A 182,690-nucleotide genomic window follows, 5' to 3' on the forward strand; every position below is an offset into this window, starting at 1 on the left:
TGCCGGCTACGCTGCGCGATTCTTAACCGCTTCACGCAACTCGGCACGCCTCAGTTCGTCTGGAGTTAGTCGACAAGGCCCTAGGAAGGCACAAGTTGGTCGAGACGCTCTAGCCGAACGCGATGAATCGACTGAGGCACTTGCCTCGGATAGCGCCGATCCTGCGGTCTGCGATAGCCCACGACTTTCGGACAGCGGCGGGCCAGGTTTCTACGCCGCTATTGCCGGGGCGTTTTCGGCTTCGAATTGCTCGGGTGTCTTGTAGCCGAGCGACTGGTGAAGCCGCTGGCGATTGTAGAACACGTCGATGTATTTGAACACGCTTTGGCGTGCCGCTTCTAGGTCGTCGTAGGTTTCGTGCTTGGTCCACTCGTGCTTGAGTGACCAGAAGAACCGCTCGGCCACCGCGTTGTCGTAGCAGTCGCCGCGGCGGCTCATCGAGCACTCGATGCCCAGCGTCTTGAGGGTCTTCTGGTAGCCCTCGCTGGTGTACTGACAGCCGCGGTCGCTGTGGTGCAGCAGCTCGCCCCGGTTGGGGCGACGCGACTGGACCGCGTGACGCAACGCCCCACTGACCAGCGGCGTCGCCAGCGAGTCGCTCATCGCCCAGCCCACCACCTTGCGGCTGAACAGGTCGACCACCGCGGCCAGGTAGACCCACCCCGCCGCGGTCGGCAGGTAGGTGATGTCGGTGACCCACTTCTGGTTGGGCCGCTCGGCCGTGAAGTCGCGGCCCAGCGTGTTGGGCGCCGGACGCTTCGACGGGTCGGACGTGGTTGTCGTCGGCGTGAACGCCCTGCGGACCCGGCTCTTGAGGCCCAGATCCCTCATCGCACGGGCGACCGTGTTGCGGCAGGCGCTCTCCAACTCCTGGTTCTCCCTGAGAGCCTCGGCGATCTTGGCCGGGCCGTAGATCGTGTGGCTCTCGGCGAACACCTGCCGAACGCCGGCGTGAATCCTCGCGGTCCGCTCCGCCCGCGGGCTGACGGAACGGTCGATCGAGTCGTAGTAGCCCGAGCGGCTCACGCCCAAGAGTTCGCACATCAGCGCGATTGGAAAGGAGCCGCGGTGCTCGGTGATCCAGGCGTGCTTCACGTCGACTCCTTCGCGAAGTACGCCGTGGCTTTTTTTAGGATTTCTCGCTCCAGCTCCGCCCGCTTGAGCTGCCTGCGGACCCGCTTCAACTCGTCGCGGAGCTCGGCGACCGTCGCCTCTTCGCCGCAAGGCTCGGGGGGCGGGACAAGCTTCGCATGCCAGCCCCGCAGCGACGCCTCGCACACCCCTACCGCCTGGCTCGCCGCCTTGATCGAATACCCCTCCTCAACTACCAGACGCACCGCGTCACGCTTGAACTCCTCGCTGTACGTTGGCCGCTTCCGCTTCGATTGATCGTCCATCCGGACCTCCTTCGGGAACCATTATTCCGGCTCCCGCCGCTGTCCGAAAGTCGTGGGCTATCGCAGTCGACGCAGGCGTTCTGATTCGCGGCTGCTCTGGGCATCTCCACCAATAGCGATAAGACCGGACAAGAAAATCAGATGTCGCCATTGCTTTACTATTCGCGGCGTTGATCTTAAGCTATTCAGAGTTGGATCAATGGGCTTCTGGAGAAAGAATCCGTCAGTAGGCTATGTGGGACAAAAGTGCAAAACCTGTCGTGATCGAAGTCCCAGCTGGGTCTTATCACATCGGCGATGAGCTGGTGCCCGACGCTAGTCCCCGGCATGAGAAGCACTTCGCGGAGAGTTTCTGGATCGACCGGTTCCCAGTCTCGTGGCGCGACTACGAGACTTTTGTGGCTGGCGGGGGGTACGGCAAGCAGGAACTTTGGAGGAGAGCCGGGGCAGATTCTGATTGGCAAATGCCCGACTCAGTCGACGCCAGTTGTCGCGGTCTCATTGAATCGAGCGGCCCTCTACGAAATAGGCTGAGTGGGAAGGTACACCAGTCGTCCGACCTCCCCCTAACCGGATTGAGCTGGTTTGCGGCGCAGGCGTTTTGCAGCTTCTTCTCGGCGCGGCTCCCCTTTGAGTCTGAGTGGGAGGCCGCCATGCAGGGCGCCCAACCCACTAGTCAGCATGACCCATTCACTCAGCACTCAGTCTGGCGTGGTTCATTCTCCTGCGAGTGCCTCCCTGGTCTGATTGAGGAATGGACCGCGGACGCGTTCAGCCCGTGCTACTGGAGAGCGGACGGGTACAACCGCGGGCATCACCTGAAGTCTGCCGGAGGCTCATCGGACGCTTCGGTCCGGGGCGCTCCACCGGGAACATCTGGGTTCACCATATCTTGGCGCAAAGGTAAGTCGCCCAATGAAACAAGTCCCTATCGGGGATTCCGTCGCGTATGGGACATGCTTCCCTCAGACCTACCGGTCTGGGGGGAGTGAGTTCGATATTCATTCTTACCCCTCATAAGACGCCTACAGGTTGGCGATTGTGGAGTTTGGAACCTATGCCAGAGTCGTCAGGAAACTCACTCGATCATCTCAGGAGCCCCAAGACGACGTGCCCGCACTGCTGGCACAAGTTCCCAGTATCACGGGCGCTTTACATTTCGGAGCACGCAGATCTTACGGGTGACGATGTCATCAGTGATAAGGGCGTTCAGACAAGGTTTAGCCCCCTCAACGTGAGCACCAATCGTGAGGGGAAGGCGATAGACCCCAGAGGGTGGCCGATGACCGAACGGGCTTGCCCCAGATGCCACCTCCAGGTGCCGACGGACGTCTTGGGCATCACACCTAGGTTCATCTCCATTGTGGGAGCACCAGGTTCGGGCAAGACCTACTTCCTGACGGTCATGCTCAAACAGCTGCGTGAGGATCTGGCCAGATCATTCGACTGCACGCTCACGGTCAGCGACAGTCATGAAAAGAGAGTTTACTCGGACTATTACAATGCGCTGTTTGAGTCGGAAGACAAATTGTCGTTTCTCCGCAAGACCCAAGAAGGGGACCTCTCCAATACGGTGACAATCGACGGCGCGGAGATCGAACTGCCAAAACCATTCATCTTCTTCTTTCGCCCAGCGAAGCACGCGGCGACCACTCCGAGTATTTTGAGCAAGCCACTTAGCTTCATTCTTTACGACAACCCAGGTGAGTACTTTGAATTCACCAGTTACAAAAAGGGTGGGTTGGCAACCAAGCACCTCGGCGAAAGCAAGGCGGTCTTGTTCGCGTTTGACCTCTTGCAGGACCGCAATGCAAGACAAAGATTGGCCCCCATCTCCAACGACCCTCAGGTTCACCAGAAAGAGCGTAGGACTAGGCAGGAGGACGTGCTGACTGAGGTAATCCAACGCATCCGCAGGCATAAGAATCTCTCAACATCGGAAACAATTGATGCCGACCTTCTGGTCTGCATGCAGAAGTATGACGTGTGGAAGTCGCTGGTTCCCCACTCAAGCAACTGCGCATCCATCTTCTCGTCTCCAGAACTGATAGACCACACCTCGATCGAGTACGACCGCAAGCATGGCGTGGCCGCGCTCGACGTCGAGGAGATTAACGCGATCTCTTTACTGATCCGACAGCTTCTTGAAGATCTCTGTCCAGAGTTCGTGCGCACGGCTGAATCAAGCTTCCGTCATGTGAGGTACTTCCCGGTCTCTGCCCTTGGTTGTAGCCCCGTGGAGGATGGCAATCTTCTAAAAGTCCGCCCTAATGAACTGAAGCCTTTTCGGGTGTCGGACCCGATGTTGTGGCTGCTCTGCCGGTGGAGTCAGATCCACCGCTGGCGCCGTAACGGAGAGAATCCCAAGAAGGCCCCCGTCGCATTGACTACCATCGACCGTTCGGGTGCGACGCCTCGCCTAATGATCAGGACCCCGGACAGCCCGCGGGGCATCCATCTCGACGCGGGCTACGCGAGAAGTACTATCATTCACCCCCACACGGGTCTACCGTTGTGGATACCGGACATCGAAGTCGAGGATGAGGCATCCGATGCTCAATCCTCCACCGGCTCCAATCGAAGTCGAGAACATCTCTCGCTGGGAAAGAACCATCGCAAGAGTGATATTGGCAGAAGCTGGTGGTCACGTTTGTTTGGAAAGTCGTAGGCGCAAAATGGGTCTCTTACACTGCCATCAGCAAATCTATACTTCGGCCTCAGAACTGCTGAATTCCAGCGGCAGCGGGCTTGGAGTCGTAGCGTGCACTAGAGATTTCCCTGAAGACGTTCAACGAGATCTCGACAAGGTTAACAGGTACCCATTCCTGGCCGATCTCCCGCCAGACGACCCGGCAAAGCACCCTCCTCGGATCGTCATGTCGAGAAGCGGGAAGGACCAGCGAGCCCTCTGTATCTCGCAGGTCATCTTCGCCGGCGCCGACCATACGGCCCGCACAACACCACTATCGCACCGGTTTGTGTTCTTACTAGATGAGGATGGCAGCGACGCCCCCTGGCCGAGCGACCTGATACGCGTTTGCGCACCGCTTTTCAAAAGGAAATGGGACCAACCGCCCTCGCATTTGGGAGCAACTATTGAGGTTGATGAGCCTGACGATCCATCCGCTCTCCCGCTGCCGTCGTGCGATCGGCTCTGGAGGGGGCAGGCCAAATGCCTGCTGCCAGCAGTCGCGGCCGCGCTGATGGAATCCGCATGCTCTGGTCGACCGGTCGTAGTTTGCATTAACCGCGAAGACGGCTTCCACGCGGCATCCGTCTTAGCGGACATCCTCGACCTGCTACCCCGCTCGGTCCAACTCGACATGGGTTGTGCCTCGCACGTCATTGACAGCTCGGATGCGCCCGGCGAGGCAAGGCTCTTGGTCACCTACCCCACAACCGAGTTCGTGAAGCGATACCGTGAGCGAAGGGGGCAGAGCCGCCCACACGTGTTCGATCTCACTTCAGCGACCGCACTCGAAGAACGGCCAAGCGGTAGTTACCAGGCTCTCATGGTTGAGCTGTTGAAGAAGCCTGACCCGCGGGTAGAAATTCGGGACGCGGTTAGCCTGTTTGACGTACTAGATCTCCGGTGTCAGCATGCCGAGCTATTCACAAGAATAAGGGGACTCGAACAAGAGCTGTCATCCGTCGGCAATCACAAAGGCCTTGTGAAAGCCACTAATCAACTGAAGAAGGTGCTTCACGACCTTGGTCAACAGAAGCTTGATCGGGCGCATGAGTATCTTGTCGATCACATGAATAAGTGTATCAAGAATCGAGTGACTTCTTGGAGTAGCAAGAAGGAGAAGTGGGATTCGCTACTTAGCCTGCTGCTTGACGGGGAGCTTCCCGAGGAATCGAGAAAAGCCGCATTAACGTTCGCATTGAAACCGGAACCTGATCAGCAGCTATTGCTTGATGCCCTGACACAACTACTTGGCAGTCCGGACAAAAAAGCAGACAGCCTCAATCGCGACATTGAGCAGATCATTTCTTCACACTGCTCAAGTGGCCTCAGGAGCTTTGCAGTTAGACAGGCCGCCAAAGAGCACAGGTACTGCCTAACTGCTGAGAAGTTGCTGCTCACGGAACTAGCCCCCCCGCCCAAGGAATTGCTTGGCTTCATTCAGAAATGTCAAACGCCGAGCACCGAAATCGTCAACCTAGCATTGGAGCGTCTTGAAGAAATCAAGAATGGCGAGGTTGGTGAGTTCGGCAGTGTGGATGACCTATTCGATGAACTAGAACGGTTTCGCAAGAAGCTCGGGACTGGAGAGCCATTATCCGCTGCGGAGAAGCTCGATGGGTTGATCCGCGAACGAGCGAAGCATCTCAAGCAGCTGGCAGAAAAACACCTTGGTCAACCCACTAGCACACAGACGCCTCCTGAAGTCTCGGTGCCACCGCCGGAGCCCCCACCACCCACAGTAACTCCCCCTATAGGCGAACAGTATCCCCAGCCTTCTGCGGCACGTTCTCCAGACCCCTTTACTCCGCCTCCCTCATCTCCGCAGTTTTCACTCCCACCTGAACCTCAAGGTCAGGCAGACGATCTCGGGATTGAAGTTTCACCTCCTCATGATCTCCGGGATCCTCCGCTGGCCACCACCAATGCACGCGGCTTGCGTGCCGTTCGACGGCTGCCGAACTGGTTTATGGGACTCGGTGCCGTGATAGTTGTAGGAGTAGCCGGCTCCTGGTTAGCCAGGGCTCTTGTTCTGGGGGAGCGGATCTTCCGGAGCGGATCGGGAGCAATCCCGCTGTCGGTTGTCATGCTCTCATTGGCTTGTGTACCCCTGCTGGTCGTGTCCCTCGAACGTGTCCTGTGGCCAGATGGGCAACCGAACCAGTGGAGCCGGGTGGGCTCGGTAGTCGGGATATTCCTTTCCTGTGCGATCGTCGCCGTGTCTTTCATACTGCCGGCAGTCTTTCCTTGGCTTTTTCTGGTCTAGCACGCGACCGTACTTCTATGGCAGGCTCTTCGATTCACACTTATTCAGCGCAAGCCTCAGATGCCCTCCAGCCCCGGGTGTACCTGGAGGACTTGTGCAATGAAGTAGAAAAAGTCACCGACTCCGCGGTATTTCAGGAGCTGAGAACGCATCTTGCCGCCTACCTCTACCGCTTCGATTCGCTACCCGCCTACTTCACCGAGGAGTTCCAGATAGAACGCGTGACGCGTGTCCCGGTGGGAATGCTTGGGCTTGAGTCGCTTATTGAAAGCCGCGAGCTCTCCGGCTACGTGGAACCAATCAGTGACGAAACGCCCCTGTCAGTCGGGCGGCTTCCTCCTGACCTCTACGGCATACAGCCCACACCAACACTGGAATTTCCAGCCGTTCCCACCGAAGCCTCGCACGACGTCTCGGGAGGGGAAGAGGTGTTCGACTGCGAGCTGTGTGGGGGGCGAGGTCAAGCCGAGTGCGTTCATTGTCGCGCGTCGGGGATCATTCCCTGCAACGACTGCGAGCGTGTTGGCGAGGTCCTGTGTGAAAGGTGCGGCGGAACGGGACAAGTAACTTACTCGGATGGGCAGAACTACAGTTGCCGCGACTGCGATGGCGTGGGAACCGCCGTCTGCATAGCATGCGGCGGTGAGGGCGCCAGAGCGTGCACCACCTGCGGTGAGATGGGGCACGTCCACTGCATTCGCTGTTCAGGCGCCGGACGTTTTGTGCGGAAATGGCGTATCAAGGTTGGTCGGCGGAGCCATCTCGTCTGCAGGCTGCTGCAGGTCGACGAAGATAACCTCGGACTTGAGCCTGACCGCCTCTACGACAACTCCGACCCCATCTACGAGCACGCCTGCCTGCTTGAAGGTGACAACGCCCCACTGACATTCGATGCCGATGCCACGCAGCTGAGGGAACTTTGTTCAACCGTTCAGAGCTATGCTCAGAGCAGCCTCGCGCGGCTAAGATCAACCCTGGCGCCGTCCGAGCGAGTCGTCGGAGCGCGGGTGCAGGTGAAGACAGCCTACGTGTATCAGACCTTGCTAAAGCGAGGTCGGGACCGGGCCGAACTGGTTGTCGGCGGAAGGCGCCTCGCGATCTCTCCTCGCGTGCTCCCGCGAGGCGGAAGCATGGCGTCTCGCGGCTTAGCACTGATCGACAGGATGTTCTCATCTGTCGGACTGGGATCGTCGGAGCTCACGAGCCGGTGCCATGCGAAGCTTGTCGAGGGAGGCCCGATTCACTCGCTCGATGAGAACTCGTTGGGAAGTCGGCTGCAAGAACTGGGGCTAGTGGTAACCGCTTCAGCGGCGGGATATGTTGTCAAGACGTCGGTAAAGGGAACCGAAGTCACTTCCAGTATATCCGTTGACATCACCATCGAGTCCAACGGCAGGAAGTGCTTGGTAGCTCGTGTCCCGCTGAAGATTATCCATCCAGACAGCTACGCAGACGCCCTGGCTATTAATGAACGAGTAATGTACGGGGGGCTCGCGCTGAGTCGAGGCGATGGTCAGCATGCTTCCACTTTGCTCCTAATTGACAGGCGGCCCTACGAGTCTGTAACGGCTGAGGGCTACGCGGAAGTGCTACGAGGCTTTGCCTCGGATGCTGTGCGCATCGCTTCGGAGGAAGCCTTGACATAAGAGCAGACTGAAAGACGGTAACCCATGAATGTTGAGCCATGAGCGATGCGTTTACAAATGCGGTGGTGGCAGCTCTCAAAGGGATCGGTGCGAAGAGGGTTCACACCAAAGCGGGGGCAATAATTGCTGAGATCCCCCTGGAGAGGGGGCGTTCGCAGGTAGTCAGGATCGAGACCCATCGGGGTCGCCGTAGCCTTGCCTCCTATGTTCGTGTCAGGTCACGAGCAGCAGTCCCCGAGAACCACGATCATGTCACAACAGCGCTTGAGTTCAATGCACGGTCGGTCTACGGTATTTGCGCGCTCGTGACGGACACCTCCCCCCCGGTCATCGATGTTGCTCACAACCTGCCGGTGCTTCCGAATGAGCCTTTTAACGTTACCCACTTGATTGACGCGGTGTACAGCGTGGCATCACTTGCCGACTCACTTGAAGAGCACATCGCAGGGGACGATATCTTCTGATATCACAGTCAAACTATCATCAACAGGCAGAGCAATAACGTGAGCGGTCCCAAAGACTTTACGATTGAACTAACAGCTTTCCGCTTGGAAACCATCCGACAGCGCAACCTCGCAATGATGCGAGAGCGGGCCGCAGCGAACCGGCGACGGCTTGAAGAGTCAAGAGTGGCAGCGCACAGGCGAATCGCAAACCTGCAACGCCTCCGCTTCAAGTCGAAGGTGTTGGGCACAGTCCAGGCGAAGACCGATTCTCACCGAGAAACAGCTCCTGCGCCGGCAGTATCTTTCCAGGCTGAGCCCGCTTCGCCAAGCCGGGAAAAAACCAGCAACGAGGCGGCGATCCAGGCTGCCACGCGAGACATGGAATCGCTAGCATCCTGGGAAGCGGTCCTTTGCCACGATGAGTTGGTGAAACTGTACCGCCCTCAGGAGTTGGCGGACTGGTGTCGTCGGGCATCAACGCTACTAGACAACGATGGGGGAGAAAGGAGTCCGGAAAGCGTCCCACGGGCAGCGAAAGAGCTGTGTGCCGCTGCGGAAGGGATTTCGCTTGAGGCGGCCGAGATAGACGCGAAGTGCCAAGCGCGCAACGACCTGCTGCGGGATATCATCGACTCCCTAAAGGAAGTTGGATTCTTCGTCGCAGACCCGTACTTTGAGAATGAATCCCAGCCCGAAGGAGACGTTGTGATTCAGGCACGACGCGCCGGCGAGGAAGTTGTTGCGAAGGTCAACCTCACGGATGAAGTCAAGTCCGTCTGGAGCGGGATCGAGGGCGAGCACTGCAAGACCGCTTTCCACGACTACGTAGAATCAATGGCTTCTCGGGGCGCAAATGTCTCGCCCACGAGAGCCGATCTCCGGGAACGCCCGATCAGCATCCGGAAGGGCGCCAAGGACATCCCACGCGGCGAGGAGCACGAGAGGGGATCGCACCAATGACAGAAACCTCTTGGCAGAGGGATCTGAATGACGCTCTGCTGCTCGATCCCCTTGTGCTGCTGCATGGCAACGTAAAGGACCTCTTCCTGGCCGACGCGAGAATGCGGTCGCGAGCCCCCCGCATACCGGAAGAGTGCCCTTATGTGCCGCTGGAAATCTGGCTGGCTTTGGATCTGGAGCACAAGGGATACGATGTTGTTCTCATCTATGACCTAGTGGATGGAGCGATTGCCCTCCGCGGCCGTATGGCGAGTCGCTTCGAGTCTCTGGTCGCCAATGGAGCAACACGGGAGGGTAGCTCACCCGCCAGTCGAGCAGCCTCCCCACCCGCCAACCAAAGCGAGGAACCTCCTCGCCCACGTGGCAGCACCTTGCCGCGTTCTTCGCCAGACACGCAGCCTGAAGAGTGGCTACCGGTCCTGAGCACTCGTCAAGAACCGATCGACTTCTTTGGCACCCTGTACAACCTGGTGCTTCCGACCGACGAACTCGCGGTCGCGGTGATCTGTCGGTACATGGATCGACACATAAGCTTTACCGACCGGCAGAATGAGGAGGAGAAACGCCTATCGCTCCTGATCCAAAAGGCCGCGAGGACCGTGCGCCCCCGGTTCGACGGGGACAAGCTTGCGAGCAAGGTCGTCATGCTTTTCGACGTCGAGGGCGCCATCCCTCAGGAGCTATCCGTCCAAGCGCCCTTCTCGCGGTCGATTCGTCTGCCTGTGCCCGGCACTGACGAGCGGGAATCGTTCTTTCGCAGCAACCACAATAGGTTCTACAGCTCACCGGGCGACAGGTTTTCACCTGACGACGATTCGAATCTCCTAAGACATTTCGCCAACCTTACGGAGGGCTTGCGCACTCAAGACCTGCTGAGCCTTGTCACCCTTAGTCACAGCGAGAAGCTTGGCCTCGGCAAGCCACAGTTCAAGATCCTCCTGGACCGATTCCGCTTTGGAGCCCGTGAAAACGCCTGGCTCAAAATCCGAGAGGACACGCTCAAGAACTCCGAGACGACCCTCAAGGAACGCGTTAAGGGCCAAGACGAAGTTATCGGGAGGGTCGCTCCCACGCTTATCCGTGCCAAGCTCGGGTTGAGCGACATCGGCAAGGGAGCAAACTCAACTAAGCCGCGCGGGGTTTTTTTCTTCGTGGGGCCAACCGGAGTCGGCAAAACGGAGCTCAGCAAGTCCATCGCCGAGCTGCTGTTTGGAGACGAAGCATCGCTCATCCGTTTTGACATGAGCGAGTATTCCGAGGAACACCAGCAGGCGAGGCTAATAGGCGCACCTCCTGGATACGTTGGCTTCGACCAGGGCGGCCAGCTGACGAACGCGGTGCTGGACAGACCATTTAGCGTATTGTTATTCGATGAGATCGAGAAAGCGCACGGTCGGATTCTTGATAAGTTCTTGCAGATTCTCGACGATGGCAGATTGACGGACGGGATGGGCCGGACCGTTTATTTTACAGAGTCGATAATCATTTTCACCTCCAACCTCGGGACTGCTCCGAGACATCAGACTTACGGCGCCGGCGCTTCGGTTGCACTTGGCGGAATCCAGGCGCCGGCGATCTCAGAAAGATACGAACAGCTGTCCAGCTTGAGCTACGATGATCTTGCCGATCACTTTCGCCGTGAAGTGAAAGGATTCTTCGTTGACCAGCTTGGTCGACCGGAAATCCTCAACCGCATCGGTGAAGACAACATCCTCGTCTTCAACTTCTTGAAAGATGGAGACGCCCAGGATCAGATAGTGCAGAAGCAGGTTGCCGATCTGAACACCATGTTGGAGGAGAAGTACCGGATTTCCGTCGAGGTGACACCCGCCTTCCGTCGACTTTTGCGAACGCATCCGAGTGGTTTTGAGCGCAATGGCGCCAGGGGGGTCCGAAACCTGCTGCGGCGTTACGTGATGGATCAGCTAGCCATGGAGCTATTCACTAACGAGGAGAAAAAGGAAGGACAGGTCTTTCAAGTAGACTACCGGGAGAAGTCAGATTCGATCGGCGAGTTACCTTTTGACTCATCGAAGCTTCAGTGGCAGTGGTACGAACTCTCATGACCAACGAACGACTTGACGATACCTTCTTGCCAATTGAAGCTAAACCTCCGACCCTTCCAGCTAATGGCGTGCTCGTTGCCGCGTTTCAAGAACGCTCATTTGTCGCGGGCCCCGGGTGCCGAGCGGTAGTGTGGGTCGCCGGGTGCTTGCGTCGGTGCCCCTCTTGCTCGCAGCCAGAATTCCTCTCCTTTGAGGCCGGGAAGCGGCGGACGGTCCAGGAACTATATGAACAGATAATCAGCACTTCGGACATCGTCGGAGTCACCTACTCTGGTGGTGAGCCATTTGAGCAGGCCGACCAGCTTGGAGAGCTGAGCGAGCGGCTCCAGCAGTTTGGGCTGAGCACAGCCTCCTACTCCGGCTACAGGCGAGCCGCCTTGGTTGCGGAGCCGAAGAGATTTGGACGGCTGTATAATGCTCTCGACATCCTTATCGATGGCGAGTACCGAAAAGAGGCTCACGGTCCATATAAATGGCGAGGATCAGGGAACCAGGTAGTCCATGCCCTCAGCCCGAAAGGCATGGTTGAGGCCCGGGCAGAGTATGATCCGGGAAGCACTCAAGAAGTCCAGTTTTCTATCTCAGGAAATCGCTTGCGGATGTCCGGTTTCCCTGATTCGGACACTCACGAATTGCTCGTCGAGGCCCTCGCGTCGCGTGGAGTCCTCGTGAAAGAGGGTCAGCAATGAGCACCAACCTGCCCACGCTGACTATGTGGACACTCAAGGAGACTCCTCACCCGCTCACACTGGTCGAACTCACTCAGCCGGCATGCTCTGATCACCTCTTCGCCGTCGTGCTCGACTTCTCGGATTCCACCAGCTACTCGGATCTCCCTGTTGAAGCGACTCTAAAAGTGGCGGAGTTGCTGCCTCGGAAGACACCTTTTATCGTCTTCCGGATGAGCAGCGGAAGTCCTTTGCTGCCTTGGGGAGAATACAGCGTGGGCGACCTGATTGGCGACCCTGGCCTGCTTGAGCGCTGGGGAGAAAGTGAAGAGCTGATCGCTGAGGCCGCACTACAGGGGAGTTTCATCCGCCCCGTAATCGAGTCCTTGGCGCAGAACGCTTCGGACAATGGTTGCGTGCAGTGCACGCTGCTTGCCCTGACCGACGGTGAGCTCTTGGACGGCGCTGAGGCACAGGTTCCCCCTGGAATGCGCATAGCCGGTCTCGTCAAGTCAATGGATCCTCGCAAGCAACAACACTGGCAGCGAGTGCTGCCCGGTAGACCCCTCCTAACACCAACCGATGCGAAGATAGACCGTTTCATTACGGATGGCTTTCCCAAGGGCACTCGGTTGTGCGAACTGCACTGGTCAAACCACTCGCAGAAAGCGACTGCTGAGGCCTGGAAGCTGGATATCCATGGTCACAGGCTCGTGATAGATACACCGTGGAAAGTGCAAGGAAACCTCTTCAGCGGTGCACTAAGGATAGTGGTTTTGGGTACTGCCGAGGAGGTCGCCAGCCTTCCCTGGCGCCTCGTAACGCCCAAGGCGGAACACACGTTGGAGGCCACCCTAGGCGAGCACAGCGTCGGGATAACGAAGCGTTTCATGGAGAATGCGGCAGCCAGTCTCGAAGAAAGTAGCGGCACGTGGAGGATTCTGCTCAATGTTAGGCGAGGGGAGCTGCATTTTGACCGGGCGTCTCAGGCCGCCGCGAAAGTGAGAGAGCTGGCGAGCACCCGGAGCCAGCGGAACGTGAGCAACCACCAATTGTTGCTTGGGGGTTTGCCGCTAGACGAGTGGAAGGCTGCCAGGACTGCCGATGAGGGCATCGACGCGCTGTTGTTTTTTGTGAAATCTACGCCCGGCGAGGCCACCATCGCCGAGCAGGTGGTCGTCGCGGCGCTCGGGCGGTCTCAAACGGGAGCGATGCTGTTTGTTCGGGGAGAGGAAACTCCCTGTGGCCTCGCAGGCGAAGACGCCGCGATCAAGTTTCGTCGTGAGCAAAACAGGTGGTTTCTAGAGAAACAAGACTGCCCCCCCGTTGAGCTTGAGCCCTTCGGAAGCCAGGAAATTCCAGATAGACTACTGGCTGACGAAGCTTGGGAGATCCTGTTTTCAGGAGACCTCAACTAACCCACCGCCCAAATGTCTCAAAGGCGTTCAGTCGCGGTCTCGTCGCAACTGCAGCAGCCGACGCTGTCCCCTGTTCAAGGCGGCTGTCGCATTGGCTGGGCTTGAGGATAGCGATTCTTCAATTGTTGAGGTCCGCCGCTCACTACTGGTGTTGTTACGAACCGACCAGCGACCGAAGTAGTGGACGAAGTAGAGCCCCGTCCCTCTGAGTCCAAAGGAGAAGTACGCCCGCCCATCGGAACTACGGCCGAAGCGTAGCCCCGGAATGCCAATGCTGGTCCCAATACCACGCTTGGAAAGCGTCCAACGAAGTGGCCCCTTCGACCATTGCTTACGGAATCGCCAGCCCAACGCTGTCACCCCCAAGAACGGTGCAGACTGAAGTCCCAAGAGACGCCAGAGAGCAAACTTAGCATTACAAGCTGAAGTTCCACTTGGCAAAACCAATCACGCATAACGGCAGTATAGCATTCACAATACGCGGCTACAAATCTGTGTCAGTTCGGTAGTGGTTCACTTTGAAATCTAGCCGCCCGTCGCAGAACGGGACGCCCCTGCTAGAGCGTTCAACGCAGATCCCTAGCGCCCCTTTGGGAAGTTGAGTAAACTCGGCAAGAACCAGGAGAAGCCGATGGTTTCTTCGAAGGAACGGCGGGCGGAGGTGCTCGCCGAGTGCGATGCTGGGAAGGGGACGCGTGAGGTGGCGTTGAAGTTCAACGTCAGCGAGTCTTGGGTTCGTCGCGTGATGCAGGAGCGTCGCGAGCAGGGTAAGGTATCGCCGAAGCAGACGCGTGACCGCCGGCCCTGCTGGGCGCCCTACGCCGATTGGCTCCGCGCTCAGATCGCCGAGAAGAGCGATCAGACGCTGGCGGAGCTCCAGGCGAAGGCGGCCGAGGAGTTGGGCTGGGTGACCTCCGACATGACGATCAGTCGGGCGCTGCGGGCGTTGCGTCTGCCGCTAAAAAAAGACGCTCGTCGCCCAATAGCAAGACCGCGAAGACGTCGCGTTGAAGCGTCGCGAGTGGATCGCTTCGCAACCGGGCCTCGACCCCGATCGTGTGGTGTTCCTCGATGAAACGTGGGCCATGACCAACATGACGCGTTCACGCGGCCGCAGCGAGAGGGGCTCGCGGCTGGTGGAGAAGACCCCCTGCGGGCGTTGGAGCACCACGACGTTCCTGGGGGCAGTCCGATCGACCGGGTTCATCGCCCCGGTCTGCGTCGAGGGCGCCATCAACGGCCGCGTGTTCAAGGCCTGGGTCGAGCAGCACCTGGTCCGCGAACTGCGTGAAGGAGACGTCGTCGTGATGGACAATCTCTCCAGCCACAAGGTCAAAGGCGTCGCCGAGGCGATCGAAGCGGCCGGCGCGGAAGTCCGCTACCTGCCGCCCTACTCCCCCGACCTCAACCCCATCGAACTCGCTTTCAGCAAGTTCAAACGCCTCCTACGCGACGGCGCTCGACGCACCCAGGAGAAGCTCGTCGAGCTCTGCGGCACGGTCCTCGAACTCTTCACCGAAACCGAGATCCGAAACTACTCCCGACACTGCGGATACCGCTACAAATAAACGTTGAGCGCTCTAGAATGGGGGTACCTTTCCGCGGTGGACTTGGCTTTCGGCGGCAACATCGATTACGCCCGGCTAATCAAGATGTACGGCCAGACCCCGGAAGGCGAGAAGCGTTACAGCCCGGCTGAGTGTATTGGCTGCAAGAAAGAGGTTGCCGCCGGCCAGCCTGACCCGGAGCACATCAGCACCAGCTACGTGGAGCGGCAGAACTTGACGATGCGAATGCTCGCGGGACGGAGATGGCTAGGTCTCGTCCTTAGATCGTGAAACCTCGTGAGCCCGGGCGCACGGACTAAGTACCTAGGGAACCCTGGCAGTCCCCGGGGGGTCTGGGGCAAATTCTGGAACGTCAGCTGGGTCCCATCGGCGCGGCCACTGTCGATGTAGCAAGACTTAGCGATATTCAGAACGGCCAGCTTCGGCGATCGCCAGTATCGAGCGTCGGAACCCCTCTGGCAGCACTGACCAGGAGCGAATGATATACGCCAAGTCCTCGTTATGGAGATCGGCCAATTGCCGTGCTGCGCCAATAGCTGCGCGAACTTCGGAACTGCAGTTTTTCCCGGTGTTTTCTGGGGCTTTGGGCGGAATCATAATCCGCGTGTCGGGGGTTCGAGTCCCTCCTCCGCTACTTGTGCCTTCGCGCTGGGAGGCGCATGCGGTCTGGTTTAGGCCTAAAATCTGCGACTAGGCCGGGCCAAAATGGGCTTAGTCGCTCGGCACGTTGCGATGCCCGACCGGCTCCCGCGGGTGCCTCGTTCGCGGCGGCTCAACTCACTTCGGCCGAGTGGGGTTCGGCCCCGCCTCACGCGACTCCGGCGCCACGTCAGTCTTGGACCTCAGTCTTGGACCACTGCCGCGTCCACTTCTTCATCTGCTCGCGGCCCGTGTAGGAAAGGCCTCGGACGCAATTCCTCACCCCGCGTCCGGAAACGTAATAGATGAGCTGTGGAGCCTGGCGGGCGCCCAGCCGTTGCTTGTAGGCCTCGTCGCCTCGCAGCATGTCGAGGGTGTGGGCCCCGTTCTTGATCGCCCTCCTCACCAAGCTGAAATTCATCATCCAGCCCGCGTGACGGTCGTCAAAGCGAGGGTTGCGTCCCGTCAGGTAGATGGAGAACGTCCCGCCGCATTCGGCGCTGATCGCCGCCGCCGCCGGCTCCTCGTCAATCCAAAGCACCGCCAGATGAAGCTTCTCTTCTTGCAGCCACTCGCGCGTCACGCGGTCGATGAAGTCGCGAAAATGGGCGTGTGAGAAGCAACCCCCACCCTCGAGCCCTTGCCAACGCATCTCGTGGAGCTGCTCCGCGATTTCGAGGTACTCCTGCCGGCTGGTCTCGTCCTCGGCGAACCTCAACCGGTTGTTCTGCTTCGGGTCGTCAACCTTCTTGAGCGCCTGCCTCAGCAACCGGCGTGAGCTCTTACCGAGGCTCGAGGCGTAATCTTCGAAGCAGGACGGCAGCGGACACACCCAGCGAGACTGGTCCTCAATCGGCTTCATGTGCGCTCCTGCGTCAGACAGTGCCTGCTCGAGTAACGCTATCACTTGGTCGCCGCCATCGACCCCGGTGAGCCAGAGCTCGTCCCAGACGCCCGCTGCGCGATCGGCGACCAACCATCCGGCAATCTCCTCGACGACAGCAGGTTCCAGGCCAGGACGCACGAGCAGCGACAACTCATCGCCGCACGCTTTGGCGCCGCCGATTAGCTCCAGGGCCTTGGTTGCGCGGGTCATTCGCCGCAGGCAGAATGGGGCAATCCCTACCACCTCGCCGGCAGAGTCACGCACCACAGCGACACGCGGCTCGCACTCTTTCCCGAATGTGGACAGCCACGACTCGGCCCACTCGTAACGTCGGAACAGCATCGCGCCGGCGAGCTCGTTCCAGATATTGCGTAGCGATCCGTCCAAGGGGTTGGCCGTCGATATTTGCAGGGCGTTGGCGTTCATGGTTGACGGGCGGCGCTGGGCTGGCGGCGGGATCAGACGAGCCCCGCCGGGCTGCGGAGCTGCGGAGCTGCGGAGCTGCGGAGCTGGGGAATTGGGGAATTGGGGAATTGGGGAATTGGGGAATTGGGGAATTGGCGGGCTAAAAGCGGAAGTATAGGAACGGGCTGGCCGAATCAAAGCGCAGGACGCACAGCACAAACACCAACGCAGCGGCGACGCCCGTCGTCGCGTTGAGCGGAAGCTTCATCCGCCACGCGTTGGGAGCGAACCAGGCGATCGACAGGAGCGTCGCGAGCAGAGCGGCCGCTTTTGCGCCTCCAACGGCCAGCACCGGCGCCGATTCGACGCCGTTCAGCCCCACCATCGCGGCCATGGTCGCCCAGGCATGGGTGAGCGTCTCGCACCGGAACAGGACCCAGCCGAACACCACCGCAACAAACGTGACGGCGGCCGCCGCGGGGTACGGGAGCCGCTTGGGGGACAGCGTTCGCCAAACCGCGGCGATCGCGAGCAGCACGCCGTGGTAGGCGCCCCACAGCACGAACGTCCAACCGGCGCCGTGCCACAGCCCGCCGAGGAGCATGACTACAAACAAGTTCCGTAGCGTGAGAACCAGCGCACCGCGGCTGCCTCCCAGCGGGATGAACAGGTAGTCCCGCAGCATCGTGGACAGGCTGATGTGCCACCTCCGCCAGAAGTCCTGGATCGAGTCCGCCTTGTAGGGCGAATCGAAGTTCTGGCAGAACTCGAAGCCGAGCATCCGGCCCAAGCCGACCGCCATGTTGCTGTATCCGGCGAAGTCGAAGTAGAGCTGACAGCTGTACCCCAGCATCGCGTACCAACCGGCGGCGAGCTGGAGCGTCTGGTGCGGGTCGAGCAAAGGATCAACCCGGCTGGCAATCACGTCGGCTAGCAGCAGCTTCTGGGCCAGTCCGACGACGAACATCCAGACCCCCGAAGCAAACTGCGCCGCGTCGAGCGGGCGGTCGATGCAGCGGAGTTGCTCGTCGATATCCGAGTACCGGACGATCGGGCCGGCAATGAGCTGCGGGAACATCGAGACGTACGCCGCGAAGTGCAGCAGGCTGGCGGCCGGCTTCGCGTTGCCACGGTACAGATCGACCGAGTAGCTGATCGTCTGAAAAGTGTAGAACGAGATCCCTACTGGCAGGATCACCTGCGGGGTCGGGACCAGGCCGCCGTGGTGCACCCAATCGGCAATCGCGTTCCAGCTCTGCGCCGCGAAGCCTGCGTACTTGAAGACCGCAAGCAGCCCCAGATTGGACACAAGCGACAGCGTGAGCCAGAACCGCTTGGCGCGCAGCGTGCTTGCGAGCGCGATACGGTGGCCGGCGAAGTAGTCGATCAGCGTCGACAGCGCCATCAGCCCCAGGAAACGCCAGTCCCACCAGCCGTAGAACATATAGCTCGCCGTGACCAGCAGCCCCAGCCGGGTAGCGCCGCCACGCGGCAGACTCCACCACAGCAACAGCGTGAGCGGCAGGAACGCGAAGACGAAGATGTAGCTATTGAACAGCATAGCGCTCGGCCTCCCCGCCGCTGAAGAGCGTCTCGACGAGCCGGGACGCGTTGGCAGAACGCAGGTGGACGGCGTCGTAGAAGGCCTCTGGGTCCCCACGGAAGGACGCCACTTCGGTAAGGTCGAGGAAGCGGCCGCGCGGGGGCAGCGTGCAGTCGAGCAGCGCGAACACGTCGGCCCGACGCCGCTCGTAGTGCTCAACGCCCCGCAGCTCGTCCAGCAGCTTTGGGTGGACCGGGGTCAGGAACACCGTGAGCCGCACCGCGTGAGACTCGCAGTAGTCCATCAGGTCCCGCCACGCCAGCATCCGCATGAGGGACAGGCGGTCGTACCCCTGGTAGAGTCCGAGGTACACCTGACGGTCGTAGTTGAACGCGGTTCCCCAGTTGTAGTCGCCCTCGGCTAGCCGCTGGTCGCGTTCGGCGTAGACGATCGACCCATCAGGGGCGAAGAACTCTTCGTTCTCTGGGGCTCGGTGGCGGGCCGTGGCGTACAGCAGCCTCAGCGATCCGGTCGTCTGCCGCCACGACAACAACTCGCGGACCGGCTGCCAGCGGTCGCTGAGGGTCACGCACTCGGGCACCTCGCTCCGCAGTTCGGGCACGCGTAGCAGCTCGGGGTCGGGACCCACCCGGTCGGCAAATGCATCGACGTCGAGACCAATCACTAGCTCGCTCGGCGGCCTTCCATTGACCGATCCGTAACGCCGCACGAGCGCCAGGAAGTCTTCCGGACGACCGTAGTAGACGCCGGCGTTGTAGAACCTGGCGCCGGTCAGCGACTCCAGCTGCTCCGGCGAGACTTTGAGCACCCGCGAAGAACCCAGCACCAAGCCGCGGGCGGCGCCGGCCGCCTGAGCGATTGCCGTCGACTTCGCCCCGCGGGAAGTGAGCGTCAAGGGCGGCAGTCCGTGCGGTCCGTACTGATCGTAGGGGTCGATCCCCCAGTTCAACGCGGAAACCGCCAGGAACGCGGCGGTCACGGTCGCGGTGAACGCGATCAGGAAGCGTCGTGGGGACATGACTGCTAGTCGGAAAGGTGAGTCCCTACGGCATGAGACTGTGCCGTACGCGGGGTTAGCGAAGTCTAGCTCACCAATCCGCACCGGGCGGATGACCGAACCCCCTTACAACTGACGTATTGCGCACAGATGGTCGCCCGGCGATCCGCCGACCGCCATAGTCAATCACTCGATCGAGGCGCCGAAGGCCGTCCAGTCTATTGGCCCGTAACGTTCGAGCTCCTCCGTGTTCGCGTCCGGCAGCTCGGCCAGTGCAACCCCTCTGTCGATCGCCGAAGGCGAGAGCCGCGGCCGCGACGCCTGCCGGTCGATCGAGCGGAACAGCTGGTAATTCTGCACCTCGATCTGCAGGGCGAGGATGCGCTCTCTTGCAGCCCGGCAAGTGCGGAACGCCGGGATGCTGCGGCGGAGCAGGAATTCGCTGATCGAAAAGCCGCCCTCGATTATCGTCTCACGCAGCTCGGCTGAGTCGGAGGTCTTCCCGCGATTTAGTGTCGAACCCATTTTCTCGCTTGCGGTCCGAATGTTGTCGAAAAGAGCCAGTGAGCGCGGTCTGATAGAGGTACCGCTCAACAAACAATGCCCGCGCTGCTGCGCGCCGGCGTCGGTTGCTGCTGCGCAACAGGCGGTCCGCAGGTCGCTGCTGGAGCACCGTTCTGATGCTCAGCAATTTGTCCCTCAGAACGGCTCCTCCGAGCCTACCGTGGGACAAAACCCGACGGCCTAAGAGGGGTGGCGGGGCATTTCAGACTGGTTTTTAAGGCTTTTTCGCCTGGGCGAGGGCAGGCACGCTCAGGGTTTTGTCCCCTGTGCTGTGATTTCGGACTTTACGAGGGTCGGCGCGTTAGTGGAAGTCGCGTGAAGCAAACCGCAGGTCGTCGGCGTTGTCGGCACGGAGCGAAGAGAACGCCTCGAGGCGGCGGACCAGCAGGTGGATCACCCCCTCGGCGTGCTGCAGCTCGCCGTGGGCGATCCAGGCGTTGCTGCGGCGGGCGATTGAGTAGTAACGCTCCCACACGTGGGGCCGGATGATGAGGTTGGCGAGGCCGGTCTCGTCCTCGAGCGTGGCGAACGTGATCCCCTTGGCCGTGCCGGGCCGCTGCCGCAGCAGCACCAGGCCGGCCACGGCCACCCGGGCGCCGGAGCGAGTCTGCTGCAGCTCTTCGGCCGGCACGACCCGCCGCTTGGCGAGCTGCTCGCGGAAGAACGTCAGCGGGTGGGGCCGCAGCGACAACCCGAGCGATTGGTAGTCGGCCAGGGTCTGCTGGAGCGGGGTCGCCTGCGGCAGGCAGTCGATCAGCGGCTCGTCGTCGTCGAGGTCGTCGAACAGCGGGCGGGCGGCGCGGTCCGACTCCTGCGCGAGGGCGTGCCACTGCGCCTGGCGGCGGTCGACCCGCATCGAGCCAAACGCGTCGGCTGCCGCCAGGCACGACATCGCGCGGCGGTCGAGCTTGGCGCGGCGCTCGAGCTCGTGCTGCTTGGCGTAGGGTCCGGCCTGTCGGGCCTCGACCAGCCGCCGAGCGGCCGATTCCGACAACCCAGAAACCATCCGCAGACCAAGCCGCAGGGCGAGCGATTCGGCTTGCGGTTCTAGCGTGCAGTCGTAGTCACTGTAGTTCACATCCACCGGCAGCACCCCAACATCGTGCGCCCGCGCGTCCCTCACTAGCTGCGAAGGAGAGTAGAACCCCATCGGCTGGCTGTTGAGCAGCGCAGCACAGAAGGCCGCGGGGTGCCAGCACTTCAGCCAGCACGAGGCGTACACCAGCAACGCGAAGCTGGCCGCGTGGGACTCGGGGAAGCCGTACTCGCCGAAGCCCTGCAGCTGCCGGTAGCAACGCTCGGCGAACTGCTCGTCCAGCCCGTTGGCCCGCATGCCGTCCAGCAGCTTCTGGCGGTAGTGGTCGATCTTGCCGCCGGACCGCCAGGAGGCCATCGCACGGCGGAGCTGGTCGGCCTCGCCGGGGGTGAAGCCGGCGGCGACCTCGGCCAGCTTCATCGCCTGCTCCTGGAAGATCGGCACGCCGAGGGTCCGCTCGAGCACGGCGCGGATGGCGTCGTTGGGGTACGAGACCGGCTCCTCGCCGTTGCGTCGCTTGAGGTAGGGGTGGACCATGTCGCCCTGGATGGGGCCGGGCCGCACGATCGCGACCTCGATCACGAGGTCGTAGAACTTGCGGGGCCGCAGCCGGGGGAGCATGGTCATCTGGGCGCGGCTCTCGATCTGGAACACGCCCATCGTGTCGGCGCGGCAGATCATCTCGTAGACGGCGGGGTCCTCGGCCGGGATCGTGGCGAGCGTCCAGCGGCGGCCGGTGTGAAGAGCAATCAGATCAAACGCCTTGCGGATCGCGGTCAGCATGCCGAGCGCCAAGCAGTCGACCTTCAAGATGCCGAGCTCCTCGATGTCGTCCTTGTCCCACTGCACGATGGTGCGGTCGGCCATCGCGGCGTTTTCGATCGGGACCATCTCGCACAGCAGGCCGCGGGTCATCACCATCCCGCCGACGTGCTGCGAGAGGTGCCTGGGGAAGCCGACCAGCTGCTCAACAACCGACAGCAGCCGCGCCCCCAGCGGCGAAGCCGGGTCAACGCCGGCCTGGCGGAAACGGTCGGGCAGCTTGGCGTCGTACGCCCAGCCGTCGACCTGCTTGGCGAGCGCGTCGACCCGGTCGACCGACAACCCGAGCGCCTTGCCGGCGTCGCGGATCGCAGAACGAACACGGTAGGTGATGACCGTCGCGGCGAGCGCGGCCCGCTCCCGACCGTACTTGGCGTAGACGTACTGGAGGACCTCCTCGCGGCGTTCGTGCTCCATGTCGACATCGATGTCGGGGGGCTCGTTGCGCTCGGCGCTGATGAACCGCTCGAACAACAGTTCGCTGTGCTCGGGGTCGACCGAGGTCACGCCCAAGCAGTAGCAGACCGCCGAGTTGGCCGCCGAGCCGCGGCCCTGACAGAGGATGCCCTGCGAACGGGCGAAGCGGACAATATCCCACACGGTCAGGAAGTAGGCCTCGTATTGCAGCTTGCCGATCAAGGTCAGCTCGTGCCGCAGCATCGCGTCGACCTTCGCGGGCACGCCGCCCGGGTACCGCTCGGCCGCGCCGCGCCAGGTGAGTTCATGCAGCCACTGCCGCTCAGACTTGCCGGCCGGCGTCAGCTCGGCGGGGTACTCGTAACGGAGCTCCGAAAGAGAGAACCCGCAGCGGTCGGCTACCTCGACCGAGCGGGCCAAGACCTCGGGTCGATCGCGGAACAGCCTTTCCAGCTCACGCCGGGAACGCAGATGCCGCTGGGCGTTGCCGAACAGCTCACGGCCGTCGGCCTCGGCGAGGGTCACGCCGTGGCGGATCGCGGTCAGCACGTCGTGCAGCGGCTGGCGGCGGGCGTCGTGGTAGTAGGTGTTGCCGACGGCGACCAGCGGGGCTTGCACGCGGCGGGCGAGCGCGTCGAATGCCGCCAGCCGGGCCCGGTCGTCGCCGTCGCGTTGCAGGTCAACCAGCAAGTAGCCGCGGTCGCCGAACGCCTCGCGGAACGCGGCCCAGTCGAAATAAAAGTCGGCGCCGTCCGGTGCGACGCCGGCCAGCAGGCCGTCGGCGTGCTGGTAGATGTCGCGGAGGGAGAGCTGGCACGTGCCCTTCTCGGCCCGCCGCCGGCCGAGCGTCAGCAGTTGGCACAGTCGGCCGTAGGCCGCGCGGTCGGGCGCCCACAGCACCAGCGGCGGCGCGTCGGCGGGGGTCACCTCGGCGCCAACGATCAGCTTGAGCGGGGTCGACTTAGCCGCGGCGTGCGCCCGCACGACGCCGCACAGGCTGTTGCGGTCGGTCACCGCCAGGGCCGCATAGCCGAGCTCTACCGCCCGGGCGACCAGCTCGTCAGGATGCGAGGCGCCCTCGAGGAACGAGAAGTTGGTGCGGCAACGCAGCTCGGCGTAGGGCGGCCCCTCGGGGTCGGCCAGCGGCGGCGGCGGCGCTGCCTCAACAGAACGCTTTGAGAACACAGGAGAATCAGGCATCTCAAGACAAGTCCCCCGCCAGCCGCCACCGGCGACTCCCGAGGTCCAGCAGCAGCCAGAACCGCCGGCCGTCGGCCAGCTTGACCCAGTAGGCGTCCCGCGCGAGGGGGCGGCCGCGCCACCAACCGGTCTCGATCCGCTCGGGCCCCCACACCACGGTCACCGGCTGCTGACCAGCCAGAGAAACCAAGCAGGGCGAGCCGTCCTGGTCGCAGTCGACACGGACCGAGAGCGGCCTCTGCCTCGGCAGCAGCGGCAGCCGGCGGGCCCGCTCGGCCTCGGCCGCGCTCAGCCGGAACGCGGCGCGGGGCAGGTCGATCGCCTCCAGGTAGTGGTAGGCGCGCAGCGGGTCGTGGCTCGAACGGCGTGCCGCGCGGCAGACCCGGGTCTGCCCCACGCGGGCGGCGAGGCGATTGACCAGCAGGTCGCGTTCGAAGCCGGCCGCCTCGCGGTGGTCCTCGAACAACAACTGCTGGCGGTGCTGCAGCAGCACCGCCTCGACGACATGAGCATTCACCTCAGCCACGGCGTCCTCGAAATGAAGCCCGTCCGAACGCAACGCGAACAACGCCTGCAGCTCTTGCTGCGAACAGGTCGCCCGCGAGAGTCGCAGGTCGACGGCAAAACGCCGGCCGGTGCTCTCGTGCGGCGTGTCGAACAGGTACTCGATCCGGACGTGCTTGGCGCCCTGCCGGGAGGCCGTCAGCCGCGACTCGAGCCTGGCCAGCAGCAACCCCACAATCGATTCGAGCACCTCGGCGTTGGCGACCGGCGACTCGAAACGCCAGTCGGCGCGCAGCTCCTCCGGGGGCCGGACCGGGCGGAGCGGCTCGGGGGTCTCGCCCAGGAGTTGGGCCAACCGCTGGTTGACCGTCGGGCCAAAACGCGAGGGGAGGCTCGCGCGGGGGATCGCCAGAAGCTGGTCGAGCGTGCGGAGGTGAAACCCGGCCAGGCGGTCGAGCGTCTGCTCGTCCAGGCGAAGCGCGGCGACCGGCAGCCGGCGGGCCGCCTCGGCCGAACGCTCGTGGTCGACAACCGCGACCGCCGCCTCGCCGAAGCAGGCTGCGCCGAAAGACAAGCCGACCGTCGAGCCTACCGCTACCCGCGACTGCAGGCAACGCTCGGTCAGCCACCCCGCGACCGCGGCCGCCAGCCGCTGCTCGCCGGCGGCAGGCGAATCCCCCCACAACGGCCACATGCCGCTCACATCCATCAACAACGCCGACCGCGTCGCTTCATCGATCGCCACGATAGGGCTAAACCGATTGGCGTCTTCTGCGAGCTGCTCGAGCCGCCGCAGGTCTTCCTTCGGTTCGCTGACGAAGACCGCGAGCTTCTCGGGCCCGGCGATCGCCTCGGCCTCGGCGGTGCGCATGCCGGGCAGCACGCCCAGCTGCCTGGCCGCCGGGCAGCACGACGCCACCCGGTCGACTCCCCGCGACGACGCCGAGACCGCGATCGCCCGCTGCGGCTCCCCCCGTCCCGCACGCAGGGGCTGTCCCGCCCGCAGACGCTGCACGGGCCAGTCGGGCAGCCAGGCGGCGAGGATTCTTTGTTGGTTTGCCATGACAACCCTCGTTCAACGCCCCACGCGTTCAGCTTATGTGCCCTGCCCGCCAATCAATCGTCAAGTTCCTTGGCTGTTCCAACGGCCCGTGCCGGCTGCGGGTCTGCTCGGCGCGGATGCGTATCACGTCGCTGCAACCGTCCTCTTGCGGAACAGGCACAAAATGAAACTGGTAATCCGCGCAGCAGGAGTCCGCCAACCGACGCGCCGGGCGCACCAGCGTGGCGAACGCGTGCCCCTCCTCCACGGCGAGCAACAACCGGCGGAACGGCTGCTGGGCGATCCGGTCAAGCACCGCCCAAACCGCGCCGACCGCCGGCGAGCGGAGCGACTGCTCGACGGCCGCCAACGCGTCGTTGGCCGTGTCGGGCAGGACTACCAGCAGCCGGCTGGGGTCGACTCCCCAGGCGACGGCCGCGGGCGGGTAGAACTCGCGCGACGGGTCGACCACGACCAACTCGCCCTGCGACTTGCAGGCGAGCCGGCAGAGCCACAACGCAATCAGCCCCGCGCCGCTGCCAGGCTCCCCCAGGCAGTCCATCAGCACGCCGGGCCGCACCAGCTGAGGCAGCGGGGCCGCCGGCTCCAAGCGGGGCGCCGTCGGCTGTTCGCCACCGCCAACAATCAGTGGGTGGAGCTGCTTGAGCCCCGCTAAACGGGCCGCCGCGTCCATTGATGTCAGATCAGACGATGTCAGCTCAGGAGGCATCATGCCACGACAATACACATGAACATGCGTTCACTCAATAGCTGTCCGGGGATTTTCCGGTCTGCCGCCGCACCAGCGGTGGTGGCAGCCAGGAAGGCACCTTGTTCGCCTGGAACTCAGCCCCAAAGCCCAAGCCTTTCCAGAGTGCCAAAGAAGCACGAGCAAACGCCTACGCCACCGGCCGGAAGCATTGGCACAACCTTTGCCTTAAGCACTGCGATCTCACACAAACGGATTCCAAGACCCGCATGAAACCCACCACACCCCACTACGCAGCCCGAGAGGCACGCACCTGCAACGGAGTGCTCGAGGCCATCGGCGGAACGCCCGTTGTACAGTTGCGCCGCTTTCTTGACGACGAAACGATCGACCTCCGTGTCAAACTTGAGTCGTTCAACCCAGGCGGGAGCGCCAAAGATCGCCCCGCCCGCCGCATGATTGAGGACGCCCTGGCGGCCGGCGAGATCCACCCAGGCTCCACCGTCATCGAGTCGTCGTCTGGCAATATGGGCATCGGCCTGGCCCAGGCGTGCCGGTACTACGGCCTGAAGTTCATCTGCGTTGTCGATCCGAGGGCTCAGCCGCAAAACATCGCAATCATGCGGGCGCTGGGCGCCCAGATCGAGCAGGTCACCAAGCCGATCGACGGCGACTTCTTAGCCGCCCGATTGGCTCGCGTCTGCTGGCTGCTCGAGCACACCCGTGACTCCTACTGGTCTAACCAGTACGCCAACGACAGCAACCCCACCGCCCACGCCGAGGAGACCGCGCGGGAGCTCGACGACGCCTTCGGAGGCGACCTCGACTGGCTGTTTGTCGCGATCAGCAGCACCGGCACCATGCTCGGCTGCCAGCGGTACTTCCAGGACCATCGGCGCCCTCCACAAATCGTGGCAGTCGACGCCCACGGCAGCGTGCTTTTTGGCGGCGAGGCGGGCAAGCGTTTGATGCCCGGCCTTGGCGCCGGGCGTGTGCCGCCGCTCTCTCGCAACGCACGGCCGGCGCAGGTCGTCCGCGTGAGCGACGCCGACTGTGTCGTTGGCTGCCGACGCCTGGCCGCCACCGAAGCGATTCTGGCAGGCGGGTCCGGCGGCGGTGTGCTGCAAGCCGTTCGCACAATGCGGGACCAGCTTACCGGCGCCCGCTGCGCGGCGATTCTGCACGACTCGGGTGTGCGGTACCTCGACACCGTGTACAACGACCAGTGGGTTCAGCAGCACCTCCACATCGCTCCCACGGCACTCTCCGAACTTGCGGGCTTGTCGGAGAGCGCAGGAGCAACAGCGTGACAACCCTCGTTCCTAGCGGCGCCGATCGGTTCCACAGCGACCGGCGGGAGTCGAGTGCTGACCCCTACCGCCTGGCCATCATCGGGGCTGGCCCCCGCGGGCTGCAGTGCGGTGAGGCGATCGCGAGCCAATTGGCGAACGCGGGGCCTCGTCCCCGCACCGAGATCACCTACTTCGAACCGGCCAGATGTCCGGGCGCGGGCGCCGTCTACTCTCCAGATCAGCCCAACTTTCTACTGATGAATTTCCCGGCGGCCGCGATCGACCGCTCGTTCCCTTCGTCGGACTCGGGTCAGACTCCGGGGTTCATCGAGTGGTTGGCACGAGAGGATAGGGAGGCGATCTCGCCGGGCGCTTTTTTGCCCCGAGCGACAGTCGGCAGGTACCTGAGCTATCGGTTCCAGCGCCTGCGTCACCGACTCGCTGCCGCGGGGATCTGCTGCCGTGTGATCCCGCACGCCGTCATGAACGTTTCCCCGGCAGAAAATCAATGGCGGTGTCAAACCGCCGCCGGCGTTGAAGCGTTTGACCAAATAGTCTTCACGATTGGCCACGGACTCCGTTGGCGACGCCGCACCGAAGCGGCAACCGGCGACACATTGCTGCCGGCGTACCCGACTGCAACCAACCTAGGCCCTGCCAACATCGCCCCCGGCGCGAGCGTCGCTGTTCGTGGCTTTGCCCTCACCTGCATCGATGTCTGCCTAGCCCTGACTCAGGGCCGCGGAGGATGCTTTTTCAGCAACGGTCAGTATCGTTGGAGCTATCTCCCCTCAGGCAAAGAGCCGGGCTCGATCCTACCGTTCTCCGGCACCGGCCGTCCGATGCAGCCGAAACCGGACTACCGGCAGTGGAGAGTCGCCGGCGCCTCGACCTCTATCTGGCCCCGCTTTCAGTCGCAACTCACTGGTTTAGAAGGCCCAAGCGGTGAAGAAGTTGCCGGCGTCGTCTTCGACGCAGCCGACGCGGCCCTCGCCGACTACGCCCAGAACTTCGGACTCGAGCGTCCCGCGTCGGGCGTGGCGCGTCGGTGGTTCGACCGTTTCTGCCAACCGAAGACTCCGGAGGAAATAGTGCGGTGGATGCGTCGCTCGATCCGTATCGCCGCGGGCAAACGCCCGGCGGACGCCGGTTGGGCCCTCGGCGAGGCGTGGCGCCAACTTTACCCGACCCTCGTCGCTCAGTTCAGCTTCGGGCGCCACGGCGAGGCGGCCTGGCAGAGCATCGCCAAGTTCTCTCGCGAGATGGAGCGACTAGCATTCGGTCCGCCTATCGAGAACGCAGCAAAGCTAGTCGCCCTCGTCGACCACGGTGTGCTGGACCTACGCCATTGCGGCGATCATAGTCGGCTGCTGTCGGAGCACGGCCATCGCATCGTCACCGCAGCGGTTGAGACCAAAGTGGATCGCGTTGTGGACGCGGTGCTGCCATCAGGTGCTGAAACCTGCAACAATGAAGTCGCCGGCGGCCTATTGCCAGAGTCGATCGCTTTAAAGACGACCCCAGGCGGCGCGATGCAAACATCGCGCGGCGGCGAGCCGCTGAAGTCCGACGGCACGCGGATCGAATCCGTGCGTTGCTTCGGGCGGGTGGCCGAGGGGTGGGTCATCGGGCACGACACCCTCAACCGCTCACTCCACAACCAAATCGACACATGGGCGACAGGCCTAGCCATGCAACTCACCCGCTCTAACTCATGACGCTGCTCGATACGCCCCGCGCTAATCCGACCGATCTCGAGGACCTCCGCCGCGGCTGCGCGGGCGATCCCCCGCTCCACGGTAGGTTGTCGCCCTGGATGGTCAGGGCGCTTCGCTCGCCAGACCTCGTGGCGTGGGTCGAGGAGCACGGTTCGCCGCTCAATCTCAACTGCACCGCGCCGTTCGCCGAGTCCGTCAAACGACTCCGCTCGGTCGGAAACGACCACGGGGTTCGGCTGGCGCCGTTCTTCGCCCGGAAGGCCAACAAGTGCCTGGCGTACGTCGACGCCTGCCGCGAGCTTGGCTGCGGCGTCGACACGGCCAGCGAGGCCGAAATCCGGCAAACCCTCGCCCGCGGCGTCCCCGCCGAGCAGATTGTCTGCACAGCCGCCGTCAAGGACGCTTCACTGCTGGAGCACTGCATCCGCTCCGGCATCACGATCGTCCTCGACAACCCAGACGAAACCCGCTTGATCAGGCGGCTCGCACAGGCAATTGGCGAACGCCCCGCGGTCTCGATCCGGGTGAGTGGCTTCGCCCACCAGGGCAGACGCCTCGATTCGCGTTTTGGCTTTGCTATCGAAACGCTCGAAGAGGAACTGTCCAGCGTCTGCCTCTCCGCCACCGACGCGTTTGCCATCAACGGCATCCACTTCCATCTCGATGGATACGACGCGGATCAACGGGTCGCTGCCGTGCGGCAATGCCTGCCGATCATCGACCATCTTCGCTCAACTGGAAGTCGTGTCGTCCACCTCGACATCGGCGGCGGCATGCCGGTCTGCTACCTCGAATCGTCCGATGCGTGGACACTCTTTTGGTCCGCCCATAAGGAATGCCTGCTGTCGAGAGCGCGTCCCCTCACCTACCGCGGGCACGGGCTAGGCCTTACGGCTCACGACGGGCAGCTGTTTGGCAAGCCAGCAACCTACCCCTTCTTCCAGCAGCCGGAACGCAACGAGTGGCTCGCCCAAGTGCTTTCGGAAATCGGCCCCGAAGTCCGCCGACGCGACTTAGAGCTGCGTTGCGAACCAGGCCGCGCCCTGCTCGACGGCTGCGGGGTGACCCTCGCCCGGGTGGTCCACCGCCGCCGCCAGTCCAACGGCGACTGGCACATCGGGCTGGCGATGAACCACACCCAATGCCGCACCGGCAGCGTCGACATGCTGGTCGACCCGCTGCACATCGCCGCCGGCCCCGACCGACAGGACGCCGAGCAGGTCGATCAGGGCTTTCTGACCGGCGCGTACTGCACTGAGTCCGAAGCAATTCTGCTCCGCCGCCTCCGCTTCCCCCGCGGAGTGGCGGTAGGCGACCTCTTCGCGCTGCCGAACACCGCCGGCTACTTCATGCACTTCCGCGAGAGCCGCTCGCACCAATTCCCTTTGGCCAAGAATCTGATCGTCGGCCCCGTCGGCGATCGCCCCGCCGTCGACGCAATCGACGCCCCGTAGACCGACGGCGTGCTGACGCCGATCATTCTCCAGCGGCGGAAGCCTATCTCCCCCCACGATTCAAGGTAGACTGAAGGCTGCCGATCTAGGCGGACAGCCCCCCGCCCCGTAAACTGCGGCATCCTGTACGTCTGCGCCCATAGCTCAGTTGGATAGAGCAACGGACTTCTAATCCGTAGGTCGCTGGTTCGAATCCAGCTGGGCGTGCTGGAAAAACCCCTACAAATGATAGGGTTTTTCGACTTTCTCGCCATTCTGGCGGCGTCGCCGACGCCAACGCGTACACCCGGTAGTACACCTGTTTGGGCCGTGGGGCCCTCCCGGACGTGTTGGACGCACCTCCTGCGCAAGGCGACGACCATGGCCACCGCTACTGCCACCCCCAAACAACGCACCAAGCCCACGAAGCCGTACGCGGACTTCCCGCTGTTCCCGCATGCGCGCGGCTACTGGGCGAAGAAGATCAAGGGCAAGGTCTACTACTTCGACCGCTGGGAGAACCCCGATAGCGCTCTGCAGCAATACCTTGATCAACGCGACGACCTGTACGCCGGACGGAAGCCGCGGGAGAGGAACCCAGACGGCGTCACGCTGCGAGAACTTTGCAACGCCCTGCTGACAGCCAAAGAGCAGCTTGTCGAGTCTGGTGAGCTGACGAGGCGTCATTTCCAGGACCTGCACAAGACCTGCGAACGTTTGATCAACCATTTCGGCAAGAACCGGCTAGTCGAAGACCTGAGGGTCGACGAGCTGGCCGAGTACCGCACCAAACTGTCCTCCGGCTGGGCGCCGACCACCCTCGGGCCCGAGCTGAACCGCGTGCGGTCGGTGTTCAACTTTGGCTACAAGTCTGGCATCCTCGATAAGGAAGTCCGCGCCGCATCGGCTCTGGCCTCGCCGTCCAAGAAGATCCTCCGTGCTCACCGGCAGAGCCAGCCGAAGAAGCTGTTCTCAGCCGAGCAGGTGCAGAAGCTGCTAAACTCGGCCGGAGACCACCAGTTTAAGGCCATGCTTCACCTAGCGATCAACGCAGGTTTCGGTAATCGGGATTGCGCCACGATCACGCCGGAGGCGTTCGACCTCGAGAGCGGTTGGGTCCAGTTCCCCCGCACCAAGACCGCTATTGACCGCCGGTGCCCACTCTGGCCGGAGACGGTCGAGGCGATGCGCCAGGCGTTCGAGGCCCGAGCCGCCGGCCCGAAGCCGGCCAGCGGCTGTGAAGACCGAGCATTCCTTACTTCTGTGGGCAATGCCTGGGGCGGCGACATGGCATGCAGCGCGGTTTCGCAGAAGTTCCGCAGGGTCGCCAAGGCGGCTGGCTGCTACACCAAGGGCGTGTCGTTCTACTCCCTGAGGCACACTTTCGCGACCATCGGCGGTGACACGGGCGACCAGGTCGCGGTCCGTTACCTGATGGGCCACGTCGACCCATCGATTGACGCTGTCTACCGCGAGGCCGTGATGGATGAGCGGCTTGAACGGGTCACATCGCATGTGAGGCAGTGGCTCTTCGGGTCCTGAGCGAAAAACTCTCTCGATCGCTGGAGCATTTGGCCCTCATCGGCCGATATTAGGTTGTACGGGCAGCTAAGTGCTCCCAAGACCTCGCCCCCCGAAACTGGCGACTACAACTTATAGTTCCCCCATGCGAGCGGTAGTCGGGACCGTTCACTGCTTCGGCACTTCTGCCGCAAGTGAGATACTGGAGAGTGGCTGACGCCGCTGGCTCCAGACGCATTCAATCGTAGAGCTTCCGCCGGGAAGGACTGCTATGAGTGCGTATCTCACCCCCTCCGACATTGCCATCCAGCTCGGCGTTTCGCGCGCCCATGTCTCGCGACTAATTCAGTCGGGATCTCTCCGCGCAACGAATGTCGCTAGGCCGACGGCCAAGCGTCCCACGTACCGCATCGACGCCGACGCCTTGGCGGCGTTCATGGCTGCTGGCTCGTCGAATCGCCAACGCGCCGGCCCGTCTGAATCCTCGCGGAAACGCCGCTCGCCTTCTCAGGCGAAACGCTTCTTCTAGATATCTCCCGAATTGCGTGATGGGTCGCTCTGCGCTCGCGGTACGTCCGTAGAGTGCCAGATGCTGCCCATTGCGTTTGCACAAACCTGATCCCCCCATGGAACAACAAATGACTAGCAAGTCCAACATTTCCAATTCGAAATCCCCCCACAAGGCGAAGGCGACCCCCGCGCACAAGCAGCTGACGCTTGGTCGCTCGCTTTGGATCACCGGCGACAAGGCCGCGCTGAAGACGGCGATTGCTCTCGATCTCGCCTTTTCCGCCAACACGTCGACGAAGTTCCTGAACTACTTCGAGCTTCCCTACAAGGACCCCGAGCCAGTCTTCTACTTTGAAGGCCACGACAAAGAGATCGACATGCAGATCGTGCGCGATCGGATCGCGGTCCTTGAGCGGTCTCGCAAAGGTGTCCGCTACGAAACTATCTTCCGGAAGTACCCCAACTCCGTAGCCCTGCAGTCGCCAAACGGACCCGAGTCGCTGCAGGCGAACGTCGAACGCGAGGAAGCCAAGCTTTGCCTGCTTGACCACCCACGGCCCGCGTTCCCCCGGTCTCTCTCGGCCTATCGCTTCGATCGCGTCTTCTTCCGCGAAACGCTGGACCGCTATGCCAAGTGCGGTGAGGCCTCGAAGTGCACGATGGCGCTCGTGACCCTCACGGGCGCCTGGGGCCATGAAGCCGACGAGGAGTTTGGCGAATGGGCCGAGACCGTCATCCACCTCGACTCCTGTGAGAGGACGCATCGTGGCATTTTCGCGCTGAACCTATGCATCAAAGAGCAGTCGAGCGAGCGATCTTTCGGTCTAACCATTGATCAGGGCTGGCAAGATCAGCGGCTCGGTGGCAATTGGGACGTCACCGTTCGGGCGAAGAAGACCAAGAAGTAATTAAGAACTTGAACTCGCATCCACGCAGCTTCAAGCTTTCACCCTACACGAAGAAAGAAGAAAATGATCACTTCCAACAAGGCCAAGGCCAATCTGGCCGCAGCACAGTCCGCCAATGCGCCGGTAAGCGAAGAGCACATCCCTGATCACCTCAAGTCGCTGAAGCAGTGGCTCGTGTGGCGCTACGCTCACCGCAATGGCACGGCCGCCAAGCTGCCGTCTCGCGTCGACGGCTCGTCTCAGGGGTGGAACACCCAGGCCCATTGGAGCTCGTTCGACGAGGCCATAGAACTCCAGCACGCCGAAGTCGAACTGTACCGTGGTCTCGCTTTGGTGCTCTCGGAAGACGACGAAGTCGTCTGTCTCGACTTCGATGATTGCGTGCGCCACGACCAGGTGCTTCCTGTGGCCGATGAGATCATCGGCCGGTTTCCTGGCGCCTATGTTGAGTGGTCTCCTTCCAAGACTGGCTTCAAGCTGTTCATCAAGGCCAAGCTCCCCGGAGGGGCGAGTCGCGCCGAAATTGAAGTCGGCGAAGGGGACGATTCGTTCACTATCGAGTTGTTCAGCCACAACAAGTGGTTGGCGATTACGGGAGAGCCCTACGGCAGCGGCAGTGAGGTTGTCGAAGGCCAGGACGCCCTCGACAAGTTGCTGGCCGAGTACAAGCCAAAGGTAACGCAATCGTCGTCGTCCCAGCTGGTGGCCCCCGACGACGTCGAGTCGTGGATCGACTCGGGCAAGGCCTCGCTTCGGGCGGTCGAAGCCTTCCAGTGGCTGCGGGATGAGGCCGAGGAGTCCGCCAACGGCGCCGGGGGCAACGCCGCCATGTACCGGGTCGTCTCCGAGCTGTGGAGCCGTGGACTCGCCGGTCGTGAGCTGTGGCAACTGCTTAGCTGGTTCAACCACAATCGCACGGGCTCGGTGAACGGCGGTCCGGCGGAATGGACCAATGATGAGTTGGTGAAGATGCTGCTGAGCGTCATGAACCGCTTGGGGCAAGATGGATTCGGCTGCCGTTTGCCCGCCGAGGAGGAATTCGACGTCTACGACGCGTCGGATTTCCAGCCCGAGGGGCCCACCAGCGGGCTCAAGTCGCGGTCAGCTGCTGATGTGCGATCGGAGAAGGTCGGCTGGCTCTGGGACGGCTACCTGCCGCTTGGCATGATCACGCTGATCGACGGCGAGCCGGGGAGCGGGAAGAGCTCTCTCGTGATGGACCTCGTCGCCCGGTTTTCGCGCGGGGACCGCATGCCGTGCTCCGACCCGCTCTCACCGAAGCGGGCCCCGATCAACTGCGCAATTCTGAACTACGAAGACCCTCAGTCTTGCGTCATGGTCCCGAGGCTGAAGGCGGCCAGGGCGATCACTAGTCGCGTCGAGTTGATTGATGGAGATCAGAAGGACGGTAGCCCGGTTCAGCTGCCCAATTGCATTGGACTGCTGGAAAAACTGGTTGTCGAGAAGCAGGTCAAGCTCATCGTAATCGATCCGTTTGACTCGATGTTCCCCTCTGGCTTAAACAGCAACAGCGGGCCTGATGTTCGCAAAGTGCTGCAGCCGTTGAAGGAGATGTGCGAACGGCTCCACATCTCTGCCATTGTCATTCGCCACATGAACAAGAAGTCGGGTGAGTCGGCCATTAACCGTGGGTCGGGGTCGATTGGCATCGTCGGCATCGCTCGGGCCGCCTACAACGTCGGCCTCGATCCTCGGAATGAAGAGGGCGAGTTTGTCCGCGTGCTCTCACCTCAGAAGTTCAACGTGGCGCCGATGCCGCCGAGCCTTGAGTTTACGACGGAGTCTCAACGGGTTCAGCTTGACGACGGGTCGGTCCAGTACCTCGGGGCCGTTGAATGGCACGGCCGCTGTGATTTGACCGCTAACCAGCTGACTGGCGCGACGAAGTCGGTGAAGGGCGATGGCTCGAAGCTCCAGCACGCGAAGAGCATCATCAATCGTGCTCTGATGAGCGGCCCCCAGCCTGAGACGGAGGTGCGTCAGCTTGTGACGGATGCTGGGATCGGCGAATCGACCTACAAGACCGCTCGGAAACAGTTGGGAATCGAATCGAAGGTAAGCGGCTTCCAGAAGCCTCACATTCTCAGGATGCCGGATAGGCATGTTGAGCCAGGGGTGGCAGTGACCCTCGACGGCGTGGTTCCGGTCGACGACGGTGTCGGAGCTCCGCTCTTCTGATCAGCGCGAGAGAGCGTTTCTGACCACCTCCTCTGACACTAGAGGGGGTGGTCGGGACGCACCGGCCGAAGGCCGCAAACGGAGAGTACTAGAGAGAGTATTTATTAACTTCTCTGGGAATTTCCCGAGGAAAGCGGAAGTGGCGCCAACTCCTCTGTGGTCAGAGGCGCCAGAGGGGTTGGTCTTTCTCCCCCCCTAGCAATTGCACCTGTCGGCGCGATTGTCACCCCAGAAGATCGGAGCCCATCCCAATGTAGATAAACCGGCGAGAAACCATTGCGTTGATTCAACTTTCACATTCCAAAGGACAACAAAGTTATGAAGCTCGATTTCATTGGCCCCGTATTCCGGAATCGCGATACCCTGGTTTCCGAGATGGACCTCATGCACCTCATGCTCACCAAGGAAGCTGCGGATCTCACTGAATCCTATGATCCCGAGAAGCCGGTAGAGGATAAGACTCTGGAGCAGGCATGCCTCATCCAGTTGGCCTTGACTGCGTACTGGGCCCAGAACGCTTTGAGTACCCTGTGGGAGACGATTGACGAGCGCATCGAAGTGGAATCTTAGCGCAGGGGGACGCCTCGTCAGCGAATTTGTACCAGCTACGAGACCCGGTGCGTGCGCTCGGGAGAGGCCCTCGGCGAATGGCGGGGGCCTCTCCTCTTTGATCGGGGGGCTACGAACTAGCACCCCGGCAAAAAAATCAGGGATCGGCTCAACGCGTGCGCACGGAGACGCGATCTCTCAACCGTTTGAATTCCTCATTAGCGGCTGGCGTGGCGGTCCTGGGCCCTCTGGCTAGACCATCCTGGGTAATCACCGGCGTTTGTGTGCAATTGCGACGCGACGCCCAATCCCCAGGCGCTCGCGCCCAAGAACTCAGCGCCCGAACCACTCCGGCGGGCCATTCTCCGCGCTCGTTTCCGGCGAACGATGCCAGCGAGCCCAGGCGCCCTGCCTGGCGATTCGCCACCCGCTGGAGTTTCTTGCTATGTGTTCCGCGATCGAGTTGATACGCGAGCTGTCGGGGCTCGCGCTGGTGCTGAGCATCCCCGCAGCGGGCGCTGTGGCGCTCGCCCTGGCCCTGCTTGCCGAAAGGGGGGACCGATGAACCTGCTGCGTACCAACGCCAAGCTGGCCAAAGCCGGCCCGGACAACTACCTAGTGGCTGGGCTGGCGCTCGCCCCGCACGGCCTGTCCGGTCACCAAGTCTGCCCCGCCTCGACGGTAGGCTGCCGGGCGGCCTGCAATCTGTGGTTTTCGGGGCAACGGGTCGTGCCCGCGGCCCGCCAGCGCGCCATCAGGGACACCCAGTGGCTCGCGGAGGACCGGCGCGGCTTTCTGGCTCAGTTGCACCACGACATTGCCCAGCACGCCAGGCGCGCCGACAGGGCGCTCCTGCGGCCTATGGTGCGGCTCAATGTCGGGTCGGACCTCGACTGGCGAGAGGTCATCGAGCGCTGGCCGGAGGTGCAGTTCTACGATTACACGAAGGTCCTGAGCCGCTTCCGCGCGTACCTCGATGGCAAGCTGCCGCCGAACTACGCGCTGACGTTCTCGGCCTCGGAGCGGTCGCACCCGGCGACCCTGGCGAGCTTCCTGCGCCGCGGGGGCAACGTGGCGGCCGTGTTTGCGGTAGACTACTACCCGGCTTGCGGCCGGATTGGCCCGCTGCCCCGGTCGGTTCGCTACTGGGGCGCGGAGTGGCCCGTCATCGACGCCGACAAGCACGATATCCGCCTACCCAGCGTCGACGGGCGGGGCGTGGTCTGTGGGCTTCGGCTGAAGGGGACCAACGCCGCCAAGGCCCGAGGACGCGCAACCGGCTTTGCCGCGCCATGCTAGACCTGCTGCAACGCACCACCGCCCTGCTGCTAGCGATTACTGACCGCGCGGACGAGCTGCCGCCCGAGATCGTCGAGGCGGCCCGCGATCTCGAGCCAGATGTCGCCGAGGCGATCGATCGGCTCAGGCGCGAGTCGGCCGACTAGCCGCGCCCCGATCGGCTCACAATCTGAATGCCCCTCAACGCCCGCTAGGCATCTAGCGGGCGTTTTTCGTTGGGTTTCATTCGACGGGCGTCGACAGCTACGAGGCTCCCGAAGCCACAGGGCGCGCTGAGGGGCCCTGAGAGGCCGTCTCGCGCGCCTCCAGCGCTCGCGCGGCTCCTCTATCGAGCTGGCGCTCCGGCGCGTTAGACGGGCGTTCAGCGCGCCTAGACGGACATTCCCGAAAGCCAGCTGTCCAGCTACGCCTCTGGCAGGGCTGCCTACGGATTCTCATTGCCGGAAATGCCTAGAAATGTAGCAGTCCGCGTCCGCTCTTGCGGGATGAGGGCTACGGAACGCCTGTGCACTTGCCGGAAACGCGGCTAGCCGCTTTCGCGATCGAAGTTTTCCCGGGTCCTTCCTGGCGATTTCGGGCTCAAACCCCCGCCGGAAGACCCCACTAAGGGAGAACGCCTGTCGGTCGGCATGCGAAACGTCACGAGGCGGGCTAATCGGACTGATTTCGGCGCTCTCTTTGGGTGCGAACGGCTGCGTTCGTTTCGATTTTCTGCCGCACCCGGACATAGTCGATTACAAGTTTGTACTCGCCATCGGCCTTGTCGGCTTCCTTGGGCAGCAGGGCGAGGTCGACGAGAATGAACATCGGCCGCAGCATATCAGGAGTAGTGGGCGCCCTCATCAATTCTTTGCCGTCGAACGAGAAGATGATGTGCTTCGGCGTGATGAGGGCGCCGTAGGTGTGGTACTCATTGTCGAACAGGTCTACCGGAGCGTCCGGCCAGTTCTTGTGGAGGCCCGTGTAGTTGCCTACGTGAAACGTCTTGTTGGGACGGTCTCCGTACTGACGAGCGGCCTTCCAGCTGTGATAGGCCTGGTGGTGGCCCTTCGGGTCGGAGTTGTATCCCTCGTAGATGTCGATCTCTGTCCTTGGCACTGTCTGCGTGAAGTACTCGTCGACTGCCTTTATCCAAAATGCCGGCCACGACGCGAAGTCGTTGCCGGGCGAGCACTTCATCCTTGCCTCAAAGTAGGTGGGGTGCTCGGCTGGATTCCAAGTCTGGCCGCGGCCATCGACGTTGACCGACGTGAACGACCCTGAGAACCAGGTCTTTCCGACCCGCTGCATGGTGATCGTTAGCTCAGAGCCGGCCTGTGAGTAGACGTTCGGTTCACGGCCCGGCTTGACGCTCCGCGCCCGGCCCGTGGCCGCGGGGTGTCCAGGCGAGTACCACGGTCCTTCGCCCGAGGACTCGTCTGTTATTGTCATGGAGTCGAATTGATCTTCGAACACCGTCGTGTAGCCCTCGAGGAGCGGAGCGATAGGTCTGCCGAAGGTTTGCTCCTTCGTCGCGTTTTTTTCACCCCACTGCTCTTTCACCTTGGCCCATGACGCTTCGGTGTGACCGACGAACCCCTCTTTGGGCGCCCCGGGTTCTGGACGCTCTTTTCGATAGGGGTGACTCGGTGGCAGACGCGATTGCGAGTCGGTTTTCCACATCGCCCAACCCGCGATTCGGTCGACGTCTACCGCCGACAGCTCCTCGTGCAGGAGCATAATACGGTTGACGATGAACTCGATCCCGTTTGGTCGCGTGTCGCCAATCAGCGTCTTTGCGCGGGACTCGTCGCGTGGGATTACCAGATCCTCGATCTCTGCCTGAACCTCCGGCTGTCCGTCAATCGATGCGTAGTGCCGACCATCCACCCTCCGCGTCACGATGACATGCCAAGACTCGTCTGCGCCAGCGGGCAGTCGAATCGCCGCGTCTGGTTGCCCCGTCCAGTGGACGGTGTACTCGTGATCACCTCGACGATACCCGATGCCGGGCAGTCGGTGGTTGTAGTTGCCCTGATGCCCATTGGCCGCGAAGAGCATCCCGGAGTCAGAAGGCGAGCTGCTAACCTTGGCAGCGAAAACCATCACCGCCGCCCGGTGCGCCCTCTCGGGGATTCGGAGCCAGGGGGCTTCCAGGCGACAGTCCGCGCCGGGGGGGAAGTGAACGCCACCCGGCTGCTTCTCTGGCTGGCGAGCCGGGTCGGCCTGGACGGCTGCGACTTGCGCTGAAGTGGAGTCTTTCCATTCTCGCACTTTTCCGACTGGCAACGTGTCGGCGTCCCAGTCGTACCAGATCTTCTCGTGGAGCGCCGTCCCGGGTTCCCAGATGTCCGCCGAGGCAAGCGACGCGCAAAGGGCGGCAGAAATCGCTAGTATCAAAGTGCCGGATCTTATCATCTTACCCTGAGTATTCTCGTGGTTTACAGCGTTATGGAGAGCGGTCGCAAACGTCTATCGCCCGTATTGCTATATCCGAAGCGACCCGAGTAGATGACAAACGCTGCTCGAGCGGAAAGACTGGATGAGCTGCTTCTTCGACCAAAAGGATCGCTTGCCTAGCGCGGCCAGGGAGCTTCCTTGATGTGTGCCCACTCTTCGTACCTCGAAGGTATGCCCGCGCTCTTAGCGTCATCGCTGTGAAGAACGAATCGATAGCGGAGTTCCAGAGATTCTCCTGCGTTGAGGCGGTAGTCTCCAGACCCAGATGGTTCGTTCAAGAAGTCGTGCAGGCCGAAAGGGTTGGCGGCAACCAATCCGTAGTCGCGTGCGTGCCACGTGGTGGGGTGCCTCAGATTCTGGGGGTGGTCAAAGATCGCCATCCCAACCCTCTCGCCGTCGACCTCGCCCCAGTAGTCGACCCACTTGGCGCGTTTGCCCCAGACTCCTTGGTCCTTGTCGCCCTCGCTGTTGACTGCGTGCCCGGTTGGCAGGGCGTTTGCGCCGCGGGAGCTCGCTGTGAGACGCAGTTCGGGACGCGTCCGCGTCGCCATGGTCCCCTCTTTCGTGTCGCCGAAGACGACAGTATCTGACCCGGCGGACAGGACGATCGTAAGGTCGATCGTTCGCAAGTTCTCGCTCGCGCGGAACTGCATCGAGCGACGCTCTCGACAAACCTCCTCTCCGTCGGGAGCCACCCAAGCCGACGTAGAGTCGATTACCCCAACAGGCCCAGAGGACACCTTTTCGATGCTCCCGTGCCGGATCTCGCCCGTGCCCTCGCCGATGGCCCAGAAGTCGATTCCATTCACACTGCCGTGTCCGAACCACAGCGACTGGTGGTGGGGGTGGTCTGTCGCCTCGCCGAGCGTGCCTTCTACCAGCGGGTAATCTCGCGTCATCCTCACTCCGCCGGGTCCCACTAGGGGAAACAACACCGGCTTCGGCGTCCCGCGGTAGACGTAGGACGTGAACGCGTTGCCGTCACATGTGACTTCGACGACGCCGCTGCCGGCGTCGACGACCTCAATCCGCTTATCAGCAGCGAGGCCAATTGCAGGGGATAGGGCAAGCACCACAGCAAAAGACAATTGTCTGGCCATGACTCCTCTTACGTTGGGTGGACTACGGGCAGGCGTTTCCGTCAGGTTTGACGTCGCGCCGGGGAAGGGATGACTCCTTGCCTGGCCCCGCTGAGCTTCTCGTGCCAGCGTCTTTGCGAGGCAGCACAGCTCGGGCGTTCGCTAGACGTCCAGCAGTTCCGGGACTCGGTAGCCTGGATCTTTGGGGTCCCGTAGGAGAGCGTTGGCCGCTTCAGACGAATCCCCCACGAACCGCCCGGACGCGGCATCGAACTCGAGCCATTCAGCGACGCCCTGGTCCTCACCCATCGCTTACAAACGTCGACCCACAGGGCGGTCAGTCCTCGGGCCTACAACCGCTGATTCATATCGAGTAGGCTCTAGCGATCGATGTCCAGATCGCCAAGCTCAGCCGGAAGCCGATTCTCGATCACGTGAATAGCAAGCATCGCGTAGGCCAAGGTGTCGGCGCGTGTGATATTCTCGTAGTGGGCCGCCTCTGGATCTGCCTTTGGAAGTGGGTTTCCCTCGGTCCAGAAAAAGTCAATTCCATGATCGGCAATGTCTTTGGCTCGCTCGAGGTACTTGGAATCGCCCGTTTCCCGGTAGGCGAGCAGTTCCAAGTTTGTGACGATGCCGAGTTCTAGGGGCCACGGGCGTTCCGAACGATCTGGCGCCTCGTTGAAGTACTTGTCGGCCGCGTGGATGGCCAACTCGCGGTAGGCCTTCCCCTCTCTGCTGTCGCCCAGCTGGGCTGCTCGACTAAAGCACAAAGTTCCTAGCATGCCGGTTGTCTTGCGACCGTACTTCATGCTCCACAGGTATGAGTACCCGCCGTTTTCTTTGTGGCTGTACAGCTCGCGGTTGCCGTCGGTTGTTACGTACATGACAAAACCCTTATCGCTGACGTCGTGCGGCAGACCCAAAAGTCCCTTGTCGAGTGCAGCCGCCAGACGCAAGAGCTTGTCTCGGTCGGGGCCTTCCGGAAGCAGATTGGCGGCGTGGGTCGCGTCGATTGCCAGCGAAAGACTGGCAGAGGTGTCGGCGTACTCACGCTGAGAGTCGAAGGCGACCAGCGAGTCGCCTGTCTTCCTGCTTTTCTCGAGGTAGCGGTCCGCCAGGATATTGATGTAATTGAGGAATCGCTCGTCTCGTGTGCGTTGGTGCGCGCGGGCCCAGTCGTGCAGAAAGTACCCCCCCTCTTTGGGGAAGTCAAAGTTGAGGCCCGGTTCGTGGTGATCGTAATAGGCGTGACGACTGAAGTTGCCGGTCGAGTGGTCGCCGATCTGGTGTTCCCAAAGGGCATGGGCGTATCCGACCATCGCCTTCTCATTGAATTCGTAGAACTTGTCACTCAGGACCGTCGGGCGCTTCGGCTCGTGGATGTAAATGATTTCGTGCCCTTTGCTCGGATCGCTACGACAGTTCGTTCCCGGAGAATCAGATTTCAGATCCCAGCAGAGGTGCTCACCCCACGCGAACAGACCAGTCGTGGGCGATGGGGTTACCTCCAGGAAAACCCGGAGGGCCTTGTCGGCGTTTTCTCGGTACCTCGGCTCTCCGGTCACCTCACTCAGGGCGTAAAGGAGGCGGTAGAGGTTGAAGTCGAGGTTGACGTTTGCGCCGTGCGGCGATACCCGGTCAGAGTTCCGAATGCCGTGCGGCTCTCGGGGCATGCTGCTGAAAGGCGCTAGCCTGCTGCGGTCTATCATCGAGAGCATCAGGCTCGACTGCTGATCGCCGTACGTGTCCTGCGCGTGCAGAAGCATCGCGTCGGCGTACCCCTTTGCGTGCTGATAGAACCGATCGTCGTCGTCCGCGCGTGATTGGTCTGCCAGACAGCCGGACACAGCGGCCGCGAGTATGCACGGCATGCAAAGTGAGTTAACGCTCCAATCGCCGCGACCTAAAATTGCCATGCGATCAATCCCTTTTCCTTCGGACTGCTATAAGTTCTGCGGACTGCGCCCAGGGCAGGCTGCGGAAGTCTACGCGGGGGAAGACTCTAAGTTGATGTCGATCTCGTTGCGCTCGCTTTTCACCTCGAACTCGAGCCCCGAGCTGCTCGGCGACGTGTAATTCGGCGGGATCGAGTTCTGCGGGGGAGCTTCCCGGATCTCTTCGGACTGCCATACTTTTACGCGGGGAGTGACGCCAACGCGGTAGCGTCCCGGCGGGGCGCCATCCTGATCACCGAAAGTGCTCAGTCGAAATTGCCCCTCAGGCCCGATCTTGCCTCGGGCGCTGTACATCTTCCCCGTCTTCGGAGCGGGCGAGAGCGGCTCGAAGACCAAGCTCCCGCCGGCGAGTGGCTTGCCTTCGAACGTGACCACGCCGGATACTGGGTAAGTCTTCTCACCACCGCCCGAGCATCCCGCGTGTGCCGCAGCACTAGCGGCCACTGCTAACACGGTGAACCATCTCCTTGAGGGATTCATCTACCGCGAACTCCATTCTCTTGGATCGTTTGTGTTTGTAGTAACGGCGTTCCTGCTAGAGCGTCACGCCACCGATGGCGCCGTCTTCGCTGACTGCCTCCTCGCCTGCGATCGTCGCAAGGGCGTGCAGCACTGAGAGCGGCGTGTTGTAGGTAAGGGGCTCCACGTGCCCGTCGAGGTACACGAACAAACAGATCTGGCCGGCGTGGTCGCTACCGAACTTAGAGATTTCTTCGTCGTCGGCGCTCGCCGGGAAACCGCTGTAGGCGTTGCGTAGGATCGCCCAAGGGTGATTCCCTGCGAAAAACGCCGTGTCTCCCTTGTTGAAGTCGATCGATCCAGGCACGTTGTCAAATGGGCTGATGAGTTCGCTCGGAATGTGCTTCTCTCCAACAGCAAAAGTCTTCGACAAGCCATCGACGACCGTTCGTAGCTTAAGCTTGCTATCCGAAAGGATGGGGCCCGACTTTTGTCCGGTCCAGTAGCTGTACTGACCGTAGGTGACGTCACCGACCCTGACGCCGCTCTCCATGCGGCTAGCGGCGCCCACATTGCCCGCGTAGTCACCGCCCGCCGCCAGACTGCGGTACGCCTGCGGCACTGGCGGGTTGCCGGCCGAATCGAAGTCGCGGTCCGCTGACGGCGCGCGTCGGCTTGGACAATAGAACGCCGCCACGGGCGTACGCATGGCAGCCGCGTTAAGCGGGTCCGGCACCTTCACCCCCGGCTTGAAGCTGTCGAACTGGGCCTGCTGCTCCATGTAGGGCAGGAGCGTAAATGCCCATGAGTAGCTATACTCGCCGCCTGCGTCACCATCGGAGTTGCCAACCCCCCGCTTAGGAGCGGCCCGTCCCGTAGGTAGGAGCGATGAGTTGGTGTCGGCATGCAGTTGTACTGCCAAGCCAATCTGCTTTAGTCCGTTGGTGCACTGTGTCCGCCTGGCCGCCTCGCGAGCGGACTGGACGGCGGGCAGGAGCAAGGCAACCAAGACGCCAATGATCGCGATGACAACCAGCAGTTCGACTAGCGTGAATGCGTTATGCCGACGATTCCTTAGCTTCATCGTTTCCATCCCTTTTGCGTTTGCGAGATAAGGTTCTAGGGCCCCGAGAGGCCATGAGCAATTGCTCCGAATCATGTGAGTCGAAGGCCGGGCTCTTAACGAGCCTGAATTCGAGTATTGAGAGCCAATGCGGACACGGCGACTATGAACGCGACGAGTGCGCTCGGCTCTGGCGCGATGGTCGTCCCCACCACGCCTGTCCTTGTTGCGCCGTAGGCGGACCTCCAGAGTTCGTATTGGGCAGTTCCTATCATCCCGCCGGCGGTGTCGTTAGGGCCCAGCGAGCCCGACTCGGCGTCGAGTAGGTCACGCCAAACAACGTAGTCGGCTGCGTTGACGGCTCCGTCGTAGTTGAAGTCGCCTGGCAGCAATGGAAGAGCCTGCAGGTGCATGACGCCATCGACAATCATTCCTTCGGCGTAGACTGCATCCTTGAACCCGCCCGACATCCCTAGGCGGTAACGGAACCAGCCTTGGGCGTCATCGGTCAGCGTAACTCGGGCCAGGGAAAGGTCGCCCACTAGATTTGACGGCTCCTCTGTAACCCATGTCGCATTAAGATTCTCGTTATCGAACGTGAAAGCGGACGCCCCACCGACATCGATGGCGCCACCGACCGGAACCGGGAGGTTGCCCCTATAACTCGGCGGCTTAGAATCGAATCCGCCAGTAAGGTAGCTGTCGAACTGCAGCGATGGCCGCGCACCGAATTCTGCAGGGTCCGGCGGAACCTCTGATCCGTCGGCGTCCTGGTAGATAGCGCCAACGCCTAGCTCAACGCGGAGCTCTGAACTGAGCCACTCCGCTCCTGCGGTGTCGAGCCGCCAAACGTTTGATACATGACCAGGGAGCGCCGCCCCAGGGTCTTCCGCTACGAATGTTGAAGTCAACTCCGTAGTCGGCGGCAGCGCCTCTCGGCGAATGAGTTCGATCTCGGCCGGGCCCAAGATCTCATTGGTGTAGAACCGAAAGTCATCCATGAGACCGTCGACAATGCGGTTCTGACCGTGCAGCGAGTCTGCGTTCCCAATGCCCATAGTAGTAGCGCCGAAGTCGAACTCAAAGCTGCCGCTGGCGATGTTCGATGAGTTTGTGCCTGCACTCACAACCGTGGTCGCAGTGTCTGCCACGTACCACTTCGCACGCTCCACGTTCGTGCCGGGCGTACCGTCGAAGGTCACCGCAAAGAAGACCCACTCGTCTGGTGATTGGTAACTCGAAGGCGAGAAGAAACTGGATCCGGTAGCTGATCCAATACGGAGTTGCAGGTCGCCAACCGTAGCGCCGTTGCCACCGTAGCCTTGGAGGGTGATGCGGTTGACGCTGTCCTTCTCAAAACGCATCAGATTCTGGTAGGCCTGATCGGCGCCCAGAGCGAGGGCGTCACTGTCGCGGTTAAGCCACCCGGTGATCGTGAACTGACTGAATGTTCCGAGATCATAACTAGCCTGGGTCACCGGCCCCACCGAGCCAAAGTTGCCCCTGGCGTCGAAGGCTCGATCACCCACTAGCCCGGACACGCCCAGAGCTGATGCCGTGTGCAAGTCGGACGGGAATCCGTTCGAATTGAGCATCGTTGCATCGGCAAGAGTCCCTGAGTTTCCAGCCGTAAAGCCAGTCTCGTCGAACTTTAGATTCACTGCTAACTCAGCGAACGCAGTGATCGGCAAGAACGCCATCGACACAACTGCTAATGCACGCAGCAGGGCAATCCTTGCGCAACTAGCGATTCGCGTGCCGCTGAACGGCAATCGCTCTAGGACAGCGGGATTGAAATCGTGTGTCATTCTAAACGGATGGCGGTGTGAACGGTGAGGTCGCCGTACTCGGCGACCGCTGGTGTCGATCATGGGTTGTCGTGATAGGCAGCGTCATCTGCAGTGACTGCAACGACCGCGGCCGCACAAGCTGATTCCGATGCCCAACACGGCGATAAGAATCGCACTGCCTTCAGGAACTGCATTCGGGCCGTGCGCCGTCGGTGAGCGGTCAATATTCGAGACGTCAAAGTCATTGGGGAGACCGTTCTCAATCGCATAGAGCTGCAGCATCGCGTAGACCAGCGTGTCCGCACGGGTGATGTTCTCGTAGTGGTCGACAAACGGGTCGGCCTTGGGGAGCGGGCTGTCCTCGGTCCAGAAGAGCTCGTACCCGAGGTCCGCAAAATGCCTCGCCCGCCCCAGGTACAGCTCGTCGCCGGTGATCTCGAAGGCCGCCAGCTCGAGCGAGCTTGCGAGCCCAAGCTCGACCGGCCAGGGGCGGTCAGAGATCAGCGGGTCGCTTGAAAGATAGAAGTCCGCGGCTTCAATCACCATGCTTCGGTAGCGATCCCTAACCTCTGTATCAACGAGCGCTCCTCTGTTCTCTCGAATAATGTCGAGATCGGCACCGGACACCATGCCGTCGCCGTTGAAGTCGCCGTCTTCCCATAGCGCTGAGGTCGATCCCCAGTTGCTCACGACGGCGTTGAAGTCGGTATCGTCGACGTCGCCGTCGCTGTCTGCGTCCCCGTCCAACCTAACGTCAGCGAGCTGCCGATACCGGTCGTAAAAAAGCCCACCAAGCATCGCCGTGGTCTTCCGTCCGTACGCCAGGCTCCAGTCGTACGACACCCCTCCGTTTTCCTTATAGGGGTAGAGCTCGTAGTCGTCCTCGACGGTGACGTACTGGACGAACCCGCCACTGCCGGCGACATCGTGCGGCATCGACTGGATTCCCTGGTCGATCCGGGAGGCGAGCGCGAGCAGCTTGTCTTTCACCACCCCGTCGGAAACCAATTGTGCGGCGTGGTAGGCGTCGACTGCCATCGATATGCTGGCCGACGTGTCTGCAAACGAGCGGGTTGAGTCGAACTCGATCAGGTTCGCAGTCGTGTCGTCGAGTTTGGAAAGATAGCGATCGGCAAGAACCTCGATGTAGCCGAGAAACTTCGCCTCCCCGGTCTTGTCGTAGGTGCGGGCCCAGTCGTGCATGAAGTAGCCGGCCTCCTTCGGGAAATCGAAGTTGGGGCGCGTGTCGTGGGCGTCGTAGCGGGCGTGGCGGCTGAAGTTGCCGGTCTCTTTATCGTGTATTTGGTGCTCCCACAGTCCCTCGGCGTAGTCGACCATTGCTGACGGGTTTAGTTCGTAGAACTTCTCGTAAAGAGCGGTTGTTCGCTTGGGCTCGTGGATGGGGTAGGGAGATCCGCCGTTGGTTACATGGGTGCCGTAGGCGTCGGCTTGGAGGTCCCAGGACAGGTGCTCGCCCCAAGCGAAGAAACCGGTGGCGGGCGCCTGGGTGTACTCAAGGAATGCCGAGAGGGCCGAGTCCGCGGCCATGCCGTATTTAGAATTGCTTGTTACCTCAGACAACGCGTACAGCGTACGGTAGAGGTTCTGGTCCAGGTTCACGTTCGAGCCATAGGGGACGACCCGATCGTCAAATCGCACGGTGTCCGGCATGGCGGGCATCGAGTTGTATGGCTGCAGGGTGTGGCGGTTGAGCATCGAGAGGATCATCCCGGAGTGGACCGCCCCGTAGGTGTCGGTGCCGTGGTCTACGAGGGCGTCGGCGTACGCCTGCACCACCTGCAGGTACGACTCGGGCCCCTCCGGTCCCGACGGCAGTTCGATTTGCGTGCCCGGGTTCAGCAGCAGGTCACCCAGATTCGCCTGCGTCAGCTTTGGGTGCGTGCTTAAGACAAAGGCATCGAGTCGGAGCTGCGACTCGCGTCCGCCCATGGTGAACGGCTGCGTGCCAATGCTGCTCACTGTGTAGATAGGCGCCGTACCGACCATGGCGCGTCCGTTGGAGCCGGTGGGGGAGCTCGGAATGACCGCGCCTGTCGAATAGTTGTGCCAGACGTAGTTGGCCGGCGTCACCACGTCGAGGTTGTTGATGGTCGTAAACCCGGGAGAGGCGCCGAACGTCTGTGGCAGGAAAAAGCTGTCATTCAGGCCCGTGCCCGGGTTGGGCGCGTAGGTCAGGCCGTAGAGGTAGTAGTCTCCTGGCTGGTCAAATGCGAGATTGTAGGTAACCGTGGCGTCGGGCACGCCGGTGGATCCGCCGAGGGTCGAGATGTACGAGCCTCCGCTGGCAGAAGCGTCGGCGGCGGTTCCGAACCCGAGTCCGCCGCTGAACGAGTAGCCCTCTGCCTCGAACACGAGATTGCTCGAGAATTGCGCGACGCTGGCCTCAGGGAGAGAACAGACTGCCGCCACCAACGCCAGGTGCTTGACCGACCACCGAGTTAACATCTCTTGCCTACGCCCTCGTTGCAAAGTTGCCAGGAATGCGGTTCCGCGAACACGCTACATGGATATTCCATTGCGTCCCGATGCCGCGAGTCGCACATAGCATGGGGCTGCTGCCCCGGTGACGGTCCGGGCCTGACGGAAAGCCAAAGCCAGCAAGAACGGCACGCACAATGCCGCGGCAGCCTTCGGCTCTGGAACCGCCGACGCCCTCAGGACGAGCGAGTCGTTGTGGTGCAAGTCGTCGTTGGTGTAGACCGCGCCGCCGACGAAGGTCTCTATTTGGTTGCCGTTGAGCCACACTTCGATCGATTGCCCAGCCCAGTCGTCGGTCTCGACCGACAAGCGGACGGGCAGGTCGAGGTTGCTGCTGAGCAACTCCACGTTAAACGACTTCTCCAGGTCCGCCAGGCTGTACGACAACGCCGCGGCGCCGTTCTGCCCATCGCCGACCCAAGCCTCGAACGCTCGGGTCTTCACGAAGCCGGCGACAAAGAAATCGTCCTGCGAGTTCAAGACAGGCGCGGGGATCTCGTTGTTGAGCAGCCGGCTGAGGTACCACGCCTCACCGGAGTCTTGCACGTTCTCGCTCGGCACCGCATGAGGCCAGTACTGCCGTTCATTCGGTTCGTTCATGTTGTTGTTGTTGAAGTCCACGTACAGGTTCTGGTTGCCGATGTGGACCGTGATGTTGTCGAACTCGCCCGGTGAGGCCGCCTCCGCGATTGCGAAATCACGGTAGCTCGTGTCCTGAATCGGCGGGGTCTGCACTTCGTCGTTGTTTACAAACAGGTGGGTCTCTGAGTAGGGGTTGTTCTTGGAGGCCAAGTTGGAAGCCCTAGCCTGGTACGCGTCGAGGAACGCGGTCGGGGAACCAAGCACATAAGGCGGGCCTCCCATGTCGGCGTTCATCTGAGCCTGGTGAGAACCACTGGCGCCCTTGTTGTACCAGCCGTTCGTTGCCGAGTAGCCGTAATCGGAAATACCGAAGAACGACGAACCGAGGTTGAAGTAGTCCGGAAATTTCGTGAGCGCAGAAAGAACGTTGCCTCCACCGCCAGAGTAGCCGGTGATGTGCACATTCTCGGCGTTAACTCGGTCCGGATAGGTCGCCTTGACCCATTCGACGGCGTCGTAGATGTCGTAGATCTCGACGCCCCCGGAGTCTCGACTACCGTCCGATCCGTCACGGCCCCGCATCGCGACATTGATCGTGAAGAAGCCCTTGTCGCGCAGCCGCTGAGCATTGGCTCTCACCCGACCGATGTTCTGCTGGGTGGCGTCGTCTGCCTGCGAGTAGGTGTGCATCACGACCGCGATCGGAGCGTTCACAAAAGTGTCGTCGTAGTTGACCTCAGCGACCAGGTCCAGCGGCCCGCCGCCGTCCGAGCTAACCGATGACTGGTACGACACGATCTGGTCGACGCCTGCGGCGTTGGCCGCGAGGCACAGCGCCAATGTGGCTGTCAGGACTGCCGCCGCGGGTGCAGCGGGGGCCAAGAGCTTGAAAGAGATGCCTGGCATGGGGGTCCTATCAAGTTGCAGAGTTACGTTGCTGACGAGTCTGGAATGCTGAGACGGCGAGCAGTACGCCCATCAAGATTCCCGCGGTAGGCTCGGGGGCGGCGGCCGATCCAGGGGACGCCATGCTGATGTCGGTTTCGCCGTAGTTGTCACGCCAAAGGGCGTACTGACCAGCTCCAATCACCCCGCCAACGGTGTCGTTGATCCCAAGGCTGCCTTCCGGCCCGCCCTCGTTGTCCCTCCAGAGGGTGTAGTCTGCGGCGTTAACGATCCCATCGTCATTGAAGTCGCCAGCCAGGATGGTGACAGGCGGGCCAATGGGCAGCTCGTCATCCAGACCGGCGCGGCGGATGAGCTCAATGTCCTCGATTGACAAGACTTCATTGGTGTAGATCCGGAAGTCGTCCATCAGCGAATCAATAGCACGCGCCTGACCGTTCACCACGTCGGCGTTGCCGATGCCGGTCATGATCTCGCCGATGTCGACCATGCGGAGCGATTCGTCGGCGACCAAATCGGGGTGCAGATCGTTAGTCGCGCCGAGCCTCACCGCGCCATTTTCCGCGTCGGTGCAACCCGCTCCAGAACTGGGGTCGCAAACATACCACTTGACCGCGTCGGTCGTGGTGGTTCCGTCGTACGTGACGGCGAAGAACATCCACGACTGGCTGAACGCGGGGTCGTCGTAGAGCGGCACGTCGGCGTCAATCACCCCCTCTTCATTCTTGGCAATTGAGAAGTGGTGCTTCCCGTTGATCGTCAGGTTCAGGCTGCCGTCACCGAGGATCTCGTCCTGCTGGCTCCCCTCTGGGTCCGGGTTAGTGAATCGGGCGGCCTCCCAGGTCACCTGCCCACCCATGCCGTGGAGGGTCATGCGCTGCGATCCGGACAACTGGTGACGGATGTAGTTGTTGTTGTCGTGGCCGGTCGGATTGCCTCCAAGATCGAGTAACCAACCGGTGATGGTCACCTGATTGAAAGCGCCCAGATCCAGGGGGAGTTGTGTCGTGGGAGCGATAATCCCCTGCCCGCCGGTCTGGAGAAGCGAATTGTCCGCCTCTAGTCCCGACGGCCCGTAGGCTGCGGGGATGGCCCCGTACAAGGGGTCGGCTCGCCGGTGATTGTCCCGTAACGTTACCCCATCGGCGTCGATCATCTCAGCGACGCCCCCCGCGGTGCCGAGATTAGTGGTGTAGGTTCCTTCTCCGTTGAACTCCATGTGAAGCGCCAGCTCGGCAAGTGCGGGGCATGGCACCAGCAGCACGACGCCTAAGAAGATAGGCCAACGCGAAGAGAAGATTGTGCTAATCATGGATCGTCCTTCGATCATTGTGAGACGTTCAGCCGTGGGCTGGATGACAGTTGTTGGTAATTGTCAGACCTCTCTAATACGCGGTCTCGCGGCGACTGGGGGCCGCGAGACCGCGCCAAAGTGCACCGATTCTTCAGCCGTTTACTGCTTGACCGGCCTGCCCGAAGAGAGGTGTGCAACTCGACGCCCGTACTCCCTAACTGCTAGGCATCGCTCCGCGACCGGCGATTAGCGATGCCACTCATCAACAACGCTCCGAGGGCGAGCATTCCAGTAGCGGGCTCAGGAACGCCAATCGCCTCCAGGCGAACCGTGTCAAGCGCGGCGAGGTCCAGAACGTCTCCGACGTAGAACCGTGCATCGTCCATCGTGGCGTTGAGCGATCGGTTGGCGCCACCATTATCGATAAAGGGGCGGTTGCCGAGGCTAACCGGTTGCTCGCCGAAATCAAACGCCGGAAATCCGCCCAGCTGACTCACGGTGCTCGTGCCAGCCAGCACGGGGGCTGAAGTCTTGCTTCCCACGTAAAAGTTTGCAGTTGCTCCGGACGAAGTGCCGTCGTAGGTCACGGCGTAAAAGACCCACTCGTCGGTTGCCGTGTACGTGTTTGCATTTGAAACAAAGCTATTCCCAGCCGTGCCCCCGATCCGCAGTTGAAGGTCACCAGGATCGGCGTCGACCGTCGACCCCCCCGACCCGAACAATTCAATACGAGTATTACCTGCATTCAACTCAGGTCGGTACCGGAAGAAGTTCTGAAAGCCTTCGGTGAAGCTGCCGGTATCGGGGTTCAACTTCCTCTCACCGATTTGCAGCTCAGCCGCCTGGGACGCGGTTTGGTAATACCATCCCGAGATCGTGAAGTCGCTGAACGTGCCAAAGTCAAACCGGCCATCGGCGGTCACTCCCGTGGCGGCGGGATTTCCAAACGCTTCATAGCCGTAGTCGCCGGGCTGCCCCGAGACGCCGCCGCCATTTGCGGTGTGCAGATCGGCAAGGCCTCCGCCCACAGCGCGCATGTCCAGTGTTCCGCCCGCCGAGCCGAGATTGGTCACGGTCGTGCCGGGCCCATCATCAAAGTTGGCTCGCAGCACTAGAGCCGCATCGGAACTGCTGGCAGATAGCGCTATCGCAATACAGGTAGCCAAGGTCGCTGATGCCGCTCTCGTCGTAATCCTCATTAGAAACACTCCCAAGCTAGAGCAGGATGAGTAGATGCAGCCGCCGATTAAGGCAACCGTTGCTGTCGAGACGCGAATCTGCCTGTCGACGCTCTGCCTCCGACACGGACCCGTGGCTGCATCTGGAAAAAGAAAGAAGAGAGAAACCTAGTTGGCCGCGACTCGCTGAACAGCGAGAAGCCTGACGTGAGTTGACTGACTGCTAGCCCAGCAGCAGGCGGCTGCTACTCGGCCCTGCAATATTGGTCTGATGTAGAGCAGCCGATCGATGGAAACAAAACGGAAAAGCACACCGAATAGCGAGGGTTCTCCCTACAAGCGATAAACTAAGCAAATCCGCCTGACATGTCAAATGACCTTGTGGATTTTTTTGCAGGAAACCGATTCAGCCATCGGGCCACCCGGGCTTACTGGAGTTTTTCACCGAAGTTCTAACCCTATCCTGCCGCCCAAGCCTGGCCGGCGGCCAGCAGAACCGGAGGTCGTGATCGCGACTCGCTGATCTGTCATGAAGGCAGATTGGCCGCGCCGCAACGGATCTTCGGTGCGCAAGGTAGAGGCAAATCCTGGCTGCGATCGGCCTTCTATACGGCATACACGGGCTTTCACGGACTGAGACACAACTATCCAGACGCTCTTGCCGACCATTCGCTGGCTGCAAAATGAACAGCTGACATGGCGTTGTTAGGCTAAATCGGCGACAGCGATTCACGGTACAGGAGTTTACACGGCAGGCGCTTGTTGCTATTATCGCTGGGAATGAGTGCCATGGGCTCCTCGCTCCCTCAGGTGATCACCTGAACCTCTCGTCAGGACCTGACATGTCAACATCGCTGCCGGAACGGGTCAGTCCAGCGTGGATAGCCAGGAAATCACAAGCGGGTGGCGGCATGACGCTCACCCAGCGGGTTTACCAAACCATTCACGATGAGATCGTGTCCGGAGCGTTAGGACCGGGCGAGCGGCTCGTTCGGCGTACGCTCAGCAAGCGGCTGGGCGTTAGCCCAGCTCCCATTACTGAGACGCTGCTCCGACTTGAATCCGAGGGCTTGGTTGAGTTTGCTGCCCTTCATGGTTCGCGAGTTCGACCGCTTCAGATCCAGGATGTCAAGAACGACCAGATGCTGCGTGAGGCAATCGAATGCCAGGCAGCCAGGCTCTGCGCCGAGTTTGCTACCGGCGAGGACCTCGCGAAACTTCTCGTTGACGCTAAGCCCCTTGATCGAATTATCGCACGGGGTGACCGTCGATCTCAGGTCGGCCTGCAAGCTCACCTTGAGTTTCACGTCCACCTTGCTCAGTACGGTGGCTACGCGGGCCTTGCTGATGAGCTGGAGCGGGTCTGGTTCAGGCAGGTGATGCGGCTCAACTGGCTGGGCGAGACGTGGCACCGCGATGTTCCGGAAGATTGGCATCAGCAGCTGGTCAAGGTGCTGATGTCACGCGACCCAGACAAAGCCGAAGCAAAGATGCGTGACCATGTCCGCTTCGCGAAGGACACGGAACGCGAGCAGTTCCATGCTTTTCTGCGCGGTTCGTGATACGAGGCGGGCTAACAAACACCCAGCCGTGCCGGCCGCGATTTGGGGCCGGCCGCGATTCGGGCAGCGGCACTGAGCGTGCGCCACGACTCGTGGTCGCTTGGGTTTTCTAGGATAGGCGAATGCTCCTGTTGAATACAAAGCCTGTTACCAGAATCAGCCGGTTGGCGTTAGCCTCGGGCCTGCTGGCCGCGACCTGGGGGTGTGGGCTAGTCGCCGACGACAACCGCCCTTTCCCCGCGAAGTCGATTGACATCGTTGTCGGCTTTGGGCCAGGTGGCGGGACGGACCTGATTGCTCGCGCCGTATCCAAGAGTCTCGAGCAACAGGTGAAGTCCTCGGTAGTCGTCGTCAACAAGCCTGGCGCCGCTGGGGTGCTCGCCGCTCAGGTGGTCGCGCGTAGCAAGGCAGACGGCTACACGCTGTTGGCGGCGGGAGGAAGCGAAACAACCTCTGCAAGTTTTTACCGAGAGTTGCCCTACGACCCGGTCGAGTCATTCGAGCCGATTGCTCGCATCACGGCGACAGGCATGCTCATGGTTGTGCAGAGCAACGCTCGCTGGGATTCTCTCGAATCGCTGGTGGGAGAAGCACGCAAAGCACCGGGGGCGATTAAGTTCGCATCGTCGGGCCACGGCGGCTTGTTCCATAGCGCCATGCTTGCTTTCTCGAACGAGGCCGGGATCTCGTTGACTCACGTGCCGTTCGACGGCGGCGCCGCGTCGCTTGCGGCGTTGATGGGGGGCCATGTCGACGTCTGCATGGCGATGCCAGCCGAAGCAGACGCGCTGATCTCCGGTGGCGGCGTCCGCGCGCTGGCGGTCACCTCCGCGGAACCCACTCCCCTTGCTCCCGGCGTGCCCACCCTGAGGGAGCTAGGATACGACCTGGCGTTGCTGAACCAAAAAGGTCTTGTCGCCCCGGCGGGCACTCCGGCGGACCGGCTCGCGATCCTCGAGGACGCGGTGCGGAGCGTCTGCAACGATCCACAGTTCGCAGCCGAGGCTAAGCGGCAGAAGATGCAGGTTGCGTACCTGGGCGCCCAAGATTTCCGGGAAGCCTTGATCGAAGCCCGCTCGACGATTGGCAACCTGCTACCCAAAGTGGCAGGCAACTAGATGGTAGCAATCGCCAAGAAGCACCAGGTTGTGTTTATCGTCGCCATAGCAGCGTTGGGAGCGGGTTCCGCCTTCATGCTCCTGGCAGATAGCGGACCGAGTGGCCGCATCCGCCGCGTCGATGAAAGCAGCCTTCCACTCCGTCCGGCTCACCTGCCTGCCGCGGCACTGCTCGTGGTTTCGGCTGGTTCGCTCCTGCTCCTCCTAGAGCGTCGGCCCGCGAAGGGGGCGTCACAGGAGCAGGAGTCCTCCGCCGAAGCGGACGCATCCGAGAGCAGTCGCTGCGGTGTGATTAGCAATATTGCAGTCACTGTAGCCTATGTGATTTCGCTACCGCTTGTTGGGTTTGTGATCTCGTCGACGGCGTGTATCACGGCAATTTCCTGGGTGCTAGGGATCCGGGATATCAGATGGCTGGTGATTGCGCCACTTTCTTTCGTTGTGTTGATCTGGGGCGTGTTCCACGGTCTGCTGGCGATGCCGCTCCCCTAATCCACAATCGGTTCTCAAGCTTATACAAGGCAATGCTTCTTTCGGCTCAATGAACCTGTTCCTCGAACAAACCTGGCTCGCAATCGGCGGTTTCAATCTGCCGATACTGTTCGTGGCCACCGTCGCGGGAATTGCCATCGGCGCCACCCCCGGCTTGACCGTCAACATGGCGGTTGCCCTGGCCGTGCCGCTGACGATGAGCATGTCGCTGACCTCGGCCCTAACTGTGATCCTCGCGCTCTATGTTTCAGGGATCTTCGGAGGATCGGTCTCTGCGATCTTGATCAACACGCCAGGGACGCCGGCCGCGGCGGCCACGGTGCTGGACGGCTACCCGCTTGCCAGGCGTGGGCAGGCCAAGAAGGCGCTCTCGATGGCGCTGCTTGCTTCGGTCTGCGGCGGCCTCTTCAGTGTTTTCGTTCTGACGTTTGTCGCCAGGCAGCTCGCCAACGTCGCGCTCATGTTCGGGCCGTTCGAGCGAGCCTCCCTGCTGGTGTTCGCGTTAACTCTCATCGGCTCTCTATCGGGCGCATCGCTCGGCCGGGGTCTCATCGGTGCTGGGATCGGGCTCTTTATTGGCTCGGTTGGCTCCGACCCCATGACCGGCGCTCCACGGTTTACATTTGGTTTGATTGAGCTCGAAGATGGTTTCTCATTCATCGCCTTGCTGATCGGCTTGTTTGCAATCTCTGAGATTCTCACCCTCTCACGCACGCCAGTAATTCCTCAAGAACGCGAATCTGCCGGCGACGAAGATTCCCCGCAGGACAAGCTCACCTGGCCCGATATCCGCGGAAGCCGCAGGGCGATCACACAGAGTTCTCTGATTGGTACCTTCATCGGTATCCTTCCCGGAATCGGAGCCACGGTTGCAAGCTTCTTGGGATACGCAGCCGCGAGGCGAACCAGCAGTGATCCAGATTCATTTGGCTCCGGGGCGCTAGAAGGGGTCGCCGCAGCCGAGGCGGCCAACAATGCCGTTAGCGGCGCCGCCCTCATCCCGCTGCTAGCGCTCAGCATTCCAGGGGACGCCGTGACCGCTGTGCTGTCCGGCGCACTGCTCATGCACGGAGTTCAGACCGGGCCCTTCATCTTCACGCAGCACCTCGACTCGGTTTACCTGCTGTACAACATCTTGATCCTGGCCAACTTGGCGATGGCCGTCAGCGGATTTCTCATGATGGGGATGTTCCAGCGGTTCTCTGCGATTCCCGCGAATCTGCTGCTGCCCATGGTCTTGGTGCTGTGTGTCGTCGGCACGTTCACCTATCGCGGCAGCATCTTCGACCTCTACACGATGTTGGCGTTCGGACTGATGGGAATCGTGATGCGCAAGTCGAGCATACCGGTCGCGGTCGTAGTAATTTCTTTCATACTTGCTAGGCCGCTTGAGGAAGCCCTCTTCCAATCAGCCGTTAGCGCGCAAGGCGATTGGAGTTCGATCATCGCGCACCCCATCGCGTGCGTGTTTCTCGCGCTCGCGGTCGTATCGGTTGTAGTGACCATTGTCGAAAGCCTGTGCGGCAAGTCGGCGCACACGAATTAAGCCCCCCATTGTGAGCATCAACGGCATGAATGAATCAGTGAAAGGCCAAAGCCAAAAGACCGCGGTCGGGGTAATCGGCCTGGGAATCATGGGCGCGCCGATCGCCCTGAACCTCGTCAAGAGCGGGTACCCAGTCACGGTCTACAACCGGACCGCCTCGAAGTGCACGGCCCTTCAGCAGGCCGGGGCGAGAGTGGCGGCTTCTCCAGCAGGGGCCGCCGCTGAGTCGGATGTGGTGATCGCCGTGGTTTCGGACACGAACGACGTCGAAGACGTTTTGTTCGGCCCGGCGGGGGCAGTCGAGGGGCTGACGTCGGGCGATGTGCTCATCGACATGAGCACCATCAATCCGTTGGCGTCTCAGCGTTTCGCAGCACGCCTCGACGAACACGGCGTCGACTTCCTCGACGCGCCCGTGAGTGGCGGGCAAAAGGGAGCAGAAAACGCGACGCTGGCAATCATGGTGGGAGGCAAGCAAGCAGCATTCGAGCGTTGTTCCGACATCTTGGCGGCCGTCGGCAAGACGGTCGTCCACGTGGGACCCAACGGACATGGCCTGCTAACGAAGATGGTCAACCAAGTGACAGCCGCCACTTCGCTGGTGGCGATGGCCGAGTGCATGCACCTGATCAGGCAGACCGGAGTCGATCCGGAAAAGGCCTTGCAGGTTATCCTCGGTGGCGCGGCTCGGTCGGGAATGCTGGAGAACTATTCCCCCAAGGTCCTGCAGGAGGACTTCGCGCCCGGATTCAAGATCAAACTGATGAATAAAGACTTGCGAATTGCTTCTGAGCTCTTGCAAGCAAGCGAGGTAGAGCTGCCCACCTTCGCAACCGCCCGCGAGGCGTTTAATAGTTGCGAAGCAGAAGGAATGGGGGAGCTCGGTGTGCAAGGAGTTTTCAAGGCCTACAGCAAGTAGCAACAACCATGAGCCAAACTATCAACGATTTTTCCAGGCCCAGCAGCTCGCTTCTTCAGAAGTTTGAGGGCGTGTCGGCGGCTTTGCTCCATGAGGCGATGGGACAGCGGGGCGCGCTAGCCTCTGATTTCAAGAGGGTAACTTCTGGAGGTCCGTGCGTGGGCGCCGCGTTGACCATCAAGGCTGCGCCGGGCGACAACCTGATGCTCCATAAGGCGATCAGCCTGGCGCAGCCAGGCGACGTGCTGGTGGCCGCTGTTGACGGCTTCACTGATGCGGGCCTGTGGGGCGAGATTGCAACAGCCGCCTCCATGGAAAGGGGCATCCGAGGCCTCGTAACCGATGGCGCCGTCCGCGATGTCGACGCCGTCGGCGAAATGGGGTTTGCCGTGTTCGCCCGCGGCGTTTCTATGAAAGGAACCAGCAAGAAAAAAGGGGGTTCGATCAATCTCCCAATCGTCATCGGAGGTGTCTACGTTCAGCCCGGCGACATCGTCGTTGGTGACTGCGATGGCGTGGTCGTAGTGCCCCAATCGGAGGCCGAAGAGGTGCTGGAGAACGCCGGCCGGATCGAGAAGCGGGAAGCGAAAATCCTCCGTGAAATACGCTCCGGCAAGCTCACGCTCGACCTGCTTGACTTGCGGCCAACGCTAAGAGACCTAGGCCTTGAGCAAGACTAAAACCGGAAACATAAAGCCAAGCTGCCGGCAAGACTCAGTCCCATCGAGATCGGCAGCCCTAGAGATGTCGTTACGCACGACCTCGCTCGACTAGTGGACCCATAAAGCGATAAACGGAACATGCGATACTCACAACACTACCTTCGTCAGTTCACAGAACAGGTCTTCCTGAAGGCCGGCCTTTCCCCGCGGGAAGCGACCTGCTCTGCAGAGAATCTGCTTACCGCGGAGTTACGTGGGCACGGATCTCACGGCCTCAGCCGCCTGCGCACCTATGCAAAGCGAGTAACGACGGGCGTTGTCGCCGCTGGAGTCGAGCCGCAGATCGAGTCGGAAACCGGCGGCTCACTCCTGATTAACGGGCGCAATGCGATGGGCGCCGCGGTCGGAACCTACGCGATGGAAAAGTGCATCGCCAAGGCACGACGACACGGCAGCTGCTTCGCGGCCGTGGGAGGCGGCAATCACTTCGGCATAGCGGCGTACTACACAATGAAAGCCGCCGAGGCCGGCATGATTGGCCTCGCCATGTCGAACGCGCCGGCTTCGATTGTCCCTACTGGCGGCATGGCGCCGATGCTAGGCACCAACCCGCTCAGTATCGCAATCCCCGCCGGAGCCCGCGCGCCGCTTGTGCTGGATATGGCCAGCAGCGTCGTCGCCCAGGGCAAAGTCATCTTGGCGCTAAAAGAGGGCGCGAGCAGCATTCCAGAGGGCTGGGCGGTCGACCAACGCGGGATTCCCACGACGGACCCGGCCGAAGCGATGCGGGGAGCGATGCTTCCCTTTGGTGGGCCGAAGGGGTACGCCTTGGCGTTGATTATAGACATTCTGTGCAGCAGCCTCAGCGGCGCCCTGAGCAGTCCCAATATCCGGTCCTACTGGAAAGACTTCGAAAGACCTCAAGACCTCGGGTTCTTTATGGGGGTTTGGGATATCAGCAGCTTTTTGCCTTTGGCCGTTTTCGAGCAGCGGACCGCGGCGCTGCTTGACGAAATGAAATCCTGCCCGCCGGCGCCTGGAGTAGAAGAGGTGCTGATCCCCGGCGAGCTTGAGCATCGCCATTCAGAGGCGGCTAAGACGCAGGGCATCCTCTTGCCGGACGCGGTTGTAGAAGACCTGAACTGCCTGGCAAACGATTTCGGAATCGCGCCGCCAGCAGCTCTGGAGCACGCCGAAGTAGCCTAGTCTCCAACTAGTTGCTGGCCAACCAGATCTAAAAGAACCCTGCGCCGCCGATGCCCCAGTGCCGACCGACAGGTGCATCCGCCGCGTCACCATTCAAAGCACCAACTCAATCAAAACAAAGCATCCGCCGGGCAGTGCCTGAGTTCTACTTGAATCAGTGCTCCCTACAAGTCAAGTTTAGTCGCTTGCTCAGATGCGGCCCCTTGAGCGTTTCTCCAGATTCCGCAATTGACGCAGCGGCGCGTAGCAACAACCGACCGTGAATTTTGAGCTCCAAACGTGACCATCAGTGACAAGTAGCATTGGCGTCACTCAGAGTTCGAAATCGCAGGAATAAAATCTTTACGACAAGAGCTTCTGCACTATGGGCGACAAAACACCGCAAATCGTCGTGGTCGATGGACGGGCCTTGAACCCAGGAGACCTCGACTGGACCCCCTTCGAAGAGTTGGGCCAGGTCGAGGTGTTTAATGAAACGGATCGCGGTCAGGTGGCGGCAAGGCTGCACGGCGCCACGGCCGTCATTTCCAATAAGGTAGTGCTGGACCGTGACATCATCGATTCGGCGCCCGACCTCGAGTACATCGGGGTGACTGCAACGGGCTACGACGTTATTGACACCGCGGCGGCGCGGGAACGGGGAATTGCGGTCACAAACGTCCCAGATTACGGCGCCGACTCGGTTGCGCAGCTGACTTTCGCGTTGCTGCTCGAGTTGATGCACCGCGTCGGCCATCATGACGCGGCAGTCAAGCAGGGACGGTGGAGCAGTCAGTCTAGCTTCTGCTTCTGGGACTATCCCCAAGTTGAGCTGGCGGGTCGGACGCTTGGGATTGTCGGGATGGGATCGATTGGAAGAAGGGTGGCTCAGATCGGCCAGGCGTTTGGGATGAAAGTGATCGCATCGTCGCGATCTCCGGAGTGCGATCCAGCACTACAGATCCGAAGAGTGTCTGTGGACGAGGTGTTCGCCGCAGCGGACGTGGTCTCACTGCACTGCCCGCTGACTGCGGAGACGTCGAATCTCGTTAACAGTGAGCGGCTCCGAAAGATGAAGCCCAGCGCCGTGCTTATCAACACGGCGCGTGGCGGGCTGGTCGTATCGGAAGACCTTGATTGGGCTCTCCGTGAAGGAGTGATAGGCGGCGCCGCGCTAGACGTGTTGGATCAAGAGCCGCCACCGGCCGACCACCGGTTGTTCTCCCGAGAAAACTGCGTCATCACGCCCCATCTCGCGTGGGCCACGGTCGAAGCAAGGCGTCGCCTGATGGCCACCGCCGCGGAGAACCTGCGCAGCTTCCTGGCGGGAGAGCGGAGAAACCGAGTAGAGTAGTTCATGCTCGTGCACGTTAGCTCGCGGTAAGCGCCGGCGGCGCCTGTCCACCTTATCAGAACCAAATTCGATTGAGAGGCCAGAGCGATGATTCCGTCTCGGTTGGTCTACGCCCTAACGGCTCTCAGTCTTATTTCCTGGCTACCTTCCGCGTACGGTCAGGGCGCCCCCTTCAAGGCCAACGTCGCCTACGGACCACACGCTTTGCAGCGGCTCGACGTCTACAAGCCGTCGGGACCGGGCCCCTTTCCCTTCGTCCTGGATATCCATGGGGGTGGTTGGTGGAACGGTGACAAAGCTCTGGGGCGAAGGCAGGTGGAAACCTTCACCGACGCGGGGATTGCTATTGTCGGAGTCAACTACCGGCTGCTCCGCGACGCCGCACGCCAAAAAGTCGACCCGCCTGTGACGGCCTGCCTGGATGATGTAAGGTACGCGCTCCAGTTCGTTCGGCACTATGCCACCGAGTGGGGCTTGGACGGCCGCCGAGTAGCCCTGTCGGGAGTGTCTGCCGGAGGCTTCAGTGCCTTGTGGCTTGGGCTCTCGGACGAAATGGCAAAGCCCGATTCTCCGGACCCAATCGCCAGGGAGTCGACCAGGGTTCTAGCAATTGGGGTACGCGACGCTCAGACGTCGATCGACCCTCGGCAAATGCGAAGGTGGGTTGGGCCCGAGCTGCGATACGGGGGGCACGCGTTCGGCTTGCCAGAGAGGAACTTCAGTAAGTTCCTGGATCAGCGGAGCCGTTATGAGCCGTTCTTCCCAAAGCTATCGCCTGCTGCTCTGGTAAGCAGCGACGATCCGCCAATCTTCCTTTACTACAAGCTCGCACCAGACGAAGCGGAGAAAGACCATTCCTTCTTTGTGCACAGCCCGAAGTTCGGCGTTGAGCTCAAAAAGCTCGCGGAGCCGCTAGGGCTAGAGTGCCACGTATCCTATCCCGGGCTGGAAGCTCCCAGGTTTACCGACCGTTACGATTTCATTGTTAAGACGCTTACTGCTCAATCAACAGACTCGGGCTGTTTCTAAGCAAGGCTATTGGACCATCGGACGGGCCCGCACCCGCCTGAGGGGCTCACGGCGGACGAAGCGTTCGAGGGCTTCGACGCCGAGGGCGAACTCCCTCAGGGCTAGCGATCGCTTGGCCCCTAGGCCACGGTTTCGCAGCCGGGTCAGGTTGGCTTCGCTCGTGTAGTCGGGGCCGTAGATGATGCGGAGGTACTCCCGGCCACGGCATTTGACGGCCGGCTGCAGGAGGCCCTTCTTGCCCTTGGCGATGAGGTCGAGCGGTTTGACGACCATCCCTTCGCCGCCCTGATCGGTCAGCTCGGTCCACCAGGCAGTGGCGGCGTCCACCTCGGCGGGGTTTGTGGCCGAGACCGGTCCCCTGGATGTGGGGCGTGGAGAGGCTAAGGCGCACAGGTATGTCGGTCCGACGCAGTTTAGGAAGATCCGAAAAGACGGTGGCTGCGAGCCAACGGCAACCTGCTGAGGTGAAACCGACCTCGCTCAGTTTGAGAGGCCGCTAATCTGCTGAGGCTGGTCCAGCTTCGGCAGATTCACCAAATCGTTTCTGCAGGCGGTCGCTTGCACCGACTGCGGTTGACGTCAATCAATGCGAACTGCATTGTCCCTGCCCACTAAAACTGCGAGTCGAAGGAGCGAATCAGAAAAAGACGTAAGAAGTGCCCACCTGGAGGCATCCAATGGGAAACCCACCACTTCCCATTCCCAAGTGAGGCAATCCCATGCCGCGAATTCAACCAGTCAACAGAGACACCGCCCCTCCCGCCACCGCCGAATTGCTCGCCAACGTGCAGAAAAAGCTGAGTGTCGTGCCCAACCTTATCTCCACCATGGCCCAATCAACGGCCGTCGCCACCGCGTATCTCGGGTTCAGCCAGGCACTCGCTTCCGGCGCGCTGTCGGCTCGACTCAGGGAACAGATCGCCCTGGTGGTTGGCGAAACCAACGGTTGCGACTATTGCGTGTCGGCCCACACTGCCTTGGGTAAGAAAGCCGGACTGACCGAGCAGGAAACCTGCGACGCGCGGCGGGCAACGGCATCCGACGAGAAGGAATCGCTGGCGCTGCAGTTCGCCCGGCAGATCGTCTCCAGCCGTGGCGTCGTGGCTGATGAGGACGTCGAGCGCGTACGCAAAGCTGGGTACACTGATGGTGAGATCGCCGAGATCGTTGCCAACGTGGCGCTCAACATCTTCACGAACTATTTCAACCATGTGGCCGGCACGGAAGTCGACTTTCCCGTAGCCCCCGAACTCGCCGCGGCTTGAACTGGGGACGCCGCTCGATCTGGCTTCGCCGGGCCGATCGAGCGGTTCCTTTGCTTCTGCGAACATTCGTTGGCCTGATATATGCAGCGAACAAACGAAACCTGGGTGAAGGACTTAGCGCAGCGGAGTGATTCCGCCTTGGCCGAGCTGCGCGAATTGCTGTTGCGTAATCTACGCAGCGGATTGTCGGACCGCCCTCGTGCGGACGATTCGTTTCTGGAGGACTGCGCGCAAGAGTCGCTGCTGCGTGTTCTCGATAAACTCGAACAGTTCGACAGTCGCAGCCAGTTTGTTACCTGGGCCACGGCAATTGCCATTCGCGTTGCCTTGGGACAGCTTCGTCGCAGCCGATGGAAAGACGTATCACTTAGCGACCTGGTCCCAGCAACGGACCTCCCGAGCCGCGACAGGACTGCCGACGAATGGGCGCCGGATGCTCTGATGCAGCGACGCGATCTGCTGGACGCGCTAAACACATCCATTCATCGAGATTTGACCGATCGACAACGAACGGCATTGCTCGCGGAACTCAAGGGCATGCCGCAGGACGAGATTGCCGAGCAGCTCGGCAGTAATCGCAATGCCCTCTATAAGTTGACCCACGACGCGCGGAAGAAGCTGAAAGAGCGGCTGGAAGCAGCTGGCTTCACGGCGGAAGACCTGATTGCCTCCTCTGCACAGTGAGATCCTACCCATGGCACTATCCAAAGACGAAATCGCTCAGCTCCTGAAGCTCCTTAGTCAAACCGAAGACCATGAACTGAACTGCGAGGAATGTCTCGCGCTGGTTGCGGAGTTTGCCGAATCACAGTTGTCGGGCAAATCGGTTCCAGCGAGCCTGCAAGCGGTGGAACAGCACCTTGCCGTTTGCGGGGAGTGCCGTGAGGAGTACGAGGCCCTGCGGCAAACACTCGATTCTCTGCGTGGTGAGAGCGATGCCTGAAAAGGATGGCGTGAAGATCAAACGCATCTACGAACCTTGTGCAAAAACGGATGGATACCGCGTCCTCGTGGATCGGCTCTGGCCGCGTGGTATGAGCAAAGAGGCGGCGCACATCGATTGTTGGGCCAACGACTTGGCCCCATCATCCTCGCTACGCCGTTGGTTTGGACATCAGCCAGAGAAGTTCGAAGAGTTCCGCCGTCTCTATCTGGACGAGCTGGCAGGCAACTCGGCGATCGAGGACGTCCTACGGCAACTTGTCACGCACTCGGTGGTAACTCTACTGTACGCGGCTTCTGACACAACGCGCAATCATGCGGTTGTCTTGCGAGACTTCTTGATTCGGCGTCGAAGTGAATCATAACGCGTAAGATTCGCACGCGACGGGGCATCCAACATTCGCCGACCCAAGGCGTCTGCCCCAATAGGTCGGTAGCAGCATCCGTCCAAGGATGCCGCCCCGCCGACGTCTCTCGCGGCCACGCCGCTTCACCACCCCGTTTCTCGCACAGGAGGACACGACATGGACCCTCGCTTCGTGACTAAGACAATGCATGCCTACCTCGACTACCCTGTCGCCTTTAGCCTGATGGCGGCGCCGTTTCTGCTCAACCTTGGCAACTCCCATCCGATGGCCCGGTGGCTGGCGGTTGGCGCCGGCGTCGCCGCGCTCGTTCTCACGCTGCTCACGGACCACAAGCTGGGCGTCTTTCGCGTGCTGCCGTATTGGGTGCACCTGGCTGTCGACTTCCTTATCGGGGTGGTGTTCCTGGCCGCTCCGATTGCCCTGGGGTTCACTGGCTTAGATGCTTGGTACTACTGGGCCAACAGTGCGGCCGTGCTGCTCGTCGTTGGGCTCCACAAGCCCGATGCAGAGGCCGTGCAGGCCAAGGCGATGTGTGTTTGATCTGTCAATCACATTAAACTGCATGTTGTAGGATTCGGTAGATGTCTGCATCAGTTCGGGTCCCCTTGCGTCGCGAATAGCGACCGACGTGACTCGGACCGACGCGAGTACCGCAGCTTTCTTTCTGCTCGCGGTTGCATCGGCCGCGGTCGGGAACGAACAGCCGCTAGGCGCAGCGGTGAATCCGACCTCAGCAGGCTTCGCCCGCTACGCCAAATCTGCAAAGGGCCTTCGGCAACAGGGGGATTGCCGATCGAACCCTCGAACGAGGGCCAGGAAAGACGACGGCTGCGGTAGTGTCATGATTGCCTTGAACGCCAGCGGGGCCCGGTGGGCGTAGTGGCGGTAGGTGATGCCTCCCACGGAGTGACCGAGGATCTCGATCGACGACTCGGGCATGTGCTCGTCGTAGTAGGTCGCGCAGGTCTTCCGCAGATCTTTCAGCACCCAGGGGATTTCCTCCGACGTGTCGACGTCCTTCTTGGGACCAATCTTTGCTAGAGCGCAAAGTTCACGAAAGCGAACGTTCGGCCGAGCTGTGCTGCCCAGAAATACGGGATCGACCGAAGCCGGCTCGCCTATGAAGAGGCTCTTGAGATGGGCGTGGACAACGCGGTTCATCGGCCGGCAGAACGACTTCCCCGTCTTGATCCGACGGTACGATAGCCATCCCCACCGGGAACGCTGCTTCACCTCTCGGTTTGGCGCCCTGTCGCTCCACGACACGTGGCGCCAGAGTATGGGCTCATGAAAGGAGGTCGTCCCCCAGACCGTACCACTATCTAATCCGTAATTGAAGAAGAGCACCAGGGCGGCACGCCAATATCGTCCTACCGGGACGGTCTCTTGCCATCCGCGCGGTCTTGGCATCTGATGCGTCGCGAAGTAGAGAGCGTTGATCTCGGACTTCGTCAAGTAGTGCCTTCCCGCGACTTCCCGAGCCGGCAGCGGTTTGGGAAAACGCGGCGGGATGTCGATAATATCGTTCTCCCAGGCCCAGGAAACGACTGCACGAATGTGGGTGCGGGTCTTGTTGGAGGTGCGTCCGGGGTTCGTGCCGCCCTCAGCCACAGCCTGCTCGTACACCCAATTCAGGAACTGGCGAATCGTCGCCCGGTCGAGTTTCTCGACCGGGACCTTGTGATTCCAGGCATGCCACTTCTCTAGCGTCGTCCGGTACTCGATTCTCGATCCCCGGGAAAGGTCTCGTGCCTGGAGGTACATCTCAACGGCATTCTTCATCGTTGTCGGCATCGCGGCGGCTCCCGTTGCCGCTACTTGCCTCAATGCCGATCCTTGCTGAGCGGAAACTGGTTACGCTTCGTGCAATCGGACGCACTCATCTGGGGCGTCATGAGAAGATGGGTCTCATCCGCAAAACTCTGCGAATAGCTCCAATTCTATTCAAACTGACGACGCTTTGCGCCCGGAGGTCGGTGTGTCGGTCTTACGCAGGTTAAGCCAGTGCCGAACTGACCCAGGACACGCCCTCATGAGCGAGCTAAGGTCTGTCAGCTAGGGAAGCCGCCAACCGGTTATGCGAAGTGGTCGTTGCGGTTGCTCGCCGAGAAGGTCGTCGAGTTGGAGATCGCCGCAAAGGTCTCCCACGAAACCGTTCGGCAGACGCTAAAAAATCGCATAAACAACCGAACGATCCTATACTGGGTGATCCCTCCTGAGTGTGACGCCGAATTCGTCGCCAACATGGAGGAGGTCTTGGAAACCTATGAAAAACCGTATGATCCGACGCATCCGGTCATCTGCATGGACGAACAACCGGTTCATGCATCAACGATGTTAAGGTTTCGATTGAGGGCTGAAAGCAACAGAAATAACTCCCATCATCATGCCCTCGAACGTTCGGAGCTTCCGGCCGCTGGCGGCGTTCCACAGGATGGCGGTTTTGTCACCCGAACCCTTGAGGATGTGCCGGCCGTCGGGGCAGAAGGCTACGGGACGACCCTGGTTAGAGTGAAACGATGCCCTGACGCGCTGCCCGGCATTTGTTTTGACTTCCAACACTCACTTCAGCGCATCCACATCAACGTACCGGATATGCACGACGCTTAATAGATCCCCGAACTCCAAATCAGAACGTTGGGTTCGTTCGGCCTGTCGATCACCAGCGCGAGTTCCTAAGCCGCCACGCGAGCGATTGCCTGGAGGTAAAGCCGTATAGAATGCGGCGGTAATGATGCCGATCTGATCGGTAAACTTTTGCCTTGCGGCCAGCGAGTTATCCGCTTCGTCGACCGTGAATTTTCTGAGGGAACCTTGAGCTCCCACTTCCTCAAAGAATCCGCGAATCGCCCAAACGTAGCTGCCATCACGTCGTGGCTTGATTTTCGCGGGCTCCAGCACCCATCCTGCCGCTTCATCAAGGTTTACCCTCTTTCCGACAATCTTAGTCGTGATTCCTTTAAGATCCTCCTTTTCAGGCATTGTGTTGCAGCCGTCGACCAACAGTCGCATTTTCACAGCGGTGCCTATGCGATTTCCAACCCAAATCTCATAGACCTCATCTTTCTTCAGCCCGACAAAACATTCGGTATGAGTTTCCTCACCTTCACCGACCGATTTGAAAACGAAAGGTCGCTCTTTTCCATTAACCACAATCTTGATTGGGAAATCGAACTTGGCATCTTGCAGCGGGTGCGCTCCCTGCGAACGCTCGTCGGCCCGGTCAATCACCGTCGCGATCGGATCGGCAGGAGGCGCATCGGCGGATACTGGAATTTCGGGGACTCGATCCCTTGGCTCAATTTTGACGCTACGCCCCAGCATGGCCCATTCGTCTTCGTTAAGCAAAGCGGTTGCCGATGCGGATGCAATCGTTTCGTCGCTTTCCACGCTTTGGAGCTTGCACTGAATCATTACCGCCCGGCCGGCTCGATTGCGAAGAGTGCCAATCGCGAGAACTGGCATTCCACCTGCTTGTTTCGACAGTTGCTGCAGTCTTTCGCCCGAATAGAGATCATCGAGCTGGAATCCTTCTGATTTCAATATATGCTGCAAACGCCGCTGATCGACGATGCTGAACCGTTCCATGCTCGCATTCAACAGTCGCCGTTCAAATTCATCGGTGCACCACTTTCCGAGGGCACCGTAATTTGCACCAAGCAAATCGCCCATCGTTGATTCATTGATAAATTCCAACACTCCGACCCGCCCTTGCCGTCGTTCGTCGATTCGATCCGCCAGCGTTTCCGCGATATCAGAAAGAGCTTCGCGCAGTGTGTGGGGATTCAATCGCACGATCGTTGGAACGCCGGGAGCTCCCGAACGCACGATCCTGACCGGCGTTTGCGTGCGGGGAAAGCGATCTTTTGACGTGCGTAGCACATTTCGATGCACGAAGTTGTACAGTTCGTCGATATTGACGGCACCGTTCGCGTCGTCATCGGCATGCCCCTTAAGACCCTGATTGAGCCAGTAACTAAAGAGCGACTGCTCTTTGGCATCCCAGATCTGACTTGGCTCGGCCGCGGTCGAGCTGGCAATCGTCACGACCCCTTCAAGATTCTGGAAGAAACTCTGCAGATCTTTCGAAGTCACACTTGTCGCACTCATATCTTCTTCGCCCTTTTCCGAGCCGGCGTGGCACGCATCGAGAACGAGCAATTTGAAGTCACCACGGCAATTCGCAATTCTCTCCCGAAGCCACTCGACAGCTATTCCCGTTTTGGCGGGATTGGCTGGATCGATGTCGAGCGGAGCCAGATAAAGCTTGCCATCGCCATCGCGAAAGCCGTGGCCGGTAAAATAGACGAATACTGAATCACCCGGAGCGATCTTGTCGAGAAACACCGGTAACTCACGCAAGATGCTCGCTCTTAGCGGTTGATGCTTGACCTCGTTTTCGTCATCAGTCATCAACAGCAGATGGCTCTTTTCGTAGCCGCCACGAAGTTCGAGTGTGCTCGCCAGTTGTTTGACATCATTGACCGTGAACTTGAGAGGATTCGCTTGCTGATATTGCTCGCAGCCAATAAGCACCGCCCATTGCTGGCCAGCGCTGGCAACGCACGGTACTAGTGTCGACAATGTGCCATGGATCGCAATTGCTGCCAATGAGAAATAAATACGTCGACAATATCGGGAAATCATGAGGGGCTTCCTTGGGCTGATGAGCACACACGGCTAGGATTCAATTGTCTGCCTAAAGGCACTGCTGCTCGTGGCATGTCATAGGTTTGACGGCGACGAATGGCCTTGTTGAACAATTCTCAGAAACGTCCCGTAAACGGAGTGTCGGCATGGAGCCGCGTCCTCGTCTTACGGAGATTCCCCATGGTCGCGAAGCGATAACTCACGTACAAGATCACGAATTGGCGTCAGTACAACGAGTCGTTGGTGGAACGCGGGAGCGTCACGGTCTGGTTTAGCGAGGAGGCGTTGGCGAGTTGGCGGCATGCCAACGCCGAGTCGAAGGTCGGTCGCCCTTTCGTCTACAGCGATTCGGCGATCGAATGCTTGCTGACTCTGCGGGAGTTGTTCAAGCTGCCGTATCGTCAAACGGAAGGGTTTGGACGGTCGCTGATCGCGTTGTTGGGCGTCGAGGCGGCGATCCCGGACTACTCGTCGCTCGCCAAGCGGGCCGCCAAGTTGGGCGTCTCGCTGGCGATCGCCAACAAGCGCGGGGCCATCGACGTGGTCGTGGACGGCACGGGGCTCAAGGTGTTCGGCGAAGGCGAATGTAAGACGCGCACGCGCGGCAAGTCGAAGCGACGGACCTGGCGCAAGCTGCATCTGTCGGTTAATCCCGACACGCGCGAGATCGTCGCCGAGACGCTCACCGAAAACAGCAGCCACGACGCCGACGAAGTGGAGGCCCTGCTGAGCCAGATCGACCGACCGATCAACAAGTTCTACGGCGACGGCGCCTACGACAAATGGAAGGTCTACGAGTCGCTTCAGGCGAGAAGCGTTGCGCCGGTGATTCCGCCGCAGCATAACGCCAAAATCAAGCAACACGGCAACAGCGCGGCGGAGCCCTTGCCGCGCGACGAGGCGATTCGCGCCATTCGACGCCAGGGACGGCGACGCTGGAAACGAGAAGTCGGATATCATCGAAGAAGCCTCGCGAAAACGTCCGTCTATCGAGTCAAACAAACCTTCGGCGACCGCTTGAAAAATCGCCGACTCCCAAACCAACGAACCGAAGCGCGAATCCGCTGCAAAATCCTTAACCGATTTACCCAACTGGGAATGCCGCTGTTTGAGTGGAATTAGTCAACAAGGCCGCGACGAATTATCAAGTTCAGGCACATTTTTTAACGACCGCTGTCACTACTCACAGAAATTCACTGGTTTCCCGTAATGGTAAAGGCAGCCCAGTAGTAGGGGTGCGCGGCCCCAGTCCGGTTGCGATGGTCGTTGATACGGTTGATTTGAGCATAACGCAGGGCTTCAGCTTTGGACCGCCCTTGTCCTAGATAAACGAAGAAGTCTGTCATAATCTGGGAAGTTTCCTGATCAGGAATTTGCCACAGCGTGGCGACCACACTCTTCGCACCGGCAAGTTGAAACGCTTGTCGCAGGCCCGCCACGCCTTCGCCATTGCGAACGTCGCCTACGCCGGTATCGCACGCGCTCAATACGACCATTTCCGTTCCGCGAAGGTCGGTGCTCACGATTTCCAGGCCGGTGAGAACACCGTCATCGCCGGACGTTTTTTCCGTCTGACGATTGACTCCCGACAAGACAAGCCCGCATCGTAGGAGCGGATTCTCGAGGGGCCGCGATTTCGTTGGGCCCTTAGCACTATTGGCCGCCGCTGAAACGGTGGATTTGGGAATCGCATCGCTTTCGTCAGTGTTTTGGTCTTCAAGAAAGAAACCGTGTGTGCTGCAAACAAGAAAAGAAGGCCTGTAAAGCGATTTAAACTGAGTTTCAGTTGCCCGCTTCTCAAGGTAGATAACTGGCTGTCCTTTGCCAAACTCGGCCAGGACGGGTTCGATCGCCCTTGCCTCTCGGGCCGTGCCTGGAAGTCGAGCGAACGGCCCCGCAATTGTTGCTGCTCGGTGCGTGGCGCTACGAGAGGAAACGCTGGTTCCCATGGCGTTCCAGTCGTAGTCCGGATCGGCGAGCACGACCGGCGGCCCGATGCCTGTTCGCTCCGGGCGGCGTTGCACTAACTCTCGTCCGCTCGTAACGAAACGCAATTGGAACTTTTCCAAGAGGAACTTATTGTCGCCAGCCGGAATCGCTGCCCATGGAACCAACCAGAGCGCACCATCAGGGCTGAGCACGAGCTCTTTCTTCCCCTTTAAATGGCTCGCAAGCGGTTTCCACAAAGAGTTCGCCAACGTTGCCAGTTCGTCATTGACCATCGCAGTCGCACTTCGTTCTCCTTGCTCTTCAATTGCGCTTGCAGAATTCTGCATGGCACTTCGAGCTTTTTGGACGGCAAGGTCAATGGTTTCCGCGTCACCAAGGTCGACGATGGTGACGGGACCTTCGTCACTCGCAGGGATCACCCAAGCAATATAGACCGCCGGTCTTTCCGTCGGATTAAACACCGGATCGTCCAATTTGTGCGGCACAATACGCGCAATATTCACCAACGCGCTACCGGGACGAAGCTCGCCGCGGAGCTGAGCAATCGAAATCCACGGGTCTTGACCAGAAAAGCCTGTTCCCGCCGCGCCGATTTGTCGGATAAGTTGCTGCTGCTCTGTTTCCAGTCCGGCGATCCCTTGCTGAATGTTCGCGGTGAATGGTTTACCCACCAACTTCGCTAATAGACTTCTCACGGCCCGCAATCTTTCTACGAGCGGTGCGGTTTCGGAAGCTGATAATAATGCACCCTCGGCAAGTGCCTGTTGAGCAATCGCCTTACCATTGACGAGCCATCCAGCCGAGAGCGCCGCGATTCGATTGTCGTCTCTTTGCTGGCTAGCGAACGACAGGCATCGATGCAGATTTCCTTCGTCGGTTTCCGAGATGAACAGTAACTGCTCGCGCTCCGGCAGGGCCGGCAACACCTGAGCCTGATGTCGGCAAGTATTTTTCCTTGCAGCTTCCATGTATTCTCCCGCTAGATCGAGCTCGCCGCTACAAGCTTTAAGCCAAGCGAGATTGTGCAGAACCATGCCGACATAGGGATGCGCTTCGCCGAATGTCTTTCGACGGATTGCAAGGGCTTCGTCGTAGTATCGTTGTGCGGCCGCATAATCTTTGCGCTCATATAATAAAAACCCCAAACCTTCTAACGATGTCGCTGTGTCCGGATGATTATCGCCAAGGATACGACGCCTAACGACAAGTGCCTGTTGCGAATAGGTTTGGGCAGAGTTCAGATCGCCCAGATATCCCAACGAAATGGCAAGATTATCAAGCGTCATTGCCGTATCGGGATGTTCGTTTCCATAAACCTTGCGATAAATCGCTAATGCTTCCTCATAGTATTTCTTGGCGGCGGTATAGTCCTCTTGGCTTGCGAGAAGCAAGCCAATGTTATTGAGAGAATGTGCAACTTCGGTATGCTCTTTGCCATAGAGCTTGCGCGAAATTGCCAGAGAATCTTCGTAGTACTTTCTCGCGGTGGCGTAATCACCCTGCTCGAGTAGTAGATTGGCAAGATTGTGGAGTAACGCGCCTTTGCTGGCGTCTAGACCCTCGACACCCTCGTCGACTTTTCGATAGGTCGCGAGCGCTTCATCGAAATAACGGCGTGCCCCCGCATAATCGCCTTGCTGTTGAGCCAAAGTCCCAAGATTACCGAGCCCGTCGGCCGTTTCAACACTTTCATCACCCGCAACACTGCGGCTTGTCGCGAGCGCCTCTTCAAAGAACTTGCGGGCAGATGCGTAGTCACCTTGGCCGCTGACAAGAAAACCCAGGTCGATGAGCGTCGACGCCGTATCAAGATCATCATCTCCAAAAACTCGGCGGAAGATTGCCAGAGCTTCATCGTAATGCTTGCGAGCCTCGGTATATCGGGCTTGAGAAAAGCATACGTTTCCTAGATAGCTGAGCGTGTACCCCACGTCCGGATGGTCACTGCCTTCGATCTCGCGTTCGATAGCGAGGCAGGCTTTCAGTTCGCGCTCCGCTTCGGTGAATTTCATTTTTTCCACGAGTTCGACGGCCCGATCGTAGTGTTTGACGGACTCGTCGAGACGCGCCTGTTCGGCCTTTGTATGCTCGATAGCTTTGAAATGCGCGGCACCCAGCCATCCTCGTAGATTTCGGCCCGGAACCATGACGTCTGCCCATTCGCCATCCGAAAATTCAAAGCACCACATGCGCGTGCCTTTGGGAACGGTGGCCACCACTTTATCATCGGCCCATATCTCTCCACGATCAGTGGTCACGCGGATCATAGAGTTTTCGGCGGCATGTAGATGTCGTGCGACCAAGAAGAAAGCAAGAAATACGATTATGCTTGAGAAGGCCGTACAACGACTCATTGCGGAACTCCGAGATCGGAATAGTGTTTGGGATTATGGATGACTTGCTACGGTTTAATGACAATCGGTTGCTCACTGTAATTGACGAATACCGGCTCGTGGGGGGGGATGGATTCCTCGCCTCGCTGTGTGCGAATCTCGTTCACCGTCTCGAAATACTTCTGCATTCCGTCGCGACAGTGCGCGAACATTCCGTCCATTTTGAGGGGGCGTTCCCCTTCGAGCAGTCCTTCGACGAAGTAGTAGGCCAGCACCGATAAAGTCGCTCCTTCGACCCAGTCGTCAACGGCCCCTTTCTCCATACCCTTCGTACTCGCTGTTTCGCTGGTCGTGGCCCGAAGTTCGACAAGCATCTGGTCCGTCGCACGAAGCCCTTGCGCCAGCTCATCAAAACGGCACGCAGCAAGCAAGGCGCTATCCGGCTGGCCAATATCCTTGAGCCGCTCGACCTCGCCATCTAAAAAGTCGAACGACTTTGTAACGGGCGCCTTGAGCGACTTTTCGTGCTTTGCCATGCCGCCGGAATAACACGAATCCGAAATGACAACAACACGACGACCGCTCAGTCGCTGAAGCCAATGGCCAAACAGGTCGTCTGTCACTCCTGTGGATCGACTAAGCCATTCATCGGCCTTTTCTCCAGAACCTGCACGTTTGGCGAGCGCCATCCAGCTTTCATAGCGTGACTGGAGGGCCGGATCGAGTTTCCCCGCTTTCGCTTGGGCAATGAGTCCCGTCAACACTGTACCGTCGACATAGTCATGCGGCAGCAGCCATTCGTCTTTCCCATCGGCTTCGTCACGATTGTCATCAGGCAGTTGTCCGCCATGGCCCGAAAAAAAGATGAAAACTGTGTCGCCAGGTTTAGAAACCGACGGCAGCCAGCCAGTGATCGCCAATTCCATTTGCCGCCGAGTGGCTTGATCGTTGACAAAGACTTGGACGGCATCCAATTTTCCCAAGTGCGTCATTAGGAGCGCCGTCGCTCGGGCGTCGTTCGCACAGTTGGCAAGATTCGGCGACCACTCGCCTTCGGTTAACTCCGCGACAACATCATTGAATTCGTACTCAGAGACCCCAAAGAAAACACCGTAGCGTTTGGCGGAAGAATCTGGCTGAGTTTGATCCTGAGCGTACGTTGTAATTTCGACCTGATCTTCTGCCCATGCAATCTTTTGGGCTTGGCCTTCACCTTTCAAGCCTTTCGCGGCCTGTTGAAGCTGCAACTTTCCGACTGCGTTAAACCTTTTGGCACGCAGTTCTGCGTCATCGAGTCCTCTGAGAGGTTCCTTCGTGGCGATCACCTTCAAAGTCTCTTTGCCGAAAGGTGCGGAAATGCTCCAGCGGAACAGGTCATCTTTGGCAGGGATCTGAACCTCTTTGCCAGCCGTGATACGATTGTCTTGCTGAGCCGAGTTTGGGAAAATCTGATAAACCTTGCCATCAACCTGCTGATAAAGAACATAGGCATACGCATCTTCCTCCGAAACGATGCTCACCCGCAGAGGTTCCCCTTCGCGATAACGGCGGTCCTCGCGGTCGACCTTCACCGCCACCAGAAAGCTCGGCTCATCTTGAATGATGCTTTCGGGTGTCGCTGGCACGGTTGTTACCTCTGCGGGGTCTATTCCGCTCTCGGGGGCAACTTCTTCCTCATCCGCAGGCGCGTCTTTAACCAGGTCGGATGCGTCTTCCTCAACAGAGTCACCCGCCGCTTCTTCCGCGGAAGCCGCGTGATCGACCGGCGCCACCTCTTCCGCCGCAACGGCTGGTTCATCTTCCGCGGTGGACCGTGAAGAAAGGCACCCTCCCATCAAAAGAACCGCCACTAGAGGAGGTAACCAAGGAAGCCGGTAGAGACTTAAGAGTGACATCGGAATATACCATTGAATGCTTTGATTTCGGCCCAGTACAATGCTACAGCTCCTCAGGGGAAACGCCATTATTTACCGACATTTTCCCTGTAGCTGAGGAAAACACGGACTCCACGGAAGAAGTTCAGAGTAGCAGCACAGCAATTTCTCAAAAATCCATTTGCCGTGATGCCCAGCCCAACTAAACTAACTGGTCGCCGTGGTGACTCTAAGCCAACGTTTAACACGCCGGTTCATGCGCGACGGTTAACACCACAAAGTGGCCGGCGATCGAGTCGGTTGGTGCCCAACTCGTTTATCTGCCCCCTTATAGTCCCGACTTCAATCCCATCGAGTTGGCCTTCGCCAAGCTCAAGCAACTTCTCCGTTCGGCCGCTGAGAGATCCATCCACGACCTCGAACAACGAATCGGAAAACTCCTGAACCGCTTCCAACTTGCGGAGTGCGGCCGCTACTTCTCACATTCTGGATACTCCGCACGACAATTCTAAAAACGCTCTAAACCTGGGTGACGTAGTCTTCGATCTGTCTTTCACATTCTAGAGCAAGCCGATAAACCCGCGCGTCTTATGAGACGTGCCATAATTCGACCGATTTTTGCAGAACCGCTTCGGGCAATGCTTGCTCCGGCGAACCTGCTTCGGTCTCCCAAATGAGTCGATGTGAAACTTCTCCAGCACGCACAGGACGAACCGACCTTGTGCACGAAACCTGCACAGGACGTAAACTCCTGCGCTCGAATGCCCTCTGAATTGACGTGCGTCTACTATTGATCTGATTCGGGCGGTAGGCTTTGGCAGCGAGCGCGTAAGTTCGGCCGTTTCCGAGCAATGCGGCTTCAACTCCTCGACCATCACGGACGCGGCGGATGGCAAACCTTACAAGGCTCCAGGCGACGCCACAGACGAGCCAGCAGGCCGTCACGCGGGTGATCATCTAGAGCAGAGACATCGGCCACGATTTCATCAAGTTGCGACAAAGCGGTGAGCTGGTTGAGGCGGGAGGCGGCTTCGGTGTCGCCCAACCGGTCGAGGTCGGCGGCAGTGTCGGCAAGCAGGGCACGGAGCCGGTGGGCGTCTGCCAGGAGTGCCTGACGGGTGTGCATATCCCCAAGATAGCCACCCGAGCCGCGGGGAGCCACAAGATAGGCGGCCGATTTATGCGTTCGGACGTGGGCCGGTAGGATCTGTGAGTGGCATTTGAAAAGTGCAGCGCCCGGCTGTGAGTGGCATTTGAAAAGTGCAGCGCCCGGCGCCTTGAAAGTGCAGCGCTGGGTGGTTGCGGGGAGGATACCAGGCGTCCCCGCGATCGCCTAGGGTTCTACTCTTGTTTCTTGGATCGGCTTCGTCGTTGGGCGTCCTGCAGGCGGTAGCTCTGTCCGGTGAATTCGAGGATGTGGCAGCGGTGGGTGAGGCGGTCCAGCGCGGCGCCGGTGAGGCGTTCGGAGCCGAGGACCTCGGTCCAGTTCTCGAACGGCAGGTTGGTGGTGACGACCAGGCTCTGCCGCTCGTAGGCCTGGCCGACCAGGTCGAACAAGAGCTCGGCTCCCGCCTTGCTGGCCGGGACGTAGCCGAGCTCGTCGAGCACGACGACGTCCTGCTTGGCGAGCTGCGAGCGGAGCCGCAGCAGCGACTTCTCGTCCCGTGCTTCGAGCAGCGCGGTGATCAGCTCGGTGACGCGGAAGAACCGCACCTTGCGTCCGGCGAGGCAGGCGGCCACCGTGCGATAGTTCAGGTCGTACTCCTCGGCCGCCTGCCGCCGGCTCAGCTCGCCCGTCAGCACCCGGCGACGGACCTCCGTCCACAACTCCATGTCTCGCAGCACTTTCTGACGCGCCCCGCTGATCCACGCCCCCCAAGAGAACCAGGAAAGGGGCCTCCGGCCCCTCCAACGGCCTCTCAGCTTCGCAAATCAGCTCGAAAAACGCGCCCGGCGCGCTGCACTTTTAGGGCGCCAAGCCCCTAACGCCGGGCGCTGCACTTTTCGAATGCCACTCACACACGTGGGGTGGTTCAGCCCCACTGGCAGCCCCGCAGTAAGCGATCGTTCCAGCTACCAGACAGCTAATAACGTTGGACCACAGTCCGCGGCAGAGGTTAACCAATAATCCAAATGGCTTTGAAGATGCGGTCTCGTCTACTGCACAAACGGGTCTCCCGAGCCGCCTTCAATAATGGCGCCGCCGGCTGGGATCGGCAGGGTTCGGTACTCGAATCCCATGCTTACCAGGTCTGAACGCAGGACACCAAACTCGCCGAATGAGTCATCCCAAACCGCGAGGGCAATGTAGAACCGTTCCTCGTCGAGCCCCGCGAGTCGGGTTCTTAGTTTCGCCGTGAATGAACCCTCTTGGGCAACTCTGATGCCAGCGTAGGGCTTAGGAGTAATTCGAATCATGTCTGCTTCGTTCGCGAGAACCACGAAAGAGTCCAACGTTCGTACACGATTTACGCCGTAGCTTTTTGCGGAGTACGGTAGATACACGCGACCGTACCGCACTATGACCGGAAATTCTTGCTTGTCAGTGGCTCGCAAACTCGGAAGCTGAGCGGTCCGGGTAGATGTCTTGGTTTCTTGCCGTATCTTCATATGCACCGCGGCGATCTCCAGCTCCAAAGACTGCTTCTCTCGAGTTGAACTGTCCAGTTCGGCCTCGAGTTTAGTTACAGCGACACTCAGCTCTGAGAGGTCTCGGTTGCGAGCGGCTAACTCGGCCTGAAGGCCACTAGATTTGACTTGGAGGGCGACATACCTCTCATAGCCAATGTTCGTTTCAACTGCCCCCATTGCTGCAGCGGCATCTCGAGCCTGAGCATTCGCAATCTGGAGCTCCTCTACAGCGCGGCGTGCAGCTTCAATGTCGCGTGCTGTAGGGGACGCGTCTGAGGCCTCGTGCTCACCGGTGGTGGAGGCCGTAGTCGGATCTCCCGAAAATCGGAGCAAAATCGCAATAAGGACCGCTAGAAACAGGATCCCTCCGAACGTGTTTGAAACCGCATCTAGCAACAGGTCCAAACTCTCGTTTGCACCGTCGGCGCGTCGGCGTCTCATTCTTGGACCTCCGCTGATATTCCCACTTTCAGCTCGGCATGTTCGTCCAACAGGTCAATTCCAAGGTCGAAACCTTGCTTCTCCAACTCGTCACGCACGACCTCGAATACTTCGAGACATTTGGGCCTTAATAGGAGGACAAAATAGACTTCAGCGGGATCACGACCCCGAGCCCAGGCTGCGAGCTCTCTGGCCCTGGGCGCATTTGAGCGTCCTTCGCTCTTGAAGAGTGGCGTTGCGGATCCAGGATCAAGCACCCTGATCTGTTCGGGAGCCAGGTCGATGAGGAGCGCGGGCTTATCAGCCAGGGGACTGGGGTTGTAGACAATTTGAGGAGTGCGTTTTGCTGACCGAAGCCGGGCCTCGAGCGACCTCAATTGCAAACGCAGTGAGTCGATTTCTTTGGACGTCGCTGCCGCTCGACTGTTGGCGTCGAGTTCCCTGCGGGTCTCTTCTCTCGCTTGGATCGAATAGATAGTCTCCCCTAAAGCACGCTCTAGATCTTCAATCGCGTCTTCCAGCTGCTCGGTCCGAACCGCAACCATCTCCTCCGGAACAGATGCAGTTTCGGACAATAGACGCTGAAGTCCATTGAGAGACTCTCGCAAGGCCATCGCCTCAGCCTGCAGAGACTCGAACTCCGTGGCGTGCTCGAGAGATGCCGGTGATGCAGGTGTCTCGTTGATGCTCTTCCGTTGAACCAACTCTACAGCCAACAGGAGCGTGAGAAGCACGATGACTCCCGTAACTCCCGTTATGATGCCCCAAGCAAACTCCAGATTGCCGTCGTTTACGCGAAGCCCAGCGATCACTCCAGCCTGACGCATGCTCTCGCTTGCGAGCGCTGACTCTTCGTCGCCTTCCGCTGGCGTGCTTTGCAGTCCGAATTGGATTCCCCAGACGCTACCAATGGGACGGTCCTTGATCTTTGACACCACGAAAGAAGTCGACGCGTCGGAATGATTCGGTGCCAGGATTGTGAATTGCAGGTCCTTTTCTAGCTTGGCAGAGATCCTGCCGAGTGACGTGACCCGTGTGGAAACATCCCCGTTCTCTTCGCCATACCCACGTTCGTAGCCGGGGAGAGAAACGGCTCGCTCGAGTTTAAATTCCACTTCCTCCACCGGGGAAGCGACTTCCGCGGAAACGGCGTGAATGGGCTCTTGCTCGGATTCGTCGGAGGCAGGAGACGCTTGCCGCTGCTCCAGGGGATTCTGCGGCTGCGCGTCTTCTAGCGCGAGCTCGACCGCAGGTTTGTGAGCGACTTCGCTTCCCTCCGGCTGATCAGGCTCTCTAGTTCCCTCCGCCACGTCAGTGGCAGCCACTGCTGCTTACGTAGAGTCTGCCGCCCACAGTGCCGTAGCGATCGCCTCACCGAGGTGTCGCTATCCCGACTTTCAGGTGTATATCGCCAGCCTCCCATAGGCGACTGGGCATGCAAGCTGAAGTCTAGCGACTGTGCTGCGAGGTGCCGGTAATCTCTGTCGCGGGTCATTCCATAGAGCTCGTTCAATGCCACGCTGCATAGCGCGTGTGCGTACATGCCCCCGGAGGCGACTCGTTGGGGCGGCAAGAAGCTCCCGTCCTTGCCGGCTAGCTCGCGAAGTGCGTTCCACCCCTTCCGGACCACGCTGCGATACTTGCTATCCAAATCCCCCTGGTGGCTGTGTCCGGCACCTTGAAAAGCTAGCAGGGCCAACGCGGAGGCTGCACGTTCGTTCTCGAGCGGCGCTCCATCGGTGTAGGGGCCGCGGAGGCTCCACAAACCAGACCTGTCCTGGTTGCGAGCAAGCCATTCCAAGCCAAGTTCAACCGCATGTTCAGTGACGGCTGAGCCGCCGCCGTTTCTTACCAGCTCTTGCTTGCGCAGATCAGACCTTCCTTCGAACGCGTGCGAGAGATCGACCGGTTCGATGTCGGCTCCAATGGCGCCGCTATTGCGGCTTACTGCTTCCTTAAGAGTAAAGAATCGGCCGACGGTTTGCTCGGCGTCACGCGAATCGTCGCCCGCGTCTTGCGATTCGGCCAGCTGCGCATCGCTGGTCTTCCGCGGTATTACCTCTTCGGTAACGTCCTCCACTTGGTCATTCCCTGCCGGAGTTTGCTCAGCTTCTGTGGTTTTCGCACGTGCGGCAGACTCATCCTCGGAGCCTTGGGCTAGAGAGCCCACGTCACCTGCTGCAGTCGCGTCTTCTCTCACATCGCTTGGCCAGACAGAGGCACCGCCTGTCTCCTCGATTCCCTCTTTGCCCGACTCTCGCACGTGGCTGATTTGAATAGCAAGACGAACTCCCAATACTAGCAGGAGGATGAAGAGGGCGGAGGCTACCGCTATGGCTATCGCTGGCTTCCGGTCCTTTGTTGGCAGGGGCGGTGGCCATGCTGTGCGATCTGACTCTTCGTCCATTGCGATCTGATGATTGGAGTTCGACGTCGACGCCCGCCATTGTTGTCGCCATAGGATGTTGTACGGAAGAGCTGCGGTAGCGAGATTGTATAGGTCGAGCCCTTGGCAAGTCTACGCAAAGGTCTCGGCGTCGAAACCGCTGCACTCTACCTTGGCTGGCAAGAGAGTCTCGCTTAGAGGACCACAGAGATTCTGCCGATCCCAAGGTTAGCCACTAAGGCTCTCAACAATCGGACCTGGGTCGCGGGCGGGCACATGCCGCCGCCGCGTCTCGATCCGCTGATCCTGGCGAGGTCGAAGGTTGGGAGGGGGGGACTGCTTGACATTTCGGCAGTGCCTAATCTTCAGGCGAGACCATGACAAGCTCGCGGGCGTCGGTCATGTAACGTTAACCTTGTTGATGCGTCGGCACATGGCACTGCCGGGTGGCTGGTTGGCCGGTGGAGTTCGGCGAGGCTAGTAGGCAACAGGCTCCGGAGTTGGCGCACAGGTCGCGTTTAGATGCCGTGTGCTCTGTACCTCCTCGCCGGCGACCAGCTTCTCGTAGACCTCGTTGAACGCGTCGGAGATGTACTTCAGGAAAATCAGCCCGAGCACCACGTGCTTGTACCCGGCCGCGTCCATGTTGTTGCGGAGCTTGTCGGCCGCCAGCCAGAGCTTGGCCTCGAAGCCCAGGTTGGCCGCGGCGTCCTGCTTGGCGCCCTTCTTCGAGGACTTCTTTGCGGCGGACTTCTTGGGAGCAGCGGTCTTATCCGCCCCGGTCGCAGTGGCCTTCTTGGCCGTCTTCTTCTTGCCCATGGGGTCCTTAAGGTGCGACAGTCGGGCGACGAGTGCATCAGCTGGCGGCACGGCGCCGCAACCCGCATAACATAGCGACGCCAGGCGGCCGAGGGAATTGACTCGCGGTTTGCTGCTGCGAATCGAGAGTGGCCGAGCAGCATCCCTTCGAGTTGGCGGGGTCTCAGCCCAGCGGCCGGTTAGCATATAGGAATACCGAGGCAGCAATGGCCCTGGAGGACAGCGAGCCGCTTCCTCCTCGACTACTCGGAAAAGCATTTGCCCTAACTGCAGATCGATGAGCGCGAGGGAAGTCGGTCCTGTCGGAATCATCACGAAAGCAGGTATTCCGATGACTTCGACTATTCTTTGCCGCGCGATTTGCCGATTGCTTCAGTGGACACATGGAAACAAGTCATGGCTTCTGAGTAGACACATCGAAACTAGCCAAGATTTTGTTGCATGAGCGCCGCGATTGCGTCATTAGCAGTTCAGCCATTGCCTTAGGCAGGCAATTCACGACGAGCTCTTGCCGCAAAGCAAGCAAGGCGAAGGTGCTGGTAGTCAGTCGCTCGCCGTAATCTTTGCCAGTCTTGAAAACGCGCACGCAGTGCGCAAGGTCTCCCTAACCCCTACCACCGTTTCTTTTGGTGGAAACTGGGGGCGTTCGCGCATGCGCGCCGAAAACTTCTCACGCCGGCTGGTACTAGCCGCATCTCGTTGGGAACCGAGCCCCATCCAGGCTACGCCCCGCTGACTGGGAGTGAAGCTGAACCAGAGCGCAGACGCAATCGCGTGAGCTTGGTTCGAGCTGCCTCCCGTTTCCATTGTCGCCTCTGCTTCCGACTTCGGACTAGAGCGGCAGCGCTACTCAGGTGCATTTGGCGCCGAAGGTGCGCGCCTAAGCGAAGCGACCGCGTAAGCATTCACCCAGTTTTGAGGAGTTGGTTGTGTCGAAGATGGATCGCCGGGAGCAGAACCGGATTCTGCCCAAGTTCTTACCCATGATTAGCAGCGGGGAAGATCCTCCCGAGAAGATGATTGAGCTGCTAAAGCGCGACACGCGGCTCAGCACCGCCCGCATTCTCTACCGTGGTGGGCGGCTGTTGCTTCGCAAGAATCGGTACGTCGCGGCCTCAGGTGTGTTCCTCGCCTACATCGTCGTCGCCTTGCGCGTTGCGGTCATGGAACGCAAGCAGACGATGGCCTGCAGCGTCAACGACCCGTTGAAGCTAGCGAAGAAGCTTCGCCCTGATGGACCGTTCCGTTTGAAGCGGGAGTGGTATGAGAAGCTCACCGAAGCCATCGTGGAAGCCGATCGCGACCGTCCTGAAATGCGCGCCCGCGCTCTGATGAACTTGTCGCACCGCCTCATGTCTGGCAACGCGTTCGAGTAGTGTAGAACCTCGCTGTGGGGCGGGTGTACGTACACCCGCCCCCAGCATTTTGAGTCGGTTCCTGCAACATCGGCAACATCGCCGAGTGGTTGCAATCGGCCGTTTCCCCCGTAGAATACGCGAATCGCCGGTGGTTGCCGCCGAGTGGCAGAGAGCCCTGGATTCGACTTCTAATCCGTAGGTCGCTGGTTCGAATCCAGCTGGGCGTGCTTTTGCGGTTGGCGACTCGGGAAGTTATCCCTATGAGGGTCTATCGGGCCCGTGGCTGTGCTACTCACCTCCCCAAGCGGCGCACGGCGGCGCGATCTGACTGCAGCTCGCCCAAGCAGCTACTTGCCCATCGCGGGGCGCCCTTTTGCTGTGAAGCTGCTGGCTGGTGAACGCCGTCCCGCCGCGTTGCTAGGCCGGGCCGGACTTCACGCCTTCAGGGCTTATCACACCGCCGCCGACTCGAGCTCAGGCAGCATGCGGCCCGTGTCTATCAGATTTTGGTGCAGCTCGAAGCAGCTGGTTAGGTCGTGTCGTACATGGCCCGTCCGCGAGCGTTCGAGGTACTTGTGGAGGTAGTCTCGGTAGTGGGGGTGCGCGCACTGGTCGATGATCTTTCGGGCCCGCTCCATCGGGCCGAGGCCGCGGAGGTCGGCTAGCCCTTGCTCGGTGACCAGCACCTGCACGGAGTGCTCGTTGTGGTCGACGTGGGTGACCATCGGCACCACCGAAGAGATCTTGCCTCCCTTGGCGGTGCTGGGGGCAACCAAGATCGAGAGGTGGGCGTTGCGGGTGAAGTCGCCCGACCCGCCGACGCCGTTCATAATCTGGGTGCCCGCCACGTGCGTCGAGTTCGCGCAGCCGTAGATGTCCATCTCGATGACCGTATTGATCGCGACGACGCCCAGCCGGCGGATCACGCCGGGGTTGTTCGACAGCTCCTGCGGCCGCAGCACGACCCGCGGCGCGAAGAAGTCCATGTTGTCGTAGACGTGGTCGAGCAGCTCGTCGCTCAGCGTGAGGCTCGTGGACGACGCCCCTAGCAGCCGGCCGCTCTCGGCCAGCTCGACCAGCGAGTCCTGGAAGACCTCGCTGTACATGTAGAAGGCCGGGATAGCGTCGCTCGCGCCGAGGCCCTCCATCACTGCGTTCGCCACGTTGCCGACGCCCGCCTGCAGCGGCAGGAACTCAGGCGCGATGCGTCCCTGCCGGCGCTCGTCCGCCAGGAACCGCACGACATGCTCGGCGATCCTACGACTAACGTCGTCTGCTGGGTGGAACGGGGCGACGCCGTCCGGCTCGTTGGTCTCGATCACGCCGACGATCTTCTTGGGGTCGACCGTGGCGAACGGCTTGCCGATCTTGGTCAGGGGTTGCTCGATCGGGATGTGCGAGCGGTGCGGCGGCGGCGGCAGCACGGTGATATCGTGCATTTCGGAAAGCCGGCGGGAGTGGCGGCGGTTCAGCTCGATCACCACCCGGTCGGCGTGCCGCAGCAAGCTGGGCGAGACCCCCACCGAAGAGCTGAGGTACACCCGCCCGTCGGGCGTGACGTCCACCGCCTCGACGACCGCCGTGTGCAGGTTGCCGAAGAACCCCTGCTCGACCATCTGCGGGAGGTGCGAGAGGTGCATGTCGACAAACTGGACCTCCTGCTTATTGATCTTCTGACGGAGCGATCGGCTGCTCTGATACGGCGCGCGCCACGCGATGGCGTCGGCCTCGGAGAGGGTCTCGTCGAGGTCGGGGCCGGTGCTGGCGCCGGTCAGCACGCGGATCTTGTATTCCTCGCCCTGATCGTGCAGCCGTTTCGCGCGGGCGGCGATGGCTCTCGGGGTGGCCTTGGCGGCTCCGGCCGGGGTGAACCCCGAGAACCCTACCAGGGCCCCGTTAGGGATCATCTCGGCGACTTCTTCAGGCGTAATGGAGGGGAAGTTTGCGTTCGCGGACATTGCCTCGTTCCGGGTAGCAAGGTGGTGAAGTTCTAGTTTCCAAAGTAGGACAGCAGCACGCCGGCGGCGATCGCCGTGCCGATGACGCCGGCCACATTCGGCCCCATCGCGTGCATCAGCAGGAAGTTCTGCGGGTCTTCGCGCTGCGCCATCATCTGAGTCACGCGGGCCGCCATCGGCACCGCCGAGACGCCCGCCGAGCCGATCAGCGGGTTGATCTCTGTCTTGCTGAACACGTTCATCAGCTTGGCCAGCAGGATCCCGGAAGCCGTGGCGACCGAGAACGCCACCATGCCCAGGCAGAAGATCCCGATCGTGCTAACCGTCAGGAAGGACGACGCCTGAGTAAGGGCTCCGACCGACAGGCCAAGCAGGATGGTCACGATATCGATGAACTGCGACTGCGCGGTCTTGAACAATCGGTCAACGACGCCGCACTCGCGGGTCAGGTTACCAAAGAACAGCATGCCCATCAGCGGCAGCGCCGCATTGGCGATGAACGCGCAGATCAAAAAGCCGATGATCGGGAACATGATCCGCAGCGTCTTGCTAACGTTCTTCGGGGCGGGCATGCGGATGAGCCGCTCGCGTTTGGTGGTCAGGGCCATCATGATCGGCGGCTGGATGAGCGGCACCATCGCCATGTACGAGTACGCCGACAACGCCACTGCCCCCAATAAATCCGGCGCCAGCTTGGAGCAGGTGTAGATCGCGGTCGGGCCGTCCGCACCGCCGATGATGCCAACGGCCGCGGCCTCCGCTCCCGTGAACCCCAGCAGCAGGGCGCCGAACACCGTGCCGAACACACCGAACTGCGCGGCGGCGCCGAGCAGGATAACGCGCGGGTTGGCGAGCAGCGGGCCGAAGTCGGTCAGCGCGCCCAGGCCCAGGAAGATCAATGGCGGGAAGAAGTCCCACACCACGCCACGGGCGATCAAGTAAATCGGGCTGGCGTGAAACGGGTTCTGGCGTTCGGCGCTGACAACCACGGGAAACTGCGATTCGTCGCCGGCGGTGACCGGGGCGAGCACGACCCGCCCGTCTTCCTGCTCGGTCGGCTTGCCAACCAGCACCCGCTGGCCCTGCATCACGTCGACGACGCCGAGGGCCTGCGGCTGGTCTTTGGCGCCGCCCTGCCGGGCCAGCTTGGAGGTGCGGTCCACCATCACGGCGAAGTAGTCGGTGGGGCCGAGCTGCTCAAGTTTGGCGCGTTCGGCCCGACCGCCCGACTTTTCTCGCAGCGCCCGGGCCTTCCTCACCCCGTCGGCCGTCTTCTCGTGCAGCAGGATTTTGCCGATGGCGGGGTTCTCGATCTTCTCCCAGGGAGCGTAAGAGCGGCCGCCCCACTCCACCTCGGCGGTGGCGTAGTAGTCGAGCTGCTCCTCGTTGACCGGGCCGTCGTAGGCGCCTACCGGCGTCGTGGCCGAGTTGTACGGCACGTTGCCAATAAGGATTCCGAACCCGATGGGCACGAGCAGCAGCGGTTCGAACCCACGCTTGATCGCCAGGTAGATGAACAGCAAGCCGATGCCGATCATCACCGCGTTGCCCCAGTAGAACTGGCCGAAGCCGCTCTGGCTGAAGTACTCGTAGGCGGAATTCCAGATGTTGTCCCACATGGTATCAGGGGCCTTGCCTGTTTGGGGTTACTCAAACTCGATGAGAACTTGGCCCGCTTTGACCGACTCGCCCGGGCTGACCCGCACTGTGCGGACCTTGCCGTCGAGGGGCGACGCGACGTTGGTTTCCATCTTCATGGCCTCCATCGTCAAGAGGACCTGATTCACCGCGACGGCGTCCCCCGGCGCGACAAGCGGCTGGACGATGACCCCGGCGATCGGCGCCTTGACACAACGGTCGCTGCCGCCCGAGGGCGCGGGCGCCGCTGGGGCCTTCTCGGCGGGCGGGGCTGGTGGAGCGGCCGCGGCCGGAGTCGCGCCGCCGATTACGGTGGATCCGTGCACGGAGGTGGAGCCGTAGAGCGGCCCCGGGGGGCCCTCTTCGAGGATCTCGACCTCCACCTCGTAGGTCTTGCCTTCAACATTTATGCGCAGTTTCACGTTGCTAGTAGCCTCGGCGTAAGCTGTGGGAAGATTGGATTCTGCTCCGGCCTGCTTCGGCCCAGCCGGAGACGGTGTCGGGCGCGATGTAGGTGACCCGATGGACCGCGACGCGTCGCCCTGCCGCCACGGTGGCGGCGGCGGCGATCACCGCGACCAGACGCTGCGACTCGCGGTCGCGAGACTTCTTGGTGGCCGGCGCCGACTCGGCGGCCGACGGTGGGGCCTTCTGGCGGAACCACCACATCAGAACCGCGAACACCTCGCCGATCACCCACAGCGACAGGAACACGGTTCCCATCCCGACTATGGCGACCGAAAGCGCTTCGATCATCCGCTCGTTGAGGGGCGTCATTTTGTTCTCCTTTTACAGCGGGATCAGACCGTGCTTCTTGGCCGGCCGGACGTCACGTTTCATGCGGAGGCTGGCCAGCGACAACGCGACGTAGCGGCGCGTCTCGGCCGGGTCGATCACGTCGTCGACCATGCCGCGTCCGGCCGCCACGTACGGGTTCGAGAACGTCGACCGGTACACCTCGGCAAGCTCGGCCCGCTTGGCGACCTTGTCCTCGGCCGACGCCAGCTCCTTGCGGAACACGATGTCGGTCGCGCCCTCGGCGCCCATCACCGCGATCTCCGCGGTGGGCCAGGCCGCAACCCGGTCGGCGCCAAGATCCTTTGCACACATCGCGACGTACGCGCCGCCGTAGGCCTTGCGGAGGATCACGGTGATCTTGGGCACGGTCGCTGCGGAATAGGCAAACAGCAGCTTGGCGCCGTGCCGGATGATCCCGCCGTATTCCTGCTCGACACCCGGCATGAACCCCGGCACGTCGACAAGCGTCACCAGCGGGATGTTGAACGCGTTGCAGAAGCGGATGAACCGCGCGCCCTTGTCGCTTGCGTCGATGTCCAGGCAGCCCGCCTTGAAGTTCGGCTGGTTGGCGATGATCCCAACGGTCTTTCCCAGCACCCGCCCAAAGCCGACGATCAGATTCTCGGCGTACTGGGCCTGCACCTCAAGGAAGTCCCCGTCGTCTACCAGCTGGCTAATCACAGCGTGCATGTCGTAGCCGACACGAGCGTTCTCGGGCAGCACCTCCCGCAGTGCGGGCTCAAGCCGGACCTCGTTGGCGTTGCCAACGATCGGGGGGTCGTCCATGTTGTTGGACGGCAGGAGGCCGAGCAGCTTCTGGCAGATCTGCGCCGCGTGCTGGTCGTTGTCGGCGATGAAGTGCACCACTCCGGAGTAGGCCATGTGGGCCGCGGCGCCGCCCAGCTCATCGGCGCTGACGTCCTGGCCGGTCACCTGCTTGATGACCCCCGGGCCGGTGATGAACATCTGGGCGTGCTTGGTCTGAATGATGAAGTCCGTGAGGGCCGGGCTGTAGGCCGCCCCGCCCGCGCACGGGCCGCAGATCAGGCTGATCTGCGGAACCACGCCGGACAGCAGCGTGTTGTGGTAGAACACGCGGCCGTAGGCAGCCAGGCTGTCGATGCCCTCCTGGATGCGGGCGCCGCCGGAGTCGTTGACGAATACAAACGGACTGCCGGTCTTGAGCGAGGCGCTCATCATCGCGACTACCTTGTCGCTGTGCACCTCGCCGGCGGCTCCGCCGGCGACGGTAAAGTCTTGGCTGGCCAGGTGGACAAGCCGTCCGTTGATGGTCCCGCACCCGGTCACCACGCCGTCGGCCGGCAGCTCCTTGTCGGCCATGCCGAAGTACGTGCAGCGGTGGCGGGCGAAGCCGTACTGCTCTTGGAAGCTGCCCTCGTCGAGCAGGGCGTCGACCCGCTCGCGGGCGGACAGCTTGCCGGCCTTGTGCTGCTTGGCCACCCGCTCGGCCCCGCCGCACTCGTGCAGCGCGGCTCGGCGGCTGTACAGCTCGTTGATCTTGTCGTGCATCGTGTTGGCGGGTGGGGCCGGTTTCTCGGTCGTTGTCGGGGACATGGTGGTCTAGACTCCTGTCTTGGGCGGCGCCGCCAAGATTGGGGGGCCGCTGCTGCGCCTGCGGGGTGGGGACGGGCCTCAGTGCGAGGGCTCGCACAGTTCGGTCAGCACGCCCCCCGAACTCTTGGGATGCACAAACGCAATCCGGGTGTTGTGCGCTCCGGGGCGGGGTTCGGCGTCGATCATCCGCACGCCGCCGGCCTGCAACTCGGCGATGCGGGACTTGATGTCCGCCACCGTGTACGCGACGTGGTGCAGGCCCTCGCCGCGCTTCTCGATAAACGTCGCGACGCTGCTCGACGGGTCCGTCGGCTCGAGCAGTTCGAGCCGCACGTCGCCGATGCGGAAGAAGCCGACCCGCACCTTTTGGCTGGGGACCTCCTCTACGCTCTCGAACTCGGCGCCGAGGACGCGTTGGTAAAAATCCTTGTGTTCCTCGATCGACCTGACGGCGATGCCGAGGTGATTAATCGCTTCGGCCTGGATCATCTTGTGCCTCTCTCTCCTGTTTACTGGAATGACTCTTCGTACTCGCCGAACACCCCGGACAGCGCCCGGCAAACCTCGCCCACCGTGGCGTACGCCCGCACGGCCTCGAGGATCGGCGGCATGAGGTTGTCGTCGCCCTGGGCGGCCTGGCCTACCGCGTCCAGCGCCCGGGTGACGCGTTGCTCGTCGCGGTCGTCGCGCACCTTGCGGACGCGGTCGACCTGCCGCTGGGTTGTGGCCTCGGGCACCTCGAACAGGTCCATCTTGGGCTGCTCGTCGGTTGCGAACTTATTGACGCCCACGATCACGCGGTCGCCGCGGTCGATCGACTGGCCAAACTTGTAGGCCGACTCCTCGATCCGTTTCTGCACGTAGCGTTGCTCGATCGCGGTCGGCATGCCGCCCTTCCGATCGATCTCGGCGATGATCGCCTCGGCCTCGGCCTCGAGGTCGTCGGTCAGCTTCTCAAGGAAGAAGCTCCCGGCGAGCGGGTCGATCGTGTTGGTCACGCCCGACTCGTGGGCGATGATCTGCTGCGTCCGCAGGGCGACCGTGACCGACTCTTCGGTCGGCAGGGCGAGTGCCTCGTCCTTGCTGTTGGTGTGCAGCGACTGGGCTCCGCCGAGCACGGCGGCCAACGCCTGGATCGCGACCCGCACAACGTTGTTGTCGGGCTGCTGCGCGGTGAGCGTCACGCCGCCGGTCTGGGTGTGGAACCGGAGCATCTGGCTCTTCGGGTTGGTCGCGCCGAACCGCTCCTTCATGATCCGGGCGTACAGCCGGCGGGCGGCGCGGAACTTCGCGACTTCCTCCAGCAGGTCGCTGTGAGCGGCGAAGAAGAACGCCAGCCGCGGGGCGAAGTCATCGACCTTCAGGCCGGCCTTGATGGCGGTCTCGATGTAGCAGACCGCGTTGGCCAGCGTGAAGCCGATCTCCTCGCCGGCGGTCGAGCCCGCCTCGCGGATGTGGTAGCCGCTGATGCTGATGGTATTCCAGCCCGGCACGTTCTCGGTGCAGTAGGCGAAGATGTCGCTCGTCAGCCGCAGCGACGGCCCGGGCGGGAAGCGGTAGGTGCCGCGGGCGATGTACTCCTTGAGGATGTCATTCTGGATAGTGCCGCTCAGCTTGTCGGGGGTGACCCCCTGCTTCTCGGCCACCGCGATGTACATTGCCAGCAGGATCGACGCGGTCGAGTTGATCGTCATGCTGGTCGACACCTGGTCGAGCGGTATGCCGTCGAACAACGCCTCCATGTCGGCGAGCGAGTCGATCGCCACGCCCACCTTGCCGACCTCGCCGAGCGACATGTCGTCGTCCGAGTCGTAGCCGATCTGGGTCGGCAAATCGAACGCCACGCTCAGGCCCTTGGCGCCCTGGTCGAGCAGGTAGCGGTAACGCTTGTTCGACTCCTCGGCGGTGGCGAACCCGGCGTACTGCCGCATCGTCCAGAACCGGCCGCGGTACATGGTCGGCTGCACGCCGCGGGTGTAGGGGTACATGCCCGGGAAGCCGAGCCGCTCGTTGTAGCGGTCCTTCACGCCGTCTTCGGGCGTGTACAGCCGCTCGACCGGCCGGCCCGACGCGGTGACGAACTCTTCCCGCTGCTCGGGGAAGCGGGCGATCGTCTTGGCGACCGGGCCGTCCTGCCAGCGTTGCTTGGCGGATGCAATCGATTCGGTTTCGGTTAGGTTCGACATCTTTGCGTCTGGGGCTAGTGTCTGGACGTGTTGGTTGTGTGTTATGTGGCTGTCGTGGCTAGTTAGGCGCCGCGAGCTCGACGAGGACATTGTCGACCAGCGTGTCGAGCGACTCGGAGCCCGCCAGCACGCCCCGCAGCCGCGCGGGACCGCCGTTGTTGTCTCCGACCGCATGCAGCACCCGCAGCCGGACCTCTTCGATCACGGCCTGGCGGACCTCCTCGACAGCCTGCTCCTCGCGGCGGGCGAGCCACCGCTCGGCATTCAGCTCGGCGAGTCGCTCGAGCTCGTCGACCAGCTCGGCGATCCCCTGGTCCTCGGCGGCGCTGCACAGCAGCACCTTGGGCGGGTCGGTCAGCACCTCGTTGCAGTCCATCTTTTCGTCTGCCCCAAAGGACAGGTCGTGCCGGGCGAAGTAGCTGGTCTCCAGCGCCGTCAGCAGCTGCTGGTGCAGCCGCTCTGCGTCGGGGCGGTCGGCCTTGTTCACGACGAACAGCTCGCCCGCCTCCATCAAGCCCGCCTTGAGCATCTGTACGGTGTCGCCCTGCCCGGGCGCGAGCACCACCAGCACCAGGTCCGCGTTGCCGGCGATCTCGACCTCGCTCTGCCCGACGCCGACGGTCTCAACGATCACGGTCTCGCAGCCAATCAGGCCCATCACCCGCACCACGCCCTTAGCCCCCAGGGCCAGACCGCCCAGCCGCCCCCGCGAGGCGAGCGAGCGGATGAACACCTGCGGGTCGGTCGCGTGCCGCATCATCCGCACCCGGTCGCCGAGTAGCGCGCCGCCAGTGAACGGCGACGAGGGGTCGACCGCCAGGATGCCCAGCCGGCTGTCGGGCCGCCGCCGCCGCACCTCGGTAGCGATCCGGTCCGTCAGGGTCGACTTGCCGGAGCCCGGCGCACCAGTGATGCCGAGCACCAGCCGCGGCTGCGGCCAATCCCGACTGCCTGCGAGCAGTTCCGCCAGCCGCTGCGGCTGATCGGTCATGATCGTCATCAGCCGGGCGGCGGCTCGCTGGGCAAGCGGGCCGCCGCTGCGAGCCTCGGCAGACATGTCTTCCAGACTGGTCATGGTAGTCGGCGATTCGCATGGGGTTTCCTGCCCCTAGCCGCCGGAACTCTTCACTCGGTTTCTTGTGCGCCTAGAGCCTGATTGATCCGCTCGACGATCGCCCGCGCCGGCGTGCCCGGCGTGAACACGTCCGCGACGCCCATCGCCTTCAGGCCATCGACGTCCTTCGGCGGGATCGTGCCGCCGCCGAACACCACCACGTCGTCCGCGTGGCGCTCGTGCAGCAGGCTGAGGGTCCGCTGGAACAGCGTGTTGTGGGCGCCGGACAGCAGCGACAGGCCGATGCCGGCGACGTCCTCTTGAATGGCCGCTTCAACGACCTGCTCTGGGCTGCGGCGGATGCCGGTGTAGATCACTTCGAAGCCGGCGTCACGCAGCACCTGGGCGACGTACTTGGCGCCCCGGTCGTGGCCATCCAGGCCGAGCTTGCCGATCAGTAGTCGGCGTGTAGTGGTAGCGCGCATCTTGTTCACTTGGAGGGGGCTGACGCGGTGGGAAGGGGTCGCTCGTTCTTGAGCGACGCCCCAGTCGTTAGCGATTTGCGTGCCACTAACCCGCCCGACCAGAAAACGCGGCGGTCCCCATCCCTGCGCCGACCGCGGCAATTCAGAATAAACCCCTAGTCTAGGCATGATTGCCAGATCGAGCACGCCATACGGCGCGGCAAGAAACCTCGATCCTCATCGCCGAGGAAGGCGAATCCCCAGCTCGCGGGTGTGCGGAATGGCACAGTCGTGCCACCGAGCGCATCGCGATGAATGCTACCACCAGTCGCAACCGACCAGAGCTTGGATCAACCAGGACTGCGACCAGGTGCGGGCGCAGCTATGAAGGGGGAGGAGCGAACATGGGCGTCGGCTTGCCGCGGTCGACTACCGATCACCGCACGCGGTCCGGCGAGTGGAGCCCTGCCCTGCGCAAGGCGCCACATGCTCCGCTATACTCGGCAGGTTAGAACATGACGAAGACTTCGCGACTTCAAGCCGCGTGCGTCGCTTTGGATTGGTTCTCAAGAAATAAAATCTCGCCTGGTCAGTCGCCGGTGGCCACCAACCCGGCCTGCTCGCCGTAGGACGTGCCGTTACGCGTGCCGAGGGCGTTGAACACGTTGAGGTCTATATCGTAGCTCACCGAGTGGACGCTGCCGTCGGCGTGCACGGTGTTGAACCCACCGGGGTGGGCGGCGCCGAAGTGGAACTCCCACCAAGAGGATCCCTGCGGCTTCGGCTCGCTAGGGAGCGTGAGGTGGTCCAGCTGGCTGTCCGGCAGCGGCGGGATGCCGGTCGAACGCATCACGTCCGGGTCCCAACCGTCGGTCCAGCCGGCGTCGTCCGAGGAGCAGCCCCCCTCGTAGAGATCCGTGCGGACGTACTTTTCGCCGATCATCATCGTCTTGGACGAGCCGTCGGTGATCCGCGCGAACTTGATCGGCCGCGGAGCGTTGACGAACTTCCCCTCAACGGTGTCAGTGAACGGGCTCTTGCTCGTCCAATAGAAGGCCGAGCGAACGATCACGCCGTCGTAGACGCCGTTGTACTGCGGCGGAGGACCGAGGGACTGGTCGGCCTTGGGAGGGTTGCCGGCTCCACCACCGGTGCATGCACCAAAATACACGTCGCCCCAGCCGCCCCACTTTGGGTACTCAGTGGCGACATCGACCGGCGCCGGCTGTTTGGAGTCGATCTTTGTGAATGGCTGGGCGCAGGCGTAGTCGGTCACCACGACCGTCAGGTCGCCGTGTGAGACCCGTGTCGCTGCGCGGCGCGACGGGCAGTTGTACAGCGGCACCACGGTGTCTCGCATCTTCGCACTAGTCGTGAGGTCGTGCAGGGCGTTCTCCTCGAGGTAGGGCAGGATCTGGTAGCCCCAGCCAAGGCCCATCTTGGCAGTTCCGACGGGCTGACCCTTTTCGACGTAGTCCTCGATCAACACGCCCCAGGTGGAGCCGCCGGTCGGGAATACCTGGAGGGTGTTGACGTGATTGAGGATCGCCAACCCAACGTTCTTCAAGTTGTTCTTGCACTGCGTACGGCGGGCGGCCTCACGTGCCGACTGCACGGCCGGCAGCAGCAGCGCAATCAGGATACCGATGATCGCGATGACCACCAGCAGCTCGACCAGCGTGAAGGCGCCGCGGCGGGCGGCTGGCAGGCGAGTCGCGGCGCCGCGGTGCGGCTGCCACTGAAGCGCTGCTCGGTTCCAGGGGAGCATTCTTGCCATGACTTTTCTCCTGGGTCGTCCCAGTAAACGAGGGGTTAACAGTGACGTTGCGTAATTGAGCGACCACCCCCACACCCGAGGGGCGCCGCGCGCACTGCCCTGCGGCGATCGGGAAGACCGCGTCCGGCTCCGAGCGGGGCGCCGCCCCAACCAAGCGCCGCCGCGTCGACGGTGTTCGGACAATTTCCATCTCTTGTCGCGGTTCTACCGAGGCCGCGAGCCCTCACGCCCAACGCGCGGGCGCTACGGCAGCGTTCGTCGCCTGACGCCAATCCCGGCGGTGGTCAGAATCCCTATCAATGCCGCCAGGCCCAGCGAAGCCGGCTCAGGGACAATCCCCGACGCGAGCGGCCCAGCCCCCAGCCCCAGGCTGAGGTCGGTTCGTCGTTCCTTCCAAAAGCGGAAGTCGGCGATTGTGGTCTTGCCGTCCCCGTTGACGTCGCCCTGGGCGAGCGTCTGCCCGCCGGGGAGGTTCATGTTGTCGAAGATGCACTGGTAGTCCACGAAGTCCACTACCATGTCGCCGTTGCAGTCGCCCGGGATCGGGAGGTCCGGCGGCAGGGCGTCCGCGAACGTGGTGGCGACGCGGATCTCATCGAGGACGGTGGTTGCTCCGCCCCCATTGCCAAAGCTCGCCGCGCCGATGGCGCCGAGCACAAAGTCGAAATTCTCCGCCAGGTTGTTCGGGATCGTCGGCTCGACCGAAGTCTTCGGGTCGAAGTAGAGGGAAACCCGGTCGCCATTAGCGGCGGTCGTGAGCTCGAACTTTAAGACCAGCAGGTGGTTAAGGCCGTCGTCGTTGAACGACGCCGGCGACGCCTGGATGATCTGCTGGTCCACCCCGCTGGGGTTGAAATTGAACTGCATCTTGGCGGTCGCGGCCGACTGCTGGGCCGAGCCAAAGCTGCTGAAGAACTGGTTGTAGCCGATGTCCGCGACGCGGTTCTCTCCGGGCGTCTCGTTCGGCGGGAAGAACTCGATCGCGCGGTAGCCCATGTCGGCGTCAGGCGTGTCGCCGAAGTTGACCTGCAGTCCGATGTAGAAGGTGTCTTCGGTGTCGTCGGTCCACGGCGTGGCGAAGAAGCGATCGGTGCGGCCGAATCCATTCACCGAGCCTCCCTCGGACGGCGTACCAAGATAGGATAATCCGGTCGACTGCACCGCCTGCCCCTCAGAGCCGAGTGTCCACGCGCCGGTGAAGAACGACCCCGGGCCGATCGTGGGGCCCTGCCCGGCAAGTGGGTTGACCGCCACCGCGGGTTCGCCAGTAAAGGTAGTCTCGGTGTACTCACCGGCGGACGGGTTGCTGCCGATAGCGAACGGGTCATAAGCCAGCAGCACCGCCTGCGCCTGCTGAGCCGTAGCCGCGGCCAGCATCACGCCGAGGCACGCCGCAACGACCGGCTGCAGCACGCGGCGCCGGCGGCTGACCAACGTGGCCATGCAAGCCGCGATGGCGCCCAGGAGCATCACGGCGGCGGACGGCTCCGGCACGGTCGCCGGGCCCGCCGAGGGGCCGGCACTGGCGGAGATCAGTCCCTTGAGCAAACGGAAGTCGTTTAGGTCGACGACGTTGTCGTCGTTGAGATCGCCATTGGCCTCGAACGGCGTGCTCGCCTGCATGTTGGCGACCAGATTGGTCGCGTCGGTCAGGTTCACGGCGCCGTCGCCGTTGAGGTCGCCCGGCAGCACGCCGGTGATCTCCATCACAACGTTGTCGATACCCGCCCATGACTTCTCGACGCCGGCGTTGAACTCTCGGCTGGTAGTGTCGAACTCGATGCCGAGCGACTGGCCAAGCACACCGGCGGTGAGCGACGCGTCGTTACGCGGGATGAGAATCTCGAAGCGTTCGAACCCATCGGTCGGCGACGCCGCGAGCGATTTCAGGGTCGTGCCGGGGTAGGCGCCGGCAAAAACCCGCGCCGTCAGCTCAAACCCCATTTCGACGCCGGCGTTGTTGGCGTCGATCGTAAAGATGTCAACCACGTCGAAGCCGATCTTGTACTGCTGGTTGGCCGAGGGGTTCGCGATGCTGTGGCCCGACGCAATCTGGTAGACGCGGCCGTCGTTGGTCGACAGCAGCATCTCCTGACCGTGGCCGGCAAAGCCCGAGCCCTCGGTGCCCGAATCGCCAATCACATCATCGTTGAAGTCCTCGTTGCCCAGACCTGCGACCTCCCCAATACCGCCGGCGCCGCCCACGAAGATCCAGCCTGGGATCACGCCTGGGATCGGCGTGCCGTCCGTCTCGAAGGCCAGCGTCTTCTCGCCCGCGGGCCCCGGCAGCTCCATATCGAAGTTGGTGAGGGCGATCCCGCCGGTCACGGCGAGCGCGGGGGTGGTCACGACCAAGGTCGCGAGCAGGGCAAACGCCATCAGCGGCGCAGCTTGCTTGTGCATCGTGGTGGCTCCTCGGTTTCCGAATGCGAGTGTCTGGTGTCCGTCCGCCGACCAATCTTGCCGGCTGGCCCGCTGCCGTGTCCGGCGGCTAAGAACGCCGGCCAGGCCTGCCAGCAACAGCACACACGCCGCCGGCTCGGGCGCGGCGGTCGCCGCCCCGGCGGCCGCCCCGGCCAGGGTCGCGTCGAAGAAGATCGAGCCCACGCGGAACGAGGTCTCTGGGAGCGCCCCCGAGAGCGCACCGTACCGCGACACCCAGAAATCGTAGTCTTCGTCGTCCACAACGCCGGGGGTCAGGGCGTCGGGGTTCTCGTTGGGCAGCGAGACGCTCGACCCGAAACTGTCCCGCCAGACGGTGTAGTCGGCCGCGTCCACGACGCCGTCTTCGTTGTAGTCGCCGCCGTTTGCTGTCGGCTCGAGGCCCTCAGCCAGAATGAACTGCATCGCCAGCCCGTCCTGCGCAGCGTCGGTCGCAAACGGGCTGGCGGCCGCCGAGATATCGCCGATCGAAACCTCCTCGCCCGGGGTGAGCGTGCGGGCGCCGGTGAAGTTAACCTGAGACAGCCCGCTGGTTCCTTCCGCGTCGGTCTGCCACGAGCCGGTACCGCCAGAGAGCGGTGTGAACTGCGCCGCGCTCAGGGCGGCATCGGCAGACGAGATCGTGAAGCCGTCGAACACCAAGGTTTCCAGCGAATCATTCTTGAGCGTCGCGGCGCCGGTGTTGGGGTTCACCCTCAGCACCAAGTTGTTCTCGAACTTTGAGCCAACGTACTCGATCTGACCACGGACCAGCTGGTCGCCCGTCTCCGGACCGCCATACAGGAACACCAGGTCCTCGCCGTCGTCGCCGAAGTTGGAAACGTCACCCGCTACCGCAAACTTGTCGAACCCAATGCCGAGCGAAACCTGGGGCACCGCACTCAGGTCGTACGCGTCGTCGTTGCCGACCGGCGGGAACTGATCGGGGACCTTCACCTCAGACACAATGCCCGCATTGTTTCCTCCGGGCTTGATCCAATCGCCGGCTCCCGGCGTTGAGACGCCGAGGCCCGCGTAGCTGGTCATCATCGACCCGTTGGCCGAAGCTACCGAGTAAGAGTCGATCGCGATGGCGCCGCCGTAGGGGTTGCGGACCGTCATCTCGCCGGTGTCCCGGTCGACGGTCAGGATCAGCACCGCCTCGTAGGAAAGCTCGAGCAGCGCGCTGCCGCCGGAAACGCTCTTCCGTAAAGCGTAGGTGGCGCCGAGCGGCGCCTCGTGGGCCGCGTCGAGCCCCGACACCGCGACCGAGCCGTCGGATCCGACATTGGTGAAGCCGCCCGCGATCACGCTGGTGTCTGGCGTGGCGACGTCGATCAGAGTCCACTTGGTCCCGAGCGACGCAATCGGGTCGCGTGTCGCGGCGGCGCCGCTAAACTCCACATTCAGCACGCCGTCGACGATCGCCTGCTGCCCGAACGTGGTTACCTTGAGCGGAGAATGGGCCGTGGCGCTGGTGATGGCGGCGGTGTAGCTGCTGGCGGACCCCATCTGCAATTGCATGGCGGAACTAAAGTTGACATCCGGCCCCTCAACCCGGAGCCGGCGGTTGAGGTTGGCGGTCCCGTTGACGCTCAGCGTCGAAGCCCCACTCAAGTCGACCAGGCTCGACCCGAGCGAGTCGCCAGCGAAGGTTTCGCCGCCGACAACCAGGGCCTCGCCGGTGAGCGTGCCGCCGGTCATGGTCAGGAAGCCGCGGCCGTCCTGCCCCACGACGATCCGACCGTCCGCGCCAACGCCGGCCTCGGTCGTCGAGACGTTGTTGAGCAAGCCGCCGCTGATGGTAAGCGAACCCACCAGCGCCCCGTCCGCCGGCTCTGGGTTCACCAGCTGGGGTGGGTTGAATGTGTAGTCGAGTTCCCGGACGCCAAAGTAAAGTCCGCCAATAGTCTGTTTGGTGGCTGGCAGCGCTGCGGTGATCGCCGGCGACGAGACCGTCGTTGTGTTGAGCACCCCGTTGGGGCTGTCGGTGCCGAGCACGGCCCGCACGTTGAACCCGCCGGCGGACTGGGGCACGAAGCCGCCATCGCCGGGGGCTCCGACGACAAACCAGTTGCCGGCGGTATTCCAGCTCGAGCTGACGTCGCCCTGCCAGTAGCCCTCCCGGGCCGACGCACGGCCGCCCAACGACAGGATTGCCACGAGGGAAGCGACGAGAAACAGGGCCGTGGATTTATTCAAGGTTGTCATCGTTGTCCCGCCATCGGGGGTCTCGAGCCTGGGTACTTGTTCAGCCAATGCAGCGGGCCGTCCAAAAATTGTTTCTTGCCTGCATGAGGATCCGAGCCGGCGCCCTCCGGACTGGCGGAGGGCGCCGACGGACCATGGATCACTACTGGTACTCTCTCGTTTTCTAGACCTTCGTGCTCCTCCGGCGGCCGACGCCCAACGCGACTCCGCAGAGCCCGAGGAGCGCGAGTGACGCCGGCTCCGGCACGTACGCAACCGTATTGATCGCGACGTCGGCGAACTCGGTGCCGACCCGCATTTCGTCAAAGAACGCCGGTCCGTCGGGGCCGGTGTTGTAGGAGAACTGCACCATGGCCGACATGCGGTCGGCGAGGAACTCGCCCACGGATACCGACGCACTCGGGGTCGGCTCGACAGTCCCCACTGGGTCGAGGAAGGCGGAGATCACGTCGTCGCCCGAGTTCGACAGCTCGAACTTCATCACGACCAGGTGCGTTCCCTGGAAGCCCAACTCCGTGATGTTGACGCCCTCACTGAACGGCTGGTTGATCAGCGTATCGGTAGTGCTGTCGCGGACGTTCAGCGCCAGTTCCGAGCCGAGGCCCGCGAACGTGCTGACGCCAAGCATCAGGTTGCGCTGGGTGGCGTCGTCGAACCCGCCCTCGTGCATCTCGAACACGCGGTGGTGAGGATCGTTCACGTCGCCGCCTCCGAAGTCTACGAGGTAGCTGACGTAGAAGGTCGCGTCGGGGTTGGTGAACCCGCCCCACGGCGACGCCATCATCCGCGACGTGCGTGACTCGGTGCAGCAGTCGGCCAGATACTCACGGCTCGCCGAGCCGCCTGTCGCCGGCGAAGTCAGGCCCGGCCGGCTGAGGCCGGTCGCGTAGGACTTGGTGTTGGCGGCCAGCTCGGGGTAGTCGGAGGCCACCCACGGGCCCGTGAAGAAGCTGCCGGAACCACCCGACTGGCCGCCCAGCGGGCTGCCGTCCACGTAGTCTCCACCGTCGGTAGTTGACGTGAAGCCGTCGTACCACAACTCGGTCGCGTTGGAGGTTGCTGCGAACAGCGCGGCGGCCGTCCAGGCTGCGGTAGCCAGAACACACCTATTAAGAATTCGATAAGAAGAAACCGTAGGCGCCATTAGACGAGACCCTCCATCAAGAGAAGTAAAACAAGGAACAGATCATCACAACTCGCCCTGCTCTGCCGCCGGCAGGAAACCAATGAGCCGCAGCGCGACTCGCCGCAATCGCCCCAATACCCGCCGCCCGACCTGCGTCAGCCGACAGCTCAACATTAATTCGTCTGTGCTCAGCCTGGTTGGATGCTTGCGCGCCCCCGGAATGGGCGACCGCACGCGCGTCGAAGGACTCAAACGCTTGCTCTAGGAAAACGCGGGAATCGAAAAGGTGTAAGAGCCGCTCACGCACGCTGCTGGCAACGCCACCGCACCCGCGAGCAGACTCGCAAGCCGCGGCGTGGTGAACACTGCGTGCATCTGGATAAGGGAACTGACGTCGTGTTCCCGATTATCGTGTTCCTGATTTCTAAGGAATGACTATCCGTATCAAGATGAGGTGTCTGGGGCGTGGGTCGCGCCGCCCGCGGCGGGTTCATCGATCCGCGCGGGGTTCGATTTGGGGGCCGCGGTCGAGGCCCGTACGATAAGTTCGGTGCTGACGCGGTGGATTTCGGCGGGCCGTTCCGAGGCGTCCTCCGAGGCCTCGCCGTCGTTCGGCGCGGTTCGTCCGGGCTTCTCTTTTGTATGCTTGAGCTGTTTTTCCATCAGCAGCTGCGCACCGAGCCGGCCAATCCGCTCGGCGTCAAAGCCAACCGTCGTGAGCGGCGGCGTCATGAATTCGGTGGAGAATTTTTCGTTGAACCCCACAATGCTAAGGGCTTCGGGCACGCGGAGGCCAAACTGCCAGAGCGTGTGCACCAGCAGGGTTGATTCGAGGTCGCTGTAGCAAATGAGCGCGGTCTGACGGTTGTCGCCCCGGAGCACCGAGTCGACTAGCGTGGCGATGCTGCAGTGCCAGAACCCTGGCTCCAGGCCCGCGTCACGCATCGCCGCCTCGACGCCGCGTCGCCGCTCGCGGATGCTGCAGTGCGGCTTGACCTCCTCGTGGACGAACAGGCCAAAATCTCGGTGTCCCAGCCCAATAAGGTGCCGGGCAGCGGCGTACGCGCCGCCAAAGTCGTCGACCAGCACCTGCGGCAGCAGCGGGTCCGAGTCGTCCATGAGCATGACGCACGGGATCCCCGCCTGACGGATGCTGTCACGGACCTCGTCCGGGAGGCGCTGAAACGCCACGCAGCCGTCGACCTGGCCGCCCAGGACCAGGTCGCGCCAGGCGTCGCCGTCGCCTAACGGGATCAACATCGCGTGGTGGTCGTCGCGGCGGAGTTCGCGGACCAGCCCCTGCACGACGCGGTCGTTGACGCCCTCAAAAATCCAGGCGTCGTTGTCGTAGAGCAGGCCGACACCCTTGGTGCGCTGCTCAGAAAACGCTCGCGCCCGGGCATTCGGAAGGTAGCCAAGGTCCGAAGCGATCCGGCGGATCTTCTCGGCTCGCTCGGCACTGTCACGACGCAAGCCCCGGGTGTTCCCCCGGAGCACACGCGCGACCGTGGAGCTCGAAACCCCTGCCTCGCGAGCGATGTCGTAGATCGTGGCGGCCATAAGCGAACGTGTTCGATCGATTGCAAGCTACGTGGCCACTAATTGCAAGCAGTGGCAGTTACAGCTGACTTCAACGTCGAGAGGAGAAAAACAGATAAGTTTGCGAGGTGCTTTACAACTGACACCGGTCGCAATTTAATGATTGCGGTGAGGCGAGTCAACAAAATATTGCCCCTTTTCTTATCTTCTTGTTCCGCGACCTCCGGCCGCCGCCGCCGCGATTTTCTCCTCCTCGGCGTCGTGATCGACGCCCCTTGCTGCTCCTAGATCCCCTTTTTCAGGCTTAATAGTCATGTCGCCAGCTAGCACCACGCACTCGGCCTGCCGCCTCGTCACTTCACTTGGACTGACGCTGTTCCTTTCTCTGGCGGTTGGCGCCGCGGAGCCCCACGTCGCCGGAGGGCCAGTCGACGCCAGCGCCGACTTCCGCGAGCCGGCCGCCATCCACTTCGTGCCCGCCGCGGTCGAATCGTTCGACGCGACCACCGGTCAGGGCGCCCTCCGCTGGGACCGCTACACCCGCCGCACCAACCTCTCGTTCAACAAGGTCGACCTCGCCTACGCGCGTGCCGAGAGCAACGAGTTCCCGGCCTCCGAGTACGAACGCGACCCGGTCCTGCCGTTCTCGGTGACGTTTGTCTCGCCCCGCACGGTGCGGCTCCGCTTCGCGACCCGCAGCGACGGCCCGGTCGGGTCGCAGGGCGACCGCGACTCGTTGATGCTCGCCGACGAGCCCCCGACCGACCCGAACTGGAAGTCAACCGAAAACGAGGACGCCTACACCTTCCGCAGCAAGAACACCGAGGTGCGGCTGCTCCGCGACCCGTGGCGGATCGAGATCCGCGACAACTCGGGACGGCTCGTCACCCGCACCCGCGTGCTCAACGACCCCGCCACGTTCTCGGCGCCGACCCCCTTCTCGTTCATCCGCCGCGCCCGCGACCTCGGCCGCAGCACCGCGGCCAGCTTCCAGCTCGCGCCGGACGAGAAGATCTTTGGCTGCGGCGAGTCGTTCACTCGGTTCAACAAGCGGGGCCAGCGGGTGCAGCTGCTCACCCGCGACGCGATGGGCGGGCAGTCGGAGCGGATGTACAAGCCGGTCCCGTTCTTTATCTCGAGTCAGGGGTACGGGATGTTCGTGCACACCAGCACCCCGGTCACCTGCGACTTCGGCCGCGACTTCGACGAGGCGGCCGTCATCACCACCGGCGACGAGAACCTCGACCTGTTCCTGTTTGTCGGCACGCCGAAGGAGATCCTCACCGAGTACACCGCCCTCACCGGCCGCAGCCCGGTCCCGCCCACCTGGTCCTTCGGCCTGTGGATGAGCCGCATCACCTACAAGAGCGAGCCCGAGGTGCGTGAGGTCGCCCAGAAGCTCCGCTCCAACCGCATCCCCTGCGACGTCATCCACCTCGACACCGGCTGGTTCGAGAACGACTGGCAGTGCGACTACCGCTTCGCCGAGTCGCGGTTTGACGACCCCGGCAAGATGATCGCCGACCTGCGCAAGCAGGGCCTCCGCGTCTGCCTGTGGCAGCTCCCCTATTTCAGCCGCAAGAACTCGTTGTTCCGCGAAATTGTTGACAACGGCTTCCACGTGCACGACGCCGCGGGCGTTGGCCCTGCGCTCGACGCGGTGCTCGACTTCAGCAACGAGGCCGCCGTCCGCTGGTACCAGCAGAAGATCGCCGGGCTGCTGGAGCTCGGCGTCGCGGCGATCAAGGTCGACTTCGGCGAGGACGCGCCGGTCGCCGGCTTGTACGCCTCCGGCCGTTCTGGCTGGCACGAGCACAACCTCTACCCGCTCCGCTACAACAAGGCGGTCGCCGAGGTCACCCGCGACACCACCGGCGAGTCGATCATCTGGGCCCGCAGCGCCTGGGCCGGCAGTCAGCGGTACCCGCTCCACTGGGGCGGCGACGCGGAGAACACCGACTCGGCGATGGCGGCCTCACTCCGTGCCGGGCTCTCGCTCGGCCTGTGTGGTTTCAGTTACTGGAGCCACGATGTGGGCGGGTTTGTGGGCCGGCCCGATCCGGAACTCTACAAACGCTGGCTCGCGTTCGGCGCCCTTACCAGCCACACCCGCTGCCACGGCGCGCCGCCGCGCGAGCCGTGGGAGTACGGCGAAGAGTTCCAGGACGCCTTCCGCCGCACTATTGAACTCAAGTACCGACTCATGCCGTACATTCTGGCCCAGGCCAACGACTGCAGCCACCGTGGCCACCCGATGCTGCGGCCGCTGTTCTTCGAGTTCCCAAACGACCCCGGCTCTTGGCTCGTTGACGACCAGTATTTCTTTGGCTCGGACCTGCTGGTCGCCCCGTTGTTCAGTCCCGAACCGGACTCCGACAACCCAAAACGCTCGATGTACCTGCCCCCGGGCGAGTGGGTCAACTTCCAAACCGGCGAAACGCATTCCGGCGGGACCTGGCGCTCGGTCACCGCGGCGCCGGTGCCGGTCGCGGTGCTGCACCGCTCTGGAGTCAAAATCCCAATGGTGCCTGTCGCCCCGTCGACCGACGCGATTGATTGGGACGCCGCAACTCCGGTGACCGTACTGCCGGAGTAGCCCCCTCTCCGGTGGGAGGGCACGACCACGCGGCGGCGTTCTGTCCGAAAAATCGATCGGAGGGGACAATACCCCCGGCCGTGCAGTCCCACGATTCGTGTGTGACGCTGGTATAGCAGTGTTTCCGGCAATTAGCTCATCGCCGCCCGCTGGGTTTTGTCCGGTAGTGCGAGCCGAGGCGGGCGTTCGGCCTGCTAGCCCCACTTCACGCAAGAATTCCAATAACACCCGGCGGAAGCCGGGGGGGGTAGCATGCCGCGGATAGGAGCGCAGGGGGCCGAGACTTCACATGCGGCCGCCTACCCTCCGGCTTCCCCCACAGAGGTTAATCGGGTATCGCGCAGCAGGATCACTCTTGAGGAGTCCTTGCGAGGCTTCCTGTCCCCTATTTGACGAGACGTGCTGGCTCTTTTCTACTTGAATCCGGCGCCCACGAGCAATTAGGTCGGTAGGCCAGCGCCGCCGCCACGCGTCTGCCGACCCACCGCAGGGCAGCCTGATGAATGCGTACCTATTTAGTGTGGTCGCCGTTCGGCGGGGCGACCAGTTTGTGCTCGTGCAGGAGCGGAAGCACGGCCAGCGGTGGTACCTGCCCGCCGGCCGCGTCGAGCCGGGCGAGACCTTCGAGTGCGCCGCCCGCCGCGAGGTCCTTGAAGAGGCCGGCATCGATGTCGCGCTCACCGGCCTTATCGGACTCGAACAGTCGAACACCGCCAGCGGCGTCCGGCTGCGGGCGGTGTTCACCGCCGAACCGGTTGGCGACTCGCCGCTCAAGTCGTCGCCCGACAAGCACACCCTGCAGGCGGTCTGGGTGCGGCCGTCTGAGCTTGGCCATTACGACCTGCGGGGCGTCGAGGTGGCGTCGCTGCTCGAGTACCTGGCCGCCGGCGGCCCGACCGCGTCCCTTGAGGTGCTGCGGCGCGAGGGGTCGGACTACACCTTGCCTCAAGTGCTCTAGCACAACTGAGCTAGCTGAGCTGGAAATGTGGACTGGCTCTCGACCGCATTGCAAAACCTTGCAATGGGTTCGGCGTGACTGCAGTCGCGTGCTTGTACCCTTCTCCAGCGGGCCCTCGCAACCAATCCCGTCTGGTGGTTGGTTAAAAAAACGGGGACAGACACCACGGCTCCCCATCTGGTCTGGATTCTCGGCCGACCAGCGCGTCGAGCCCGTCCCCGTTTTTCGAATCGCCTACTCGCGCTGTAGTACGATAGGCGCTCGGCCCATCGCTACGAGGCTGCCGCCGCCCTACCCTACGCTACCCACAACGATGACCGCATCCCTGCCCCTACCGACCTTCTTGCTGGCCGCTCTGCTCCTCGCCACGTCCGGCGGCTTCGACGCCGCCGCCAATCCGGCGACCATCCACGCCTTCGCGATGGACGGCGCCAGCGACCACACGCTGTCGTTGATGGCGGGCCTGTCGGGCGTGGTCGCGAGGACCTCGCCGGAGGTGCACCTTGGGTTCCGCGATTCGGACCCGGCCGCGGATCCAGACTTTTGGCTCAACCGCCATGTGGAGAACAACCCAGGAACGCGGGTCGTCTGGCAGGATGACGCGGGATGGTTTCTCGAGCACTACAAGCCCCTGCTCTCGGGCTACGTGCTGTACGACGACGGCTCGCTGAACCAAGCCACCAGCGTGGCCGGCGCCGTTGGGGCGGTGATGGTACACGAGTCGCTCGTGGGCGGGACGGTAGGGGCCGCGCTCGCCGAGTCGGGGCTCGAGCAGATCGAGGACGTCCGCGGGCGCAGCAGCGACTGGGTGTTTGACCGCTACGACTTCAACCGCGAGCTAATCTACCGTCAGCAGCCGAGCAAGCTGCACCAGCTCCGCGCCCACGCGGTGCTGAACGGCGGGTTCGTGTTCGACGCCACCGGCGCTACACGCGACCGCTACCTGGCCGCGCAGCGGCCGCAGTCGCTGGTGCTGGGCTGGGGCTACGAGAACGACGAGCAGGAGTTCTTCAGCTCTGCCTCGCGGCACAACCTGATGACCGTGCCGGCAGACTTCCTGCAGTCGTCGGCGGGGCCGGCGCGGTGGGAGGTCGTGCTGCCACCGCGGCCCGGCAAGGCCGACCCCGCGACGCCAACCCGGCCCGACGCGCACTACGTGGCGTTCGTCATGAGCGACGGCGACAATGCCCAGTGGCTGACCAACACGTTCGCCACCAGCGGCCGCTGGTTTGGCTCGCCGCACCGGGGCGCCTTCCCGATGACTTTCGACCTCACGCCGGCGCTGCTGGAGATCAACCCGACCGCGCTGAAGTACTTCTACGACCAGGCCGGCCCGGACGCGCAGCCGACGACCTTCGTCACTGCCGGCGGCCACGGCATCAACTACCCAAGCCAGATCAATGACATCGCGGGGTACGTCGACGCGACCGTACAGGCGATGCAGCGGGTCGACCACAACGTCATCTCGATCCTCGACCCCGACAACCCTGCCGAGGCGCTCGACGCCCTGGCCGCCAGGCCGGAGATTGCAGGCGTGATGTTCAAGACCAACTCCGGCGGCTACGCCGACCGCCACGGCGAGGTCCGCTGGAGCAGCGGCACGGCGATCGCCGCGGTGCGGTACACGCTGTGGGAAGGCTTCGAGACCCCCGACAGCCTGACCGCCAAGCTCAACGCCGCCCCCCGCGACGCGCTGCACGACCCGGCGTCGTACTCGATCGTCAACGTTCACCCGTGGTCCGACATCACTGATGGCCACGGCCGGGGCGACCCGATGAGCAACGTCGCGGCCATCGTGGAACGGCTAGACAACGGCGTCGAGGTGGTGACGCTGGAGGAGCTGTTCTTGCACTTGAGCCGAAACCAGGAGACGCTGTCGCGCAGCGTCAAGGACGACGCGAGCAAGTGAGAAGCGGCTGTTGGGGGCCGTGCTCACGCGCGATAGCGGGTAGGCATGGCGATCGGCGCCCGGCGAATTAGAGAGAACGTAATCCTCTTGGGCGCCGCACATCAGCGACTGCACCCACGACAACCAGCCACAGCGCCGACGGCTCAGGGGCCGCCGACCCGCCGCCCGTGGTCGCCCCGTAGTTGGCGGCCCAGTCGTCGTAGTCGCTGGCGGGCAAGCCGCCGTCCCGCCAGACGGTGTAGTCGGCCGCGTTGACCGAGCCGTCGTCGTTGAAATCTCCAGCGGGGCCGGGCGGACCGATGGGGGTGAGCGAGGTAATGACCGCTTCGACGCTGAACGAGAACTCGTCGCTCAGGGTTCCGGGGTTGAACCACTCGCCGGTCAGGATGAGGTGGGCCTCCTCGAAGTCGGCCAGGTTGAGTGCGGGCGGCAGCCCGTCGCTGGTCAGCACGGTTTGGTCGTAGTCAATCAATTCGACATCCAGATCCACGTAGTCGACCTGTGGGTTATCGAGGGCCGACGGAGTGGTGTCGCCCGATCCGTAGAACAGGAGGTAGTCGGCTCCCCACGGGGCGTTGTCCTCGATGTAGGCAGCGAAGAAGTCGGTGGTCTCGAAAAACCCGCTGGCCGCGTTGGAGCCCTGAACGTAGCTGTCGCTCGGCGCCATGGCAAAATAGGAACCAACGCTTGCGTTCTCATTGTCGTCCGGAAGCGACAAGTTGTACTGCAGCTCGCCGACCAGCACGTCCTCTAGCAGGATCGCGCCGTCGATGATGCCGTACGGGTCGTAGACGTCGATTACCTCGGCCGTGATGGCGTAGGTAACGAACTGTGCGGTAGCCACGCCGGGCAGAAACATCAAGAAAACGGCGGACGCGAGGCAGGCGGGTCTCATGGCGGCTCCCTGGGGACCAGGCACGGCGGACGGACTCACGCGCCTGATTGTAGCCAATTGGGCCCGCCGCTCCAGTGTTTGTTGCAGCCGAGGGCGCATGCTTGCTTCCGCCGATGCGCACACAGCCACGGCGGCCCATCGGTCCTGCACGCAACGACGCGTCAGTGGAGAGGCCTGCCTGGGCTAGCCGACCGAGCGCATCGCCAGCCAGGTCTGACCGTTGCCGCGGTGTTCGTCGGTTGCCGCTTGCAAGAAATCCCGGTCATGCGTCTCGAGGAGATTGGGGGCGTCGCGCTCAATCCAGGCCTCACGCGAGCGCGCCCGGACGGTCGTGATCTTGTGTGTGGCAGCAAAGCGACGCTTCAGCAGCAGTTCTACCTCGTGACTCGCTTGGCTGGCCTCGTGCACTTCGACCAACACGTCGCAGTCGCGCAGGCACGGCGCCTTGACTGGGTCGAGTAGTTCGACCTCGCCCCCCTCGATATCGCAGATCACAAGCGTGGTGCCGCGGCTGGAAAGCTGCTGGAGGTCGCTGTGCGAACAGAACTTGCCCACGACCACCCGGTCAGCGACGCCGTTGAGCACCGACATCCGGGAGACCTGACGACGCGAGAACGGGTCGACGTCAAAGGCGTAGACCTTGGCGCTGGCGTTCATCAACGCCGCACCGACCGCGTAGTAGCCTTCGGCGCAACCGACATCAATCACGGTGTCTACCGGCGGCGCCGCTAGCTGGGTGAGCGCTTCGTCTAGCTCGATCTCGTACGACCCGAGCCACTTCGAGGTGATGGAACCCCAAACGACTTCGTCGAGGTACCGCATCCCTTGGAAGGGACCCGACAGCACCGAGATCTTCATGTTGCCGGGGTAGAGACGCCGCCGGACCTCCTGTTGAAAGCCGGCGAATCGGCGGCGGAAGTACTTCCGTTGCCGAGCCGCATCGGCCCAAGGAGAGACCGAAGTCGGCACGCGCTCGAGAATTCGAAGGGCAAGGCTGATCATCGTAGCACTCCCGCAAGTTCAGTCTCAACGCCGCCAGCAACGAGTCCTCTTTCCATTCGTCGGACACAGGGCCCAAAATCTGAACCCGTTACCATGCGGCCTCCCGAATCCAGGCGGTATCGAAGGCCACAGCCGAACAAATTCAAAGCTTAAACGCGACTGTTGCACCACTCCGGCGAGACTGGTCGCAGGCCACATCTGTAGCGTGAAAAGCGCACGCCTAGCAGCTCACGCTGGTGAGAATCCAAACACAGCAGATTGGTTCTTAACGGAGGATTGTGGCGGAATTTCGCCAATCGCTCCGCTGCTTTCAACAACGCCCGCTCCGGGCCGACGCTACCTACTCAACCGAAAGCACCACCACCGAGTGGGCCGGAACGCGGACCGAGAGCTTGCCGGCGTCGAGCTTGGCGTCGTTGAAGGCGGTCGGGGCGACGACTTCCGGCGCGTCAAAAGTATTGTGCGCGTCAAGCTTGTCGGCAGTCAGCACGCGGCCGCTCACCTGGTCGCCGTCGACGCCCTCGAGCGTGCAGGTAAGGTCCATCGCCTCGGAGGCGTGGGCGTTGACGATCGACACGTTCACCACGCCCTCCTTGCTGCGCGAGGCCGACAGGCTCACTGCGGGCAGCTTGTGGCCCTCGTGCGAGTACTCGGGCGACTCCAGCTCGACTGGCAGACGGGTGGCGTCGTGGTGGACGCGGTACATCTCGAACAGGTGGTAGCTGGGCGTCAGCAGCATCTTGTCGCCGTCGGTCAGGATCATCGCCTGCAGCACGTTGACTACCTGGGCGATGTTGGCGACCCGCACGCGGTCGTTGTGCTCGTGGAAGATGTGCAGCGTGATGCCCGCCAAGAGCGCGTCGCGGAGCGAGTTCTGCTGGTAGAGGGCGTAGCCGGGTGTGCCGGGCTCGTTCTGGTACCACGCGCCCCACTCGTCGACGTACAGGCCGATGCGGTTGTTGGGGTCGATCTCGTCGAGCGACTCCTCGGCGTTGCCGATGGCGCTGCGCATCCGTAGGCACTCGCTCAGCACAGCGGCCCACTCCTTCTCGCCGAAGCCGGTGGCGGTGGTCTTGTTGGCCCAGGCGGGGTAGACCGTGTAGTAGTGCAGCGAGATGGCCGGCATCCGCCGCCCGATCCGCTCGGTCATGACCTTGGTCCAGTTGGCGTCGTGCCCGTTGGCCCCGCAGGCGACCAGGGTAATGCGGTCGCCGGAGAAGTTGCGGCAGTAGGTCGCGTACCGGCGGTAGAGGTCGGCGTAGTACTCGGGCCGCATGTTACCCCCGCAGCCCCAGTTCTCGTTGCCGACGCCGAAGAACGGGACCTTCCACGGCTCCTCGCGGCCGTTCTGGCGGCGGAGGTTGGCGAGCTCGCTGTCGCCGTCGAAGGTCATGTACTCGAGCCAGTCACGCATCTCGTCCGGCGTGCCGCTGCCGACGTTGCCGGCCAGGTAGGCGTCGGCGCCGAGCTTCTCGCACAGGTCGAGGAACTCGTGGGTGCCGAAGGCGTTGGTGTCGGTGACCTGTCCCCAGTGCATGTTGATCCGCTTGGGGCGCTGGTCCTTAGGGCCGATTCCGTCGCGCCAGTGGTAATCGTCGGCGAAGCAGCCGCCCGGCCAGCGGAGGTTGGGGACCTCGAGCTTCTTGAGCGCGTCGAAGACGTCGTTGCGCACGCCGTCGGTGTTGGGGATCGATGAGTCTTTGCCGACCCAGATGCCGTCGTAGATGCAGCGGCCCAGGTGCTCGGCAAAGTGCCCGTAGACGTGGCGGCTGATCTTGCCGACCTCTTGGTCCGCGCGGATAACGGCGGTCGCCTCGCCGGCGGTGGCCTGGGTCGCGGCGGACGAAGCGAGGAAGGTTAGAAGGAGCGTGGTCGCCAGTCGAGTTGCTGTGCGCATGGGTGTGCCTGTGGGGTCATTCGGCCGAGGAGCCAGCGGATTCGCTCGAACGGCCACGCCGATCGATGAAAAGCGGCCCGGCCAGAACAGCAGGGCCGCGGGCATTATAGCTAAATTCCTGAGCGATTTCCGAAAAAGCCGGCGGCGGCCTCAGAAATCGAATTCGCCCTGGCTCCCGCCCGCGGAGTACTTCTGCAGGTACTTGTCCACCTTCACCTTGCGGGCGGTGTTGTCGCAGGTCATGTAGCGGATCTTGCCAAAGATTTCGCGTTCGGGGCCCCAGGCGCGGTCGTAGCGGCCGAGGGTCCAGAAGATGCCGCTGTACGAGTTCGGGTTGCGGCCGTCCACGGCGTACTTGTTGTTGAGCTCGATCATGATAGCGAGCGCCTCACGCGGAGACTTGCTCCAGTGCAGGATCTTCTTGCCCCACAGCATCCGCAGGTAGTTGTGAATGCTGCCGTCGCGAACGAGCTGGCGCTGGGCGGCGTTCCAGAGATCGTTGTGGGTGTTGGCTTGCTCGAACTCCTCGAGTGTGTACGTGTGCTCCCGCTGGTCGTCGGCGTGCTCGGCGAGGGTCGCCTGCGCCCAGTCGGGGAGCGATTCGTACTGGTCGTAGTCGTCGCGGTGCGAAGACATGTTGAGGCCCAGCTCGCGCCAGGTGATGATCTCGTCGAGGAACCCCTCGACGCTCTCATCGAGCCCCCACCAGCCATCGCGGGAGCCATTGACCTTGCCGCTTACTTTGCTGGGGTTCCATTCCTCCTGGTCGACCAGCTCCGCGAACACCTCGTGCACGCTGACGTGGCCGAAGTGGAGGTACGGCGAGAGGCCGCTGGCCGCGTCCTCCTGCGGCTGGTTGCGGAGCTCGCCGTAGCCGCTGAGCTTGTTCTTGAGGAAGTCCTCTAGCTGCTTGCGTCCCGCGTGGCTGCCGCCGGTGATTGGGGCCGGCCGTACATCGTGGTCGATTGGAAGCTTGCTGAGGAACTTGTCGCCGTCGAGCGCGGCGTCGAGGTCGGCCGGTTTCCACTCCTTGGTGATCTTCTTGGGCAAGGCATCGAGCTCGGCGAGCGCGTAGCCCTTCAGCGGCGAGCGCTTCGGCGGCTCGGCCAAGTGCGGCAGCAGCTCCTTCTGCAGGTGCCGCCGCAGGTCGAACGCCCTGGAGAACACCTTGTCGGTGGCGTGCATCGGGTACAGGCCGTTGGAGTCGACCAGCTCGAACTTGATGTCGAGCCGTTTATCGACCGCGGCGAACATCCGCGGCAGGAAGAAGCACGGGAAGTCGTCGCTTACCAGCACGCAGGCGTTCTTGGTAAGCTCGCGGATCAGCCCCTTGCCGCCCCCCTGCTCTTCTTCCAGATAAGGGTAATAGGTCAGCCGCTGATCGGCGAAGTCGGCGGCGTTGTCGCGCATCCCCTCGATGACAAACCGGTGCAGCCGATGACTGGCCCACTGGTAGTCGCAGCGAAGGGCCTCGAAAACCAGCAGTGGCTTGTCGAGCTCCGACGCCCACTCGGCGGCCCGTTGCAGGCTGAAGTTGTAGTGGGCGCGACGGAAGGCGGTCATCCAGTAGAGGACGTAGTCGCCCGAGTCGTTGACGGGCCGGTCGGTCAACTGGCGGATGCGGATCTCGGGGACGTTCAATGCGGGCTCATCGTGTTGGCTGGGATTCCGGTCCTGTCTAGAAACCGATCCTGTCTAGGCGGGCTGCCAGATGCCCACGCCATATCCGGGTGACTGTAGGAACGGAGGGCCGGCGCGGCAACCGGGCGGATGGCGCCGGGAGCCGCTATCTCGGAGCGGCTCAACTCGCTGAGAAGAACCGCGACGACGAACCGCCGGGGCCGATCTCGAACCGGACCGCCTTCAGGCACCGGGGGCAGCGCCCCTCGTAGGCGGTGTTCTTGCGGTTTGGGTAGACGCGTGCGTAGATACCGCAGCAGTCGAACCGGACGCCGATAAAGCGGCCGCGTTCGCCTGTCGGTGGGGCCTCGCTGTGGGGCCGCGGGGGCTCGCTGGAAAGATCGAGATGATTGCCGCTCATCGCCAAACGCCCTTGCCGGGTGGGACCGCCTGAGGCGGCTATTCTTCCCGAAAAACGCCTGAATGGGAAAGGTCAGCTGGGCGGGCTGGTCACGCCGGCGGTTGCTGAGCCAGCTTGAGGATAGCTCGCCGCCAAAGCCGCACGTGGGCATTCTGGCGAACCTTGACCGCCCCCAACTGGTCGGATACAACAAACCCTGCGAGAAACGACTATGAACAGCCGAACCCTACTAAGCCTGCTGCTCCTCGAGCTAGCCCCAGTGTTGCATCACCGGGGGTCCTAGGGTTCGTACGCGTAGGCTCTCGCCAGAAACGACTATCGAAACCCTGAGGCCCCTGGCCTCGGGGTTTTTTTGTTGGCGCCCCGCTTTTTGGAGACCGGCGCCGCTCCTCCTTCCCCAACCAACGCAGCCCGAACGATGCGAAACATCACGATCTTCGACACCACCCTCCGCGATGGCGAACAGTCCCCCGGCGCCAGCATGAACCTGGCCGAGAAGCTGGAGGTCGCGCAGGCGCTGGTGGACCTGAAGGTGGACGTCATCGAGGCGGGCTTCCCGATCGCCTCGCCGGGCGACTTCGAGGCGGTCCGCGCTATCGCGGGCGCGGTCAAGGGGGTTCAGGTGTGCGGCCTGGCCCGCTGCAACCCGAAGGACATCGACCGCGCCTGGGAGGCGCTCCAGGGCGCCGAGAACCCTCGGATCCACGTCTTCCTGGCGACCAGCGCTATCCACCGTGAGTTCAAGCTCAAGATGGACAAGGCAGAGATCATCCGCCGCGCGGTCGAGGGGGTCGAGCGGGCGAAGGGCTACTGCCCCAACATCGAGTTCTCTCCCGAAGACGCCGCGCGGACCGAGGTCGACTTCCTGTGCGAGGTGGTCGAGGCCGCCATCGCCGCCGGAGCCACCACGGTCAACATCCCCGACACGGTCGGCTACGCGACGCCGACGCACATGGGGGGCGTGATCCGCACGCTGCGCGAGCGCGTGCCGAACATCGACCAGGCCGTGATCAGCGTCCACTGCCACAACGACCTCGGCATGGCGGTCGCCAACAGCCTGGCGGCGGTCGAGAACGGCGCCGGTCAGGTCGAGTGTACGATCAACGGCATCGGCGAGCGGGCGGGCAACTGCTCGCTCGAGGAAATCGTCATGGCGCTGCGGACCCGCGGCGACTACTACAAGGCCGACACCCGCATCCACACGCCCCGCCTGGTGCCAACCAGCCGGCTGGTGTCGAGTATCACCGGCCTTGAGGTGCAGCGGAACAAGGCGATCGTTGGCCGTAACGCGTTCGCCCACGAGGCGGGCATCCACCAGGACGGCATGCTCAAGGAGCGGAGCACGTACGAGATCATGCGGCCGGAGGACGTCGGGGTCAGCAAGACCGACCTGGTGCTCGGCAAGCACAGCGGCCGCGCCGCGCTGGCCGACCGCGCGACGGCGCTCGGCTACGCGATCGAGGGCAAGGAGCTGGACGACGTGTTCGAGGCCTTCAAGAAGTTGGCCGACAAGAAGAAGGAGATCTACGACGCCGACATCGCCGCGTTGATCGACAAGCGGACCTCCGCCGGCGATGACCAGTGGGTGCTCGCGTCGTACGAGGTGAAGATGACGAAGGATCAGGTCCCTTCGGCCACCGTTACGCTGAAGCGGGGCGAGGAGACCTTCGCCGACACCTTCTTCGGCGGCGACGGGCCGCTCGACGCCCTGTTCCGGGTGGTTGAGAAGATCACCGACCTGTCGGTCACCGTGCGTGACTACGCCGTGCACAGCGTCAGCCAGGGCAAGGACGCGCAGGGCGAGTCGACCATCGAGGTCGAGCACGAGGGGAAGATCTACCGCGGCCGCGGCGTCTCGACCGACACGGTCGAGGCCAGCACGCTCGCGTTCATCAACGCCATGAACCGCGTAGCCGCCGGCGGCGGGCAGGACCTGTCGGAGTACCGCCCCGGGGCGGTTTGATCGCCGGCGCCAGCTTAGCGTCGCCGCTCGCGGCGTCATCGTGTTGCGTCATGTCCCGAGATATAAGGTCGCCGCTGCGCGGCGGCAATTCTCTGGGCCCCCTATTCTAACCTCTCCCCCCTTGGGGGAGAGGGATTTTTTTCCCTGGCCGGGACGGGCCGGACCGGGCCGGACAGCCATCAGGGATAGCTAACTACGGCGTCAGCACGACCTTCATCAGGCCGGCCTCGCGGCGGTGCAGGCGCTCAAACCACTCGGGCCCTTGATCCAGCGCGGCGACCGCACTGATCAGCGGCGCCACGTCGATCGCGCCGGTGGCCATCAGACCGATCGCCTTAGGGTACTCGCCCGCCGAGGCGCAGGAGCCCTGCACGCGGAGCTCGCGGGTGACGACCGCCTGCAGCGGCAGCTCGACATCGGGCGAGAGGTTGCCAACCAGCACCACGTTGGCGCCCTTCGCTACGCAGGCGACCGCCAGCCGGACCGTGGCGGTCATGCCTACCGCCTCGAGCGCCAGGTCGGCCCCGACTCCGCCGGTCAGCTTCAGGATCTCGGCGGCCGCGTCGGTGGTCTTCGAGTTGACGCCGTGCGAGGCGCCGAACTGCTTGGCGAGCGCCAACCGGTCGTCGTCGACGTCCACGGCAACGACCTGTTCGCAGCCGGCCGCGCGGAGCGACTGGACGATCAACAGACCGATCATGCCGGCGCCGACCACCACCGCGGTCTGGCCCGGCTTAGGCGGCGCCAGGTCGACCGCGTGCACGGCGACGCTCACCGCCTCGATCAGCGCGGCCTGCTCGAACGGGAATGACTCGGGCAGCTGGTACACGATGTGCGCGGGCACGGTGACGAACTCGGCAAAGGCGCCGTGCCGGCGGTACTCGCCGCAAGACACGCCGAGCACCTGGCGGTTGTCGCACAGGTTGACGCGGCCCGCACGGCAGTAGCCGCACTCGCCGCAGTAGACGGTCGAGTCGAAGGTCACGCGGTCCCCCGGTTTGACATCGGTCACCGCGGGGCCGACCTGTTGGACGACGCCAGCGGCCTCGTGGCCCATCACCAGCGGCGGGATCCGCCGGCCGGTGCTGCCGTCGTAACCGTGGACGTCCGACCCGCAGATGCCGCAGGCCGCGACGCGGATCAGCACGGCGTCGTCGCCCAATTCGGGCTCGGGGACGTCGGTCAGCTCGAGTTGACTCTCGGCGGTCAGCAGCAGGGCTTTCATGCCAATCCTTGCGGTCAAAAAGAAGGTCGCGGCCCACGGCCAACTAGCCAACGTACTGCAGCGGCAGGAACGCCGCCAGGATGCAGGCGGCGATCATCGCGACCGTGCCCATGAGTGCGGTTTGGATGGTCCAGGTCTTGAGCCCCTCGGACTCGGTCAAGCCGCCCATGCGGCAGAAGATCCAGAAGCCGCTGTCGTTCATCCACACGCCGAGCGAGGATCCACAGCCGATGGCGATCGCAAGGTAGACGGGGTTGAAAGCCGCCGGCTCGCCCTCAATCATCGCCCCAATCATAGCGCTGGCCGTGATCATCGCCACGGTCGACGAGCCCTGGCTGACCTTGATCAGGCTGGTCACGCCGAACGCCAGCCACAAGAGCGTCTGACCCGAGGCCGCCTGGCCGGCGAATGCCTGCTCGATGGCCGGGCCGATCTCAGCCGCCTTGAGCATGGCCCCGAAGGCTCCGCCGGCCGCGGTAATCAGGATAATCAGGCCGCCGCTCAGCAGCGACTCTTCGACCAGCCGGCTGAGCTCCACCCGCCCTGGCCGCCGGACGTGGACAAATACCGCGAGGGCGATCGCCGCCGCGATCAGCAGCGCCAGGTTGGGGTCGCCCAGGACGTTCGCGATCTGCGTGAGCTGAGCAATGGCGGCGTCGGGTGCGGCGCCCTCCGCGAGCCGGCCGAGGATAGTGCGCGACGCCACGAGCACCACCGGCACGATAATCGGCGCCGCCGCGGCCAGCAGGCCCGGGCCGCCGAGCGGCCCCTCGAGCGACTCGGTCGACTCCTCCGGCGCCGGGTGCTCAAGCTTCGGCGGGTTCTCAAGCTTGATGACGCGGTTCATTACCGACGCAGAGAACAGCCCGACCACCAGCGCCGGCAGGCTCACCACGGTCCCCATGAGCATCAGCAGCCCAACATCAACGCCGAGCTGATCGGCCACAATCAGCGGCCCGGGGGTCGGCGGCACCAGCGTGTGCGCCATGACCGCGCCGGTCCCAATGGCGACCAGGTAGTAGACGTAGTTGCGGCGGGTGCCGTTGTAGAGGGAGCGGGCCAACGGCACGAGCAGGTAGAAAACGGTGTCGAAGAACACGGGGACCGCCAGCAAGAATCCGCTGCCGGCCAGCGCGGCGCCGGCCCGCTTCTCCCCCACCAAACCCAGCGCGGTCCTCACAATCTTGTCCGCGGCGCCCGACGCCAGCAGGCAGCTTCCGATCACCGCCGCCATGGCGATCGGGATGCCGACCTTGCCGGCGGAGGTCCCGAACGCCTCGGCAACGCGTGAAACTTTTACCGTTAGTTCCCCCGGCGCCAAGAAGCTGACGGTCACCGCCGCGGCAATCAACGCCAAGAACGCGTTGAGCCGGAGCACCAGGATCAGGCCGAGGACTACGGCTACGCCGATCGCGAGCACAAGCAGCGGGGACATAACACTCCAGACAACCGGGCAAGGGGAAGAGCAATCGCACGCCGCGGTCCCGCGACGGATTGTCGGCGATTGTAACAGCCCGGCCGCGCCGGTGCATGCCCGCGAGAAGGGGCGGCGGCGCGTCGCTGCAGAGCGTAAGAATCGGAGCGGCCCGCCGCCCGGCAGCGGTCGTGGGCGGGCGGCCGTTAGCGATGGGCTACTCCACCAGTCGCGCGGTCGGCTTCTTGACGATGTCCTCGAAGATCTTGGTCAGGAGCAGCTCGTATTCGGCCGGGTTGCCGCTGCCACGCGGGCTCTGACCGTCCGCGCCGCCCGTGCCGCCCAGCCGCGAGACCCGGTCCATGAAGTCGTAGTCGGCGCCCATGCCGATTCCGACCGGGTAGACCTCGATGCCGTCGGCCTCGAGCACGTGCGTCTGCATCAGCGCGGCGTCGAGCCAGTAGTACCCGCCGCCGTAGGAGTCGCCGATCGAGTTGGACGTCATGTAGCTGTCAATCGTTCCGGCGTCGCTGCTGTGGGCGTTGGGCATGCCGTCGGTCAGCAGCACGGCGACCTTGGTCGACCTCTCGCGCGCGGCGCCGCCCTTGCTCTTCGGCAGCAGCAGCTGGCGGGCGTGGATCAGCCCGGTCTCGGTGGCTGTCGAAGTTCCCTTGTCGCCTACGGCCTGGAGCTTGGTCACCGACTCCATGACGTCGAGGTACTCGGGCGTAAAGGTGTGCAGCAGCCGGCTGCCGTCGGTGGTGTCGAAGGTCACGATGGCGACCTGATCACGGGCGCCCTTGGTGGGGATCACCGAGTTCCGGTCGTCCACGACGTCTAGCGCGGCGATCGCCGACCGCCGCACCGCGTGCAGCGGCTGGGACCTCGGCGGGAACGAGAAGCTCCTGCCGGCCACGCTCTCGGAGTGGAGGGGTGCGAGTCCGCTATCCAGCGACAGCTCGGTGTAGACGTTGCCGTCCGGCTGCAGGTCGCGGCCGTGGTCCATCAGGAACTGCACGTACGTGAGGTAGCCGAAGTAGTTCCGCAGCTTGTGCGGCAGGCTCCCGTCGGCAGAGGGGAAGCTCGACCGGTTGGGGTTGTTGAACTGATAGATTCGGTCGCCGTCCTGACTCGGCGGGATCCAAGCGGAGTAGTTGCCGTACAGCCCTCCGACGCGCGGCAGTCCCGGGCCGGTGGCAGAAGGACCGTACACCACTGAATACGCCGGCGCGGCGAGCATCGCGGGTCCGCCCGAGCGGTACGAGCTCCACAGCGAGAAGGCGGTGGCGGGTGTGGCCGCGAAGCTTTCGAACTGGCGCCAGGGCGACATGCCGATCGGCGGCGTCGGCGCGGGTGGGGGCGGCGGCGGGCCGGGGGTTGGCGTTGGCGTTGGTGAAGGGCTAGGCGTGGGGTTGGGGGTTGGCGGAGGGCTGGGAGGGGGCGGCGGCGACGGGGACACAACGTGCGAGGTCAGCAGCACGTAGTCGATGTACTTCTCCCAGTACTCGTAGTTCTTCTTGCTGTTCGGGAACGGGCGGACCTTCGGCATCAGGTTCCGCAGCTGGTGGTCGATGATCCAGCAGTAGGCCCGCTCGCGCCGGGTGTGCTCGCTGTCGCCCGGCGCGATCCGGTAGCGTGGCGCGAGGGTCCCGTTGGCGAGCGGCCCGACATCGGAGGTCAGCTCGGCGTAGGCGATGTGGTCTTTTGGCAGCCCGAACGAACCGCCGAGGTACTCCAGCGTCCCCGGGAAGGCCCCGAACCCGAAGTCGTCGTAGACGTCCTGCATGAGCGACGTCGCGACGCCGCTGGCGGCGGCGGCGCCGAACGTGGTGTTGATGGTGGTGGTCGCCCAGGCGGGTTCGGTGTCGTCGTTCATCGACCCGGAGAGGTCGATGACGAAGGCGATGTCCTTGGGGTTGGCCATGGCGATGGCGCTCGCCTGGGCGTTGAACTTGTCGTTGCCGATGACGCGGCCAAAGAACAACGCCTCGCCGTCCCGGGTGACGGTGACGCGGACCGCGTTGCCGACCCCTGGGGCCGGGGTGAACACGTCGGTCGCAATGTCCCAAACGCCGATCTCGACATTGGTCTCCGCGGTCTTGATCGCGCGGCCGCCGGCGTTGTGCATCGCCACAAACTGCTCGCCGACGTCAATAATCTCGGCCTGAGACAAGTGCAGCGAATTCGCCGCCGCCAGCGCGCCGGCGTCGGCCGCCACCTGCAGTTGCGTCTTGACGAGCATCATGAAGCCGACGTCGATGCCCATCGCTGCCATGCCGCAAACAGCGACCATCAGCAGTGCGCTGAGCACGAGGATGACGCCCAGGCGGCGTTTGGCACGGGGGGGTCTCTTGTACATGATCCAACGCCGGGAGGTTGGGGAAGAGGGGTCGGGGGTAAGCAGCCAGCCGCGGTTACGTCGAGGCGACCTCTTCGCGCTGCGTGCCCTCGGACGCGGCCGCGTGCTCGGCCCGGAGCTGCTCCAGCTCTTCTGCAACCCGGTTGATCTCAACCCCCAGGTCGTGCCAGTAGTCTCGGCCGCGGAACTTGATGGGGCCGTCCCACTCGCCGTTGGCCAGCTTGTGGACCTCGCCCCGCAAACGCTGCATCGGACCGGCAAAGCGGAGGCTGAACCGCAACGCGTCGAGCAGCAACAGCGGCAGCAAGAGCAGGGTCGCCAGCAGCGACGGGCCGAACGCCTGCAGCGTGCGGTTGACGGTCACGCTCCAATCCACCTCCTTGCTGAACAGGGTCACCTGCACGGCGACCAGGGCCACCAGCACCAGCAGGCTCAGGCACCAGTACCCGGTAACCCGGCACAGCAGTGCGCCTTGCAGTTTCGAGTCGACAAGCAAACGACGGCGTTTGGTCTTCTTCATCACGGCACCCGGAAGAAATAGAGAGGCAGAGAAGAGGGGGGCTTGGGCTACTCGACGGTCTCACGCCGCATGATCGACTCGGCGGCAAGCGTCTTGCCGCCCATGAAAAACGGGGCCGGCAACCAGCTGACATCGTTGAACGGGACCGACACCCCCACCGTGACAGGCTGGCCGTAGCCGGCCGAGTCGGGCGGGTCGGGCGACACGGTCACCGCGGCGGTGTTGATCTTGCCGGAGCTCAGGTAGTCGTTCACCTTGGTCGTGACCTTGGCCTTGGTTGCTCCGTCGAGCACCGCGATCCGCGCGCCCTCGCGGGCGGCGTTGGTGATGATCTGCTGGACCATCGCCATCCGGCCGAACTCGACAATGCCAAGCACGACCAGGAAGAAGATAGGGGCGACCAGGGCGAACTCGACAGCCGACGCGCCGCGTCGCTTCGTCGCCGGGAGATACTGCTGCATGGCTCAGGAGACGCCTAACGGGATTCCACAAATAGAGTTGTCTACGAAGCATAGCTCACTAAACCGCATCGGAGTCGCTGCCGGAATGTGCTAGGGTCCAACTCCGCGGCGGCAGAATACATTCGCGCAGGGCGAGTGCTTTCGAGCGGGCAGCGGAATAGGTACACTGGGCCGGCGTGTCCGTCTCCTCCGCTCCATCCGTCATATCCCGTAGCACTCGCCATGGAAGCTTTCCCCAGCGTCTCGAATATCCCGTTCGAGGGTTCCGGCAGCACCAACCCGCTCGCCTTCAAGCACTACAACGCCGAGGAAGAGGTTGAGGGACGCACGATGCGCGACCACCTCCGCTTCAGCGTCGTGTACTGGCACACGTTCCGCGGCTCCGGCTCCGACCCGTTCGGCCCCGGCACGATGCAGCGCCCGTGGGACGACGGCACGGACTCGCTTGAGAACGCCAAGAACCGGGTGCGGGTGGCGTTCGAGTTCATCGACAAGCTGGGGGCGCCGTTCTACGCGTTCCACGACCGCGACGTCGCTCCCGAGGGCGCGAGCCTGAGCGAGAGCCACGCGAACCTCGAGGCGGTCGCCGACGTGCTCGAGGAAGAGCAGCAGCGGACCGGCGTCCGGCTGCTGTGGGGCACCGCCAACCTGTTCAGCCACCCCCGCTACATGCACGGCGCGGCCACCAGCTGCAACGCCGAGGTGTTCGGCATGGCCGCCGCCCAGGTCAAGAAGGCGATCGAGGTCACCCACCGCCTCGGCGGCGAGGGTTACGTCTTCTGGGGCGGGCGAGAGGGCTACCAAACCCTCTGGAACACCGACATGCGGCGTGAGCAGGCGCACCTCGCCCGCTTCCTGCACATGGCCGCCGACTACGCCAAGGAGATTGGCTTCCAGGGGCAGTTCTACATCGAGCCGAAGCCGAAGGAGCCGACCAAGCACCAGTACGACAGCGACGCCGCCGCCTGCCTGAACTTCCTCCGCGAGCACGGCCTGAAGGGGCGTTTCAAGCTCAACCTCGAGACCAACCACGCCACGCTCGCGGGCCACACCATGCAGCACGAGCTCGACGTCGCGGGGGCGGCCGACGCGCTCGGGTCGATCGACGCCAACACGGGCGACCTGCTGCTCGGCTGGGACACCGACCAGTTCCCGACCGACATCTACCTGACAACCCAGTGCATGCTGACCCTCATGAAGTACGGCGGCCTGACGACCGGCGGCGTCAACTTCGACGCCAAGGTTCGCCGCGAGAGCTTCGACCCGCTCGACCTGTTCTACGCCCACATCGGCGGGATGGACGCCTTCGCCCGCGGGCTGAAGATCGCCGCGGCGATCCGCGCCGACGGCCGGCTCGAGTCGATGCTGCGTGAGCGGTACTCGAGCTGGGACTCCGGCCTGGGCGCCGAGATCGAGCAGGGCCGGCACAGCCTAGGCACGCTCGAGCAGCATATGCTCGAGCTGGGCGACGCCGCGCCGAACGCGAGTGGCCGGCAGGAGTTGCTCGAGAACATCGTCAACGAATTCCTGTAGAGGCGCCAGATGTCCTCGCCGCTCGGGATTTTTCTGCTATTTTTTTCGGATCGTTAACCTCCTAAGCAGCTTTTAGGCAAGGGTCCCCTGCATTTACTCGTTTCTGCACCGAACCTGTGTTGCTTGTCCGTCGCGTTCCCCGTGGTAGATTGGACGCTAAGGCGCCGCAATCCTATCTAGGGATCCCTACATGTCGGTTAGGCTTTTAGTAGTCGATGACCACCCAGTGGTCCGGGCAGGCCTGCGCAGCATGCTGGCGGACACCGCAATCGAAGTGACCGGCGAGGCCGCAACCGCGGACCAAGCGCTCGAAGTCTTCCCCTCGGCCTCCCCGCACGTGGTGCTGACCGCGGTGCGGCTGGGCGACAGCGACGGGATCGAGCTGATCTCCCGCCTCCGGGCCAACGGCCTGAACGCGTCCACCCTCTGCTTCAGCGGCCACGACAACCCGACCTACGTCGCGAGGGCGATGTCGGCCGGCGCCGCCGGCTACCTGCTCAAGTCGGTGAGCCGCGAGGAGCTGCTCAGCGCCATCGAGGCGGCGGCGGCGGGCGAAGAATGCTGGACTTCCCAGGACCGGCGGCGGCACAAGGGCCCGATCCCGACCGAGCTGCTCCGCCAGAACCTAGAAGTCACCCTCACCAAACGAGAGTCCGAAGTGCTCAAGCAGCTCTCCTTCGGCCTGACCAACAAGGAGATCGCCAACGCCCTGGGGCTCCGCTACGACACCGTCAAAGAGCACGTGCAGCACGTGCTCCGCAAGCTGGCAGTCAACGACCGCACCCAGGCCGCGGTGTGGGCCGTGCGGAAGGGTTTGGTCTAGCCTGGACGGCCAATGCCGGCGCACGCGGCAGCCGCGGACGCAATTCTCGCGCACTCTACGCCGGCCACAAAGTCCGCTAGAATCGGGGCGTCAACGCGTCCCCGAACACCAATCGACCTGCGGCACATGACCGGCCCCGGCTTCCCCTCGCGACCCTCACTCTTTAGCCGCACGCTCCGCGAGTGCCGGCAGCTCTACGTTCAAGCGGGCGAACTGATCGCCAGCAAGCACTCGACGCTCGTGACGTCGCCCAGGTCGTACCCGCAGTTGATGGACGACCTGCACCGCGGGCTGGTGCTGAAGCTGTACCTGACGATCTGCGAGGCGGACCAGAGTTGGAGCTCGCAGGAACGCCTGCTGGCCGAGGTGCTGTGCCACCACCTGTGGGGCACATGGATCGAGGGCGACCAGCTGCGCGACACGATGAAGCGGGCCTCGACCGAGACCGCGACGCTCGAGTGGGCGGCGCTCGTCCGGCCGTTCCGCACGCTCGCGCCGCTCGCCGACAAGGCGCCGGTCCTCGAAACCCTAGTCACCAGACTGGCCAACCTGGTCGCCCGCTGCGACGGCGACCTCTGCGACGCCGAGCGTAAAGCGTTGGGCGAGATCGAGGGGCGCATCCGCGGGATCTTCCCGCTGGGGGGCGGGCTCTCGGCGGAGGACCGAGCCGCGGACGACTGGGCCGAACAACCAGCCGATCAAGCGGCCGAGGCCTCGATCTACCGCAACCTGCCCCCACGCCGCACCGGCGACCGCCGCCAGAGCGAAACAATCGAGCGTCCCGCCGGGCCCCAGCCCGTCGAGCAGTCGACCGACGAACAGCCGACTGTCGAGGAGGCGCTCGAAGAGCTCGACCGGCTGATCGGCCTGACGTCGATCAAGCACGAGGTCCGGTCGTTGGCAAATTTTCTGAAGCTGCAGCAACGCCGCAGCGAGGCCGGGCTGCCCGAGACCGAGATCAGCCTGCACATGGTGTTCACCGGCAACCCGGGCACCGGCAAGACGACCGTCGCGCGGATTGTTGGCAAGATCTTCGGCGCCCTGGGCGTGCTCGAGAAGGGGCACCTGGTCGAGACCGACCGCTCGGGGCTGGTGGCCGAGTACGCCGGGCAGACCGGGCCCAAAACCAACGCCAAGATCGACGAGGCCCTCGGTGGGCTGCTGTTCATCGACGAGGCCTACAGCCTGGTCGCGCGGGGCAGCGAGGACCCCTACGGGCGTGAGGCGGCCCAGACCCTGTTGAAGCGCGCCGAGGACGACCGGGGACAGATGGTGATCATCCTGGCCGGCTACCCCGACGAGATGCAGGACCTGCTGCTGAGCAACCCGGGCCTGTCGTCGCGGTTCAGCCGCAAGATGGACTTTGCCGACTACTCGCCGCTCGAGCTGGCCCAGATCTTTGGGCTGATGTGCGGCAAGAACCACTACGAGCTGACCCCGGCGGCACGCCTGAAGGTGATGCTCGGGCTGCAGCACCTGTACAGCACGCGCAACCGGCACTTCGGCAACGGGCGCGAGTCGCGGAACTTGTTCGAGCACGCCGTGCGGCGGATGGCCAACCGCCTGGCGGACGAGGCGTCGATCAGCCAGGAACAACTTGTCACGCTGCGGGACGCGGACATCGAGTTTGTCAGCCTCCCGGCGGCGGTGTTCGAGGACCTCGACGAGTCGCGGCTACAGGTTTCGATGGCGTGCGGTTCCTGCGAGCTGACCAAGGCAATCCCGCTCTCTTTCCTCGGCAAGAAGGTGAAGTGTCCGCAGTGCGGCGAGTCGTTTGTCGCCGAATGGGGCGAGCTCTCCAGCGTGGATCAAGCGGCTACTTGAGTCCGCCACGGCGCGGGATCACGCCCTCGCCGCCTGCCTGACCCGCACAACCGTCATCTCGCTAGCAGGATCCTGCGCAGCGCGGCCCGTGCTACGCTTCTCTTGACCCGGGGCGGTCGTTTACAAACGATTCCGCCGTGGCGCCGCAGGGTTGCGCAGCCTCCCGTGCAATTGATCTGCAGCCGTTCTCTGAGGGTCCGCGACCCTCCCAAGGATTCTGGACGTAGTACGCCTATGATTGCTCGCCACCTACCGATCGCATGGTTCGCGTCTGTCGCACTACTGGCGGCGCCGCCGTTAGCCGCAGATTCCCCCGCTGCCGATACGCCGGCCGCCGAGTCTCCCGATGCACGGTCCATCCCGTCGCCCGAGGAGCACCCGCTCCGCCCGCTGCTGCGGATGGCCCAAGAGAGCCAGGAGTTCCTCAAGAACGACGTCCGCGATTACACCTGCACGATGGTGATGCGTGAGCGCCGCAACGGGAGGCTCAAGCCGTACCATTTTGTCGACACCAAGATCCGCCACGCCGACCCGGCGACCGACACCCCGTTTAGCGCGTACCTCAGCTTCCAGAAGCCGGCGAGCGTCGCCGGCCGTGAGGTGCTGTACCTGAAGGGCCGAAACGCCGGCAAGATGCTGGTCCGCCGCGGCGGGCGCCGGCTGGCCTACGTCACGACGTACCTCGACCCCGACAGCCCGATAGCGTTGGAAGAGAACCGCTACCCGGTTTCCGAGATGGGCTTCCTCAACCTGATCGACCGTCTGGTCGAGGTGATGCAGGAGGACATGCAGCACGGCGAGTGCACGGTGCAGTTCTTCAAGAACGCCAAGATCGGCGACGCGGTCTGCACCCGCGTGATTGTCGAGCACCCCTTTCCACGGGACTACTTCCGCTACCACCGCGCCATGGTGTTCATCGACGAGCAGACCCACCTGCCCCTGGCGTACGGCTCTTACCTGTGGCCGGACACGCCCGGCGGCGAGCCGGTGCTGGTGGAGGAGTACATGTACACCGACGTGAAGCTCAACGTCGGGCTCACGGACAAGGATTTCGACCGCGAGAACCCGGCCTATCAGTTCCTCGACCGTGGCTCGGTCGCCGCGTCTCAGGAGTAGCGATCGGTCGACCCGCTGCGATGGAATTCAACGGAAACTAGCAGCCGCCTGTGCCCCCACCATCGGGAGGTCCGCGGCTGCCGCGGCAAATCCGCCTGCCCAACCGCCCCGCCCCGCGTCCGACGCGCGGCGGGGCTTTTTCTTTGCTTTTTTGGCGGGGCCCGGGCGCGGCTGTTGATTCGCTGTAGGTAACGCCAACCGCCCGCGACTCACGTCGGGCGGAGCCCCGCACGGTTCGCCGGGGCGCCAGGGAACGATCTCATCCCCCACAAGCGGCGTTGCGACCGCAGGCGTTGGGCCACGCCGGCGGCTCCCGTTTCCGCAGGCCACAACTCAGGAGCGACAGATGAACCGCCAATGCACTTCGCTGTTCCGTCAACTCAAGCGCCACGCCGGCGGGGCCCTGCTAGCAGCCGGGGCGGCCGCGACTATCGCGTCGCCGGCAGCGGCGACCATCCCGTACACACCGGTCGCCGGCGGCACGCCGGGCATTGGCCCTGGGCTGATTGGCGTTTCGAGCGTGCCGGGCAAAGAGTACAGCCACAACTTCGACCACGAGATCACCGCGGCGGGCACGACGCCGTCGTTCGAGCAGGTCGTCGCCTGGGACGGCTCGGGCGGCGTTGACAACGGCGTCAACTACGTTGGGCAACGGGCCAGCTTCGACAAGCGGAGCGAGGTCGATGCGATCGCCAACCACGGCGACTTCCTGTTCACTCAACTTCAGGAGGAGCGCGCCCACCTGATCTGGTCCTTCGACGACCTGTACCACAACGTCGCCCCCGGCGGCGGCTCGACGCCGGCGATCCTCGCCCCGACCGGCCCGGTGGCGTTAATGAACGGCGCCATGGTCGGCGGAGCCGCGGAGCTCAACTACGAGCTCGGCCTGTGGGGCGGAGCCAACCCCGCCGAGTCGCAGGGCGTGTGGGCCAAGGCGCCCGAGATCAACGGCATGCCGACGCCCGGTGAGTTCCGCGACATCGATGGCGTCGAGCTGTGGGGGCCTGAGCCGGCATTCACCGCCGACGCCGACAAGTACTCGCTCGACATCGACGCCCTCACCACGGGGCCGACCGGCGCGCCGGTATCGGTTTGGAACGGCGGCTCCGGCACGCCGTACCTGATGCACGCAACAATCGCCACGGCGGTCGAGTCGCTGCTAGGGCCGGTCACCGGCTACCTCCCCTCGGCCGGCGGGGCCATCGACGGCCGCCCCGCTATCAACCTCGACGCCCTGATGGTCCGCGAGATCGCCGGCGACCCGGAGGTCTTCGGCCGTGACCCGACCGGCGGCAACGCCCTCGACCAGGTGATCTTCAGCATCCGCCAGATCATCGACCCGAGCGACCCAACCGGCTTCTACGCCACCGGCAGCGAGCTGTTCGTACTCGACGCGGCCGGCTCGGTCAGCTTCCTCAAGCACGGCGGCCACGCTTGGGACAAAGGCTACGCGATTTCCACCTTCGGCGACATCACCCCGAACGGCAGCTGGGTGTACGACATCAATGCCATCGAGGCGGTCGGCAACAGCGTGGTCCCCGAGCCGGCAGCGGCGCTGCTCGGCCTGGTCTCGCTCGGTGGGGTAATCGCCCGGCGCCGCCGCAACGGGTGAGGTGAACTTAGACTCCCGCGTCCTTGTCGGACGCCTTTCGTGTGGGGAGGGCCGGTTGCTTGCAGCCGGCCCTCTTTTTTTATGCGCTGCCGACGGCCCCACAACGCGATCAAGCCTTGAGTTCGAAGGCGTCGGGCAGCAGCGAGGCAACCGAGTAACACTGGGGCGAATCCAGCGCGCCGACGCTGGCGATCAACACCTGGTAGTCGCCAAACTCGTGCATCACCTGGCGGCAGGCGCCGCACGGGGAGCCCCCGTCCTGCGTCACTACCGCCAGGGCGGCGACCCCGCCGGGACGCAACCCGGCGGCCACCGCCGCGCCAATCGCGCTGCGTTCGGCGCAGTTGGTGAGGCCGTAAGACGCGTTCTCGATGTTCACCCCGACAAAGACGCGGCCGTCGGTGGTGAGCAGCGCCGCCCCGACCTGGTACCCGGAGTACTTGGCGTAGGCGTTCTCTCGAACCTCTGCCGCGCGGGCAATCAGGTTCTGCAGCGTGTCGTCCGTGGGGCTTTCTGGCATGGCTTGTAGTACTGGCTAGCTAGATGGCGGTAGCGAACAAGGGGATTCACCGAAGCGGGTCAGCACACGCGCTCGGCAATCAGCGGCGGCGCGGCCACGGGGCCGTCGCCAATCTGGATGGCAGAGAGGACCATCTTCTCGGCCGCTGCGCGGGCGGCGTCGCGGGAGTACAGCTTCGCGAGCGGCTGCTCGGCGTCGACAGGGTCGCCCAACCGCACCAGCATCTCGAGGCCGACGCCGTGGTCGATCGGGTCGCCGAGCTGCTTGCGTCCGCCGCCCATCTCGATGACGGCCCAGCCGAGCTGCTCGGTATCGATAGCGGCGACCACGCCGGCCGTCGCCGACGCGATTTCGGTCGCTCCGGCCAGCGGCCGCGGGGCGTCTAGATCGCCACCTTGGGCGCGGACCATCTCGGCGAACTTCTCGAGCGCGGCGCCCGAGTCGATCGCCTTGGTCATCTGCTTGAGCCCATCGGCCGTGTCGGTCGCGGCGCCGGCCAGCACGAGCGCCTCGGCTCCGAGCTCGAGCGTCACCTCGCGGAGGTCGGCCGGGCCCCCGCCCTGCAGGCAGGCGACCGACTCGTCGACCTCGAGCGCATTGCCGGCCAGCCGGCCGAGCGGCTGGTTCATGTCGGTGAGCAGGGCCGAGGTCGCCACGCCCATCCGCTTGCCGGTGTCGACCAGCGAGCGGGCCAGCGCGCGGGCGTCGTCGAGGGTCTTCATGAACGCGCCCGAGCCGTGCTTGACGTCGAGCACCAGCGCGTCGAGCCCCTCGGCCAGCTTCTTGCTCATGATGCTGGCGGTGATCAGGGGGATGCACGGCACCGTCGCCGTGACGTCGCGGAGGGCGTACAGCTTGCGGTCGGCGGGCACCAGCTTCTCGGAGGCGCTGCTGATCACGCAACCCACCTCGTCGGCGACCCGCTGCATCTCTTCGATCGACAGGTCCGTGCGGTAGCCGGGGATCGCCTCGAGCTTGTCGAGCGTGCCGCCGGTCGCGCCGAGGCCGCGGCCCGAGATCATCGGCACCCGCACGCCGCAGCACGCCAGCGCCGGCGCCAGCGGCAGCGAGGCCTTGTCGCCGATCCCGCCCGAGGAGTGCTTGTCGACCCGCGGGGCGCCGGGCGTGTGCGCGAGCACCTCCCCCGACTCCAGCATCGCGTGCGTTAGCGCGGCGATCTCGGCGGTGCTCATCCCCTTGAGGAACACGGCCATCGCCCAGGCGGCCATCTGGTAGTCCGGCACGTCGCCCGCCACGTAGCCGTTGATGAGGTCGCGGATCTCTTGTCCGGCGAGCTCCTGGCCGTCGCGTTTCTTGGTGATAATCCAGGCGGCGTTCATGTATCCTCGTGCGGCGCGCTACAGCAGAAACGTCGGCGGCAAGTTCTATGCATCGGCGAATCGGCCGCCGGCGTTCAGCCGCAACGGCTGAGAAACGGCAGAACCTTGCCGAAGCCGTTTCAGCCAACGTTCAGGTCTGCCGATCCGAAAAAGCGTTCCCAGGTATAACACCCTGGGCGGCTCTTTTCAGCAACGAAAACGCAAGAAGAGGCTAGCCGGCGCTTCGGATGACCGCGGTCACCATCGCCAGCAGCTTGCTCGACGCGTTGCTGGCGGCGTCGACCACTTCCTGCCCGCTGGTCTCGCCGAGGGCGTCCGGGTTGCAGACATTCGTGACGGTCGAGATGCCCAGCACCCGCATGCCGGCGTGCCGGGCGGCGATCACCTCGGGCACGGTCGACATGCCGGCCGCGCTCGCGCCAAGCCGGCGGAGCATGCGGTACTCGGCGCGGGTCTCGTAGGTCGGGCCGAGCATACCGGCGTACACGCCGGCGTGGCACGCGAAGTCGCCCCGCCGGGCGGCCGCCTTGGCGGTCTCGCCGTAGGCGGGGTCGTACGGCTGCGACATGTCCGGGAACCGCGGGCCGAGGGCGTCGTCGTTCGGGCCGATTAGCGGGTTCTGGAACATCAGGTTGATCTGGTCGGTGATGACCATCGGGTCGCCCACCTGCATCTGCGGGTTGAGCCCCCCCGCGGCGTTAGTGACTACCAGCGAGCGGGCGCCGAGGGCGTGCATCACGCGTATCGGCATCGCCGTCTGCTGGGGCGACCAGCCCTCATACAGGTGGAAGCGACCCTGCATAACGACCACCGCCTGCCCCTCGAGCCGCCCCAGCAGGAGCCGCCCGGCGTGGCCCACCGCGGTCGAGCGGGGGAAGTGGGGCAGATCCTCGTAGGCGAACTCCGCGCTCACCTCGACGTGGTCGGCCAGTGGGCCGAGGCCCGAGCCGAGCACAATCGCCCAGCGAGGGGTCAAATCGCACCGCGCACGGATCGCGGCCGCGGCGTCTTGGTAGGCACTGGCCGGCAAAGTCATTGCTTGTTCGCGTCGTGGCTGATGATGCCGCGGACCAGCGACCGGAGCTTCGGCTCGGCGCCGTTGGCCGTGGCGATGATCGTGTTGACGTCGGCCTCCTCGAGCGCGTCGGGCAGGCACATGTCGGTGATCACCGACACACCGAACGCCCGCAGACCGCAGTGCACGGCCACGATCACCTCGGGCACGGTCGACATGCCGACCACGTCGGCGCCCATCATGCGGAGCATGCGGTACTCGGCGCGGGTCTCAAGGTTCGGCCCCGTGACGGCGACCACCACGCCCTTGTGGGCGACAAAGTCTTCCTTGCGTGCGATGCCGAGGCCGACCTCGATCAGCTCGGGGTCGTACGGCCGCGACATGTCCGGGAACCGCGGGCCGAGGCGGTCGTCGTTGACGCCGACCAGCGGGTTGTCGCCCATCAGGTTGATCTGATCGTCGATGATCATCAGGTCGCCCAAGGCGTAGTTGGGGTTCATGCCGCCCACCGCCTGCGAGACCACCATCAGCTCGGCCCCCATCGCCTTCATGACGCGGACCGGCAGCGTGATCTGCTTGAGCGGGTAGCCCTCGTACTGGTGGAAACGGCCTTCCATCGCCATCACCGGCACGCCGTCTAGCTTGCCGCAGACCAGCCGCCCGCGGTGGCTGATGGCCGTAGAGGTTGGGAAGTGGGGGATGTTCTCGTAGTCGATCGAGGCCTCGACCTCGATCTGCTCGACCAGGCTGCCGAGCCCGGTGCCGAGGATGATGCCGGCGTGCGGGGTGGCGTCCCACTGGGCGCGGATCGCGGCGACCGCTTCTTCGATCTGTCCGTAGAGTTCAAGCATGGGTAGTGGCTAGGTTCTCACTCTAGTGGGTGTAAGAGCCGGGCGGCGTCAGCCCCCGGAGAGATCGGGGCTGACGCCCCGCGCTAGTTGGAAAGTCGTGACTACTTATCGTTAGTAGTCGGCCTTGTTTTCTTCGCCGCCGGCGATCGCCTCGGTGCCGCTGGTTCCGAGCCGCGTCGCGCCGAGCGCGACCAGTTTGACGGCGTCGTCATAGCTGCGGATGCCTCCCGACGCCTTGACCGCTACCGCGTCGGAGCACGCCTCGCGCATCAGCTTGATATCGTGTTCGGTGGCGCCGGTGCTCACCATAGCGCCCGCCGCGTCCTTGACGAAGCCGAACCCGGTGGAGGTCTTCACGAAGGCGGCGCCCGCCTGCTCCGACAGCTCGCTCAGTTTGCGCTTGGTGTCGTCGTCGGGGATCAGGCCGGTCTCGAAGATGACCTTGGTAATAGCGCCCTCGCTGCGCGCGGCCTCGACCACCGAGGCGATGTCGGCCAGGACGAAGTCCCAGTCGCCAGCCAGCGCCTTGCCGATGTTGATGACCATGTCGACCTCGACCGCGCCGTGGCGACAGGCCTCGAGGGTCTCGGCCGCCTTGGCGGCGCTGCTGGTCCCGCCGTGCGGGAAGCCGATCACCGTGCTGACCTTCACCGCCGAGTCCTTCAGCAGCTCCGCGGCCAGCGGCACGTGGGCGGGCTTCACGCAGATGCTGGCGACCCCGACCCGGTCGCACAACTCGCAGGCGGCGCGGACGTCGTCGTCGGTGTGCGTGGGGTGCAGCACCGCGTGGTCGATCATCGAAACAACAGAAGCAGCCATCGTGCAGCACCTGCGCCAGCTAGAGGACGTCCGGCAGGCCTGTCCGCCGGCGAGCGCCCGATGCTACCGGACCGCGGCCCCGCTCACAACCTGCCCGCTACGGCTTGGCCGGCAGCTCGAGGTCGACCACCACTGGGTAGTGGTCGGAGGTCTCCAGGTTCACCACATGGGCGATAAACGCCCGCTTCACGTACGGCTTCAGCTCGACCGGCAGCAGGATGTGGTCGATCATCGTGTAGACGTCCTGCGGGTCGTCGGCGCCGTTCTCGTTCCAGTCCCAGTGCGAGGTGTAGCGGTCCTCCTTGTTGGGAATGAACTCGGCCGCGTTAAACAGTTCGTCCCCCTCGTGGTCGGGGTCGAAGTCCTTGATGCGGGCCAGCACGTCGGTCACCGGGTCGCGGGTGTCGTCGCGGTCCGGCACGGTCGGGTCGTAGTCGTTGAGGTCGCCGAGCACCACCGGCAAGTAGCCGCGACGCACCACCTCGCCATTAAGAATCCGCGCCACGATCTTGGCCTGAGCGGTGCGCTGCGCGTTGGAGAACTCGTCCGACGGGTTCGACTTCAGGTGCAGCCCGAGGAAGCCCAGCTTGTAACCCGCGACCTCGATGAAGTAGCTCGAGTTACGCGACAGCGATGCCGAGAAGTTCCGCGGCTTGCCATCGTAGCCGGGCGCCCGGTAGGCCTGCCGGAAGATTGGGTCGTCATCTTTGGAGAAGTAGGTGCGGATCTGTTTGCCGTCGACCGCCTGCGGAGGGAACTTCGTAATCAGCGAGACGTCCATCCCCGTGAACGAGTCGTTCGACTCGATGTGGTAGCCGGTGTATTCGTTCAGCCCCTTGGCGTGCAACCGGGCGACAATCGCGTCGACTACCTCGCGCGAGGTCCCTTCCACCAGGTTGAGGATGTCCGGGTTGAGAACCTCGATGACGTTCGCCGCGCGGTCCAGGTGACGCTCGCGGGCGTAGTCGAAGCGGTACTTCTGCAGCTGCCCGGCCCGTACGCCGGGCGCGGTCAGGATCTCGACATTGAAGGTCATGATCCGTAGCGGGGTCGCTTCTTCCGCAAACAGCAACGTGGGGCAAAGTAACAGGGCGAGCGGCAGGAGACGGTTCATGGCAGGCGGGAGGCTGAGCGGCGGGAGGAAAAACGCTGGCAATGACAGCCCGCCATAATAGCCGAAAACCCTGCCGCGGGCGCGCGGCCCGTCTGCCTCTCGCACCAGTTCTGCGGGTGGCTGCAAGCCGGGTCGGGGAGCCAATGACGCGTGGTGTGGCCAACGACGCGTGGCCTGGCTAGAAGTCGCCGGCCGATTCCCCCGCGGCCATAGTGATCAGCGAGATAAACGCGTCGGGGTCGATCTCCTCGGTGTGGAACCGCACCGAACCGTCGAGCAGTGCAATGTTGAGCCCGGCCGCATGCGTGCTGAACGGCCGGTACCGGTTGGTGCAGTTGATGAGCTGCTGGTCACGGCAATAGAACTGCAGCGTGGAGTAGGTCTCTTGGCTGGCCCAGCGGAACTCGTTGTTGGCCGACGAGTTCTCTCCGAGGCTCCCGTCGATGGTCAGGATCTCTGGCTTGCCGACCGATTCGGTGAACATCATCGTCTTGGAGGTTCCATCGGTCACCCGGGCCAGGCGAACGTTGCGGCGCGGCTTCACTCCGGCGGCGGTCATGTCGTTGGGCGGCGTCTGGTCGTAGAGGTCAACCTGCATCGCGCCGTCCCAGCGGCGGTCATAGTTCTTGGCCCCGCCCCGCGAGTCGACCAGCCCGGCCGTGATCAGCTTCTTGATCGATCCCCCCGGCGGGTCGTACTTGGTATTGGGACTCTTGGAGGCTATCTCGACGCGGTTGATCACCAGGTAGTCGGTGATGTGGAACCGCTCGCGGCTGGCCGAGCCCGACGGGCAGATCAGGATGCCGCCGAGCTGCTGCTTGGTGTGGGTCTCGTTGCCGGTTGGGTTCGTGTTGTCCCAGTCCCATTGATAGTCGATCCCCGCGAACGTGGCGCCCTGCTCGAAGTAGGGCAGGATCAGCGAGAGCCCGTTGTGCCGCGCGAGCGGGGGCGGCTTGACCGTGTCGGTCCACTTGGGCCCCTCACGGTCGCGGGCGGCCGGCGGCAACTTTCGGAAACTCGACTCGAAGTTCAGCCCCGCCAGCGCCAGGTTCTTGAGGTTGCTCTGGCAGTTCATCCTTCGGGCCGATTCGCGGGCCGCTTGGACGGCGGGGAGCAGCAGCGCCACTAGAACGCCGATGATGGCGATGACCACTAGCAGCTCGACCAGCGTGAACGCGCGGCGGGTCGCCATGACTGGAGCCTCCCCGAGAGTTGCGGCAGCCAGCTCAAGAGCGGCCACACAGAACTTCGCCTGGACGGGCGGTGGGGAGTCCGGTCCCGCAGGCTGCCGCACTACTGCGGACAGCCGCTGCCTGGGGTCCAAGCTTAGTTGGACCGAAACGGAACTCAAGCACTATTTTGCGGATTCACGCGTGCGGACGAGATTTACCCCGTCGGAGCGGGCCGCGTGCCAGGAATTAGTACTGGAAGTGCTTGATTTCTTCGCCCTGCTCCTCGATCTGATGCAGGGACTCGATGCCGACGTCCAGGTGCACGTCGGACCAGTCGCGGGTAACGCGGGCGTCGCTGGCGGTGGATTTGACGCCCTCGGGCGTCATCGGCAGGTCCGACACCAACAACAGTGCCCCGCGGGCGATCTGATTGGCGTGGCCGACGACAAAAATCGTGGCGGTCTCCATGTCGATGGCAATCGGAGTGTACTGCTTCAGGCTCTCGCGGAAGCGGTCGTCGTGCTCCCAGACACGGCGGTTGGTCGTGTAGATCACGCCGGTCCGGTACTCCAGATGCCGGGCGACCAGCTTCTCCGAGACAAACTTGTGGAGCTTAAACGATGGCAGTGCCGGCACCAGCGGCGGCAAGTAGTCGTCGGAGGTCCCCTCGCCGCGGATCGCCCCGATCGGCAGAATGAAGTGGCCGATTTCAGTCGATTCCTTCAGCCCGCCGCACTTGCCCAGGAAGAGCACCGCATTGGGCTCCACCGCCGTGAGCAGGTCCATCACGGTCGCGGCATTGGGTGACCCGATCCCAAAATTTATGATCGTCAGGCCGTGCGTATTGGTCGCCGCCTGCATTGGCCGGTCCTCGCCAAAAATCGGGCATGAGAACCGCTCCGCGAAGTGGCGGACGTAGTTGCCAAAGTTGGTTAGCAGGATGTGCGTGCCAAACATCTCTAGCGGCATGCCCGTATACCGGCTCAACCAGTCTTGCGCGATATCGCGTTTGGTGATCATTGGATTCTTCTCCCGCTGACGTGCGAAATTCGCCGAGCAAGCCTTAAGTCGCTTTGATACAATAACTTAGGTCGCTCGACGAATACTGGCAACCGGAGTCTGTGATCGGCGTTACTCCTGCCAGGCAACGGGGTTACATCCTGCAGTGATCCTGTCCTGTTCCACCTACCCCTTCAATAACGTAGACGCGGAGCTTGCTGAAAATGTCTTGGCTCAATCGTGCGGCGGTTGTTTCGTGTGGTTTGGCCCTCGTGGCCCTCGCCAGCCAGGCGGTTGCCCAGCCAGGACCAGGGGGCCCAGGCGGCCGCGGCGGGTTTGGCCGCGGGATGGGGGGCGTCGGCACACTGCTGATGTCCGACGCCGTCCGCGACGAGATTGCCCTCGATGCCAATCAGCTCGAGGAACTGCAGGCCATGCAGGCAGAAATCCGCGACGAAATGCGGGAACGCATGCAAGGACGCTTCCAAGCCTTCCGCGATATGAGCGAAGAAGATCGACAGACCGCGATGGAGGAAATGCGGGCCGAGATGCAACAAGTTCAGGCCGATGCCGAGAAGCGTATCAGTGGAGTCCTTAAGGCGGGCCAGATGGAACGCCTGAAGCAAATCGAGTTGCAGCAGCAGATGCAGCGGGGCGGCAGCCAGGCGTTGCTGATGGACTCGGTGGCCGAAAAGCTGGGCATCACCCCCGAGCAGCAGGAAGAAATGCGAGCCAAGGCCCAGGAAGAACAGCAGAAGCTGCAGGAGCAGATCCAGAAGCTCACCCAGGAGTCCCGCGAACGGGTGCTGTCGGTGCTGACCGACGCCCAGCGGGCGCAGCTCAAGGAGCTGACCGGCGAGCAATTTGACATGCCCCAGCCTCAGTTTGGGCGGGGGGGTCAGCGTGGAGCCAATGGGCGTCAGCGTGGCCCTGGCGGCCGCCAGCCCGCCCAGGCCGAACTGGAGTAAACCATTGCCGCCGGCCGTAGCCCGTCGAATCGAGTGGTTTGCGGTCGGCAGGCGTCTAAAAGATAATACAGAACGACCGCGGCCTGCCTGCTGGGCCGGCCGCCCCTATCCCCTCCCTATCCCCCTCCCTCCGACCCGCCCTTTCGGCGTCTTCCCATGGACACCGGCGACGTGCTGCTCGAACGCGGACTGCTGACCAGCGATCAGCTCGCGCTGCTACGCGCCGACGCCAACGGCGATCGGCTCGACACCGCCGCCGTTGAGCGGGGCTGGGTCACCGAGGAGCAGACGCTCGGCGCCATCGGCGACCACCTCGGCTTCGACTGCGTCGACCTCGAGAAGGCCGACGTTGACCTGTCGCTGCTGAGCAACTTCCCGCAGCGGATGATCCACCGACACGCCTTGTTCCCGGTGTCGCGGCACAACGGCTCGCTCGTGGTCGCCACCAGCAACCCGTTCGAGCTCTACGCCCTGGACGAGCTCAGCAGCCTGACCGGGTTGGCGGTCGAACCGGTGCTCGCCCCCAGCCGGCAGATCAACGCCCGCATCAAGGCGCACCTGGGCGTCGGCAGCGAAACCGTCGACGGCCTGCTCGCCGCGCGGCAGGACGAGGTGCAGCTGCTCGAGGACCTCGACGACGACGCCGAGCTCTCCGAAGAGGCCCAAGAGGCCTCGGTCGTGCGGCTGGTCAACGAGATCCTGCTCGAGGCAATCGAGGCCCGCGCGTCGGACGTGCACATCGAGGCCCAGGCCGAGGGCGTGCGGATCCGCTACCGGATCGACGGCATCCTGCACTCGCAGCCGGTGCCGCAAGAGATCAGCCACTTCCAGGCCGCGATCATCAGCCGCCTGAAGATCATGGCCCGGATGAACATCGCCGAGAAGCGGCTGCCGCAGGACGGTCGCATAAAGCTGCGGGTGCACGGGCGCGAGGTCGACGTGCGTGTCTCGGTGATCCCAATGCTGCACGGCGAGGGGATCGTCATGCGTATCCTCGACAAGGGCGGCATGGCGTTCTCGCTCGAGCGGCTCAACATGGAGCCCGAGATCTACGCGGAGCTGCAGGAGCTGATCCACCTGCCGCACGGCATCGTGCTGGTGACCGGCCCGACCGGCTCGGGTAAGACCACCACGCTGTACAGCGCGCTGACCGACATCTGCGACGACGAAATCAAGATTATCACCACCGAAGACCCGGTGGAGTATCAGCTGGCGGGCATCAACCAGATCCAGGTGCACCCGAAGATCGGCCTGACGTTCGCAGCGTCGCTCCGCTCGATCCTTCGTCACGACCCGGACGTCGTGCTGGTGGGCGAAATCCGCGACCACGAGACCGCCGAGAACGCGATCCAGGCGTCGCTCACAGGCCACCTGGTGTTCAGCACCCTGCACACCAACGACGCCCCCAGCGCCTACACGCGGCTGATCGACATGGGAGTCGAGCCGTTCCTGGTGGCCAGCACTATCGAGGCGGTCATGGCGCAGCGGCTGGTCCGCCGACTCTGCCCCGAGTGCCGCGAGCCGTTCTCGCCCGACCAATCCGACCTGCCGCGGGACTTTCCGTGGGAAGCTTACAAGGCGTCTGGCCAGCCGATCTTCCGCCCCAAGGGGTGCCGGGCGTGCCACGAGATTGGCTTCGCCGGCCGGCAGGGCATCTTCGAGCTCTGCAAGACCACCGACGCCGTGCGGAAGCTGGCGCACGATCGCTCGAGCACCTGGGACATCCGCAAGGCCGCCCTCGCCGACGGCATGCAGACCCTCCGTGACGACGCGTGGCGGAAGGTGCTCAAAGGGATCACGACCGTCGACGAAGTGCTCCGCGTCACCAAGGGGGACACGCTCTAAGCAAAGGGGAAAGGCGAAAGCGGAAAGTCGCTTCCATGCTTCGCCTTTCGACTTTCCGCTTTCGCCTTTCGCGCCATGCCCGACTTCGCCTACACCGCCCGCGACCTTTCCGGCGCCCTGATCCAGGGGACGCTGTCCGCGGGCAGCGAGCGCGAGGTGGTGGCGTCGCTGTCGTCGAAAGAGCTCTTCCCGCTGACGGTCAAGACCACCAGCAAGCGGGTCGCCGGCGAGTCGATCAAGGTCAGCGCCAAGTACGTGACGCCGTTCTACAGCCAGCTCGCTTCGCTGCTGCGGAGCGGCGTGCCGCTGCTACGGTCGCTGCAGGTGATCGGCGAGCAGGCCTCGAACCCGCCGTTCAAGGCGGTCATCACCGATATCACCGACCGCGTCGAAGACGGCGCCACCTTGTCCGAGGCAATGGCCCGGCACCCGCGGGCGTTCCCAGAGTTGGCGACTAGCATTGTGCGGGCCGGCGGCGAAGGCGGGTTCCTGGAGGATGCGCTCGACCGCGTGGCGTTGTTCACCGACCAGCAGTCAGAGCTGCGGGCCAAGGTGCTCGGGGCGATGGCCTACCCGATCATCCTGGCGATTGTCGGCACGCTGGTGGTGAACGGCCTGATTATCTTCGTGGTGCCGAATGTCCAGGGCCTGTTCGACCGGCTCGACGAACGGGGCGAGCTGCCTACAGTCACGGTGTGGCTGATGGCTTTGAGCAGCCTGATGACTAGCTACTGGGGTTTAATCGCCCTAGGGGTGCTGGTCGCTGGCGTGGTGGCGATCGTGCGGTGGTTCTCCACCCCGGTCGGCAGGACCACGCTCGACCGGCTGCGGATCAAGCTCCCGATGGCGGGCTCGATCTACCTGAGCCTGGCGGTCGCCAGATTCTGTCGCGTGCTGGGAACGCTGCTCAAGGGGGGCGTGCCGATCGTGCGGTCGCTCGACATCGCGGCCGACTCGACCGGTAACGTGGTGCTTTCGGAGGTGGTCCGCAATGCGTCAGAGAATATTACCTCGGGAGAAACGCTCGCCGCGCCGCTGGCGGCGAGCGGGCACTTCCCCCGCGACGTGTGCGAGATGATCGCGGTCGCCGAACAATCCAACAACCTCGAGATCGTGTTGGAGCAGATCAGCAACTCGCTTGAAAAATCGACTTGGAGGCGGATCGAGCTGTTCGTCAAGCTGCTCGAGCCGCTGATGCTGCTGGTCATGGCCGCCTGCGTGCTGGTGGTCGTGATCGCCCTACTGCTGCCAATTATTAAGATGAGCACCTCGGTCTGATTCGACCGCAGGCGCCGGGAACATTCAAACGTCTTAGTCTTAGGAGAGTGAGAAGATGCAACGGAGCAATCACAAGCGTCGCCACGGCGCCGGCTTCACGCTGATCGAGGTCCTGCTGGTGCTGGTGATCCTGGTGGTCATCGGCTCGATCGCCGCGTCGACCTTTATGGGCGCGCAGGAAGGCGCCAACGAGGACGCCGCCCGCACACAGGTCGGCATGTTCACCAGCGCGATCGACATGTACCGCTTCCACACCAAGCACTACCCCGAGAAGCTCGAGGAGCTGATCGACAAGCCGAGTGACAAGACGCTCGCCGAGCGGTGGCGCGGCCCGTACCTCAACAAGTCGACCATGCCGGTCGACCCATGGGACAACGAGTATAAGATCGCCCAGCCCGGCAAGCACAACCCCGACACGTACGACGTCTGGTCGATGGGCCCGGACGGCGACGACCAGTCCGATGACGACATCGGCAACTGGGAGAAGTAGCGGGCGGGCTGTTTGACAATCCCCGCGGCGGAGCCGTGGACGCGATGCAGGGATGCGTAGGCCGAGTTCCTCCCACGCCCCCTGCTGCGCATGCGCCGCCCTGCCGCCTACACGCTGGTCGAGGTCCTGCTGGTGCTGGCGTTGCTGGTGCTGGCCGCGGGGCTGGTTGCGCCGGCGGTCCTTGAGGGGGGCGCCCGCAACGAGCTGGAGGACGCCGCCCAGAAGGTGGCCAACATGTGGTCACGCGCTCGGCTGGATGCGGTGACCTCCGGCCAGGTGCTGATCTTCCGCTGCCAGCCCGGCACGGGCATGGCCTCGGTAGCGGGCATAGACTCCGCAGTCGAGGCGGGCGCAAGCGCTGGGATGGGCGCGGCGGCGGTCGGCGACCAAGCCGCTGTAGGCGGCGCGCCGACGCAAGAGCTCAACCTCACCGGCATCACGTTCCTCCAGATCGCCGTGGCGGAGCCGCCGGGCTCGCAGCACGCGGTCCTCGATTCGTCCGCTTCGTCTGGCGCGTGCGTCGTGTTGTTCCGCCCCGACGGCGCCACCAGCGATGCCGAAGCCGTCCTGCAACACGACAGCGGCGACCAGATCGTGGTCACACTCCGTGGGCTGACCGGCGCGACCCGTGTCGTGGACGTTTCGGCCGACCAGGGGGGACCGTGATGCCCCGCCCTGCCCCCTCCCACAGCGGCTGCGTGCGCCCAGGTTTCACGCTGCTGGAAGTGATCATCGCACTCGGCATCCTCGGGTTCTCGATGGCGGTGCTCACGGAAGTGTCGCGGCTGTCGCTGATGAACTCGCGGCAGGCCGCCCGCGAGACCGAGGCCGCGATCGTCGCCCAATCGGTGCTGGCGGAACTAGAGTCTGGCTCCGCCGAGCTGGCCGACTTCTCGGCGGAGTGGAACCCGACGCAGCTCGGCGAGCCGGCCTGGCGGTACGAGGTTCGGATCGAGCAGACCAGCGTCCAGGGCATGGTGCTGGCGCGGGTGCTGGTCACCGAGCTCGACCCGGGCGACGAGGCCCCCACCACCTTTCAGCTTATTCGCTGGTTCCAAGACCAGGAGTACCTCGAGCTGCTCGAGAGCCAGGCCGAGAACGAGGCCGCCGCCTCATGACAGCTCTCCGCTATGTTAATCCCCCCCATGTTTCCTACCGCAGTCCCCGCAAGGGATTCACGCTGCTCGAGGTGCTGCTGGCGATCGCGCTGTCGACCGTCCTGCTGGCGCTGCTGGCCAGTGGGATCAACATCTACCTGATCCGCGTCGACGCCAGCCGCAGCACGGTGGAGCAGGCGCAGCTCGCTCGCGGGGTGCTGAAGGCAATCTCGGACGACCTGCGGAACGTGGCGGTCGTCTACGAGCAGGACACCACCAGCGCCGAGGCAGTCGCCCAGGCGCAGGCGTTGTTCGATGTCGACGAGGCCGACGCAGATGTCAGCCAGGACGACCTGGAATCGATGGCCGGCGACGCCGGCGACGCGGTGTCCGAGCGCGCGTACGTCGGGATCGCGGGGGACTCGGTCTCGGTGCAGGCCGACATCAACCGCGTCCGGCCGGCGTTCTCGTTCCTGGCCGAATCGCCCGAGCAGCCGCTGCTGATGAGCTACGAGTCGCCCGGCATCAACACGGTGCGTTACTACCTCACCGCCGAGGGCCTGGTCCGCGAAGAACTGCCGCGCGACCGACGACTCTTCGAGGAGCAGCAGGGTCGTGATGAAGCGTGGCAGCTCAACCGGCGGGTGTTGGCGGCCGAGGCGACCGAGCTGCTCATCCGCTACCACGACGGCGAGCAGAGTGTCGACCAGTGGGACATCGACGAGCGCGAGGGCGTCCTGCCGGTCGCCGTGCAGATCACCATCGGGCTCAACTCGACCGCCGAAGCCGAAACCGAACAAGACGCGCAGCAGGCTGAGGTCACCTACTACACGCTTACGATCCCAATGCCGCCGCCGCTCGAGGAGGCAGAGACCGACGAAGCCGACGCCACAGGGACAACCAGCACAGGGGGTGGGTCGTGAGCGGTCCAATCCTCACCGACGGGCGGCGTGGCAGCGTTCTGCTGGTGGTGCTGGTGGTCGTTGCGCTGATGACGATCGGCGGCATGGCGTACTTCGACTGGTCGTTCATCGAGCACCGCGCCGCTCAGGCCTACGCCCGGCAGATCCAGTCGCGTGCATTGGCCGACTCGGGAATTGTGATGGTCGAGACGCTGCTGCTAGAAGAGCCGTTGGTACTCGAGCAGCAGGGGGGCCTCTATCAGAACCCTTCGCTGTTCCAGGGGGTGGTGATTTCCGACTCCGACGCCGCGGCCCTGCGGGCGCGGGTCAGCATCGTGGCGCCGCTGATGGACTACGGCGAGTACATCGGCTACCGGTTCGGGCTGGAGAACGAGTCGGCCCGGCTGAACCTCAACACGCTGCTGCTGGCGGACGACTACGCCGAGAACGGCGCCCGGCTCCAGCTGATGGCCCTGCCCGGCATGACCGAGTCGATCGCGGACGCGATCCTCGACTGGCTCGATGAGGATGACGATATCCGTGACCTCGGCGCCGAGTCGCAGTACTACTCATCACTCGACGAGCCGTACGAGCCGATTAACGGGCCGCTGGAATCGATCGACCAGCTGCTGATGGTGCGGGACGTTTCGGTCGACCTCCTGTACGGGCTCGACAGCGATCGCAACGGGGTGGTGTCGCCGGCGGAGTCGATGCGGGTGCTGCCCGGTGAGATCGACAACTCGACCGGGCAGATGAACCGGGGCTGGGCGGCGTACTTCACGCTGTACAGCGCCGAGGCGTTGCTCACCCCCGAGGGAGAAGCAAAGATCGACGTCAACATGGAGGACCTAGAGGAGCTGCACTCGCTGCTCGAGGCCGCGCTCGGGGTCGAGCAGGCCAACTTTATCGTGGCGTACCGGCAGGGCGGCGCCGCGGACGCGGACGCGAACAACAACGCGATCTCGGCCGCTGGGGTATCGATCGACTTCCAGCAGCCGGGCTCGGAGACCATCACCAGCCTGCTGTCGCTGGTGGGTGTCGACGTCGAGTTCTCTGACAATGGGGCCCCCGCGGTGCTGAGGTCTCCGTTCCCAGAGAGCGCGGGCTCGTACGGGTCCTTTCTGCCGGACCTGTTAGACAACCTGACGGTCAGTTCGTCCGAGACGATGGTTGGCCGGCTGAACGTCAACCAGGCCCCGCGGGCACTGCTCAATTCAATCCCGAACATGCCGGTCGAGGCGGTGGAACAGATCATCGCCGCCCGCACGCCTGAGGTGACGCCCGACCGGCCCGAGCGGCGGCACGCCGAGTGGATCATGATGGACGGCATCGTCGACCTCGAGACCATGAAGCAGCTCGCCCCGCTGCTGACCGGCGGGGGGGACGTCTACCGGGTGCAGTCGATCGGGTTCTTCGACGAAGAGGGACCGTCAACCAGGATCGAGGCCGTCATCGATGACACCGGCCCCACGCCGAAGCTGCTCTCCCGGCTCGACCTGACCCCCCTCGGGGCAGGCTATTCCGCGGCGGAGCTGGGGGCGACCGACCCGACCGCGGCCGGCGATTCGCCTGCCCCGTGACCGGTGTTTACAATAAGTACTGCCAGATCAACTAAACAAGCAGCCGTATGCCACCGATAGTCGCGTTTGAATTCGACCGCCAAGGAGTCCGCGCCGCCGTCGTGGACGACGGGGACGCGCGCATCGCGCGGTTGGCGAACCTCGAAAAACCCGACATCCAGTCGGCCGACTCGCTGGCAGCCGCCCTGAAAGAAGCGTTGCCGGACGTCCGCTGGCAGCGGGCCACCCTGGTGGCGGTGTTCGGCGGAGACCAGCTGCGGTGCCGGTTGCTGAAGCTCCCCCCCTGCCCCGACGCCGAGCTGCCGGGCATGGTGCGTATGCAGGCGGTGCGGGAGTTCGCCCTCGCAGACGATGCGGTCGTCGACTTCGTGCCGCTCACGCGTGGCGCGGAGCAGCCCCACGGGGTGCTGGCGGCGACCATTGACGACGCCGACCTGAAGCTCTGCGTGGGCGCGGCGGCAAAACTCGACGCGACGCTCGCCAAGGCGGTCGCGCGGGGAGCCGCGGCCGCCGGGCTCGCGACCCGCATCGCGCCCGAGCTAGGCGAGGGGTCGCATCTAATCGCGGCGGCCGCCGCAGGCGCCGCCGACCTGGTGGTCATCGACGCCGGCGAGCCGACGCTCGTCCGCTCGACCCGCACGCCAATCGAGACCATCACGTCGGAGGCCCGCCGCACCGCCGCAATGGCGGCGCAGCAGTCGGGGCGAAAGATCGACTCTACTTGCCTGCTAGGAATCGCTGAAGAGAAGTCCGGGGACGACCTCGTGCCGCTCGACGCGGCGGGGTACCTGGCGGACCACCACGGACTGTCCGCCCAATCGGACGCTGACCCGCAGCCGCTGGTCGGCGTGATTGCCGCCGCGCTCGACGAGGCTCTCGGCGCCACTCCGGCGCTCGACTTCCTGCACCCGCGGCGGCCGGTTGTCGACCACTCCGATCGGCGCCGGCTAATTGTGCTGGCGGTGGCCGCGGCGGCGGCGCTGCTGGCCGGGGTCGTGTTCGACTACTCGCAGTTCTGGAAGTTGCGGAAGGACATCGCGTCTAAGCAGCAGATGCTCAAGCAGGAGGAGCAGAACGCCGAGAAGTGGAAGCCCTTGCGAGAGCAGGTCGGGGCCATCGACGGCTGGCTCGAAACCGACGTCAACTGGCTGGACGAGCTCGAGCGGCTCGGACGCAAGCTGCGGCCACAGACCCTCGACGAGAAAGACTTCCCAGCCGAGACCGACGCCTACCTGGTGCAGTTCACCGCCACCCGCTCGACCCAGCGTGACCAGTCGGGCGGCAAGATCGACCTGAGGGCCGTGTCGCGGAGCCCGTACAGCTACGACGAGCTCGAGCAACGCCTGCGGGACGGGCTCCACCAGGTCGAGACCACCCAGGGCACCATGGCCGCCGAGGGGGGCGACTACCGCTGGGAAACCCAGACCGCCCTCAGGGTAGACAAGCCTAGCGAGGAGGACCTGCCGTGACCCAGCGAGAACGCGTGCTCCTGATTGGCGTGATCCTGACGCTAGCTTTGTGGGGAGGCTGGAAGGGCCTGCAGTGGCGCCAGCAGGCGATGTCGGACCTGCGCAGCGAGCAGCGCGCGCTCGACCAGCAGCTGGCCGCGGCGGACCTCGAGCGGCTGAAGACCCAGCGTGACATCGAGCGGCTGGAGCAATGGCAGCAGCAGTCGCTGCCCGCCGACACCCAGGTCGCCCAGACCGAGTACCGGGCCTGGCTGATGGACCAGCTGAACGAGGCGGGCCTCAGCTTCAACAACGTCCGCCGGGTCGGCGCCCGTCCCGAAGGCTCTGCCTACACCAGCATCACATACACGGCGCACGCCGAGGGCAAGGTCCCCCAACTCACTAAGTTCCTCTACTCGTTCTACCGCTCGGCGCAGCTGCACAAGCTGACCCGTCTGAAGCTCGACCCGCTGCCGGACGGCGGCGCGGTGGCGATGGACATCACGGTCGAGTCCCTGATTGTCGACGGAACGACTCGCAAGGAGGGCCTGTCGGAAGGCGAGTCGGACCGGCTTGCGCTCGGCGAGCTAGCAGACTACCTCGCTAGCATCGAGGGCCGGAACGTGTTCGTCGAGTACACGCCGCCGCCGCCACCGAAGAAGGACCCGCCACCGCAGGTGGCTGAGAAGCGGCCCGAACCGCCCCCTAAGCCCAAGTTCGACGACGCCAAGCACGCGCACTTCACCGCGGTGGTTGGCAAGGGCGACGCGCAGCAGGCGTGGATCAACGTCCGCACCACCGGTAAAACGCTGTATGTCTCTGAGGGGGACGCGATCAAGGTGGGCCAGTTTGACGGCACGGTGAAGTCGATCGACGCGGCCGCCCGCCGGCTGTACATCGAGTCCGAGGGGAAAGTCTACGGCGTGCCGTTCGGCGCCAGCCTGAGCGAGGGCGAGCCGATCGATGGCGACACGCTGCTGTAGCGTGCGGCTGATCCGCCAATGCTAGCAATGCCCGCACGGCTGCGAGGGATTGCATGGCGCCCCCGTGGAATTGCACGGGTTTCCCTCACGCGCATGTCAAGCTATGCCGATTACTCCGGTAGGACCGGTTGTACCGTCTCGGCCGTCGATGCGCGCCGCAGTGGTAACAGACTCGTTTCGGGCAAGGATGCATGACCCACTACTCGCCAGTGCAAGGCTTCGCGTCGCGGCTTCTCTTGGGGTTCGCCCTCTCCGGCGTTGCGTTTTACGCGACGCCCCCGCACGCGACTGCTCAAACACCGTACCCGGCCGCGAGCCAGGCCCAGCGACAGTTCCAGCTGCAGCACCGCGACGCGGACGATCTGCTGCCGCAGCTCAAGTCGATCCTCGGCGGCGGCGCCGAGATCCTCGCCGCGTCGGGCGGCAAGGCGATCGTGGTCCGCGGGGACGAGTCGGCGATCGCACTCGCTCAGCAGGTCCTCGGCAAACTCGACCGCGCGCCGGCTGGCGGACCTCCTGAGTTTCACTCGTACAATGTGCCGCAAGAAATGCAGGCCGCCGTCCAGCAGTGGCAGCAGCAGTTCCGCGGCGCCGTGGGCGAACGGGCCGCGTGGGACCCTAGGACCGGTCAGCTGATCGTGCTGGCGAGCCAATCTACCCACCAGAACGTCAAGGCGATGCTCACCGCCGGCCAACCGGCAGGCCCCGCCTCGGTGCGGCTGTCGGGCCTGACGCCCGACGCGCTGCACGCCCGCATCCAGGACCTGGTAAATCAGCCGCTGCCCGCCACATGGGACGCGTCGCGGACCTGGCTCAGCTTCCCAATCCGTCTTGGTTCGACCGGCGGGGTGAACCTGCAGGTCAACTCGTCGACCGGCGAGGTCCTCCTCAGCGGCCAGCCCCAGCAGGTCGCGGCCTGGACCCGCGTGATCCAGGCGATGGACGCCCGCGGCGCCGGCGGTGGCGTCGAAGTTGTCGCCAGCGAGGGCGCCCGGCTGCCGGCCGTCCGTCGCGCGTTGTCGGCCATCGAGCAGTCCTCCGGTCAGCGACCGATCCCCGGACAGTTCGCCGCCGCTCAGGTCACCGACGACCAGCGTGACGAATCGTTCGACGAACAAGAAACTCCCCTCCCTGGCCGCGCCACCCGCGAACAGGCCGAGACCCTCCGCGCCGTGGTCGAGTCGCAGCAGGCGGGCGCCCTCCTGGGCCCGGTGCAGGTCGAGTTCATTGAGGGGCTCGACATCATCGTGCTCCGCGGCAACGACCAAGACGTGCAGCGGGTGCTGCAGATCATCGATCAGATTGAGCGGCTGAGCGAGGTCACCGTGCCGGCGATCGAGGTGCTCGCCCTCGAGCACGTCGACGGCGAGTCGATGACCCGTCTCTTGAACCGCGTGTACCAGCAGGTGCTCGGTCCGCGGACCGGCGGCGTGAGCGTCACGACGCTGGGCAAGCCGAATGAGCTGCTGCTGATCGGCCGGGCCGAGAACGTCAAGATGGCGATCGACCTGGTGAAGCGGCTCGACAAGCCGGCGGACCCGACGTCGCAGTTCGTGGTGTTCCAGCTGAAGAACGCCGCCGCCAACGACGCCAAAACGCTGGTCGACCAGTACCTCGGAGCCGAGGAGCAGCAGAACAACCAGGCAACCGACGATACCGGAGCCCTGCTCGACCCCAAGGCGTTGGTGATCGCCGACTCCCGCAGCAACTCGCTGATCGTGCGGGCGGCCCCGCGGGATATGAAGGAGATCGCGGCGCTGCTCGAGCGGATCGACACATCGGAGGTCGCCTCGGTGGACGAGGTCCGCGTGTTCAAGCTCCGCAACGCCCGGGCGGACGAGCTGGCGACCATACTGCAGGAGTCGATCGCCGGGGCGCAGGCCGCCACCGGCGAAGACGCTACCGGCCGCGCGGCCGGGCTGCGGTTCGTCACGATCGACGCCGACACCCAGCAGCGGCTCGACTCGGGCATCCTGACCAACGTCCGCGTCGCGCCGGACGTGCGGGCCAACTCGCTGATCATCACGGCGCCGGCCGACAGCATGCCGCTGATCGCCGCGCTGATCCGTCAGCTCGACGGCACGCCAGACGCCGAGGCCGAGCTGAAGGTCTTCACCATCAAGAACGGCGACGCCGAGGCGCTCGTCGAGATGCTGCGGTCGCTGTTCACCACCGAGGACGACGACCCTGCCTCCGGCGGGTTGAAGGCGGGGACCAGCTCGCTGGTGCCGCTGCAGTTCTCGGTTGACGCCCGCACCAACAGCATCATCGCGGCCGGCTCGGCCGACGATCTGGCGATTGTCGAGGCGGTGCTGATCCGCCTGGACGGCAGCGACGACCGCGCCCGGCGGATCGAGGTCTACCGGCTGAACAACGCCCCGGCGGAGGACGTCGCGTCGGCCATCAACGACTGGCTGCAGAACAAGCGGGACATCGAAGAGGCCGCCGAGCTGCCGGCCGGCCCCTTCGAGCAGATCGACCGCGAGGTGATCGTCGTGCCGGAGCTGGTCAGCAACAGCCTGATCATCAGCGCCACCGACGAGTACTTCACCAAGCTCGAGGAGCTGATCCGCAAACTCGACGAGCGGCCGCCGATGGTGATGATCCAGGTGCTGATTGCCGAGGTCAAGCTCAACGACACCGACGAGTTCGGCGTCGAGCTCGGCCTGCAGGATTCGCTGCTGTTCGACCGCTCGCTGGTTGGCGAGATCAACTCGATCACAAACACCACCCAGACCACAACCGGCGGCGGCGCCACCACCATTACCGAGACCGACCAGATCGTGCTCAACGCGCCGCTGACCCCGGGCTTCAACTTCAACGACGTCCAGAACCCGCTCGGCAATAACGGCAGCACCTCGGCGCTCGCCACCGCCGGCAAGGTGGCGGCCCAGAGCCTGTCCAGCTTCGGCGTCGGCCGCGTGAACAGCGAGCTCGGCTTTGGCGGCTTCGTGTTCTCCGCCAGCAGCAACAGCGTCAATATGCTGCTGCGGGCATTGCAGGAGAACCGCCGACTCGAGGTGCTCAGCCGCCCGCAGATCATGGCCCTCGACAACCAACAGGGCACCGTGAGTGTTGGCTCGCGGGTGCCGACAATCCAGGGAGTGTCGTTCACGGAGTTCGGCCAGCAGCAGAACCAGATCACCTACGAGGACGTCGGCATCATCCTTGAAGTGACGCCGCGGATCAGCCCCGACAACCAGGTCGTGATGCAAGTGTACGCCGAGAAGTCGCAGCTCGGCCCCGAGGCCGAGGGCATCCCGGTCTTCGCGGCGCCGGGCGGCGCCGTGGTGCGGGCGCCGGTCATCAATCAGACGGTCGCCCGGACCGTGGTCACCGCGGGCACTGGCCAGACGGTGGTGCTGAGCGGCCTGCTGACCAAGCAGACCTCGGACGTGCACCGCCGCGTGCCGCTGCTTTCGGACATCCCACTCCTGGGCGACCTGTTCCGCTACGACGGCGTGTCGCAGCAACGGACCGAGCTGCTAATCATCATGACCCCGCGGATCGTCCGCAATGAGGTCGACGCCGACATGATCAAGCAGGTGGAATCGGCCCGTATGAGCTGGGTGATGTGCGATGTCGTGAACATGCACGGCCCGTCCGGTCTGAAGGGCCGCACCGACGACTGGAACAGCTGGGAGACCCAAGAGGTCTACCCGACGGAGGTCCCGTGCGACGAGAACGGCGCCCCCATCTATCAAGAGGGCCCGGTGCAGCCGGCGCCCTACGACCTGGGGTCGCACACGGAGCCGACCGCCGATACGAACATTACGCCGGCCGGGTTCACGCCCGGAGGGGGACCCGGCGTTGAAACTGCAGTAGGCCACGCACCCGCGCGTCGCCTGCCCCCGGTGAAGTAGCGAGGATCCCGATGAAAGGCACGACCCAACCGATGCGTGATCTCACGAAAACCGTCGTCGCGTTGCTGATCTTGGCGCCCACAGTGATGGCGACCACCGGTTGCGCCAACTGGCGCCAATCGGGGGCCATGAAGCTGGCCCGCAAGGTCGACATCCCCAACGGCATCCCGTGGCGGGACGACGAGCCGCGCGCCGGCGCGCCACGCAGCATGGTCGCCACCTGGACGGATGCTGTGCGCCAGCAGCCCGGTGAGCAGTCCGAACGCGGATTCGGCGGGCGGATCTTCTTCTACGAGCACGACGAGTCGTCCCCGATCAAGGTCGACGGCCAGCTGGTGGTGTACGCGTTCGACGAAACCGGCCGTCTGCCGACCGACAACCGCCCGACCAAGCGTTACGTGTTCCCCGCCGAGCAGTTCTCGAAGCACGAGAGCAGCTCTGAGTTGGGCGTCTCTTACAGCTTTTGGCTGCCGTGGGACCACAGCGGCGGCGCCCAGACCGAGGTCAGCCTGATTGCCCGCTTCGAGCCCACCAGCGGAGGTACCCTGGTGGTGAGCGAGCAGACACGCCAGCGTCTGCCGGGCGTGATGGATGGCGCGGTCGAAACCATGATCGCGGGTCAAGAGACGCCGAATGCCGATCAGCCGCAGGGCGTCCGCCCGGTGAGCTACAAGCAGGAGAGCCCCGGTCCGGCCAGCTACCCGTCGGCGGCGGCGATCACGGAAACGGCTACCACCACCAGCGGCATGCAGACTACCACGATTAAGCTGCCTACTCGGCCCCGGCGGCTGGGGCAATAACTGCCATGGGCAGGCTCAGCTGTCGTCGTCTTCGAAACTCGGCGGGGGCAGCAGCGTGGGCGTTTCACCGGTGCGGACTTCGACCCGGGTCACGCCAGGCTCCAACCGGGCCAGCCGCTTGAGAACGCGGAGCTGGCTCTCCGTAGCGCTGCCGGTGATGACCGCCACGCCATCGGCGACGTCGATTTGGGCGTCTTCAATCTGCTGCCGGGCGATGATTGAATTCAGCCGGGCCGCGGTCGGCTGCGGCTGGTACTGCGTCGGGCGGGTCGGGGGCTCGAAGCCAAGGCTGACGGTCACCATGACAGGCGGGCGCACGTTTTCTACGGAGTTCGCTTCGCGGCCCCGATTCATGGCTCCGCGGGTCTGCGTTCCGCGGCCCCCTGCCTGGGCGCCCAACGGGTTCAGGGCGCCAAGGAAACTAGTCACGTCATTGGCGGTGCGGCCGACAAATCCGCCGTTGGCCCCCGCTTGAGAACCCATCCCCATCCCGAGCCCGGTCTGGCCCGCGGCGCCACCAAAAGACCCCGCCCCAGCTCGCCCCGCGCCGCCCAGGCCGCTCGCCCCCAAACTGCTCCCCCCGAGGGACGAGCCCCCACCGAAGCTGGAGCCTCCGCCGAAGAGGCTGCTGCCGCTGCTGTTGGCGGTCGAAGTCCGCTGCGCGAACGACTCGCCCGCCGCGGCAAGAAACGCGACCGCGGTAAACAGGGCGATGATCGGCTTAGTAGGGTGCATGCTTGCTCCTATCGACTCGTAACGGCCGGCGGAGCCGGCAAGACACCAAACTCTCGCTACGTTAGGATTATACGGTGCGGGCGGCCCCGAATGCGCCTGATTTCGTTCGCTTGTCTACTCAGACGGCAAGATCGGTCACCCCCGCGCGAACGACACTCTCGACCAGCGACTCCATCCCCCTGCCCCATCAACGCCCCCTCCGGCCCAGGCGACCGCCATGCTAGCAACACCAACCCCGCGTCCGACCTTCGGTTTCTTGCTCGTTGCCGCACTCCTGGCTCCACTGGCGGCCAGGCAGGCGATCGCAGACCACCCCACCGCGATGTCGCTGTTCCCGGCCGAAACCGTGCTGTTCCTGCGTACGGCCGATGCCGGACTACTGGTCGAGCGTTTCCAAGCGACCGCGTTGGCAAAAATGGTGAACGACCCCGGCATGGCGCCCTTTGTGGGCTCACTGCAGGACTCGACCCGCGAGGCCTACGCCGATAACGCGGAGGGCCTGTTGGGGGTCAGCTACGACGAACTGGCCAGCCTCCCCCAGGGCGAGGTGGCCTTCGCACTGATCGAACGCGTCGGCGAAACCCCGGCATTGCTGCTGCTGGCGGACTTCGGCGACCAGGTCGCGACCGCCGAGAAGATGCTAGAACAGGCCAAGGAAAAAGTCACCGAGGGGGGCGGGCTGGCCAGTGAAGAGCAGCTGCGGGCCGACAAGGCCGTCACCCTACGGGACAAGAACAACGCCCAGCGCACCATCGGCGTGGTCCGCCGCGAGGGCGTGTTTGTCGCCGCCACCGACCCGGCGGTGCTGTCGAGCGTGCTCGACCGCTGGGACGGCTTCACGCCCCCTGCCGCAATTGCCGAGGACGGCGAGGAACCGGCCCCGGCGCCGTACACCGACAAGCTCGAACGCAACAAGGCATTCGCCACGAGCCTCAAGGAGTGCCTGGCCGGCCGCGAGGAACCGCCGCAGATGATCGCGTTTGTCGATCCGATTGGCGTCGTCCGCGCGACCAACGGGCAGCAGACGTCGGTGCGGGTCGCACTGGCGGCGCTGCCGGCGCTCGGCGTCGACGCGTTCGAAGGCGCGTCGGCCGCCCTCTGGCTCGCAAACGACACCTGGGAGGGATTGGTGCGCGGCCACCTGCTGATCGACAACCCGCGGGCCGGCGTCGCCGGGATCCTGCGGCTCCAATCGGGCGACACCATCCCACCCGACTGCGTGCCGGAATCAGTGCTGAAGTACACCACCGCCTACGTGAACCCCCAGCAGATCTTCGACGACATTGAGGCGGTGGTCGACCGCTTCACCTACGCCGGCATGTTCCGCGAACGCGTCAAGAAAAACTTTTCTGACAACGTGGGCGTCGACCTGCCGAGCGAGTTGCTGCCCGTGCTCACCGGGCGAGCCACGACCATCACCGCGTTCGAACCCGACGCCCAATCTCCGGTCAACCACACCATGGTGCTCTTCGGCGTCGAGGACGAGGCCGCCGCGCAGGAACTGCTCTACAAGGCCGCCCTCAAGCAGCACGGCGAGGCCGGGCGGGAATCGGCCAAGCGGACCCACGGGTCGTTCACCTACTACGCGTCGCCCGACAACAACGACAACGGAAATGACGAAAACAACGACGAGCGGGGCCGTCGTCCCCGCCGCGGGATGCGTCCCGTAGCGGCGGTGTTCAACGGGTCGCTCGTAATCGGCAACTCCGAGGTGGTGCTGCACCAGATGATGGCCGCGGCCGAGGGGACGGCCCCGCGTCTGGCCGACTCGCTGCAGTTCAAGCTGGTAAAGAGCCGCGTCAAGCGGCTGGCCGGGCCGAACGAGGTCGGCATGATGACCTACGAGAACCCCGAGGCGTCGCTCCGCCACTGGTTTACCCTGGCCTCGAAACCTGAAACGCGCGAATGGCTGGGCAAGCGTGAGAACCCAGTCGGCGTCGCGGTGCACCGCGCGCTCGAGTCGGGCGAACTGCCACCGGTCGAGGACCTGTTGAAGTACGCCACCCCGCGTGGATCGCTGGTCTACGACAGCGCCACAGGCCTGCACTACCTGTCGTTCCAGTTCAAGCCCGCCGAGTAGTCGGGGCCGCGCCGTGACGACCGGCAGTCAAAACCCCGACAGCAGTCCCTGCTGATAGATCGGCAGGTGGCGGTAATAGACCTCCAGTATGTAGAGCGACAGGCAAGTCGTGTAGAGACGCCCGCCAGTGCGGCCGTGCCGCTGATCGATATTGGTATCCCAGCTCCCCTTCTCGCGCCCGCTGCGGACCTGGTGCTCAGGGATTAGCTGCCGTGTGACGTTGTTCCATTTGGTCCACTCTTCGCCCTCCATGTGGTGCAATACCTGGGTGGCGTAGTACCAGTAGTAGACGTCGCGCTTCCCCGTGCTCCAACTGGGGCGATTTTCTAGCAAGTAGTAGACGCCCCGCCGCAGCCGGTCATCGTCGTGCCGCCAGCCCAAGTACTGCCGGCACAGCAGCCCCTCAGCCGTCATGCTCAGCGACGGTGAGTCCCGCTTTTGGTACGCGTAGTGGCTCCCCTGGTTCCGCGCGACCGCATCGAGGTAGAGCCCCGCCTTGTAGAAGGTCTCGCTTGGCACATCGAGGCCGGCCATCTGAGCGCTCTTTAGCGCCATCACAAACCACCCCGTCACCGAGGTGTCGGCGCCCTCCCGAGGAATATACCGCCACCCGCCTGACTCAGACTGCGTCTTCACACAGTAGTCGACTGCCTTCTGCGCCGATCCCTGCAATTCTTCGTCCCGAGTCATGGCGTACAGCTCACACAGCGCAATCGTACACTGAGCCTGCGTGTAAAGCGCGTGGTTAAAACCGCTACCCCGGAAGAAGTTGCCGGAGTCGTCTTGACTCTGCAGCAGCCGCTCCCAACCGTCCCGCACGACGCCGTAGAACTCCGTGCCGGCCGAGTCCTTGTGCGTGTACCCCGCGCCCTGAAAGGCGAGCAGCGCCATGGCGGTGGCCGCCTCGACATTCTCGGTCGTGCCGCCGTCGGTGTAGGGTCCCTTCAGGCTCCACGAGCCGTTCTTCTTCTGGTTCCGCTCGAGCCACTTCAGCCCGTCCAAGACCGCCCGCTCGGTCGACTCGGTGCCCCCGTACGCCTTGAGCAGCACGGCCTTCATGCCGGGCTCGCGGCCGGTGAGCGCCACACCCACCTGGTCGGCGTTGCTCGAAAAAGTAGAGAAGGTCGGGTTGGGCGCCACGAGGGACAGCTCGGGCGCCGCGATCGGATCGTCGACCGGCGGCAGCGGCGTCACGGAAAGGGTCTGCTCATCGACCTCCTCCAGCAGGTTGTCCATCTCGAGATCGAGCGGATCCTCGAGGAGCTGATCGCCGACGTCCTCGGCGTACTGCACATCGAGCACCAGGGGTTTGTCCGACTTGCCCGAGACAAGCCACAGCCCGAGCACCAGCACCACGAACAGGTGCAGCAGGGCGCTCAGCAGCCACGGCGGCGAAAACCGCAACCAGCCCGACAAGTCAACCAACGAGCCATGCCCAGCGTCGAGCCCCTCCGAAAGGACTTCGTCCCCCTCGGCGGCATCATCAGTTTGCCGGGGCACGCTCGCCATGCAGGGCGCCATTGTCGAGGATGGAGAAGGAGTAGAACCGGAACCTTCGGCAAACTGGAATCGCATCGCCGAGCGAACTCCGTTGACCTGCTCTCTTGAAATCTATCGGCTGGCTCCCGGTGGGACAAGCAGAACATCCCACCGCATAAGCACTTAGGGAGACCGCTCCAGCTCCCGGAAGCACCCCAACCGGCGCATCCGGCGCCCGCGACTGGAATGGCTTCGCGAAAATCCAAACCAATATTGCAACAGCGGTTGCCCAGAAGCCGATCGCCCTTTATTATTCAGGACTACCACCAATGACGCGGGGTGGAGCAGCCAGGTAGCTCGCGAGGCTCATAACCTCGAGGTCGTCGGTTCGAATCCGGCCCCCGCCATTTTTTCTAAGTCCTGCTGAATAAACGCTTTAGGATACCGGCCGGACGCCTGGCCGAGCGGCTTGCTAGGGCCCAAAAGAGGTAACCAAAAGGGGTAACACCCTGAGGACTACCTCTTTTGGCTCCCAACAGCATCATCAGCCGCCATGCCAAAACTCCTCAAGCGTCCCCCCAAGTACCGGCTGCACAAGAGCACCGGTCAGGCCGTGGTCTCTGTCCACGGCAAGGTCATCCAGCTAGGCCCCTTCGGCTCGCCGCGTAGCCACGAGCGCTACCAGCAAGAGGTCGAACGGTGGCGAGACGGCCTCTTCCAGCAGCACCCCGATCGGGCGGAGGTCGAGCCCGAGCCGATCGAGATCAGCATCAAGGAGCTGCAGGCCCGCCGGCGTCGCGGGCTCCCGGTGACGATCAACGAGATCGCTCTGCTCTACGAAGACTACGCCCACGGGTACTACGTCAAGCACGGCAAGGTGACCCGCGAAGGCGAGCAGGTCAGCGAGATGCTGCGGCTCCTGCTCCGCTACCACGGGGAGGACGAGCTGGAAGAATTCGGCCCCGTGCGGCTCAAGGAGCTGCGGGAGCGGATGATCACCGAGTTCAACTGGTCGCGGAAGTACATCAACGAGAACGTCAACCGCATCCGCCGGCTGTTCGCCTGGGCGTGCGAGAACGAGCTCGCCTCTCCCCTCGTCCACCAGGGCCTGCAAACGGTCGCCGGTCTTAAGAAGGGCCGCAGCGGTGCCCGCGAGACGAAGAAGGTGACCGTCATCGACGACTCGATCGTCGACGCGACCCTCAAGCACGCCCCCGAGATCGTCGCCGACATGGTGCGGTTCCAACGCCTGACCGGGACCCGCCCCGGTGAAGTCTGCACCCTGCGGCCCTTCGATATCGACCAGTCGGAAGAGGTCTGGGTCTACGAGCCGGCCGCACACAAGACCGAGCATCACGATAAGAACCGGCTGGTGATGATCGGCCCGAAGGCTCAAGCGATCCTCAAGCCGTACCTCGACCGCGAAGCAGACGCCTACTGCTTTGTGCCCGCCGAAACCACCTGGATCGCGAAGCACCGCCGAGGAGCGGAAGGCGCCGCCGCCGACTTCCAGGAAGTTCTTGATCGGGCCCACCGGGTCGCGGTGAAGCGGGGCCCCCTCACGCCCTACGACGCCGGCAGCTACCGCCTGGCGGTCAATCGGGCTGCGGAGAAGGCCGAAGTTGCGAAGTGGTCGCCCAACCGGCTGCGGCACACGGCGGCGACCGAGGTGCGGAAGCGGTTCGGGCTGGAGGCAGCCCAGGTGGTCTGTGGGCACCAGAGTGCCGATGTTACACAGGTCTATGCGGAGCGTGACGCATCCCTGGCTAAACAAGTGGCGAAGACTCTCGGGTGAAACGGACGCCAGTAGGCGAAAAGCAGTGCGTCTGCATCTGGCGCCCAAGATTCTTACGAACAGCTACTCCACTCGATTCGACAAGCCTGAAAATTCTGAGGGAGTGCGAGGCGCGGACTACGACTTCGAGAAAAGTCAGGCCAGCCGCAACACTACGAGAAACCTATGCCGACCCTGCTTGACGAACGCATTCGAAGTGATCCGAATAACCCGCTCACAACACAGCCTCCTTTCTATGCGGATCAACTGTCGCTTACAATGACGCCCGACTTTGTAGGTGCAGGCTAGGCCGTCTCGCACGTCACATAAGTTTTGCCGGAGACACATCAAGTGATCCCACTTGTCACTAAGCCAGACCCTTCCTGGAAGACTCGCTTCCGTCAGCGTCAAGCACTGCTCTGGCTCGGGCCTAACGCCGTGGAAGAGTTCGGTGGCAATCAGGAGTCGCTCTTCAATGCCGTTCTGCACCAAGGCTGGTCAGCTGTCTTCTGCGATATTGCTAGCCCGCTTGAGAGCAAAGTCGAACAGATGCGGCTGCGATCCGATGATGTAATATTGCGGTTCTTCAAAGAGCACGAGGGCCCGGAGTCGCTTCCCTCGAACCGCCTCCCAGTCTATTGGCTGCGAGGAATGCACGGTAAGGTAGGGCCAGACAGCGCGCAGGATGCGACCGGCCTGATGACACGGATGTCAATGATCAAGCGGGCTCCTGCTGGCCAGGAAGTATTTGTGCTGGGTGTAGCTGGCGACGAAGGTCTCGCAGGCATTCTTCAAGCTGCCCAGCTGACCGACGCTTTTCGTGAATTAGTGCTGGTCGGCCGACCACGATATGATCCGACAGCGATCGAGTCAGTTTCACGTCGCCTCTTCATCTGGGACACAGATCCCGCAGGCTTCGCCACAGTAGTCGAAGAAGCTACGCGCCCTGACGAAGGGCAGCGTCAGGCAACGATATTGATCAAATCCGGAGACGGCAAGGCCGAAGTCAATCTTCTACCTTGTATCGACCCTAGCCACCCAATCACGAATGCGTTCGAGCTCATTCCCGCCGACGAGATACTCGCGGAGCGGCAGCCAACCGCTCAAGACTTCCAAGAGTTTCTTGCCGACCCAACTCAAAGCTGGCTCCCATACGCGTCAGGCATCCCGTACCCAAGACACCCTGAGTACGAACGCAATCTTTCGAAGTACTTGAGGCGATTTGAGAAAGAAGGTCCATCCCTGTCATGCACAGCATGGCTTCCTGCGGACGACGGGAGCGGAGCGACAACTACCCTCCGTCAGCTCGCCTTCAACCTAGCGAGAGATGGATACCCCGCTCTGATAGCCCGGACGACATCGACCTCCATCGACTTCAAGCAGCTCGCTGCCTTCCTCTCCCAAGCCGCGTCGCGAGTCACCGATGTGGGACTGACGCCTTCTGATATACCTTGGATCATTGCCTTCGACGCACAACATACGCAGCTCTGCTGGGAGTCGATCTGTGGGCTTTCAAGCGGCTTGAAGAACCTGATGCGATCCGTGGTAATCTTAGCCGTGTTACCAGAAGGATCGCTGAGGTCCGAGGCCACCCGCAAAGCGCAGGGCGCAAACCGCAAGATTGGCGACACGCTTGAGAATAGCGTCACGGTTGATCAAGGCCTGATGATCGGAGCCCACCTTTCACAATTCTTGCCGGCCAGTTCTAGGCGATCGGAGGCTGATTGGCGGTGGTTCACCAGAGACTCTGCTCGCCCGGAAGCTTCCGGACCTCATAGCCTCTTCTGGGTAGCGTTGCGATTCTGGCTTGCTCACATTCCAACAACTGAACAATCCCTGAGAAAATGGCTTGCCGGCAAACTCCGCGAGCTCGTTGCCGGGGACGCACACAGATACCGTGCTCTTCTCGAGATTGCGGTGCTTGGGAAGCATCGCCTACCCATGCCAATCTCACTACTCCAGGCAGACGGCGCCATATCTCTCTCTACAGACATACAACTCGCCAACTCTTCACTTGGTCTACGCAGATCCGCGCAGCGTGGCGGCCAAGTACTCAGCTACGCACATCCATTGATTGCCGAGGAACTGCTCCGGATTGCAGAGGCGGATGTGGATGCACTCGCGGCTATAGAGATGGAAGCGTGCACTAGCCTTCTGGATATGGAGCTTCACCTCTTGTCCGGCCTAGTAGCCCGCACAGCGGCTGGGACCGAAGAATGCCTTCCGTTAATGGAAGACTTGGTCACTAGTGCGCTCCGGGTCGATCCAAGGGAATCTCCACGGAACTACCAAGCGCGTGACCGGGTTGTCGAGATCCTGCAAGGTGCGACGCCAGCGATCTGGGACGCTAGCCAAGTCTTCAACCACCACGTGGCGAAGGCACGACGACACTTAGCGGTCGATCCACCTGACAGCCGATGGACCGACGAGATGCGGCGCGAGCAACTTTCACTCGCTGAGCAACACCTCGACGACGCCCTTTACGAAATCAAGCCCGCGCACTCGTCGCGGCCTGAATCGCGACTAAACCTGTACGTTTCCATGGCACTCACGCTAGGTGCCAGATCACGATTAGAACGAAACTGTGGCGAAGAGGAAACTGCGCAGCGCTTTTCGGCGCAATCAGAAGAATACTACTCGAAAGCCCAAGCTCTCGATCCTGAAAACACCTATGTGCTAGAGAACTTTGCCCGGCACAAGCTAGCGGCGGCTCAACAAATCGGTGACTCTGAAGCCCGCATCCGCCTGATTGTCGAGGCGATCAGCATGCTTGAGCTAGAGCAGGACGCAGACGAGGCCGGCAATCGTAAGTACGAGACGACGGAAGAGCTAGCGAAGGCATTTGCGATGCTTGAAGGTGACGATTCAAGCAATGAGTTGAGTCGGCTCGCTTCAGAGGGGTCGGAACCCGCTCTTGTTGCGCTCGCTAAACTGCGTTTGCAGCCGTTGATGGGCGATATTGGAGAAGACGAAGAGCAGACGCTATTAGCTGAGGCCGAAGAGCTGCTTACTAGGATCGTCCCCGAAGAAAGAACATGGCGATCTTCAGCTTCGCTCTATCGTGTCGTTTGCAGGCGGTCGCCTCGTGACTTCCACCGTCGGCTGGAGCTGCTCGAAGAACTGGATAGCGACCCGAGGTTTGTGTGGCCCCAGCAGTTTCGTCTGGAATTTGCGATCCTCTTATTTCAGGCAGGAGACAACCGGGCCAGGCAGAGAGGATCCGATATCTACAAGGAGCTGCGTGCTGACATGGCTAGCCGATCCGCCGCCCCGAGAGTCCCTGGCGAGCTGAAGTACCTTCGGGATCCCAGCGCCGATTTCAGCAAGCCACTCAAGACATTCATCATAGTCAAGAACGTCTCTGACGTGGGACGCACCTCCTACGGTATTCCAAATGGTTGGGGAAATGTCGATGTGGCGTTCCGTGCTTATCAATTTGGACGTGACCGGATCAGCCCGAATGAAGAACTCGACTGCTATATCCAATTCACAAACTTCGGCCCGCAAGCTGTACCCTTGACTGAGGGAGGTCGACGCAATGAGTAGGATTGCGAAACTCGCCCCCCGCGCTAAAGATCTCCCTTCCAGTGAAGATCTGATCGCGCAACTCAGAGCAACCCTAGACTGTGAGTTTTCTTTACCAGAGCTTCCGATCTTTTCCGTACTGTTCGAGGGCTGGACAGATGTGAGCTACATTGAGCGTGCCGTCGAGTTGCACATGCAAGCGTCCGGCAAGGACTTGTTAGCCATACCCCCCGAAATCTCCGGCGTAGATGGAGCGCGTATCGGCATCTTTACTCCTGGTCGTCCTGGCGATCCGGCGAGAGGTGGTGTTTCTCAGATGGTGCGTCTCGCACGCGAACTGCAGTTGTACGTGTTCAGACTGGGAGTATTCAAAGGCTTGGTCTTCGTGTTCGATCATGATGAGGCGGGTCTAGAGGCAGCTACGAAACTCGCGGACTTAGGATACGCACGAGATAGCAACATCTTGACGCTCGATCCTAAGGATCACCCCGACGCCTGCGCGAGAAAGCAGGTCGTTGTCGAAGACTTGCTTTCGCTTCGTATTCAGAAAGTCTACTTTGAGAGCGCGTCGGCAACTTGCTCCGTGGACTACGTCGACGGCAATCTTGAACGGTATCGATGGGGGCATTCCTCGAAGCCCCTCTTGAGGGACTATGTTCTTGAGCAAGCAGATGTGAACGACCTTCAAGAGGTGGTTCGGCTTGTGAGACGGATCCGGCGCGCTTGCGAGCTGCCGGATTGAGTCCCTCTACGCTGCCGCCAGTTTTCTAGAACGTCGAATCAGCGTGTAGCTCTCTCAGACTGATCTATCGGCTAGGAGTGAGTTTTTATCGCCGGGTGCCAACACGTTCGACGGATCATAGCTCTCGTCACCTCCCTGGAGACGGCGCCCGCGGTTAGTCGATCGGTCGATCGACTAGTCAGGCACCCTTGGATTGTCTCTCCTGACGTCTCTCACAGGAAGTCGTGCTTCAGGTATTCTAGGGCTTGAGAGCCCTCGCCTATCGAGGCTCGCCCGAACCCGCTCTTGTCTCCGGATCTCAGTCAGTTCGGCCGTACGCGTTCCAAGAAACCTCTCCAGTGCTTCGAGGCTCGTGTAGCGAATCCCACCAAGCATTGCAGAGTCAAGCACCTTGCCGCGGGCGCCCTTTAGCACCCATCGGTAGACCGTGGAGATGTGTAGCTTCTTGCCACGGCGGGTCGGCAGGTAATCCGGGACATCGGGGATCGCAATCAGGTTCTCGCCGTGCAGTTTCGATTCGGGCATTTTGGGCTCGTTGGTTGTCGGCCGTGTCGTAGCAATGGCCGGGTTCGGTATTGGATGGTGAGAGGAAAGAAGCCCGGGACCCGGTAGCGCGGTCTTGAGTGAGGCCGCGTTCAGTCGGAAACGTAGGATGCGCGGGAGGGCTGGAGTGGTGGTCAGCGACTGCGAAAGCCATCGATCCTGCGGCAATGGGCGGGGCAGCCGTCCCTCACCCACTGCTCAATCTCGTCGCGACGCCAACGAACGGCGGCGCCGAGTCGGACCGGCTCCGGCAGCTTGCCGGCGGCACGCATCCGCCAGAGCGTGCGGGTCGATACCTGCAGCATCTCGGCGACCTGCGTCGGCGTGGCCAGCAGGCAGGCGTTGTCGCCGATGGTCGGCGGCTTCCTAGCGGCCGGTTTCTCGTCGTTCTTGTCCATCGAAATCTCCTGGTTCGAGTGCTAGAAGCCAACCTTGCGGGCGGAAGTCTTGGCGTCGGATGCCCCCTGGCCCGCGAGGGCGTAGCGGTTGCCGTTCACGGGTTCGAGTGAAGGGTCGTCGAGACAGTTGCCGAACAACCGACCAAACATCGACAGGCTCTTGCCGCGTTTACGGAGCTTCTCGCCAGCAAGGCTCTTGAGGTCGTCCTCGGGCACTTCGCCGTTCTCACGCAGGACTTCGTGGATGGTGTCCAGCACCTCGTCCTTCGTGGCGCACGGCAGACGCGACTTGCCGGACGCACGCTTCTTCTTGCTGCTTGACGGCTTCTCGCCGATCGCGGTCAGCGCCGCGTCAACCTGCTCCAGCTCCTTCTCCGCCTCGGCGAGCTGAGTGCGGAGGTCGGTGGTCTCGGTGAGGCAAAGCTCGCGGATCGCGAGCAGCTTCTCGCAGATTTCTTTCACAGCGGGGTTCATGAGGTTCTCCTTGGGTTGGTACAGGTGGATCGGGTTAGTTACCGTTCGTGGCCGCCGCCCGAGCGGTCAGGGCCGCTTCTCTCCGAGCGCCCTGGCCGTGGCCGTGCGCCGCCGTTCGGGGGTGGCGAGTTAGGCGTGTCGGAAGGGTCCGAGTGGTCGGGCATGTCGTACGAGGACGCCTTCCGATCACTGGGGTCTGGGGAATGCGTGGGAGCGTCCTTGCCCTGGACGTGAGCGTTCAGCTCGTCCTTGGCCTTCCCTTGCTGCTGCTTCTCTTCGAGCGTCTTCAGCAGTTTCGCATCGCGTTCGTCCTGGCGGTGCTTGGCCTCCTGCTCGCGTTCCTCCTGCTCCGCCTCCTTGTTGAACCGGTCCTGAATCTGATCGAGGTACTGCTGCTCCGGAGGCTTCTCGGAACGCTGAGTGCGATTCAGGTACTCGCTGCGCCCCTGGTTTGACAGCTGGGTGTGGACGTCCTGTTCCAACTCGCCTCCGGGTGTGTAGTCGAGCGTCAGCTCTAGGTGATCGAGATTCGGGTCGCGGCCTGGCTGCTGCGGAGGCTGAACCGGCGCCTTGTCTGGCGCGGGCGTTAGGCGGTTGTTTGAGAACTCTTGGCCCATGTCGGGGGCGTTTGGGAAGTCGTCGGAAGGCATCGTGGTCTCCTGGTTGTTGAGAGAAACGAGTGGGAACTACTCTTCGAAGTGGCCGCTCAGCGGCAGCCCCTGGAACGCGGCGCCGTCGTTGGTCGCCAGCTGCTTGTGCGCCATTCGGTTCAACCGCATCGGCGGCAGGTTCGGCGCCAGGACGTACTGCAGCGACGAGGCGAGGCTCAGGTCACGGGCGATCGCGTCGTGGGCTGACAGGTCGACCGACTCACGGTATTCGTGGCCGTTCACCTCGCGTTTGATCTTCTTCTTGCCGAGCTTCTTAGCGATCATCTCGCACGTCGCCGGGTCGTTGCAGCCGAACACCTGCAGCACGCAGGCGGAGAGGATCTGCTGAGCGCCGGCGTCGCCGTACATCTCAATTACTTGGGGATAGTTCTGGGCGTGCAGCCAGAGCTTCACCCGCTTGTCCCGCATGATCGCCAACCACTCGCGGACCTTGCCCACGTTCTTGCCCCAGATGCCGACCTCATCGGCGACGACCAGGATGGGCCGCTTCGGCGCGTCGGGGCGTTGCTGAAACACCAGTCCGGCGAGTTCGAAGAGCGTGCGGAGCCAAGCGTCGGCCGCCTTCTCGCCGCGGGGGGGGATTGCGAACAGCGTCACCGGCCAGCCATCGACGCCGATCTCGTCGATGCGAAAGTCGGAGGGTCCGCAGAGCACTTTCTCCATGGTCTGGTCGAGCATCCAAACGCCCTTGGTCTGCAGCTCGCTGTTGAGCGTTCCCCAGGCCTTCTCCCCGAGTTGGTCTACTGAGGTTGCGACCAGCTGGATAAAGTTGCCGAGCGCCGGATTGGCCTTCATCTCAGCGATGTAGGCGCCCTGGGCTTCACTCGATGCAACGCCGGTTTTGGGATCGACGCCCATGAGGCGCTTAAGGGCATTGGGAAGCGTCCGCTCGTTCTCGCCCCTAGGCGTTGTCAGCAAGTGTCCGCACGATGCGGCGAACGCCGTGCGTGGGCCGTTCGTGAACCAGGGATCGTTGGCTCGCGGGTTGTCAGGGAAAGAACCGGCCGCGATCGCCAGCAGTCGTCCAACCGCGCCAGGCTTTTTGCAGTCCACGTCGCTGAGGAACGTGTAGCAGTGCGTTGACTGCCTGGTCTGCCCTCCGGGGTCGAGCACAAAGCTCCTGCTATTGGGGAAGTGGAAACGGGTTTTCTTGGCTCGGCCGGGATCAACGCCGAGGCTCGTCATGTGACCTGGAAGACGGGCGCCGAACTCAACGAGCCGCGGGTCGGCGTGGCGGTAGGCAGCCAGCAGGGCGTGCTCCGGCTTCGGGGAGATCACGATTGCGCCGGAGTACCTCCCCATAAGCAGCTGGGGCCAGATGCTCGTGATGCTCTTGCCCGCCCCGGTGCCGGCTAGCGTGAGGTAATGGTTGCCGTTAAGCACCACCGCTTGCTTGCCGATGCCGTGCTCAAACAGCGTGGTTCCCATGAACTGACCGTCGATCGTGTGTCCGGAACGTTTCATCAGAGAGTCCTCCCAGGCAGGGGTCGGGTGTGTTTGCGAAGCTTGCGAGACGAGATCCACTCGGCGTGTTCCTCGATACCGCTGAACCGCCAACGCTTGAGCAGCGGCAGGCCCGAGACGAACTCCCAGAGCTCGAGCAGCCCCCATGGGAGAAAACCGATCGCCATCGGCAGCAGCACGCCGCCGGCCCAGGCCTGGAGCACGAGAGCAACCGTGTGAACATCCATCCCTTGCATCCGGGCGAATCCCTCAGCAATGGCGGCGACGCCGTCGAACAGCCAGATGAAAGCCAGCAGACGAAAGCCCCACCTCACCTCTACGATCGGGAGCTTGTAACTGGCGAGCCACAGCAGCGGGATCGAAACGCTTGCGACCCAGTAGCCAAGCCACACGTCGTGCGATCCCTTGGCGAGCCGTTCCACCGGCGACAGCGAGGCGCCTTCTTGCCCGTAGCCGCTGAGCTGCAGGGCGAACCATGCGACGTGGTAGACTGGCCAGGCCAGAGCGATCGCCAGCAGACGCTGCACGCCGTAGTGCCGGAGCAGCCAGCCGTACTTCTCTCTCATGATGAATTCCTCCGTTGCCTGGGTTAGGGGTTAGTTCGCCTCGGGGCGGAAGTAGCCCCGGGGTGGACGAGGCGGCTTGCGTTGCTGGCGTGGCTGATCGCCTTCGCGATCGAGCTGGCGTTTCGCTTCAACGATCAACCGGGTCATGACCAGCCGCGTGCGGGTAGAGAGGACCATCAAGAGCATGCCGAAGGTCGCCCCGAGCAGCGTCGTGACGAATGCGCCGCCCATTCCTTGCAGCGCGCCCTGCATCGAATGCATCAGGTCTTCGACACCGCCCCCCTGATCGCCGACGGCCTTGCTCAGGGCGCCGCCGAGTTCGTTCATCGCGATCGCCAGCCCGATCACGGTTCCCACCAAGCCGAGCGTGGGGAGCATCTTGCGGATCAACCGGGGCAGGTCTTCGCGGCTGTCGAGCTGCGAATCGACCAACTCGACAACCTCACCGTCGGCCTGCTTCGATCCGCCCTGCTGTTCAAGGACGATCTGGAGGTTTCGCCGAGTCGTGCTCGCGTCGCCTGTCTGTTCGGCGTTGAGTTCACGGCTAACCCTCCAAAAGGTCTTGGCGTTCGTGATCAGTCCGGAGACGAACAACGCGAGGATCGCGTAAGAGACCCCAAACGGGTCGGGTAGCTCGTTGCCCCGAATTTCATCGGTGAGCAGGTGCCCTTGCCAGATCACACAACCGCCGACGGCAATCACTGAAGCCGCGAAGGCCAAGAGCCAAGGGACGTCCGCCATCCGACGGCCGAACTGCCAGATGACGTAGGCGAGCACCAGGCCGACGACAAAAATGCCGCCCTGTCCGAACAGATCAACAATCAGTTTCTGAAGCACGATGGGTTCCTTTCGATAGAAGGTGAAGAGTCCTTCCGGACTTCGAACGGGAGCGGCTACCAGGCTTGGAAGAAGCCGCCTGTGAGTTCCGCAACACGGCGGGTAAAGGTAAGCAGCGCCATTTGCGCCTCCTCGTCGGGCTGAACCGACTGGTCGCCGATGCCGATCACGTCGATGACGATGTGCGACGGCAGTGCCGAGGAGAAGCTGCGGTGGCGCCGGGAACCGCCGACGTAGGCGAGCACGTCTTCTTGGGTCCCTTCGAGCGTCGGGAGCCCGTCGGTAAGCAGCACGATGTGCTCGACACCGATCAGTGAAACGGCCCGTTGCAACGCCGGCAGTGTCGGGGTCCCTCCTCCCGCCTGCCATGAGTCGATATGCCGACAGGCGTCCGCCCGCGAGAACGGCGACGCGGCCGCAAGGTGCGGCGACGTGGTGACGAGCCGGGGCACTTTGCCGTCGCTTGCCATACCCCCGAAGCCAATTACGGTGAACTGATCAAACGGGTGGTTGCTCACCATCAACTTCAGCCGCTCTTTTACCTCCTGGAACCGTCGCTTGAGCTCGTCTTCCGACTGGGAGTAGCGTTGGACCGCAGCGCCCTGCCCGATCATGCTCCCCGATAGATCGAGGCAGTAGACGACGTTCGTCATCGGGCCGTTCAGGCCGATCAGTTCCGGCTTCTCGTGCGGTGGCTCCTCTGTAGGGACGGGTGGAGTCTCTACCTGCGTTACCTCCTTGACGCTCTGGAACTTCAGCACGTAGCCCGTGAACGCGATGAGCAGGATGCCGACCATGCTCAGCGATAGGTCGCTGAGGGTCTCACTCCAGCTTTCCTCTCCACTGCTCGCGATCTGTCGTAGTCGTTTCCCCATTGCAATCTCCCCTGTTCGGCGTGGATCTCAGGGCCTGCCCTGGCGTTCCAAGACTTGCCACACGCCTATAGGGAGTTCAGAAGCGAAGTTTGCGCGCGGAATCTCAGAAAACGACACGGATTGCCCGTGGCAGCCACTGAGTGACCCACCGCGGGAAACCCGCTAAACTGGGGGCTTTCTAGTTTTGAGAACCAAGAAGCACCGGCTATGAGCAGCGACAATGATTCCCCCAGTGGCGATCTCACCCCGGAGCAGTGGGAAGCGCTGATCTACCGCTTGTCGGAGATCGCCCGCTCGGCCATGTGGTGGATGCGTAAGGGGTCAGTCGACTCCGACCAGACCGTTTCGAGCACTCTGAGGACGTATTGGCGGCAGGTGACCGAAGGGCAGCGGCCGATGCTTTCTACTTCTGAAGAGCTCTGGTCCGAACTGCGTTTCTTGCTGAACCAAAAGATCAAGGCCGCAAAAGACAGCCAGAAGTCACTCAAGAACCAGGCCGCCCGCTTCAGCGAGTTAGCGCCCTCCGATGACGGAACTAGCCCAGAAGGAAGCATCTCTTCGTCAGGCTTAGGACCTAAAAACGTTGACGCGTTTTTGCGAGAGATCGACCTGCTATTCGTGGAAGTCTTAAAGGATGAGGTCCAACTGAAGGTTGCTCGCCTGAAGCTACAGGGGTTCACCAACGCTGAGATCGCCAAAGACTTAGGCCTCAGCGAGCATCAAGTGCAGCGGATGGTTCAGAAGATCAGGGCCGCGCTTTCTCGCAGTGAGGGCAGCGATGACGGATGATCGGGTGAACTACTCGGCTTTGTCGTCCGATGACCAGGCCGTGGTAAGCATTTGGATTGAGGGATTCGAGGACCGGTTTGGCATGCGTGGTCCGGCAGCGCTCGAAGAGTCGCTCGAAGCGGCGCCAAGACACGTCCGGTTTGCGCTGCTGACCCAACTTCTGCCGTTGTCGATCGACGCCTACCGCAAGCAGCACCGGGTTATGCCCACGCTGCATGAGCTGAAGCTAGCCCACCCGAGCCTGGCCACCGAGCTGGGCGAGGCGTATCCGGAGTTGCCTTCGGCCTATCGCCTCCCCGTGGAGCTGCACGGGTACCGCGTCATCCGAGTCGTCGGCGATGGCGGACAAGCGGTTGTGCTGCGGGCGCAGGATGACGTTCACAGCACGGTGGCGATCAAGCTGAGCACCGCACCCCAGCACAACGAACTGCTGCTCCGCGAGCGGCGCATCCTCGGCGAGTGCGACCACCCCGGCGTCGTACCAGTCATCGGTTCGGGGATGCACGAGGGGGCGGCTTACTTTGTCATGCCGTACTTGAAAGGGAAGACCCTCGCGGATCGCTACGGGACGCACCGCCCCGACGCGGAAGAGGCAGCGCGGATCACTAGCGAACTATGCGGGGTCGTTGAGCACCTCCACGAGCACGGCATCCTGCACCGGGACATCAAGCCGGCGAATGTCTGGGTCGACGATCATGGCGGCGTGAAGCTGATTGACCTCGGCATGGCGATCGAGCGGAGCCGGTGGGGGCGGCCGGTCTCACAGCTCCGCGAGTTTCATGGCACGCCCGCCTTCATGTCGCCCGAGCAAGCGGCGACCGACGGAGAGCAGGACGGAGAGCTGAGCGACATCTTTTCCATCGGAGCGACGCTCTATTGGCTGGGGACCGGGGCGGCGCCCTTCGAAGGCCGCAGTGGCGAGAGTGTGCTGAGCAAGGCGGCAGCAGGCGACTATGACCGGAAACAATTGGAGACAAACTCGCAATGGCCAAAGCTGCTGACGCGCGCATGCTTGAAAGCGATGTCGATCGATCAGCACCAGCGGTATCGCTCAGCCGGCGACTTTGCGGACGCTTTACAGGCTATCGTCGCCGTCGTCGCACCAAAACGCGTGAAAGTGGTACGCAGCGTTGCTGCGATTGCCCTGACCTTGGCTGCGGCGGCAGCCCTAGCCCTAGGTCTCGGTCTCACCGATGGAACCTGGGTTGAGCCCCCCACCCCGGATCCCGTCGAAAAGGAAGCCAGCTGGATTGAACGCACTGCAGATCGAGAGGGAATCCGGCTATCCGCTCTGGATACGTCGAGCTTTGAGGCGGAGGCCTTCTCAACGCTGCAGACCACGAAGCCGTGGGGTACGCGAGACTTCTCTGAACACCGGGTCGGCATTCTTCAGATCTCCTGCGCCCCAGACCTAGACCCCATCGCCGGCGCGTTAGAGTATCGAATCGGAGATCGTCCTTGGCGCACACCGCGACGCGCCGCCATCGGCCGCTATGAAGATGAATTGTCAACGAATGACCTTAAGCAGGACGGTCGGCTGGCGATCCGATTAGGCGGGCGGCGAGAGAGAGTCGCTGCAGGCCCGTTCCTGACGAACCTGATCCCTTCTAATGCCGTCCTGAGCGACGCCACGAGCCAGATTAACAGCCTGATTCAGGAAGCCAAGATTGCCAGTTGCTTTGGAGCGAATGAAGCGAGCTGGACGATCTCCGACGCATATGCGAAACGTTACGCGCCGCTTATCACGACTTTTCGATTCGGTTCAACCCTTGGCGAACCATTGATCGAGTTGAGTTGCTCGGATAGCGAACAGGATCACCGATTTCGCTACGCTCAGATTGACGCAGCCGCCCGTGATTTGCAGGCAAGGTTCTCCATTTCGAGTGCCGGGCTGCAGGGGCTTACGGCTCTTTGGACGGAAATTGATTTCATTGACGGCACTTCTTCTGGTCCGAGGCGTTTCCGACGACGTGTTCCCTCAGACGCCGACCGGGCTATCGAGGCGCGTGCCAAGCTCGAATCGCGCGACCCGGAGAAAGACATAGGATCGTTCAGCGAGCATGCATTAGTCCCCAGCGTGCTGGCGGATGTGGCAGCATCGCTCGAACGCATCGAGATTGGTAAGACCGCTGACTCACTGACCCTTTCGCGTCCAGTCATTTCAGAGCCGAACTTGGCGAGCCCCAATTCTATTCTCAAGAACCCCTCGCCGGCTTCACAGGCCCCTGACCTCGACCTCTCGCGGCGCCCCTACCGGATCCCCGCCCTGTACGCGTTCCGTAATGAAATCTACGGCGGTGTCAGCGTTCCCCCTACTTGGCGGCAGGTCTCCTTTCGAGGTCGCTTCCAAGATGGAACAGTCACACCAACTTACTCGCTTCAGAACAGCAATCCGCTGCCTGGCTACCCAATCAAGTTCCTTTCGTCCCCGGCTGGCTTTCCCAAAACAAACGCCCACGTCTTCGCTGAGGTTGTCGAAAATCAAGAACCTGAGAACCTGACCGATTACTACCCTCTGCCTGACGACGCTCCCGAAGAGTTGGTTCAGGCTCTCAAGAACGTCAGGGTTGGTTTCTACGCCGAGTTGCCAGAGGGCGCTGCCTGGTTCACTCAACTCACGGTCTTGAGCCGCCCTGTCCCCAAGAACGCGTCACTCGCTTACCAGACGATCAAGATCCCTTACCTCGATCGATACGGCAGACCGTTTGGAAGCGGCACCTTTCGGGTGGCGACCCTGGATGTCCGACGAGCTATCGAGCAGGCGCTTGCGTCGCAGGGCGTCTACCCAGATTCTCAATTCGCTCCAATTCGATGATCTTGCATCGGGGCAACCCTTCGCGGCTTCGTTGAGAAAAATCCTTCTCGCTTGCGGTTGAATTAAGCCTGCCTGTGCACGGAGTGAGCAGGCTCACTTCAACCTAACCAAACGAAAAGGAGACTTACCATGTCAACTGAAACCACGAAGAACCGCCCCGCCGCTGAAATCCGCGGCATGAACGGCCTCAAGGCCACGATCTGGAGCGACTCGACCGATACCGGCGGGGTCCGCTACAGCGTGCAGATCGCTCGCACCTACCGCAAAGACGACCAGTTCCACGACACCAACTACTTCGGTCCGTCGGAACTCCTGCAAGCGGCTCATCTCGCCTCGCGGGCCTACGACAAGATCGTAGAGCTGCGTGCCGAGCAGCGTCAACGCGACCAGGACTTCGGTTGATCCGAGGTTCGACTAGCCGTAAGCGGCCCGGTGGCTTCACGTCGCCGGGTCGGTTGCGTGCGCTAGCTGAGGCGATCTTGCGGCGGCGGAACGCGTCAACTCTGCGTGGCGAAGCGGCATCTTACCGGCTCACGGCGCGAGCGGCGGAGCTTGTCGCGGTAGCGGAGCTGCTAGCGGCCGGTGACGAGGGCCGCGACGAGTTCGTCGCGTGGCTCGTACAGGAGGGCGTGGCGGCTTTGCTAGATGAAACGCCAGAGGCCGATGCGTAAGAGCGTCGGCTTGCTTCGCGTGTCTCCAGTCGACTTCCTTTCTTTGGTTGCGTTCGACCTACCGTGCGGTAGTCGAATAGGTCGCAACGAACCAAAGAAAGGAACCTACGATGACCGGAAAATCACGCAGAAAAATGGACTATCTACGCCTCTCGGCACTCGCCGCCGACATGGGGCAGCTGCTTACCGAACGCCAAGACCTTCTGAGCGAGGACGACGCTCACCTGCTGTTCGATCTCAGATCTCAACTTCGCGGAATGTCGGCGCTTCTCGTCCAAGACGACCTGCATGCGGCAGTGAACACCATCATTCACCTGGCAATGCACGAATACGTGAGGATCAAGTTGGAGCTTGGGCCCCGAGAGCCGTAGGTCCAATCGAGCCCCGGCCGCGGGACTTACGGCGCCGGTCTCTGCTTGCTGCGTTCGCCGAGCGGTGCCGGCGGTCGATTAGCTTTCACGTGCTGCCCGGCTATGGCCGCGCCTTTTCTTGGTTGGGTGACCTAACCCGTGTGAGGGTGAGTAGGTCCACCCAACCAAGAAAGGAACCACGACCATGACCAACCACGACCAACACGCCAAAGCCGTCCGCTTGGGCATTGAACTGAGCCAATTCACCGGCGACCTAGAGCGGTATCGCCACCCGATCAGGCGGCACGTCATCTACACGCCTGGAGTGAGGCACCTCGCTCAAGAAGCCGAGGCGTACTGGCTGATCGACGCGATCGCTAGCTGGATCGGCTCGCACTCGTTCGTTGAAGCGGTCAAGCAAGACGCGAGGCTTCAGTCGCTGCACTTCTGGACGCTGCAAGTTGACCGTGAAGCGGCTTCGGCGGTGCTGACGGCAAGAGCGGACTCGGGCGAGCCGGCGTTCATCACGCAGCGTATCCCCTTTACCGACTTCCCGCTTGCGTCGATCGATATCTGGTGCGGCTTTGACGGCCGGCACTGGACGCTCTACCTACCGAGCGAGCACTAATCGTTCGGGCGGAGGTCGAGCCATCGGCCTCCGCTTTCTTCTTTCCCCTTTAATAGCTTCCCTTCGTTCTGACGCGCCACGTTGGCATCGTCTTCAAAAGAGCGCCGACATGCTCCGGCAAGCCGGTCGCCATCGGCACGTTGGCCCGAAGAGCCTTGCCTACGGCGGCGGCCGGGCCTGTCCACCTACGCATTTGAAAAATCGCTGCGGCTTGTGAAAAACTTACGACGGGTCGACTGTCGGCGCGTGTCTCGGGGCGGCAATTCACGGCAATGGGAGTCTTGAGCTTGGCGGAGCACCTTTGGTTCTTCGGCTTGGCTTGCCGTTGCGATTTTGCTTGAAAGTTTGGCGGTAGTGTGAAACTGTTCGGGAGGACGGGCGGCCAGATGTGTTTTTCGTTCCGAAAAACCCCTCCTCCGAACCCCTGACGGGCTTCTCCGGAGCATCTGGCCAACGTCGCGTCGTTGGATCACGCGCCGGCGCTTAGTGGGTCACCCCACCTGGAGCGTCGGCGTCCGTCGAGAGCCCTCCGCGGCTCCCAACGGGCCTGGGGCGGATCGCCGCCCCAACACCCCACGACCAACGGACCGCCCGTTGGAGCAGCGCGAAGGAGCCGTCCTTCGATGCGGATGGTTTCGCGGACGCCCCCTGCCCGCCGAGCGGGCGGCGGCCCCGCGAAGGCGGCCCTGCGGGGCCGCCGTACAAGTGAGGAGACGAGCGATGGCTCGACCCAAGAAACAACCGCACGAGCTTCGATCGGCAACGGTGAAGAGCGATCTTACCGTCGCCGAGAAGTGCTACGTGCAGCAGCAAGCGGCCGAGGCGGGCCTCAGCGAAGCCGAGTACACGCGACGCCGCGTGCTCGGCTACACGGTCCGCTCCGTCGCGGGCGCGTCGGCTTGTGACCCCGCTTTGATTAGTGAGATCAACCGCTTAGGCCGCGAAGTTAGCGCACTGGGCAACCTGGTGAACCAGGTCGCCTTGTACTGCCATACCGATCGCCGGCTCCGTCCCGAGTGGGAGCTTTTGCCGAGCGAAATCAAGCACCTACGCCGCTTGGTTGAGGCGAAGCTTGAGGAGGTGGTCTCGCGCGATGGTCCCTAAGCTGCACAAGAAGGCCTATAGCTTCCGCGGTGTCGCCCGCTACGTGCTCGGCGATCGGGAGGGCCCCTCCTCCGACCGCGTGGCTTGGACCGAGCCGATCAACCTCAGCACGCGTAACCCCGACATGGCCTGGCGGGTGATGGCCGCCACCGCGATGGACCAGGCGCGGCTGAAGCGCGAAGCGGGCATCCCCAACACGGGCCGCAAGAGCAACCTGTGCGTGCAGCACTTCACGCTCTCTTGGCACCCCGAGGAAGCCGACGGGCTCACCAAAGCCGAAATGATCCGGGCCGCCCAGGCGATGCTGCGGGTCATGAAGGCGGATAAGCACCAGGCGCTGCTCGTCGCGCACGACGACCAAGCCCACCCGCATGTGCATGTGCTCTTGAACCGGGTAAACCCTGACGACGGGCGGTTGCTGTCATCGAGCTTCGAGAAGCTGAAGGCGTCCAGGTGGGCCCAGAAGTACGAAGAGGAAAGGGGCAAGATTTACTGCGAAGAGCGGGTGCTCAACAACGAGGCCCGTGACCGGGGCGAGTACACGCGGGGCGACAAGGACGACCCGCGGCATCTGCACGAGGCGCTCGAAGCGGCCAACGACAACGATGCACGTGAGCGTCTGCTCGCTGAGCACCGGCGCAAGTCGCGGGAGCTGAAAGCAGCGGCCCGCCAGCTGGAAGCCGACCGCGACGCCGCCCTCGCCCAACTAGAAGCGGGTCACCTCGACCGCAAACGCGAACTGACTCGGCGGTGCCGGCAGTCGATTGCGCGGGCGCGAACCCGTATCCGTGATCGGAGCCGGCCGCTTTGGCAGCGGCTTCGCCACGAGCACGCCGCCGAGCGGAGGGCCCACGAGCTGCGCGAAGAGCGGGTGCTCGGCCGGGTGCAGAACGCCCTGGCGGCGATCGACTTTGGGGCTCTTGTTGGCGGCCGCGAAGCCAGGCAAGGGCGGGCGAAGACCATCGGCGAGGTGTTCCAGCTGCTGAGTGATTCGGGCGCTCGCGCCGAAGCGATGAAGCGGAAGCACGAGCAAGAAAGCCAAGCCCTGCACCGCCGCCAGAAGCGGGTTGAGAAGCAGGCGGCCGATCGCCGTCGTCGGCGGCGGGATGAACTGCTAGCCGAGGCGGGGCGGCAGTATCTCGCCGAGCGCAACGCCCGGCTCTTGCTGAATGGCATGGAGCGAGCCAAGCTCCGCGCTCAGTGGCTTGAGAAAGGCCGCAAGCTACGCGACGAGATCGAACGGCTGCCGCGGTCGTTGCCGCCGGATCGGCGTACTGATCCCTACCCCGACGTCGAGAACCCGACGAAGCCAAGCGACCTGCTACCTGCTCGCAACGCGGCGGCTGTGGCGAGGCGAATAGACAAGTGGCGGGAGCTGCGGAGCGGCCGATCCGGGCGTGGGCGCGATCCGGGTCGAGGTCGGGACGACGATTGGGAACGCTAGGAACCGTTTAAGCGAGTAGCATGCGTAGCTGCCCTTCGTTGATCTGACGCTGAAGCCCCATTAAACTCTTCTGCGCCGGCAGATCACATAGAAGTAGGGTATCTCAGACCGGCTCCAGCTGCAGTAAACAACGAGTTTTACGAAAATAAACCATGCGAAAGCCTTCCCATTTCGTTCTCTGTACGCTGGTCTCATTGCTCGTGCTGGGTATGGCAAAGCCAAATCCATACTTCTATGTATTTGCCGCTGCTACTCTTCTTGCATCATTGAGATATCGATTTCTTGACAAGCGAGTTGTCGACAACATCTACTACACCGTTGGAATTCTTGGCGTCGCTTTGGTCTTTTCTGCGAATAGCGTCGATCGCGAACTGTCGTCAATTGAGATGGCGATCGCGCGACTTGATGGACGACACGCAGAGAACAAGCTGAAGCAAGCCAAGTTGCAGCTTGCAAGCGATTATCCTAACGCAATTCTCGAAGCCCTAAAATCACAAAGTGTCGCCTTCCAAATTCCGGCAACTGTCGTAAAGCCAGGTAATGAGGTTAGTATGGCACGAGCCTCCGCCTCAGCTGAGGCCTACCGCCGTGACATCGAGAGATTTCGCGACGCGATCGAGCCGATGGACCTCGAAGAGCTTCGCGAAGCCAAGATAGAATTCCCAAGTTGCAAGGGAGATCTGGCAGTAGGCGCCCACGAATTTCGCACTATCGATGCTTACACTTGGTTGATCGCACCGGATGCACTCCAGAATGAGCAATCCGAGGCGCAGAACGAGGAAGCAGAAATTACCAAACTACGTTCACTTTCACAGAAGAAAGCAGAGCAGCTCAGAAGCTTCAGAGCGGATATTGCGATTCTCCCGAGGCGCGCTCTCAGTCACCTTTGGCCTTTCATAGCTGTCCTCTTGCTTGCAATGAAGATCGCCATAAAGCCTGCTTGTCGAACCACGAACGACGAGTGAACCTCTGGAACTCCCCGAGCCTCTTCGCGTGATGCCCAAATGTACTACTGAACAATTGCGGGGTCGTGCAAGTGTTCACTGTGTAACTCCTGGTGCAACGGTGAACGAACCATTCAGCCGAGTATCCTCTGCCAGATAGTCTTCTCGCGCTCGGCTTCGAGCTGCCCCTTGTAGTGATCGATCTGACGCTTCGCGCTTGCCTTGAGCCTCTCGCGTTCTTGTTTAGCTTCAGACTCTTGGTTAGCGACTTTCTGCTCAAGCGAAGCGATTGCGTCCTGCCAGCCCCCTGCTCCCTGGTTGCTCTCTAGCAGCAGCGTCGCGCGGTTGTGCCCTTCCTGGGCGAGCTGCAGCGATTCCTGCAGGTGCTCAATCTGCTGCTCAAACTGGCGGCGTTCCCGCTCCCGCTCCTCGATCTCTTTGGCCAGCATCGCCTGAACTTCGGCGTCGGCGGGGGGGCCTTGGACTTGGGAAGCTGGCCTCGCGGCCGCCCCCTCCTCCCGCGCCAGGTCGGCGACCTTGATGTCGTAGACACGGGCAAGCTCCGAGGCGTCGATTAGCTTGGCGCCGCTGCCGTCGTCCGTGCAGGACAGCTTGCCCTCCTTGAGGTGCTTGGCGATGGTGTTGCGGCTCTTGCCCGTGAGGCGGCTGGCTGCGGAGATGGAAAAGTGGGTCTTGGTCATGTGGGTTCAGGCGTGATCGATGGTGATCACGCGACGACGTTAGCATGCCTCGGCCGCGCTGCGCAAGCGTTTTCTTTCGCTTGGCAGCAGACTTTTACTGTGCACTGCGCGGGTGTGAGCTGCTCAGCTGCAGCGCAAGCCTGCCCTGTGCAAAAAGTGAGCTGCTTCGTGGGCATCGGAAAGAGCAGCCCTGCGCAGCCCCGTTGCCCAGCCGCGCGGCGGGTCTGACAGCGGAACGAGTGTCGGCGTGAGCAGGGGTGCTCATGCGCTGCGCGCCGCTCTAGGAGCAGGGCGAAGCGGCACAGCGCTGCGAAGTTTCTTGGTGCAACGCGGGCAAGAATCGTGTAGCGTGGTTGTTGGGAATGGCCGAATCGGTTGTTTCTCTTCTCACCGGGCGTCGGTTCTCGACCGCCCACGCAACCCACCAACGAAAGGAGGGCGTTCGCCGAAGCTCTAGCGGCATCGTGCCATGCAAAAACCGCCGCGGCTAGGCGGCGGTCGATCGCTCGGGTGAGCGCAGAAGAGGGTTGTCAACGAACCTACTGTAGCGCTATTCCGGGTACCGCGCAATCGAAAAGTGATTGCGTGTGCGTTTGCGTGGGTGGTCCCAGCGGCGAGGCGACGCCAATCAGCCTATGCAGCAGTCACTCTCAACCAACTCTCTCTATGTTCACCGCGGCCGGATCGCTTCGGACGCCTACCGCCGCGCCACCCTCATGGCCGATGACTTCACCGGCCTGGAGGAGGGGGCCGATCGCTACGCTCTGCTCTTGCTCGTCAAGAAGGTCGGCAAGCAGGCCGGCTTTACGCCGCGGATGATCCACCTGCTCGACTACTACCTGGCGTTCACGCGGGACATCGACTGGGAGGAGGGGAGCCGGCCTGTCGTATATCAGTCGCTCTCGCGGACCGCCCTCGACCTCGGCGTCAGCGAACGCCAGGTGCAGAACCTGGAGAAAGCATTGTTCGAAGCCGGGGCGATCGGCTGGAACGACAGCGGCAACCACAAACGGTACGGGCAGCGTTGCCAAGAGACCGGCCGCCTGCTGTGGGCCTACGGCGTCGATCTGACGCCGCTTGCTTATCTGCGAGAAGAGCTTGAAACCAAGCTGGCCGAGAAGCGGCTCTACGACGACGCCTGGATGGCGACGAAGCGGGCCATCTCGGCGTGTCGGCGGCAGCTGCGGGCTCATTTGGCCGAGTGGTCGGCCGAGGAGGTGCATCGGACCCTTGAGTTTGTTGCTCGGTACGACGAGATCGCCGTGCAGCTACGCACGCATCTGGACTTGGCGGCTATACGTTTGCTCCTGGAGGCCCATGAAAGCCTGCTGAGCGCGTTGCTCGACGCGATGGAGGTTGAGGCTGCCGAGATCGGCGACTTGGCTCAGCGTGCTTCTACGCCCGCGAAAACAGCAAAAGGTTCATCCACGAGCGAACCGGAGTTCGTGCACTACAAATCTACCACCCAATCTTCCAAAGCTACTGGTAGTCGTCCCGACAGCGGCTTGCAGGAAAGCGTAGCGGAGGCGCCGGCGACCAACGACCTGGTGGCTTGCTCGGGGCTGACGCACGTGACACTCGCGATGGCGGTCGGTGCAGCGAGCGACCGGCTGGCGGCCCGGCTAAGGCATACCCCCGAATGGCGGGACGTTGTCGAGGCAGCTTACCAGTTACGGCCAGAGCTGGGCGTCTCGCAGGCGAGCTGGGGAGAGGCGTGTGCGGTGCTCGGCCGGACCGGGGCGGCGCTCTGCCTGCTGGTGACCGACCGGGCGACGCTCCGCAGCGAGGACCCGGTCGAACGCCCGGCCGCCTACTTCCGCGGCATGGTCCACCGGGCGGAGCGGGGCGAGCTGCGGCTGCACCGGTCGTTGTTTGGGCTGTTGGAGCGCGACCGGAGCGTCGCGTGATCGCTTGCTTCGGTCAGGCTGCTGTGCCAGAGTCCGCGGATGACCCGCCTGCCACGCTACTGGACCTACCTGCTGCTCTCCGATCGGGGGGAGACCTACGCCGGTTACACGTCCGACCTGCGTCGTCGCCTGCGGGAGCACAACTCGGCCGAGAACCGCGGCTGGACGCGGGGGAGGCGGTGGCGATTGGCAGCCGCGGAGTGCTACTTCGATCGGGCCAGTGCGGTTTGGGTCGAGAAGCGGCTGAAGCGGTCCCGGTCGTTCCGCCAGAGTTGGCTGAGGCGTTCTTCATTCCGGCGAGCCTGGCTCTCATCGGCGAACGCTCATCGCAGCCCGCTGTCGCGTCCCAAGCAGTAGCGTCCGACGGCGGGGGTCTTCTGCTCCGACAGCAACAAAAGGGGGCACGCGCCGCCCTTCCTTACTTGCCCTCGATCGACCCCAGCTGGGGGTGAGGGTCGATGCGAAGGCGGCGACGGAAGGGGGCTTCGAGATCACTTCTCTAAGGAATGGTGAGGTGCTCCGCCTGGCGGCCGTCGATATTGCTTGACATCGCTCGTCGAGCTGTGGCATGGCTGGGTTTTCATAACCAGCAAGATGGCTGGGTTTTCATAACCAGCAAGAGAAGGGCCGCCGCATGGAACGAGCACGCAACGACAAGACCGCCCGCCCAGTCAGGTAGGGCGGCATGGCGAAACGAAAAACCAGTCCGAAGCCTCGGAGGGACATCTACCAAGAGGTGACCGACCGCATCCTGGAGCTGCTCGACGGGGGCGTGGCGCCCTGGCGGCAGCCGATCAAACGCCGAGGCAACTCCGACGGAATGCCGAAGAGCCTGTCGACCGGCAAGCCTTACCGAGGGATCAACACGTTTCTGCTGGCGATGACCGCCTGGGCGAAGAACTACGAGTCGAGCTACTGGGCGACGTTCAACCAAGTGAAGCAGCAGGGCGCGCAGGTCCGTAAAGGCGAAAAGTCGACGCTCGTAGTGTTCTGGAAGCAGTACACCAAGGAAGACCGCGAGACGGGCGCGGAGCAGAGCATCCCGGTGCTGCGGCACTACAACGTCTTCAACGCCCTGCAGTGCGAGGGCCTGGCGGCGCCTGATCTCGTTAAGGAAGAGGCTCCGTCGGAGCCGTTCGTGCCGATCGACGAGGCGGAGCGGATTGTCACCGGGTACCCTCGGCCGCCGGAGATCGCCTGGGGCGGCAACTCGGCCTATTACCTGCCGGGGCTCGACAAGGTCCAGATCGCTCCGCCCGAGCGGTTCGAGAGCCGGGAATCCTACTACGCCACGCTATTTCATGAGCTGGCGCATTCGACTGGGCACAAGTCGCGTTTGGCTCGTGATCTTGGGGAGAAGGTGAGCCCGTTCGGATCACCCGACTACTCCAAGGAGGAACTGGTCGCCGAGATGGGATCGGCGTTTCTCTGCGCCGCGGCCGGGATCAGCCCGCCGACGATCGAGCAGTCGGCCGCCTACATCGACGGTTGGCGGAAGAAGCTGAAGGACGACAAAAAGCTCGTCGTTCAAGCCGCCGGGCAGGGGCAGCGGGCGGCGGATTACGTACGAGGAGATCATGCGAAGCCCGAAGTCCTACTTCCGTAGGCCCAGGTCGACACATCCTACCAGCCTCAGCTTGTCGCAATTTGTCCGCTGACTGGGTCACGTCCAAATCCATCGGGCCTACTGACGCAATCGTCGAAAGATCGTAGCAGTCCCGACGACAAAGCCGATTGGGCAGATTCTACAGGGCGATTCCTTGGGTTCGAACTATCTGGTAAGATGGCAGATTTCCAATAGGGCAGCAGCAGATTTCCAATAGGGCAGGCAGCATGCGTACTCCTCTAATTGGCATTGATTTGTTTGCCGGTGCAGGGGGGATGAGTCTGGGTGCCCGGCTAGCCGGAATCGACGTCCAATTCGCCGTCGAGAACGATCCGTGGGCGTGTGCTACCTATCGCCACAATCACTCGTCGACCCTCCTGTTCTCCGGCGACATCCGAAAACTAAATCGACGCCAGCTTCGCCCCTGGATCGCTGATGGTGACGGAATCGTCCTATTCGGTGGACCACCTTGCCAAGGTTTCTCGTGGTCAAACCTGCGGACCCGAAGCGAGAGCAACAAGAACAACTGGCTCTTTCTTGAATTCATTCGCATTGCCAGGTTGCTAACCCCGGAGTGGATTGTTTTCGAGAACGTGCAGGGCTTTACCAACACGAGGGGGGGGCTCTTTGCCGAAGCCGTTAGGTCTGAGTTTGAACAGCTGGGTTACACAACGCATTCTGCCAAGCTGAATGCGATGCACTACGGTGTTCCTCAAGATCGAACTCGCTTCTTTCTCGTTGCAAGCCGTGACGGCGTAGCCTTCCAATACCCCAAGCCGTCCTCCAGATTGATTAGCGTGGATGAGGCGATTCGTGATCTCCCAAAACTTAAGAACGGCGAAGCGGAATGCCGGCAGGCTTACGGCCGCAAGAAACCCTCTCCTTACGGTCGGGCAATGCGACGAAATCAGAAAAGTTGCTGCAACAACCTCGTGACGAGAAATGCGGGTTTTGTCCTTGAACGATACTCCTACGTCCCCCAAGGAGGCAACTGGGAAGACATACCTGAGAATCAGATGGACAACTACGCAGATCGCTCGCGGTGCCACACGGGAATCTATCACCGACTCAAGCCTTCAAAGCCTTCGATTGTGATTGGCAATTTCCGCAAAAACATGCTCATCCATCCGACAGAGGATCGTGGACTCAGTGTTCGCGAGGCGGCTCGCCTGCAGTCCTTCCCCGACAAGTATGAATTCAAGGGATCGATTGGTTTTCAGCAACAGCAAGTTGGCAACGCTGTTCCACCGCTGCTTGCTAAGGGGGTGTTCCGACTTGTCGCGAAGTGCCGAGAAGGGCTCTGATTCACTATGACCTGGACCACTACTGAATTTGAGAACTACGTCGAACAAGAGCTAGTAGACTCTTTTCCGGCAGAGGAAGCTCGTCAGCTCTACAGCGGCTACGTAGACGCTCGGCCGAAAGTGCTCCAAGAAATCGAGAGAATCGCGCAGACCGAACCTAACCTAACTGACCATGGCCCACGACACATAGCCGATGTCATGCGAAAGGTCTTTTCCATCATTGGATCAGACAAATCTGACCATGGCCTTGAGGCTCGCGACCTCTACATCTTGCTCCAGTCGATCCTATTCCACGACGTCGGAAACCTGCACGGAAGGCGCAGGCACAATGAGCAAATTGGCAACATGTTCATCAGTGCGCGTGGAAACGGAGACGAGCTGCGCAGAGAAAGAGACTTGGTTGTGAGAACAGCCCGCGCTCACTCTGGAAAATCGTCGGCCGGCAACGAGAACACGCTCATCGAATTGGATGACCAAGCACACTCCCCCTTCGGCCCGATAAAGCAACGGTCGATTGCGGCTATCTTGCGACTCGGTGACGAACTCGCCGAGGGACCCCAACGCACAACTCGATACTATCGAGAATTTATTGGATACACAGAAGACGCCCAGATTTTCCACGAGTACTCCCGATGTACATCGACAATGGCGGATCGGGCAGCGGGTCGCATCTGCCTTACATATGACATTGACATCGAAGACTTCCTCACAGACGAAGAATTTGATAAAGCACGACGGCCTTGTCGACTAACTCCAGACGAACTGAGGCGTGCCGAGTTGCGTGAAGCGGTTAAGAATCGCGCAGCGTAGCCGGCA

At 62.9% G+C, this 182,690-nt stretch carries 148 protein-coding genes, 2 tRNA genes and 3 pseudogenes; 81 read left to right on the plus strand and 72 right to left on the minus strand.

Annotated elements, in window-relative coordinates; all coding sequences use genetic code 11:
* Positions 1 to 210: 210 nt before the first annotated feature.
* Positions 211 to 1,095: an IS3 family transposase gene (locus Pla123a_RS21350; protein WP_197528173.1), complete on the minus strand. Its 885-nt coding sequence runs from the start codon at positions 1,093 to 1,095 to the stop codon at positions 211 to 213.
* A complete protein-coding gene (locus tag Pla123a_RS21355) occupies positions 1,092 to 1,397 on the minus strand; it encodes a transposase (RefSeq protein WP_146590803.1) in 306 nt (101 codons plus the stop codon). The genes Pla123a_RS21350 and Pla123a_RS21355 overlap by 4 nt, the downstream gene beginning before the upstream one ends.
* Positions 1,398 to 1,630: 233 nt before the next feature.
* Here Pla123a_RS21355 and Pla123a_RS25380 point away from each other — a divergent pair, with 233 nt between their 5' ends.
* From Pla123a_RS25380 to Pla123a_RS21400, 9 genes are all read left to right on the plus strand, one after another.
* Entirely contained in the window at positions 1,631 to 2,389 is a 759-nt protein-coding gene (locus Pla123a_RS25380; RefSeq protein WP_146590805.1) for an SUMF1/EgtB/PvdO family nonheme iron enzyme, read from the plus strand.
* A 341-nt stretch (positions 2,390 to 2,730) separates the two neighbouring features.
* Positions 2,731 to 4,065 (plus strand): hypothetical protein, encoded by a 1,335-nt coding sequence (locus Pla123a_RS21365; protein ID WP_146590806.1) that lies wholly within the window; start codon positions 2,731 to 2,733, stop codon positions 4,063 to 4,065.
* Positions 4,066 to 4,072: 7 nt separating this feature from the next.
* Positions 4,073 to 6,352: a GAP1-N2 domain-containing protein gene (locus Pla123a_RS21370; protein ID WP_146590808.1), complete on the plus strand. Its 2,280-nt coding sequence runs from the start codon at positions 4,073 to 4,075 to the stop codon at positions 6,350 to 6,352.
* A 17-nt stretch (positions 6,353 to 6,369) separates the two neighbouring features.
* Positions 6,370 to 7,998, plus strand: coding sequence for a hypothetical protein (locus Pla123a_RS21375; RefSeq protein ID WP_146590810.1), 1,629 nt, complete (start codon positions 6,370 to 6,372; stop codon positions 7,996 to 7,998).
* Positions 7,999 to 8,036: 38 nt separating this feature from the next.
* Positions 8,037 to 8,462, plus strand: a complete 426-nt coding sequence (locus Pla123a_RS21380) for a hypothetical protein (protein WP_146590812.1) — start codon at positions 8,037 to 8,039, stop codon at positions 8,460 to 8,462.
* Positions 8,463 to 8,870: 408 nt separating this feature from the next.
* A complete protein-coding gene (locus Pla123a_RS21385) occupies positions 8,871 to 9,404 on the plus strand; it encodes a hypothetical protein (protein ID WP_146590814.1) in 534 nt (177 codons plus the stop codon).
* Positions 9,401 to 11,470 (plus strand): AAA family ATPase, encoded by a 2,070-nt coding sequence (locus Pla123a_RS21390; RefSeq protein WP_146590816.1) that lies wholly within the window; start codon positions 9,401 to 9,403, stop codon positions 11,468 to 11,470. Before Pla123a_RS21385 ends, Pla123a_RS21390 begins: the two co-directional genes overlap by 4 nt.
* A complete protein-coding gene (locus Pla123a_RS21395; RefSeq protein ID WP_146590818.1) occupies positions 11,467 to 12,159 on the plus strand; it encodes a 4Fe-4S single cluster domain-containing protein in 693 nt (230 codons plus the stop codon). Before Pla123a_RS21390 ends, Pla123a_RS21395 begins: the two co-directional genes overlap by 4 nt.
* Positions 12,156 to 13,556 carry a hypothetical protein gene (locus tag Pla123a_RS21400; protein WP_146590820.1) on the plus strand — a complete coding sequence of 467 codons (1,401 nt, stop codon included), beginning with the start codon at positions 12,156 to 12,158 and terminating at the stop codon, positions 13,554 to 13,556. Before Pla123a_RS21395 ends, Pla123a_RS21400 begins: the two co-directional genes overlap by 4 nt.
* A 27-nt stretch (positions 13,557 to 13,583) precedes the next feature.
* Here the strand turns inward: Pla123a_RS21400 and Pla123a_RS25385 are convergent, their stop codons facing one another.
* Positions 13,584 to 13,916: a DUF4236 domain-containing protein gene (locus Pla123a_RS25385; RefSeq protein ID WP_391542993.1), complete on the minus strand. Its 333-nt coding sequence runs from the start codon at positions 13,914 to 13,916 to the stop codon at positions 13,584 to 13,586.
* A 271-nt stretch (positions 13,917 to 14,187) separates the two neighbouring features.
* Between Pla123a_RS25385 and Pla123a_RS21410 the strand changes: the two genes are divergently transcribed.
* From Pla123a_RS21410 to Pla123a_RS25075, 3 genes and pseudogenes are all read left to right on the plus strand, one after another.
* Positions 14,188 to 14,631, plus strand: coding sequence for a helix-turn-helix domain-containing protein (locus Pla123a_RS21410; RefSeq protein ID WP_146590824.1), 444 nt, complete (start codon positions 14,188 to 14,190; stop codon positions 14,629 to 14,631).
* Positions 14,618 to 15,124, plus strand: a complete 507-nt coding sequence (locus Pla123a_RS21415) for an IS630 family transposase (protein ID WP_197528176.1) — start codon at positions 14,618 to 14,620, stop codon at positions 15,122 to 15,124. The genes Pla123a_RS21410 and Pla123a_RS21415 overlap by 14 nt, the downstream gene beginning before the upstream one ends.
* Positions 15,125 to 15,148: 24 nt before the next feature.
* Positions 15,149 to 15,352, plus strand: a pseudogene (locus Pla123a_RS25075) (IS1 family transposase); the annotation flags it as partial.
* Between the two features lie 601 nt (positions 15,353 to 15,953).
* Here the strand turns inward: Pla123a_RS25075 and Pla123a_RS21420 are convergent.
* The 7 genes from Pla123a_RS21420 to Pla123a_RS21450 form a co-directional block, all read right to left on the minus strand.
* On the minus strand, positions 15,954 to 17,075 hold the full coding sequence (locus Pla123a_RS21420; protein ID WP_146590828.1) for a GNAT family N-acetyltransferase: 1,122 nt from the start codon (positions 17,073 to 17,075) through the stop codon (positions 15,954 to 15,956).
* A 139-nt stretch (positions 17,076 to 17,214) separates the two neighbouring features.
* On the minus strand, positions 17,215 to 18,615 hold the full coding sequence (locus Pla123a_RS21425; protein ID WP_146590830.1) for an MBOAT family O-acyltransferase: 1,401 nt from the start codon (positions 18,613 to 18,615) through the stop codon (positions 17,215 to 17,217).
* Positions 18,602 to 19,636: a hypothetical protein gene (locus Pla123a_RS21430; RefSeq protein ID WP_146590832.1), complete on the minus strand. Its 1,035-nt coding sequence runs from the start codon at positions 19,634 to 19,636 to the stop codon at positions 18,602 to 18,604. Before Pla123a_RS21430 ends, Pla123a_RS21425 begins: the two co-directional genes overlap by 14 nt.
* Before the next feature lie 165 nt (positions 19,637 to 19,801).
* The gene (locus Pla123a_RS21435) at positions 19,802 to 20,140 is read right to left on the minus strand and encodes a DUF3422 family protein (protein WP_146590834.1); all 339 of its coding nucleotides are present in this window, start codon (positions 20,138 to 20,140) and stop codon (positions 19,802 to 19,804) included.
* A gap of 340 nt (positions 20,141 to 20,480) precedes the next feature.
* A complete protein-coding gene (locus Pla123a_RS21440; RefSeq protein ID WP_146590836.1) occupies positions 20,481 to 23,654 on the minus strand; it encodes an error-prone DNA polymerase in 3,174 nt (1,057 codons plus the stop codon).
* A 1-nt stretch (position 23,655) separates the two neighbouring features.
* Positions 23,656 to 25,221 (minus strand): Y-family DNA polymerase, encoded by a 1,566-nt coding sequence (locus Pla123a_RS21445; RefSeq protein ID WP_146590838.1) that lies wholly within the window; start codon positions 25,219 to 25,221, stop codon positions 23,656 to 23,658.
* 28 nt (positions 25,222 to 25,249) lie between these two features.
* Positions 25,250 to 25,933, minus strand: a complete 684-nt coding sequence (locus Pla123a_RS21450; RefSeq protein WP_146590840.1) for an ImuA family protein — start codon at positions 25,931 to 25,933, stop codon at positions 25,250 to 25,252.
* Between the two features lie 245 nt (positions 25,934 to 26,178).
* Between Pla123a_RS21450 and sbnA the strand changes: the two genes are divergently transcribed.
* The 12 genes and pseudogenes from sbnA (at position 26,179) to Pla123a_RS24825 (ending at position 37,484) form a co-directional block, all read left to right on the plus strand.
* Positions 26,179 to 27,219 (plus strand): 2,3-diaminopropionate biosynthesis protein SbnA, encoded by a 1,041-nt coding sequence (gene sbnA / locus Pla123a_RS21455; RefSeq protein ID WP_146590842.1) that lies wholly within the window; start codon positions 26,179 to 26,181, stop codon positions 27,217 to 27,219.
* A pseudogene (locus tag Pla123a_RS25390) lies at positions 27,216 to 27,761 on the plus strand (FAD/NAD(P)-binding protein); the annotation flags it as partial. The gene sbnA and the pseudogene Pla123a_RS25390, both read left to right, overlap by 4 nt.
* 282 nt (positions 27,762 to 28,043) lie before the next feature.
* Complete coding sequence (locus Pla123a_RS25080) at positions 28,044 to 28,919, plus strand: hypothetical protein (protein ID WP_231956587.1); 876 nt, start codon at positions 28,044 to 28,046, stop codon at positions 28,917 to 28,919.
* The gene (locus tag Pla123a_RS21465; protein ID WP_231956588.1) at positions 28,916 to 30,373 is read left to right on the plus strand and encodes a Y4yA family PLP-dependent enzyme; all 1,458 of its coding nucleotides are present in this window, start codon (positions 28,916 to 28,918) and stop codon (positions 30,371 to 30,373) included. The genes Pla123a_RS25080 and Pla123a_RS21465 overlap by 4 nt, the downstream gene beginning before the upstream one ends.
* A gap of 133 nt (positions 30,374 to 30,506) precedes the next feature.
* Positions 30,507 to 30,580, plus strand: a tRNA-Arg gene (locus tag Pla123a_RS21470).
* A gap of 153 nt (positions 30,581 to 30,733) precedes the next feature.
* Positions 30,734 to 31,894, plus strand: coding sequence for a tyrosine-type recombinase/integrase (locus tag Pla123a_RS21475; RefSeq protein ID WP_197528178.1), 1,161 nt, complete (start codon positions 30,734 to 30,736; stop codon positions 31,892 to 31,894).
* A 250-nt stretch (positions 31,895 to 32,144) separates the two neighbouring features.
* The gene (locus Pla123a_RS21480; protein ID WP_146590846.1) at positions 32,145 to 32,402 is read left to right on the plus strand and encodes an excisionase family DNA-binding protein; all 258 of its coding nucleotides are present in this window, start codon (positions 32,145 to 32,147) and stop codon (positions 32,400 to 32,402) included.
* A 109-nt stretch (positions 32,403 to 32,511) separates the two neighbouring features.
* Positions 32,512 to 33,291, plus strand: coding sequence for a hypothetical protein (locus Pla123a_RS21485; RefSeq protein WP_146590848.1), 780 nt, complete (start codon positions 32,512 to 32,514; stop codon positions 33,289 to 33,291).
* A 63-nt stretch (positions 33,292 to 33,354) separates the two neighbouring features.
* Positions 33,355 to 35,490 carry an AAA family ATPase gene (locus Pla123a_RS21490; protein WP_146590850.1) on the plus strand — a complete coding sequence of 712 codons (2,136 nt, stop codon included), beginning with the start codon at positions 33,355 to 33,357 and terminating at the stop codon, positions 35,488 to 35,490.
* Between the two features lie 318 nt (positions 35,491 to 35,808).
* Entirely contained in the window at positions 35,809 to 36,060 is a 252-nt protein-coding gene (locus Pla123a_RS21495; protein WP_146590852.1) for a hypothetical protein, read from the plus strand.
* Positions 36,061 to 36,600: 540 nt separating this feature from the next.
* Positions 36,601 to 37,338 (plus strand): GP88 family protein, encoded by a 738-nt coding sequence (locus Pla123a_RS21500; RefSeq protein WP_146590854.1) that lies wholly within the window; start codon positions 36,601 to 36,603, stop codon positions 37,336 to 37,338.
* Positions 37,332 to 37,484: a hypothetical protein gene (locus Pla123a_RS24825; protein WP_197528179.1), complete on the plus strand. Its 153-nt coding sequence runs from the start codon at positions 37,332 to 37,334 to the stop codon at positions 37,482 to 37,484. Before Pla123a_RS21500 ends, Pla123a_RS24825 begins: the two co-directional genes overlap by 7 nt.
* Positions 37,485 to 37,989: 505 nt before the next feature.
* Here the strand turns inward: Pla123a_RS24825 and Pla123a_RS21505 are convergent.
* The 10 genes from Pla123a_RS21505 to Pla123a_RS21550 all read right to left on the minus strand — a co-directional run bounded on the left by Pla123a_RS21505 (position 37,990) and on the right by Pla123a_RS21550 (position 52,519).
* Positions 37,990 to 39,717 (minus strand): glycoside hydrolase family 16 protein, encoded by a 1,728-nt coding sequence (locus Pla123a_RS21505; protein ID WP_231956589.1) that lies wholly within the window; start codon positions 39,715 to 39,717, stop codon positions 37,990 to 37,992.
* Positions 39,718 to 39,893: 176 nt separating this feature from the next.
* Positions 39,894 to 40,877 (minus strand): DUF6807 domain-containing protein, encoded by a 984-nt coding sequence (locus tag Pla123a_RS21510; RefSeq protein ID WP_146590858.1) that lies wholly within the window; start codon positions 40,875 to 40,877, stop codon positions 39,894 to 39,896.
* A 359-nt stretch (positions 40,878 to 41,236) separates the two neighbouring features.
* On the minus strand, positions 41,237 to 42,775 hold the full coding sequence (locus tag Pla123a_RS21515; protein WP_146590860.1) for a hypothetical protein: 1,539 nt from the start codon (positions 42,773 to 42,775) through the stop codon (positions 41,237 to 41,239).
* Between the two features lie 69 nt (positions 42,776 to 42,844).
* Positions 42,845 to 43,108 (minus strand): hypothetical protein, encoded by a 264-nt coding sequence (locus Pla123a_RS21520; protein WP_146590862.1) that lies wholly within the window; start codon positions 43,106 to 43,108, stop codon positions 42,845 to 42,847.
* A gap of 241 nt (positions 43,109 to 43,349) precedes the next feature.
* A complete protein-coding gene (locus Pla123a_RS21525; protein WP_197528180.1) occupies positions 43,350 to 44,366 on the minus strand; it encodes a DUF1559 family PulG-like putative transporter in 1,017 nt (338 codons plus the stop codon).
* Between the two features lie 86 nt (positions 44,367 to 44,452).
* Positions 44,453 to 46,036 (minus strand): LamG-like jellyroll fold domain-containing protein, encoded by a 1,584-nt coding sequence (locus Pla123a_RS21530; protein ID WP_197528181.1) that lies wholly within the window; start codon positions 46,034 to 46,036, stop codon positions 44,453 to 44,455.
* 192 nt (positions 46,037 to 46,228) lie between these two features.
* Positions 46,229 to 48,592, minus strand: coding sequence for a hypothetical protein (locus Pla123a_RS21535; protein WP_146590868.1), 2,364 nt, complete (start codon positions 48,590 to 48,592; stop codon positions 46,229 to 46,231).
* Positions 48,593 to 48,646: 54 nt separating this feature from the next.
* Positions 48,647 to 50,113 carry an alpha/beta hydrolase family protein gene (locus tag Pla123a_RS21540; RefSeq protein WP_146590871.1) on the minus strand — a complete coding sequence of 489 codons (1,467 nt, stop codon included), beginning with the start codon at positions 50,111 to 50,113 and terminating at the stop codon, positions 48,647 to 48,649.
* Positions 50,114 to 50,123: 10 nt separating this feature from the next.
* The gene (locus tag Pla123a_RS21545; protein ID WP_146590873.1) at positions 50,124 to 51,443 is read right to left on the minus strand and encodes a hypothetical protein; all 1,320 of its coding nucleotides are present in this window, start codon (positions 51,441 to 51,443) and stop codon (positions 50,124 to 50,126) included.
* A 185-nt stretch (positions 51,444 to 51,628) separates the two neighbouring features.
* On the minus strand, positions 51,629 to 52,519 hold the full coding sequence (locus Pla123a_RS21550; RefSeq protein ID WP_146590876.1) for a LamG domain-containing protein: 891 nt from the start codon (positions 52,517 to 52,519) through the stop codon (positions 51,629 to 51,631).
* 908 nt (positions 52,520 to 53,427) lie between these two features.
* Between Pla123a_RS21550 and Pla123a_RS21555 the strand changes: the two genes are divergently transcribed.
* The 9 genes from Pla123a_RS21555 to Pla123a_RS21595 all read left to right on the plus strand — a co-directional run bounded on the left by Pla123a_RS21555 (position 53,428) and on the right by Pla123a_RS21595 (position 62,452).
* A complete protein-coding gene (locus Pla123a_RS21555) occupies positions 53,428 to 54,147 on the plus strand; it encodes a GntR family transcriptional regulator (RefSeq protein ID WP_146590878.1) in 720 nt (239 codons plus the stop codon).
* A gap of 122 nt (positions 54,148 to 54,269) precedes the next feature.
* A complete protein-coding gene (locus Pla123a_RS21560) occupies positions 54,270 to 55,265 on the plus strand; it encodes a tripartite tricarboxylate transporter substrate binding protein (RefSeq protein ID WP_146590880.1) in 996 nt (331 codons plus the stop codon).
* The gene (locus Pla123a_RS21565) at positions 55,266 to 55,757 is read left to right on the plus strand and encodes a tripartite tricarboxylate transporter TctB family protein (protein WP_146590882.1); all 492 of its coding nucleotides are present in this window, start codon (positions 55,266 to 55,268) and stop codon (positions 55,755 to 55,757) included. It abuts the gene before it with no gap.
* A gap of 49 nt (positions 55,758 to 55,806) precedes the next feature.
* On the plus strand, positions 55,807 to 57,303 hold the full coding sequence (locus Pla123a_RS21570; RefSeq protein WP_146590884.1) for a tripartite tricarboxylate transporter permease: 1,497 nt from the start codon (positions 55,807 to 55,809) through the stop codon (positions 57,301 to 57,303).
* 10 nt (positions 57,304 to 57,313) lie between these two features.
* Positions 57,314 to 58,222 carry an NAD(P)-dependent oxidoreductase gene (locus tag Pla123a_RS21575; RefSeq protein ID WP_146590886.1) on the plus strand — a complete coding sequence of 303 codons (909 nt, stop codon included), beginning with the start codon at positions 57,314 to 57,316 and terminating at the stop codon, positions 58,220 to 58,222.
* Positions 58,223 to 58,230: 8 nt separating this feature from the next.
* Complete coding sequence (locus tag Pla123a_RS21580; RefSeq protein ID WP_146590888.1) at positions 58,231 to 58,902, plus strand: 4-carboxy-4-hydroxy-2-oxoadipate aldolase/oxaloacetate decarboxylase; 672 nt, start codon at positions 58,231 to 58,233, stop codon at positions 58,900 to 58,902.
* 120 nt (positions 58,903 to 59,022) lie between these two features.
* Positions 59,023 to 60,090: an Ldh family oxidoreductase gene (locus Pla123a_RS21585; protein WP_146590890.1), complete on the plus strand. Its 1,068-nt coding sequence runs from the start codon at positions 59,023 to 59,025 to the stop codon at positions 60,088 to 60,090.
* A 364-nt stretch (positions 60,091 to 60,454) separates the two neighbouring features.
* On the plus strand, positions 60,455 to 61,423 hold the full coding sequence (locus Pla123a_RS21590; RefSeq protein WP_146590892.1) for a D-2-hydroxyacid dehydrogenase: 969 nt from the start codon (positions 60,455 to 60,457) through the stop codon (positions 61,421 to 61,423).
* A 204-nt stretch (positions 61,424 to 61,627) separates the two neighbouring features.
* Positions 61,628 to 62,452, plus strand: coding sequence for an alpha/beta hydrolase (locus tag Pla123a_RS21595; protein ID WP_197528183.1), 825 nt, complete (start codon positions 61,628 to 61,630; stop codon positions 62,450 to 62,452).
* A 6-nt stretch (positions 62,453 to 62,458) separates the two neighbouring features.
* On the opposite strand, the gene Pla123a_RS21600 is transcribed toward Pla123a_RS21595, so the two are convergent.
* On the minus strand, positions 62,459 to 62,875 hold the full coding sequence (locus Pla123a_RS21600) for a hypothetical protein (protein ID WP_315852889.1): 417 nt from the start codon (positions 62,873 to 62,875) through the stop codon (positions 62,459 to 62,461).
* A 296-nt stretch (positions 62,876 to 63,171) separates the two neighbouring features.
* Here Pla123a_RS21600 and Pla123a_RS21605 point away from each other — a divergent pair, with 296 nt between their 5' ends.
* The 5 genes from Pla123a_RS21605 to Pla123a_RS21625 all read left to right on the plus strand — a co-directional run bounded on the left by Pla123a_RS21605 (position 63,172) and on the right by Pla123a_RS21625 (position 65,567).
* Positions 63,172 to 63,717 (plus strand): carboxymuconolactone decarboxylase family protein, encoded by a 546-nt coding sequence (locus tag Pla123a_RS21605; RefSeq protein ID WP_146590896.1) that lies wholly within the window; start codon positions 63,172 to 63,174, stop codon positions 63,715 to 63,717.
* Positions 63,718 to 63,855: 138 nt separating this feature from the next.
* Positions 63,856 to 64,401: an RNA polymerase sigma factor gene (locus Pla123a_RS21610; RefSeq protein WP_197528185.1), complete on the plus strand. Its 546-nt coding sequence runs from the start codon at positions 63,856 to 63,858 to the stop codon at positions 64,399 to 64,401.
* Between the two features lie 10 nt (positions 64,402 to 64,411).
* Positions 64,412 to 64,660: an anti-sigma factor family protein gene (locus Pla123a_RS21615; RefSeq protein WP_146590900.1), complete on the plus strand. Its 249-nt coding sequence runs from the start codon at positions 64,412 to 64,414 to the stop codon at positions 64,658 to 64,660.
* Positions 64,653 to 65,024 carry a DUF488 domain-containing protein gene (locus Pla123a_RS25395; protein ID WP_146590902.1) on the plus strand — a complete coding sequence of 124 codons (372 nt, stop codon included), beginning with the start codon at positions 64,653 to 64,655 and terminating at the stop codon, positions 65,022 to 65,024. The genes Pla123a_RS21615 and Pla123a_RS25395 overlap by 8 nt, the downstream gene beginning before the upstream one ends.
* A gap of 159 nt (positions 65,025 to 65,183) precedes the next feature.
* Positions 65,184 to 65,567, plus strand: a complete 384-nt coding sequence (locus tag Pla123a_RS21625; protein ID WP_146590904.1) for an SPW repeat domain-containing protein — start codon at positions 65,184 to 65,186, stop codon at positions 65,565 to 65,567.
* Between the two features lie 207 nt (positions 65,568 to 65,774).
* Here Pla123a_RS21625 and Pla123a_RS21630 read toward each other — a convergent pair whose 3' ends face one another.
* On the minus strand, positions 65,775 to 66,821 hold the full coding sequence (locus tag Pla123a_RS21630) for a tyrosine-type recombinase/integrase (RefSeq protein ID WP_146590906.1): 1,047 nt from the start codon (positions 66,819 to 66,821) through the stop codon (positions 65,775 to 65,777).
* 297 nt (positions 66,822 to 67,118) lie between these two features.
* Between Pla123a_RS21630 and Pla123a_RS25445 the strand changes: the two genes are divergently transcribed.
* Positions 67,119 to 67,637: a hypothetical protein gene (locus Pla123a_RS25445; protein WP_146590908.1), complete on the plus strand. Its 519-nt coding sequence runs from the start codon at positions 67,119 to 67,121 to the stop codon at positions 67,635 to 67,637.
* Here the strand turns inward: Pla123a_RS25445 and Pla123a_RS21640 are convergent.
* Positions 67,590 to 69,674: a caspase family protein gene (locus tag Pla123a_RS21640; protein ID WP_146590910.1), complete on the minus strand. Its 2,085-nt coding sequence runs from the start codon at positions 69,672 to 69,674 to the stop codon at positions 67,590 to 67,592. The two genes, Pla123a_RS25445 and Pla123a_RS21640, sit on opposite strands and share 48 nt — an antisense overlap.
* Before the next feature lie 213 nt (positions 69,675 to 69,887).
* On the opposite strand from Pla123a_RS21640, the gene Pla123a_RS21645 reads away from it, so the two are divergent.
* Positions 69,888 to 70,799 (plus strand): IS5 family transposase, encoded by a 912-nt coding sequence (locus Pla123a_RS21645; protein WP_146590912.1) that lies wholly within the window; start codon positions 69,888 to 69,890, stop codon positions 70,797 to 70,799.
* A gap of 71 nt (positions 70,800 to 70,870) precedes the next feature.
* Here Pla123a_RS21645 and Pla123a_RS21650 read toward each other — a convergent pair whose 3' ends face one another.
* Positions 70,871 to 73,894 (minus strand): CHAT domain-containing tetratricopeptide repeat protein, encoded by a 3,024-nt coding sequence (locus Pla123a_RS21650; RefSeq protein ID WP_197528187.1) that lies wholly within the window; start codon positions 73,892 to 73,894, stop codon positions 70,871 to 70,873.
* A 134-nt stretch (positions 73,895 to 74,028) separates the two neighbouring features.
* On the minus strand, positions 74,029 to 75,855 hold the full coding sequence (locus Pla123a_RS21655; RefSeq protein ID WP_197528188.1) for a DUF4384 domain-containing protein: 1,827 nt from the start codon (positions 75,853 to 75,855) through the stop codon (positions 74,029 to 74,031).
* 266 nt (positions 75,856 to 76,121) lie between these two features.
* Between Pla123a_RS21655 and Pla123a_RS25090 the strand changes: the two are divergent.
* Positions 76,122 to 76,346, plus strand: a pseudogene (locus Pla123a_RS25090) (transposase); the annotation flags it as partial.
* 362 nt (positions 76,347 to 76,708) lie between these two features.
* On the opposite strand, the gene Pla123a_RS21665 reads toward Pla123a_RS25090, so the two are convergent.
* The 5 genes from Pla123a_RS21665 to Pla123a_RS21685 all read right to left on the minus strand — a co-directional run bounded on the left by Pla123a_RS21665 (position 76,709) and on the right by Pla123a_RS21685 (position 82,111).
* Complete coding sequence (locus Pla123a_RS21665; RefSeq protein ID WP_146590918.1) at positions 76,709 to 76,960, minus strand: hypothetical protein; 252 nt, start codon at positions 76,958 to 76,960, stop codon at positions 76,709 to 76,711.
* Between the two features lie 215 nt (positions 76,961 to 77,175).
* The gene (locus Pla123a_RS21670; protein ID WP_146590920.1) at positions 77,176 to 77,667 is read right to left on the minus strand and encodes an ATP-binding protein; all 492 of its coding nucleotides are present in this window, start codon (positions 77,665 to 77,667) and stop codon (positions 77,176 to 77,178) included.
* Positions 77,668 to 77,991: 324 nt separating this feature from the next.
* Positions 77,992 to 78,906: a hypothetical protein gene (locus tag Pla123a_RS21675; RefSeq protein ID WP_146590922.1), complete on the minus strand. Its 915-nt coding sequence runs from the start codon at positions 78,904 to 78,906 to the stop codon at positions 77,992 to 77,994.
* Complete coding sequence (locus tag Pla123a_RS21680; protein WP_146590924.1) at positions 78,903 to 80,231, minus strand: hypothetical protein; 1,329 nt, start codon at positions 80,229 to 80,231, stop codon at positions 78,903 to 78,905. Before Pla123a_RS21680 ends, Pla123a_RS21675 begins: the two co-directional genes overlap by 4 nt.
* Before the next feature lie 1,538 nt (positions 80,232 to 81,769).
* A complete protein-coding gene (locus Pla123a_RS21685; RefSeq protein ID WP_231956590.1) occupies positions 81,770 to 82,111 on the minus strand; it encodes a type I restriction-modification system subunit M N-terminal domain-containing protein in 342 nt (113 codons plus the stop codon).
* Positions 82,112 to 83,040: 929 nt separating this feature from the next.
* On the opposite strand from Pla123a_RS21685, the gene Pla123a_RS21690 reads away from it, so the two are divergent.
* On the plus strand, positions 83,041 to 83,487 hold the full coding sequence (locus Pla123a_RS21690) for a hypothetical protein (protein WP_146590926.1): 447 nt from the start codon (positions 83,041 to 83,043) through the stop codon (positions 83,485 to 83,487).
* A 434-nt stretch (positions 83,488 to 83,921) separates the two neighbouring features.
* On the opposite strand, the gene Pla123a_RS21695 is transcribed toward Pla123a_RS21690, so the two are convergent.
* The 13 genes from Pla123a_RS21695 to Pla123a_RS21755 form a co-directional block, all read right to left on the minus strand.
* Positions 83,922 to 85,427, minus strand: a complete 1,506-nt coding sequence (locus Pla123a_RS21695) for a succinate CoA transferase (RefSeq protein ID WP_146590928.1) — start codon at positions 85,425 to 85,427, stop codon at positions 83,922 to 83,924.
* 32 nt (positions 85,428 to 85,459) lie between these two features.
* Complete coding sequence (locus tag Pla123a_RS21700) at positions 85,460 to 87,046, minus strand: sodium ion-translocating decarboxylase subunit beta (RefSeq protein ID WP_146590930.1); 1,587 nt, start codon at positions 87,044 to 87,046, stop codon at positions 85,460 to 85,462.
* 27 nt (positions 87,047 to 87,073) lie between these two features.
* Complete coding sequence (locus Pla123a_RS21705; protein WP_146590933.1) at positions 87,074 to 87,487, minus strand: biotin/lipoyl-containing protein; 414 nt, start codon at positions 87,485 to 87,487, stop codon at positions 87,074 to 87,076.
* Between the two features lie 4 nt (positions 87,488 to 87,491).
* Complete coding sequence (locus Pla123a_RS21710) at positions 87,492 to 87,842, minus strand: OadG family protein (protein ID WP_146590934.1); 351 nt, start codon at positions 87,840 to 87,842, stop codon at positions 87,492 to 87,494.
* Positions 87,843 to 87,854: 12 nt separating this feature from the next.
* A complete protein-coding gene (locus tag Pla123a_RS21715; protein WP_231956591.1) occupies positions 87,855 to 89,438 on the minus strand; it encodes an acyl-CoA carboxylase subunit beta in 1,584 nt (527 codons plus the stop codon).
* 78 nt (positions 89,439 to 89,516) lie between these two features.
* Positions 89,517 to 89,927: a methylmalonyl-CoA epimerase gene (gene mce, locus Pla123a_RS21720; RefSeq protein WP_146590936.1), complete on the minus strand. Its 411-nt coding sequence runs from the start codon at positions 89,925 to 89,927 to the stop codon at positions 89,517 to 89,519.
* Between the two features lie 20 nt (positions 89,928 to 89,947).
* On the minus strand, positions 89,948 to 91,624 hold the full coding sequence (locus tag Pla123a_RS21725) for an acyl-CoA mutase large subunit family protein (RefSeq protein ID WP_146590938.1): 1,677 nt from the start codon (positions 91,622 to 91,624) through the stop codon (positions 89,948 to 89,950).
* 58 nt (positions 91,625 to 91,682) lie between these two features.
* Positions 91,683 to 92,699 (minus strand): methylmalonyl Co-A mutase-associated GTPase MeaB, encoded by a 1,017-nt coding sequence (gene meaB, locus Pla123a_RS21730; RefSeq protein ID WP_146590940.1) that lies wholly within the window; start codon positions 92,697 to 92,699, stop codon positions 91,683 to 91,685.
* A gap of 50 nt (positions 92,700 to 92,749) precedes the next feature.
* Entirely contained in the window at positions 92,750 to 93,163 is a 414-nt protein-coding gene (locus tag Pla123a_RS21735; RefSeq protein WP_146590942.1) for a cobalamin B12-binding domain-containing protein, read from the minus strand.
* Between the two features lie 568 nt (positions 93,164 to 93,731).
* Complete coding sequence (locus tag Pla123a_RS21740) at positions 93,732 to 94,919, minus strand: DUF1559 family PulG-like putative transporter (RefSeq protein ID WP_146590944.1); 1,188 nt, start codon at positions 94,917 to 94,919, stop codon at positions 93,732 to 93,734.
* 243 nt (positions 94,920 to 95,162) lie between these two features.
* Positions 95,163 to 99,542, minus strand: a complete 4,380-nt coding sequence (locus Pla123a_RS21745) for a dockerin type I domain-containing protein (protein WP_146590946.1) — start codon at positions 99,540 to 99,542, stop codon at positions 95,163 to 95,165.
* A gap of 172 nt (positions 99,543 to 99,714) precedes the next feature.
* On the minus strand, positions 99,715 to 100,695 hold the full coding sequence (locus Pla123a_RS21750) for a PEP-CTERM sorting domain-containing protein (protein WP_146590948.1): 981 nt from the start codon (positions 100,693 to 100,695) through the stop codon (positions 99,715 to 99,717).
* A 426-nt stretch (positions 100,696 to 101,121) separates the two neighbouring features.
* The gene (locus tag Pla123a_RS21755) at positions 101,122 to 102,237 is read right to left on the minus strand and encodes a LacI family DNA-binding transcriptional regulator (protein WP_146590949.1); all 1,116 of its coding nucleotides are present in this window, start codon (positions 102,235 to 102,237) and stop codon (positions 101,122 to 101,124) included.
* A gap of 292 nt (positions 102,238 to 102,529) precedes the next feature.
* Here Pla123a_RS21755 and Pla123a_RS21760 point away from each other — a divergent pair, with 292 nt between their 5' ends.
* From Pla123a_RS21760 to Pla123a_RS21770, 3 genes are all read left to right on the plus strand, one after another.
* Complete coding sequence (locus tag Pla123a_RS21760) at positions 102,530 to 104,812, plus strand: glycoside hydrolase family 31 protein (RefSeq protein ID WP_146590951.1); 2,283 nt, start codon at positions 102,530 to 102,532, stop codon at positions 104,810 to 104,812.
* Positions 104,813 to 105,311: 499 nt separating this feature from the next.
* Positions 105,312 to 105,770, plus strand: a complete 459-nt coding sequence (locus Pla123a_RS21765; RefSeq protein ID WP_146590953.1) for an NUDIX domain-containing protein — start codon at positions 105,312 to 105,314, stop codon at positions 105,768 to 105,770.
* 313 nt (positions 105,771 to 106,083) lie between these two features.
* Positions 106,084 to 107,679, plus strand: coding sequence for a GxGYxYP domain-containing protein (locus tag Pla123a_RS21770; protein ID WP_197528189.1), 1,596 nt, complete (start codon positions 106,084 to 106,086; stop codon positions 107,677 to 107,679).
* A gap of 67 nt (positions 107,680 to 107,746) precedes the next feature.
* Here Pla123a_RS21770 and Pla123a_RS21775 read toward each other — a convergent pair whose 3' ends face one another.
* From Pla123a_RS21775 to Pla123a_RS21795, 5 genes are all read right to left on the minus strand, one after another.
* Positions 107,747 to 108,574 carry a hypothetical protein gene (locus Pla123a_RS21775; protein WP_146590957.1) on the minus strand — a complete coding sequence of 276 codons (828 nt, stop codon included), beginning with the start codon at positions 108,572 to 108,574 and terminating at the stop codon, positions 107,747 to 107,749.
* Positions 108,575 to 108,757: 183 nt separating this feature from the next.
* Positions 108,758 to 109,576 carry a 50S ribosomal protein L11 methyltransferase gene (locus tag Pla123a_RS21780; protein WP_146590959.1) on the minus strand — a complete coding sequence of 273 codons (819 nt, stop codon included), beginning with the start codon at positions 109,574 to 109,576 and terminating at the stop codon, positions 108,758 to 108,760.
* Between the two features lie 340 nt (positions 109,577 to 109,916).
* Positions 109,917 to 111,473, minus strand: a complete 1,557-nt coding sequence (locus Pla123a_RS21785; RefSeq protein ID WP_146590961.1) for an alpha-N-arabinofuranosidase — start codon at positions 111,471 to 111,473, stop codon at positions 109,917 to 109,919.
* A gap of 150 nt (positions 111,474 to 111,623) precedes the next feature.
* Positions 111,624 to 113,114: a deoxyribodipyrimidine photolyase gene (locus Pla123a_RS21790; protein WP_146590963.1), complete on the minus strand. Its 1,491-nt coding sequence runs from the start codon at positions 113,112 to 113,114 to the stop codon at positions 111,624 to 111,626.
* A 160-nt stretch (positions 113,115 to 113,274) separates the two neighbouring features.
* Complete coding sequence (locus tag Pla123a_RS21795) at positions 113,275 to 113,514, minus strand: hypothetical protein (protein ID WP_146590965.1); 240 nt, start codon at positions 113,512 to 113,514, stop codon at positions 113,275 to 113,277.
* A gap of 418 nt (positions 113,515 to 113,932) precedes the next feature.
* On the opposite strand from Pla123a_RS21795, the gene Pla123a_RS21800 reads away from it, so the two are divergent.
* Positions 113,933 to 115,477 (plus strand): 2-isopropylmalate synthase, encoded by a 1,545-nt coding sequence (locus tag Pla123a_RS21800; protein WP_146590967.1) that lies wholly within the window; start codon positions 113,933 to 113,935, stop codon positions 115,475 to 115,477.
* Between the two features lie 193 nt (positions 115,478 to 115,670).
* On the opposite strand, the gene Pla123a_RS21805 is transcribed toward Pla123a_RS21800, so the two are convergent.
* From Pla123a_RS21805 to Pla123a_RS21825, 5 genes are all read right to left on the minus strand, one after another.
* Entirely contained in the window at positions 115,671 to 116,702 is a 1,032-nt protein-coding gene (locus tag Pla123a_RS21805) for a galactitol-1-phosphate 5-dehydrogenase (RefSeq protein WP_146590969.1), read from the minus strand.
* A 43-nt stretch (positions 116,703 to 116,745) separates the two neighbouring features.
* Positions 116,746 to 118,137, minus strand: coding sequence for a GntP family permease (locus Pla123a_RS21810; RefSeq protein WP_146590970.1), 1,392 nt, complete (start codon positions 118,135 to 118,137; stop codon positions 116,746 to 116,748).
* A gap of 196 nt (positions 118,138 to 118,333) precedes the next feature.
* On the minus strand, positions 118,334 to 120,475 hold the full coding sequence (locus Pla123a_RS21815; protein ID WP_146590972.1) for a TadG family pilus assembly protein: 2,142 nt from the start codon (positions 120,473 to 120,475) through the stop codon (positions 118,334 to 118,336).
* 55 nt (positions 120,476 to 120,530) lie between these two features.
* Positions 120,531 to 120,995 (minus strand): hypothetical protein, encoded by a 465-nt coding sequence (locus Pla123a_RS21820; protein ID WP_146590974.1) that lies wholly within the window; start codon positions 120,993 to 120,995, stop codon positions 120,531 to 120,533.
* A gap of 47 nt (positions 120,996 to 121,042) precedes the next feature.
* A complete protein-coding gene (locus tag Pla123a_RS21825) occupies positions 121,043 to 121,456 on the minus strand; it encodes a TadE/TadG family type IV pilus assembly protein (RefSeq protein WP_146590976.1) in 414 nt (137 codons plus the stop codon).
* Positions 121,457 to 121,678: 222 nt separating this feature from the next.
* Between Pla123a_RS21825 and xylA the strand changes: the two genes are divergently transcribed.
* From xylA to Pla123a_RS21850, 5 genes are all read left to right on the plus strand, one after another.
* Complete coding sequence (gene xylA / locus Pla123a_RS21830; RefSeq protein ID WP_146590978.1) at positions 121,679 to 122,989, plus strand: xylose isomerase; 1,311 nt, start codon at positions 121,679 to 121,681, stop codon at positions 122,987 to 122,989.
* Between the two features lie 190 nt (positions 122,990 to 123,179).
* Positions 123,180 to 123,812 carry a response regulator gene (locus Pla123a_RS21835; RefSeq protein ID WP_146590980.1) on the plus strand — a complete coding sequence of 211 codons (633 nt, stop codon included), beginning with the start codon at positions 123,180 to 123,182 and terminating at the stop codon, positions 123,810 to 123,812.
* 126 nt (positions 123,813 to 123,938) lie between these two features.
* Positions 123,939 to 125,636: an AAA family ATPase gene (locus tag Pla123a_RS21840; RefSeq protein WP_146590982.1), complete on the plus strand. Its 1,698-nt coding sequence runs from the start codon at positions 123,939 to 123,941 to the stop codon at positions 125,634 to 125,636.
* Positions 125,637 to 125,870: 234 nt separating this feature from the next.
* Positions 125,871 to 126,752 (plus strand): DUF1571 domain-containing protein, encoded by an 882-nt coding sequence (locus Pla123a_RS21845; RefSeq protein WP_146590984.1) that lies wholly within the window; start codon positions 125,871 to 125,873, stop codon positions 126,750 to 126,752.
* A 346-nt stretch (positions 126,753 to 127,098) separates the two neighbouring features.
* Complete coding sequence (locus Pla123a_RS21850) at positions 127,099 to 128,364, plus strand: hypothetical protein (RefSeq protein ID WP_146590986.1); 1,266 nt, start codon at positions 127,099 to 127,101, stop codon at positions 128,362 to 128,364.
* Positions 128,365 to 128,473: 109 nt separating this feature from the next.
* On the opposite strand, the gene cdd is transcribed toward Pla123a_RS21850, so the two are convergent.
* The 8 genes from cdd to Pla123a_RS21890 all read right to left on the minus strand — a co-directional run bounded on the left by cdd (position 128,474) and on the right by Pla123a_RS21890 (position 136,215).
* Positions 128,474 to 128,884, minus strand: a complete 411-nt coding sequence (gene cdd / locus Pla123a_RS21855; protein WP_146590988.1) for a cytidine deaminase — start codon at positions 128,882 to 128,884, stop codon at positions 128,474 to 128,476.
* Positions 128,885 to 128,943: 59 nt separating this feature from the next.
* Positions 128,944 to 130,224, minus strand: coding sequence for a thymidine phosphorylase (locus Pla123a_RS21860; protein ID WP_146590990.1), 1,281 nt, complete (start codon positions 130,222 to 130,224; stop codon positions 128,944 to 128,946).
* A gap of 211 nt (positions 130,225 to 130,435) precedes the next feature.
* On the minus strand, positions 130,436 to 131,260 hold the full coding sequence (locus Pla123a_RS21865; protein ID WP_146590992.1) for a purine-nucleoside phosphorylase: 825 nt from the start codon (positions 131,258 to 131,260) through the stop codon (positions 130,436 to 130,438).
* Positions 131,257 to 132,090 (minus strand): purine-nucleoside phosphorylase, encoded by an 834-nt coding sequence (locus Pla123a_RS21870; RefSeq protein ID WP_146590993.1) that lies wholly within the window; start codon positions 132,088 to 132,090, stop codon positions 131,257 to 131,259. Before Pla123a_RS21870 ends, Pla123a_RS21865 begins: the two co-directional genes overlap by 4 nt.
* Positions 132,091 to 132,201: 111 nt before the next feature.
* The gene (deoC, locus tag Pla123a_RS21875) at positions 132,202 to 132,909 is read right to left on the minus strand and encodes a deoxyribose-phosphate aldolase (RefSeq protein WP_146590995.1); all 708 of its coding nucleotides are present in this window, start codon (positions 132,907 to 132,909) and stop codon (positions 132,202 to 132,204) included.
* Positions 132,910 to 133,006: 97 nt separating this feature from the next.
* On the minus strand, positions 133,007 to 134,023 hold the full coding sequence (locus Pla123a_RS21880) for an endonuclease/exonuclease/phosphatase family protein (RefSeq protein ID WP_146590997.1): 1,017 nt from the start codon (positions 134,021 to 134,023) through the stop codon (positions 133,007 to 133,009).
* 178 nt (positions 134,024 to 134,201) lie between these two features.
* A complete protein-coding gene (locus Pla123a_RS21885; protein WP_146590999.1) occupies positions 134,202 to 135,215 on the minus strand; it encodes a DUF1559 domain-containing protein in 1,014 nt (337 codons plus the stop codon).
* A gap of 226 nt (positions 135,216 to 135,441) precedes the next feature.
* The gene (locus Pla123a_RS21890) at positions 135,442 to 136,215 is read right to left on the minus strand and encodes an AMP nucleosidase (RefSeq protein WP_146591001.1); all 774 of its coding nucleotides are present in this window, start codon (positions 136,213 to 136,215) and stop codon (positions 135,442 to 135,444) included.
* Positions 136,216 to 136,418: 203 nt separating this feature from the next.
* Here Pla123a_RS21890 and Pla123a_RS21900 point away from each other — a divergent pair, with 203 nt between their 5' ends.
* From Pla123a_RS21900 to Pla123a_RS21955, 12 genes are all read left to right on the plus strand, one after another.
* Positions 136,419 to 137,162, plus strand: a complete 744-nt coding sequence (locus tag Pla123a_RS21900; protein ID WP_197528190.1) for a hypothetical protein — start codon at positions 136,419 to 136,421, stop codon at positions 137,160 to 137,162.
* Positions 137,163 to 137,318: 156 nt separating this feature from the next.
* Positions 137,319 to 139,007: a GspE/PulE family protein gene (locus tag Pla123a_RS21905; protein WP_146591007.1), complete on the plus strand. Its 1,689-nt coding sequence runs from the start codon at positions 137,319 to 137,321 to the stop codon at positions 139,005 to 139,007.
* A gap of 75 nt (positions 139,008 to 139,082) precedes the next feature.
* On the plus strand, positions 139,083 to 140,285 hold the full coding sequence (locus Pla123a_RS21910) for a type II secretion system F family protein (RefSeq protein WP_146591009.1): 1,203 nt from the start codon (positions 139,083 to 139,085) through the stop codon (positions 140,283 to 140,285).
* Between the two features lie 55 nt (positions 140,286 to 140,340).
* The gene (gene gspG / locus Pla123a_RS21915; protein WP_146591010.1) at positions 140,341 to 140,775 is read left to right on the plus strand and encodes a type II secretion system major pseudopilin GspG; all 435 of its coding nucleotides are present in this window, start codon (positions 140,341 to 140,343) and stop codon (positions 140,773 to 140,775) included.
* A gap of 90 nt (positions 140,776 to 140,865) precedes the next feature.
* On the plus strand, positions 140,866 to 141,441 hold the full coding sequence (locus Pla123a_RS21920; protein WP_146591012.1) for a hypothetical protein: 576 nt from the start codon (positions 140,866 to 140,868) through the stop codon (positions 141,439 to 141,441).
* On the plus strand, positions 141,441 to 141,893 hold the full coding sequence (locus tag Pla123a_RS21925) for a type IV pilus modification PilV family protein (protein ID WP_146591014.1): 453 nt from the start codon (positions 141,441 to 141,443) through the stop codon (positions 141,891 to 141,893). Before Pla123a_RS21920 ends, Pla123a_RS21925 begins: the two co-directional genes overlap by 1 nt.
* Positions 141,890 to 142,795 carry a prepilin-type N-terminal cleavage/methylation domain-containing protein gene (locus tag Pla123a_RS21930; protein WP_146591016.1) on the plus strand — a complete coding sequence of 302 codons (906 nt, stop codon included), beginning with the start codon at positions 141,890 to 141,892 and terminating at the stop codon, positions 142,793 to 142,795. The genes Pla123a_RS21925 and Pla123a_RS21930 overlap by 4 nt, the downstream gene beginning before the upstream one ends.
* Positions 142,792 to 144,354 (plus strand): type II secretion system minor pseudopilin, encoded by a 1,563-nt coding sequence (locus tag Pla123a_RS21935; RefSeq protein WP_146591018.1) that lies wholly within the window; start codon positions 142,792 to 142,794, stop codon positions 144,352 to 144,354. Before Pla123a_RS21930 ends, Pla123a_RS21935 begins: the two co-directional genes overlap by 4 nt.
* A 47-nt stretch (positions 144,355 to 144,401) precedes the next feature.
* On the plus strand, positions 144,402 to 145,823 hold the full coding sequence (locus Pla123a_RS21940) for a hypothetical protein (protein ID WP_146591020.1): 1,422 nt from the start codon (positions 144,402 to 144,404) through the stop codon (positions 145,821 to 145,823).
* A complete protein-coding gene (locus Pla123a_RS21945; RefSeq protein ID WP_146591022.1) occupies positions 145,820 to 146,785 on the plus strand; it encodes a hypothetical protein in 966 nt (321 codons plus the stop codon). Before Pla123a_RS21940 ends, Pla123a_RS21945 begins: the two co-directional genes overlap by 4 nt.
* Positions 146,786 to 146,976: 191 nt before the next feature.
* Entirely contained in the window at positions 146,977 to 150,648 is a 3,672-nt protein-coding gene (locus tag Pla123a_RS21950; protein WP_146591024.1) for a secretin N-terminal domain-containing protein, read from the plus strand.
* Positions 150,649 to 150,659: 11 nt separating this feature from the next.
* On the plus strand, positions 150,660 to 151,448 hold the full coding sequence (locus tag Pla123a_RS21955) for a hypothetical protein (protein ID WP_146591026.1): 789 nt from the start codon (positions 150,660 to 150,662) through the stop codon (positions 151,446 to 151,448).
* Positions 151,449 to 151,463: 15 nt separating this feature from the next.
* Here the strand turns inward: Pla123a_RS21955 and Pla123a_RS21960 are convergent, their stop codons facing one another.
* Entirely contained in the window at positions 151,464 to 152,183 is a 720-nt protein-coding gene (locus Pla123a_RS21960) for a hypothetical protein (RefSeq protein WP_146591028.1), read from the minus strand.
* 217 nt (positions 152,184 to 152,400) lie between these two features.
* Between Pla123a_RS21960 and Pla123a_RS21965 the strand changes: the two genes are divergently transcribed.
* Positions 152,401 to 154,263: a hypothetical protein gene (locus tag Pla123a_RS21965; RefSeq protein ID WP_146591030.1), complete on the plus strand. Its 1,863-nt coding sequence runs from the start codon at positions 152,401 to 152,403 to the stop codon at positions 154,261 to 154,263.
* Positions 154,264 to 154,290: 27 nt separating this feature from the next.
* Here the strand turns inward: Pla123a_RS21965 and Pla123a_RS21970 are convergent, their stop codons facing one another.
* Positions 154,291 to 155,772: a prenyltransferase/squalene oxidase repeat-containing protein gene (locus Pla123a_RS21970; protein WP_146591032.1), complete on the minus strand. Its 1,482-nt coding sequence runs from the start codon at positions 155,770 to 155,772 to the stop codon at positions 154,291 to 154,293.
* A 303-nt stretch (positions 155,773 to 156,075) separates the two neighbouring features.
* Between Pla123a_RS21970 and Pla123a_RS21975 the strand changes: the two genes are divergently transcribed.
* From Pla123a_RS21975 to Pla123a_RS21990, 4 genes are all read left to right on the plus strand, one after another.
* Positions 156,076 to 156,149: transfer RNA gene (locus tag Pla123a_RS21975), tRNA-Met, on the plus strand.
* Between the two features lie 146 nt (positions 156,150 to 156,295).
* Complete coding sequence (locus Pla123a_RS21980) at positions 156,296 to 157,537, plus strand: tyrosine-type recombinase/integrase (protein WP_146591034.1); 1,242 nt, start codon at positions 156,296 to 156,298, stop codon at positions 157,535 to 157,537.
* Between the two features lie 417 nt (positions 157,538 to 157,954).
* On the plus strand, positions 157,955 to 161,062 hold the full coding sequence (locus Pla123a_RS21985; protein WP_146591036.1) for a hypothetical protein: 3,108 nt from the start codon (positions 157,955 to 157,957) through the stop codon (positions 161,060 to 161,062).
* Positions 161,055 to 161,783: a hypothetical protein gene (locus Pla123a_RS21990; protein WP_146591038.1), complete on the plus strand. Its 729-nt coding sequence runs from the start codon at positions 161,055 to 161,057 to the stop codon at positions 161,781 to 161,783. The genes Pla123a_RS21985 and Pla123a_RS21990 overlap by 8 nt, the downstream gene beginning before the upstream one ends.
* Before the next feature lie 174 nt (positions 161,784 to 161,957).
* Here Pla123a_RS21990 and Pla123a_RS21995 read toward each other — a convergent pair whose 3' ends face one another.
* The 8 genes from Pla123a_RS21995 to Pla123a_RS22025 all read right to left on the minus strand — a co-directional run bounded on the left by Pla123a_RS21995 (position 161,958) and on the right by Pla123a_RS22025 (position 167,611).
* Positions 161,958 to 162,308, minus strand: coding sequence for a DUF1580 domain-containing protein (locus Pla123a_RS21995; protein ID WP_146591039.1), 351 nt, complete (start codon positions 162,306 to 162,308; stop codon positions 161,958 to 161,960).
* 152 nt (positions 162,309 to 162,460) lie between these two features.
* Positions 162,461 to 162,724 (minus strand): helix-turn-helix transcriptional regulator, encoded by a 264-nt coding sequence (locus Pla123a_RS22000; RefSeq protein WP_146591041.1) that lies wholly within the window; start codon positions 162,722 to 162,724, stop codon positions 162,461 to 162,463.
* Positions 162,725 to 162,745: 21 nt separating this feature from the next.
* Positions 162,746 to 163,198: a hypothetical protein gene (locus Pla123a_RS22005; RefSeq protein WP_146591043.1), complete on the minus strand. Its 453-nt coding sequence runs from the start codon at positions 163,196 to 163,198 to the stop codon at positions 162,746 to 162,748.
* A gap of 38 nt (positions 163,199 to 163,236) precedes the next feature.
* Positions 163,237 to 163,848, minus strand: a complete 612-nt coding sequence (locus Pla123a_RS22010; protein ID WP_146591045.1) for a hypothetical protein — start codon at positions 163,846 to 163,848, stop codon at positions 163,237 to 163,239.
* Positions 163,849 to 163,884: 36 nt separating this feature from the next.
* Complete coding sequence (locus Pla123a_RS22015) at positions 163,885 to 165,333, minus strand: type IV secretory system conjugative DNA transfer family protein (protein ID WP_197528191.1); 1,449 nt, start codon at positions 165,331 to 165,333, stop codon at positions 163,885 to 163,887.
* On the minus strand, positions 165,333 to 165,899 hold the full coding sequence (locus tag Pla123a_RS24830) for a hypothetical protein (protein ID WP_197528192.1): 567 nt from the start codon (positions 165,897 to 165,899) through the stop codon (positions 165,333 to 165,335). The genes Pla123a_RS22015 and Pla123a_RS24830 overlap by 1 nt, the downstream gene beginning before the upstream one ends.
* Positions 165,900 to 165,929: 30 nt before the next feature.
* Positions 165,930 to 166,736 carry a MotA/TolQ/ExbB proton channel family protein gene (locus tag Pla123a_RS22020; protein ID WP_146591048.1) on the minus strand — a complete coding sequence of 269 codons (807 nt, stop codon included), beginning with the start codon at positions 166,734 to 166,736 and terminating at the stop codon, positions 165,930 to 165,932.
* Between the two features lie 56 nt (positions 166,737 to 166,792).
* Positions 166,793 to 167,611, minus strand: a complete 819-nt coding sequence (locus Pla123a_RS22025) for a VWA domain-containing protein (RefSeq protein WP_146591050.1) — start codon at positions 167,609 to 167,611, stop codon at positions 166,793 to 166,795.
* 207 nt (positions 167,612 to 167,818) lie between these two features.
* On the opposite strand from Pla123a_RS22025, the gene Pla123a_RS22030 reads away from it, so the two are divergent.
* The 8 genes from Pla123a_RS22030 (at position 167,819) to Pla123a_RS22065 (ending at position 176,377) form a co-directional block, all read left to right on the plus strand.
* Positions 167,819 to 168,400, plus strand: coding sequence for an ECF-type sigma factor (locus Pla123a_RS22030; RefSeq protein WP_146591052.1), 582 nt, complete (start codon positions 167,819 to 167,821; stop codon positions 168,398 to 168,400).
* Positions 168,390 to 171,215, plus strand: a complete 2,826-nt coding sequence (locus tag Pla123a_RS22035) for a serine/threonine-protein kinase (protein WP_146591054.1) — start codon at positions 168,390 to 168,392, stop codon at positions 171,213 to 171,215. Before Pla123a_RS22030 ends, Pla123a_RS22035 begins: the two co-directional genes overlap by 11 nt.
* Before the next feature lie 129 nt (positions 171,216 to 171,344).
* Positions 171,345 to 171,617 (plus strand): hypothetical protein, encoded by a 273-nt coding sequence (locus Pla123a_RS22040; RefSeq protein WP_146591056.1) that lies wholly within the window; start codon positions 171,345 to 171,347, stop codon positions 171,615 to 171,617.
* A 379-nt stretch (positions 171,618 to 171,996) separates the two neighbouring features.
* Positions 171,997 to 172,257: a hypothetical protein gene (locus tag Pla123a_RS22045; RefSeq protein ID WP_146591058.1), complete on the plus strand. Its 261-nt coding sequence runs from the start codon at positions 171,997 to 171,999 to the stop codon at positions 172,255 to 172,257.
* A 184-nt stretch (positions 172,258 to 172,441) separates the two neighbouring features.
* Entirely contained in the window at positions 172,442 to 172,864 is a 423-nt protein-coding gene (locus Pla123a_RS22050; protein WP_146591060.1) for a DUF6876 family protein, read from the plus strand.
* 720 nt (positions 172,865 to 173,584) lie between these two features.
* Positions 173,585 to 173,968 carry a plasmid mobilization protein gene (locus Pla123a_RS22055; protein WP_146591062.1) on the plus strand — a complete coding sequence of 128 codons (384 nt, stop codon included), beginning with the start codon at positions 173,585 to 173,587 and terminating at the stop codon, positions 173,966 to 173,968.
* On the plus strand, positions 173,958 to 175,412 hold the full coding sequence (locus Pla123a_RS22060) for a relaxase/mobilization nuclease domain-containing protein (RefSeq protein WP_146591064.1): 1,455 nt from the start codon (positions 173,958 to 173,960) through the stop codon (positions 175,410 to 175,412). Before Pla123a_RS22055 ends, Pla123a_RS22060 begins: the two co-directional genes overlap by 11 nt.
* A 152-nt stretch (positions 175,413 to 175,564) precedes the next feature.
* Positions 175,565 to 176,377 (plus strand): hypothetical protein, encoded by an 813-nt coding sequence (locus Pla123a_RS22065; RefSeq protein WP_146591066.1) that lies wholly within the window; start codon positions 175,565 to 175,567, stop codon positions 176,375 to 176,377.
* A gap of 113 nt (positions 176,378 to 176,490) precedes the next feature.
* On the opposite strand, the gene Pla123a_RS22070 is transcribed toward Pla123a_RS22065, so the two are convergent.
* Positions 176,491 to 177,057, minus strand: coding sequence for a hypothetical protein (locus Pla123a_RS22070; RefSeq protein WP_146591068.1), 567 nt, complete (start codon positions 177,055 to 177,057; stop codon positions 176,491 to 176,493).
* 635 nt (positions 177,058 to 177,692) lie between these two features.
* Between Pla123a_RS22070 and repC the strand changes: the two genes are divergently transcribed.
* The 5 genes from repC (at position 177,693) to Pla123a_RS22095 (ending at position 182,684) form a co-directional block, all read left to right on the plus strand.
* On the plus strand, positions 177,693 to 178,964 hold the full coding sequence (repC, locus tag Pla123a_RS22075) for a plasmid replication protein RepC (protein WP_146591070.1): 1,272 nt from the start codon (positions 177,693 to 177,695) through the stop codon (positions 178,962 to 178,964).
* A gap of 39 nt (positions 178,965 to 179,003) precedes the next feature.
* Positions 179,004 to 179,321: a GIY-YIG nuclease family protein gene (locus Pla123a_RS22080; protein ID WP_146591072.1), complete on the plus strand. Its 318-nt coding sequence runs from the start codon at positions 179,004 to 179,006 to the stop codon at positions 179,319 to 179,321.
* Positions 179,322 to 179,649: 328 nt separating this feature from the next.
* Positions 179,650 to 180,570 (plus strand): ArdC family protein, encoded by a 921-nt coding sequence (locus Pla123a_RS22085; RefSeq protein WP_146591074.1) that lies wholly within the window; start codon positions 179,650 to 179,652, stop codon positions 180,568 to 180,570.
* A 227-nt stretch (positions 180,571 to 180,797) separates the two neighbouring features.
* Positions 180,798 to 181,874, plus strand: coding sequence for a DNA cytosine methyltransferase (locus Pla123a_RS22090; RefSeq protein ID WP_146591076.1), 1,077 nt, complete (start codon positions 180,798 to 180,800; stop codon positions 181,872 to 181,874).
* A gap of 6 nt (positions 181,875 to 181,880) precedes the next feature.
* A complete protein-coding gene (locus tag Pla123a_RS22095; RefSeq protein WP_146591078.1) occupies positions 181,881 to 182,684 on the plus strand; it encodes an HD domain-containing protein in 804 nt (267 codons plus the stop codon).
* Positions 182,685 to 182,690: the final 6 nt, after the last annotated feature.

The sequence above is a fragment of the Posidoniimonas polymericola genome (genome assembly GCF_007859935.1).
Lineage (GTDB): Bacteria > Planctomycetota > Planctomycetia > Pirellulales > Lacipirellulaceae > Posidoniimonas > Posidoniimonas polymericola.

Excerpts from the sequence above, each read along its gene's own strand:
- Pla123a_RS21355 (WP_146590803.1), bottom strand. The coding sequence starts at position 1,397 with ATGGACGATCAATCGAAGCGGAAGCGGCCAACGTACAGCGAGGAGTTC.
- Pla123a_RS25380 (WP_146590805.1), top strand. The coding sequence starts at position 1,631 with ATGTGGGACAAAAGTGCAAAACCTGTCGTGATCGAAGTCCCAGCTGGG.
- Pla123a_RS21370 (WP_146590808.1), top strand. The coding sequence starts at position 4,073 with ATGGGTCTCTTACACTGCCATCAGCAAATCTATACTTCGGCCTCAGAA.
- Pla123a_RS21375 (WP_146590810.1), top strand. The coding sequence starts at position 6,370 with ATGGCAGGCTCTTCGATTCACACTTATTCAGCGCAAGCCTCAGATGCC.
- Pla123a_RS21380 (WP_146590812.1), top strand. The coding sequence starts at position 8,037 with ATGAGCGATGCGTTTACAAATGCGGTGGTGGCAGCTCTCAAAGGGATC.
- Pla123a_RS21390 (WP_146590816.1), top strand. The coding sequence starts at position 9,401 with ATGACAGAAACCTCTTGGCAGAGGGATCTGAATGACGCTCTGCTGCTC.
- Pla123a_RS21395 (WP_146590818.1), top strand. The coding sequence starts at position 11,467 with ATGACCAACGAACGACTTGACGATACCTTCTTGCCAATTGAAGCTAAA.
- Pla123a_RS21400 (WP_146590820.1), top strand. The coding sequence starts at position 12,156 with ATGAGCACCAACCTGCCCACGCTGACTATGTGGACACTCAAGGAGACT.
- Pla123a_RS21410 (WP_146590824.1), top strand. The coding sequence starts at position 14,188 with ATGGTTTCTTCGAAGGAACGGCGGGCGGAGGTGCTCGCCGAGTGCGAT.
- Pla123a_RS21420 (WP_146590828.1), bottom strand. The coding sequence starts at position 17,075 with ATGAACGCCAACGCCCTGCAAATATCGACGGCCAACCCCTTGGACGGA.
- Pla123a_RS21425 (WP_146590830.1), bottom strand. The coding sequence starts at position 18,615 with ATGCTGTTCAATAGCTACATCTTCGTCTTCGCGTTCCTGCCGCTCACG.
- Pla123a_RS21430 (WP_146590832.1), bottom strand. The coding sequence starts at position 19,636 with ATGTCCCCACGACGCTTCCTGATCGCGTTCACCGCGACCGTGACCGCC.
- Pla123a_RS21435 (WP_146590834.1), bottom strand. The coding sequence starts at position 20,140 with ATGGGTTCGACACTAAATCGCGGGAAGACCTCCGACTCAGCCGAGCTG.
- Pla123a_RS21440 (WP_146590836.1), bottom strand. The coding sequence starts at position 23,654 with ATGCCTGATTCTCCTGTGTTCTCAAAGCGTTCTGTTGAGGCAGCGCCG.
- Pla123a_RS21445 (WP_146590838.1), bottom strand. The coding sequence starts at position 25,221 with ATGGCAAACCAACAAAGAATCCTCGCCGCCTGGCTGCCCGACTGGCCC.
- Pla123a_RS21450 (WP_146590840.1), bottom strand. The coding sequence starts at position 25,933 with ATGATGCCTCCTGAGCTGACATCGTCTGATCTGACATCAATGGACGCG.
- sbnA (WP_146590842.1), top strand. The coding sequence starts at position 26,179 with ATGAAACCCACCACACCCCACTACGCAGCCCGAGAGGCACGCACCTGC.
- Pla123a_RS25080 (WP_231956587.1), top strand. The coding sequence starts at position 28,044 with ATGCAGCCGAAACCGGACTACCGGCAGTGGAGAGTCGCCGGCGCCTCG.
- Pla123a_RS21465 (WP_231956588.1), top strand. The coding sequence starts at position 28,916 with ATGACGCTGCTCGATACGCCCCGCGCTAATCCGACCGATCTCGAGGAC.
- Pla123a_RS21475 (WP_197528178.1), top strand. The coding sequence starts at position 30,734 with ATGGCCACCGCTACTGCCACCCCCAAACAACGCACCAAGCCCACGAAG.
- Pla123a_RS21480 (WP_146590846.1), top strand. The coding sequence starts at position 32,145 with ATGAGTGCGTATCTCACCCCCTCCGACATTGCCATCCAGCTCGGCGTT.
- Pla123a_RS21485 (WP_146590848.1), top strand. The coding sequence starts at position 32,512 with ATGACTAGCAAGTCCAACATTTCCAATTCGAAATCCCCCCACAAGGCG.
- Pla123a_RS21490 (WP_146590850.1), top strand. The coding sequence starts at position 33,355 with ATGATCACTTCCAACAAGGCCAAGGCCAATCTGGCCGCAGCACAGTCC.
- Pla123a_RS21495 (WP_146590852.1), top strand. The coding sequence starts at position 35,809 with ATGAAGCTCGATTTCATTGGCCCCGTATTCCGGAATCGCGATACCCTG.
- Pla123a_RS21500 (WP_146590854.1), top strand. The coding sequence starts at position 36,601 with ATGAACCTGCTGCGTACCAACGCCAAGCTGGCCAAAGCCGGCCCGGAC.
- Pla123a_RS24825 (WP_197528179.1), top strand. The coding sequence starts at position 37,332 with ATGCTAGACCTGCTGCAACGCACCACCGCCCTGCTGCTAGCGATTACT.
- Pla123a_RS21510 (WP_146590858.1), bottom strand. The coding sequence starts at position 40,877 with ATGGCCAGACAATTGTCTTTTGCTGTGGTGCTTGCCCTATCCCCTGCA.
- Pla123a_RS21515 (WP_146590860.1), bottom strand. The coding sequence starts at position 42,775 with ATGGCAATTTTAGGTCGCGGCGATTGGAGCGTTAACTCACTTTGCATG.
- Pla123a_RS21520 (WP_146590862.1), bottom strand. The coding sequence starts at position 43,108 with ATGTACAGCGCCCGAGGCAAGATCGGGCCTGAGGGGCAATTTCGACTG.
- Pla123a_RS21525 (WP_197528180.1), bottom strand. The coding sequence starts at position 44,366 with ATGGAAACGATGAAGCTAAGGAATCGTCGGCATAACGCATTCACGCTA.
- Pla123a_RS21530 (WP_197528181.1), bottom strand. The coding sequence starts at position 46,036 with ATGGCGTTCTTGCCGATCACTGCGTTCGCTGAGTTAGCAGTGAATCTA.
- Pla123a_RS21535 (WP_146590868.1), bottom strand. The coding sequence starts at position 48,592 with ATGTTAACTCGGTGGTCGGTCAAGCACCTGGCGTTGGTGGCGGCAGTC.
- Pla123a_RS21540 (WP_146590871.1), bottom strand. The coding sequence starts at position 50,113 with ATGCCAGGCATCTCTTTCAAGCTCTTGGCCCCCGCTGCACCCGCGGCG.
- Pla123a_RS21545 (WP_146590873.1), bottom strand. The coding sequence starts at position 51,443 with ATGATCGAAGGACGATCCATGATTAGCACAATCTTCTCTTCGCGTTGG.
- Pla123a_RS21555 (WP_146590878.1), top strand. The coding sequence starts at position 53,428 with ATGTCAACATCGCTGCCGGAACGGGTCAGTCCAGCGTGGATAGCCAGG.
- Pla123a_RS21560 (WP_146590880.1), top strand. The coding sequence starts at position 54,270 with ATGCTCCTGTTGAATACAAAGCCTGTTACCAGAATCAGCCGGTTGGCG.
- Pla123a_RS21565 (WP_146590882.1), top strand. The coding sequence starts at position 55,266 with ATGGTAGCAATCGCCAAGAAGCACCAGGTTGTGTTTATCGTCGCCATA.
- Pla123a_RS21570 (WP_146590884.1), top strand. The coding sequence starts at position 55,807 with ATGAACCTGTTCCTCGAACAAACCTGGCTCGCAATCGGCGGTTTCAAT.
- Pla123a_RS21580 (WP_146590888.1), top strand. The coding sequence starts at position 58,231 with ATGAGCCAAACTATCAACGATTTTTCCAGGCCCAGCAGCTCGCTTCTT.
- Pla123a_RS21585 (WP_146590890.1), top strand. The coding sequence starts at position 59,023 with ATGCGATACTCACAACACTACCTTCGTCAGTTCACAGAACAGGTCTTC.
- Pla123a_RS21590 (WP_146590892.1), top strand. The coding sequence starts at position 60,455 with ATGGGCGACAAAACACCGCAAATCGTCGTGGTCGATGGACGGGCCTTG.
- Pla123a_RS21605 (WP_146590896.1), top strand. The coding sequence starts at position 63,172 with ATGCCGCGAATTCAACCAGTCAACAGAGACACCGCCCCTCCCGCCACC.
- Pla123a_RS21615 (WP_146590900.1), top strand. The coding sequence starts at position 64,412 with ATGGCACTATCCAAAGACGAAATCGCTCAGCTCCTGAAGCTCCTTAGT.
- Pla123a_RS25395 (WP_146590902.1), top strand. The coding sequence starts at position 64,653 with ATGCCTGAAAAGGATGGCGTGAAGATCAAACGCATCTACGAACCTTGT.
- Pla123a_RS21625 (WP_146590904.1), top strand. The coding sequence starts at position 65,184 with ATGGACCCTCGCTTCGTGACTAAGACAATGCATGCCTACCTCGACTAC.
- Pla123a_RS21630 (WP_146590906.1), bottom strand. The coding sequence starts at position 66,821 with ATGCCGACAACGATGAAGAATGCCGTTGAGATGTACCTCCAGGCACGA.
- Pla123a_RS21640 (WP_146590910.1), bottom strand. The coding sequence starts at position 69,674 with ATGATTTCCCGATATTGTCGACGTATTTATTTCTCATTGGCAGCAATT.
- Pla123a_RS21650 (WP_197528187.1), bottom strand. The coding sequence starts at position 73,894 with ATGATCCGCGTGACCACTGATCGTGGAGAGATATGGGCCGATGATAAA.
- Pla123a_RS21655 (WP_197528188.1), bottom strand. The coding sequence starts at position 75,855 with ATGTCACTCTTAAGTCTCTACCGGCTTCCTTGGTTACCTCCTCTAGTG.
- Pla123a_RS21665 (WP_146590918.1), bottom strand. The coding sequence starts at position 76,960 with ATGCACACCCGTCAGGCACTCCTGGCAGACGCCCACCGGCTCCGTGCC.
- Pla123a_RS21670 (WP_146590920.1), bottom strand. The coding sequence starts at position 77,667 with ATGGAGTTGTGGACGGAGGTCCGTCGCCGGGTGCTGACGGGCGAGCTG.
- Pla123a_RS21675 (WP_146590922.1), bottom strand. The coding sequence starts at position 78,906 with ATGAGACGCCGACGCGCCGACGGTGCAAACGAGAGTTTGGACCTGTTG.
- Pla123a_RS21685 (WP_231956590.1), bottom strand. The coding sequence starts at position 82,111 with ATGGGCAAGAAGAAGACGGCCAAGAAGGCCACTGCGACCGGGGCGGAT.
- Pla123a_RS21695 (WP_146590928.1), bottom strand. The coding sequence starts at position 85,427 with ATGTCCGCGAACGCAAACTTCCCCTCCATTACGCCTGAAGAAGTCGCC.
- Pla123a_RS21700 (WP_146590930.1), bottom strand. The coding sequence starts at position 87,046 with ATGTGGGACAACATCTGGAATTCCGCCTACGAGTACTTCAGCCAGAGC.
- Pla123a_RS21710 (WP_146590934.1), bottom strand. The coding sequence starts at position 87,842 with ATGACGCCCCTCAACGAGCGGATGATCGAAGCGCTTTCGGTCGCCATA.
- Pla123a_RS21715 (WP_231956591.1), bottom strand. The coding sequence starts at position 89,438 with ATGTCCCCGACAACGACCGAGAAACCGGCCCCACCCGCCAACACGATG.
- mce (WP_146590936.1), bottom strand. The coding sequence starts at position 89,927 with ATGATCCAGGCCGAAGCGATTAATCACCTCGGCATCGCCGTCAGGTCG.
- Pla123a_RS21725 (WP_146590938.1), bottom strand. The coding sequence starts at position 91,624 with ATGTCGAACCTAACCGAAACCGAATCGATTGCATCCGCCAAGCAACGC.
- meaB (WP_146590940.1), bottom strand. The coding sequence starts at position 92,699 with ATGACCAGTCTGGAAGACATGTCTGCCGAGGCTCGCAGCGGCGGCCCG.
- Pla123a_RS21735 (WP_146590942.1), bottom strand. The coding sequence starts at position 93,163 with ATGCGCGCTACCACTACACGCCGACTACTGATCGGCAAGCTCGGCCTG.
- Pla123a_RS21740 (WP_146590944.1), bottom strand. The coding sequence starts at position 94,919 with ATGGCAAGAATGCTCCCCTGGAACCGAGCAGCGCTTCAGTGGCAGCCG.
- Pla123a_RS21750 (WP_146590948.1), bottom strand. The coding sequence starts at position 100,695 with ATGGCGCCTACGGTTTCTTCTTATCGAATTCTTAATAGGTGTGTTCTG.
- Pla123a_RS21755 (WP_146590949.1), bottom strand. The coding sequence starts at position 102,237 with ATGGCCGCCACGATCTACGACATCGCTCGCGAGGCAGGGGTTTCGAGC.
- Pla123a_RS21760 (WP_146590951.1), top strand. The coding sequence starts at position 102,530 with ATGTCGCCAGCTAGCACCACGCACTCGGCCTGCCGCCTCGTCACTTCA.
- Pla123a_RS21765 (WP_146590953.1), top strand. The coding sequence starts at position 105,312 with ATGAATGCGTACCTATTTAGTGTGGTCGCCGTTCGGCGGGGCGACCAG.
- Pla123a_RS21770 (WP_197528189.1), top strand. The coding sequence starts at position 106,084 with ATGACCGCATCCCTGCCCCTACCGACCTTCTTGCTGGCCGCTCTGCTC.
- Pla123a_RS21775 (WP_146590957.1), bottom strand. The coding sequence starts at position 108,574 with ATGAGACCCGCCTGCCTCGCGTCCGCCGTTTTCTTGATGTTTCTGCCC.
- Pla123a_RS21780 (WP_146590959.1), bottom strand. The coding sequence starts at position 109,576 with ATGATCAGCCTTGCCCTTCGAATTCTCGAGCGCGTGCCGACTTCGGTC.
- Pla123a_RS21785 (WP_146590961.1), bottom strand. The coding sequence starts at position 111,473 with ATGCGCACAGCAACTCGACTGGCGACCACGCTCCTTCTAACCTTCCTC.
- Pla123a_RS21795 (WP_146590965.1), bottom strand. The coding sequence starts at position 113,514 with ATGAGCGGCAATCATCTCGATCTTTCCAGCGAGCCCCCGCGGCCCCAC.
- Pla123a_RS21800 (WP_146590967.1), top strand. The coding sequence starts at position 113,933 with ATGCGAAACATCACGATCTTCGACACCACCCTCCGCGATGGCGAACAG.
- Pla123a_RS21805 (WP_146590969.1), bottom strand. The coding sequence starts at position 116,702 with ATGAAAGCCCTGCTGCTGACCGCCGAGAGTCAACTCGAGCTGACCGAC.
- Pla123a_RS21810 (WP_146590970.1), bottom strand. The coding sequence starts at position 118,137 with ATGTCCCCGCTGCTTGTGCTCGCGATCGGCGTAGCCGTAGTCCTCGGC.
- Pla123a_RS21815 (WP_146590972.1), bottom strand. The coding sequence starts at position 120,475 with ATGTACAAGAGACCCCCCCGTGCCAAACGCCGCCTGGGCGTCATCCTC.
- Pla123a_RS21820 (WP_146590974.1), bottom strand. The coding sequence starts at position 120,995 with ATGAAGAAGACCAAACGCCGTCGTTTGCTTGTCGACTCGAAACTGCAA.
- Pla123a_RS21825 (WP_146590976.1), bottom strand. The coding sequence starts at position 121,456 with ATGCAGCAGTATCTCCCGGCGACGAAGCGACGCGGCGCGTCGGCTGTC.
- xylA (WP_146590978.1), top strand. The coding sequence starts at position 121,679 with ATGGAAGCTTTCCCCAGCGTCTCGAATATCCCGTTCGAGGGTTCCGGC.
- Pla123a_RS21835 (WP_146590980.1), top strand. The coding sequence starts at position 123,180 with ATGTCGGTTAGGCTTTTAGTAGTCGATGACCACCCAGTGGTCCGGGCA.
- Pla123a_RS21840 (WP_146590982.1), top strand. The coding sequence starts at position 123,939 with ATGACCGGCCCCGGCTTCCCCTCGCGACCCTCACTCTTTAGCCGCACG.
- Pla123a_RS21845 (WP_146590984.1), top strand. The coding sequence starts at position 125,871 with ATGATTGCTCGCCACCTACCGATCGCATGGTTCGCGTCTGTCGCACTA.
- Pla123a_RS21850 (WP_146590986.1), top strand. The coding sequence starts at position 127,099 with ATGAACCGCCAATGCACTTCGCTGTTCCGTCAACTCAAGCGCCACGCC.
- cdd (WP_146590988.1), bottom strand. The coding sequence starts at position 128,884 with ATGCCAGAAAGCCCCACGGACGACACGCTGCAGAACCTGATTGCCCGC.
- Pla123a_RS21860 (WP_146590990.1), bottom strand. The coding sequence starts at position 130,224 with ATGAACGCCGCCTGGATTATCACCAAGAAACGCGACGGCCAGGAGCTC.
- Pla123a_RS21865 (WP_146590992.1), bottom strand. The coding sequence starts at position 131,260 with ATGACTTTGCCGGCCAGTGCCTACCAAGACGCCGCGGCCGCGATCCGT.
- Pla123a_RS21870 (WP_146590993.1), bottom strand. The coding sequence starts at position 132,090 with ATGCTTGAACTCTACGGACAGATCGAAGAAGCGGTCGCCGCGATCCGC.
- deoC (WP_146590995.1), bottom strand. The coding sequence starts at position 132,909 with ATGGCTGCTTCTGTTGTTTCGATGATCGACCACGCGGTGCTGCACCCC.
- Pla123a_RS21880 (WP_146590997.1), bottom strand. The coding sequence starts at position 134,023 with ATGAACCGTCTCCTGCCGCTCGCCCTGTTACTTTGCCCCACGTTGCTG.
- Pla123a_RS21885 (WP_146590999.1), bottom strand. The coding sequence starts at position 135,215 with ATGGCGACCCGCCGCGCGTTCACGCTGGTCGAGCTGCTAGTGGTCATC.
- Pla123a_RS21890 (WP_146591001.1), bottom strand. The coding sequence starts at position 136,215 with ATGATCACCAAACGCGATATCGCGCAAGACTGGTTGAGCCGGTATACG.
- Pla123a_RS21900 (WP_197528190.1), top strand. The coding sequence starts at position 136,419 with ATGTCTTGGCTCAATCGTGCGGCGGTTGTTTCGTGTGGTTTGGCCCTC.
- Pla123a_RS21905 (WP_146591007.1), top strand. The coding sequence starts at position 137,319 with ATGGACACCGGCGACGTGCTGCTCGAACGCGGACTGCTGACCAGCGAT.
- Pla123a_RS21910 (WP_146591009.1), top strand. The coding sequence starts at position 139,083 with ATGCCCGACTTCGCCTACACCGCCCGCGACCTTTCCGGCGCCCTGATC.
- gspG (WP_146591010.1), top strand. The coding sequence starts at position 140,341 with ATGCAACGGAGCAATCACAAGCGTCGCCACGGCGCCGGCTTCACGCTG.
- Pla123a_RS21920 (WP_146591012.1), top strand. The coding sequence starts at position 140,866 with ATGCGCCGCCCTGCCGCCTACACGCTGGTCGAGGTCCTGCTGGTGCTG.
- Pla123a_RS21925 (WP_146591014.1), top strand. The coding sequence starts at position 141,441 with ATGCCCCGCCCTGCCCCCTCCCACAGCGGCTGCGTGCGCCCAGGTTTC.
- Pla123a_RS21930 (WP_146591016.1), top strand. The coding sequence starts at position 141,890 with ATGACAGCTCTCCGCTATGTTAATCCCCCCCATGTTTCCTACCGCAGT.
- Pla123a_RS21940 (WP_146591020.1), top strand. The coding sequence starts at position 144,402 with ATGCCACCGATAGTCGCGTTTGAATTCGACCGCCAAGGAGTCCGCGCC.
- Pla123a_RS21950 (WP_146591024.1), top strand. The coding sequence starts at position 146,977 with ATGACCCACTACTCGCCAGTGCAAGGCTTCGCGTCGCGGCTTCTCTTG.
- Pla123a_RS21955 (WP_146591026.1), top strand. The coding sequence starts at position 150,660 with ATGAAAGGCACGACCCAACCGATGCGTGATCTCACGAAAACCGTCGTC.
- Pla123a_RS21960 (WP_146591028.1), bottom strand. The coding sequence starts at position 152,183 with ATGCACCCTACTAAGCCGATCATCGCCCTGTTTACCGCGGTCGCGTTT.
- Pla123a_RS21965 (WP_146591030.1), top strand. The coding sequence starts at position 152,401 with ATGCTAGCAACACCAACCCCGCGTCCGACCTTCGGTTTCTTGCTCGTT.
- Pla123a_RS21970 (WP_146591032.1), bottom strand. The coding sequence starts at position 155,772 with ATGGCGAGCGTGCCCCGGCAAACTGATGATGCCGCCGAGGGGGACGAA.
- Pla123a_RS21980 (WP_146591034.1), top strand. The coding sequence starts at position 156,296 with ATGCCAAAACTCCTCAAGCGTCCCCCCAAGTACCGGCTGCACAAGAGC.
- Pla123a_RS21990 (WP_146591038.1), top strand. The coding sequence starts at position 161,055 with ATGAGTAGGATTGCGAAACTCGCCCCCCGCGCTAAAGATCTCCCTTCC.
- Pla123a_RS21995 (WP_146591039.1), bottom strand. The coding sequence starts at position 162,308 with ATGCCCGAATCGAAACTGCACGGCGAGAACCTGATTGCGATCCCCGAT.
- Pla123a_RS22000 (WP_146591041.1), bottom strand. The coding sequence starts at position 162,724 with ATGGACAAGAACGACGAGAAACCGGCCGCTAGGAAGCCGCCGACCATC.
- Pla123a_RS22005 (WP_146591043.1), bottom strand. The coding sequence starts at position 163,198 with ATGAACCCCGCTGTGAAAGAAATCTGCGAGAAGCTGCTCGCGATCCGC.
- Pla123a_RS22010 (WP_146591045.1), bottom strand. The coding sequence starts at position 163,848 with ATGCCTTCCGACGACTTCCCAAACGCCCCCGACATGGGCCAAGAGTTC.
- Pla123a_RS22015 (WP_197528191.1), bottom strand. The coding sequence starts at position 165,333 with ATGAAACGTTCCGGACACACGATCGACGGTCAGTTCATGGGAACCACG.
- Pla123a_RS24830 (WP_197528192.1), bottom strand. The coding sequence starts at position 165,899 with ATGAGAGAGAAGTACGGCTGGCTGCTCCGGCACTACGGCGTGCAGCGT.
- Pla123a_RS22025 (WP_146591050.1), bottom strand. The coding sequence starts at position 167,611 with ATGGGGAAACGACTACGACAGATCGCGAGCAGTGGAGAGGAAAGCTGG.
- Pla123a_RS22030 (WP_146591052.1), top strand. The coding sequence starts at position 167,819 with ATGAGCAGCGACAATGATTCCCCCAGTGGCGATCTCACCCCGGAGCAG.
- Pla123a_RS22035 (WP_146591054.1), top strand. The coding sequence starts at position 168,390 with ATGACGGATGATCGGGTGAACTACTCGGCTTTGTCGTCCGATGACCAG.
- Pla123a_RS22040 (WP_146591056.1), top strand. The coding sequence starts at position 171,345 with ATGTCAACTGAAACCACGAAGAACCGCCCCGCCGCTGAAATCCGCGGC.
- Pla123a_RS22045 (WP_146591058.1), top strand. The coding sequence starts at position 171,997 with ATGACCGGAAAATCACGCAGAAAAATGGACTATCTACGCCTCTCGGCA.
- Pla123a_RS22050 (WP_146591060.1), top strand. The coding sequence starts at position 172,442 with ATGACCAACCACGACCAACACGCCAAAGCCGTCCGCTTGGGCATTGAA.
- Pla123a_RS22055 (WP_146591062.1), top strand. The coding sequence starts at position 173,585 with ATGGCTCGACCCAAGAAACAACCGCACGAGCTTCGATCGGCAACGGTG.
- Pla123a_RS22060 (WP_146591064.1), top strand. The coding sequence starts at position 173,958 with ATGGTCCCTAAGCTGCACAAGAAGGCCTATAGCTTCCGCGGTGTCGCC.
- Pla123a_RS22065 (WP_146591066.1), top strand. The coding sequence starts at position 175,565 with ATGCGAAAGCCTTCCCATTTCGTTCTCTGTACGCTGGTCTCATTGCTC.
- Pla123a_RS22070 (WP_146591068.1), bottom strand. The coding sequence starts at position 177,057 with ATGACCAAGACCCACTTTTCCATCTCCGCAGCCAGCCGCCTCACGGGC.
- repC (WP_146591070.1), top strand. The coding sequence starts at position 177,693 with ATGCAGCAGTCACTCTCAACCAACTCTCTCTATGTTCACCGCGGCCGG.
- Pla123a_RS22080 (WP_146591072.1), top strand. The coding sequence starts at position 179,004 with ATGACCCGCCTGCCACGCTACTGGACCTACCTGCTGCTCTCCGATCGG.
- Pla123a_RS22085 (WP_146591074.1), top strand. The coding sequence starts at position 179,650 with ATGGCGAAACGAAAAACCAGTCCGAAGCCTCGGAGGGACATCTACCAA.
- Pla123a_RS22090 (WP_146591076.1), top strand. The coding sequence starts at position 180,798 with ATGCGTACTCCTCTAATTGGCATTGATTTGTTTGCCGGTGCAGGGGGG.
- Pla123a_RS22095 (WP_146591078.1), top strand. The coding sequence starts at position 181,881 with ATGACCTGGACCACTACTGAATTTGAGAACTACGTCGAACAAGAGCTA.